200 protein-coding genes and 2 pseudogenes (2 of these 202 cut by a window edge) are annotated in these 230686 nt (G+C 71.8%); 117 read left to right on the top strand and 85 right to left on the bottom strand.

From position 1 onward, the window contains the following. Together AB0K28_RS02065 and AB0K28_RS02070 are read left to right on the top strand one after the other, a co-directional pair. Positions 1-299, top strand: partial view of a hypothetical protein gene (locus AB0K28_RS02065; RefSeq protein ID WP_364363966.1) — the 3' portion only. The gene continues 127 nt to the left of window position 1, outside the view; 299 of the gene's 426 nt are visible here — the last part of the coding sequence; its start codon lies off the left edge, out of view; it ends in the stop codon at positions 297-299. Positions 300-357: 58 nt separating this feature from the next. After that, positions 358-786: a hypothetical protein gene (locus AB0K28_RS02070; protein WP_345387174.1), complete on the top strand. Its 429-nt coding sequence runs from the start codon at positions 358-360 to the stop codon at positions 784-786. Here the strand turns inward: AB0K28_RS02070 and cydB are convergent. The 3 genes from cydB to AB0K28_RS02085 form a co-directional block, all read right to left on the bottom strand. After that, the gene (cydB, locus tag AB0K28_RS02075; RefSeq protein ID WP_345387172.1) at positions 755-1636 is read right to left on the bottom strand and encodes a cytochrome d ubiquinol oxidase subunit II; all 882 of its coding nucleotides are present in this window, start codon (positions 1634-1636) and stop codon (positions 755-757) included. The genes AB0K28_RS02070 and cydB overlap by 32 nt on opposite strands. A gap of 28 nt (positions 1637-1664) precedes the next feature. After that, positions 1665-3020: a cytochrome ubiquinol oxidase subunit I gene (locus tag AB0K28_RS02080; protein WP_364364513.1), complete on the bottom strand. Its 1356-nt coding sequence runs from the start codon at positions 3018-3020 to the stop codon at positions 1665-1667. Positions 3021-3214: 194 nt separating this feature from the next. Further along, on the bottom strand, positions 3215-4066 hold the full coding sequence (locus tag AB0K28_RS02085; protein ID WP_364363971.1) for a polysaccharide deacetylase family protein: 852 nt from the start codon (positions 4064-4066) through the stop codon (positions 3215-3217). Between the two features lie 96 nt (positions 4067-4162). Here AB0K28_RS02085 and AB0K28_RS02090 point away from each other — a divergent pair, with 96 nt between their 5' ends. From AB0K28_RS02090 to AB0K28_RS02100, 3 genes are read left to right on the top strand one after another with little or no spacing between them, the layout of a single operon-like run. Beyond that, a complete protein-coding gene (locus tag AB0K28_RS02090; protein ID WP_364363974.1) occupies positions 4163-4873 on the top strand; it encodes a carbon monoxide dehydrogenase subunit G in 711 nt (236 codons plus the stop codon). A 57-nt stretch (positions 4874-4930) separates the two neighbouring features. Then, on the top strand, positions 4931-5827 hold the full coding sequence (locus AB0K28_RS02095) for a hypothetical protein (protein ID WP_364363977.1): 897 nt from the start codon (positions 4931-4933) through the stop codon (positions 5825-5827). Positions 5828-5867: 40 nt separating this feature from the next. Beyond that, complete coding sequence (locus AB0K28_RS02100) at positions 5868-6536, top strand: DsbA family oxidoreductase (protein WP_364363980.1); 669 nt, start codon at positions 5868-5870, stop codon at positions 6534-6536. Here AB0K28_RS02100 and AB0K28_RS02105 read toward each other — a convergent pair. Further along, positions 6485-7204: a thymidine kinase gene (locus tag AB0K28_RS02105; protein ID WP_364363983.1), complete on the bottom strand. Its 720-nt coding sequence runs from the start codon at positions 7202-7204 to the stop codon at positions 6485-6487. The two genes, AB0K28_RS02100 and AB0K28_RS02105, sit on opposite strands and share 52 nt — an antisense overlap. Positions 7205-7282: 78 nt before the next feature. On the opposite strand from AB0K28_RS02105, the gene AB0K28_RS02110 reads away from it, so the two are divergent. Genes AB0K28_RS02110 through AB0K28_RS02120 form a run of 3 tightly spaced genes read left to right on the top strand, consistent with a single transcriptional unit; the run spans position 7283 to position 11463 of the window. Beyond that, a complete protein-coding gene (locus tag AB0K28_RS02110) occupies positions 7283-7654 on the top strand; it encodes a hypothetical protein (RefSeq protein WP_364363986.1) in 372 nt (123 codons plus the stop codon). A gap of 7 nt (positions 7655-7661) precedes the next feature. Further along, positions 7662-9662 carry a hydantoinase/oxoprolinase family protein gene (locus AB0K28_RS02115; protein WP_345387154.1) on the top strand — a complete coding sequence of 667 codons (2001 nt, stop codon included), beginning with the start codon at positions 7662-7664 and terminating at the stop codon, positions 9660-9662. Further along, complete coding sequence (locus AB0K28_RS02120) at positions 9655-11463, top strand: hydantoinase B/oxoprolinase family protein (RefSeq protein WP_364363989.1); 1809 nt, start codon at positions 9655-9657, stop codon at positions 11461-11463. Before AB0K28_RS02115 ends, AB0K28_RS02120 begins: the two co-directional genes overlap by 8 nt. Positions 11464-11496: 33 nt before the next feature. On the opposite strand, the gene AB0K28_RS02125 is transcribed toward AB0K28_RS02120, so the two are convergent. After that, positions 11497-12357, bottom strand: a complete 861-nt coding sequence (locus tag AB0K28_RS02125; RefSeq protein WP_364363992.1) for an NAD(P)-dependent oxidoreductase — start codon at positions 12355-12357, stop codon at positions 11497-11499. 50 nt (positions 12358-12407) lie between these two features. Between AB0K28_RS02125 and AB0K28_RS02130 the strand changes: the two genes are divergently transcribed. Beyond that, a complete protein-coding gene (locus AB0K28_RS02130) occupies positions 12408-13076 on the top strand; it encodes a histidine phosphatase family protein (protein ID WP_364363995.1) in 669 nt (222 codons plus the stop codon). On the opposite strand, the gene AB0K28_RS02135 is transcribed toward AB0K28_RS02130, so the two are convergent. Beyond that, entirely contained in the window at positions 13066-13596 is a 531-nt protein-coding gene (locus AB0K28_RS02135) for a hypothetical protein (RefSeq protein ID WP_345387144.1), read from the bottom strand. The two genes, AB0K28_RS02130 and AB0K28_RS02135, sit on opposite strands and share 11 nt — an antisense overlap. An 81-nt stretch (positions 13597-13677) precedes the next feature. On the opposite strand from AB0K28_RS02135, the gene AB0K28_RS02140 reads away from it, so the two are divergent. Then, positions 13678-14847, top strand: a complete 1170-nt coding sequence (locus AB0K28_RS02140; protein WP_364363998.1) for a CoA transferase — start codon at positions 13678-13680, stop codon at positions 14845-14847. A gap of 122 nt (positions 14848-14969) precedes the next feature. After that, positions 14970-16454, top strand: coding sequence for a carboxyl transferase domain-containing protein (locus AB0K28_RS02145; protein ID WP_364364001.1), 1485 nt, complete (start codon positions 14970-14972; stop codon positions 16452-16454). A gap of 21 nt (positions 16455-16475) precedes the next feature. Here AB0K28_RS02145 and AB0K28_RS02150 read toward each other — a convergent pair whose 3' ends face one another. The 5 genes from AB0K28_RS02150 to AB0K28_RS02170 are packed head-to-tail and all read right to left on the bottom strand — an operon-like array spanning position 16476 to position 20546. Next, the gene (locus tag AB0K28_RS02150) at positions 16476-16871 is read right to left on the bottom strand and encodes a hypothetical protein (RefSeq protein WP_345387142.1); all 396 of its coding nucleotides are present in this window, start codon (positions 16869-16871) and stop codon (positions 16476-16478) included. Continuing rightward, a complete protein-coding gene (locus AB0K28_RS02155; protein ID WP_345387140.1) occupies positions 16868-17314 on the bottom strand; it encodes a hypothetical protein in 447 nt (148 codons plus the stop codon). Before AB0K28_RS02155 ends, AB0K28_RS02150 begins: the two co-directional genes overlap by 4 nt. A 46-nt stretch (positions 17315-17360) precedes the next feature. Continuing rightward, the gene (locus tag AB0K28_RS02160; protein WP_345387138.1) at positions 17361-18137 is read right to left on the bottom strand and encodes a carbon-nitrogen hydrolase family protein; all 777 of its coding nucleotides are present in this window, start codon (positions 18135-18137) and stop codon (positions 17361-17363) included. Next, positions 18097-19017, bottom strand: coding sequence for a DUF418 domain-containing protein (locus tag AB0K28_RS02165; RefSeq protein WP_364364006.1), 921 nt, complete (start codon positions 19015-19017; stop codon positions 18097-18099). The genes AB0K28_RS02160 and AB0K28_RS02165 overlap by 41 nt, the downstream gene beginning before the upstream one ends. Then, entirely contained in the window at positions 19014-20546 is a 1533-nt protein-coding gene (locus AB0K28_RS02170) for an alpha/beta fold hydrolase (protein WP_364364009.1), read from the bottom strand. Before AB0K28_RS02170 ends, AB0K28_RS02165 begins: the two co-directional genes overlap by 4 nt. 25 nt (positions 20547-20571) lie before the next feature. Here AB0K28_RS02170 and AB0K28_RS02175 point away from each other — a divergent pair, with 25 nt between their 5' ends. Continuing rightward, positions 20572-21738, top strand: coding sequence for a pyridoxal phosphate-dependent aminotransferase (locus AB0K28_RS02175; RefSeq protein WP_364364012.1), 1167 nt, complete (start codon positions 20572-20574; stop codon positions 21736-21738). Between the two features lie 5 nt (positions 21739-21743). On the opposite strand, the gene AB0K28_RS02180 is transcribed toward AB0K28_RS02175, so the two are convergent. The 3 genes from AB0K28_RS02180 to AB0K28_RS02190 form a co-directional block, all read right to left on the bottom strand. Further along, complete coding sequence (locus AB0K28_RS02180) at positions 21744-22070, bottom strand: Atu4866 domain-containing protein (protein ID WP_345387125.1); 327 nt, start codon at positions 22068-22070, stop codon at positions 21744-21746. Positions 22071-22189: 119 nt separating this feature from the next. After that, the gene (locus AB0K28_RS02185; protein ID WP_364364015.1) at positions 22190-23281 is read right to left on the bottom strand and encodes an FUSC family protein; all 1092 of its coding nucleotides are present in this window, start codon (positions 23279-23281) and stop codon (positions 22190-22192) included. Between the two features lie 61 nt (positions 23282-23342). Further along, complete coding sequence (locus AB0K28_RS02190; protein ID WP_364364018.1) at positions 23343-24023, bottom strand: alpha/beta fold hydrolase; 681 nt, start codon at positions 24021-24023, stop codon at positions 23343-23345. A 123-nt stretch (positions 24024-24146) separates the two neighbouring features. Here AB0K28_RS02190 and AB0K28_RS02195 point away from each other — a divergent pair, with 123 nt between their 5' ends. The 8 genes from AB0K28_RS02195 (at position 24147) to AB0K28_RS02230 (ending at position 30590) form a co-directional block, all read left to right on the top strand. Continuing rightward, positions 24147-25238, top strand: coding sequence for a ring-opening amidohydrolase (locus AB0K28_RS02195; RefSeq protein WP_364364021.1), 1092 nt, complete (start codon positions 24147-24149; stop codon positions 25236-25238). A 131-nt stretch (positions 25239-25369) separates the two neighbouring features. Continuing rightward, a complete protein-coding gene (locus AB0K28_RS02200) occupies positions 25370-25912 on the top strand; it encodes an SseB family protein (protein ID WP_345387113.1) in 543 nt (180 codons plus the stop codon). Positions 25913-26032: 120 nt separating this feature from the next. Next, positions 26033-26614, top strand: coding sequence for an A24 family peptidase (locus AB0K28_RS02205; protein ID WP_345387111.1), 582 nt, complete (start codon positions 26033-26035; stop codon positions 26612-26614). Between the two features lie 44 nt (positions 26615-26658). Next, positions 26659-27840, top strand: a complete 1182-nt coding sequence (gene aroC, locus AB0K28_RS02210) for a chorismate synthase (protein WP_364364025.1) — start codon at positions 26659-26661, stop codon at positions 27838-27840. Next, positions 27837-28340, top strand: a complete 504-nt coding sequence (locus AB0K28_RS02215) for a shikimate kinase (RefSeq protein WP_345387109.1) — start codon at positions 27837-27839, stop codon at positions 28338-28340. The genes aroC and AB0K28_RS02215 overlap by 4 nt, the downstream gene beginning before the upstream one ends. Then, positions 28337-29407 carry a 3-dehydroquinate synthase gene (aroB, locus tag AB0K28_RS02220; protein ID WP_364364028.1) on the top strand — a complete coding sequence of 357 codons (1071 nt, stop codon included), beginning with the start codon at positions 28337-28339 and terminating at the stop codon, positions 29405-29407. Before AB0K28_RS02215 ends, aroB begins: the two co-directional genes overlap by 4 nt. After that, entirely contained in the window at positions 29404-29838 is a 435-nt protein-coding gene (gene aroQ, locus AB0K28_RS02225) for a type II 3-dehydroquinate dehydratase (RefSeq protein ID WP_345387107.1), read from the top strand. The genes aroB and aroQ overlap by 4 nt, the downstream gene beginning before the upstream one ends. After that, entirely contained in the window at positions 29835-30590 is a 756-nt protein-coding gene (locus AB0K28_RS02230) for an SGNH/GDSL hydrolase family protein (protein ID WP_345387105.1), read from the top strand. The genes aroQ and AB0K28_RS02230 overlap by 4 nt, the downstream gene beginning before the upstream one ends. Positions 30591-30698: 108 nt before the next feature. Here the strand turns inward: AB0K28_RS02230 and AB0K28_RS02235 are convergent, their stop codons facing one another. After that, positions 30699-32693 carry an ATP-dependent DNA helicase gene (locus AB0K28_RS02235; RefSeq protein ID WP_364364033.1) on the bottom strand — a complete coding sequence of 665 codons (1995 nt, stop codon included), beginning with the start codon at positions 32691-32693 and terminating at the stop codon, positions 30699-30701. 374 nt (positions 32694-33067) lie between these two features. Between AB0K28_RS02235 and AB0K28_RS02240 the strand changes: the two genes are divergently transcribed. Both AB0K28_RS02240 and AB0K28_RS02245 read left to right on the top strand, forming a co-directional pair. After that, positions 33068-34135, top strand: coding sequence for a hypothetical protein (locus AB0K28_RS02240; RefSeq protein WP_364364036.1), 1068 nt, complete (start codon positions 33068-33070; stop codon positions 34133-34135). Positions 34136-34226: 91 nt separating this feature from the next. Further along, positions 34227-35807: a Na+/H+ antiporter gene (locus AB0K28_RS02245; protein ID WP_364364039.1), complete on the top strand. Its 1581-nt coding sequence runs from the start codon at positions 34227-34229 to the stop codon at positions 35805-35807. A gap of 64 nt (positions 35808-35871) precedes the next feature. Here the strand turns inward: AB0K28_RS02245 and AB0K28_RS02250 are convergent, their stop codons facing one another. After that, positions 35872-36129 (bottom strand): UBP-type zinc finger domain-containing protein, encoded by a 258-nt coding sequence (locus tag AB0K28_RS02250; RefSeq protein ID WP_364364042.1) that lies wholly within the window; start codon positions 36127-36129, stop codon positions 35872-35874. 92 nt (positions 36130-36221) lie between these two features. Between AB0K28_RS02250 and AB0K28_RS02255 the strand changes: the two genes are divergently transcribed. Beyond that, positions 36222-36800, top strand: coding sequence for a UTRA domain-containing protein (locus tag AB0K28_RS02255; RefSeq protein WP_345387099.1), 579 nt, complete (start codon positions 36222-36224; stop codon positions 36798-36800). A 16-nt stretch (positions 36801-36816) separates the two neighbouring features. Here AB0K28_RS02255 and AB0K28_RS02260 read toward each other — a convergent pair whose 3' ends face one another. Both AB0K28_RS02260 and bla read right to left on the bottom strand, forming a co-directional pair. Further along, positions 36817-38985 carry a transglycosylase domain-containing protein gene (locus AB0K28_RS02260; RefSeq protein WP_364364046.1) on the bottom strand — a complete coding sequence of 723 codons (2169 nt, stop codon included), beginning with the start codon at positions 38983-38985 and terminating at the stop codon, positions 36817-36819. Continuing rightward, positions 38985-39956: a class A beta-lactamase gene (bla, locus tag AB0K28_RS02265; protein WP_364364049.1), complete on the bottom strand. Its 972-nt coding sequence runs from the start codon at positions 39954-39956 to the stop codon at positions 38985-38987. Before bla ends, AB0K28_RS02260 begins: the two co-directional genes overlap by 1 nt. A 202-nt stretch (positions 39957-40158) precedes the next feature. On the opposite strand from bla, the gene AB0K28_RS02270 reads away from it, so the two are divergent. Genes AB0K28_RS02270 through AB0K28_RS02290 form a run of 5 tightly spaced genes read left to right on the top strand, consistent with a single transcriptional unit; the run spans position 40159 to position 42649 of the window. After that, positions 40159-41112, top strand: coding sequence for an alpha/beta hydrolase (locus AB0K28_RS02270; RefSeq protein ID WP_345387091.1), 954 nt, complete (start codon positions 40159-40161; stop codon positions 41110-41112). Between the two features lie 46 nt (positions 41113-41158). Continuing rightward, positions 41159-41545, top strand: coding sequence for a hypothetical protein (locus AB0K28_RS02275; RefSeq protein WP_364364053.1), 387 nt, complete (start codon positions 41159-41161; stop codon positions 41543-41545). Between the two features lie 56 nt (positions 41546-41601). Next, complete coding sequence (locus AB0K28_RS02280) at positions 41602-41934, top strand: DUF202 domain-containing protein (protein ID WP_345387087.1); 333 nt, start codon at positions 41602-41604, stop codon at positions 41932-41934. A 13-nt stretch (positions 41935-41947) separates the two neighbouring features. After that, positions 41948-42289 (top strand): DUF202 domain-containing protein, encoded by a 342-nt coding sequence (locus tag AB0K28_RS02285; protein WP_345387085.1) that lies wholly within the window; start codon positions 41948-41950, stop codon positions 42287-42289. A gap of 57 nt (positions 42290-42346) precedes the next feature. Continuing rightward, complete coding sequence (locus AB0K28_RS02290) at positions 42347-42649, top strand: hypothetical protein (protein ID WP_364364057.1); 303 nt, start codon at positions 42347-42349, stop codon at positions 42647-42649. A gap of 65 nt (positions 42650-42714) precedes the next feature. Here the strand turns inward: AB0K28_RS02290 and AB0K28_RS02295 are convergent, their stop codons facing one another. After that, positions 42715-44592 carry an ABC transporter ATP-binding protein gene (locus AB0K28_RS02295; protein ID WP_364364060.1) on the bottom strand — a complete coding sequence of 626 codons (1878 nt, stop codon included), beginning with the start codon at positions 44590-44592 and terminating at the stop codon, positions 42715-42717. After that, entirely contained in the window at positions 44589-46313 is a 1725-nt protein-coding gene (locus AB0K28_RS02300; protein WP_345387079.1) for an ABC transporter ATP-binding protein, read from the bottom strand. Before AB0K28_RS02300 ends, AB0K28_RS02295 begins: the two co-directional genes overlap by 4 nt. Before the next feature lie 220 nt (positions 46314-46533). Between AB0K28_RS02300 and AB0K28_RS02305 the strand changes: the two genes are divergently transcribed. Next, the gene (locus AB0K28_RS02305) at positions 46534-47025 is read left to right on the top strand and encodes a nucleoside deaminase (protein WP_345387077.1); all 492 of its coding nucleotides are present in this window, start codon (positions 46534-46536) and stop codon (positions 47023-47025) included. A 36-nt stretch (positions 47026-47061) separates the two neighbouring features. Beyond that, positions 47062-48372, top strand: coding sequence for a HAMP domain-containing sensor histidine kinase (locus AB0K28_RS02310; RefSeq protein WP_364364064.1), 1311 nt, complete (start codon positions 47062-47064; stop codon positions 48370-48372). On the opposite strand, the gene AB0K28_RS02315 is transcribed toward AB0K28_RS02310, so the two are convergent. Then, the gene (locus AB0K28_RS02315; protein ID WP_364364067.1) at positions 48271-51336 is read right to left on the bottom strand and encodes an ATP-binding protein; all 3066 of its coding nucleotides are present in this window, start codon (positions 51334-51336) and stop codon (positions 48271-48273) included. The genes AB0K28_RS02310 and AB0K28_RS02315 overlap by 102 nt on opposite strands. Before the next feature lie 49 nt (positions 51337-51385). Here AB0K28_RS02315 and AB0K28_RS02320 point away from each other — a divergent pair, with 49 nt between their 5' ends. After that, the gene (locus AB0K28_RS02320; RefSeq protein WP_364364070.1) at positions 51386-52033 is read left to right on the top strand and encodes a TetR/AcrR family transcriptional regulator C-terminal domain-containing protein; all 648 of its coding nucleotides are present in this window, start codon (positions 51386-51388) and stop codon (positions 52031-52033) included. 30 nt (positions 52034-52063) lie between these two features. Here AB0K28_RS02320 and AB0K28_RS02325 read toward each other — a convergent pair whose 3' ends face one another. Continuing rightward, entirely contained in the window at positions 52064-52522 is a 459-nt protein-coding gene (locus AB0K28_RS02325) for a lytic transglycosylase domain-containing protein (protein ID WP_345387070.1), read from the bottom strand. A 334-nt stretch (positions 52523-52856) separates the two neighbouring features. Further along, positions 52857-53255: a transglycosylase SLT domain-containing protein gene (locus tag AB0K28_RS02330; protein ID WP_345387068.1), complete on the bottom strand. Its 399-nt coding sequence runs from the start codon at positions 53253-53255 to the stop codon at positions 52857-52859. Positions 53256-53443: 188 nt separating this feature from the next. On the opposite strand from AB0K28_RS02330, the gene AB0K28_RS02335 reads away from it, so the two are divergent. After that, positions 53444-53929: a glutathione peroxidase gene (locus AB0K28_RS02335; RefSeq protein ID WP_364364075.1), complete on the top strand. Its 486-nt coding sequence runs from the start codon at positions 53444-53446 to the stop codon at positions 53927-53929. 98 nt (positions 53930-54027) lie between these two features. Continuing rightward, positions 54028-55176: a hypothetical protein gene (locus tag AB0K28_RS02340; protein ID WP_364364078.1), complete on the top strand. Its 1149-nt coding sequence runs from the start codon at positions 54028-54030 to the stop codon at positions 55174-55176. 127 nt (positions 55177-55303) lie between these two features. Here the strand turns inward: AB0K28_RS02340 and AB0K28_RS02345 are convergent, their stop codons facing one another. Then, complete coding sequence (locus tag AB0K28_RS02345) at positions 55304-56371, bottom strand: LacI family DNA-binding transcriptional regulator (protein WP_364364081.1); 1068 nt, start codon at positions 56369-56371, stop codon at positions 55304-55306. Between the two features lie 177 nt (positions 56372-56548). On the opposite strand from AB0K28_RS02345, the gene ugpC reads away from it, so the two are divergent. Beyond that, the gene (ugpC, locus tag AB0K28_RS02350; RefSeq protein WP_345387063.1) at positions 56549-57763 is read left to right on the top strand and encodes a sn-glycerol-3-phosphate ABC transporter ATP-binding protein UgpC; all 1215 of its coding nucleotides are present in this window, start codon (positions 56549-56551) and stop codon (positions 57761-57763) included. Between the two features lie 153 nt (positions 57764-57916). Here the strand turns inward: ugpC and AB0K28_RS02355 are convergent, their stop codons facing one another. After that, the gene (locus AB0K28_RS02355) at positions 57917-58666 is read right to left on the bottom strand and encodes an SDR family oxidoreductase (protein ID WP_364364084.1); all 750 of its coding nucleotides are present in this window, start codon (positions 58664-58666) and stop codon (positions 57917-57919) included. Between the two features lie 35 nt (positions 58667-58701). Here AB0K28_RS02355 and AB0K28_RS02360 point away from each other — a divergent pair, with 35 nt between their 5' ends. Next, a complete protein-coding gene (locus AB0K28_RS02360; protein WP_364364087.1) occupies positions 58702-59877 on the top strand; it encodes a PQQ-dependent sugar dehydrogenase in 1176 nt (391 codons plus the stop codon). On the opposite strand, the gene AB0K28_RS02365 is transcribed toward AB0K28_RS02360, so the two are convergent. Then, on the bottom strand, positions 59837-60172 hold the full coding sequence (locus AB0K28_RS02365) for a carboxymuconolactone decarboxylase family protein (RefSeq protein WP_345387059.1): 336 nt from the start codon (positions 60170-60172) through the stop codon (positions 59837-59839). The genes AB0K28_RS02360 and AB0K28_RS02365 overlap by 41 nt on opposite strands. 249 nt (positions 60173-60421) lie before the next feature. On the opposite strand from AB0K28_RS02365, the gene AB0K28_RS02370 reads away from it, so the two are divergent. Beyond that, positions 60422-61099: a hypothetical protein gene (locus tag AB0K28_RS02370; RefSeq protein WP_364364091.1), complete on the top strand. Its 678-nt coding sequence runs from the start codon at positions 60422-60424 to the stop codon at positions 61097-61099. A 12-nt stretch (positions 61100-61111) separates the two neighbouring features. Beyond that, positions 61112-64303: an AAA family ATPase gene (locus tag AB0K28_RS02375; protein ID WP_364364095.1), complete on the top strand. Its 3192-nt coding sequence runs from the start codon at positions 61112-61114 to the stop codon at positions 64301-64303. A 66-nt stretch (positions 64304-64369) separates the two neighbouring features. On the opposite strand, the gene AB0K28_RS02380 is transcribed toward AB0K28_RS02375, so the two are convergent. Together AB0K28_RS02380 and AB0K28_RS02385 are read right to left on the bottom strand one after the other, a co-directional pair. After that, positions 64370-64624 carry a hypothetical protein gene (locus tag AB0K28_RS02380; protein ID WP_345387051.1) on the bottom strand — a complete coding sequence of 85 codons (255 nt, stop codon included), beginning with the start codon at positions 64622-64624 and terminating at the stop codon, positions 64370-64372. Positions 64625-64832: 208 nt separating this feature from the next. Continuing rightward, on the bottom strand, positions 64833-65978 hold the full coding sequence (locus tag AB0K28_RS02385) for an FAD-dependent oxidoreductase (protein ID WP_364364099.1): 1146 nt from the start codon (positions 65976-65978) through the stop codon (positions 64833-64835). Between the two features lie 138 nt (positions 65979-66116). On the opposite strand from AB0K28_RS02385, the gene AB0K28_RS02390 reads away from it, so the two are divergent. Further along, positions 66117-67286 carry a TerC family protein gene (locus AB0K28_RS02390; RefSeq protein ID WP_364364102.1) on the top strand — a complete coding sequence of 390 codons (1170 nt, stop codon included), beginning with the start codon at positions 66117-66119 and terminating at the stop codon, positions 67284-67286. A gap of 7 nt (positions 67287-67293) precedes the next feature. Here AB0K28_RS02390 and AB0K28_RS02395 read toward each other — a convergent pair whose 3' ends face one another. Then, on the bottom strand, positions 67294-68769 hold the full coding sequence (locus AB0K28_RS02395) for an LLM class flavin-dependent oxidoreductase (protein WP_364364105.1): 1476 nt from the start codon (positions 68767-68769) through the stop codon (positions 67294-67296). 63 nt (positions 68770-68832) lie between these two features. Here AB0K28_RS02395 and AB0K28_RS02400 point away from each other — a divergent pair, with 63 nt between their 5' ends. Continuing rightward, complete coding sequence (locus AB0K28_RS02400; RefSeq protein WP_345387045.1) at positions 68833-69312, top strand: hypothetical protein; 480 nt, start codon at positions 68833-68835, stop codon at positions 69310-69312. 88 nt (positions 69313-69400) lie between these two features. Next, positions 69401-70420: a glutamine synthetase gene (gene glnII / locus AB0K28_RS02405; protein WP_345387043.1), complete on the top strand. Its 1020-nt coding sequence runs from the start codon at positions 69401-69403 to the stop codon at positions 70418-70420. 52 nt (positions 70421-70472) lie between these two features. On the opposite strand, the gene AB0K28_RS02410 is transcribed toward glnII, so the two are convergent. The 3 genes from AB0K28_RS02410 to AB0K28_RS02420 form a co-directional block, all read right to left on the bottom strand. After that, on the bottom strand, positions 70473-72011 hold the full coding sequence (locus AB0K28_RS02410; protein ID WP_364364110.1) for an aldehyde dehydrogenase family protein: 1539 nt from the start codon (positions 72009-72011) through the stop codon (positions 70473-70475). Between the two features lie 144 nt (positions 72012-72155). Further along, positions 72156-73058 (bottom strand): alpha/beta hydrolase, encoded by a 903-nt coding sequence (locus AB0K28_RS02415; protein WP_364364113.1) that lies wholly within the window; start codon positions 73056-73058, stop codon positions 72156-72158. A 266-nt stretch (positions 73059-73324) separates the two neighbouring features. Then, on the bottom strand, positions 73325-73867 hold the full coding sequence (locus AB0K28_RS02420; protein WP_364364116.1) for a cupin domain-containing protein: 543 nt from the start codon (positions 73865-73867) through the stop codon (positions 73325-73327). Positions 73868-73989: 122 nt separating this feature from the next. Between AB0K28_RS02420 and AB0K28_RS02425 the strand changes: the two genes are divergently transcribed. From AB0K28_RS02425 to AB0K28_RS02445, 5 genes are read left to right on the top strand one after another with little or no spacing between them, the layout of a single operon-like run. Next, positions 73990-75483 (top strand): SWIM zinc finger family protein, encoded by a 1494-nt coding sequence (locus tag AB0K28_RS02425; protein ID WP_364364119.1) that lies wholly within the window; start codon positions 73990-73992, stop codon positions 75481-75483. Then, the gene (locus AB0K28_RS02430) at positions 75480-76877 is read left to right on the top strand and encodes a DUF5691 domain-containing protein (RefSeq protein ID WP_364364122.1); all 1398 of its coding nucleotides are present in this window, start codon (positions 75480-75482) and stop codon (positions 76875-76877) included. The genes AB0K28_RS02425 and AB0K28_RS02430 overlap by 4 nt, the downstream gene beginning before the upstream one ends. Continuing rightward, positions 76874-77938, top strand: coding sequence for an AAA family ATPase (locus tag AB0K28_RS02435; RefSeq protein ID WP_364364125.1), 1065 nt, complete (start codon positions 76874-76876; stop codon positions 77936-77938). The genes AB0K28_RS02430 and AB0K28_RS02435 overlap by 4 nt, the downstream gene beginning before the upstream one ends. Beyond that, on the top strand, positions 77935-80151 hold the full coding sequence (locus tag AB0K28_RS02440; protein WP_364364128.1) for a DUF5682 family protein: 2217 nt from the start codon (positions 77935-77937) through the stop codon (positions 80149-80151). Before AB0K28_RS02435 ends, AB0K28_RS02440 begins: the two co-directional genes overlap by 4 nt. 13 nt (positions 80152-80164) lie before the next feature. Further along, complete coding sequence (locus AB0K28_RS02445) at positions 80165-81334, top strand: VWA domain-containing protein (RefSeq protein WP_345409280.1); 1170 nt, start codon at positions 80165-80167, stop codon at positions 81332-81334. Between the two features lie 6 nt (positions 81335-81340). Here the strand turns inward: AB0K28_RS02445 and AB0K28_RS02450 are convergent, their stop codons facing one another. After that, complete coding sequence (locus AB0K28_RS02450; protein ID WP_364364131.1) at positions 81341-82786, bottom strand: MFS transporter; 1446 nt, start codon at positions 82784-82786, stop codon at positions 81341-81343. Between the two features lie 103 nt (positions 82787-82889). On the opposite strand from AB0K28_RS02450, the gene AB0K28_RS02455 reads away from it, so the two are divergent. From AB0K28_RS02455 to AB0K28_RS02465, 3 genes are all read left to right on the top strand, one after another. Further along, positions 82890-83630: a TetR/AcrR family transcriptional regulator C-terminal domain-containing protein gene (locus AB0K28_RS02455; RefSeq protein WP_364364134.1), complete on the top strand. Its 741-nt coding sequence runs from the start codon at positions 82890-82892 to the stop codon at positions 83628-83630. 74 nt (positions 83631-83704) lie between these two features. Next, positions 83705-85090 (top strand): MFS transporter, encoded by a 1386-nt coding sequence (locus tag AB0K28_RS02460; protein ID WP_345387025.1) that lies wholly within the window; start codon positions 83705-83707, stop codon positions 85088-85090. Positions 85091-85101: 11 nt separating this feature from the next. Beyond that, positions 85102-86106, top strand: coding sequence for an enolase C-terminal domain-like protein (locus AB0K28_RS02465; RefSeq protein WP_364364137.1), 1005 nt, complete (start codon positions 85102-85104; stop codon positions 86104-86106). Positions 86107-86210: 104 nt separating this feature from the next. Here AB0K28_RS02465 and AB0K28_RS02470 read toward each other — a convergent pair whose 3' ends face one another. Beyond that, positions 86211-86465, bottom strand: a complete 255-nt coding sequence (locus tag AB0K28_RS02470; RefSeq protein WP_345387021.1) for a hypothetical protein — start codon at positions 86463-86465, stop codon at positions 86211-86213. A 40-nt stretch (positions 86466-86505) separates the two neighbouring features. Then, complete coding sequence (locus AB0K28_RS02475; RefSeq protein ID WP_364364141.1) at positions 86506-88032, bottom strand: LCP family protein; 1527 nt, start codon at positions 88030-88032, stop codon at positions 86506-86508. Positions 88033-88202: 170 nt separating this feature from the next. Between AB0K28_RS02475 and AB0K28_RS02480 the strand changes: the two genes are divergently transcribed. Beyond that, entirely contained in the window at positions 88203-89063 is an 861-nt protein-coding gene (locus AB0K28_RS02480; protein ID WP_364364144.1) for an enoyl-CoA hydratase-related protein, read from the top strand. 1 nt (position 89064) lies between these two features. Further along, a complete protein-coding gene (locus tag AB0K28_RS02485; protein WP_364364147.1) occupies positions 89065-90054 on the top strand; it encodes an alpha/beta hydrolase in 990 nt (329 codons plus the stop codon). Here the strand turns inward: AB0K28_RS02485 and AB0K28_RS02490 are convergent. Further along, complete coding sequence (locus tag AB0K28_RS02490; RefSeq protein ID WP_364364150.1) at positions 90027-91520, bottom strand: prolyl oligopeptidase family serine peptidase; 1494 nt, start codon at positions 91518-91520, stop codon at positions 90027-90029. The two genes, AB0K28_RS02485 and AB0K28_RS02490, sit on opposite strands and share 28 nt — an antisense overlap. Positions 91521-91627: 107 nt before the next feature. Here AB0K28_RS02490 and AB0K28_RS02495 point away from each other — a divergent pair, with 107 nt between their 5' ends. The 3 genes from AB0K28_RS02495 to AB0K28_RS02505 all read left to right on the top strand — a co-directional run bounded on the left by AB0K28_RS02495 (position 91628) and on the right by AB0K28_RS02505 (position 97710). Next, entirely contained in the window at positions 91628-92737 is a 1110-nt protein-coding gene (locus tag AB0K28_RS02495) for an exonuclease SbcCD subunit D (protein ID WP_364364153.1), read from the top strand. Then, the gene (locus AB0K28_RS02500; RefSeq protein ID WP_364364156.1) at positions 92738-96406 is read left to right on the top strand and encodes an SMC family ATPase; all 3669 of its coding nucleotides are present in this window, start codon (positions 92738-92740) and stop codon (positions 96404-96406) included. A 419-nt stretch (positions 96407-96825) separates the two neighbouring features. After that, complete coding sequence (locus AB0K28_RS02505; RefSeq protein ID WP_364364159.1) at positions 96826-97710, top strand: NAD(P)-dependent oxidoreductase; 885 nt, start codon at positions 96826-96828, stop codon at positions 97708-97710. Positions 97711-97719: 9 nt separating this feature from the next. Here AB0K28_RS02505 and AB0K28_RS02510 read toward each other — a convergent pair whose 3' ends face one another. Continuing rightward, positions 97720-98355 (bottom strand): HAD family hydrolase, encoded by a 636-nt coding sequence (locus tag AB0K28_RS02510; protein WP_364364162.1) that lies wholly within the window; start codon positions 98353-98355, stop codon positions 97720-97722. A 99-nt stretch (positions 98356-98454) separates the two neighbouring features. Between AB0K28_RS02510 and AB0K28_RS02515 the strand changes: the two genes are divergently transcribed. Both AB0K28_RS02515 and AB0K28_RS02520 read left to right on the top strand, forming a co-directional pair. Then, entirely contained in the window at positions 98455-99741 is a 1287-nt protein-coding gene (locus tag AB0K28_RS02515) for an MFS transporter (RefSeq protein WP_364364165.1), read from the top strand. 51 nt (positions 99742-99792) lie between these two features. Next, entirely contained in the window at positions 99793-101133 is a 1341-nt protein-coding gene (locus AB0K28_RS02520) for a citrate synthase (RefSeq protein ID WP_364364168.1), read from the top strand. 4 nt (positions 101134-101137) lie between these two features. Here the strand turns inward: AB0K28_RS02520 and AB0K28_RS02525 are convergent, their stop codons facing one another. From AB0K28_RS02525 to AB0K28_RS02535, 3 genes are read right to left on the bottom strand one after another with little or no spacing between them, the layout of a single operon-like run. Continuing rightward, a complete protein-coding gene (locus tag AB0K28_RS02525; RefSeq protein WP_364364171.1) occupies positions 101138-104455 on the bottom strand; it encodes a chromosome partitioning protein ParA in 3318 nt (1105 codons plus the stop codon). 57 nt (positions 104456-104512) lie between these two features. Continuing rightward, positions 104513-105742, bottom strand: coding sequence for a hypothetical protein (locus AB0K28_RS02530; RefSeq protein WP_364364174.1), 1230 nt, complete (start codon positions 105740-105742; stop codon positions 104513-104515). Then, on the bottom strand, positions 105735-106937 hold the full coding sequence (locus AB0K28_RS02535) for a hypothetical protein (RefSeq protein WP_364364177.1): 1203 nt from the start codon (positions 106935-106937) through the stop codon (positions 105735-105737). Before AB0K28_RS02535 ends, AB0K28_RS02530 begins: the two co-directional genes overlap by 8 nt. 238 nt (positions 106938-107175) lie before the next feature. On the opposite strand from AB0K28_RS02535, the gene AB0K28_RS02540 reads away from it, so the two are divergent. Together AB0K28_RS02540 and AB0K28_RS02545 are read left to right on the top strand one after the other, a co-directional pair. Next, on the top strand, positions 107176-108267 hold the full coding sequence (locus tag AB0K28_RS02540) for a MoxR family ATPase (protein WP_364364180.1): 1092 nt from the start codon (positions 107176-107178) through the stop codon (positions 108265-108267). A gap of 70 nt (positions 108268-108337) precedes the next feature. Further along, a pseudogene (locus tag AB0K28_RS02545) lies at positions 108338-108619 on the top strand (crosslink repair DNA glycosylase YcaQ family protein); the annotation flags it as partial. Here AB0K28_RS02545 and AB0K28_RS02550 read toward each other — a convergent pair. The 7 genes from AB0K28_RS02550 to AB0K28_RS02580 all read right to left on the bottom strand — a co-directional run bounded on the left by AB0K28_RS02550 (position 108590) and on the right by AB0K28_RS02580 (position 114934). Beyond that, positions 108590-109150 carry a hypothetical protein gene (locus tag AB0K28_RS02550; RefSeq protein WP_364364183.1) on the bottom strand — a complete coding sequence of 187 codons (561 nt, stop codon included), beginning with the start codon at positions 109148-109150 and terminating at the stop codon, positions 108590-108592. The pseudogene AB0K28_RS02545 and the gene AB0K28_RS02550 overlap by 30 nt on opposite strands. Further along, a complete protein-coding gene (locus AB0K28_RS02555) occupies positions 109147-111213 on the bottom strand; it encodes a hypothetical protein (RefSeq protein WP_364364186.1) in 2067 nt (688 codons plus the stop codon). Before AB0K28_RS02555 ends, AB0K28_RS02550 begins: the two co-directional genes overlap by 4 nt. After that, positions 111210-111437, bottom strand: coding sequence for a hypothetical protein (locus AB0K28_RS02560; protein ID WP_364364189.1), 228 nt, complete (start codon positions 111435-111437; stop codon positions 111210-111212). Before AB0K28_RS02560 ends, AB0K28_RS02555 begins: the two co-directional genes overlap by 4 nt. A 132-nt stretch (positions 111438-111569) precedes the next feature. Continuing rightward, complete coding sequence (locus tag AB0K28_RS02565; protein WP_364364192.1) at positions 111570-112688, bottom strand: magnesium and cobalt transport protein CorA; 1119 nt, start codon at positions 112686-112688, stop codon at positions 111570-111572. A gap of 23 nt (positions 112689-112711) precedes the next feature. Next, positions 112712-113185 carry a nuclear transport factor 2 family protein gene (locus tag AB0K28_RS02570; RefSeq protein ID WP_364364194.1) on the bottom strand — a complete coding sequence of 158 codons (474 nt, stop codon included), beginning with the start codon at positions 113183-113185 and terminating at the stop codon, positions 112712-112714. Positions 113186-113192: 7 nt separating this feature from the next. Next, positions 113193-114074: an amidohydrolase family protein gene (locus AB0K28_RS02575; RefSeq protein WP_364364197.1), complete on the bottom strand. Its 882-nt coding sequence runs from the start codon at positions 114072-114074 to the stop codon at positions 113193-113195. Next, on the bottom strand, positions 114071-114934 hold the full coding sequence (locus tag AB0K28_RS02580; protein ID WP_364364200.1) for an LLM class F420-dependent oxidoreductase: 864 nt from the start codon (positions 114932-114934) through the stop codon (positions 114071-114073). The genes AB0K28_RS02575 and AB0K28_RS02580 overlap by 4 nt, the downstream gene beginning before the upstream one ends. A 121-nt stretch (positions 114935-115055) precedes the next feature. Here AB0K28_RS02580 and AB0K28_RS02585 point away from each other — a divergent pair, with 121 nt between their 5' ends. Continuing rightward, complete coding sequence (locus AB0K28_RS02585; RefSeq protein ID WP_364364203.1) at positions 115056-115754, top strand: M50 family metallopeptidase; 699 nt, start codon at positions 115056-115058, stop codon at positions 115752-115754. A gap of 46 nt (positions 115755-115800) precedes the next feature. Then, positions 115801-117351 carry a protein kinase gene (locus AB0K28_RS02590; protein ID WP_364364206.1) on the top strand — a complete coding sequence of 517 codons (1551 nt, stop codon included), beginning with the start codon at positions 115801-115803 and terminating at the stop codon, positions 117349-117351. On the opposite strand, the gene AB0K28_RS02595 is transcribed toward AB0K28_RS02590, so the two are convergent. Beyond that, positions 117340-119532, bottom strand: a complete 2193-nt coding sequence (locus AB0K28_RS02595; RefSeq protein ID WP_364364209.1) for a thiamine pyrophosphate-dependent enzyme — start codon at positions 119530-119532, stop codon at positions 117340-117342. The two genes, AB0K28_RS02590 and AB0K28_RS02595, sit on opposite strands and share 12 nt — an antisense overlap. A 228-nt stretch (positions 119533-119760) precedes the next feature. Here AB0K28_RS02595 and AB0K28_RS02600 point away from each other — a divergent pair, with 228 nt between their 5' ends. Continuing rightward, complete coding sequence (locus AB0K28_RS02600; protein ID WP_345386959.1) at positions 119761-121092, top strand: hypothetical protein; 1332 nt, start codon at positions 119761-119763, stop codon at positions 121090-121092. A gap of 57 nt (positions 121093-121149) precedes the next feature. Here AB0K28_RS02600 and AB0K28_RS02605 read toward each other — a convergent pair whose 3' ends face one another. From AB0K28_RS02605 to AB0K28_RS02615, 3 genes are all read right to left on the bottom strand, one after another. Further along, on the bottom strand, positions 121150-121647 hold the full coding sequence (locus tag AB0K28_RS02605) for a hypothetical protein (RefSeq protein WP_364364213.1): 498 nt from the start codon (positions 121645-121647) through the stop codon (positions 121150-121152). Positions 121648-121709: 62 nt separating this feature from the next. Then, on the bottom strand, positions 121710-122051 hold the full coding sequence (locus tag AB0K28_RS02610; RefSeq protein ID WP_364364216.1) for an ABC transporter permease: 342 nt from the start codon (positions 122049-122051) through the stop codon (positions 121710-121712). Positions 122052-122184: 133 nt separating this feature from the next. Then, complete coding sequence (locus tag AB0K28_RS02615; RefSeq protein WP_345386953.1) at positions 122185-122784, bottom strand: helix-turn-helix domain-containing protein; 600 nt, start codon at positions 122782-122784, stop codon at positions 122185-122187. Positions 122785-122845: 61 nt separating this feature from the next. Here AB0K28_RS02615 and AB0K28_RS02620 point away from each other — a divergent pair, with 61 nt between their 5' ends. The 6 genes from AB0K28_RS02620 to AB0K28_RS02645 all read left to right on the top strand — a co-directional run bounded on the left by AB0K28_RS02620 (position 122846) and on the right by AB0K28_RS02645 (position 132019). Beyond that, positions 122846-124417, top strand: coding sequence for a carboxyl transferase domain-containing protein (locus AB0K28_RS02620; protein ID WP_364364220.1), 1572 nt, complete (start codon positions 122846-122848; stop codon positions 124415-124417). Positions 124418-124420: 3 nt separating this feature from the next. After that, the gene (locus AB0K28_RS02625; protein ID WP_364364223.1) at positions 124421-126367 is read left to right on the top strand and encodes a biotin carboxylase N-terminal domain-containing protein; all 1947 of its coding nucleotides are present in this window, start codon (positions 124421-124423) and stop codon (positions 126365-126367) included. Next, the gene (locus AB0K28_RS02630; RefSeq protein WP_345386949.1) at positions 126367-127272 is read left to right on the top strand and encodes a hydroxymethylglutaryl-CoA lyase; all 906 of its coding nucleotides are present in this window, start codon (positions 126367-126369) and stop codon (positions 127270-127272) included. The genes AB0K28_RS02625 and AB0K28_RS02630 overlap by 1 nt, the downstream gene beginning before the upstream one ends. A gap of 3 nt (positions 127273-127275) precedes the next feature. Then, positions 127276-128421, top strand: coding sequence for an acyl-CoA dehydrogenase family protein (locus tag AB0K28_RS02635; RefSeq protein ID WP_345386947.1), 1146 nt, complete (start codon positions 127276-127278; stop codon positions 128419-128421). A 93-nt stretch (positions 128422-128514) separates the two neighbouring features. Further along, entirely contained in the window at positions 128515-128949 is a 435-nt protein-coding gene (locus AB0K28_RS02640; protein ID WP_345386945.1) for a GNAT family N-acetyltransferase, read from the top strand. 49 nt (positions 128950-128998) lie between these two features. Continuing rightward, positions 128999-132019, top strand: coding sequence for an AAA family ATPase (locus AB0K28_RS02645; protein ID WP_364364228.1), 3021 nt, complete (start codon positions 128999-129001; stop codon positions 132017-132019). 229 nt (positions 132020-132248) lie between these two features. On the opposite strand, the gene AB0K28_RS02650 is transcribed toward AB0K28_RS02645, so the two are convergent. From AB0K28_RS02650 to AB0K28_RS02660, 3 genes are all read right to left on the bottom strand, one after another. After that, positions 132249-135626 (bottom strand): hypothetical protein, encoded by a 3378-nt coding sequence (locus AB0K28_RS02650; protein ID WP_364364231.1) that lies wholly within the window; start codon positions 135624-135626, stop codon positions 132249-132251. An 82-nt stretch (positions 135627-135708) separates the two neighbouring features. Next, positions 135709-136638: a sugar kinase gene (locus AB0K28_RS02655; RefSeq protein ID WP_364364233.1), complete on the bottom strand. Its 930-nt coding sequence runs from the start codon at positions 136636-136638 to the stop codon at positions 135709-135711. Further along, the gene (locus tag AB0K28_RS02660; protein WP_364364236.1) at positions 136635-137561 is read right to left on the bottom strand and encodes a pseudouridine-5'-phosphate glycosidase; all 927 of its coding nucleotides are present in this window, start codon (positions 137559-137561) and stop codon (positions 136635-136637) included. The genes AB0K28_RS02655 and AB0K28_RS02660 overlap by 4 nt, the downstream gene beginning before the upstream one ends. A gap of 166 nt (positions 137562-137727) precedes the next feature. Between AB0K28_RS02660 and AB0K28_RS02665 the strand changes: the two genes are divergently transcribed. Continuing rightward, complete coding sequence (locus AB0K28_RS02665; RefSeq protein ID WP_364364239.1) at positions 137728-139233, top strand: NAD(P)/FAD-dependent oxidoreductase; 1506 nt, start codon at positions 137728-137730, stop codon at positions 139231-139233. A gap of 161 nt (positions 139234-139394) precedes the next feature. Here AB0K28_RS02665 and AB0K28_RS02670 read toward each other — a convergent pair whose 3' ends face one another. Further along, the gene (locus AB0K28_RS02670; protein ID WP_345386925.1) at positions 139395-139967 is read right to left on the bottom strand and encodes a TetR/AcrR family transcriptional regulator; all 573 of its coding nucleotides are present in this window, start codon (positions 139965-139967) and stop codon (positions 139395-139397) included. 87 nt (positions 139968-140054) lie between these two features. Between AB0K28_RS02670 and AB0K28_RS02675 the strand changes: the two genes are divergently transcribed. The 4 genes from AB0K28_RS02675 to AB0K28_RS02690 all read left to right on the top strand — a co-directional run bounded on the left by AB0K28_RS02675 (position 140055) and on the right by AB0K28_RS02690 (position 143704). Next, positions 140055-141254 carry a cytochrome P450 gene (locus tag AB0K28_RS02675; protein ID WP_364364242.1) on the top strand — a complete coding sequence of 400 codons (1200 nt, stop codon included), beginning with the start codon at positions 140055-140057 and terminating at the stop codon, positions 141252-141254. A gap of 65 nt (positions 141255-141319) precedes the next feature. Next, positions 141320-142018, top strand: a complete 699-nt coding sequence (locus AB0K28_RS02680; RefSeq protein WP_364364245.1) for a response regulator transcription factor — start codon at positions 141320-141322, stop codon at positions 142016-142018. Next, positions 142015-143400 carry a HAMP domain-containing sensor histidine kinase gene (locus AB0K28_RS02685; protein WP_345386921.1) on the top strand — a complete coding sequence of 462 codons (1386 nt, stop codon included), beginning with the start codon at positions 142015-142017 and terminating at the stop codon, positions 143398-143400. The genes AB0K28_RS02680 and AB0K28_RS02685 overlap by 4 nt, the downstream gene beginning before the upstream one ends. A 61-nt stretch (positions 143401-143461) precedes the next feature. Further along, the gene (locus AB0K28_RS02690) at positions 143462-143704 is read left to right on the top strand and encodes an ATP-binding cassette domain-containing protein (protein ID WP_364364517.1); all 243 of its coding nucleotides are present in this window, start codon (positions 143462-143464) and stop codon (positions 143702-143704) included. Between the two features lie 60 nt (positions 143705-143764). Here AB0K28_RS02690 and AB0K28_RS02695 read toward each other — a convergent pair whose 3' ends face one another. The 4 genes from AB0K28_RS02695 to AB0K28_RS02710 all read right to left on the bottom strand — a co-directional run bounded on the left by AB0K28_RS02695 (position 143765) and on the right by AB0K28_RS02710 (position 146455). Further along, on the bottom strand, positions 143765-144031 hold the full coding sequence (locus AB0K28_RS02695; RefSeq protein ID WP_345386917.1) for a hypothetical protein: 267 nt from the start codon (positions 144029-144031) through the stop codon (positions 143765-143767). Between the two features lie 69 nt (positions 144032-144100). After that, a complete protein-coding gene (locus AB0K28_RS02700; RefSeq protein ID WP_345386915.1) occupies positions 144101-144952 on the bottom strand; it encodes a helix-turn-helix transcriptional regulator in 852 nt (283 codons plus the stop codon). Positions 144953-145009: 57 nt separating this feature from the next. Then, entirely contained in the window at positions 145010-145279 is a 270-nt protein-coding gene (locus AB0K28_RS02705) for a hypothetical protein (protein WP_364364250.1), read from the bottom strand. A 162-nt stretch (positions 145280-145441) separates the two neighbouring features. Further along, entirely contained in the window at positions 145442-146455 is a 1014-nt protein-coding gene (locus tag AB0K28_RS02710) for a phosphotransferase family protein (protein ID WP_345386910.1), read from the bottom strand. A 93-nt stretch (positions 146456-146548) separates the two neighbouring features. Here AB0K28_RS02710 and AB0K28_RS02715 point away from each other — a divergent pair, with 93 nt between their 5' ends. Further along, positions 146549-147460 carry an ROK family protein gene (locus AB0K28_RS02715; protein WP_364364253.1) on the top strand — a complete coding sequence of 304 codons (912 nt, stop codon included), beginning with the start codon at positions 146549-146551 and terminating at the stop codon, positions 147458-147460. Here AB0K28_RS02715 and AB0K28_RS02720 read toward each other — a convergent pair. From AB0K28_RS02720 to AB0K28_RS02745, 6 genes are all read right to left on the bottom strand, one after another. Further along, on the bottom strand, positions 147451-149169 hold the full coding sequence (locus tag AB0K28_RS02720) for an acyclic terpene utilization AtuA family protein (RefSeq protein WP_364364256.1): 1719 nt from the start codon (positions 149167-149169) through the stop codon (positions 147451-147453). The genes AB0K28_RS02715 and AB0K28_RS02720 overlap by 10 nt on opposite strands. Beyond that, entirely contained in the window at positions 149157-149915 is a 759-nt protein-coding gene (locus AB0K28_RS02725) for an enoyl-CoA hydratase-related protein (RefSeq protein ID WP_345386900.1), read from the bottom strand. Before AB0K28_RS02725 ends, AB0K28_RS02720 begins: the two co-directional genes overlap by 13 nt. After that, positions 149912-151777, bottom strand: coding sequence for a biotin carboxylase N-terminal domain-containing protein (locus tag AB0K28_RS02730; protein ID WP_364364260.1), 1866 nt, complete (start codon positions 151775-151777; stop codon positions 149912-149914). The genes AB0K28_RS02725 and AB0K28_RS02730 overlap by 4 nt, the downstream gene beginning before the upstream one ends. Further along, positions 151774-153309 (bottom strand): carboxyl transferase domain-containing protein, encoded by a 1536-nt coding sequence (locus tag AB0K28_RS02735; protein ID WP_345409274.1) that lies wholly within the window; start codon positions 153307-153309, stop codon positions 151774-151776. The genes AB0K28_RS02730 and AB0K28_RS02735 overlap by 4 nt, the downstream gene beginning before the upstream one ends. A gap of 132 nt (positions 153310-153441) precedes the next feature. After that, entirely contained in the window at positions 153442-156069 is a 2628-nt protein-coding gene (locus AB0K28_RS02740) for a serine/threonine-protein kinase (protein ID WP_364364263.1), read from the bottom strand. Between the two features lie 168 nt (positions 156070-156237). Beyond that, a complete protein-coding gene (locus AB0K28_RS02745; protein WP_364364271.1) occupies positions 156238-157599 on the bottom strand; it encodes an FAD-linked oxidase C-terminal domain-containing protein in 1362 nt (453 codons plus the stop codon). A gap of 52 nt (positions 157600-157651) precedes the next feature. Between AB0K28_RS02745 and AB0K28_RS02750 the strand changes: the two genes are divergently transcribed. Continuing rightward, positions 157652-158224 carry a hypothetical protein gene (locus tag AB0K28_RS02750; RefSeq protein ID WP_345386892.1) on the top strand — a complete coding sequence of 191 codons (573 nt, stop codon included), beginning with the start codon at positions 157652-157654 and terminating at the stop codon, positions 158222-158224. On the opposite strand, the gene AB0K28_RS02755 is transcribed toward AB0K28_RS02750, so the two are convergent. Further along, entirely contained in the window at positions 158221-159432 is a 1212-nt protein-coding gene (locus AB0K28_RS02755; RefSeq protein WP_364364274.1) for an aminotransferase class I/II-fold pyridoxal phosphate-dependent enzyme, read from the bottom strand. The two genes, AB0K28_RS02750 and AB0K28_RS02755, sit on opposite strands and share 4 nt — an antisense overlap. Positions 159433-159705: 273 nt before the next feature. Here AB0K28_RS02755 and ctaD point away from each other — a divergent pair, with 273 nt between their 5' ends. The 8 genes from ctaD (at position 159706) to AB0K28_RS02795 (ending at position 168692) form a co-directional block, all read left to right on the top strand. After that, complete coding sequence (gene ctaD / locus AB0K28_RS02760; protein WP_345409273.1) at positions 159706-161349, top strand: cytochrome c oxidase subunit I; 1644 nt, start codon at positions 159706-159708, stop codon at positions 161347-161349. 33 nt (positions 161350-161382) lie between these two features. Further along, positions 161383-161616, top strand: a complete 234-nt coding sequence (locus AB0K28_RS02765; RefSeq protein ID WP_345386890.1) for a hypothetical protein — start codon at positions 161383-161385, stop codon at positions 161614-161616. Between the two features lie 5 nt (positions 161617-161621). Further along, positions 161622-163355: a fumarate reductase (quinol) flavoprotein subunit gene (gene frdA, locus AB0K28_RS02770; protein WP_345386888.1), complete on the top strand. Its 1734-nt coding sequence runs from the start codon at positions 161622-161624 to the stop codon at positions 163353-163355. After that, complete coding sequence (gene sdhB / locus AB0K28_RS02775) at positions 163348-164094, top strand: succinate dehydrogenase iron-sulfur subunit (protein ID WP_364364278.1); 747 nt, start codon at positions 163348-163350, stop codon at positions 164092-164094. Before frdA ends, sdhB begins: the two co-directional genes overlap by 8 nt. After that, complete coding sequence (locus tag AB0K28_RS02780) at positions 164091-164498, top strand: hypothetical protein (protein WP_364364281.1); 408 nt, start codon at positions 164091-164093, stop codon at positions 164496-164498. Before sdhB ends, AB0K28_RS02780 begins: the two co-directional genes overlap by 4 nt. Further along, complete coding sequence (frdD, locus tag AB0K28_RS02785; protein WP_345386882.1) at positions 164495-164836, top strand: fumarate reductase subunit FrdD; 342 nt, start codon at positions 164495-164497, stop codon at positions 164834-164836. Before AB0K28_RS02780 ends, frdD begins: the two co-directional genes overlap by 4 nt. Positions 164837-164957: 121 nt before the next feature. Then, a complete protein-coding gene (locus tag AB0K28_RS02790; RefSeq protein ID WP_364364284.1) occupies positions 164958-167705 on the top strand; it encodes an immune inhibitor A domain-containing protein in 2748 nt (915 codons plus the stop codon). A 48-nt stretch (positions 167706-167753) separates the two neighbouring features. Next, positions 167754-168692, top strand: a complete 939-nt coding sequence (locus AB0K28_RS02795) for a diacylglycerol kinase family protein (protein WP_345386876.1) — start codon at positions 167754-167756, stop codon at positions 168690-168692. Positions 168693-168782: 90 nt separating this feature from the next. Here the strand turns inward: AB0K28_RS02795 and AB0K28_RS02800 are convergent, their stop codons facing one another. Beyond that, positions 168783-169562, bottom strand: a complete 780-nt coding sequence (locus AB0K28_RS02800; RefSeq protein ID WP_364364286.1) for an SWIM zinc finger family protein — start codon at positions 169560-169562, stop codon at positions 168783-168785. A gap of 2 nt (positions 169563-169564) precedes the next feature. Next, on the bottom strand, positions 169565-172519 hold the full coding sequence (locus tag AB0K28_RS02805; protein WP_364364288.1) for a DEAD/DEAH box helicase: 2955 nt from the start codon (positions 172517-172519) through the stop codon (positions 169565-169567). Positions 172520-172693: 174 nt separating this feature from the next. Here AB0K28_RS02805 and AB0K28_RS02810 point away from each other — a divergent pair, with 174 nt between their 5' ends. The 10 genes from AB0K28_RS02810 (at position 172694) to AB0K28_RS02855 (ending at position 179867) form a co-directional block, all read left to right on the top strand. Then, positions 172694-172870, top strand: a complete 177-nt coding sequence (locus AB0K28_RS02810; RefSeq protein ID WP_364364290.1) for a hypothetical protein — start codon at positions 172694-172696, stop codon at positions 172868-172870. Between the two features lie 79 nt (positions 172871-172949). Then, entirely contained in the window at positions 172950-173330 is a 381-nt protein-coding gene (locus AB0K28_RS02815; RefSeq protein WP_345386864.1) for a phage holin family protein, read from the top strand. Continuing rightward, positions 173327-174253 carry a DUF3618 domain-containing protein gene (locus AB0K28_RS02820; protein WP_364364293.1) on the top strand — a complete coding sequence of 309 codons (927 nt, stop codon included), beginning with the start codon at positions 173327-173329 and terminating at the stop codon, positions 174251-174253. Before AB0K28_RS02815 ends, AB0K28_RS02820 begins: the two co-directional genes overlap by 4 nt. 49 nt (positions 174254-174302) lie before the next feature. Further along, positions 174303-174758 (top strand): protease inhibitor I42 family protein, encoded by a 456-nt coding sequence (locus AB0K28_RS02825; RefSeq protein ID WP_364364521.1) that lies wholly within the window; start codon positions 174303-174305, stop codon positions 174756-174758. A gap of 10 nt (positions 174759-174768) precedes the next feature. Continuing rightward, positions 174769-175485 (top strand): DUF1838 family protein, encoded by a 717-nt coding sequence (locus AB0K28_RS02830; protein WP_364364296.1) that lies wholly within the window; start codon positions 174769-174771, stop codon positions 175483-175485. Further along, on the top strand, positions 175482-175886 hold the full coding sequence (locus AB0K28_RS02835) for an HIT family protein (protein ID WP_345386853.1): 405 nt from the start codon (positions 175482-175484) through the stop codon (positions 175884-175886). The genes AB0K28_RS02830 and AB0K28_RS02835 overlap by 4 nt, the downstream gene beginning before the upstream one ends. Before the next feature lie 27 nt (positions 175887-175913). Next, positions 175914-177095 (top strand): histidine kinase, encoded by a 1182-nt coding sequence (locus AB0K28_RS02840; RefSeq protein WP_345386851.1) that lies wholly within the window; start codon positions 175914-175916, stop codon positions 177093-177095. A gap of 33 nt (positions 177096-177128) precedes the next feature. Next, the gene (locus AB0K28_RS02845) at positions 177129-177878 is read left to right on the top strand and encodes a LytTR family DNA-binding domain-containing protein (protein WP_355430791.1); all 750 of its coding nucleotides are present in this window, start codon (positions 177129-177131) and stop codon (positions 177876-177878) included. Then, positions 177875-178351, top strand: coding sequence for a hypothetical protein (locus AB0K28_RS02850; RefSeq protein ID WP_355430788.1), 477 nt, complete (start codon positions 177875-177877; stop codon positions 178349-178351). The genes AB0K28_RS02845 and AB0K28_RS02850 overlap by 4 nt, the downstream gene beginning before the upstream one ends. A gap of 28 nt (positions 178352-178379) precedes the next feature. After that, complete coding sequence (locus AB0K28_RS02855; protein WP_364364301.1) at positions 178380-179867, top strand: cation acetate symporter; 1488 nt, start codon at positions 178380-178382, stop codon at positions 179865-179867. A gap of 78 nt (positions 179868-179945) precedes the next feature. Here AB0K28_RS02855 and AB0K28_RS02860 read toward each other — a convergent pair whose 3' ends face one another. Continuing rightward, complete coding sequence (locus tag AB0K28_RS02860) at positions 179946-180749, bottom strand: hypothetical protein (RefSeq protein WP_364364304.1); 804 nt, start codon at positions 180747-180749, stop codon at positions 179946-179948. Positions 180750-180859: 110 nt separating this feature from the next. Continuing rightward, positions 180860-181906 (bottom strand): LacI family DNA-binding transcriptional regulator, encoded by a 1047-nt coding sequence (locus AB0K28_RS02865; RefSeq protein WP_364364307.1) that lies wholly within the window; start codon positions 181904-181906, stop codon positions 180860-180862. Positions 181907-181917: 11 nt separating this feature from the next. Here AB0K28_RS02865 and AB0K28_RS02870 point away from each other — a divergent pair, with 11 nt between their 5' ends. The 12 genes from AB0K28_RS02870 (at position 181918) to AB0K28_RS02925 (ending at position 196320) form a co-directional block, all read left to right on the top strand. Next, positions 181918-183075 (top strand): PLP-dependent aspartate aminotransferase family protein, encoded by a 1158-nt coding sequence (locus tag AB0K28_RS02870; RefSeq protein WP_364364310.1) that lies wholly within the window; start codon positions 181918-181920, stop codon positions 183073-183075. Between the two features lie 161 nt (positions 183076-183236). After that, positions 183237-184397 (top strand): sugar ABC transporter substrate-binding protein, encoded by a 1161-nt coding sequence (locus tag AB0K28_RS02875; protein WP_364364313.1) that lies wholly within the window; start codon positions 183237-183239, stop codon positions 184395-184397. Next, positions 184394-185278, top strand: a complete 885-nt coding sequence (locus AB0K28_RS02880; RefSeq protein ID WP_345386838.1) for a sugar ABC transporter permease — start codon at positions 184394-184396, stop codon at positions 185276-185278. Before AB0K28_RS02875 ends, AB0K28_RS02880 begins: the two co-directional genes overlap by 4 nt. Next, a complete protein-coding gene (locus tag AB0K28_RS02885) occupies positions 185275-186117 on the top strand; it encodes a carbohydrate ABC transporter permease (protein WP_364364316.1) in 843 nt (280 codons plus the stop codon). Before AB0K28_RS02880 ends, AB0K28_RS02885 begins: the two co-directional genes overlap by 4 nt. Before the next feature lie 180 nt (positions 186118-186297). Beyond that, positions 186298-186627 carry a DUF485 domain-containing protein gene (locus tag AB0K28_RS02890; RefSeq protein WP_345386835.1) on the top strand — a complete coding sequence of 110 codons (330 nt, stop codon included), beginning with the start codon at positions 186298-186300 and terminating at the stop codon, positions 186625-186627. Between the two features lie 17 nt (positions 186628-186644). Next, positions 186645-188243, top strand: a complete 1599-nt coding sequence (locus AB0K28_RS02895; RefSeq protein ID WP_345386834.1) for a cation acetate symporter — start codon at positions 186645-186647, stop codon at positions 188241-188243. A 348-nt stretch (positions 188244-188591) separates the two neighbouring features. Continuing rightward, the gene (locus AB0K28_RS02900; protein ID WP_364364319.1) at positions 188592-189983 is read left to right on the top strand and encodes a hypothetical protein; all 1392 of its coding nucleotides are present in this window, start codon (positions 188592-188594) and stop codon (positions 189981-189983) included. Between the two features lies 1 nt (position 189984). Next, a complete protein-coding gene (locus AB0K28_RS02905) occupies positions 189985-190929 on the top strand; it encodes a sugar ABC transporter permease (RefSeq protein ID WP_345386832.1) in 945 nt (314 codons plus the stop codon). Then, entirely contained in the window at positions 190926-191753 is an 828-nt protein-coding gene (locus tag AB0K28_RS02910; protein ID WP_345386831.1) for a carbohydrate ABC transporter permease, read from the top strand. Before AB0K28_RS02905 ends, AB0K28_RS02910 begins: the two co-directional genes overlap by 4 nt. Next, entirely contained in the window at positions 191750-193096 is a 1347-nt protein-coding gene (locus AB0K28_RS02915) for a GH1 family beta-glucosidase (protein ID WP_364364324.1), read from the top strand. Before AB0K28_RS02910 ends, AB0K28_RS02915 begins: the two co-directional genes overlap by 4 nt. A 3-nt stretch (positions 193097-193099) precedes the next feature. After that, a complete protein-coding gene (locus AB0K28_RS02920) occupies positions 193100-194809 on the top strand; it encodes a hypothetical protein (RefSeq protein ID WP_364364327.1) in 1710 nt (569 codons plus the stop codon). Next, on the top strand, positions 194806-196320 hold the full coding sequence (locus tag AB0K28_RS02925) for an FAD-dependent oxidoreductase (protein ID WP_364364330.1): 1515 nt from the start codon (positions 194806-194808) through the stop codon (positions 196318-196320). The genes AB0K28_RS02920 and AB0K28_RS02925 overlap by 4 nt, the downstream gene beginning before the upstream one ends. 73 nt (positions 196321-196393) lie before the next feature. On the opposite strand, the gene AB0K28_RS02930 is transcribed toward AB0K28_RS02925, so the two are convergent. Further along, on the bottom strand, positions 196394-198106 hold the full coding sequence (locus tag AB0K28_RS02930) for a beta-N-acetylglucosaminidase domain-containing protein (protein ID WP_364364333.1): 1713 nt from the start codon (positions 198104-198106) through the stop codon (positions 196394-196396). Between the two features lie 38 nt (positions 198107-198144). On the opposite strand from AB0K28_RS02930, the gene AB0K28_RS02935 reads away from it, so the two are divergent. From AB0K28_RS02935 to AB0K28_RS02965, 7 genes are all read left to right on the top strand, one after another. Beyond that, complete coding sequence (locus AB0K28_RS02935; protein WP_345386823.1) at positions 198145-199986, top strand: MBL fold metallo-hydrolase; 1842 nt, start codon at positions 198145-198147, stop codon at positions 199984-199986. Continuing rightward, positions 199983-201026, top strand: a complete 1044-nt coding sequence (locus AB0K28_RS02940; protein WP_364364336.1) for a LacI family DNA-binding transcriptional regulator — start codon at positions 199983-199985, stop codon at positions 201024-201026. Before AB0K28_RS02935 ends, AB0K28_RS02940 begins: the two co-directional genes overlap by 4 nt. Before the next feature lie 356 nt (positions 201027-201382). Further along, entirely contained in the window at positions 201383-202336 is a 954-nt protein-coding gene (locus AB0K28_RS02945; protein WP_364364339.1) for an ROK family protein, read from the top strand. A 98-nt stretch (positions 202337-202434) separates the two neighbouring features. Then, positions 202435-203019 carry an SIS domain-containing protein gene (locus tag AB0K28_RS02950; RefSeq protein WP_355430668.1) on the top strand — a complete coding sequence of 195 codons (585 nt, stop codon included), beginning with the start codon at positions 202435-202437 and terminating at the stop codon, positions 203017-203019. 29 nt (positions 203020-203048) lie between these two features. Beyond that, on the top strand, positions 203049-205595 hold the full coding sequence (locus AB0K28_RS02955; protein WP_364364342.1) for a glycoside hydrolase family 38 C-terminal domain-containing protein: 2547 nt from the start codon (positions 203049-203051) through the stop codon (positions 205593-205595). After that, positions 205592-207523 carry a hypothetical protein gene (locus AB0K28_RS02960; RefSeq protein WP_364364345.1) on the top strand — a complete coding sequence of 644 codons (1932 nt, stop codon included), beginning with the start codon at positions 205592-205594 and terminating at the stop codon, positions 207521-207523. Before AB0K28_RS02955 ends, AB0K28_RS02960 begins: the two co-directional genes overlap by 4 nt. Positions 207524-207654: 131 nt before the next feature. Then, a complete protein-coding gene (locus AB0K28_RS02965) occupies positions 207655-208368 on the top strand; it encodes a TioE family transcriptional regulator (protein WP_364364348.1) in 714 nt (237 codons plus the stop codon). 122 nt (positions 208369-208490) lie between these two features. Here the strand turns inward: AB0K28_RS02965 and AB0K28_RS02970 are convergent, their stop codons facing one another. Genes AB0K28_RS02970 through AB0K28_RS02985 form a run of 4 tightly spaced genes read right to left on the bottom strand, consistent with a single transcriptional unit; the run spans position 208491 to position 212320 of the window. Then, complete coding sequence (locus AB0K28_RS02970; RefSeq protein WP_345386809.1) at positions 208491-209078, bottom strand: ATP/GTP-binding protein; 588 nt, start codon at positions 209076-209078, stop codon at positions 208491-208493. Further along, the gene (locus AB0K28_RS02975; protein ID WP_345386806.1) at positions 209059-209439 is read right to left on the bottom strand and encodes a DUF742 domain-containing protein; all 381 of its coding nucleotides are present in this window, start codon (positions 209437-209439) and stop codon (positions 209059-209061) included. The genes AB0K28_RS02970 and AB0K28_RS02975 overlap by 20 nt, the downstream gene beginning before the upstream one ends. Further along, positions 209436-209855, bottom strand: coding sequence for a roadblock/LC7 domain-containing protein (locus AB0K28_RS02980; RefSeq protein WP_345386804.1), 420 nt, complete (start codon positions 209853-209855; stop codon positions 209436-209438). Before AB0K28_RS02980 ends, AB0K28_RS02975 begins: the two co-directional genes overlap by 4 nt. Then, positions 209852-212320: a nitrate- and nitrite sensing domain-containing protein gene (locus AB0K28_RS02985; protein ID WP_364364352.1), complete on the bottom strand. Its 2469-nt coding sequence runs from the start codon at positions 212318-212320 to the stop codon at positions 209852-209854. Before AB0K28_RS02985 ends, AB0K28_RS02980 begins: the two co-directional genes overlap by 4 nt. Before the next feature lie 192 nt (positions 212321-212512). Here AB0K28_RS02985 and AB0K28_RS02990 point away from each other — a divergent pair, with 192 nt between their 5' ends. Further along, a complete protein-coding gene (locus tag AB0K28_RS02990) occupies positions 212513-213553 on the top strand; it encodes a terpene synthase family protein (protein ID WP_364364355.1) in 1041 nt (346 codons plus the stop codon). On the opposite strand, the gene AB0K28_RS02995 is transcribed toward AB0K28_RS02990, so the two are convergent. Both AB0K28_RS02995 and AB0K28_RS03000 read right to left on the bottom strand, forming a co-directional pair. Further along, positions 213550-215100: a prenyltransferase/squalene oxidase repeat-containing protein gene (locus AB0K28_RS02995; protein ID WP_345386790.1), complete on the bottom strand. Its 1551-nt coding sequence runs from the start codon at positions 215098-215100 to the stop codon at positions 213550-213552. The genes AB0K28_RS02990 and AB0K28_RS02995 overlap by 4 nt on opposite strands. Then, positions 215097-216449 carry a cytochrome P450 gene (locus tag AB0K28_RS03000; protein ID WP_364364358.1) on the bottom strand — a complete coding sequence of 451 codons (1353 nt, stop codon included), beginning with the start codon at positions 216447-216449 and terminating at the stop codon, positions 215097-215099. Before AB0K28_RS03000 ends, AB0K28_RS02995 begins: the two co-directional genes overlap by 4 nt. Positions 216450-216876: 427 nt before the next feature. On the opposite strand from AB0K28_RS03000, the gene AB0K28_RS03005 reads away from it, so the two are divergent. Both AB0K28_RS03005 and AB0K28_RS03010 read left to right on the top strand, forming a co-directional pair. Further along, positions 216877-217899, top strand: a complete 1023-nt coding sequence (locus tag AB0K28_RS03005; protein WP_364364361.1) for a polyprenyl synthetase family protein — start codon at positions 216877-216879, stop codon at positions 217897-217899. Between the two features lie 64 nt (positions 217900-217963). Then, positions 217964-218893 (top strand): aldo/keto reductase, encoded by a 930-nt coding sequence (locus AB0K28_RS03010; RefSeq protein WP_364364364.1) that lies wholly within the window; start codon positions 217964-217966, stop codon positions 218891-218893. 90 nt (positions 218894-218983) lie between these two features. Here AB0K28_RS03010 and AB0K28_RS03015 read toward each other — a convergent pair. Next, positions 218984-219322, bottom strand: a pseudogene (locus AB0K28_RS03015) (STAS domain-containing protein); the annotation flags it as partial. 144 nt (positions 219323-219466) lie between these two features. Here AB0K28_RS03015 and AB0K28_RS03020 point away from each other — a divergent pair. Then, entirely contained in the window at positions 219467-219934 is a 468-nt protein-coding gene (locus tag AB0K28_RS03020) for a helix-turn-helix transcriptional regulator (RefSeq protein ID WP_345386780.1), read from the top strand. Here AB0K28_RS03020 and AB0K28_RS03025 read toward each other — a convergent pair. Together AB0K28_RS03025 and AB0K28_RS03030 are read right to left on the bottom strand one after the other, a co-directional pair. Further along, on the bottom strand, positions 219920-221413 hold the full coding sequence (locus AB0K28_RS03025; protein WP_364364367.1) for an MFS transporter: 1494 nt from the start codon (positions 221411-221413) through the stop codon (positions 219920-219922). The two genes, AB0K28_RS03020 and AB0K28_RS03025, sit on opposite strands and share 15 nt — an antisense overlap. After that, positions 221410-222015, bottom strand: a complete 606-nt coding sequence (locus AB0K28_RS03030) for a helix-turn-helix domain-containing protein (RefSeq protein WP_364364370.1) — start codon at positions 222013-222015, stop codon at positions 221410-221412. The genes AB0K28_RS03025 and AB0K28_RS03030 overlap by 4 nt, the downstream gene beginning before the upstream one ends. A gap of 148 nt (positions 222016-222163) precedes the next feature. On the opposite strand from AB0K28_RS03030, the gene AB0K28_RS03035 reads away from it, so the two are divergent. Next, entirely contained in the window at positions 222164-222709 is a 546-nt protein-coding gene (locus AB0K28_RS03035; protein ID WP_364364373.1) for a helix-turn-helix domain-containing protein, read from the top strand. Here AB0K28_RS03035 and AB0K28_RS03040 read toward each other — a convergent pair. After that, positions 222647-224368, bottom strand: a complete 1722-nt coding sequence (locus AB0K28_RS03040) for a wax ester/triacylglycerol synthase domain-containing protein (protein WP_364364376.1) — start codon at positions 224366-224368, stop codon at positions 222647-222649. The two genes, AB0K28_RS03035 and AB0K28_RS03040, sit on opposite strands and share 63 nt — an antisense overlap. 146 nt (positions 224369-224514) lie before the next feature. Further along, on the bottom strand, positions 224515-225561 hold the full coding sequence (locus AB0K28_RS03045; RefSeq protein ID WP_364364379.1) for a sulfite oxidase: 1047 nt from the start codon (positions 225559-225561) through the stop codon (positions 224515-224517). A gap of 569 nt (positions 225562-226130) precedes the next feature. Between AB0K28_RS03045 and AB0K28_RS03050 the strand changes: the two genes are divergently transcribed. Further along, positions 226131-226553: a YkvA family protein gene (locus AB0K28_RS03050; protein ID WP_364364381.1), complete on the top strand. Its 423-nt coding sequence runs from the start codon at positions 226131-226133 to the stop codon at positions 226551-226553. Positions 226554-226843: 290 nt separating this feature from the next. On the opposite strand, the gene polX is transcribed toward AB0K28_RS03050, so the two are convergent. Both polX and AB0K28_RS03060 read right to left on the bottom strand, forming a co-directional pair. Then, on the bottom strand, positions 226844-228523 hold the full coding sequence (gene polX, locus AB0K28_RS03055; RefSeq protein WP_364364384.1) for a DNA polymerase/3'-5' exonuclease PolX: 1680 nt from the start codon (positions 228521-228523) through the stop codon (positions 226844-226846). A gap of 66 nt (positions 228524-228589) precedes the next feature. Then, positions 228590-229558 carry an aldo/keto reductase gene (locus tag AB0K28_RS03060; protein WP_364364387.1) on the bottom strand — a complete coding sequence of 323 codons (969 nt, stop codon included), beginning with the start codon at positions 229556-229558 and terminating at the stop codon, positions 228590-228592. Between the two features lie 44 nt (positions 229559-229602). Here AB0K28_RS03060 and AB0K28_RS03065 point away from each other — a divergent pair, with 44 nt between their 5' ends. Next, the gene (locus AB0K28_RS03065) at positions 229603-230091 is read left to right on the top strand and encodes a carboxymuconolactone decarboxylase family protein (RefSeq protein ID WP_345386757.1); all 489 of its coding nucleotides are present in this window, start codon (positions 229603-229605) and stop codon (positions 230089-230091) included. On the opposite strand, the gene AB0K28_RS03070 is transcribed toward AB0K28_RS03065, so the two are convergent. Next, a protein-coding gene (locus AB0K28_RS03070) for a zinc-dependent alcohol dehydrogenase family protein (protein WP_345386755.1) crosses the window boundary here: on the bottom strand, positions 230069-230686 show its 3' portion. The gene runs 420 nt beyond the window's last position; the window shows 618 of its 1038 coding nt (coding positions 421-1038); the start codon falls outside the window, past its right edge; its stop codon occupies positions 230069-230071. The two genes, AB0K28_RS03065 and AB0K28_RS03070, sit on opposite strands and share 23 nt — an antisense overlap.

The raw sequence follows: 230686 nt of genomic DNA on the forward strand, positions 1-230686 counted from the left end.
TGACCGTCGAGCAGATCTCGGAGAAGGTCGGCTGCAAGCCCAAGATGCAGGTCGAGGCCGAGGACGTCAGGACCGCGTTCTGCAAGACGGACGCCGGCGAGTTCTTCGTCAACACCTTCAAGACCGAGAAGCTCAAGGACGCCTGGATGAACGAGGCGCCCGAGTACAACCCGCACCTGGTGGGGCCCAAGTGGACGGTGCTCGGGCCGCTGAAGGTGCTGGAGGTGCTCAAGGGCCCGCTCAACGGCGACCTCCACCTGACCGACCACCGCGTCTCCCAGACCCCCGCCCCCCAGTGACCGGTCAAGGGGTCGGCGGGTCCTGAACCTGGCCTCCCGCAGGTGCGTACCTCTGCACATGACGACATTTCCACGTCTGGCCGCTTTCGCGCTGCTGGCCGGACTGGTCGCCGGCTGCTCCTCCGGGAGCGTCGGCGGCTACGTCACGGCGAGCGCGCAGCGGGCCGGCGCCGCCCCCGTCACCGTCGAGCAACTGGCCGCCAAGGTCGGCTGCGCGCCCCGGATGCAGGTGGACGCGCCGGAGATCCGTACCGGCTACTGCAAGACCCCCGACGGCGAGTTCTTCGTCACGACCTTCGCCAGCCAGGCCGGGAAGGACGCCTGGATGGACGCCGCGCCGGAGAAGAACCCGTACCTGGTGGGACCCAGGTGGACGGTGCTGGCCGGCCGGCAGGTGCTCGACCTGCTGCATGAGCGGCTCGGCGGCGACCTGCACCTGACGAAGGAGGCGCGGGTCAGCCGGCAGGCACCAGGACCCGCTTCCTGAACACCCAGTACGTCCACCCCTGGTAGACCAGCACGAACGGCAGGGCGATCAGCCCGATCCAGCTCAGCATGGTCAGCGTGTACGGCCCCGACGCCGCCTCGGCCAGCGTGAGCCCCGGCAGCGGGCGCAGCCGCAGCTCCATGAAGACCGCCAGCGTGGTCAGCACGATCGCGCCGGCCGTCGCGCCGAACGCCCATCCCTCCCTGCGCCGCCAGATCAGCGCCGTGGCCGCGGCCAGCGCCGCCATCGCGGCCAGGGCGGGGCCGGTGCCGAGGCCCGACAGGGCGAACACCGCCACCGGCAGCGTCACCCCTGCGGCGGCGAGCGCGGCGGTCCTGGCGCGGCGGCGCACCTGGCCGGTGGTCTTCAGCGCCAGGAACACCGCGCCGTGCAGGACGCACACGGCCAGCGTGAACGCGCCGCCGAGCAGGGCCGCGAGCAGGCCGCCGAACAGCAGGTGGGCGAAGACCGTGCCCCACAGGAACGCCGGCAGCGCGCTGCCCGCCACGACCGCGAGGTCGCACCAGGCCGGGTTCGCGACCTTGCTCCGCCACTCCAGGCCGAGCCCGCGCAGGATCAGCCCGACCAGGATCAGCGTCACGGGCAGGTAGAACGTGCTGAACACGCCGGCGTACCAGGCGGGGAACGCGGCGAACATGGCGCCGACCGCGGTGATCAGCCACACCTCGTTGCCGTCCCACACCGGGCCGATGGTCTGCAGGCTGGCGCGCTGCTCGGCGGCGTTCCTGCTGACCACCGGGGCCAGCATGCCGACGCCGAAGTCGAAGCCTTCGAGGACGAAGTAGCCGGTCCACAGGAAGGCGATGATGGCGAACCACAACTCGATCACGGGAAGCTCCTCAACTCGTCACATGGGCTCAGTACATGAGCTGCGGTTCGCGCCGCTCGGCCGCGGGCTCGGGGGCGGGCTCCTCGACGCCCTTGCGTACGTGCCTGGCCAGCAGCACGGCCTCGGCCACGGTGAAGACGCCGTACACGAGGGTGAAGATCGCCAGGGAGGTGGCCACCTCGGCCAGCGTCACGCCGGGGGAGACGCTCGCGGCGGTCAGCAGTTCGCCGGCGACCGTCCACGGCTGGCGGCCGATCTCGCTGAGCAGCCAGCCGGCGATCACCGCGGCCAGCGGCAGCGGCAGCGCGAGCAGCAGCGCCTTCGACAGCCACGCGGGGAAGGCCCGGCGGCGCCTGGTCAGCCACAGCCCGAGCACCGACAGGCCGACGGTGGCCATGCCGAAGGCGATCATCACGCGGAACGACCAGAACACGACGGGGCCGTTGGGGCGGTAGTCGCCGGGGCCGAACTGCTCCTCGAAGCGGCGCTGCAGGTCCTCGGTGCCGGCGACGACGGCGTCGGGGTCGTTGGTGGCGAGGAAGCTCAGCACCTTGGGGATCTCGATGCCGGGGGCGACGCTGAACGCCGCGCCCGCCGTGTCGCGCTCCAGACCCTCGGCGGCGGCCAGCTTCATCGGCTGCTGCTCGTACATGAGCTTGGCGGACATGTCGCCGGTGCCCGCGACCACCGCGCCCGCGAGCGCGGTCATCAGCAGCGCGGCGCGGGCGGCGCCGCGCCACATGGCGGCGGCCCGCGTGCCACGCGTGCGCAGCAACCAGTAGCCGCAGACCGCCAGCACGAAGCCGCCCGCCACCACGAACGCCCCGCCGATCACGTGCGGCACCTGGGCCACCGCCGTGGAGTTGGTGAGCACCGCCCACAGGTCCGTCATCCTGGCCTTGCCGTCCACGACCTCGTAGCCGACCGGGTGCTTCATCCAGGCGTTGGCGGCGAGGATGAAGTAGGCGGAGATGTTCGAGCCGATGGCCGCCGCCCAGATGCAGGCCAGGTGCGCCTTCTTCGGCAGCCGGTCCCAGCCGAAGATCCACAGGCCGAGGAACGTGGACTCCATGAAGAAGGCCAGCAGCGCCTCCATGGCCAGCGGGGCGCCGAAGACGTCGCCCACGAAGGTGGAGTACTCACTCCAGTTCATCCCGAACTGGAACTCCTGCACGATGCCGGTGACCACGCCCATGGCGAAGTTGATCAGAAACAGCTTGCCGAAGAACTTGGTCAGCTTGAGGTAGTGCTCCTTGCCCGTGCGGTGCCAGGCCGTCTGCAGGCCGGCCACGAAGATCCCGAGACCGATGGTCAGGGGCACGAACAGGAAGTGGTACACGGTGGTCACCCCGAACTGCCACCGCGCCAGGTCTAGTGCGTCCATCATCCCCGCCGAAAGTCGTTGCTCTACAAGCTGTAGTACATCTACTTGCAGTAGTACTACAAGCTGTAGAGCAATGGGGTGCGACGTTCGTCACATCCCGGGTGTGCTGGTTGCCGAGCTTCGAGAATGCCCTGCTGGGGCGGGGATGCGCGTCACCCGCGCGACGGATCGTCCCGTACGTCCCGAGGCGGACCTCAGCGCGGGTCGGCGGCGTCCAGGTACGCCTGGAGGTTGCCCAGGGCGTAACCGCGGCGCTTGATCTTCTTCACCAGGATGCGGAAGTCCCTGGCCAGGTTGGGGCGGAAGTGCAGGAGCAGGATGTCGCCGGGGCGCAGCCGCTTGTCGGGCACCTGGTAGGCGATCTTGCCGCCCGGCTGCACGGTCGCGGTCCACAGGAGTACGGCCCGCACGCCGCAGCTCTTGGCCGCCAGCAGCGTGTCGGCGTTGTAGTTGCCGAACGGCGGGCGGAACAACGCCGGCCGCGTCCCGACCTCCTTCTTGATCAGCTGGGCCGTGCCGCAGATCTCCTTGCGCTGGGCGGCGCGGCCGAGGAGGCGGAGGTTGGGGTGGGTGAGCGTGTGGTTCTCGACGGCCACCCCGGCGTCACGCAATTGACGGAAATATCTCCACTTGCCGGCGCCAACGTAGCGCGCCTCGCCACCCGCCTGGTCCGGGGTGCCCTTGGCCTCCACCGCGTCGCGCATGGCGAAGGCCGTGATGGGGATGCGCTCGTCGCGGATCTGCTGGACGAAGCCAGGGTCCTGCTCCCAGCCGTCGTCGATGGTGAGGAAGACGACCTTGCGCCTGGTCGGGATGGAGCTGATCACCGGTGGCAGGTCGCCGGTGCGGGTGATCGGGCGTACCTCGCCCCTGCGCGGCCTGACCCCGGGCGGGCCCTGCGGCGCGGTCGGGCTCGGCGTCACGGACGCCGTGGGCCGCTCCTTCGGCGCGGCGGACTCCTTGGGCACGTCACCCGGCCCGCAGGCGGCCAGCGCCAGGGCGCACACCACACCCACCGTCACGTACGCCCGTCGCTTTCCCACCATAACCACAGAATCTTGCCAGGCATGATCGACCGGCCGGTCCGCGTCTGGCAGGTGTTGCCCTTAAGCCGGGAGGCTCTGGCTGCTTAGAGTGGCGACATGAACGTGGCGGGCAGTGTCGTGATCGGGGTGGACAGGGACCGGCTGTGGGCGGCGTTCCGCGACCCCGCCGTGCTGGTGCGGACCATCCCTGGGTGCGAGCGGCTGGAGGAGTGCGGTCCTGACACGTACCGGATGACGGTCAACGCGGGCGTGGCCTCCGTCAAGGGCGTCTACCAGGGCGAGGTGGCGCTGTCCGACCCGCTGCCGCCCGAGCGCTTCACGCTCAAGGCGCGCGGGCAGGGCGCGCCCGGCACCGTGGACGCGACCGTGCAGGTCCGGCTCAGCGAGGCCGACGGCGGCACCAGGGTCGACTACGACGCCGAGGCGGTCATCGGCGGCATGATCGGCGGCGTCGGGCAGCGCATGCTGGGCTCGGTGGCCAAGCGCACCGCCCAGGAGTTCTTCACCGCCGTCGAGCAGCACCTGTGCGCCCCGGTCCCGGCCGTCGCGCCCGCGCAGGACGCCGCGCCCCTCACGGACGCCGCGCCCCTCACGGACGCCGCGGCCCTTACGGACGCGGGGGCCCTTACGGACGCGCGGAGCCTTACCGACGCCGCTCCCGCCGCCGTCTACGAGCGGCCCCGCGCGCCGCGCACCGAGACGCGGCCGTGGGTCATGCTGGCCGCGTTCGGCACCGGTGCCGGTGTGGCGCTGGCCGGCGTGACGCTCGGCTGGCTCCTCGGGCGGGGCACCAGGCGCCGCGCCTGACGGCGCCTGCCTCCTGGACTCTCGCGGAAAAGGATCTCCCGGCGTAGCGTGGCGAGTATGCGGCAGGCACACGCTGAAGACGCACGTACCGAGGCCAGGCGAGTCGTACGCAACCTGCTCGGCGAGGAGCGGCCCACGGCCGAACGGCTCATCGGCGACGTGAGTCCCGTGCTCGGTGCCGAGCGCACCGAGCGCACGCTCGAACTGGCCCGTGGCGCCCAGCTCACCCGGCGCTCGGCCGAGCTGGCCGCCCTCGCGGCGCTGCTGGTCGGCACCCGCGAGCTGGGCGAGCAGTGGTGGAGCAGACCGCGCGGGGGGAAGCTGCCGCCGCCCGACGAGGTCGTGCGCACCGCCGTCGCCATCGAGCCGTGGACCGACCTGACCGCCCTGGAGATGCTCGCCGCCTGGATCGCCGACGACGCCGCCGACCACCTGTGGGGCGCGCCCGTCGCGCAGGTCGACCTCAACTCCTGGCAGGCCGAGGACCGCTTCGCGCTGCCGCCCGGCGTCAAGCCGGGGCAGCGGCTCGTCGTGCACTTCGACGCCGGCGGCAGGCTCGACGCGGTCGTCACCCGGCGCGCCGACGGCGACCTCGGCTCCAACCTCGACTTCCACTCCCTGCGCTACTCCCGGCCCGCCGAGGCGCAGTGGAGCTGGGGCGTCGCGGCCGGGCTCGGGCCGCACCGGCTGCCCGGCGAGGACCCCGACCCCTACGCGCGCGAGGTCGCCGCCTCGGCGGCCGGCATCCTGCGGGCCTGGGCGGTGCGCCACGGCGCCACCCGCGAGCAGCTCGGCGAGCAGTGGCGGACGGTCGGCGACGTGGTGGCCGCCATCGAGCGGGTCGACTGGATGTGGCGCAGCGGCGAGTGGTTCGGCTGGTGGCGGGGGGCGTCGGCGCTGGTGGACGACTCGGCGTACCTGACGTACCGGCTGGAGGAGCTGGCCGCCGGATGAATCAGGAATCAGGCAGGTCCGCAGGCGGTTGTGGACCGACATGAAGGTCGAGATCTTTTCTGATGTCGTGTGCCCCTGGTGCTACATCGGGCACACCAGGTTCGACAGGGCCGCCGAGTGGTTCCGCGCCAAGGGCGGCACCATCGAGGTGACGATGCGCCCGTTCCAGCTCGACCCCGACGCCTCCAGCGACGGCGAGCCGGTGATCCCGGCGATGCAGCGCAAGTTCGGCCCCAACGCCACGCAGATGATCGACCGCGTCGTCGGCGTCGCCGCGGAGGACGGGCTCGAGCTCCGCTACGACCAGGCCATCAGCGCCGGCACGTTCGAGGCGCACCGGCTCATCGAGGTCGCCACCCGGCAGGGACGCGGCAAGGAGATGGCCGAGCGGCTGTTCCGCGCGTACTTCACCGAGGGCCGCAACGTCGGTGACCCCGCCGTGCTGGCCGAGCTGGCGGCCGACGCGGGCGTCACCGACACCGGCGAGGGCGAGGGCGAGGTGCGCGAGCAGCTCGCCAGGGCGCGCTCGCTGGGCATCAGCGGGGTGCCGCTGTTCCTGTTCGAGGGCAAGTACGCCGTGTCGGGCGCGCAGCCTGAGGACGCCTTCGCCGCCGCGATCGACGAGGTGGCCGAGCGGACCGGGCAGACCCCGATCACTCAGCTCGCCGCGCCCGCCGACGGCTGCGACGACGGGACCTGCGCGGTCTGACCGCCCAGTGGGGGCCGTGCGCCGTGGCGGGCGACGTGAGAGCCCTCCCCGAGCCGGCCCGCGCGGTGGTGGCGGCGGCAGAGCACCTGATAGCGCACCGGCGCGTCGTCGGTGTCGCCGATGACGACCTGCTCGCCCGTACGCACCATCGTCCCGCCCACGACGCGGGCGTTGAGCTGCCCGGGACGCCCGCACCAGCACAGCACCTCGACCTGGAGCCGCGACACCTCGTCGGCCAGCTCGAACAGCCGCTGGGCGGCGGGGAACATGACCGAGCGGAAGTCCGACGCCAGCCCGAACGCGTAGACGTCCACGCCGTGCTCGTCCACGAGGTCGGCGAGCTGCTCGATCTGCTCGACGGTGTAGAAGCAGGCCTCGTCGCAGATGAGGTAGTCGACGCGGTCGTACGCGGTGACCAGCGCGACCAGGTCGAGGCCGTCCTCCACCTCGATCGCCTCGCGCCCGAGCCCGATCCTGCTGGTGACCTGCGGCTCGCCCGAGCGGTCGTGCTTGGTCAGCACCAGGCCCCGCCTGCCCTGCCGCGCGTGGTTGTAGTTCATCTGCAGCGCCAGAGTGGACTTCCCGCAGTCCATGGGCCCGAAGTAGAACTTCAGCACGGCATCTCTGGCGCCCGACGGCGCTGGCGACAAGGCAGACAGATCAGTCACGGGCCGTCAGCTTAGTGGCTTGGCTTGTTCCATGACCTCGTGGGACATTTCTCCCCACGAGTTACAGGAGGAAAATCTGTGGTCACCGACAAACCAGCCTCGCTCGACGCCATGATGACGCAGGACGACCTCTCACCGGCCCAAGCCGACGCCACCCGCTGGCGCTATGGTTTCCTCGTCGTCGTGGCGGGCATCGTCGCGGTCCTCGCGGCCTTCGCCGCGGCCGTGTTCGCCAGTGCCGAGTTCGGTGTGCTGTTCGCCGGCGTGGCGGGGGTGATCGGCACCATCATCGGCGCTTATTTCGGCGTTCAGGCGGGCCAGTCGGGGAAGGCCAGGGTCGAGGCGGAACTCGCCAGGTCCCAGGAGATGGTGGTGCGCCTGGCCGCGTACGTCGGCACGGAGAACGCGCCACGAGTGATCGACGAAGTGCTCGGCCGGCGCCGGAGCTGAGGAGCCCATGCGTAGCGTCCGTATCGGAGTGGACACCGGAGGCACCTTCACCGACGTCGTGGCGGTGGACGAGCAGACCGGTGAGATCCTCACCACGAAGACCCCCTCGACCCCGGCGAACCCGGCCGACGGCTTCATGGCCGGGCTCGGCAAGCTGGGTGAGCCGGAGGTCGCCTCGATCGTCCACGGCACCACGGTGGCCACGAACCGGCTGCTCGAAGACCGCATCGAGAGCCTCGGCTTCATCACGACCGAGGGCTTCGAGTTCGTCCTGGAGATCGCCAGGCAGAGCGTGCCCGACGGTTACGGCAACTCCTACTTCTGGGTCAAGCCGCCCAGGATCGTGCCCGTGCACCTGGTCAAGACCGTCGGCGGGCGGCTCGACCACCTGGGCGAGGAGGTGCGGCCGTTCTCGGAGGAGCAGGCCGTGGAGGTGGCCCGCTGGTTCCGCGCCAAGGGCATCACCGCGATCGGGGTCTGCTTCCTGCACTCCTACGCCAACCCCGAGCACGAGCGGCGGATGCGCGAGGTGCTGGCCCGCGAGCACCCCGAGGCGGTGGTCTCGCTCTCCAGCGACGTGCTGCGCGAATACCGCGAGTACGAGCGCTCGGTCACCACGCTCGTGGACGCCGCCGTCAAGCCGGCCATGCGCGGCTACCTCGCGAACCTGTCCGGCCGCCTCGGCAGGTCGTTCTCCGTGATGAAGTCGAACGGAGGCGTGCTGTCGGCCCGCGAGGTCGTCAACCAGCCCATCACCACGGTCCTTTCGGGCCCGGCGGCCGGCGCGCTGGGCGCGGCGCTGCTCGCCGGCACGGCGGGCCACACCTCGGTGATCACCCTCGACGGCGGCGGCACCTCGACCGACGTGGCGGTGGTGATCGACGGCGAGCCGTCCATCACGACCGAGGGCACGATCGGGCGTTACCCCTGCAAGATCCCGATGATCGACATCGTCACCGTCGGCGCGGGCGGCGGCTCGATCGCCTGGATCTCGCCCGAGGGCACGCTGAAGGTCGGCCCCCGCTCGGCCGGCGCCGACCCCGGCCCCCTCTGCTACGGCAAGGGCGGCACCGAGGTGACGGTCACCGACGCGCACGTCTTCCTCGGCCGCATCCCGCCGCACCTGCTGGGCGGGGAGATCCCGCTCGACGTGGACGCGGCGCGCGGCGGCATCGAGGCGCTGGCCGACAAGCTGGGGCTCACGCCCGAGCGCACCGCGACCGGGATCCTGGAGATCAGCGCGTTCAACCAGAGCAACGCGATCCGCAGGCTCACCGTCAAGCGGGGGCTGGACGTGCGGGACTTCCCGCTGGTGACGTTCGGCGGGTCGGGGCCGCTGCTGGCGTGCCGGCTGATCGACATCCTCGGTCTTCCGTCGGTCGTCGTGCCTCGCGACCCGGGCAACGTCTCGGCGTTCGGGCTGCTCACGGTGGACGTCAAGAACGACTACGTCCGTACGTACGTCACCCGCGACCTCTCGCTCGGCAAGGCCGTCGAGATCTTCCACGACCTGGAGCATCAGGCCGCCGAGGCCCTCGACCGCGAGGGCTTCTCCGAGCCGGTCCACCAGCGCAGCGCCGACCTGCGCTACTTCGGTCAGGCGTACGAGGTGCGGGTGCCCGCCCCGGCCGGCGAGATCGACGAGTCCTGGCACGAAGAGGTCGTCTCCCGCTTCCACGACGCCCACGAGAAGCTGTACGGCTACGCCTACCGCGACGACCCCCGCCACGGCGTCGAATGGGTCAATCTGCGCGTCTCCGGCATCGGGCCCATCAACCGCCCGGTCATCCCGCGCCTGGACAAGCCGGGCCCCGGGGCCACGTCGGTGCGTCCCGTGCACTTCGAGGAGACCCGCGACACCCCGATCCACCAGCGCGCCGCGCTCGGCCCCGGCGCGACCGTCTCGGGGCCGGCGGTGATCGAGGAGTACGGCTCCACGATCCCCGTCCACCCGGGCTTCACCGCCAAGGTCGACGAATACGGAAATGTGGAGATAAGTCGTGACTGATCCGATCCTGGTGGAGATCGTGGAGGGCACGCTCGCCTCCGTCGAGAAGGAGGTCGAGACCGCGATCGCGCGGACGGCCCGCTCGCCGATGATCCGCGACGCCCACGACTTCCGCGCCGGCATCCACGACGCCCGGCTGCGCAAGCTCACCGGCCGCTCCTACAGCGCGCTCGTCCAGCCCGTCGTCCGCGACTTCCCGATCGAGACGATGAAGCCCGGCGACGTCTACTTCCACAACGACGTCTACCTGTCGGAAGGCGGCATCGGCCACCTGCCCGACCTGTGCGTCACCGTGCCCGTCTTCCACGAGGGCGAGGTGGTCGCGTTCGTGCAGGCGTTCGGCCACCACGACGACATCGGCGGCGCGGTGCCGGGCTCCATGCCCTCCCACGCCCGCTCGGTGTACGAAGAGGGCCTCATGGTGCCGCCGATCAAGCTGCGCGACCAGGGCGTGCCCAACGAGGCCGCGCTGCGCATCATGACCCGCAACTCCCGCATGCCCGACTCGCTGGCCGGCGACCTCGACGCCGAGTGCTCGGCCTGCCTGATGGGCGCGCGCAGGCTCGGCGAGCTGTTCGAGCGCTACGGCCGGGAGGCCGTCGAGGAGTGCTTCGACGCCATCATCGGCAAGACCACCGAGACGTTCCGCAGGGAGCTGCTGGCGAAGATCCCCGAGGGCACGTACGTGTGGGAGGACTACGCCGAGCACGACGGGGTGGACGAGCCGCGCCTGCACGCCCAGCGCATCACGCTCACCGTGGACCACACCGCCGAGTCCCCGCTCACCATCGACTTCACCGGCACCTCGCCCCAGGCCAAGGGCCCCATCAACCACGCGGGCGACTACGCCGACGGCGTGTTCCTGAAGAAGTGGCTCGCGCCCGTGCTGCGCAACCTCGCCGACACCCCGGAGCGCATGGCCGAGCTGGAGGTCAACGAGGGCGTCGTGCCGCTGATCACGATGGTCTTCCCCGAGAAGGGCACGCTGCTCACCCCGATCTTCCCGGCCCCGACCAACGCCCGCACCTTCGTCATCCTGCGCCTGCTCGGCGTGCTGGCCGGCGTGCTGGCCAAGGCCACCGGCGGGCGCATGCCGGCCGACCAGGAGACCATCCGCTACACCGGCGTGCACGGCGTGGACGCCGACGGCGTCCCCTACCTGATGCGCGAGGTGCTCGGCGGCGGGTCCGGCGGGCGCTGGTACGCCGACGGCGAGGACACCATCCACGTGGTGCCCGACTCGCGCAACATCCCCGTCGAGTTCGCCGAGGCCCGCTGGCCGCTGCGGGTCGAACGGCTCGGGCTGGCCTGCGACTCCGGCGGGCCCGGCATGTTCAGGGGCGGGCTCGGCTACGACAAGCACATCAGGATGCTGCGCAACGCCTCGTACATGTCGATCGCCGACCGGTCGATCCTGTCCTGCTGGGGCGTCAACGGCGGCCTGGCCGGGCGGCCGTTCCGCGTCGAGATCGCGGGCCGGGAGATGGAGGGGCTGGTGGACGACCATCCCGTGCTCGCCGGTGAGCTGATCAGGATCCGCACCACAGGCGGCGGCGGATGGGGCTCCCCGTATGACAGGGACCCGCGGGCGGTGGCGGCCGACGTGCGCGACGGGAAGGTGTCGATCGCGGGCGCGCTCGGCGACTACGGCGTGGTGCTCGACGGCGACCGCATCGACGAGCAGGCCACGGCCGAGCTGCGGGCCCGCCTGCGTCCTCCGGCCGACCGCTTCTTCGACCGCGGGCCCGGCTACGCCAAGCTTTCCGGCGGCCGCAGCCACGCCGAGGTGGACGACCTCTGACGCCGCGCCCCGGCCGATCGCGCTGGCCGGGGCTCAGGAACCGGCGAAGTAGGTGGCGGCCATGTCCTCGTCGCCGTGGCCCTGCGCCTCGGCGCGGCGGAAGCGCTCACCAGAGGCGGCCACGACGTCGAGCCGCACCCCGGCGGACTCGCCCGCCTCGACGATGAGGCGGGTGTCCTTCTCGGCGTTGCGCACCGAGAACGACGGCGTGAAGTCGCCCTCCAGGATGGCCTTCGACTTGGCCTGGAAGTACGGGCTGTCCATCGGCCCGCCGGAGATCACCTGTCTGACCAGGTCGGGGTCCAGCCCGAGCCCCTTGGCCAGGGCGAGCGCCTCGGCCACGACGGCGGTCATGGAGATGCCGACGCTGACCGTGGCCATCTTGAGCCTGGTGCCCGCGCCGTCCGCGCCGTCGCCGGAGAGCCAGAGCGTACGCTGCCCGACCGCGCCGAACACCGGCTCCAGGACCTGCCTGGCCGGCTCGGGACCGGCCGCGAGGATGACCAGCTTGCCCTGCTCGGCGGGCTGCCTGGTGCCCTGCACCGGCGCGTCGACGAACGTCAGACCGTGCCGCCCGGCCAGCGCCGCCAGCCGCCCGACGGCCGCGACGCCGACCGTGCTCATCTGCGCCCACACCTGACCGGCCCGCAGCCCGGGCGCGGCGGCGGTGACGGCCTCGTGCACCGCGTCGCCGTCGCTCAGCATGGTCACGATCACGTCGGCGCCCTCGACCGCCTCCGCCGGCGTCTCCGCCACCGTGGCGCCGTCCGCCTCCAGCGGCCTGGCCTTGTCGGGCGTGCGGTTCCACACCGTGACCCGCAGGCCGGCCCTGACGAGGTTGCGGGCCATGGGCAGCCCCATGAGCCCCGTTCCGAGAACTGCGACAGAAACCATGAGATCACCATACGATCACCCCCGGAGCCGGCTCGTGTGAGGATGGCGGTATGCGACCGTCCGTCATCATGGCCGTGCGGCACGGCGAGAGCGAGGCCAATCTCGCCCATCGGCTCGCGGGCGACCGGCCGCTGGTCTACGAGCGCGGCGACGACGAGGTGACGGTGACCGAGCTGGGGCGGGCCCAGGCGGCGGCGTTCGGGCGGCTGCTGGCGGCGCTGCCTCAGGGCGAGGCGCCCGAGCTGGTGTGCTGCTCGCCCTACCGGCGGGCACGCGACACGTGGCGGATCGCCCAGGAGACGTGGGGCGCGGAGCCGCTGCCCGTGGTCGTGGACGACCGGCTGAGGGACCAGGAGCAGGGCGCGTTCGCCGGGCGCAACCTGGCCGCGCTGCGCGAGCGGTTCCCTGACGAGCCGGCGCGACGGGAGGCCGCCGGAGCCTACGCCTTCCGCCCGCCCGGCGGGGAGTCACTCGCCGACGTGACGGTCAGGCTCCGCGCGTTCCTGGCCGATGACCTGGGCGGGCGCGCCGACGGGCGGCGGGTGCTGATCGTCGCGCACGACTCCGTGGTGCTGGGGCTGCGTCACGTGCTCGGCGGGCGGCCCGACACGGAGCTGTCGGCGGTGCTGGCGTTCGCGCCGGTGCTGAACGGGTCGGTGTCGGTGTGGCGGGCGGGCGAGCTGGTCCGCTTCAACGACGTCGCCCATCTCACGTCCTGACGACGAGGTCGGCGCGTTCCTTCGTACGGTCGGCCGCGAACCAGGCGCGTTCGGCCGCGAACCATTCGCGCCAGCGCGGCTCCAGCTCAGGCCCGTCGCGCTCCAGCACCCGCCGCAGCCGCTCGGCCTCGTCGGCCTCCATCCACACCGTGTACGCCAGCATCCCGGCCGCCGACGCCCGCGCCGTGCCGACCCCTTCGATCACCAGCACCGGCGCGGGCGGCACGGACACCTGCTCGGCATAGACCCCGCGCACCCAGTCGTACCTGCGGAAACCGCCCGGCAGGCCGCGCTGGAGCGGCCGCAGCACCTGCGACTCCAGCAGGTGGAACCAGCCGCCGGGTCCTTCCTCCCACGGCACGGGGAAGTCGTCGCTGCCGATCACCTGGCAGCCCAGCTCGCCCCCGAGCCGCCCCGCGTACGTCGTCTTGCCCGACCCGGCGGGCCCATCGACGGCGACCAGCCGCACGGGACCGCAGGACGGCGGCAGGGCGGCGATGCGGGCAGGCAGACCGATCATCGCACCCAGGGTAGAGGAAGGGGGGTGGACGCCTGCGAGAATGTTCATTCGCCCCATAACGCGCAATGGGAGGTTGGGATCGTGCTCGGACCCCTCGGTGGGCCTCTCGGTGGCATCGTCGTGCTCGATCTGTCCAGAGCGCTGGCGGGGCCGCACGCCGCGCAGCTGCTCGGCGACCTGGGCGCCCGGGTGATCAAGGTCGAGCATCCGGACGGCGGCGACGAGTCACGCGGGTGGGGCCCGCCCTTCGTCGGGCCGGATCACGACATATCCACGTACTTCCTGGCGGCCAACCGCAACAAGCAGTCCATCGCGGTCGACCTGAAGTCCGACGAGGGCAAAAAGCTCATCGAGCGGCTCGTCCGTCACAGCGACGTCCTGGTCGAGAACTTCCGCACCGGCGTACTCGACCGCCTCGGCTTCCCCGTCGAGCGGCTGCACGAGCTCAACCCCCGCCTGGTCGTCCTGTCGATCACCGGCTTCGGCCACGACGGCCCCGAGGGCGGCCGCCCTGGCTACGACCAGATCGCCCAGGGCGAGGCCGGCCTGATGTCGCTGACCGGCCCGTCGGCCGACGAGCCCTACCGCGTGGGCGCGTCCATCGCGGACCTGCTGGCCGGCATCCACGGCGCGTACGGTGTGGCCGCCGCGCTCTACGAGCGCGAGCGGACCGGCGCGGGCAGGGTCGTGCGCACCTCGCTGCTCGCCGCCGTCACCGGCGTGCACTCCTACCACGGCACCGCCTGGACGGTCGGCGGGAAGGTGGCCGCCCCCACGGGCAACCACCACTCCTCGATCACCCCGTACGGCGCCTTCCGCTGCGCCGACGGCATGCTGCAGATCGCCGCCGGCAACGAGGCCCACTGGCGCAAGGTCGCCGCGCTCCTCGGCATCGACGCCGAGCAGCCACGCTACGCCACCAACCGCGACCGGTTCCTGAACCGCGACGAGCTGATCGCCGACATGGAGAAGGCGCTGGCCGCCCACGACCGCGCCCACTGGCTGGCCGAGCTGAGCGCGGCCGGCGTGCCCGCGGGCGCGATCAGGACGCTCGACGAGGTCTACACGTGGGAGCAGACCCGTTCGCAGGGCCTGGTCGTCCAGGTCGATCACCCGGTGCTCGGCCCCATCGAGCTGCCGGGACCGCCGCTGCGCTTCGACGGCGAGCCCCCGATGACGCACACCGCACCGCCCGCGCTCGGCCAGGACGGCCCCGCCGTGCTGGCCTGGCTCGAGGAGCGCGAACGATGAGCGGCGTTCTGTGGCACCGGCTGTGGCACCGGCTGTGGCACCGGCTGTGGCACCGGCTGTGGCACCGGCGGGGGCGCTCGTGCGTCACCATTGCATCGTTGGCAGACATCTAGGGAGCGATAGTGAGCCGACCGGACGCGCGCACGCTGATTGACACGGTCCTCGACCGGGGGTCGTGGAAGTCATGGGATGCGCCGCCCGCCGATCCGGCCGAGCCCGGCTCCTCCTACGCCGACGAGCTGGCCGCGGCCCGGGTCAAGTCCGGCTACGACGAGGCCGTGATCACCGGCGAAGGACTGCTCGACGGCCGCAGGGTGGCGGTCGCGGCGTGCGAGTTCTCGTTCATGGCGGGCTCGATCGGGGTGGCCGCCGCCGAGCGTTTCGTGGCCGCCATCGAGCGGGCCACCCGCGAGCGGCTGCCGCTGCTGGCGGCGCCCGCCTCCGGCGGCACGCGCATGCAGGAGGGCGCGCTGGCGTTCGTCCAGATGGTGAAGATCACCGTGGCGATCCAGGCTCACCGCGCGGTCGGCCTGCCGTACGTCGTCTACCTGCGGCATCCGACGACCGGCGGGGTGTTCGCCTCGTGGGGGTCGCTCGGGCACGTCACGGCGGCCGAGCCGGGGGCGCTGATCGGGTTCCTCGGGCCGCGGGTGTTCGAGTCGCTGCACGGCTACCCCTTCCCCGAAGGGGTGCAGGTCGCCGAGAACCTCCACCGCAAGGGCCTGCTCGACGCCGTCGTCTCGGCGGAGGAGGCGCGGGAGGTGGCGATCAGGGCGCTGTCGGTGCTGGCCGACGACCGTACCGGCGTGGTGGCGGGCGAGCCGCCCGAGGAGGACCTGCGGCCGGTCGAGGCGTGGGAGGCCATCACCAGGTCACGGCGTGACGATCGTCCAGGCGTACGCGCGCTGCTCAAGCTCGCCGCCACCGACGTCACCCCGCTCAGCGGCACCGGCGAGGGCGAGAACGAGCCGGGGCTGCTGCTCGCGCTGGCCAGGTTCGGCACCGCGCCGGCCGTGGTGCTCGGCCAGGACCGCCGCTTCCAGCGCACCACCTCGCCGCTCGGCCCGGCCGGGCTGCGGGCGGCCAGGCGCGGCATGCGGCTGGCCGCCGAGCTGGGCCTGCCGCTCATCACCGTGATCGACACCGCGGGCGCCGACCTGTCGAAGACGGCCGAGGAGGGCGGGCTGGCCGCCGAGATCGCGCGCTGCCTGGCCGAGCTGGTCATGCTCGACGCGCCCACGGTCTGCCTGCTGCTCGGCGAGGGCGCCGGCGGGGCCGCGCTGGCGCTGCTGCCCGCCGACCGGGTGCTGTGCGCGCAGCACGCGTGGTTGTCGCCGCTGCCGCCCGAGGGCGCCTCCGCCATCCTCTACCGCTCGGTCGACTTCGCCCCGGAGATCGCCCAGGCGCAGCGCATCCGCGCCACCGACCTGCGCGGCGACGGCATCGTGGACCGGGTCGTGCCCGAGCTGCCCGACGCCGCGTACGAGCCGCGCCAGTTCTGTGAGCGGGTGGGGCGGGCGCTGGAGTATGAGATCGCCGGCCTGCTGCGGCTGAGCCCGGAGGAGCGGCTGGCCGCCCGCCACGCCCGCTACCGCAACCTCCGCTGACCCCGCGCTGACCGCCCGGCGTCAGGGCACCGGGATGCGCTCGACGCGGATGGAGAAGACCTCCTCGCGCGGCACCACGACCTCGTAGGCGCCGTGATCGACCATCCAGTAGCCCAGCGCCTCGGCCTTCATCCCGCTGTGGCCGGTGTAGGCGATGTGCAGGCCGTCGTCGTCCTCGTCGAGCACGATGCACGGCTCGCCGCCGAACGCGCCGACGGTGCGAATCAGCACCAGCCACTCCACCTTCGAGCGCGGCACCACCCGCCGCCAGTAGCCGGACGCGGGCTCGAAGCCCTCCAGCTCGGCCTCGCTGAACAGCACCACCTGGTCGCCGTCGGGGCCGAGCGCGGCGGGCAGCGTGTGCTCGCCGTAGCGGGCCACGAAGCCCGAGGCGATGGGCGTGATCTCGTCGCTCATGCGGCGCGCCGCCAGGTCAGCCCGTCGTAGTCGGCGAAGGGCCGCTCGCCCTCGACGGTCACGTGGACGATCTGCGCCCCGGCCGGGATCGGCATCGGGACGGTGTGGAACTGGGGCACGACGTGCTCGGACGACGTGGTGAACCCGTTGCCCGCGAACGGTGGCGCATCGCTCCAGTCGCCGCCCATGTGGGGCCCGTAGGGCACCGCGTAGGTGTCGACGTCGCGCGCGTGCCAGCGCATGACATAGAGCTCCGGCACCTCGGCGAACAGCTCCGAGCCGTCGAAGGACAGGTCGAGCCCGTAGAAGAGCGCCTCGGGAGTGGTCAGCCGGACGCAGTCCTGCACCCGGTAGACGTAGCCCGATATGACCGTGCGCTTGCCCGACAGATATGGCACGAGCAGACGCGGCGGGACGACCTTCTGCATCTGCGTTCCGCTCACGGGTCTACTTTACGATCGCTTGACCCCCGGATGGACCACTCCCCGATTACAGGACGCGATGTTCGAGGCAAGGGAGGGTGGCGCGGGCGGTCGCGGTCCACTCGTGGTCGATCTCGACCAGGCGGGTGGCAGGGCCGGTGCCGAGGTCGGCGCGCACCACGCCGAGCGGGTCGACCAGCATGCTGCGGCCCACGCCGTAGCCGTCGGACGACTCGGCCGGGTTGGGCGCCTGGCCGACGGCGGCGGTCCACATCGTGTTCTCCAGCGCGCGGGCCCTGACCAGGGTGATCCAGTGGTCTTCCTTGAGCGGCCCGGAACCCCAGGCGGCGATCACCGCGAACATCTCGGCGCCCTTGTCGACCAGCGCCCTGGCCAGCTCGGGGAAGCGCACGTCGTAGCAGGTGACGAGCCCCACCTTGAGCCCGGCCAGCTCGGTCACGACCGGCTCGGCACCCGGCTCGACCAGATCGGACTCCTTCGCGCCGAACGAGTCGAACAGATGGATCTTCCGGTACGCCGCCGTGATCGCCCCCTGCGCGTCGATGGCCACGGCCGTGTTGCGGACGCGGTCGCCGCCGGTCTCGAACGTGCCGGCGATCACCGCCAGCCCGTGGGCGCGCGCCGACTCGGCGAGACCCGTCACGAAGGGGCCGTCGAGCGGCTCGGCAAGACTCGTGATGCGCCGGCCGTAGCGGGTGAGCGTGGCCTCGGGGAAGATCGCCAGGTCGGCGCCTTCGGCGGCGGCCAGCGCCTCCCTGGCCCTCTTGAGATTGGTGGACGGGTCAGGGGAGACCGGGATCTGGCAGAGGGCGATGGTGGTCACGATTCGACTCTAGCCGGTTGGGCACGGGACGGAAGAAGGTCAGGCACCGCCAGACCCACTCCAGCGGGCCGTACCGGTATCGGCCCAGCCACCACCGGCTGACCAGCACCTGCACGACCAGCGTCACCGCCGTCAGCGCGAGCACCGACCAGCGGGTCGGGTCGGCGTTCAGCAGCGGCAGGGCCAGCACGATCACGGCGGTGCCGGTGACGTAGTTGGTCAGCGCCATCTTCCCGAGCGGCTCCAGCACCGCCGACAGGCGCGGGCGCAGCACGAGCAGCAGTCCCAGCGAGTACGCCGCCGCCCCCGTCACCGCCGCCAGGTTGTAGACCAGGCCGTCGCCGGTCATCCGCCCGGCCGCCGTCAGCAGCGCCGTCGCCAGTGCCGCGACCGCGAACCCCGGCAGCAGCAGCTCGCGCGGCGGCCGCAACCGCCACAGCGCCATGCCGAGCAGGAACAACCCGGGGATCAGCAGCACCCCGCCGCCCACCATCAGCCCCCAGACCGTGACGACCAGGCCGAGCAGCAGCACCGGCAGCCCGCCCGGCAGGAACGAGGCGGGCAGCAGCACCAGCGCCCCGAAGAAGGCGTAGTCGGTCAGCACCTCGCCCTCGTAGAAGGCGTGCTGCACCTTGCCGAGGCAGAACAGCCAGAACAACCGGCTGAGCAGCGCCCACCGGCTGTTGCCGCGCAGGAACAGCAGGAAGCTGATGCCGAACAGCATCGAGAAGATCGGGTAGAAGCGGCTCTGGAACAGCGTCTCGATCGTCCAGTCGAGTGGGACGCGCACCTGTTTGTCGGTGTGCTGCCACGTGTTGACCAGCATGATGCCGCCCACCGCGAAGCCGCGTAGGGCGTCGAGCTCACGGATGCGTGTCACAGGAACCAGGTGAACCACCATACGAGGAATACGCCTGAGATGGCGGCCGCGGTCGTCTGCGGCCACCTGCGGTTGTGCAAAAGTGCCGCCACGGTGAGCGCGGTGGAGACGACCGCGAGCGACGCGTACCACTCGGTGATCGCCGGCACGCCGACGGTCAGCGCGCCGCCGTGCTCCTTGGCGAGCTCGTAGACGGACTGGCCGGTCAGCCCCGCGAACGCCACCCCTGCCAGGCCGCCGTACGCCGGCAGCGCCCGGCCCTTGAGCGCGGCCGTGACGAGCTGGATCAGGCAGGCCAGCGCGAAGAGCCCGAACGGCGCGGCCAGCCAGGGAGTGTGCGCGATCGCGTACGGGGCCGCCGTCACGTGCAGCTCGACCGGCCGCGCTCCGGGGCAGGGACCGGCCGGCCTGAGGTCCGCCACGAACGCGGCGGCCGCGCGCCGGGCGCAGGCGTCCCCGGGGAAGGCGGCGGGCAGGACGTGGACGGGCGCCTCGGGCGCGGTGCTCGCCAGGGTGACGGGCTCCGGGGCCCTGGGCAGGTTCCAGGCGTCGCACACCGCCTGGTCGCCGCTGACCGTGAAGAGCGGCGACCCGGCCGGGGGAGGCGCGTCCTGGCAGCGTACGGCGTGGTACGGCCCCGACGCTCGCCCCGCCAGCTCCTCGCCCAGCCGCTCCACGAGCGGGCGCAGCAGCTCCTCGCGCCCCTCGGCCAGGGCGTCCACCAGCGAGGGCGTGCCCGCGTCCCGTGGCGCCGCGCCCAGCAGCGCGGTCAGGTCGTGGCCGCTCACCCGGGCCGCGAACTCCCTGCCGAGCAGCGGGTCGAGCGCCGTCACCCGGGCGGGCCGCGCGTTCAGCCGGGCGACCGCCCTCTCGTACGCGTCCCCCAGCCGGGCCGGCTCGGCCCCGGGGTCCTCGGGCGGCTCCTCCAGCACCACGGAGCGCGTCCCCGCCGGGTCGGCCGCGGCCACCGCCGCCATCACGCGCGCGGCGTGGCCGGCGCCGACGAGGTTCCATGCGTCGTACCCGAGCAGGCCGCGCAGCGCCACCACGTCGGCCACCATCTCGCCCGTCCGGTAGCCCCGCAGGTCCACGCCTTGGGCGGCGAGCCGGTCGCGGCAGCGTACGGCGGCGGCGCCCACGTCGGACGGCGGCACGCGCAACCGCCCGAGCAGCGCCTGCGCCGTCTCGGGGCAGGCCACGCCGGGCTGCGACGCCCCGCCGCCGCGCTGGTCGACCGCCACCACGTCACGCTCGGGGAACATCCCGGCCAGCTCTTTCATGAGCGGGATCGCCGGCGTGCCGCCCATGAACACCACCGGGTCGGGCCGCCGGCCGGGGGCGAGGGAGTGGCGCACCGCGTACGCGACCTGGATCGTGCGGCCGGGGGAGTCCCTGCGCTCGGGCACCTCCAGGAAGCCGCAGACCGTGCCGGCGGGCACGGGGACCCGGCAGGACCCGGGATCGGCCTGGTCCGGTGTCACGACGGGCGGCGCGGACAGGGCGAGGGCGAGCACGACCCGAATGAACACGGCACGAGACTAATAGTGTGGAGCCGTGACCGAACCACTTGTTGCCAGGATGCGCGCCTTCGGCACGACGATTTTCGCGGAGATGAGCGCGCTCGCCGTCCAGACCGGATCGATCAACCTCGGGCAGGGCTTCCCCGACACCGACGGCCCAGCGGCGATGCTCGACAGGGCGGTGCAGGCCATCGGGGCCGGCGCCAACCAATACCCGCCGGGGCCCGGCGTGCTGGAGCTGCGGCAGGCGGTCAGCGAGCACCGGGCGGCCCACTACGGGCTCGCGTACGACCCGGTCAGCGAGGTCCTGGTCACGGTGGGCGCCACGGAGGCGGTGGCGGCGAGCGTGCTCGCGCTCTGCGAGCCCGGCGACGAGGTGATCGCCTTCGAGCCCTACTACGACTCCTACGCCGCCTCGATCGCCCTGGCCCAGGCCAAGCTGGTGGCCGTCACCCTGCGCCCGGCCGAGGGCCGCTTCACCTTCGACCCCGACGAGCTGCGCGCCGCCGTCACGCCGCGCACCCGCGCGATCCTGGTCAACTCCCCGCACAACCCCACCGGCACCGTCTTCACCCGCGCCGAGCTCACCGCCATCGCCGAGCTGTGCCAGGAGCACGACCTCATCGCCGTCACCGACGAGGTCTACGAGCACCTCACGTTCGACGGGGTCGAGCACATCCCCATGGCGACGCTGCCCGGCATGCGCGAGCGCACGGTGATGATCTCCTCGGCGGGCAAGACGTTCTCGGTCACCGGCTGGAAGACCGGCTGGGTCTGCGCGCCGCCCGCCCTGGTCACGGCGGTCTCGACGGTCAAGCAGTTCCTCACGTTCACGGCGAGCGCGCCGTGGCAGCTCGCGGTCGCCTACGGGCTGCGGCACGAGATGGACTGGGTCTCTGCGCTCGCCTCCGGCCTCCAGGACAAGCGCGACCGGCTCATGGAGGGGCTGTCGGCGGCCGGGTTCTCCGTGCTGCGGCCGGCCGGCACCTACTTCGTCCAGACCGACATCAGGCCGCTGGGCTTCACCGACGGGCTCGAGCTGACCCGGCGCCTGCCCGAGCTGGCCGGCGTGGTCGCCATCCCCACCCAGGTCTTCTACGACCACCCCGAGCGCGGCCGCCACTTCGTGCGCTTCGCCTTCTGCAAGAAGGAAGAGGTGATCGACGAGGCGGTGGCCAGGCTCAAGCGGCTGTCCGCCTGAGCGGGTCACCACTCCCGGTAGAGCACCAGGTGCTCGTGGTAGAGCACGCCGTCGCGCACGTCGCCCGTCGCGGTGAAGCCCAGGTCGTCGAAATAGTCGATGTGGTCGCCCGTGACGGTGTACCTGCCGGTGTAGGCCTTGGGGCGGCCGTCGCGCTCCTCCTCGTACCGGCCGTCGGCCCGCAGCTCCTGGCGGATCCGCCCGTCGGCGGTCACCCACATGCCGACGTGCGGGTGCGGCGCCGTCGCGGTCGACTTACCGCGCGTCCCCGCGTCGGCGCAGGCCGCCATCGCGGTCATGACGCCCAGCGTGAGCAGCACTCTGCCGATCATGTACGCACTCCCTCGATCAGCGGAGACGGACCTCCCGCCCCCTGACCAGGGAGTCTGCCGGGGCGCGGCGGGCCGCACGAGAGGCGGGATCTTCCTGGGAGCGCCACACCCAGGCTCCGCTAGCGGCGGTGCGACGGCTCGCCGTCCAGCGGGGTCAGCGCCGCCGTGGCCTCCTCGTGCTCCATGCCCGTGGCCTGCAGCAGGTCCACCACCACCGAGCGCAGCTGGGCGATGATGACGTGCGCGGAGAAGCCCAGGCCGCGCGGGCGCTCCCTGGCGGCCACCGCGAGCAGCGCCTGGCGGGCCAGCGTCGGATCCCGTCCCGCGCCCAGCTCCAGCTGGAGCAGCAGCGCCGCCTCCGACACCTCGCGCATCGCCTCGGCCAGCGCCGCAGGGGGCGGGCTCGCCTCGCCGAGCGACGCCAGCGTGCGCCTGACCAGCACCCGGACGTTGCGCAGTGCGAGGTCGACCGGCACGGCCGCGGTCTCGTAGCGGGCCAGGCGGGCGCGGCGGTGCCAGTGCAGCGGGGAGATCATGGTGATCTCCTTGCTGGTCTCCAGCGCGGCCCCGAACTCCTCCACCGCGGCCTGCGTCTCACGCGCCTCCTCCAGCGCCTCGGCCGCCAGCTCCACGTCACGCTTCTCGATGGCCTCCGCGGCCCGCTCCATCACCGTGGACAGCGCGTCGAGCACCCCCGACAGGTGTTTCGCCGCGATCGAGAACGGGCTCGCGGGCAGCAACGCCACCGCCACGATGCCCACGATGCCGCCGGTGAGCGCGTCGGCCATCCGGTCGAGGCCGCCCACGTCCTCGCCCGGCACCAGCGTGGCCACCAGCACCGCCGACGAGCCCGCCTGGGCAACGAACAGCGCCCCGCTGTTCAGCAGCACCGCCACGGTCATCGCCAGCGCCACGACGAGCGCGAGCTGCCAGGCGCCGGAGCCGATCCAGGACACCAGCAGGTCGCCCACGCCGACGCCGAGGCTGACCCCGACGACCAGCTCGACCAGCCGGCGCAGGCGCTGGCCGAGGCCGACGCCGACGCAGATCAGCACGGAGATGGGGGCGAAGAAGGGGCGGGGGTGGCCGAGCAGCTCGATGGCGATGACCCAGGCGAGGGCCGAGCCGACCGCGCACTGCGCGATGGAGGGGGCTGTGAGGCCGAACGTGCCCAGCCGTTCCTTGACGAGATCGCTGAGCCGGGTGCGCACCCATCCTAGGATGGCGGATCTTTATGACAGTAAGGTCACGTTTGCCCCATGAAGCCCGCTTTTACCGAGGGTCTTCGTCGAGGAACGCGTCCACTATTCGCAGGAACTCCTGGCGCGCCGTCACGTGGATCAGGTGCCCCGCCTCGACCGTCACCAGCCGCGCTCCCGGGATGCGTCGCGCGATGTCCGCCGCGTCGAGCGGGCTGGCCGTCCCGCCCGACAGCACCAGCGCCGGCGTCCCGATCGCCGCGAGCCCCGCCGCCCAGGCCGGGTCGGGGTCGATGAGCTGGGCTTCCGTCTGGTGCATCATCCGCCAGTCGAAGCTCGCGGGGCCGTCCTCCACGATCGGCGGCCGCCCGGTGATCGCGTAGGCCTGCGGCGGGTCCTCCAGCACCAGCCGCGACACCAGGTCCGGCCGCGCGAGCGTCACCCGCGTCGCCACCAGCGCGCCCAGCGAGTGCCCTATCAGCTCCACGGGCCCGGTCCTCAGGTGGTCGAGCAGCGCGGCGACGTCGTCGGCCATCTCGTGCAGGGCGTACGCGCCCGGATGCTCGCTCTCGCCGTGCCCCCGCAGATCCGGCACGAGGACGTGGCGGCCCCTCCTGACGAAGTGCTGGGTGATGCCGTTCCAGTCGTTGTGGTCGGCGGTGCGGCCGTGCAGCAGCACGAGCGGCCGGTCGTCAGGGCCGCCCTCCTCCCGATAGCGGAGCCTGATGCCGTTGACGTGCGCGTCCCGAATCACATCCGGGACCCTACCGCCGCCACACGTTGACATCACCGCCGGTCTACGTGGGCAGACATTGACCATGAACCCCGCTGGCCGGCTCGGTAGCGTCAGCGGAAACCGGGCAGAGGAGGGCAACGCATGCCGGACCCGATCGAAGTGCGCAAGGTGCCGATCGAGAGCGTCACCGACGCCTCCGGCCTGTCACGTCTCATCGCCGACGGGGTGATCGAGGCCGAACGGGTGCTGGCCGTCATCGGCAAGACCGAGGGCAACGGCGGCGTCAACGACTACACCCGCATCCTCGCCGACCGCGCCTTCCGCCAGGTGCTCGCCGAGAACGGGCACCCGTCGCCGGAGAGCGTGCCGCTCGTGTGGTCCGGCGGCACCGACGGCATCCTCAGCCCCCACGCCACCATCTTCGCCACCACGGCCGACGCGCCGCCGTCCGACGAGCCGCGGCTGTCGGTCGGCGTCGCGATGAGCGAGGTCATCCTGCCCGAGGACATCGGGCGGCCGGCCATGGTGGAGAAGGTCGCGGCCGGCGTACGCGAGGCCATGAAGATCGCCGGCATCGACGACCCGCGCGACGTGCACTACGTCCAGACCAAGACGCCCCTGCTCACGCTCGCGACCATCACCGACGCCAAGAGCCGCGGCCAGGACACCGCCATCGAGGAGACCGGGCCCTCGATGGACCTGTCCAACTCCACCACCGCGCTCGGCATCGCGGTCGCGCTCGGCGAGATCGAGATGCCGAGCGCCGACCAGATCCACAAGGACCTGTCCCTGTACTCGTCGGTGGCCTCCTGCTCGTCCGGCGTCGAGCTGGACCGGGCCCAGATCGTGCTGGTCGGCAACGTACGCGGGATCGGCGGGCGCTACCGCATCGGCCACAGCGTCATGAAGGACGCGCTCGACGCCGACGGCATCTGGGAGGCCATCAAGGACGCCGGCATCCCGCTCCCCGACCGCCCCCACCCGTCGGACCTCGGGGGACGATTGGTCAACGTCTTCATGAAATGCGAGGCCGATCCCTCGGGCCGCGTCCGCGGCCGCCGCAACATCATGCTGGACGACTCCGACGTCCACTGGCACCGCCAGATCAAGGCCGCGGTGGGCGGCGTAGCCGCCTCGGTGACGGGCGACCCGGCCGTCTTCGTCTCGGTGGCCGCCGTCCACCAGGGCCCGTCGGGCGGCGGCCCCGTCGCCGCCATCGCCGACCTCGGTTAGCGCCTCAGACCGGTTTCCGGCCCCGTCACGTGCTTCGGCGCGGCCGGATCCCCGGATGGCCCGGTGCGTTCGGACGGGCCCGGTGCAGTCGTCGGACGGGACGGAGTGGGTGGCGGATAGGCTCGGGCGTTGTGCCGAACATCCCGCAGCCACTCGACCCGCAAGACGACGGCTCCGCCGCACCGGCCGTGGCCGCGGCCCTGGCCGCCTACGAGGCGGGCACGGCAGGCCCCGCCGAGGTGCTCAACGTGCTCGGCGCGGCACGCCTGCTGGTGCCCGTGGTCGCCCTGCTGACCGAGACCGAGGTCGGCGCCCACGGGCTGCGGCAGGAGAAGGAGAGCGAGATGGCGCTGCCCAAGCTCGTCGGCCAGGACGGCAGGCAGGCGGTGCTCGCGTTCACCGGCACGGAGTCGCTGGCGCGGTGGCGCCCCGACGCCCGCCCCATCCAGGCCACCACGCTCCAGGTGTGCAGGGCAGCCGTCCAGGAGCAGGCGGCGGCGGTCGTGGTGGACGTGGCGGGCCCGGTGCAGTTCGTGATCGAGGGCGACGTGCTGGCCGCCCTGGCCGCCGTCGAATCCGGCACAGTGGACCGACTGACCGGCGTAACGGTCGCCAAGGTGACCCCCGCGCAGCCCAAGCCCAAACGCCGCTGGTTCTCCAGAAAGCCCAGCTGACCACCCAACCAGCCCGGACCGTGCCTGTGCGTCGGTCCCCTCTCGCGCCCGCGCGGCGGCGTCATACCGGTTGTGCGTATCGGCACTCCTCGCGCGGAGGAGCGGGTTAGGTTCTGCGGCATGTTCGGGATCATGGCGGTGGCAGGGCTGGTCTGCGGGGCTCGGATCAGAGCGCTCGCGGGGTCCTACGACGACGGACCGACGTGGGCGCCGGCCCCGGGGGCGGTCGAGCTGACCTGTGCCGCCGTGGTGGCCGTGATCGCGTGGCGGGCGGGGCCGGCGTACGCGTGTTTCGCCGTCATCGGCACCGCGCTGGCGGTGATCGACTGGCGGACCAGCACGTTGCCCGACGCCATCACGCTGCCCGCGTACCCGATCATGGCGCTCGCGCTCCTGCCGACCGGCGAGCTGGCGGGCGCGCTGGCAGGAGGGGCGGCGCTCATCGCGGTCTACGGCGTGTTGTGGCTGGTCAGGCCGGATGCGATGGGGTTCGGGGACGTGAAGCTGGCCGGGCTCATCGGCATGGCGTGCGGCACATTGGGCTGGGAGGCGGTCGCCGCCGCCGCGCTCGCCGGGCAGGCGCTCGGCGCCCTGTACGCCCTCGTCCTGCTGCTGACCGGTCGCGGCACCAGGCACACCCAGTTCCCGTTCGGCCCCTTCATGCTGCTCGGCGCGTTCACGACACTCTGTCTCGCTGGGTGAGCGGAGGGACATCCCACTCGGCGGCACGTGGAAGACTTGTACGCATGTTGCGCTGGTTGACCGCCGGAGAGTCCCACGGGCCCGAACTCGTCGCCGTCCTCGAGGGCCTGCCGGCCGGGGTCGAGGTGACCACGGCCGCCATCGACGAGGCCCTGCGCCGCCGCAGGCTCGGTTATGGCCGCGGCGCGCGGATGAAGTTCGAGCAGGACCAGGTCACGATCGTCGGCGGCGTACGCCACGGGCGCACCATGGGCAGCCCGGTCGCCATCCGCGTCGGCAACACCGAGTGGCCGAAGTGGGAAAAGGTCATGGCGGCCGACCCGGTCGACCCGGCCGAGCTCGAGGGCCTGGCGCGCAACGCGCCGAGGTCCCGCCCGCGCCCCGGCCACGCCGACCTGGCCGGCATGCAGAAATACGGCTTCGACGACGCCCGCAACGTCCTCGACAGGGCCAGCGCCCGCGAGACCGCGGCCCGCGTCGCGCTGGGCGAGGTCGCGCGGCGCTTTCTCAAGCAGGCGCTCGGCGTCGACATCGTCAGCCACGTCACCGAGATCGGCGGCGCCCGCACCCCGGCCGAGACGCTGCCCGGCCCGGGCGACCTCGGCAGGATCGACGACGACCCGGTCAGGTGCGCCGACTCCGAGGGCAGCGCCGCGATGGTCGCCGTCATCGACAAGGCACACAAAGAGGGCGACACCCTCGGCGGCGTCGTCGAGGTCCTCGCCTACGGCCTGCCGCCCGGCCTCGGCAGCTACACCCACTGGGACCGCAGGCTCGACTCCCGGCTGGCGGGCGCGCTCATGGGCATCCAAGCGATCAAGGGCGTCGCGGTCGGCGACGGCTTCGAGACCGCCCGCAGGCCGGGCTCCCGCGCCCACGACGAGATCGAATACACCACAGCAGACGGCGTGCGCCGCATCACCAACCGGGCGGGCGGCGTCGAGGGCGGCATGACCAACGGCGAGATCCTGCGGGTCAGCGCCGCCATGAAACCCATCTCCACGGTGCCGCGGGCGCTGGCCACGATCGACGTCAAGACCGGCGAGGCGGCCAAGGCCCACCACGAGCGCTCCGACGTGTGCGCCGTGCCCGCGGCCGGCATCGTGGCCGAGGCGATGGTCGCGCTGGTGCTGGCCGACGCGGCGATCGAGAAGTTCGGCGGCGACTCCGTGGAGGAAGTCGCCCGCAACCTGTCCGGCTACCTCTCTTCCATGGTGATCAAATGACAGCCAAGGCCGTGCTCATCGGGCCGCCCGGATCCGGCAAGACCACGCTCGGGCGGCTGCTCGCCGAGCGGCTCGGCGTCGGGTTCCGCGACACCGACTCCGACGTCGAGGCGGTGGCGGGCAAGCCCGTCTCCGACATCTTCGTCGAGGACGGCGAGGAGCGCTTCCGCGAGCTCGAACACGAGGCCGTGCGCCGCGCCCTCGCCGAGCACGACGGCGTCCTGTCGCTCGGCGGCGGCGCCGTGCTGCACGAGGAGACGCAGGCCCTGCTCGACGGCCAGCCCGTCGTCTACCTCCAGGTCGGGCTGACCGACGCGGTCCAGCGGGTCGGCCTGGCCAGCGCCCGCCCGCTGCTGGTGCTCAACCCGCGCAGCCGCCTCAAGGCGCTGATGGAGGAGCGGCGGCCCATCTACGAGCGGCTGGCCATGATGACCGTGGTGACCGACAAGCGCGAGCCGGAAGAGCTGGCCGACGAGATCGTGAAGGGGCTGCCCGGGTGAGCGCCACCAGGATCCACGTACGCGGCGACAGCCCCTATGACGTCGTGGTCGGCACCGGTGTCCTGGCCGAGCTGGTCACGCTGCTCAAGCCCGGCGTGCGCACGGTCGCGGTCATCGCTCCCGAGACGCTGCCCGAGATCACCAGGCCCGTCCGCGAGGCGCTGGCCGCGGCCGGCTACGAGGTGGCCGAGCTGACCGTGCCCGACGGCGAGCAGTGCAAGGCCGTCGAGGTGGCCGCGCGGCTCTGGTCCGAGCTGGGCCGCCACGGCGTGACCCGCTCCGACGCCGTGGTGGGCGTCGGCGGCGGCGCGACCACCGACCTCGCCGGGTTCGTGGCGGCCACGTGGCTGCGCGGCGTCCAGGTCGTGCTCGTGCCCACCACGCTGCTCGCCATGGTCGACGCCGCCGTCGGCGGCAAGAACGGCATCGACACCGCCGAGGGGAAGAACCTCGTCGGCACCTTCCTGCCGCCCGCCGGCGTGCTGTGCGAGCTGTCCACGCTGGCCGGGCTGCCCAAGGCCGACTACGTCGCGGGCCTGGCCGAGATCATCAAGGGCGGCTTCATCGCCGACCCCGAGATCCTGCGGCTGGTCGAGTCCGACCCCGAGGCCGCCACCCGTCCCGACGGCCCCCACACCTGTGAGCTGATCGAGCGCAAGATCCGGGTCAAGGCCGACGTCGTGGGCGCCGACCTGCGCGAGGCCGGCCTGCGCGAGATCCTCAACTACGGCCACACGCTCGCCCACGCCATCGAGCGCGACGAGCGCTACACGATCCGCCACGGCGAGGCGGTCGCCGTCGGCATGGTCTACGCCGCCGAGCTGTCCAGGCTGTCCGGCCGCGCCGACCTCGTCGCCCGCACCCGCGCCATCCTCACCGCCGTGGGCCTGCCGATCACCCACCGCGCCGACGCCTGGCCGCGGCTGCGCGACCACATGCGGCTCGACAAGAAGAACCGCGGCGCCAAGCAGCGGTTCGTCGTGCTCGACGACCTCGCCAGGCCGGGCCGCCTCGAAGATCCGGCGGAAGAGCTGCTCGAAGCCGCCTACAAGGAGATCTCCGCATGATCCTCGTCCTCAACGGCCCCAACCTGGGCCGGCTCGGCGTGCGCGAGCCCGACGTCTACGGCGCCGACACCCTGGACGACCTCGCCGCCCTCTGCCGCGACACCGGCCGCAAGCTCGGCCACCACGTCGAGGTGCGCCAGACCGACGACGAGGCCGAGATGATCGGCTGGATCCACGAGGCGTGCGACGGACGCATCCCCGTCGTGCTCAACCCCGCCGCCTTCACCCACTACTCCTACGCGCTCAAGGACGCCATCGCCCAGCGCACCGCCCCGCTCGTCGAGGTCCACATCTCCAATCCCGCGGCGAGGGAAGAGTTTCGCCATACCTCCGTCGTGGCCGGGGTGGCGACGGGCACGATCGCCGGCTTCGGACTACAGTCATACGTCCTTGCGCTGCACGCTATCGCGGAGATGATCACCACCTCATGAGGCACTACAAGTCCTTCGTCGCGCTCGGCGACAGCTTCACAGAAGGACTGAACGATCCCGGTCCGGACGGGCACTACCGTGGCTGGGCCGACCGGGTGGCCGAGCGGCTCGCCGCCGACGACCCCTCCTTCCGCTACGCCAACCTGGCCGTGCGCGGCAAGCTGCTCGACCAGGTCGTGGCCGAGCAGGTGCCGCTGGCCGTCGAGATGGCGCCCGACCTGGTCAGCTTCTGCGCGGGGGGCAACGACCTGCTCAGGCCGGGCAGCGATCCCGACGTCATGGCCAAGACCCTCGCGCGGGCCGTACGCGACCTGCGCTCCGGCGGGGCCGACGTGCTGCTGTTCACCGGGGTCGACCCGCGTGACACGCCCATCATGCGGCGGATGCGCGGCAAGTTCGCCATCTACTACCTGCACCTGCGCTCCATCGCCGACCTCTACGGCTGCCGGCTCGTCGACCAGTGGTCGATGCAGGGGCTGCGCGACTGGCGGGCCTGGAGCGCCGACCGGCTGCACATGAACGAGGACGGTCACCGGCTGGTGGCCGCCCGGGTGCTCGACGTGCTGGGCGTGCCGTTCGATGACTGGCGCAAGGAGTGGCCCGCCCGCACCGTCGATCCCCGCTCCCGGCGTCGCGAGGACGCCCAGTGGATGCGGGAGCACCTGGTGCCGTGGGTCTCCCGCCGCCTGCGCGGCGTCTCTTCGGGCGACGGCCTCACCGCGAAACGCCCCGACCTCGCCCCCTGGGCCTGACCCGGCCTCAGGCTCCCTGGGCCTCAGGCTCCCCGGGTCTGACCCGATGCCAGGCTCCTGGGCCTCATGCGCCCGGCCGGGCTGGCGGCTTCCTGGGCCTGACCCCGGTCAGGTGGTGGTGAGGCGCTTCAGGGCGGCGCGGGGGACGGCCGGGTCGGTGGTGCGCCAGAACGGCGGCAGTGAGCCCAGCAGGAAGCCGCTGTAGCGGGCCGTCACCAGGCGGGGGTCGAGGACCGCGATGACGCCCTTGTCGTCCTGCGAGCGCAGCAGCCGGCCGACGCCCTGGGCCAGCAGCAGGGCGGCGTGGTTGGCGGCGACGGCCATGAAGCCGTTGCCGCCCTTGGCCGCCACGTGGCGCTGGCGGGCGGAGGTCAGCGGGTCGTCGGGCCGGGGGAACGGGACGCGGTCGATGATGACCAGCCGCAGCGACGGCCCCGGCACGTCGACCCCCTGCCACAGCGACAGGGTGCCGAACAGGCAGGTCGGCTCGTCCTCGGCGAACTGCTTGACCAGCAGCATCGTCGAGTCGTCGCCCTGGCACAGCAGCGGCACGTCGAGCCGGTCGCGCAGCGCCTCGGTCGCCGCCTTGGCCGCCCGCATCGAGGAGAACAACCCCAGCGTGCGCCCACCGGCCGCCTCGATCAGCTCGGCGATCTCGTCGAGGTATTGCTGCGGCAGCCCGTCGCGGCCGGGCTGGGGGAGGTGCTTGGCGACGTAGAGGATGCCGGAGCGGGGGTGGTCGAAGGGGGAGCCGACGTCGATGCCCTGCCAGTCTTTGCCCGCCTCGCCGAGCCCCCACTGCGCGGCCAGCGCGTCGAACGTGCCGCCGAGCGCGAGCGTGGCCGAGGTGAGCACGACCGTGCGCTCGCCGAACAGCTTGTCGCGCAGCATGCCGCTGACGTTGAGCGGCGCCACCCGCAGCGCGGGCGGGCGGCGGTCGGTGCCGCCGTCGAGCCAGACGACCTCGGCCCTGTCGGTCTCGGAGGCGTGGCCGTAGGCGTCGAGCATGCGCACGGCGGTGTCGTGCACCTCGTCGAGCGCCGTGAACGCGGCCTTGCGCTGGCCCGCCTTGTCGGGGTCGTCCTTGTCGGCGTTGCGCGGCCCCAGGGCGGTGACGCAGCGCCAGGCGGAGTCGCGGATGAGCTGCAGGGTCAGCCCGAGCACCTGGGGCAGCTCGTCGATGCGGCCGGGCGGGGCGGCGGCCAGCAGCGCCTTGAGGTCTTCGCCCGCCTCCATGAGCTGGTCGGCGATGGGCTGGTCGATGAGGCGGCCGACCCGGCGTACGGCGAGCATGACGGCCGCCTCCGACAGCTCGGACGTCACCACGGACGTCACCCTGTCGACCAGCTCGTGCGCCTCGTCGACCACGACGACCTGGTGCTCGGGCAGCACCGGCAGCTCGCCCATGGCGTCGATGGCGAGCAGCGCGTGGTTGGTCACCACGACGTCGACCTCGCCGGCGCGGGCCCTGGCCAGCTCGGCGAAGCACTCGGCGCCGCTCGGGCAGCGGCTCGCGCCCAGGCATTCCTGCGCGCTGACCGAGAACTGCCGCCACGCCTGCTCGCTGACGCCCGGCACCAGCTCGTCGCGGTCGCCGGTCTCGGTCTCCTCGGCCCACTCCTGGATGCGCTGCACCATGCGCCCCGTCGCGCTCACCTCGCGCGGGTCGAACAGCTGGTCCTGCTCGTCGTCCTCGGGCCAGCCCGCGCTCGCCTTGTAGCGGCACAGGTAGTTGCGGCGGCCTTTGAGGATCGCGTACGTGGGCTCGTGGGGCAGCTCCTTGCCCAGCGCCTCGGACAGGCGGGGCAGGTCACGGTCGACGAGCTGGCGCTGCAGCGCGATGGTGGCCGTGGAGATCACGACGGGCGCGTCGCTGTCCATCGCGTGGCGGATCGACGGCACGAGATAGGCCAGCGACTTCCCCGTGCCCGTGCCCGCCTGGACGGCCAGGTGCTCTTCCGCGTCGATGGCGTTCTGCACGGCCCGCACCATGGTGATCTGGCCCTGGCGTTCGCTCCCTCCGAGAGCGTTGACCGCGATGCTGAGCAGTTCGTCCACTGGCGGGAGATGGGAGTCGGGCACGGCAGTAAACGCTACCCGCATTCCGGGGCCGCCGCGCCGAACGCGGTGTGATCGGCCAGACGCATCCCGGCGTTCCAGGAAACTCCCGGCGGGTTGCGTGGCACACTGGGCGATCGGAACGCCGACTGGCAGGTGGGGGAGTTCACCGGATGTGACCAGAGGGGTTCCGGGAGTAGATGGGAAGGCCGGTTCAGTAGGGTTTTCCGGGGTTGAGTGGACGAATAAAGGCTGGTTAAAGCAGTATGTCTGCCATGTCGGAAGTTGTCCCGTTGCCGTCGTTCGGCGAAGTCTTCTTCGATGCGCGAGGTCAGGAGCGGTGCCTGCGTGTCACGTGGCATGAGGGCACGCTCGTCCTCAGTCTGTGGCGCGGGGAGATGTGCACAGCGAGCTTCCGCATGCCGATGGAGGATGTCGGCCGGCTGCTCGACACCCTCGATGAGGGATTCGCAGAGGCGACCGGCGAGCAGCCCGCCGTGCCGGCGCACGAGCCGGGCACCGAGGTCATCCCCGGCACCGGCCAGTACCACCGGCCGCCCCAGCCTCAGCAGCCCCAAGCGCAGCAGCCTCAGGGCCAGCCGTCGCCCCTGGACGACCGTCCCACGGCGGCGCTGTCGCCCAACGACGTGCTCGTGGCCCGGGGCAACCCGCCCCACCAGGACAAGCTCGTCGCCTCGTACGGTGACGCGGGCGCCCAGCGCGAGGCGTACGGCGAGACCACCGCGCCCCGCGAGCAGTACGGCGACCAGCGCAACCCCTTCACGGGCCCGCAGTACGTCGAGTCGACGGGCCCTCAGCCGAAGTACACCGGCGACCCCTACAGCGGCCCGCAGTACACCGGCGACCCGCTCAGCGACCCGCACTACGCCCAGCAGCAGGGCAGGCAGCCCGAGCCCTTCACCGGCCCGCAGTACGTCGACCAGGACCCCGTCTACCAGCTCCCCGGCGAGCAGCGCCGCCCGTCGCCGCTGAGCACCGACCCGCTGGGCTTCCCCTCGCAGGCCGCCGACCCGTACCAGCAGGCGCAGCCCCGCCACGACCAGTACGCCGCCGACGCCTACCCCTCCGACCCCTACGCGGGCCGGCGCGCCGACGGCTACCAGCAGCAGCCCCAGCCCCAGCCCCAGCCCCAGCAGCCTCAGCCTCAGCAGCGGCCGCGGTCCGAGCCGCAGCCCAGCACCGCGGGCCTGGGCACGCCCATGCACGGCATCCCGGGAGCGGGCCGCCGCAGGCAGCCGCCGCAGCCCACCCCCGACGACTACGGCCCCTACCAGAACCCGCCGGCCGGTCAGGCCAACCCGGTCGATCCGCTGCTCGCGCTCGGCCGCCAGGAGCAGCAGCAGTACCCGCAGTCCGAGGCCGAGCTGACCCGCCCTTACGTCGGGGACCCCATGTTCTCCACGGGCGAGCGCCTGCGCCCTGACCAGCCCGATTACCACGAGAGAAGCGACCGCAGGGAGTGGTGACCGCCTGGTGACCGCCGCCCTCGCGCCGCCGGGTACTCTTCACCGCGAGACGATCGGCTGACACGGCCGTGACCTGGTGGAGGGGGCGCTGGTGGGGTTCGGCATGGGCCCGCAACTGCTGTTGCTGGCCGGTGGCGCGGTCGCCGTGGCGGCGTTCGCGCGGCGCAAGGGCTGGCCGGCCCCGCTGCTGCTGGTGGCGGCCGGCCTGCTGGTCTCGCCGATGGTGCCCGCGGTGCCGCTCGACCCCGAGCTCGTGCTCTACGTCTTCCTGCCGCCACTGCTCTACTCCGCCGCCCTCGACAGCTCCTACCTGCGCCTGCGTGACGTCAGGAAGTCGGTCGGGCTGCTGTCGGTGGGGCTGGTGCTGTTCACCACGGTCGTGGTCGGGCTGCTCGTCCACCTCCTGCTGCCCACCCTGCCGCTCGCGCTGGCGTTCGCGCTCGGCGCGATCGTCGCGCCGCCCGACGCGGTGGCGGCCGTCGCGGTCGGCCGCCGTCTCGGGCTGCCGCGCCGGCCGCTGACCATCCTCGTCGGCGAGAGCCTGTTCAACGACGCCACCGCGCTCACGCTCTACCGCGTCGCCATCGGCGCGGCCACCGGCGGCGCCATCAGCCTCTGGCACGGGCTGGGCGAGTTCCTGCTCGCCGCCGTGGGCGGGGCGGCGATCGGGCTGGCGCTGGCGTTCGGATGCGCGTGGGTGCTCGAACGCACCCGCGACTCGCTCGTCGACAACACGGTCATGCTGCTCGTCCCGTTCGCGGCCTACCTCGGGGCCGAGTCGGTGCACGCCTCCGGCGTGATCTCCGTGGTGATCGTGGGCCTCTATCTCGGCAACCGCATGCACCTGCGCGGGTTCGGCACCCGGCTGGTGTCCGACGCCGTGTGGCGGGTCACCGTCTTCTTCCTCGAGACGGTGGTGTTCGCGCTGATCGGGCTGCAGCTCGTGCCCGTGATCGAGGGCATCGCCGGCTATCGGCCGTGGCAGGTCGCGGGGTACGCGGCGGCGGTGCTGGGGGTGACGATCGCCGTCCGGTTCGTCTGGATGTTCGCGTACTCGTACCTGATCAAAATGATCCGCGGGGGAGAGGCGCGGCCGACCGGGCAGCAGACGGCGATCCTCAGCTGGGCGGGCATGCGCGGCGTCGTCTCGCTGGCGGCGGCGTTCGCCATCCCCGAGACCGTGCCCGAGCGCGATCGGGCGATGCTGCTGTTCCTGACGTTCACCACCGTGATCGGCACGCTGCTCATCCAGGGCACCACGTTCCCCGCGCTGATCAGGAGGCTGCGGGTGTCGAGCGAGCAGGAGCGCTACGAGGACCGGCTGGCCGAGGCGGCCGCCCAGCAGGCGGCGCTGGAGGCGGGCCTGGCCGAGCTCGACCGGCTCATCGCCGAGCAGGGCCACGAGCCGGACGAGATCCAGAAACAGGTCATCGACCAGCTCAGGGAGAAGTCGTGGCGGCGCTCGCTGACCGCCTGGGAACGCCTCGGCGGCGGCACGGGGCCCGGCGGCGCCGAGACGCCGAGCACGCTCTACCGGCGGTTGCGGCGGCGGATGTTGCAGGCCGAGCGGGAGGTCTTCGTCCGCATGCGCGACGAGCGGCGGCTCGACGACGAGGTGCTGCGCGAGGTGATGGCGCAGCTCGACTTCGAAGAGGCCATCCTCGACCGCTGACCGAGGCCGAGCGCCCGGTCGTCAGGGCCGCGCGCCCGGGGCTCGGGTCCGGTGCCGGGGTGGGTCAGCCCATCTGACTGTCGACGAAGCACCAGCGCCAGTTCTCGCCCCGCTCGTACGACTGCATGACGGCGTGGCCGGTCTCCTGGAAGTGCGCGGTGGCGTGCTTGGCCGGCGACGAGTCGCAGCACCCGATGTGGCCGCACTCCAGGCAGCGCCGCAGGTGCACCCACCGCCCCCCGTGGGCCAGGCACTCCTCGCAGCCCTCCGGCGTCTTCGCGGCGGGGTCGCCCGTTTGTGACAGATGTTCGCACGTTGCCATGTACGCGATCCTATGCTCCGCCCGGCGGTCTCCCCCGGACCGGGGCCGGTGGCGGGGCGCGTAGGATGCCTGCGCACGTCGAGGAGGCTGACATGGAAGTCACAGAGGGCACGAACGCCGGGGCGCGGCGGGTGCTGGTCCGCCGGGCGCTGCCGACCGAGCCCGCCGTACGCGCGTCGAAGTCCCTGTTCCTGGCCGAGGCCGAGCGCCAGGGGCTGGAGGCGGGCCGCCGCATGCTGTACGTCGGCGAGGAGCCCGCCCCCGACCACGTCGCCGCCTGCCTGCGCGTGCCACCGGGCACCGGCGTCATCGCGCGGCGCAAGCTGCTGACCGCCTCCGGCGTCCCCGTACGCGTCGCCACCAGCTTCTTCCGCGCCGACCTCTTCGCCGGCACCCGCATCGCCGAGCCGGGGTTCGTCCGGCCGTCGCTGCAGTCGGCGCTGGTGGCGCTGGGCCACGAGTTCGGGCGCGCCGAGGAGACGCTGGTCGCCCGCCCGCCGACCGCGTTCGAGCGCGAGACGCTGGAGCTGGCGGAGGGGGAGTGGGTCGTCCAGGTGCTGCGCACCGGCTACTCCACGGACGACGTGCCCGTCCACGCCCTGGAGACGATCTGCGCCGCCACCCGCCACGTCTTCACCGTCACCCAGGTCACCGGGCACGACGAGTTCTGACCCCGCCTCCCCGTCCTCACGGTTCGGTGGTGGGGACGGGGGTGGGGGAGAGCGAGGTCGTGGGCGTGGGGGTGGCGCCCGTCGCTTCCTCGTCCTCGTCCTTCTCCGGCTTCTTCGGCGGGCAGCCCGTCGTGCAGCCCTCGAAGCGGCTGGTGAGGATCGGGGTGAACGGCGTGGGACGGACCTTGCGCAGCGCCTGGATCATGGTCTCCCGCCAGATCGGCCCGGGGACGCTCGCCCCCTGCACCGACCCGTAATAGCGCCCGCCGATCGTCACCCCGGTCAGCTTGTACTGCTGCGACCCCCGCGGATCGCCCAGGCTGACGGCTCCGGCCAGGTCGGGGGTGAAGCCGGCGAACCAGGCCGAGGCGTACCCGTCGGTGGTGCCGGTCTTCCCGGCGGCGGGCCGGCCGATGCCGCCCGAGCCCCGCATGGTCCCCTCGGTGAACACGCCCGACAGCACCTCGGCGGTGGCGTCGGCGATGGCGGGTTCGAGCGCCTCGCGGCACTTGGGGCGGTAGCGGGTGGTCGAGCCGTCCCTGTCGGTGATGTGGGTGATGGCCATCGGCGCGCAGTAGGTGCCCCGGGCGGCGATCGCCGCGTAGGCGGCGGCCACCGTCACCGGGTCGGTCTCGTTGATGCCGAGGGTGAACGTCTCGAACTCGCGCAGCTTCTTGCCGTCCGCACGCCGGATGCCGAGCGACTTCGCGGTCTTGACGGTGTCGCAGAGCCCGACCCGCTGCTCCAGTTCCATGAAGTAGGTGTTGACGGAGTTCCACGTGCCGGTGCGCAGCGTCTTCCAGCCGGGCGAGCCCTCGTCGTTGGTGACGGTGTGGGTGGGGTCGCCGATGTTCTGACCTGCGCAGTTCTTGAACGTCGAGTACGCCGGCGCCCGATAGCCCGCCCCCGCGGTCAGCCCGTCGTCCAGCTTCATGCCCTCCTTGAGCGCCGTGATCAGCGTGAACGTCTTCATCGTCGAGCCCGGCTGCAATCCGACACCGCCCCCGTGCGCGGTGTCGGCGACCACGTTGTACGAGATCTCGTTCTTGCGGGCGTCGGGCCCGTACCGCCGGCTGGCCGCCATCGCCCTGATGGCCCCGCTGCCCGGCTGGACCAGCGCCTCGGCGGCCACGGGCCGGTCGGAGGCGTGCACGTACCGCTTGATGGCGCGTTCGGCGGCGGCCTGCGCGACCGGGTCGAGCGTGGTCCTGATGGTGAGCCCGCCCCGGTTGAGCATGGCCAGCCGGGCCTTGGCGGTACGGCCGAAGTCGGGGTTGCTCAGAATCTCGTGCCGGACATAAAGGCAGAAGTACGGATATTTGCTGGCCTCGCAGCCGCCGGGCAGGCGCGTGCCCTTGTAGCCCAGCTTCGTGGCCTTGGCCGCGGCCGCCTCCGCAGCGGTGATCTTGCCCAGCTCCGCCATCCGGTTCAGCACCACGTTGCGGCGGTGCAGCAGCCGCTCCCGGTGCTCAGGGCCGAGGTTGGGGTCGGTGGCGTTCGGGTCCTGCACGGCGCCGGCCAGCGTGGCGGCCTGCGCCAGTGTCAGGTCGGCCGCGTGCACGCCGAAGAACCGCTTGGCGGCGGCCTCGACGCCGTACGCGCTCGCCCCGAAGTACGCGATGTTCAGATATTTCTCGAGGATCTGGTCCTTGGTGTACTTCTGCTCGATCCCCATCGCGTACCGCAGCTCGTTGAGCTTGCGCGCGTAGCTGGCCTCGATGGCCGCGTTCCGCTCCGCCTCGGTGCCTGCCGAGTTGAGCAGCACCTGCTTGACGTACTGCTGCGTGATGGAGGAGCCGCCCTGGCTGGTGCGGCCCGTCTGCAGGTTCGTGGCGAGGGCGCGCAGCGTGCCCTCGACGTCGATCGCCCCGTGCTCGTAGAAGCGGAAGTCCTCGATCGCCACGATCGCGGTCCGCATCTGCTCGGCGATCTCGTCGAGGCCGACGATCTCGCGGTACTCCTCGTAGAAGCGGGCGATCTCGCCGCCCTTGGCGTCCCGCACGATCGTCACCTCGGCGGGCGGCGGCTCGGCGAGATCGACCGGCTTGAGGTTCACCTCGTCCGCCGCCGCCACGAACCCGGCCCCCATGCCCCCGACGGCCGGGATCGCGATCGCGGCCACGAGCACGCCCGACCCGGCGGCGGCCGCGGCGAGGCGCAGGAGCTTCGTCCCCCGACGTCGCATCAGAGCCTGCCGAGTCCGCGGGCCAGGACGGTGGCGGTCTGAGCGATCACCTTGTCGTCGGCGGGCTGTCCTACGGCCGTGCGGTTGGTGTAGACGGCCAGGATGATCGGCGCGCCCGAGCGGCCGGACGGCCAGGCGATCGCGACGTCGTTGCCCGCGCCGATCTCCTGGTTGGTGCCGGTCTTGTCGCCGATGGTCCACTTCTTCGGCAGACCGGCGCGGATGCGGGCGTCACCGGTCTCGTTCGCGATGAGCCAGCGGTTGAGCTGCGCGCGGTCCTTGGGGTGCAGCGCCTTGCCCGTGGTGAGCAGGCGCAGGTCGCGGGCGAGTGCCGAGGGGGTGGTGGTGTCGCGCTTTTCCTTGGGCGTCCAGTCGTTCAGCTCGGTCTCCCAGCGGTCCAGCCGCGAGACCGGGTCCTTGAGGCTGCGGAAGTACCTGGTCAGCCCGGCGGGCCCGCCGAGCTGCTTGAGCACCATGTTGGCCGCGGTGTTGTCGCTCAGCGTGATGGCGGCCTTGCAGAGCTGCGCGACCGTCAGCCCGTCCTTGACGTGCTTCTCCGTGGCGGGCGAGTTCGGCTTCACCTCGGCCTCCGTCCACTTCACCCGCTTGTTCATCAGGCCGGGCTCGGACGTGCGCGCCTTGTGCAGCGCCGCCCCGCACGCCACCGCCTTGAACGTGGACAGCAGCGGGAACCGCTCAGCCGATCGGTAGGCCACCGTCCTCCCCGTCGCCGTGTCGATCGCGTACGCCCCGATGCGCCCCTTGAAGGACGACTCAAGCGCCCGCAGCTCCTTGCTGACCAGCGCCTGGCCGGAGAGCTCGGCGGTGATCACCGAGGCGGTGGCCGCCGAGGCGGTGGCCGCCGAGGCGGTGGCGGGGCTCGCGGTCGCGGCCCCGCCGGCCAGCAGCGTGAGGGTCAACGTAGTCGCCCGCACCGCGGCCGAGAGCCGCCGGGCACGAAGGTGTCGCATGCCAAGTCCTTGCCGTCGTTCGATCAGATCAGAGGGCAGGAGCAAAGCAGATGCGAAAGCGCGATGTCTAATAGCGATATCGCGAAAGCATTCATATCGCTTTCCATATCCTTGCAGTTCAGTGCCCGTTTTGCCGGAACGGCAACGTGGTTACCCGCCGCCCTCGCGAGCGGCCCATAGTGCTGGGAAAAGGAGGAATGACATGAAGGACATCACGCATCGGCTGATCGAGGGGCCCGCGGGGCGCATCCACGTGGCGGAGCAGGGCGACGGGCCCCTGGTGTTGCTGGTGCACGGCTTCCCCGAGTCGTGGTACTCGTGGCGCCACCAGCTGCCCGCGCTGGCCGCCGCCGGATACCGGGCGGTGGCGATGGACGTGCGCGGCTACGGGCGCTCGGTCAAGCCGGCCAGGGTGGCGGCGTACCGGATGCTGGAGCTCGTCGCCGACTGCGTGGCCGTGGTGCGGGAGCTGGGCGGAGGGCCGGCGGTGATCGCCGGGCACGACTGGGGGTCGGGCGTCGCCGCGCACAGCGCGCTGCTGCGGCCCGACCTGTTCCGCGCGGTCGCGCTGTTCAGCGTCCCGTACGCGCCGCGCGGCCCGCACCGGCCCGCCGACGCGTTCGCCGCGATGGGCGGCGAGGAGGAGTTCTACGTCAGCTACTTCCAGGAGCCAGGGCGGGCCGAGGCGGAGATCGAGTCCGACGTGCGGGGCTGGCTCGCGGGCTGCTACGCCGCGCTGTCGGCGGACGGGCCGGGCGAGAGCGCCTTCTTCCTGCCCGCCGGCGGCCGGTTGCGCGACCGCTGGCCGAAGGACGCGCTGCCGTCCTGGCTCGGCGAGGAGGACTTCGAGGTCTACGCGGACGAGTTCGAGCGCACCGGCCTGACCGGCGGGCTCAACCGCTACCGCAACGTGGACCGCGACTGGGAGGACCTCGCGGCCTGGGACGGCGCCCCCATCCTGCAGCCGTCGCTGTTCGTCGCGGGCGCGCAGGACGCCGGCGTACGGTGGCTGGCGGGCGCCATCGAGGCGTTCCCGCAGACCATGCCCGGCCTGTCGGGCAGTCACCTGATCGACGGCTGCGGCCACTGGGTGCAGCAGGAGCGCCCGCAGGAGGTCAACCGGCTGCTGACCGATTGGCTGGCCACGCTGCCCTGAGCGTTCGGTCACGCCACGTGGCCGACTGCTTGGGTAGGGTCAAGGTATGCGTTCACTCAAAAGCCGGTTCGTGCCCCTGGCCCTCTTCGCCTCGTGCGTGCTCGCGGCCGGTTGCAGTGAGGTCAACAACACCATCGACAAGGCCCAGGCCTGCATCGAGGCACCCAAGATCATCACCGAGCTGGGCGCCCAGGTCACCAAGCTGACCGACGACCCCCAGGCCATGGACAAGGCGATCGACGACGCCGCGGCCAAGCTCAACGACGTGGCCGACTCGGCGGCCAACACCACGCTCAAGGAGGCCAGCGACAGCCTGGCCGCCACGCTGACCGGCATCACGGTCAACGACGTCAACGACGCGGTCGACGCCGCCCAGAAGGTCGCCACCGAGAGCGCCGACTACGTCAACCAGGTCGCGCAGGCCTGCAGCTGACCCCAGGGACAATCCCGGCATCTCTAGGGGAAATGGGGACGAATTACCGTTTTTCCATGGAACCCGACCCGCGTTTCACCTTGGCCAACGAACGCACCTTCCTCACCTGGCTGAGCACGGCGCTGGCGCTCAGCGCGGGTGGGGTGGCCATCGCGGCGGTGCCGTCCGACGTGTTCGTGCCGTGGCTGCGTACGTGCCTGGCCATCGCGCTCGTCACCCTGTCCGCGCTGGCGGCCGGCATGGCCTACCCCCGCTGGCGCAACATCCAGCGCGCGCTGCGCAAGCAGGCGCCGCTCCCGCCGCCCGCGCTCGCGGCCGTCTTCGGTTACGGCGTCGCCGCCGTCGCCGTGGCCGCCCTCGTCCTGATCATCCTGTCGGCGCGGGGCTGACGGCGAGGACGCCGTGGGCATCACTCCGGAAGAGGAGATTTGGGACGAGGGCCTGCAGAGCGAGCGCACCCGGCTCGCCTGGGTGCGCACCGCCGTGGCGCTGTCCACCGGCGGGCTCGGCGCCGCCGGCATCGCGCTGCGCAGCGGCCTGCCGGCGCCCGCCATCGCCGCGTTCGCGCTGGCCGCGCTCTGCGGCGCCGTGCTGCTGATCAGGACCAGGCAGCGCTTCCGCCGCGTGCAGGCCGCCCTGCACGGCGGCCGCCCCCTCGACGCCGGGCTCGACGCGATCGTCGCCTGGCTCGGCACGCTGAGCGTGGTCGCGGGCGCCGTGACCTTTGTGCTCACCGTTCGGTAGGGCCGGGTTGCGGCACGCCGGGAGGGAGGCGGACACTCGGAAGCAGGGGGTGACCTCATGGAAGAAGAACTGCGGATCGTGCCTTTCGAGTGTCAGCGCTGCTGGCACGTGTGGGAGGAGGAATACGTCGTCAGGCACCAGGAGGACCGTCACGGCAACGGGGGTGAGATCTGGCTGCGCGCCGGGCTGCCCGTCTCGCCGCCCTCGTCGGGCGCCATCTGCCCGCGATGCGGCTGCCAGCGGGCCACGACCTTCCCGGACGGCTACCTGTCCCGCCATCCGGAGCTGAGGAGAGCGGCGGAGCCCGCCGTCCCCGACGAGACGCCGCTGATCAGCCCGGTACGCCCGCCGCTGTACTGAACTCCCCGACCCTCACTGCAGAGCCGGCTCCGGCACCCCTGGGGGAGCGCCGGAGCCGGAACCCTCTAGCTGAGGCTCTCCAGCCACGCCTGGTGCAGCCCGGCGAAGCGGCCGGACGCGGCGATGAGCTGGGCCGGCGGCCCGTCCTCCACGATGCGGCCGTGCTCCATCACCAGCACCCGGTCCGCGATCTCCACCGTGGACAGCCGGTGCGCGATGATCAGCGCGGTGCGCTCGGCCAGGATCGTCCGCAGCGCCCGCTGCACCAGCCGCTCGCTCGGCACGTCGAGGCTGGAGGTGGCCTCGTCGAGGATGAGCACGGCAGGGTCGGCGAGGAATGCCCGCGCGAACGCGACGAGCTGGCGCTGACCGGCCGACATGCGCCCGCCGCGCTTGCCCACCTCGGTGTCGTAGCCGTCGGGCAGCGACGAGATGAACTCGTGGGCGCCGATGGCCTTGGCCGCCTCGCGTACCTGGTGGTCGGTGGCGTCGGGGCGGCCGAACCTGATGTTGTCGGCCACTGTGCCGTCGAACAGGAAGTTCTCCTGCGTCACCATGACCACCGCCTGGCGCAGCGCCGGTTCGTCGAGCGTGCGCAGGTCCACGCCGTCGAGCAGCACGCGGCCCTCGGTCGGGTCGTAGAAGCGGGAGATCAGCTTGGCCAGCGTGGTCTTGCCCGCGCCGGTCGCGCCGACCAGCGCCACGCTCTGCCCGGCCGGGATGGTCAGATCGAGGCGCGGCAGGATCGGCATCTCCTTGACATAGGAGAACTCGACGCCGTCGAAGCGCACCTTGCCCTGCGCCCGGCCGCCCGGCAGCGCCGCGGGCTCGCGCGGCTCCGGCACGCCGGGCTCCTCCTCCAGCACGCCGGACAGCTTCTCCAGCGCCGCGCCGGCCGACTGCAGCGTGTTGTAGAACTGGCTGATCTCCTGCATCGGCTCGTAGAACTGGCGCAGGTAGAGCATGAACCCGGCCAGCACGCCGACCTCCACCTCGCCGTGCAGGGCGAGGTAGCCGCCGTAGAGCAGCACCGCGCCGATCGTCATGTTGCCGATCAGCTTGATGCCGGTCATGAACGTCGCGCCGAGGATCATGCTGCGCGCGTTCGCGTCGCGGTAGTCGTCGTTGAGCTGCTCGAAGATCTCCTGGTTACGCGGCTCCCTGCGGAACGCCTGCACCGCGCGGATGCCGATCATCGACTCCACGAAGTGCACGATCACCAGGGCGACCGTCTCCCTCGTCCGCCGGTAGACGACCGCCGACTGCCGCTGGAACCACTTGGTGAACAGCAGCAGCAGCGGCAGCGGGACCAGCGCCACGAGGCCGAGGTGCACGTCCAGCACCAGCAGCAGCACCGCCGTGCCGACCAGCGTCAGCACCGCCTTGACCAGCGCGTCGAAGCCCGACTGCACCAGCTCGGCGATGGCCTCGATGTCGGAGGTCAGCCGGGAGATCACCCGGCCCGAGGTGTACTTCTCGTGGAAGCTCAGCGACAGCCGCTGGAAGTGGTCGAAAACCCTCCTGCGCAGCGTCAGCAGGATGCTCTGGCCGACCGTCCCCATCAGCCGCAGGAACGCCTGGCGGGCCAGCGCCTGGGTGACCGCGGCGGCCAGGATCACCCCGACCACGGTCAGCAGCACCGTCGGGGCCTGGCCGCCGGTGATCGGCGGGATGCCCTGGTCGATGCCGACCGAGACCAGGAACGGGATCGACAGCCCGGCCGCGTTGGAGACCACGATGATCAGGACGAGCAGCGCGATCTTCTTCCGGTACGGCCGCAGGAGATCGCCGAGCAGCCGCCGCGAGCGGGCCCGCAGCAGCACCGACACCTTCTCCGACAGCTCGTCCTGGTCCTCGGAGCCGACGCCGCGCCAGGCGGCGTTCTTCTCAGGAGCCGTCGTGGTCGCCGTCGTGGTCGCCGTCGTGGTCGCCGTCGTGGTCATCGCAGCGCTCCTTCCGCCGCGTCGTCGAAGTCGGCGTCCTGCGCCAGGAGCTCGCGGTACTCCGGCACCTGTGCCAGCAGCTCGCGGTGCTGGCCGACGTGCGTGATCGTGCCGTCGCGCAGCAGCGCGACCTTGTCGGCCAGCAGCACCGTGGAGGCGCGGTGGGCGACCACGATGCCGGTCGCGTCGCGCAGCACGTGCCGCAGCGCCTCCTCGACCAGGGCCTCGGTCTCGGCGTCGAGCGCGGACAGCGTGTCGTCGAGCACGAGGATGCGCGGCTTGCTGAGCACCGCCCTGGCCAGGGCGAGCCGCTGCCGCTGCCCGCCGGACAGCGACAGGCCCTGCTCGCCGATGCGGGTGTCGAGACCCCACGGCAGGTCGTGGACGAACATCGCCTGCGCGGTCTGGATGGCCTGCTCCAGCTCCTCCTCGGTGGCGTCGAGCCGGCCCAGCATGAGGTTCTCGCGCACGCTCATCGAGAACAGCGTGGGCTCCTCGAACGCGGTGGCGACCACCTGGCGCAGCTGCTTGAGATCGAGGTCGCGGACGTCGTGACCGTCGATCGTGACCCGGCCCGAGGTGGGGTCGAGCAGGCGGGGCACCAGCGCGGTCAGGGTGGTCTTGCCCGACCCGGTGGCCCCGACGATGGCGACCGTCTCGCCCGGCCGCACGTCCAGCCAGACGTCCTGGAGCACGGGCTGCTCGGAGTCGGCGAAGCGGAAGCCGACGCCCTCGAAGCGCAGGTGGCCGTGCGGCTCCTCGATGACGTCCGAGCCGCTCTCGATGGCGGGAACGGTGTCCATGACCTCCATCAGCCGGTCGGCGGAGGTCATCGCCTCCTGCGCCATGACCAGCAGGTAGCCGAGGCTCGCCACCGGCCAGACGAGCTGCAGCATCAGCGTGGTGAAGGCGACCAGCGCGCCCAGCGTCAGCGCGCCGGAGCCGACCGCCAGCGCGCCGAGCAGCAGCACCAGCGCCAGCGTGATGTTGGGCACGATCTCCAGGAAGGAGAAGAACTTCGCCGACAGCCGCACCTTGCTCATCGAGGAGCCGTAGACCTTGAGCGCGGCCTCGTCGTAGCGGTCGAAGACGTGGTGGCGGCGGCCGAACGCCTTGATCGTGCGGATGCCGATCGCCGACTCCTCGACGAACGTGGCGAGGTCGCCCTGCTCGTCCTGGACCTGGCGGGAGATCTTGATGTAGCGCCGCTCGAAGCGCTGGGAGGTCATCACGATCGGCACGACCGAGGCCAGCACCAGCAGGCCGAGCGGCCAGTACTTGTTGAGCAGCAGCACGGTGACGGTGACGACCTGGAGCACGTTCATGACCAGGAACAGCGCGCCGAAGCCGAGGAAGCGCCGCAGGGTCGACAGGTCCGTCGTCGCCCGTGACAGCAGCTGGCCCGACTGCCAGTCGCCGTGGAAGGCCATGGGCAGCCGCTGCAGGTGGGCGTAGAGGTCGTCGCGGATGGCGGTCTCCAGGCCGAGCACCGGCTTGACCTGGATGAAGCGCCGGAAGAAGATCAGTAGCGCTTCGAGCGCGCCCACGCCGACCGCCAGCAGGCCGAGTGGCAGCAGAGCACCGGGGTCCTTGTCGGCCACGGGCCCGTCGATGACTTGCTCGATGATGAGGGGGAAGACGATCACCAGGCCGACGCCGACGAGTGCGGTCAGCCAGATGACGACCAGCCGTAAGACGTAGGGGCGGAGGTAGGACCGCATCCGCCACAGGGAGTTGGCGGAGAGCCTGGATCTGGAAGACGGCAGGGCAGGGCGAGGTTGGTGCGTATCGGGAGGCATCCCTCCTAGGCTAATACGTCGGATCAACCGATTTTCTGTGGCCTCAGGGTGGGTTTTCTGTACATGACGTGGGAAAACGTGAATAGTCATGCACTTTCGGCGGTCCGTAAGCCGTAGTTGACGACAGGAAGGAGGGCGGCCGATGATCGGCGAATCCGAGCTCGCACACCTGCGGCGCTGCGTCGACCTGGCCCGCAGGGCGCTCGAGGCGGGCGACGAGCCGTTCGGCTCCGTGCTGGTCTCCGGCGACGGCGCCGTGCTCGGCGAGGACCACAACCACGTCGCGTCCGGCGACCGCACCCGGCATCCTGAGTTCGCGCTGGCCCGCTGGTCGGCCGAGCACCTCACGCCGGAGGAGCGCTCCGCCGCCACCGTCTACACCTCGGGCGAGCACTGCCCGATGTGCGCCGCCGCGCACGCCTGGGTCGGGCTCGGCCGCATCGTGTACGCCACGTCCTCGGCGCAGCTCACCACCTGGCTCGGCGAGCTGGGCGTGCCGCCGCCGCCCGTGCGTCCGCTGCCGATCAACGAGATCGCGCCGGGCGTGACCGTCGAAGGCCCCGCGCCCGAGCTGGCCGACGAGGTGCGCGAGCTGCACAGGAGTTACCACAGCGGACGGCCGACATCCGTTTGACCTGCGGTTTGCAGCCCGCGTGGCACAGTCGGACACATGGTGCACGGCCGCTCCATCAGGGCTCGGATGACGCTCGCGACGGTGGCGTCGTTCGGCGTCCTCCTGCTGGGCGGAGCGGCCCTGCTCTCGGCGACGTGGCCGTCCAGGGCCCGCGCCGACCTGGTCGCGCAGGCCGCCACCGCCAGCAGGCACCTCACCACGATCATCGACACCCAGCGCTTCGAGGACCCCATCCCGCCGACGGGCGGCATCGGGCTGCTGCAGATCGTCGACTACAAGGGCCGCGTGGTCGCCGCCAGCGCGGGCCTGCTCGGCGAGCCACCGATCACCCGGGCTCGGCCCACCGGCGGTGACTCGCAGGTCGAGACCCGGGAGTGCCGGCCCGAGGGCTGCCTCGCCGTCGTCGGCACCAGCAACCGCGCCACCGTCTACGGCCCCGTCGTCGCCTACGCGGCCGTCCGCGAGCCGTTCCTGCTGCACTCGCCGTACCTGCGGGTCATGCTCTTCGGCTCCTCCGCGCTGCTGCTGGCGCTGATGGCCTGGGGCACCTGGTACGGCGTCGGCCGCGTGCTCGCCCCCGTCGAGCAGATCAGGCAGGGCCTGCAGAGGATCAGCGCCGAGGACCTCAGCTCCCGCGTCGCGGTGCCCGATTCGCGCGACGAGGTGGCCGAGCTGGCCGCCACCGTCAACGAGACGCTCGACCGGCTGGAGGACGCCGTGGAGCGGCACCGGCGCTTCGTCTCCGACGCCTCCCACGAGCTGCGCACCCCCATCACTGGGCTGATGGTGCGGCTGGAGGACGGGCTGTACGAGCGTGGCGAGGACGACTGGCGGGCCGCGCTGGCCGACGCGCAGCGGCTCGCCGACATCGTGCAGGACCTGCTGCTCATGGCCCGCCTGGACGCCAGGGCACCGGTCAAGAAGAAACGCCTCGACCTCGGCCGCCTGGTCGAGGACGAGGTCGCGCGGCGACCCTCCCGGCTGCCCGTCACCGTACGCGCCGAGCCCGGCGTGCACGTGCGCGGCAACCGGCTGCGGCTGGCCCGCGTCCTGACCAACCTGCTGTCCAACGCCGACCGCTACGGCGACTCCAAGGTGGAGGTGCACGTGCGGGGCAGCGGGGACGAGGCGGTGCTCGAAGTGGTGGACGACGGGCCCGGCATCCCCGAGGAGAAGCGGGAGCAGGTGTTCGAACGCTTCACCCGCCTCGACGGGACCCGCTCGCGCGACCTCGGCGGCAGCGGCCTAGGGCTGCCGATCGCCCGGGACATCGCGAGGGAGCACGGCGGAGAGCTGACCATCGAAGGGCCGCAGACGCGGCTCGTCCTCCGCTTGCCCCGCGATTAGGCCCGCCTGCACCTTGACGCGCTCGTCGACGTCGGGGCGCGCGCTCAGCACCTCGTGGATCCGCTGCAGCCGGTCCGGCCCCGACCAGCGGCGGGCGGCCGTCCGCATGAGGGTGAGCACGTCGCGGCCGGGCAGCACGCGGGCGTCCTCCGCCAGCCTGCGCAGCACCTGGTCCACGTACTTCCAGGTCGGGCCCTCCGCCAGCGCGACGGCGTACCGTCCGGTGTCCGGCGTCTCGCTCAGCAGGAGGTCGAGCAGCAGCGCCACGGGGGAGCGCGGGTACGACTCCAGCGTCGGATCGACGTCCGCCGCGTAGGGGAGGAGGGCGGCGTACAGGTGACCGAGCAGCGTGTCGTCGCGGAAGGCGATCTCGCGCATGGGGATCGAGCCGCTCGACCGCATCCTGCGGGCCGGCTGCGGCCCCTCGCCCGGCCAGGTGAAGAAGACCAGGTCCGCCACGTCGATCTCGGCGTCCCGCTCGAACGTCACCTCCAGCGTCCTGACCCCGTCGCGCAGCTCGTGGCGGACCTTGACCGTGCGGATCAGCGCGTCCCACTCGGCCCTGGTGAGCTGGGAGTGCCACAGGCGGGTCATCCTGCGCCACAGCTCGTTCGCCTGCTCCGGCTGGGCGCTCCCGAACAGCTCGGCCCCCGCCACCGGGCCGTCGGCCGTAAGGACCGCGAGCAGCATCAGGTTCACGGCGTGGGCGGCGCAGCGGGCGGTCACGTCCGCTCGGGTGGGCTGGTAGGCGTCGTACGCCGAACCCGGCCTGGCCTGCAGCGCCCGCGCGAACAGCTCGCACAGGTGCCTCTTGAGGATCTCGCGCCGGTCCTCCGTGAGGTCGCTCGTCAGGCGGTGGGCCAGGAAGTCCACCGTGGGGGCGCGGCCCGCCAGCGCGGCGAAGGACAGCAGGGCGTGCAGGAAGCCGTCGTCGGGGGTGGCCGGGCGGCGGCGCGACTCGGCGAAGGCCAGCTGCTCCGCCATGTCCGCCAGCTCCCTGGCCACCAGGCGGGCCACCAGGTATTCGCCGAAGGTGGCGTGCAGGAACTCGTACGTCCTGAGGCGTTCGTGGTCGCGCAGCGCCTGGGTGGTGTGAATGAAGAAGAACCCGCCGATCACGCCTTCCGCCTGCGTCAACCGGCGGCGGAAACCGGATCCTCCGCTCTTCTCTGGTGAGTCCGGCAGCAGTACGTGCAGGTCCGCGTCCAGGTCGGCGTCCGCGATCCACTGCCGGCCGCGGTTGAACATCGCGAACGCCGTCACCGACAGCCGCAGCAGCTCGTCCTCCACCGCCCGTTCGAGCTCGTCGTCCGGCAGCCCTGGGCGGGTCTTGGCGACCTCCCGGGCGGCGAAACCGTGCAGGAGGCGCTCGTAGAGCTCGGCCTCGGGCAGGTCCTCGCGCATGAGGCGCAGCGCGTTGGCGTCGGCGTCGTAGAGGGCCAGCAAGGACAGCAGGAGCGGCTGACCGGCCAGCTTCGGCACGGCGAGCACTCTTTCGAGGGGCAGGGGTTGCAGGTCGCGGTCGCGAAAATATGCCTGGTTGGCCTTGTTCCAGACGGTGACCCACTGCTCTATCTGGTCCTCGTCGAACGGCTCCAGGCGGATGACGTAGGAGTTCTCCGGCACCCGGGCCCGATCCGCGACCGCCGTCCTTGAGGTGACGATGACGGCGAGCGCCCGGCCCTTCTCGGCTTGGGTGCGCTGGAACTCGGCGACCCGCTCCAGGTAGTCGCTCTGGTTGACACCGGTCGCCTGGAGCAGCTCGTCGAAGCCGTCCAGCATCACTACGGGGAGCGCGCCGCCGCCCGCGTGCACGAAGTCGGGCCATGACATGTCCTCGTCCAGCGCGGTCCTGATGCCGTGCTCGATCTGTGCCAGGACGCCGGAGTCAGCGGGCACCCCGCGCAGCTCGACCCTGAGCGGCAGGAACTCGCTCGCCGGCAGGCGGGCGGCGAGCACGCGGGTCAGCACGGACTTGCCCGCGCCTGGCTGACCCAGCACGAGCAGCGGGGCATCGGCGGCCAGGGGGAGCGTCAGGTAGGCGGCCAGGAAGGAGGTCAGGTCGTCGCGGCGGTCGAGCTCCGCCCACATTCTCTCCTCGGCCGCCGGCATGCCCGTCCGGAGGCAGCGGTATGCCGGGTCCACATAGCCCTGCTCAAGGGTGGGGAGGGTCATCCCGGCAGGCGTGCGTGTGGAGGACATCATCGGGTGCCGGAGCGCGGCCCGGTTCGCCATGGTCAGTGCGGTCAGCCGGTCCGACGGGCAGCGGACCTGCGAGATCGAGGCCAGCCGCCGCTCGATCCCGGCCAGGCCGTGCGCCAGCTCCCTGATCTCGGCCCTGGTGGCCTGATGATCGGCACGGTCGATCCAGCAGGCGACCTCGGGGAACTCGGCGGCCATCCGGCGGAACAGCTCCTCGTAGCGGCGCAGCGCGAGGGCCGGTATGCCGGCGCGCAGCCGGGCCCGCGTGGTCGCGTCCCAGCGGTCCCAGCAGGCGAGCCCGGACAGGATGTCGAACAGCTCCTCCGTGAAGTTGCGGTAGTCGTTGCGGAGGAGCCCGATCATGCGCTCATGGGGAAATCTGGGACCGGGAGGCGTCACCGGGGCGTCGGCCAGAGCGTGCAGCCGGTCATCCGTGCCGAGGATGCGGCGCTGGTCCTCAAGAGTCAGATCGCGGAGCACTTCCATCTCGGCGAGCGCCTCTAAATAGGCGACCATCACGATGACCGTGTGGGCTGCGGTCAGCCGTTGCGTGGTGTCGTACCGGCTCAGGCCCTTGATCTTGTCGCGCGTGCGGCGCAGGAAGGTGTCACCGAGCCGCACCGCTTCGCCGCGGGCGTCGAAGAGGTCGATCTCGCCGAGGCCGAACAGGGCCAACGAGGAGGCTTTGTCGAGGAGGCCGGAGATCGCCGTGGGGCCGCCCAGCAGGGCGACGGCGTCGCGATAGGTCAGCAGGTGCCGCACTCGTCACAGTCTGCCGGAGTGTGGGGTGATCGCGTTCCTAGAATGAGTCATGCCCACTGAGCCTCTTTCCCGAGCGCGTATCGTCGCCGCCGCCGTCGAGCTGATCGAGCGGGAGGGCGCCGATGCGATCTCCATGCGGCGGGTCGCGGCCGGGCTGGGGGTCGGCGTGATGTCGCTCTACAACCATGTGCCCAACAAGGACGCCTTGCTCGACGGGGTCGCCGAGGCGGTGCTGAGCGAGATCGAGTTCACGGACGACCCCGAGTCGCCGTGGAGCGAGCGCGTACGCGGGCAGGCGCGGGCGTTCCGACAGATCGCCCACCACTACCCGCGCTGCACGATGCTGGTGGTCAGCAGGCAGCTGCACTCCACGGCCGGGCTGCTGCCGGTCGAGCGGGCGCTGGCGACGCTGCGTGAGGCGGGGTTCGACGGGGCCGACGCGGTGCGGGTGCTGCGCATGTTCATCGCCTACATCGTGGGCTCGCTGCTGCGGGAGGTGGGGGTGACGCCGACGTTCGCGCCGGCGCAGACCAGGACGATCAGCGCGGACGGGGTCGATCCCGTGCTGTTCCCCGAGGTGACGTCACTGGCGGGGCCGCTGGGGGAGTGCGATCACGAGGCGGAGTTCGAGTTCGGGCTGGACATGTTGATCAGGGCCGTCGAGGAGCGGGCTGGGCGCAGGGAGGGCACCCGGTAGTGGTACGGCACCGGATGCCCTCCTGGCCTCCTAGTACCAGTTGTGCGATCTGAAGTGTCCCCAGGCGCCGCAAGGCCTGCCGTACCTCCCCTTGATGTAGGCCAGGCCCCACCGGATCTGTGTCTCCGGGTTGTGCTTCCAGTCGCGGCCCGCGCCGCGCATCTTGCCGGCCGGGAGGGCCTGCGGGATGCCGTACGCGCCGGATGAGCTGTTACGTGCCCGGTGGTTCCAGCCGCTCTCCCTGGTCCACAGGTTGTCGAGGCAGCGGAACTCGCGCAGGTTCCACGAGCGCTGGACGACGTGCCCCAGGGCGATCTTCTTGTTCCTGTTCTCCGGCCGGACGGCCGTGATCTTCGGCTGGGCCGACGTGGTCCAGGTCCTGGTCTTGATCGGCATCGGCATGGTCTCGGCCCTGGCCGGAGTGGCGCCGATGACGGTGAATGCGCTGACGGTGATGAGTGTGCCCGTGAGCACGCGTGTGCTGTCCAATTCGATCCTTGCCATCGGGCCGCGTGCGGACGGGCGCGCTCGGCGCGCGCCCTGCCTGCCCGCGCCCGTGGCTCGGGCGCGGAGGGTCCGCGTGGCCCTCCGGGATCCTGTTACCGCCCGATCGTGCTGGGCGGCCCGGAGGGCACCGCGACGTGTCCTTTAGCACGATTCCTATTACGCACAGTCACCATCGGTCACTTACAGTGACACGCGAAGGACGGGTGTTTGTGTGTTCGTTGCGGATAAAAGGCCCGCTCGCTGGAGCGGGATTGCCCGGCCCGTCTCCCGGCTGGGCGGGGCTTGCCGAAAAAAGCGCGCGAGCCTGGGGTTTGGCTCAGTACCAATGGTGGGACTGGAAGTGGCCCCAGGCCCGGCACGGCGACTTGTAGCGCTGCTTGATGTAGCCGAGCCCCCAGTGGATCTGCGTGCGCGGGTTGGTGCGCCAGTCGCGCCCAGAGGAGGCCATCTTGTGGCCGGGCAGCGCCTGCGGGATGCCGTAGGCGCCTGAGCTGCGGTTGCCTGCGCGGTGGTTCCAGCCGCTCTCGCGGGTCCAGAGTTTCACCAGGCACCTGTACTGGCCGATGTCCCAGCCTCGCTTGGCCACCATGGTCCGAGCGATGGACTTGTTCCTGCCGCTGGTCTGGGAGCTCTGCGCCTGTGCGGCCGAGGCGCCGCCGGCCGCCACGAGCGTGGCGGTCAGCACCAGGACGCCGGTACGGCGGAGCATGGGCATGCGGGTTCCCTTTCGAGGGGGTTCATGGACCGCGCCACAGTGCCCGAGCGTTTCCCTTGACAGCGAATTGACCAAGAAAACGAAGATCGTCAGTAAAGATCACGATATATACCTTCTTCAGGGGGTTTGTCCGAAAAATGAGGACTGTGTCACAAATCTGGCCCTGACTCGTTCTGTAGGGTCGGATCATGAGCCTCAGTGACATCCCGCTCCGCACCCTCGACGACGCCCCCGCCACGCTCGGCGCCCTCGCCTCCGGCGGCCCCGCCCTGATCGTGAACGTGGCCTCCCGCTGCGGCCTGACCCCTCAGTACGTCGCCCTCGTCGAGCTCCAGCGCCAGTACGGCCCCCGCGGCTTCACCGTCGTCGGCATGCCCTGCAACCAGTTCGCCGGCCAGGAGCCCGGCACCGCCGAGGAGATCCAGCAGTTCTGCTCCGCTACGTACGGCGTGGACTTCCCGCTCCTGGAGAAGGCCGACGTCAACGGCCCGGGCCGGCACCCGCTCTACGCCGAGCTGACCCAGGCGGCCGACGAGCAGGGCGAGGCCGGCGACGTGCAGTGGAACTTCGAGAAGTTCCTCGTGGACGGCGAGGGCCGGGTCGTGGCCCGCTTCCGCCCCCGCACCACGCCCGACGACCCGGCGGTCGTCGCGGCGATCGAGAAGCTGCTCTGACGCGGCGGTCGCCAAGCGTTACGAAGTCATGACGCTACGCGCGCCGGCCGGTGGGTAGTCATCCCCATTGTCGCTGGTCCGGCCCGCAGGGGAGCGTGATGACGATCAATCCGTACGCCGGCAACCCGTACGCGGGATCGCCCTTCACCTACGCCGCCGAGCCCTCCGTGTCGCCGTACGCGATCGTCGAGCTGATGCCCGGCGCGCGCAACCTGTGCGAATACGCCCGGGTCGCTCCGGGCGACCGGGTGCTGCTGATGATGGAGCACACGGTGGACCCGGTGGTCGTGCAGGCCATCGCCGCCGCGGCCGCGATGCGCGACGCGGACGTGCGCATCCTGTCGGTGCCGCCGTTCAGCGCGGGCGGGTGGGACCGCGAGGCGCCGCTGCAGATCGAGACGGCCGCCTTCCACGAGGCGGACGTGGTGATCGGCGGCACCTGGTGGGGCGAGGTGCACAGCGAGCCGCTGTTCTTCGACCAGATCAGGGCGCGCTCGGCCCGGTTCGTGTCGCTGCACATGACCGCCACGGCGGGCGCGCTGCTGACCGGGGCCAGGCTGCCGGTCGAGGTCTTCTACGCGCTCGTGGCCAGGGCGCTGCGGCAGCTCGCCACGGCCTCCTCGATCAGGGTGACCTCGGCGCGGGGCACCGACCTGACGTTCGCCGGGTTCACCTTCGAGGACCCGGGGCCGGGCGGGCTGCGGCCGGGCGACTGGCGGCCGTTCCCGTACGGGGGCGTCAACTTCTGGCCCACCGAGACCGAGGGCATGCTCGTCGTCGAGGACTCCACCGTCACCGGCGTCCCCGAGGAGCCGCTGCGCATCACGCTCGAAGGCAACCTGGTCCGCAAGATCGAGGGCGGCGCCGCCGCCGCGCAGCTGCGCAGGTACGCGCCCGAGGGCTTCTACATGCGGCACGCGCTGTTCGGGCTCAACCCGAAGGTGCGGCTGGCCGGCGGCACCCAGTTCGAGCGGGAGAAGCACGCGGGCGCCTTCTACTGCGGGCTCGACGGGCTGACCGGCGGCCTGCCGGTGACCAGCGGGCCCGGCTTCGCCCACTGCGACTGCCAGGTGGACCGGCCGACCGTGGTGGTGGACGGCGAGCTGTTCGTCGAGCACGGGCGGCTGCTGCTGCTCGACGAGCCGGAGATCAGGCGGGCGGCGGCCAGGTTCGGCCCGCCCGAGGTGATCCTGGACGACAACCCGGTGCTGGTCCTGCCCCGCCGCTACACGGGCGGCGCCGGGTAAGAAGGCCATGGCGCGCCGCGAGCTGAAAGGGCCTCAGTGGCGGAGGCCGCAGCTGAAAGGGGCCGCGAGATGAGAGGGGCTCAGTGGCGGAGGCCGCAGCTGAAAGGGGCCGCGCGGCGAAAGGGGCTCAGTGGCGGGGGCCGCAGCTGCCGCGCACGATCAGCTGCGTGGGCAGCACCACCGAGCGCGGACGCCGGCCGCCCGACCGCAGCACCAGCTCGGCCGCCCGATAGCCCATGTCGCGCCCCGGCTGGGCGACGACGGTCAGCGGTGGTGAGCACAGCTCGGCCCAGGGGACGTCGTCGTACATGATGAGCGAGACGTCGCGCGGCACCCGCAGGTCGAGCTCCCTGGCCGCGAGCACGGCCGCCTCGCCGAGCACGTTGCCGCCCGCGACCACGGCCGACAGGTCGGGACGGCTCTGGAACAGGCCGGAGGCGGCGGCGTAGGCGGAGTCGCGGCTGCCGGTGCCGAACACGATCAGCTCCTCGTCCACCGGCTCGCCCACCGCCTCCCTGAACGCCGCGGCCCGCCGGTCATGGCCGGGCCCGCCGATGAACGCGATGCGCCGGTGGCCGAGGCCGCGCAGGTAGCGCACCGCCGTACGGATGCCTGACCGGTCGTCGGCCGTCACGGACGGCACGTCCAGCGACCGGGGCCGCGCGGGGGCGGGGGCGGCGCCGTCGAGCAGCATGAGGTCGTTGACCGCCCGCACCGCCGGGTCGTCGTCATCGGCGGACGGCACGGCGGGCAGCCGGTCGGCGAAGACCACCGTCATGCCCGCGCGGAGCGCCGGCGCCCAGCTCTCCTCGTCGCCCGACGGGACCGCGATGAGCCGGTCGACGCTCTGCTCCAGCAGCATGCCGATCAGCTCGGACTCCTGCTCGGGGTCGCCCGCCGTGGAGCCGAGCACGACCGGCTCGCCGGCCGAGCGGGCGCAGGCGAGCACGCCCTCGGCGAGCTGGGCGTGGAAGGTGTCGGTCAGGTCGGGCACGAGCAGGCCCATGCCGCCGGTGCGGCGCTGGCGCAGGTTGCGCCCGAGCGCGCTGGGGCGGTAGTCGAGCTGCGCCGCGACGGCCAGGACGCGCTCGCGGGTCTGCGGGCTGGCCGAGCCGCCGGACAGCACCCGGGAGACGGTGGCGACGCCCACGCCGGCCGCCTCGGCCACATCCTTGATGGTCGCCCGCTTCTCCATGGAAACGATTCCATCATGGTTTCCGGTAAAGAGGAAGATGTGCGAAGAACAAGGGCTGGTCACGCCGTAACCCTTGACACTCATGTCCGTTTCGGGTGAGATGCTTGAAAACGTATCCACGTGAGTGGGAAACGGGACCAACATCCGGGCTACAGCCCTGGAGCGCGAAGGAATGTCATGGCATCCATCGTTCTGACGAACGTCGACAAGGTCTACGCCGGTGGCGTCAAGGCCGTGAACGGACTCAACCTTGAAATCAAGGACGGCGAGTTCATGGTGCTCGTCGGCCCGTCCGGTTGCGGTAAGTCGACCGCGCTCCGGATGATCGCGGGCCTGGAGGACATCAGCGGCGGCGAGATCGCCATCGGCGACAAGGTGGTCAACCACCTTCCGCCGAAGGACCGCGACATCGCGATGGTCTTCCAGAACTACGCGCTCTACCCGCACATGACGGTCGAGGAGAACCTCGCCTTCGGCCTCAAGCTTCGCAAGATGCCGAAGCCGGAGATCCAGAAGCGGGTCAACGAGGCCGCCAAGATGCTCGGCCTGGAGACCTACCTCAAGCGCAAGCCGGCCGCTCTCTCCGGTGGTCAGCGTCAGCGTGTCGCCATGGGCCGCGCCATCGTGCGTGAGCCGCAGGCGTTCCTCATGGACGAGCCGCTGTCCAACCTGGACGCCAAGCTCCGTGTCTCCATGCGCGCCTCGCTCAACCAGATGCACGAGCGCCTCGGCGTCACCACCGTCTACGTCACGCACGACCAGGTCGAGGCCATGACCCTCGGCGACCGCGTCTGCGTGCTGCGCGACGGCATCCTGCAGCAGGTCGACACCCCGCAGAACCTGTTCGACAAGCCCGTCAACCTGTTCGTGGCCGGCTTCATGGGCTCGCCCGCGATGAACTTCGTCACCGCCGAGCTGGTGCGCGGCGACGGCGGCGCCGCGGTGACCTTCGCCGACATCAAGCTGTCGATCCCCGAGTCGACCTTCTCCGAGAAGCCGGGCCTCGACCAGTACGTCGGCAAGAAGATCATCCTCGGCATCCGCCCCTCCGACTTCGAGGACGCCGCCTCCGCCGGCAACCACGCCAACGGCTGGGCCACGCTGCCCGTCAAGGCGGAGGTCACCGAGGAGCTGGGCTCCGAGATCAACGTCCTGTTCCTGATCGACGCCCCGCCGGTCGAGCACAAGGACACCGTGGCCGCCGCCGACGCCGGTGACGACGAGGACAGCACGCTGCCGCTGGCGGGCGACAAGTCCCTGTGGACCGCCCGCGTCAACGCCCGCAGCCACGTGCGCCCCGGCCAGCAGATCGACCTGGTCGTCGACACGCACAACCTGCACTTCTTCGACTCGTCCTCGGGTCTGGCCATCGGCCACGAGGCCAACCGCTGAGGCGCTGACCTCCCATTCCCGGCCGCGGGCGACGCCCGCGACCGTCCGGGCCCCCACCGCGACCCCCTCCCGCGGCGGGGGCCCGCCTTTTTGCCAGCGTCCGATCTTCGGCTTTGTCAGCGGCCGATCGTCAGCTTTGTCAGCGTCCGATCGTCAGCGGCCGATCCGCTGCGACACCATCGCCTGCACGCTGCGCGGGATGAGCCGCCCGATCGCCACGACGGCCTTGTAGCGCAGGTCGGGGATCGAGACCCGCTTGCCGAGCGCGAGGTCGCGCATCGCGTCGCGCACCACGTCGTCGGCCTTGAGCCACATGAAGCCGGGGATGGTCGAGGAGTCCATCGAGGCCCGCTGGTGGAACTCCGTCCTGACGAAACCCGGGCACAACGCCATGATCTTGATACGCGGGTCGCGCAGCTCGGCGGCGGCCGACTCGCTGAAGTTCACCACCCACGCCTTCGAGGCGCTGTAGGTGCCCCGCGTGAAGAACGCCGCCACCGACGCCACGTTCACGATCGCACCGCGCTCGCGCTCGCGCATGCCGGGCAGCGCCGCCAGCGTCAGCCTCAGCACCGCCTCGCAGTGCACCTTGAGCATGCGCGCCTCGCGCTCGACCGGCACGTCGGGGAAATGGCCGGGGTTGCCGAACCCGGCGTTGTTGATCAGCAGATCGACGCCGTCGCGCAGCCGCGACTCGACCCTGGCCAGGCCCTCGTCCGTCGCCAGGTCGGCGGGCAGCACCTCGACCGGCACGCCGTACCTCAGCTTGAGCTGGTCGGCGGTGCGGATCAGGCGGAGCTCGTCGCGGGCCACGAGGACGAGCGAATAGGCGTCGGCGGCCAGGCGCCGGGCGAAAGCGGCGCCGATTCCTGAGGTGGCGCCGGTGATCAGTGCGGTAGGCATGTCTGAACCCTAACGTTCGTGGCAGGATGAGGGCCGTGCGCCTCGTCGTGGCCGTGTTCTCGTTCGCGCTCCTGCCCGCTGCCCTGCTGGCCTGCACGCCGGCCGCCCCGGCCCCTGTGACGCCGTCGGCGGCTCAGAGCTCCGCGAGCTCCGAGGCCGCCACCCCCTCGCCGTCGTCCTCGCCGTCGTCCTCGCCGTTGTCCAGCGGGGAGCTGCGGTTCACCGAGATCGCCACGCTGGAGCAGCCGGTGGCGATGGCCGTGCGCAAGGACGACGACCGCCTCTACGTCGCCGAGCAGACCGGCCGGCTGCGCACCTCCGAGGGCGCGACGGTGGTCGACCTGTCCCGCGAGGTCAGCACCGGCAACGAGCAGGGCCTGCTCGGCGTGGCCTTCCACCCCTCGGGCCGCTGGCTCTACCTCGACTGGACCGACGCCCAGGGCGACACCCACGTCACCGAGTGGGCCTACGACGGGTCCAAGGCCACCGCCAGGCGCGACGTCCTCAAGGTCGACCAGCCCTACGCCAACCACAACGGCGGCCAGCTCGCCTTCGGCCCCGACGGCCACCTCTACATCGCGCTCGGCGACGGCGGCAGCGGCGGCGACCCCGAGGGCAACGGCCAGGACCTGGGCACGCTGCTGGGCAAGATCCTGCGCATCGACCCGCGCGGCGACGAGCCGTACGCGGTGCCGCGCGACAACCCGTTCGTCGGCAGGTCCGGCGCGCGGCCGGAGATCTGGGCGTATGGGCTGCGCAACCCCTGGCGCTTCACCTTCGACCGCGAGAGCGGCGACCTGTGGATCGGCGACGTCGGCCAGAACGCCTGGGAGGAGGTCGACCGCGAGCCGGCCGGCTCGAAGGGCGGCGCCAACTACGGCTGGAACCTGCGCGAGGGCAGGAGCCCGTTCCGCGACGGCGAGGCCGCCGATCTGGTCGAGCCGGTGATCGTCTATTCGCTGCAGGAGGGCAGCAACTGCTCCGTCATCGCCGGTCACGTCTACCGCGGCACGAAGATCCCGTGGCTGCGCGGCCACTTCCTGTACGGCGACTTCTGCGCCGGATGGGTGAAGGCCGCGCCCGTGGACGATCTCGACGCCGCGGCCGGGGTGGGCGAGGTGGAGCAGTTGTCGTCGTTCGGCGAGGGCCCCGACGGCGAGCTCTACGTGCTCAGCCTGAGGGGTCCGCTCTATCGCGTCGATCCCGCCTGACCCGCTCGATCAACGACTCCACCTGGTCGTTCAGCTTCGCGCCACGGGCCCATCCGGCGTAGTGGGTGAGGAAGACCACGACTTCGCGCAGCTCCGACTCGTTCAGCTCGCCGGCGCGCAGGGCCACGTCGAGCTGGATCTCGGTAGCCTCGTGCAGGCCCTGACCGACCAGCAGGCCGAGCAGGAGCAACCGGCGCTCCCTGACCGACAGCACCGGGCGCGACCAGACCTCGGCGAACAGCCGCTCGGCCGTCATGCCGAAGGAGTCGACGGTCTCCATGGCGGGCTCTGTCATTGTTCACTCCGCGGGTGTCGGAAGGGATCCTCATATCTTTCGCTACTTCCCGAGATGAACCAATGGGAGGTTGCATGAACGTTGGAGCCCCGAGCAACCGGCTTCGAGGGCGGCCCCGGCCGATCTGTCACAAGTGAAGCCAATCTACGGCCAAGATTTGGTCAAGATTTACTCCTGTACATCGGGCCTCATTTCACCAGAAAGCGGGCACAACCACTCCGTCGGTCCGCTAAGCGGAGGTAAGCCCTGGTGAAAAAGACACGGGGGTTGATCGCGCTGTTGGCCGCGATCCTGACGCTGTCCGCGTGCGGGCAGCCGGAGTTCACCTACGTAAGGGACAAGAGCGGCACCACCTACTTCAAGGTGCCGGCCTCCTTCAAGCAGCTCGACGCGTACCCCATCGAGCTGTACCTGTCGGGCGACCACCCCCACTCGCAGGCGGCGCTGCTGCGGGCCCAGCGGGTCTGGTCGACGGCCTTCGACCAGTCGGCTCAACCCTCGGTCGCCCACCTGCTCGGCTCGGGCGACCCGTTCGTCTACGCCACCGTGCACCGGCTCACCGCCGAGCAGCGCGACGCGATCTCCCTCAACCTGCTGCGGGACTTCATCCTGCCGGTGACCGAGCAGACGCGCGCGCTCTACGCGCGGCAGGCCATGGCGACCGGCCAGGCGCCCCTGTTCAACCGCTTCGAACCCATCGGCGACGACGTCCTCAGCCTGGACGGCGGCGCCAGAGGCGTGCACGTCCGCTTCAACTACCAGATCGGCGCGTACGTCCAGACGTTCGACCACACCGCCATCCTCGACGAGAAGGGCGCCACGGTCTCCGTCATGCTCATCGGCTGCCGCTCGACCTGCTACCGCGAGCGCGCCGCCGAGTTCGACAAGATCGCGAGTTCTTTCAAGCTGCTCCGGCTGCCTGGATGAGGGAGCCTGTCCATGACGACCACCCACCACGAAGGGCTGCGCGCGCCCGGCAGCGGCCCGACCGACCCGGACTCCGTGACCAGGAAGAAGATGCAGTTCTGGGACCGGAGCAAGTTCCTCATCGTCCTCGTGCTGGCCTACCTCGTCCTCACCTGGAAGGTGATGGCGGACTTCGAGGGCATCATCAGCTTCCCCGAGGCGGCGCGGAGCGTCGCGCGGCCGTACCAGTGGATCTTCTGGCTGCTCGGCGCGGAGATCGTCAGGCAGGCCCACTTCCTCATCAGTGAGCGCTCACCCGGCTACCACCGCTTCTGGAGCAGGACGGTCTTCGGCGGGTTCGAACGCTGGACGCACCTCCGCCTCGACGACTGGACGCGCTTCCGGCTCGCCAGGGCGCTGAAGATCGCGTTCTTCGTCACGCTGGTCGCGCTCGTGCTCGGCGCGGTGCTCGACGTCAGCCCGTTCGCCGCGCTGCTACAGGCGCCGGCGCTGGTGTGGCAGGCCCTGCCGTTCTTCTTCCAGATCCTCTTCCTGTTCTTCTTCATCATCATCCAGTTCGTCGGGCTGTTCTGGTTCCTGTCCAGGGGCGGCGTCGAGACGTACTTCCCCGACGACATCAAGACCCGCTTCCACGACGTGTGGGGGCAGGACCACGTCGTCGAGCGGGTCCGCGAGAACATCGTCTTCCTCGAACGGCCCGACGAGATCGAACGGCGCGGCGGGTACGTGCCGAGCGGCCTGCTGCTGTGGGGGCCGCCCGGCACCGGCAAGACCCTCATGGCCGAGGCCGTGGCCGGGGAGACCGGCAAGCCGTACGTGTTCGTGGACCCGGGCGCGTTCACGAACATGTTCATGGGCATCGGCATCCTCAAGGTCAAGGGCCTGTTCAGGAAGCTGCGCAAGCTCGCGCTGCGCTACGGCGGCGTCATCGTCTTCTTCGACGAGGCCGAATCGCTCGGCAAGCGCGGCCGCCTCGCCCAGCAGGGGCCGCCCGGGCAGGGCGGCGGCTTCTCCGCCTGTCACGGCATGACCTATCTGTCCGAGCCCACCCGGCAAGTGCTCGCGTTCCGCCCCGGCCGCCATGCCGACCCGGAGCCTGAGCGGAGCAGCCGGTTCTTCCTGGGCGGCGGCATGATGAACAGCGGCGACCCCGGCACCCTGCAGGCCCTGCTCACCGAGCTGTCCGGGCTGAAGAAACCGCGCGGCTTCTTCAACCGCCTGGTACGCCGGCTGCTCGGCATGCGCCCCAAGCCGCCGCCCAAATACCGCATCCTCGTCATGATGGCCACGAACCGGCCCGACGCGCTCGACGAGGCGCTGCTGCGGCCCGGCCGCATCGACCGCATCTACAAGGTCGGCTACCCGTCCAAGGCCGGACGGGTGCGCACGTACCAGGGCTACTTCGACAAGGTGTCGCACGAGCTGACCGCCGAGCAGATCGACAAGCTCGCCACCATCACTCCGTATGCCACCGGCGCCACCATCAAGGACCTGGTCAACGAGTCGCTCATCACCGCCATCAGGGACGGCAGGGAGATCATCACCTGGTCCGACGTGCTGCGCGCCAAGCGGCTCAAGCAGCTCGGGCCGCCCGAGGACGTCGAGTACATCGAGCGCGAGCGGCACGCCGTGGCCGTGCACGAGGCGTGCCACGCCGTCGTCGCGTACGTGACCCGCTTCCACCTCGAGATCGACATCGCCACCATCGAGAAGGGCGCCGACTACCTCGGGATGGTCGCCTCGATCAAGCCCGAGGACCAGTTCACCCGGTGGAAGTCCGAGCACGAGGCCGACATCATGGTCTCCCTGGCCTCCCTGGCCGGCGAGCGGATGTTCTTCGGCGAGGACAACTCCTCCGGGGTCTCCGGCGACCTCTACTCCGCCACGTACCTGACGGCCATGATGGAGTCGTACTGGGGGATGGGCTCCGGCGTCACCTCCCTGCCCGCGCTCCAGGAGCTGGAGATCATGGGCGGCAAGGCGGTGCGGAAGACGGGCGGCGGCGCCATCGGCATCACCGACCGCGAGCCGGCCGGGCGTCCACCCGACCTGACGCCCGACGTGCTGGGGGAGCGCATCGAGTTCACCCTCGTGCGGCTGCTCGATCAGGCCGAGGAACTGCTGCGGCGGCACCGGCGCGAGGTGCTGTGCCTCGCGCACGCGCTGGAGACGCACAAGACGCTCAACGGTGACGACGTCGTGGCGGTCGTCCGCGGCGAGCGCGGCCCGCTGATCGACGGCACGGTGTACGCCTCGGACGCGTTCTACGAGGAGCTGGAGGAGTATCACAGGGACGCCGCCCAGGCCCACAAGGACCACAGCCCGATCGCCCGCACCCTTCCCACCCCGGTGGGCGCCCTGGACGCGGCCCCACCGGCCCCCATCACCCCGCCCACCGCGTACGGTCCGGCCACCACCCCGCCCACCGCGTACGGTCCGGCCACCACCCCGCCCACCGCGTACGGCCCGGCCACCACCTCGCCCACCGCGTACGGCCCCGCCGCCACCTCGCCCACCGCGTACGGCACGGCCATCGCACCGCCGGCCGCTCACGGCCCGGCCGGTCCTGCCATCGCCCCGCCCTATCTGGACGGCTCGGAAGGGCCGGTCGTGGCGCCCGCCGCATATGGCCCGGCCATCGCGCCGCCCGCCGGGTCCGGCGGGGAGCCGTCGGAGCGGCCCCAGTTCGTGCCGTGGGCCGCCGCGGGGCCGCCGCTCGCCCAGCCCGTCGCCCAAGTGCCCGTCGCTCAGCCGCCCGTCGCGGTGAGCGGGGGGCCGGGACGTGGGCGGAGGGTGTGGCTCGTCGTCGGGAGCCTGCTGGCGCTCGTGGCGCTGTCCCTGCTCACCGCGCTGGTCGTCACGGGCGTGCTGTCGGGCGCCACCGGCAGGACCGGCGCCGTGGCGGGCCGCACGGGCACCACCCCGGCCGTCAGCGGGGCCGGCGGCGGGGGCGGCGCGGTGACCGCGCCCGGCATCGCCTCACCGGGCCTGCTGCTCCTGCTGTTCGTGGTGATCGTCGGGGTGATCGTGGGCGCCGGGCTGGCGTACGCGGCCGTCAAGGGCATCCGTACGGCCCAGGCCAAGGCGGAGCGGGAACGCGACCAGGCGCACGCCCGCGCCCAGTTCCTGGCCGCCGCGATGGACCCGGACACCGCCATGCGCCTGCTCGGCTACGACGGGACCGACCCCGGCCGCCGTACCTGACGGCCCGACGTGCCCAGGCCACCCGGCCCCGGCGCGTCAGCGTGCGGAACACCCGGCCACGGCGCGTCAGCGTCCGGCGACCACGATCATCCGCCGGCTGTCGATCGTCAGCGGCCCGCCCTCCGCGCCGAAGGCATGAACGCTCGTGAACCCGGCGGCGAGCATCAGGTCCCGCACTTCGGGAAAGGTGAACAGCCGCACGAAGGAGGGAACCGTCCTGACGTGTCCGTCGCGGACGATCGTCCGCTCGACCACGTTCCTGCCGGTCTCCAGATCGAGGCGGTGCCGCTCGACGACCAGGTCGCCGCCGCGCTCGACCACGGTGGACGCCTGGTAGCCGCGGACGACGGCCGCGTAGTTGTTGAGGTCGATCGCGATCCGCCTCCTGGTCAGGCCGCAGGTCGAGCAGCCGCCAGATCAGGGCGGCGTCGGCGTCGGCGCGGGCGTCGAGCTGCTCGGCGAAGAAGTGGAGGTAGTCGTCGTCGAAGAGACCTTCGGCGTCGAACGCCGGCTCGGTCATGGCACTCCGTCACCGGGTCATCGCGACGGCGGCGAGCTCGGGGGCGGGACGGCCGTCCAGGATGGCGCGGGCCATGGCGTCCCCCACGTACGGGCCCATCGTCAGTCCCGCCGCCCCGAAGCCCGTCACGACGTGCACCCCGGGAGCCCCCGGCAGCGCGCCCGCGATCGGGAGGTCCTCCGACGGGAGCGGGCGCAGCCCCACCCGGGTCTCGATGAGCGTGGCGCCGGCGAGCCCGGGGGCGAGGCGGAGGGCGTCCGAGAGGACCTGCCACTGGCCCTGCGCGGTCACCCGCGCGTCGAACCCGCTGCCGGTCTCCCTGGTCGCCCCCACCGCCACCCGCGAGTCGTCGAAGCCCACCAGGTAGTGGTGGGACATCGGGTGCACCGACGGCCAGCCACCGGTGTCGACGCCGTCGAGGCGCAGGTGGGTGATCTGGCCGCGCTGCGGCTCGACGGGCACGCGCACGCCGTACGGTTCGAGCAGCCGGTTCGTCCACGCGCCCGCGGCCACCAGCACGTCGTCGGCCGCCAGCCGTTCTGAGCCCACTCCTGAGCCCACTCCTGAGCCCACTTCTGAGCGCACCTCGACCTCCGGCGCCCCCTGCGGGCGGGGCAGCAGCCTGGCCTCGCCGCTCACCCGGCGGGCGCCGTAGTGGGCCGCGCCCTGGAGCAGGGCGTCCCGCAGGGTGCGGCCGTCCACCCGGCCGCCGCCGGTGACGAGCACGCCTTCGAGGCCGGGCGCGAGCACGGGGACCAGCGCGCGTACCTCGTCGCTGTCGAGACTTCGCACGTCGCCGACGATCGCGCCGGCCGTGCGGGCGCGCGCCTCCACGCGGGCCCGCGCCTCGGCCAGCCGCGCCGGGTCCTCGTGGACGAGCAGCGAACCGGTCCGCCGGTGGTCGGTACGCCGCACCCCCGCCTCCGCCAGCAGCTCGATGAGTTCCGGGTAGTAGGCGGCGCCGGCGGCGTACAGGTCGTAGAACGGGCCCTCGACCGTGGAGATCCACGGCGAGATGATGCCCGCGCCCGCCGCGGTGGCCTGCCCGGCCAGGCCCGAGTCGACGACCGTGACGGCCGCTCCCCGCCGGGCCAGCGCGAAGGCGGCGCTCGCGCCGGCGATGCCGCCGCCGATGACGATGACGTGGTGTGACACCCGAAACGTCCTCTCCGTGGGCTTTATCCGCGAGGCTATCGAGTTCGGAGCCCGCCGTTCCGGGTACCACCTGCGACGACCAGTACGCGCAAGGCCGGCGCAAGCCCTCACGATGCCCGGCACCCGTGGGGGAGCCCGATGGACGTATCCGCAGCGGTGTGGTGGCTGACGATCCTGGGCATCGTCGCGCTGCTGGCGTTCGACTTCTTCTTCCACGTCCGCCACGCGCACGTGCCCACCCTGCGCGAGGCGGCCGTCTGGTCCGCCCTGTACGTCGGCATCGCGCTGCTGTTCGGCGTCGGCGTGTGGTGGTTCGGCGGCTCGGACGCGGGCGCCGAGTATTTCGCCGGTTACGTCACCGAGAAGGCGCTCTCGGTGGACAACCTGTTCGTCTTCCTCGTCATCATGGGCAGCTTCAAGGTGCCGCGCGCCGACCAGCAGAAGGCGCTGCTGTTCGGCATCGTGTTCTCGCTGCTCGCGCGGACGGGGTTCATCCTGGTCGGGGCCGCGCTGATCAACCTGTTCGCCTGGGTGTTCTACGTCTTCGGCCTCATCCTGCTGCTCACGGCGGGCAACCTGCTCAGGCCGGAGGGGGAGGAGAGCCACTCGCCCGACAACCTCATGGTGCGGGTGGCCCGCAGGCTGCTGCGGACGAGCGACGAGTACGACGGCGACAAGTTGTTCACCGTACGGGACGGGCGCCGGGTGATGACCCCGATGCTGCTCGTCATGATCGCCATCGGCGGCACCGACATCCTGTTCGCGCTCGACTCGATCCCCGCCATCTTCGGCCTCACCCAGAACGTCTACATCGTCTTCACCGCGACCGCGTTCTCCCTGCTGGGCCTGCGCCAGCTCTACTTCCTCATCGACGGCCTGCTCGACCGGCTCATCTACCTCAGCTACGGCCTGGCCGCCATTCTCGGTTTCATCGGCGTCAAGCTGATCCTGCACGCGCTGCACGAGAACAACGTGCCGTTCATCAACGACGGGCAGCCGGTGAAGGTGGTCGAGATCAGCACCGGGCTGTCCCTGACGGTGATCATCGGCGTGCTGCTGGTCACCGTGGTCGCCTCGCTGGCCAGCCCCAGGGGCCGGGCCCGCAACGTGGTGTCGGTGGTGCGCCGGCACGCCCAGCAGTACCTGGACGTCGAGCACGACCCCGAGGTGCGCGAGGAGATCTACCGGCGGCTGCTCGCCGAGGAGGCCAGGCTGGCCGACCTGCCGCCCAAGCACCGCGACCTCGCCGCGGACGAGCGGCTGGTCGCGCTGCTGCGCCGTGCGCACGCGGAGCACGACCGCGCCTGAGCGGCGCTCAGATGCGGATGCCGAGCCGGGCGATCGGCTCGACCAGCTCCTCCTCCTCGTACGCGAAATGCGACGACAGCACCCGCACCAGCCGGTCCACCTCGGCCCTGACCTGCTCGATCGCGGCCTGGTCCGCCAGCAGCGCCACGCACGCGGCGTCGAGCCGGTCGAGCAGCTCGGCGATCACCTCGTGCTCCTGCTCCAGCTTCTTGACCACCGGCGCCAGCGTCGAGTCGCGCTCCAGGACGGCGGGGAACATCGACTCGTCCTCGATCGTGTGGTGCACGGTCAGCAGCCGGTTGAACGTGGCGCAGAACGTGCCGAGCGTCCAATGGTTCTGCCGCACGCTCAGCCGGTTGATCGCCGAGCGCAGCGCGCCGGTGTCGGCGTGGCCCGCGGCCACCTGCTCCACCGCGTCCTGGACCTGCCGCAGCTCCTGCCGGTAGCCGTCGTGCACCTGCACGAGGTGACGGCCCAGACGCAGCTGCTCGGGCGTCAGCGCCGCCGGGTCCTGCTTGGGCGCGTGCGGCCGGCCCGTCTCGTCGAGGTCGTCGAGCGGGGTGAGCGTGACGGGCCGCTCGGCGACGGGCTCGGGTTCGCCGCGCTCCTTGGCCACGGCCTCGCGTACGGCGGGCGCCACCTCTTCGGCGAACGTGCGCAGGTCACGCTCGGCGTCCTCACCGGGCGCCAGCACGAACCCGGTCATCCCCACCTCGAACACCAGCTCCGTCAGCTGCTCGGCCCACAGCGCGGCGGGCCCGTCGAGGAACCCGCGCCCCGGCAGCGGCGAGAACGTTCCGCCCACGTTGTAGATCCGGCGGATGCAGGCCGGGTCGCGCCCCGCGTCCTCGGCGGCGGCGTCCAGCACCTTCGCCTGGCGGGCCACCGCGCCGGGCGGGCTGTAGAAGGAGGACGGCAGCCAGCCGTCGCCCATCCGCCCGGTCAGCTCCAGCATCCTGCGCTTGATCGCGCCGATCCAGATGCCGATCGGATGCGCGGGGAACGGCCCGGGCGCTGCTCCGGCGAGCCGGTGATGGTTGCCCTCGAACACGACGGGGTCGCCCGGCGTCCAGAGCGCCCGCAGCACCGTGACGGCCTCGGCCAGCGCCTCGATCGACTCGCCAGGCGACAGGCGGCGCCCGCCCATCGCGGCGATCGCGTCCCAGAACGCCCCCGCGCCCAGCCCCAGCTCCACCCGGCCGCCGCTGAGCAGGTCGAGCGAGGCGGCGGCGCGCGCCAGCACGGCCGGGGGCCGCAGCGGCAGGTTGACCACGTCGGGGACCAGCCGGATCCGCTCGGTGCGGGCCGCGATCACCGACAGCAGCGTCCAGGTGTCCAGGAACCCCGCCTGGTACGGATGGTCCTGGACCCCGACCAGGTCCAGGCCGAGCCGGTCGGCCAGCGTCACGTGGCGCAGCAGCCGCTCGCGCCCCTCGGCCTCCGGCGACAGGAACGCGCCGAACCACAGATCATGCATGTCCATCCCCCCGAGTCGATGTTCGCACGGCCCCGTGAACCGCCGCCCGCTGCCCTCCGTCTTACGGATGTGCACCGGTTCCGCGCGCCCCTGGCCGCCCTCCTCCTCGCCTGCGCCGCCTGCTCGACCACGGTGGAGTGCACGGCGATCGGCACCCCCGTCGGCGTGAGCCTCGCCGTACGCGCGCCGCTCGCGGCCCGCGCCCAGGAGGCCGACCTGGAGGTCTGCTGGGACGGCTCTTGCCGCCGGGCCCGCGCCGAGCTGTTCCCCACCACGCGGGCGGGCGAGCAGACCTGCTCCGGCGACACCTGCTCGGTGACGGCCGTGCCGACCGGCGACAAGCACGGCTTCGGCGGCGTCGCCGGGCTGCCCGCGCGGCCGGTGGAGGTCAGGCTGACGCTGCGGGACGCGCAGGCGAAGCCGCTGCTCGAACGTACGGTGCGGGCCACCCCGAAGGAGCGCTTCCCCAACGGGCCCCAGTGCGGTGCCGGCGGGCCCAACACCACTGTTACGGTCATGCCTGATGGGAGCGTACGGACGGAAACGTGATTAACACGGCGTTCACATTCGGGCAAAAAGCGGGAAACGGCTGTCCGTAAGACTCGGCGTGGCTGAGAAGAACCCCGAAAGGACCGCCGTGAGCTACAAGGCTGAGTACATCTGGATCGACGGCACCGAGCCCACCGCCATGATGCGCTCGAAGACGAAGATCCTGACCGACGGAGCCGAGCCGCCGGTCTGGGGTTTCGACGGCTCCAGCACCAACCAGGCCGAGGGCCACTCCTCCGACCGCGTGCTGCGCCCCGTGTTCGTCTGCCCCGACCCCATCCGCGGCGGCGACAACAAGCTCGTGCTGTGCGAGGTCGAGGAGATCGACGGCGCGCCGCACTCCAGCAACACCCGCGCCCTGCTGCGCCCGGTCGCCGAGCAGTACGCCGACCAGGAGTCCTGGTTCGGCATCGAGCAGGAGTACACCTTCTTCAAGGGCAGCCGCCCGCTCGGCTTCCCCGAGGGCGGCTTCCCCGCCCCGCAGGGCCACTACTACTGCGGTGTCGGCGCCGAGGCCGTGTTCGGCCGCGACATCGTCGAGCTCCACCTCGACCGCTGCCTCGCCGCCGGCCTGAAGGTCTCCGGCATCAACGCCGAGGTCATGCCCGGCCAGTGGGAGTTCCAGATCGGCCCGGCCGGTCCCGTCGAGGCCGCCGACCACATGTGGGTCGCCCGCTACCTGCTCTACAGGACGGCCGAGGAGTTCGGCGTCGAGGCCACCCTCGACCCCAAGCCCGCCCGCGGCGACTGGAACGGCGCCGGCGCCCACACCAACTTCTCCACCCGCGCCATGCGCGAGGGCTACGACGCCATCATCACCGCCTGCGAGGCGCTCGGTGAGGGCGACAAGCCGATGGAGCACGTCTCCCAGTACGGCGCCGACATCGAGCTGCGCCTGACCGGCCACCACGAGACCGCCCCGTGGAACAAGTACACCTACGGCGTGTCCAACCGTGGCGCGTCCGTGCGCATCCCGTGGCAGGTCGAGGTGGACAAGAAGGGCTACATCGAGGACCGCCGCCCCAACGCCAACGTCGACCCGTACGTGGTCACCCGGCTGCTGGTGAGCACCTGCTGCGCCGCCCTGGAGAAGGCCGGCCAGGTCTGATCCTGCTCACGAAAAGGGCCCCTCGCATCAGCGAGGGGCCCTTTCGCGTGTGTCAGGCCAGGCGGAAGTCCAGGTCGGGGACGATCTCCGCGACGTCCATCTGCGCCTTCTGCAGCCGGCCGGAGTGATCCCAGTTCATCGCCTGCCAGCGGGTGAACTGGTCGAGCACCCACATGCCCGACTGGCGGCTGCCGTTGCCCGACTTGCCGTTGCCGCCGAACGGCAGGTGCGCCTCGGCGCCCGAGGTGGAGTTGTTGACGCTGACCATGCCCGCCAAGACGCCCTCGCGGAAGCGGAAGGCGTGCCTGGCGTCGGTCGTGTAGATCGAGCTGGACAGGCCGTAACCGGGCAGGTTGGCCAGCTCGATCGCCTCGTCCATGGTCGCGAACGAGGCCACCCCGACGATCGGCCCGAACGTCTCCTCCATGAACAGCCGGTCACCGGGACGCACCCCGTCGACCACCACCGGGTGGTAGTAGAGCCCCTCACCGCCGTCGAAGCCGCCGCGCGGGTTGTCCTTCGTGATGCGGCCCGTAGCGCCCGTCACCACGCGGTGGTGCGGCTCGATCCAGGTCAGGTACTCCTCGTAGCGGTCGGCGAACTTGTGGTCGAGCAGCGGCCCGGCCAGCACCTCCGCGCGCGGGTCGCCGATCTTGGCCGACTCCACCGCCCGCGCGAACCGCTCGACGAACGCGTCGTGGACGCTCTCGTGCACGATCACCGTGCCGAGGCTCGTACAGCGCTGACCCGCCGTGCCGAACCCCGAGAACAGCGCACCCTCCACGGCCAGGTCGAGGTCCGCGTCCGGCATGATCACCATCGGGTTCTTGCCGCCCAGCTCCAGGCAGGCCGACTGCAGGTGACGGCCGGCCAGCTCGCCGACCTTCCTGCCCACCTCGCTGGAGCCGGTGAAGCCCACCTTCTGCACGCTGCCCGCGCCCAGCGCCAGCTCCAGGCCCCTGAAGGTCTCGGCGCCGTCGGCGAAGACGATGTTCAGCACGCCGTCGGGCAGGCCGGCCGCCACGAACAGCTGGTACATCGCGTGCGCCGACGCGGCGGCGTACTCGGCGGGCTTCCACACCACCGCGTTGCCGCACAGCAGCGCCGGCACGAGATACCACGACGGGACCGCCACCGGGAAGTTCCCCGCCGTGATCACCGCCGCGACCCCGACCGGGGTGCGGAAGGTGAACAGGTTCTTGTCCGGCATCTCCGACGGGACCGTCTGCCCGTACAGCCTGCGGCCCTCGCCCAGGAAGAAGTCGCAGGTGTCGACGATCTCCCTGACCTCGCCCAGCGCCTCACCGTACGGCTTGCCGATCTCCTCGGTCACCAGGGCCGCGAGACGCTCGGCGTTGGCCTCCACCAGCCTGCCGATGGAGGCGATCACCCGGCCGCGCACCGGCGCCGGCACCTTGGCCCACTCGCGCTGGGCCTCCTTGGCCGTACGGCAGGCGGCGGCGAACGTGTCGGCGTCGGCCAGCCCGACTCTCGCCACGACCTCGCCGGTGCGGGCGGGGTTGACGGAGTCGTACGTGGACGCGGCCTCCGCGTCCTTGCCCCCCACGATGGAAACGATCTGACGGCTCACCGCTGCCCTCCTCATAGTTCCTCCGGCTAGACAATCATCCCGCCGCAAAAAACCCAAGGTGACCCGACCACGAAGGGGCCGCGCGGCCCGGCCACCACGCAGCCTGCGGCCCGGCCTGCACCGGCCCCCGTTACGCGTCGGTCGTCACCGGGCTCCGTGGCTCAGGATGAGCTCGGCGACCCGGCCGGGCACGCCCTCGGACAGCAGGGAATGTCCCATCCCCTCGACCGTCTCCAGCCGTGCCCCCGGGATCAGGGCGGCCAGCGCCTCGCCATGGGGGAGCGGGAGCAGCGGATCCTCGGTGCCGTGCACCACCAGCGTGGACGCCCTGATCTCCGAGAGCGGGGCGAGCCGGTCGGGGGTCAACGTCCGTCCGGCCAGGTCGTGGTTGCCGGCCGTGGCCGGATCGCCGGCCTCGTCGTGGGCGTACTCGGCCAGCCGCCGCGCCCCGTCCTCGTCGAACGGCAGCACGTCCCCGCTCAGCACCCGCCACGTCTCGACGGCGGCGGCCAGGATCTCCTCGCGGGTGGTGCGCAGGACCGGCGACATGAGGTGGGCGAGCAGCCGGGGACGGGGCGGCGGCAGCGCACCCGGATCAGGCTCCTGCCCGGCCAGCGCCCGTGCCCAGGCCGGCCCTTGGTCCACACCCATGGGCGCGCTCATGATCAGGGTGAGGGCCGCGACCCGCTCCCGCCGGTGCACACCCAGGAGCTGCGCCACCACCCCACCGAGCGAGGCCCCGACCACATGGGCGGTGGCGATGTCGTACGCGTCGAGCACGGCGACGGCGTCATCGGCCAGGTCGGTAGCGGTGTACGGATGGACGGAGAAATCGACCCAGTCGGACCGCCCGGTGTCGCGATGATCGAACCGGATCACCTGCCGCCCACCGGCCACCAGAACCCGCACCAGCTCATCGGGCCACCCCAGGCCCGGGGTGGAGGTTCCCATGACGAGCAGCACCGCCGGATCCCCAGAATCCCCGAACCGCTCGGTCCACAAGTTCAGTTGCCCGGATTTGACGAATTTTCCGCCTTCAGCAGCCATGCCCGCGAATATAGGCCCTCAATTCGCATTAATCGAATAAGATGCGGAATATCAATATTCGTGATATAATAGAATTACAAAGAACGAGTGATATGCGCCGATTCCGGAGCCGAAGGCCGGCCGCGTCATGACCACCGACGCTGACCATCTCTCAACCGTCACCAGGCCCTTGGAAGCCATATCCCAGAGGGACACGTAGCGCTGAAAGGCAGGCCGAGCCCACCGCCGGCGGCGGGCTTCGCGACGTACGTCGATGGCGTCGGGTGTCAGGCGGAGAAGTCGGCGAAGTCGAAGCCGGGGGAGACCACGCAGCTCACCAGCACCGCCTCGTCCCCGGCCGGGCGCGCCGACTGCCAGACCCCGCCCGGCACGACCGCCTGCGGCACCTGGCCGTTCTCGACGTCCTGCCCCAGGGTGACGGCGGAGTCGCCGATGGTCAGCGCCAGCGGCCCGCCCCGATGCCACAGCCACAGCTCCGTCGAGCGCACCACGTGCGGCACGGACTCCTCGCCCGGGTGGAGCAGGAAGTAGATGGCGGTGGCGCTGGCACGCTCCCCCGGATAGCCGTCCGGCGTGAACGTCACCGGCGACCGCCACGTCTCCCTGAACCAGCCGCCCTCGGGATGCGGCAGCAGGTCGAGAGCGGCGGCGACGGGCGGACGCTCGACGAACGCGACGGGGGCGCCGGTGACGTCTCTGCGCAGGAAGCGTCCGTCGAGAACGAGCTGGCCGTCGAGCGAGCTGGCCAGCGCCGCCGCCTCGTCGGCCACTTCGATGGACGGGCCGTCAGGGTAGATCCGCAACTCCACAGAGCGAGTCTAGGCGTCCCCGCGACACACGGATCAGGCCGGTCCGGGCGGAGGGCGTGGCGCTGGTCACGGGTGGGAAACGGGGGCGGGAATTGTCGGTGCGGCTGGCTAGTCTGCGGCAGGTGATCGAACGGTGGAGCCGTGATCAGGTCCTCGCCCTCGCCCCTGACGCCTCGTCCCGCAAGGCGGCGCAGGGCGTGGCCACGCCCGCGAAATGGCCGGTGCGCGGCCACACGGGCATGGTCGTCTACGGCGAGTGCAAGGGCAGCGGGTCCACGCCCTACCTGGCGTGCGTCGACCTGAGCGAGCCCGCCTACCGGTGCAGCTGCCCGAGCCGCAAGTTCCCGTGCAAGCACGCGCTGGGGCTCCTGCTCCTGTGGTCCGACGAGGCGATCCCGGCCGAGGCGGGCGCGCCGCAGTGGGTGACGGAGTGGCTCGACAGCCGCGCCGAACGCGCCGCCAAGTCCGCCGCCCGCGCCGCAACCACCGCCGACACAACAGCCGCCGAACAGACCGCCGCCGGGAAGGCCGCCGCCGAGCAGGTCGCCGCCGAGCAGGTCGCCGCTGAGGCAACCCTCGCGGGCCCTGATGGCGGCAGCTCGGTCTGGGGCGATTCGGTCGGGGGCGATGAGGCATCGAGCGACGCCCGTGGGGCGGGGAGCGGTGCCCAGCGGGTGAGTGCGGGTGGGCGGGGTGGCTCGCGTGCGGCCGGGGCGGAGTCCGTACGGCATGGGCGGGTCGCCGCTGGGCTGGCCGAGCTGGAGCGGTGGTTGGCCGACCAGGTGCGGCAGGGGCTGGCGGTGGCGGCCGGGCATGACTGGGAGGGGCTGGCCAAGCGGCTCATCGACGCGCAGGCGCCGGGCGTCGCGGGCATGGTGTCGCGGTTGTCGCGCGTGCGGGCCGAGGAGGGGTGGCCGGGGCGGTTGCTGGAGGAGTACGCCCTGCTCAATCTGCTCGCCGTCGCCTACCGAAGGCGGGCTGAGCTGCCGCCGGACCTCGCGCGTACGGTGCTCATCCGGGTCGGGTTCCCCGTGACCAAGGAGGAGGTGCTGACGGGTCCGGCGGTCCGGGACGTGTGGCATGTCCTGGGGCGGCGTGACGAGACGCAGGACCGGTTGACCGCGCGCCGGGTGTGGCTGCGCGGCCGCCGTACGCGACGGGCCGCCCTCATCCTGTCCTTCGCGCCGCAGGGGCAGCCGCTCGACGCCTCCCTGGTGACGGGCACCGCCATCGACGCCGACCTGGCCTACTACCCGGGCGCCGCCCCGCTCCGCGCCCTGGTGGCGACCCGCCACACCCCGGCCATGTCCACCGAGGTGTCCACCGAGGGGCCTGAGCCCGTGCCTGCCGGGATGACGCCCGCCGAAGCCCTCGACGAGGTGGCCCGCGCGCTCGCCGAGGACCCGTGGACGGAGTCCTGGCCGCTCGTCCTCACGGGCGTGATCCCCGGCCGGCGCACCATCGGCGGCCTGCCGCTGCATCCGCGCTCCCACGACCCCTGGCGCCTCATCGCCGTCTCCGGCGGCCACCCGCTCACCGTGGCCGCCGAATGGACGCCGGCCGGCCTGCGCCCCCTGACCACTTGGGACGACGAAGGAACGACGGTGATCCTGTGACCGGCTGGGACGACCTCGCTTCGACCGCGCTCGTGGGCACCGACCGCCGCCCGTACCCCGGCGACCTGCTGGAAGCAGCCGCCGTGGAGTCCGTACGCCGGCGAGCGGGCACCAAAACCCCTGACGAGCCGCCACAAGCCGCAGCGCCCGGCGAGAGCCGTGCGTCCGGTGATGGGGGTGCCGCCGGTGCGGGGCGGGCGGCTTCGGAGGAGCGGGGGGTCGTGGGGAGGCGGGCGGCGGAGCGGTTGCGGCGGATTCTCGGGGGTGAGCATGAGCGGCTGCTGCCCGAGTGGCTGGCCGCCGCGGCCGCGACCAGCCGGATCGTGCCGCCGTACGTGCTGCCCGACCTGCTGGAGCGCGGGCGGCGGGACCGGTCGATGCGGGTGCATCTGGGCGTGCTGGCCGGGCAGCGGGGGCGCTGGCTGGCCGGGCTCAACCCCGGCTGGGACTACCTGCTGGAGGAGCCGACCGGTGAGACGTGGGAGCTGGGCGGCGCGGCCGACCGGCGGGCCCATCTGACCGCGCTCAGAGCAGCCCGCCCGGCTCAGGCCAGGGAGTTGCTGGAGAGCACGTGGGAGCAGGAGTCGCCGGACGATCGGGCCGGGTTCGTGGAGGTGCTGGCCGAGGGGCTGAGCATGGACGACGAGCCGTTCCTGGAGGAGGCGCTCGACGACCGCCGCAGGGAGGTGCGCCAGGCCGCCGCCAACCTGCTGACCCGCCTGCCGGAGTCCCGCATGTCGCGGCGCATGGCGGGAAGGCTGCGCGCCTGCGTGACGATCGCCGGCGGCGTCATCGCCGTCCAGGCCCCCACAGCCTGCGACAGGGAGATGGAACGCGACGGCGTACGCCAGAAGCCGCCCCGTGGCACCGGCGAGCGCGCCTGGTGGCTGCAGCAGATCATCGCCCGCGCCCCGCTCTGCGTCTGGGACCACCCGCCCGCCCGGCTGCTCGCCATGAAGATCCCCGACTGGGACGCCGAGGTGAAGGGCGCCTGGGTGCGCGCGGCGGTGCTGCAGCGCGACCCGGAGTGGGCGCGGGCCATGTTCGGCTGGGACCCGATCGCCGACCTGCTCGTGGCTCTGCCGCCCGCGGAGCAGCAGGAGCTGGCGGCCAGGTTCGTCGCGGAGCACGACCTCGACAGCCAGCTCATCATGGTGCTCGGCGGGGTGTCGTCCCATTGGGGTGAGGGCCTGGCGACGGCCGTCCTCCGCAAGATCGTGAAAGTGAACACCACGCAGCCGTGGAACCTCGCCGAGCTGGTCAAGCTGGCCGGTGAGCACATCGACCCCGACCTGCACGAGCTGGCCGAAGACTTCTCCCCGGCCGAACCCGTCCAGAGGGTCGCCGCCCTGCTGCGTTTCCGCGCTGACATGTACAAGGAGCTCCACCGATGACCGTTCTGCGCCCGCACGCGGAAGACCAGTACGCCGAGGAGCTCGCCTTCCTCGCCAAGGACGACGACCGGCCGAGGCCGCCGGGCTGGAAGCTGTCGCCGTGGGCCGTCACCACGTACATCCTGGGCGACGGTGACCGCATCACCCCCAAATACGTGGGCGCGCGCCGCATCGTCGAGGTCGCGGTCGCCACCCTCGCCACCGACCGCGCGCTGCTGCTGCTCGGCGTGCCCGGCACCGCGAAGACCTGGTTGTCCGAGCACCTCGCCGCCGCCATCAGCGGCGACTCGACGCTGCTCGTGCAGGGCACGGCCGGTACGGCGGAGGAGGCCATCCGTTACGGCTGGAACTACGCGCGGCTGCTGGCCGAGGGCCCGTCGCTCGAGGCGCTCACCCCGTCGCCGGTCATGCGCGCCATGGCCGAGGGCCGGGTGGCCCGCGTCGAAGAGCTCACCCGCATGCCGTCCGACGTCCAGGACGCGCTGATCACCGTGCTGTCGGAGAAGACGCTGCCCATTCCCGAGCTCAACAGGGAGGTCCAGGCCGAGCGCGGCTTCAACGTCATCGCCACCGCCAACGACCGCGACCGGGGCGTCAACGAGCTGTCCAGCGCGCTGCGCCGCCGGTTCAACACCGTCGTGCTGCCGGTGCCCGCCACCGCCGACGAGGAGGTCGACATCGTCGCCCGCCGCGTCGCCCAGCTCGGCCGTTCGCTGGAGCTGCCCGAGACGACGACGGGGCCGGCGGAGATCCGGCGGGTGGTGACCGTGTTCAGGGAGCTGCGCACGGGGGTGACCGAGGACGGCCGCACCAAGCTCAAGTCGCCCAGCGGCACCCTGTCGACCGCCGAGGCCATCTCGGTGCTGACCAGCGGCATCGCCCTGGCCGCCCACTTCGGCGACGGGGTGCTGCGGGCGTCCGACGTGGCGGCCGGGATCGTCGGGGCGGTGGTGCAGGAGCCGGTGTCGGATCGGGTGGTGTGGCGCGAATACCTGGAGACGGTCGTGCGCGAGCGTACGGACTGGCACGACTTCTACCGCGCCTGCCGCGAGGTGTCATGACCACTCCAAAGGTCTCCGTGCTCGGGGTGCGGCATCACGGGCCGGGGTCGGCGCGGGCCGTGCGGCGGGAGCTGGAGCGGTTGCGGCCCGACGCGATCCTCATCGAGGGGCCGCCCGAGGCCGACGCGCTCGTCGCGCACGCCTCCGGGCTCGAACCGCCGGTCGCGCTGCTGGCGCACGTGCCCGGGGCGCCGGCGCGGGCGGCGTTCTGGCCGTTCGCCGCGTTCTCGCCGGAGTGGCAGGCGATCAGGTACGGCACGTCGGCCGGCGTCCCGGTCCGGTTCTGCGACCTGCCCGCCGCCCACTCGCTCGCCGAGACCCGGGAGCCCGCCGCCCCCGGTGAGGCGCCCGTCGATCCCATCGGTGCGCTGGCCTCGGCGGCCGGTTACGACGATCCCGAGCGCTGGTGGGAGGACGTGGTCGAGCACCGTGGCGGTGACACGCCGTTCGCGGTGATCGCCGAGGCCATGTCCGCCGTACGCGAGGGGCACCGGCCGGACGAGCGGGAGGCCGCGCGCGAGGCGTACATGCGCAAGACCGTCCGCGCGGCCGTCAAGCAGGGCCACGGCCGGATCGCGGTGATCTGCGGCGCCTGGCACGTGCCCGCGCTGACGGCCCCCTTCCCGCCCGCCACCGCCGACAACGCGCTGCTGCGCGGCCTGCCGAGGGCGAAGGTCGAGCTGACGTGGGTGCCGTGGACGTACGGGCGGCTGGCGTCGTGGAGCGGCTACGGCGCGGGCATCACCTCGCCGGGCTGGTACCACCACCTGTTCGAGGCCGGGGACCGGCCGATCGAGCGGTGGCTGGCGCAGGCGGCGGCGGTGCTGCGCGACGAGGGGCTGGCGGTGTCGTCGGCGCACGTCATCGAGTCCGTACGGCTGGCCGAGAGCCTCGCCGCCCTGCGCGGCCGCCCGCTGGCGGGGCTCGGAGAGGTCACCGAGGCGGCCAGGGCGGTGCTGTGCGAGGGCGACGACCTGGCGGTCGAGCTGATCCAGCGGCGCATGGTGGTCGGCGACCGGCTCGGTCACGTCCCCGACGGCATCCCGATGGTGCCGCTCCAGCGCGACCTGCGCGACCGGCAGCGCAGCCTCAAGCTCAAGCCCGAGGCGCTCGACCGGGAGATCGACCTCGATCTGCGCAAACCGCTCGACCTCGACCGCAGCCACCTGCTGCACCGGCTGCGGCTGCTGGAGGTCGGCTGGGGCACGCCGGGGCAGGCGCGCGGGAAGGGCACGTTCAGGGAGACGTGGACGCTGCGCTGGCGGCCCGAGCACGACCTCGCGCTCATCGAGCACGCCGCCCTCGGCACCACCGTGGTCGCCGCCGCCGGGCGGCGCGCCCGCGACCTGGCGGCATCCGGGAAGGCGGCGCTGGCGGACCTGACGGGGCTGGTGGAGCAGTGCCTGCTGGCCGACCTGCCGGACGCGTTGCCGCACGTGCTGGCCGCCCTGTCGGCCAAGGCGGCGCTCGACACCGACGTCACCCGGCTGATGGCGGCGCTGCCCGCGATGGTGCGGGCACACCGCTACGGCGACGTGCGCGGCACCTCGGCGGAGGGGCTGGCGGTGATCGTCCGGTCGATGCTCGAACGGATCCGCGTCGGGCTCCCGGTCGCCGTGACGGGGCTGGACGACGGCGCGGCGGCCGACCTGCTCACACACGTGGACGCCGTGCACTCCGCGGTCGCCCTCCTCGACGCGGAAAGACCCGCCGTCGAAGGGGCGCCGAGGGGCCGGTGGATGGCGACGCTGCGCGCGATCAGCGAACGCCAGGACCTGCACGGCCTGATCGAAGGCCGGCTCACGAGGATCCTCCTGGACGCCGGCGAGCTGCACGACGCCGGTGACCGGATGTCGAGGGCGATGTCCCGGGGCCAGGCGCCGGCACGGGCGGCGGCGTGGGTGGAGGGGTTCCTGGCGGGCGGCGGGTTGCTGCTGGTGCACGACCCCCGCCTGCTGGGGCTGGTCGACGAGTGGCTGACCGGGCTGTCCTGCGAGCAGTTCACCGACGTGCTGCCGCTGCTGCGCCGCACGTTCGGCGCGTTCGCGCCCCCGGAGCGCCGGGCCGTGGGGGAGCGCCTGCGCTCGGCGGGCCGCGACGACGGGCCTGGCCGGCACGACGTGGACGACCACCGCGCCGCCCCAGCGGTGGCGACCGTCCTGTCGATCCTGGGAAGTACGGCGACCGGAGGAGGAGGTCGGGCCGGTGGGTGAGCGAGATGAGCGGATGCGGCGGTGGCGGCTGGTGCTCGGCGGCGGGGCCGCCGACGGCACCGGGTGCGCGCTCGACGGTGCGGACGCGCAGATGGACGGCGCGCTGGCGGCGCTCTACGACCAGAGCGGCCGGGACGGCGGGGCCAGGGGCGGCGAGGGCGGACGGGCAGACCGGCGGGAAGGAGGGCTGGGCGCGTCGGCGCCGCGGGTGGCGCGGTGGCTGGGAGACATCAGGACGTACTTCCCGTCCACCGTCGTCCAGGTCATGCAGAAGGACGCGATCGAGCGGCTCAACCTGACCAGGCTGCTGCTCGAACCCGAGATGCTCGAGGCCGTGGAGCCCGACGTGCACCTGGTGGGCACCCTGCTCGCACTCAACAAGGTGATGCCGGAGCAGGCGAGGGAGTCGGCCAGGGCGGTGGTGCGCACGGTGGTGGCGGAGCTGGAGCGCCGGCTGACCCAGAAGACGCGGGCCGCCGTGTCGGGGGCGCTCGACAGGTCGGCCAGGACGCACCGGCCGAAGCGCACGGCCGACATCGACTGGGACCGTACGATCCGGGCGAACCTGAAGAACTACCTGCCGGAGAAGAACACCGTCGTCCCCTCCCGCCTGGTGGGCTACGCGCGCCGGCAGCGGTCGGTGCAGCGGGAGGTGGTGCTGTGCATCGACCAGAGCGGGTCGATGGCGGCCTCGGTGGTGTACGCGAGCGTGTTCGGCGCCGTGCTGGCGTCGATGCGGTCGCTGAAGACGTCGCTGGTGGTGTTCGACACGGCGGTGGCCGACCTGACCGACCGGCTGCACGACCCGGTGGAGCTGCTGTTCGGCACCCAGCTCGGCGGCGGCACCGACATCAACAGGGCCATCGCCTACGCGCAGGGCCTCGTCACCCGCCCGGCCGACTCGATCTTCGTGCTGATCAGCGACCTGTACGAGGGCGGGGTCAGGGAGGAGATGCTGCGCAGGGTGGCGGCGATGACGCAGGCCGGCGTCCAGGTGATCGTGCTGCTCGCGCTGTCCGACGAGGGCGCGCCCTTCTACGACCACGAGAACGCGGCGGCGCTGGCCGCGATGGGTGTGCCCGCGTTCGCGTGCACACCCGACGCCTTTCCCGATCTCATGGCCGCGGCCATCGAGCGGCGCGACATCGCCCGCTGGGCCGAGCACCACACCGCCGCGCCCTGACCCGCCTCACGCGGCCTGCTGCTCAGGACGGGCGTGCCGGGGCAGCAGGTACGACAGCGCGAACGTCAGCGCCAGCAGCCCCACCTCGACCCACACGGTGACCTGCATGGCGGCGCCGAAGCTCCACTGCCCGGCCAGCATGTTGAAGAACAGCGTGCCGAGCAGCGCGGTGCCGAACGCGCCGCCGAGCTGCTGGACGCCGGTCAGCGTGCCGGAGGCGGAGCCCGACTCGTGCGGCTCGACGCCGGCGAGCACGATGTCGAAGAACGGCGCCATGGTGAGACCCATGCCGATGCCGGCCAGCGCGAGCCCGGGGGCGAGCTGCAGCGTGCCGACGTCGGTGCCGGCCAGGTGAATGGTGAGGGCGAGCGTGGCCGCGCCGGCGGCCATGACGACGGTGCCGATCTGCAGCAGGCCGCGCCCCAGCTTCTCCTGCAGCCCCGACATGGCGATGCCGAAGCCGACGACGCCGCCGAGTGCCTGGGGCAGCGCGGCCAGGCCGGCTTCGAGCGGGCTGAACCCGAGGCCGAGCTGGGTGTAGAGGCTGAAGACGAGGCTGAAGCCGATCATGCCGGAGAAGAACGCGAGCCCGGCGACGAGCCCGCCGGTGAAAGCCCGCTTGCGGAACAGGCTGGGCGTGACGAGCGGGTCGCGGCCCGAGGCGGCGCGGCGGGCCTCGTACCGGCCGAAGAGGGCGAACACCGCGATCGACGCGGCCATCGACACGAACGTCCAGGCCGGCCAGCCCAGCTCGCGGCCCTGGATGAGCGGGAAGACGAGCAGGAAGGCGGCGACCGAGACGAGCCCGACGCCGGGCAGGTCGAGGCGGGTGGCGCCGGTGGAGCGGTATTCCGGCAGGTAGCGCAGCGCGGCGAGGACGGCGGCCAGGCCGAGCGGCAGGTTGATCAGGAAGATCATGCGCCAGCCGGTGCCGAAGAAGTCGGCGTCCACCAGCCAGCCGGCCAGTACGGGACCGCCCACGGACGAGATCGTCATGACGGGCCCGAACATGCCGAACGCCTTGCCCATCTCGTGCGGCGGGAACATCTCCTTGATCAGCCCCAGCCCCTGCGGGATCATCACCGCGCCGAACAGGCCCTGCAACACGCGGCTGGCGATCAGCATCTCGGGGCTGACCGCCACGCCGCACAGCAGCGAGGCCGCGGTGAAGCCGCACGCGCCGATCACGAACATGCGCTTCTTGCCGTAGAGGTCGCCGAGGCGGCCGCCGGTGATCAGGCCGACGGCCATGGCCAGCGTGTAGCCGGCGCCGAGCCACTGCACGAGGCTGTCGGAGCCGCCCAGCTCCTTCTGCACGGTGGGGGCGGCGATCGTGGTGACGAGCGCGTCCAGGAGGTCCATGACCTCGGCCGCGAGGATCACGAACAGGGCGACCCAGCGCCATCGGTAGGGCTGCAGCTCGGTCTGCGCCGAGGGTGTGGTCACGGTCATGGGACAAACTCCTTGGATAACGGTGTTCGTAGCGACGAACGGCGTTCGTCAACGAACACCGTTGTAATAGCGAACACTGTTCGTGTCAAGTACACTGTTCGCCATGGTGGATCGCAAAGGAGCGGACGGCGTCCCGGCGCCGCCGTGGCGCAAGACGCGCAAGCCGGTGCAGCCGAGACGGCAGCTCAGCCAGGACCTCATCGTCGAGACCGGGATGCGCATCCTCGACGCCGAGGGGCTCGACGCGCTCAGCATGAGACGGGTGGCGCAGGAGCTCGACACCGGCCCCGCCTCGCTCTACGCCCACGTCGCCAACAAGGACGAGCTGCTGGAGCTGCTCTACGACCGGGTGCTCGGCGAGATCGTGCTCCCCGAACGCGATCCGGGCCGCTGGAAGGAGCAGCTGCGGGCGTACGCGCTGGAGGCGCACCGCGTGCTCGGCGCGCACGGCGACGTCGCCAGGGCGGCGCTGGCCACCATCCCCACGGGCGCGAACTCCGTACGCGCGGGCGAGTTCATGTACGGGCTGCTCGTCGACGCCGGCATGCCGCCCAGGGAGGCGGCCATCGCCCTCGACCGGCTCTCGCTCTACATCGTCGGCGACGCGTACGAGGGGTCGCTGCACTACGCCAGGATGCGCGCGGCCGGCTACGACAACAGGAAGGACTACTTCAACGCGTTCGTCGAGCAGATCACGACCTACTACCGGGCGCTCCCGGCCGAGCAGTTCCCCCACGTCACCAAGCACATCGACGACCTCGTGGACGCCGAGGGCGAGGAACGCTTCCGCTACGGGCTCGACCTCATGCTCGACGGCATCGAGGCCCGCATGCCCGAAGGTTGAGCCTGCCTTAGGCCCAATTGCCTAGGGCCGATGCCCGATGTGCCGGACAGGGGCCGCGCCATACGTTTTCCCACATGACGACGATTGTGGAGAAGACCGCGGCGGCCCCTCCGGGTGCGCTGGCCGCCCCCTACCGGGCCTTGAGCATCGGACTGGTCGCGCTCGTGACGCTGGTGGCGTTCGAGGCGATGGCGGTGGCCACCGCCATGCCCGTGGTGGCGCGCGACCTCGACGGCATGCCCCTGTACAACCTGGCGTTCAGCGCCACCCTGGCGGCCAGCGTGATCGCGACCGTGCTGGGCGGGCGATGGAGTGACGTACGCGGGCCGCTGCCGCCCATCGCGGCCGGCGTGGCCACCTTCGTGGCGGGCCTGCTGCTCGCGGGGTTCGCGCCGAACATGGAGGTGTTCGTGGCCGGCCGGTTCGTGCAGGGGCTCGGCGCCGGGCTGATCCAGGTGGCCCTGTACGTGCTGGTCGCCCGCGCCTACCCGCCCGCGATGCATCCCCGCGTGTTCGCCCTGTTCTCGGCGGCCTGGGTGGTGCCCTCGATGGTGGGCCCGGCGATCGCCGGTTTCGTGGTGGAGAACACCGACTGGCGGTGGATCTTCCTCGGGGTGTCGCTGATCGTGATCCCGGCGGCGCTGCTGCTGTGGCGCGGCGCCGCGGGGCGTACCGGTGCGGACGACCCCGTCGCAGGACCCGCGCCCGGCCTCGGACGCAAGCTCGTCTGGGCCACGCTCACCGCCGTCGCCGCCGCACTCCTGCAGTACGGCGGCGCGCTCAAGACGGCCGGCCTGCCCCTGCTCGCGGCGGGCATCGTGCTGCTCGCCGTGTCCCTGCCCAAGCTGCTGCTGCCCGGCTCGATGCGGGCCGCCCGCGGCCTGCCCACCGCGCCCGTCCTGCGCGGCCTGGCCTTCGGCGCGCTGACCGCCACCGAGGTGTTCATTCCGCTCATGCTGATGAACGAGCGCGGCCTGACCGCCACCGGCGCCGGCGTCGTGCTCACGATCGGCGCGCTCGGCTGGTCCACCGGGTCTTGGATCAAGGGCCGCGGCATGGTCGGCAACATGGCCGCCATCAGGGGCGGCGCCGCGATGATCGCCATCGGCATCGGGCTGGTGACGCTCGTCCTGCTCGACTCCATGCCGATCGCGGTCGCGTACGTCGCCATGGCCATCGCCGGTCTCGGCATCGGGGCGCTGCACCCGACGGTGTCCGTGCTGGTGCTGGAGATGTCCAAGGAGGGCGAGGAAGGCGGCAACAGCGCGGCCGTCGGCGTCGGCGAATCGGTGTTCACCGTGGTGGCGGTCGCGATCAGCGGCGCCCTGTTCACCGCCGCCGGCGAGAGCTACCTCATCGGCCTCGCCTTCACCGCTCTGCTGGCCGTCGGAGCCTTCGTGCTGGCCCCGCGTTTTGTGCACGCTTCGGCACCGGGCACTATGGAAGGAGCCGCGCCATAAAAGGGGGATGCATGCCGCGAGTCCGGGAGCTTGAGGTTTTCCGCCTTCTCCTGCCCTTCGGCAGGAGGTCGGAGAGCCTGCTCGTCAAGCTCACCGACCACGGGGGCATGACGGGGTGGGGCGAGACGACCGCGCCCCCGGCCAAGACCTGGTCGAGGCTGGAGGAGACGCTGGCGGCGCTGCTCATCGGCGTCGACTGGGAACACCCCGACACCGTGCCGAGCGGCGACAGCGCCGTCGACATGGCCTGCTGGGACCTGTGGACGAAGATGCGCGGGGTGCCGCTCGCCGAGGCGATCGGCGGCACCCGCACCTCCCTCATGGCGACCGTCCGGCTGTCGCCCGACTCGTCGGTCGAGGGCCTGGTCACCCGGGTCAACCAGCAGATCTGCGCCGGTTACGGACATGTCACCCTCGACGTACGGCCCGGCTGGGACGTCGAGCCCGTACGCGCGGTGCGGCAGGCGTACCCGGCGCTGACCCTGGCCGTCGACTGCGGCAACGCCTACACCGACCTCGACCAGCTCGTCGCGCTCGACTCCTACGGCCTCGAGGTCATCGAACGCCCCTTCGCCACCACCGACGTCCACTCCCACGCCTCGCTCCAGGACCAGGTGGCCGCGTCCGTGGCGGTCGAGGTCGCCTCGCCCGCCGAGCTCGACGACTACCTCACCCTGCGCGCGGCCCGCGTGCTGCTGCTGCGGCCGGCCGCGTTCCCTTCGCTGTCGGAGGCCCGCCGCGCCCACGACCGCGCCGCCGCCGCCGGATGGGACATCCAGTGCACCGGAGGCCAGGGCGCCGGCCTGGCCAGGGCCGCCACCGTCGCGGTGGCCAGCCTGCCGGGGTGCACGCTGCCGTGTGACGTGACGCAGCCGCCCCGCCAGAACCAGATCGTCACGCCCGTGGTGGGCGCGAACGGCGGGGTCATCGCCGTGCCGCTGACGCAGTCGGGGCTCGGCCACGAGATCGACGAGGACCGCCTCCGCCGCATGACCAAGGAGTCCTTCCACGCCTGACCTCCGGGCGCCGGGCGAGCGGCCGGTCAGGGCGCCGTCGTCGCGTTGCCGCGCTCGTCCCACCACTGCTCGCTCACCAGCTCGCCGCCGCTCCTGAGCCGGGATCAGGAATGCAGCGAGCGGGCCAGGTGCACGCCGGTGATGATGTCGGCGATGCCGGAGAAGCGGGACCCGGCCTCGATGAGCGCGTCACGGACGCCGTGCGTACGGTCCACGAGCCCGCTCGTGGGCGTGCCGGCGGCGACGATCAGCGCGAGCGCTGACAGGGCGAGCAGGCGGCGGTGCATGACGGACCTCCCGAGGTACGGCGACACCGCCCAGGAGATCATGAGGGCCGCCGCGCCCGGCGGGTACGCCACAGCGCCGAGGCGGGTTCTTTACCGATCAGCTCCTGCCCGATCAGCTCCTGGTCGAGGGGCCGCAGCCCTGGGTGAGGCCCTGCACGGGGTCGTCGCCGTCCTGCTTGGCCGACTTCTTCTTCGGCGCGGGCGTCTTCGAGGATGAAGCCGGCGGTGAGGCCGACAGTGAGGCCGGCGGTGAGGCGGACGGTGAGGCCGAGGCCGGTGCAGCCGAGGGGGAGGCGGAGGCCGCGACGGGCCGCTCGGGACGGGACGACTCGCGGATCGCCTTCTGGGCCAGGGAGCGGATCTCGTCCCAGTCGGGGTAGCCGGTGTTGATCAGCGGCGGCACGAACTGCAGGCTGGTCACCTCGGCGTTCTTCACCTTGAGCGCCAGCGGCACGAGGTGCTGCAGCATCGGCTGCGGGATGTCGGTCCTGATCAGGTTCTTGGTGGCCCGCGCGACCTGGTTGAACCTGGTCAGGATCGTCGCCGGGTCGGCCTGGTCGAGCAGCGCGCCGATCACGCAGCGCTGGCGGCGCATGCGGGTGTAGTCGTCGCTGAAGGTGCGCGAGCGGGCGTACCACATGGCGTCGGCGCCCTTGAGGCGGCGCGTGCCGGCCTTGACCAGGCCCTCGTTGTACTTGCCGAAGACGACGTCCTGCTCGACGGTGATCGTGATGCCGCCGATGGCGTCGATGAGGCGGGCGAAGCCCCACATGTTGACCAGGGCGTACCAGTCGACGTCGAGGCCGAGGGTGTAGCCGATGGTGTCCATCAGCACCTTCGGACCCTGGTGCTGCCTGCCGTCGAACAGCTCGGGGTGGGCGTCGGCGTACTCCCACACGCTGTTGAGCAGGTCGCTGCTGCCGCCGCCGGCGTCCTTCGGCAGGTCGAAGCCGCCGGGGAAGCGGCGGGCCATCGGCGTGCCGGGACGGAAGCGCACGTCCTCGAGGTTGCGCGGCAGGCTGAACAGCACGGTGTTGCCGCTCCGCACGTCGATGCTGGCCAGGTGCATGCTGTCGGTACGCACACCGGTCCTGTTGTCGTCGGCGTCGCCGCCCAGCAGCAGGATGTTGACCCGCTCGCGCCCCGCCCACGGGTCCTCAGGCTCTGGTTCGGGGGCCGGCGGCTGATCGGCGAGCTCGGGTGGCTGGAAGATGTGGTCGAGCGCCTGCCGGTAGGTGTTCGCGGAGTGGGCGGCGTACCCGAACGGCACCACGACCACGACGGCGAGCAGCCCGGCCAGCGTGCCGGTGAGCGCCTGCCCCGCCGGGCCGAGCCGGCCGGGCCGCAGCACCACGAACGAGTGCACGATCAGCACGAACCAGGCCGCGCCCAGCACTCCCGTGCCGATCATGACGGCGATGATCCACGAGTTCTGGGTGGCCGAGCCGAGCAGCGTGCCGAGGTCGCTGGTCAGCGCGACCGCGAGCACGGCGAGCAGCGTGGCGGCGTAACAGGAGAGGAGGACGAGGCCGGTCCTGCGCCGGCCGGCGCGCAGATGAGCGGCCCCGGGTGCGAGTGCCGCCAGCACGAGCCACCCGAGGACCGCCGCGGCGCTCCCTGGTTCCTTCGCCTGCTCCACGCCTTCCCCGTTTCCCCGCGTGTTCCACCATAGGCGCGAAGCCCTCAAACCCGGTGGTCAACCGCGCGGCGCGGTCGTCCCCAGGTTCATCGAGGCGGCAGCCTATGCTCCGTATACGAAATATGACGTTATCTGGGGATGAATTTCAGCGACCGAATAAGATTCTGGGCATGGGCTTCTCAGAGATCGAGTACGGGGTGACCGATCGCATCGCCACCGTGACATTGAAGCGTCCCGACCGGCTGAACGCCTTCACCTTTACGATGCGCGGAGAGTTGATCGAGGCTTTCGACCTGGCCGACGCCGATGACGACGTCCGCGCGGTGGTGGTCACCGGGGCGGGCCGGGCGTTCTGCGCCGGGGCCGACCTGGGCGGCGGCGGAGGCACGTTCAAGGGCAAGGAGTGGGGCGAGACCGTGGACGGCGTGCCGCGCGACGGCGGCGGCACGGTCGCGCTGCGCATCGCCCGCTCGCTCAAGCCCGTCATCGGCGCGATCAACGGCCCGGCCGTCGGCGTCGGCGTCACGATGACGCTGCCCATGGACGTCCGGCTCGCCTCGGAGGACGCCACATTCGGGTTCGTGTTCGCGCGGCGCGGCATCGTCACCGAGGCGGCGTCGAGCTGGTTCCTGCCCAGGATCGTCGGCATCGCCCAGGCCATGGAGTGGGCCGCCACCGGCCGCGTCTTCCCCGCCTCCGAGGCGCTCGAAGGACGGCTGGTCTCGCGCGTCCATCCAGCGGACGAGCTGCTGCCCGCCGCGTACGCGCTGGCCAGGGAGATCGCCGACAACACCTCGGCCGTCTCCGTCGCCGCCATCCGCCGCCTCATGTGGTCGGGCCTGTCGGCCGCCTCGCCCTGGGAGGCGCACGCCGCCGACTCCCGCCTCATGACCGAGCTCGGCGGCGCGCCCGACACGGTCGAGGGCGTCACCGCCTTCCTCGACAAGCGGCAGCCCGACTTCCCGATGCGGGTCAGCACCGACCTGCCCTCCGGCGTGCCCTCCTGGCCCGACGATCCCTATCGTGTCTAGCATGTACGAGATCACCGTGCTGCCCATGCCCGACGACTTCGAGGGCGAGGTCGTCGCGACGCTGGTGTCCAGGAAGGCCGAGCCCGCCTCCCGCAGGGCGGTGCTCTACCTCCACGGCTTCACCGACTACTTCTTCCAGGACCACCTGGCCGACCACTACGTCCAGCGCGGCATCGACTTCTACGCGCTCGACCTGCGCAAATACGGCCGATCCCTGCTGCCGCACCAGACCAGGGGCCTGGTCAGGAGCGTCACCGAATACTTCCCCGAGATCGACGAGGCCGTCCGCGTCATCAGGCGCGACCACGACGAGCTGACCGTCAACGCCCACTCCACCGGCGGGCTCGTCGCGCCCCTGTGGGCCGACCGGGTGCGCGGGCGGGGCCTGGTGCAGGGGCTCGTGCTCAACAGCCCGTTCTTCGACCTCAACGTGCCCACCCACCTGCGGCTGGCCGCCGACCTGCTCAAGACGCCGCTGTCGTACACGCGGTGGGTGCTGCCGCTGCGCTCAAGCAACGTCTACGGCCGCACCCTGCACCGCAGCGAGCACGGCGAATGGGACTACGACCTGGAGCTCAAGCCGCTCGGCGGCTTCTCCGTGCACGCCATGTGGCTGGCCGCCATCCGGCGCGCCCAGCGGCGGCTGCACGGCGGGCTCTCCGTGGACGTACCGGTGCTCGTGCTCGCCTCCAGCAACGGCCTGCGCGTACGCGACTTCGTCCCCGAGGCCCGCTCGGCCGACATCGTGCTCGACCCCCGCCACATCGCCCGCTGGTCCACCTCGGTCGGGCCGCACGTGACCTGCGTGCGCATCCAGGACGGCGTGCACGACCTCGTGCTGTCCGCCGAGCCCGCACGCAAGCAGGTCTTCGCCGAGATCGACCGCTGGATGGCCGCCTTCATTCACCACGACGTTCAACAGGACGTTCAGCAGGGCGTTCAGCAGGGCGTTCAGCAGGGCGTTCACCAGGGGAAGGAGAACAGCCCATAGTAGGCGGCGGCCACGAGCAGCAGCCCTGTGCCGCCCAGCACGCCGGCCACGGACACGTACTGCCAGCGGGTCGGCTGCAGCCCCTCGCGCAGCGCCGACACGTACGCCGCCACCGCCGTGACCTCCTGGATCAGCATGAGCACGGCCAGCAGCCGCACCACCAGCCAGCCCGCCAGCACGGCCGGCCAGGCGCCCGCCTGGTTGACCGAGAACAGCACCAGCAGCGTGATGAACGCGACCACCGAGGCCAGCAGCGTGAGCCCGGTCCACGCCATCCGGGTCAGGCGCCGCCTGATCGGCGGCCACAGGCGGGCGCTGGTCTCGACGGGGGTCTGGTGGCGGTGCCGCAGGCGGACCACCATGGCCGCCACCGGGCCCGCCACGTAGCCGACGGCGGCCAGGCAGATCGTCAGGCCGAGCATCGTGCCGCCCGCGTACCAGGGGGCGGCCGGCACGTCGCTCGCCTCGAACCGCTGCACCGGCGTCGCGCCCGCCATGTGCACCGCCGGCTTCGCCGTGCGCGGCAGGCCCTTGATCCAGTTGGCCAGGGTCTCCAGGTAGCCGCTGGTGAAGTCGCCGCCGTTGACCCGCATGGCGTGATCGCCCTTGGCCATGAACCGGATCGTGTAGTCGTCGTTGCCCGCCTTGCCGAGCGCAGTGATGAGCGCCTTGGTGGACTCGACGAAGGGGATCGAGGGGTCTGTGGTGCCGTAGAACGCCAGGACCGGCTGCTTGACCTGGCTTAATGCGGGCATCGCGTCGTAGCGCAGGAAGTCGAAGCCGACGCCGCCCATCGCCCTGGTCAGCAGGTCGCGTACGCCGGCGGGGGCCCGCAGCCGCAGCAGCTGCTCGTTCAGCGCCCAGGCGACCTGGCGCAGCGGGGAGACGTTGGGGGACGACACCAGCACGACGAACCCGACCGACGTGCTCTTGGCCGCCGCGATCGGCACCACCCAGCCGCCCTCGGACACGCCCCACACGCCCACCCGCGCGGGATCGACCTCGGGCCGCGTCCGGAGGTACTCGACCATGCGCAGCACGTCGTCCGCCAGCAGGCCGAAGTCGCGGCGGCGGAAGTCGTAGCCGATCGTGCGCTTGTCGAACGCGATCGTCACCACGCCCGTCTTCGCCAGGAACTCCGCCTGCGGCGTGAACTCCTCACGCGAGCCGTTGCCCGACCCCGACACGAACACCATCGCCGGGTGCCGCCCAGGCGTGAGCGGCACCCGCAGCGTGCCATGGAGCCGCTGGGCCTCCGCCGGGATGGAGATCTTCTCCTCGCGGATCGCGCCGGCGGCGATCACCGGCCTCAGCTCCTCGACGGGCTGAGGCGGGATCGCCTGAAAAGCTGGATCGACCTTGAGCGGCGGCGGGTCGAATGCGGGCGGCAACACGTACCCGACCGTCGCGAGAGCCACCAGCACCAGACCGGCGGCGACGCTCAAGGTGCCACGGCCAGTGCGCATCGGCCTCCCCATGTGCGTTGGTTTGCCCGCTGATCTTTCAGCCTACTCCCGGCGCGTGGGACTGGAGAGGCCGCATTTGTCGGTGAGAGCTGTTAGCTTCCTGCGACATGCGGATCCTGCACACCTCCGACTGGCACCTCGGGCGCTCCTTCCACCGCGAGAGCCTGCTCGCGGCGCAGGCCGCGTTCGTCGATCACCTGGTCGAGACCGTGCGGGCCGAGCGGGTCGACGTCGTGGCGGTGGCCGGCGACGTCTACGACCGCGCGCTGCCGCCTGTCGACGCCGTCGCCCTGCTCGACGAGGCGCTCGCCCGGCTGCGCGCCGCCGGGGCCCGGGTGGTGCTGATCAGCGGCAACCACGACTCGGCGCTGCGGCTGCGGTTCGGCTCGGCGCTGTTCGAGGCGGCGGGGGTCCACGTGCGCACCTCGCCCGACCAGTCGTGGGAGCCCGTCGTGGTCGACGACGTCGCCTTCTACGGCATCCCTTATCTTGAGCCCGAGCTGGTCCGCGCCCAGTGGGAGCTGCCCGACCGCAGCCACACCGCCGCCATCACCCACGCCATGACCCGCATCAGGGCCGACGCCGCCCGCCACCGCGCCTCGGTGGTGCTGTCCCACTGCTTCGTGACCGGCGGGCAGGCCAGCGACAGCGAGCGCGACATCAGCGTCGGCGGGGTCGCCCACGTGCCGCTGACGGCGTTCGACGGTGCCGACTACGTCGCGCTCGGCCACCTGCACGGGCGGCAGCGCATGTCCGAGACCGTGCGCTACTCCGGCTCGCCGCTGGCCTACTCCTTCTCCGAGGTCGGCCACGTCAAGGGCTCCTGGCTGGTGACACTGGGGGAGGAGGTGGAGTTCGTGCCCGCTCCCGTGCCCCGTCCCGTCGGGCGGCTGCGCGGCGAGATCGACGACCTGCTCACCCACCCCCGCCACGCCCCCTACGAGGACCACTGGCTGCAGATCATCCTCACCGACCCGGTGCGCCCCAAGTCCGCGATGGACCGGCTGCGCGCCCGCTTCCCCCACACCCTCGCGCTGTCCTTCGAGCCCGTGGGCGCCGTCCCCGCCGCGCAGCCCGTACGCCTCAGCGGGCGGCCCGAGGCGGAGGTCGCACTCGACTTCGTCAAGGAGGTCCGCGGCGAGCCTGCCGCACCCGAGGAGGAAGACCTGCTAAGACAGGCCATCGAGGCGTCCAGGGTGAAGGAGACGATGGCGTAGATGCGGCCGCACCGGCTCACGCTGACGGCGTTCGGCTCCTTCCCCGGCACCGAGACCGTCGACTTCGACGCATTGTCCGAGGCTGGGCTCTTCCTCGTCCACGGGCCCACCGGGGCGGGCAAGACCACCATCCTCGACGCGCTCTGCTTCGCCCTCTATGGTCAGGTGCCCGGCCAGCGCAACAGCGCCCGCAGCCTGCGCTGCGACCACGCCCCGCCCGGCACCGGCCCTTCGGTGACCCTTGAGGTGACCCTCCGGGGCCGTTTACTGCGCATCCAGCGCTCACCCGCCTGGCAGCGGCCCAAGCTGCGCGGCACGGGCGTCACCGAGGAGAAGTCCAAGGTCGTGCTGTCGGAGTGGCAGGGCGCCGGCTGGCATGGCCTCACCACCCGCCTCGACGAGGCCGGCGACCTCGTCGGGCAGCTGCTCGGCATGAACGCCGACCAGTTCTGCCAGGTGGCCATGCTGCCGCAGGGCGACTTCGCCCGTTTCCTGCGCGCCGCCGGCGACGAACGCGCCAAACTCCTCGAGCGCCTCTTCACCGTCAAGATCTTCACCTCGGCCGAGTCGTGGCTGGCCGAGCATCGCAAACAGGCCTGGCGCGAAGCCCAGGACCTCCGCCAGGAGGTCGACTTCGCCGTCAAACGCCTGGAAGAAGCCGCCGGCCCGACCCTCCTGCACTCGCTCACCCCGGACCCTGAGCGCACCGAGCCCACCGAGCCCACCGAGCCCGTGGCCTCAGCCGCTGGGGAGGTCCCGTCGCCGGAGGAAGAGCCGTTGCCGTGGGCGGGGGCGCTGCTCGCCGCCGCGGGGGCCGTCGTGACGCGAGCCGAGGAAGAGCACGCCGCGGCAGGCGTCGCCGTACGCGCCGCGCGCACCCGGTTCGAGCAGGCCGCCGCCCTGGCCGAACGGCAGCGCCGGTACGCCGAGGCGCTCACCCTGCGCCGCACCCTCGACGAACGTGCCGACGAGCGCGCCGACCTGCTGGCCATCCTCGACGACGCGGCAAGAGCCGACCGCGTCGTCCCCCTGATCACAGCAGCCAGGCAACGCGCCGAAGCCGCAGCCAAGGCCCGCGCCCTGGCCGCCGACGCCATCGCCCGCGCCCGCCCTCTTCTGTCCTCCTCCGACCCCTCCGGCCCCGCCGACCCCGCCGACCCCTCCGCCCCGGACGGATCCCCAGACGGGCGGTACGGCGATCAGCGGCGGATCGAGGAGGACGGGCCCAGCGTCGGGGAGCTGGCGGCGCTGGAGCGGGCGCGGCAGGACGAGATCGCGCGGCTGCAGGAGCTGCTGACCGAGGAGGCCAGGCTCTCCGTGGTCAGGCGCGACCTGCTGCGGGTCGAGGACGAGCTGGCCGAGCTGCTGCGCGCCGACGAACGCGTGACCGCCCGGCTGGCCGAGCTGCCCGCCCTGATCGAGCAGGCCGAGGCGGGCCTGGCGATGGCCCGTACCGACGCTGCGAGGATCCCGGCCGCCAAGGCCGCACGTGACGCCGCCGCGCACCTCATCGAGATCGACGGCGAGCTGGCCGCGCTGGCGGCCGAGCTCGACGGGCTGGCGCAGCGCGAGGCCGAGGTGGCCGCCGCGGAGGCCGAGCTGCCCGCCCGGCTCGCCGAGGCGGAGGCCGCGCTGGCCGACGTGCGCGCCCAGGCCGCGGCCATCCCCGTCCAGACGGCGGCGCTGGAGTCGGCCGGGGCCGCGCTGGAGGCGACGCACCGCCGCGAGACGCTCGCGGGCGAGCTCGAAGCGGCGAGGGCCGCGCACCAGGTGCTGGTCGACCAGGCCCAGGCCGCCCGCGAACGCTGGCTCGACCTGCGGCAGGCCCGCATCGACGGCATGGCGGCCGAGCTGGCGCGCGACCTCGCCGACGGGCGGCCGTGCGCGGTCTGCGGCTCCGAGCACCACCCCCACCCCGCCGCGCCCGCCCCGAGCGCTCCGTCCGCCGACGACGAACGCGAGGCCGAGGCCGCCCACGACGCCGCCCTGAGCGAACGCGAGGCCGCCGAACGTACTCTGGCCTCACTGGAGTCCCGCCACGCCGACGCCGCCGCGGCCACCGACGGCCTCGACGTCGCCACCGCTGAGGAGCACGTGGAGCGGGCCGAGCAAGAGCTGGCCCGCCTCCAGGCGGTCGCCGACCGCGAGCCCGCCCTGGCGCAGGCGCTCGAGAGGGTGGAGGCCGACCGCGAACGCGTCCGCGACGAGGCCCGCGAGATCGCCGAGGCCCTCGCCGCCACCCGAGCCCACCGGGCCCAGCGGCAGGCCGAGCGGGCCCGCGTACGCGCTCAGCTCGACCTGGTTCCCGGGGCTGAGCGAGCCCAGGGAGAGGGCGTAACGGCGTGGCTCGATCCCGACGACGCCATGGCCGACCGGGAGCAGGAGGTGCGGCTCGGCCCGGAGCTTGAGGCCGAGGTGGCGCTGGCGGCGGCTGAGCGCGAGTTGCGCAGGCTTCAGGAGTCGGCGGCCGGGGAGCCTCGGCTGGCGGAGGAGGCAGCGCGGCTCGGACGCGAGCGTGGCGAGCTGGAGGAGCAGGGGCGCCGGGTGGCGGCGCGCCTCGCGGCCGCGCGTACCCGGCATGAGGAGCTGAGCGGCGACGCGGGACGGCTCAGCGCGCGGCTCGACGCGGCGCGCGGGGGCGACGCCACACTGACCGCCCGCCTGTCCCGGCTGAACGACGAGGCCGAGCTGCTGCGTGAGGCGCTGGAGGCGACGCAGGCGGCGGTGTCCGCCAGGGACGAGCTGGCCAGGGCGAAGCGGGCGGCCGAGGAGGCGGCGGCGGAGGCCGGGTTCGGCGACGTGCGCGATGCGGAGGCCGCGTACCGGAGCCCGGCCGAGCGGGAGCGCCGGGCCGAGCTGCTGCGCCGGCTCGACGACCAGCACGCGGCCGTCAGCGGCGTGCTCGCCGACCCCGAGCTGGTGGCCGCCGCGGCCGAGCCCGCGCCCGACCTGGCCGCGGCCGGGGCCGAGCGTGACGCGCTGGAGGAGGAGCACACGCGGCTGGCGAGCGTACGCGACCGGGCGGCGGCCAGGGCGCGGCGGCTGGCCGAGCTGCGCGACGAGCTCGCCGGGCACCTCGAACGCTGGCGTCCCGCCGCCGACCGGCACCGCCTCGCCGAACGCATGGCGTCCCTGGCCAGCGGCACGTCCAGCGACAACCAGTGGAGCATGAGCCTGTCGTCGTTCGTGCTGGGGGAGCGGCTGCGGCAGGTCGTGGCCGCCGCCAACGAGCGGCTGGACCACATGTCGGGCGGCCGCTACCTGCTCAGGCACGACCTCGGGAAGACGGCCGGGGCGCGCGGGCGGGCCGGCGGCGGGCTGGGCCTGAAGGTGGCCGACGGCTGGACCGGCGTCGACCGCGACCCGGCCACGCTGTCCGGCGGGGAGAGCTTCATCACCTCGCTCGCCCTGGCGCTCGGGCTGGCCGACGTCGTCACCGCCGAGGCGGGCGGCGCGGAGCTGGGGACGCTGTTCGTGGACGAGGGGTTCGGCACGCTCGACGAGGACACCCTGGACGGCGTCCTCGACATCCTCGACGGCCTGCGCGACGGGGGCCGTGCCGTGGGCATCGTCAGCCACGTCCCCGAACTCCGCTCCCGCATCACCGCCCAGCTCAAGGTCACCAAGACCCGCACCGGCTCCACCCTGAGCGCCGTCGGCGTCACCTGACCTCCCACCGCCCGCCGATCAGCTCGGCGAACGGCGGAACGCCACCCCGCAAGGCGCGCTCAATCCGGAACGGCGCCGCCCCTGGGGACGTGGCGCTCGTCCTGGAACGGTGCCTCGTTTCGGGAGGGCCGTGGCGCTCGTCCTGGAACGGTGCCTCGTTTCGGGAGGGGACGTGGCGCTCGTGCGGCCGGACGTCCTCAGCCCGCCTGCTTCTGGAGCCCTCGTGTCGCTTGCGGGCCACCGAAGGAGGTTGTGGCGTTGTCCACGGGGGAGTCGCTGGTCACGGCCGGTCTGTTCCCCCATGCCGGAAGGTCATGTGGGTGGGTGGTTCTGCGGGGGTGGGCTGGTGGTGAGGAGGATGGGGCGGGAGGTATAGGTTGTGGGCGAGATCGAGGGTTTCAGCCTCTGAGGAGCGGCTCATGCGCGTCGTCGTCACCGGAGCACACGGGAAGGTGGGCAGGGCCGCCGTCAAGGCCCTGGCCGAGGCGGGGCACGAGGTGACCGCCACCGACCTGGCCCGTCCCGTCTTCGAGCGGCACGATCCCGGCGAGCCGCGCTATCTGCAGGCCGATCTGACCGACGCGGGGCAGGCGTACGCCATCACGCACGGGGCCGACGCCGTGGTGCACGCGGCGGCCATCCCCGACCCCACCTCCAACGCGCCGCACGTGGTGTTCCACAACAACCTGATGGCGACGTTCAACCTGATCGAGGCGGCGGTGCGGCTGGGGGTGACCCGGTTCGTCAACATCTCCAGCGAGACCGTCCCCGGCTTCTTCTTCGCCGAGCGGCCCTTCCTGCCGGACTACGCGCCGGTGGACGAGGAGCATCCGGCCCGGCCGCAGGACCCGTACGCGCTGTCCAAGCACTTCGGCGAGCAGCTCATGGACGCGGCGGTGCGCCGCTCCGACATCAGGTGCATCTCGCTGCGGCCGAGCTGGGTGCAGCACGAGGGCAACTACGAGCGCAACCTCGGCCCCCAGGTGCGGGACGCCGGCGAGATCGGGGCCGGGCTCTGGAGCTACACCGACGTGTACGACCTCGCCGACGCCATCGTGCTGGCCGTCGAGTCCGACCTGCCGGGGCACGAGGTGCTCTACATCGCCGCGCCCGACAACGCGGGCGGGCACGACTTCGCCGCCATGCTGCGCCGGATCCACGGCGACAAGATCGAGCTGCGCCCGCTGTCCCGGGTCGACTCGTCGGGCGTCTCCTGTGAGAAGGCGTACCGGATGCTGGGCTGGACCCCCAAGCGGACGTGGCGCGACTACCTGGACGAGAACGGCCGTTCCCGCCAGAGGTGACGCCCGTCTCTAGAGGGCGGTGATCAGGGCGGGCAGTTCGGCGGGGTGGTGGAAGAGCGTCGCGCCCAGGCCCTCCAGCCGGGAGACCGGCGTGATGCCGCCGGCGAAGGCCAGGCAGCGCATGCCCGCGCTGACCGCCGCCGTCACCCCGACGGGGCTGTCCTCCACCACCACGCACGCCTCAGGCTCGGCCCCCATGGTGGCGGCGGCGTGCAGGAACAGGTCGGGCGCGGGCTTGCCCTCGGCGACGTCCTCGGCGCTGAACACGCGCCCGTCGAAGTGATGGGCCAGCCCGGTGAGCCGCAGATTGTGGCGGATCGTACGGTGGCGCCCGTTGGAGGCCACGCAGAACGGGATCGTGAGCCGTTCGAGCACGTCGGTGATGCCTTCGACGACGCGCAGCTCGGCGTCGACCGCGGCGCGGTACTCCGCGGTGAACCGGTCGCGCCACCCGGGCGGGGTCGCGCCGACGTACTGCTCCCAGTAGTCGCCGGTACGCCCGACGAACAGCTCGATGTACTCGTCCTCGGTCATGTCCCGGCCGAGCCGCCGCAGGGCCGCCAGCCCCACGCGTACGGAGATCGGCTCGCTGTCCACCAGCACCCCGTCACAGTCGAAGATCACCAGCTCGACCGCCAAATCCACTCCTTCTTCGCGAACGTTCCGTAGTGAAACTTAACATCACCCCAGGTGATAGCGTCCTCGTATCGATTCACAAGACGATCGTCCGCATAGTGAGACAGCATGACAGTTTCCCCCCAGACCGACGCCCCCAGCCGGTCCCGGATCGCGGCGGCCAGCCTCATCGGCACCGCGATCGAGTTCTACGACTTCTACATCTACGGCACCGCCGCCGCCCTGGTGCTCAACACCGCCTTCTTCCCCGAGATGGACCCGGTGGCGGGCAGCCTGGCCGCGTTCTCGACGTTCGCCGTGGCGTTCATCTCGCGCCCGCTCGGCTCGGCCGTGTTCGGGCACTGGGGTGACCGCATCGGCCGCAAGTCCATGCTGGTCGTGTCCCTGCTGGTGATGGGGCTGTCCACGGTCGCCATCGGCCTGCTGCCCGGCTACGCCGCCATCGGCGTGATCGCGCCCGTCCTGCTCGTGCTGCTGCGCTTCACCCAGGGCATCGGCCTCGGCGGCGAATGGGGTGGCGCGGCGCTGCTCGCCACCGAGCACGCACCGCCCGGCAAGCGCGGCCTGTACGCCATGTTCCCGCAGCTCGGCCCGTCGGCCGGGTTCATCGTGGCCAACGGGCTGTTCCTGGTGCTCGGCGAGACGCTGAGCGACGGGCAGTTCGAGAGCTGGGGATGGCGGCTGCCGTTCGTGGGGAGCCTGCTGCTGGTGATCGTGGGCCTGTACGTCCGGCTCAAGATCTCCGAGACGCCCGTCTTCCAGGCCGCCATGGACCAGCGCCGCATCGCCAGGGTGCCGTTCGCCGGCCTGATGCGGCACCAGTGGCGGCGCGTCCTGCTCGGCGCCGGCGCCATGACCATCGCGTACACGCTCTTCTACACCGCCACCACCTACTGCCTGGCCTACGGCACCGACGTCCTCGAGATCTCCAAGACCACGATGCTGGCGCTGTCGATGATCGGTGTGGTGTTCATGGCGGCCGGCACGGTGGTCTCGGCCATGGTGTCCGACCGGCTGGGCCGCCGCCGTACGCTGATCACCGGCGTGATCGGCGCCATCGTGTGGGGGGTGGTGATGTTCCCGCTGATGGAGACCCGGGTGATCTTCTTCGTCGGTCTCGCGCTGGCGGGCGCGCTCGGGCTGATGGGCCTGGTCTTCGGGCCGATGGGGGCCTACCTGCCCGAGCTGTTCAACACCGAGTACCGCTACAGCGGCTCGTCCGTCGCCTACAGCCTCGGCGGCGTGCTCGGCGGCGCGGTGCCGCCCCTGGTCGCCACCAGCATGCAGGCGAGCGGGCTCGGCGCGCTGGCCGTCGGCGGGTACGTCTCCGCGATGGCCGTCCTCAGCCTGCTCTGCCTGCTCGCCCTGCCGGAGACCGGCGACCGCACCCTGTGACGGCCGTGCTTCAATCAACGTTGACGGTCGTCAACGTGAAGGGCCTTCGGGGTGGAGTGGATCGACGCGGCCGCGGCGTCGGAGCGGCTCGGGGTCAAACCCGCCACGCTGTACGCGTACGTGAGCCGCGGCGTCGTGCAGCGGCGGCACAGCGAGGACGGGCGGCGCAGCCTGTTCTCCGCCGAGGAGATCGAACGCCTCGCCCGCCGCGGCCGGCCCCGTGCCCAGCCGCCTGAGCTGGTCATCGAGTCGGCCGTCACGTCGCTCGGCGTGGACCGGCCCTACTACCGGGGCGCGGACGCGCTGGCCCTCGCCGGTACGGCGCCGTTCGAGACGGTCGCGGAGTGGCTGTGGACCGGCGACCCCGCCATCTGGCACCGCCCGGCCCGGCCCCGCCGCCCCAAGCAGCAACGTCCGGCCGGGCTGGGGCGGTCGCTTTCGGACGGGCCGCGGCGGTCGGAGAGCCTGGGCGGGCCGGAAGGGCCGCAGGGGCCCGGGATCGGTCAGGACGGGTGGCGGTTTGAGCCGGGCGACGGGTTGCGGGCCGCCTGCGCCGCCCAGCGCGGCCTGCCCGGCGACCTCCTGCCGCTCGACCGCCTCCAGGTCATCGTCACGGTCCTCGGCGCGTCCGACTCCCTCCGCTACCAGCTCGACCCCGCCTCGGTCACCGCCACGGCCCGCCGCCTGATCGCGGGCATGGTGGACGCGATGCCGCCCCTCCGCGACGACGACACCCAGGGCGGCACGATCGCCGAACGCCTCTGGACCCGCCTGTCCCCGCACCCCGCCGGCCCCGGCCTGCTCGACGCGCTCAGGGCCGCCCTGGTGCTGCTCGCCGACCACGAATTGGCCGCCTCCACACTCGCCGCCAGGGTCGCCGCCTCCGCCAAGGCCGACCCGTACGCGGTGGTCCTGACCGGCCTCGGCGTGCTGAGCGGCCCGCTGCACGGCGGCGCCTCGTACGCCGCGGAGCGCCTCCTGGCCGAGATCACCCACCCGGGCGAGGCACCACGCGTCATCGGCGAGCGGCTACGGCGCGGCGAACGCATCCCCGGCTTCGGCCACAGCGTCTACAAGAGCGGCGACGCCCGCGCCACCCTCCTCCTCGACCTGCTCAAGAAGGCCGTCATGCCCTCCGACGGTCCGGCGGGCGAGCGGATCGCGGCCCTGGACGCCGTACTGGCCGAGATGCGCCGTCGCCGCCTCCCGCACCCCAACGTGGACCTCGCCCTCGCCACCCTCGTCACCGTCAGCGGCATGACCCGCGGCGCCGGCGAGGCGATCTTCGCGGTGGCCAGGGCGGCGGGCTGGCTGGCGCACGCGATGGAGGAGTATCGCCGCGGCTCCCTCCTCCGCCTGCGCGCCTCCTACACCGGCCCGCCACCCAGGTGAAGGCTCACCGCTCGACGTACGCCGCCAGCGCCCGCACCCGCTCCGCGTGCTGGTCGTGCCCCACGATGACCGGCGGCTCGTTGTACGGCATGGCGTCCGACGACCGCCGCAGCTTGATGTACTGGCCGCAGGCGTCGATCGCGTACGGCTCCATGTCGTCCTGCAGCGCCCCGATCACCGTGATCCCGTACGTCTCGCCGATCCGCCGGAACAGCGCGACGGCCTCCCGCCGGTGCTCCTTGCCCAGGTTGCGCCCGAGCTCGTCGAGCACCAGGCACAGGTGGCCGCCCCCGGACGAGGCGATGGCCGCCGCGCACACCAGCTTGACGGCCTTCTCGTCCATGAGCGCGGTGTTGGCCCGCCGGTTGTACGGCACGAACCCCTGGCCCTCGCCCCGCCGCCACTTCGGCGTGACCCGCCACTGCCAGCGCTGCTCGGGGTCGGCCGGCGCGGGCGGCACCGGGAACTCCAGGGTGGCACCGTAACCGCCGTACGAGGTGTCGAGCTTGTCGAACTCCTCGGCCACCCGCGTGAGACGGGCCTTGATCGCGGCCGTCAGCGCGGCTCGGTGCACCGCCGTGGACTGGGCGGCCTCCTCAGCGCCCCTAGCCGCCGCGGCCAGGTCGCGCTGCCGGGTGACGAGCTGGGCCTCGATCTGGCGGCGCTGGTGGCGTTCGTACTCCTCCTGGCCCCGCAGGTAGGACGAAAGGGACCCGCACACCGCCGAGAACGTCGCCTGCTCCCGCGCCGTGCTGCCCTCCCGCTCGCTCAGCAGGAAGCGCAGCTCCTCGGGCAGCTCCGCGTCGTCGTCCGGGAACGTGTCACGCAGCGCCTGGTCGAGGAGGCGTTCGGCGGCCCGCCACCACTCGTCGGCGGTGCGCGGCCGCTCGTCGTCGGACAGCGCTTCGAGCCACTCGCGGGCGGTCTCGACCGTGCCGCCCCAGTCGGCGGCCAGCGCGTCGAGCTTGAGCGCCTCGCGTTCGGCGGTGACCTTGGACTCCTGCTCGCGGGCCTGCGCCCGCTCGCTCTCGTGCCGGTGCCTGCGGCCCTCCATCCGCTCGATCTCCATGTCACGCGTACGGGCGCGGAAGTCGAGCGCACCCGCCTGACGCTCGGCCTCGGCGACCTTGGGGGCCAGCTCCTCGATGGCGGCGTTGAGCTCGGCCAGCTTGGCCCGCCGCTCGCCCAGCTTGACCTCCAGCTCGGCCAGCCGCACCCCGGCCCTGGCCCCTTCGAGCCGCCGCTGCGCCTCGGCGACCGCCTCCTCGGCCTCGCGTACGGCCTGGGCGGCGCTCTCCTGGACGTCTTTGGCCCGGTTGAGCCGCTGCTCGGCGGCCTTGATGCGGGCCTCGCGCCCGGTCGCCACCCCGTCGAACGCCCCGACGACGCTCACCCCCGCCGCGCTCACCAGCACCGACCCGGGCAGGCCGGCCAGGGCAGCGGCGGCGGCGTCGAGCTGCCCCGCGTCCACGATCACGGCGTGCTCGTGCGGCCACCCCCGCAGGTCACCGACCACGGCCGGCTTCCCGTAACGAGCCTTGAGCGCCGCCCCCAGCGCCGCTCCTTCAACAACACCGGCCGCCCGCGCGGCATCGGCCGCCTGCACAGCGCTGGCCGCTTGCATGGCGTCGGCCGCCCGCGCGGCATCGGCCGCTTGCACAGCGCTGGCTGCTTGCACGGCGCTGGCTGCTTGCACGGCGTCGGCCGCTTGCACGGCGTCGGCCGCCTGCCCGGCACCGGCAGCCCGCGCGGTACTTCCCGCGTCGGCCTCCTGCGCGTCACCGGCGTCGGCCGTCCCCTTTGCGGCGGGCCTGCGCCCGTCGCCGGAGCCCGGGCCCCGTCCGGCCCTCCGGGGACTGCCGCCGGACGGGCTGGCGTCGCGGGCCTGCTCGGCCACGTCGAGCGCGTCGAGCAGCCCGGTCGCGCCGATGCCCGCCGCCGCCAGCGCGTCGAGCTGGGCCGCCGCCGGCCCGCCCTCGGCGTCGTCGAGCGCGGCCTGCGCGGAGGCCACCTCCTGGTCGGCCACCCCGAGCGCCTTCAGCGCCTCGTTGAGCCGCAGCCGCACCTCGCCCAGCTCACGCTCGGCCGCCGGCACGTCGCGCCCGTCGGCGAACCGGCGCGTCTCCTCCAGCGCGGGGACGAGCCCGCGCAGCTCGTCGGCGGAGTTCTCGGCGACGGCCCGGTCGGCGTCGAGCTTGCCCGCCCGCGCCTGCAGCGCCGCCAGCTCCTTGCGCGCCTCGGAGACCTGCCGGTCGAGGGTGTCCTCGCGCAGGGTGGAGATCTCCGCCTTGACCAGGGCGACCGCCTCGGCCGCCGCCTCACCGGCCGCCTGGTGCCGCTCGAGGTCGGCGGCCAGCGCCTCGTCCTTCGCGGCGGCGTCGGCCAGCTTGCGCGCCTGCCGCCCGCGCCAGCACCGCAGCGCGTCGGCCAATCTGACGCGCGCCTGGTCACGCCGGTCGAACGTGCTCAGCAGCGCCTTCGACTCCGACTCGAACTCGGCCAGCCGGTCGGCCGCCTGCGCCGCCCGCACGCGCTTGGCGTGCTCGTCGCGGCGCGCCTCGCGCTCCTGCTCGAGCTCGGCGTCGAGGCCGGTCAGCGCGGCGATGGCCTCGAAGACCCGCTCGGGCGAGATCTCGTTGAGCGGCTGGGAGAGCAGGTTGGTGGCGACCTTGCTGCGTACGGACGTGGACAGGAACGACACGCACCTGACCCGGTCGCCGTAGAGGACCTTGGTGAGGTCGCGGGCCACGACGTCGCGCCGCCCCGCCGAGCGCGGCAGCGACGCCCAGATCTCGTCGGCCCGCGCCACCCGCTCCGCCTCCGACGGCGACGCCGCCAGGTGCACCCCCTCGCGCCAGCGGATCTCCAGGTGCGGCGCCTCCTGGTTGACCCGCAGCCACACGGTCATCGCGCCGCCCGAGGTGTCGGGCACCTCGAACAGCTCGCCGTCGGCCGCGGGCTCCTGCGGCTCAGGGGCAGGCGGGGCGAACCCATCCATGCCGGGCGGCCCGAAGACGCCCACGATGTAGCCGTGGTCGGCGCTCGCCCACTGCCTGGACCCGGCGCCGCTGGCCAGCTCCGCGTTGAACAGCAGCTCCGAGACCGCCTTGGCGCCCGACGCGAACCGCCACTGCTCGTCGCCGAGCAGCGCCGTGATCGAGGCGATGAACGACGACTTGCCCGCCCCGTTGGAGTCCTTCGGCCCCGCGCCCGCCACCACGATCAGCGTGCCGGGGACGGTGGGCACCGGATGGGTCGACAACCGCGAGATGTTGACCGCCTGCACGGCGATCAGCACCCGGTCTCCGACGACGTTCTCCACCTGCGACACCTGAACCCCCGTGACCCTTCCATCCCTCATCAACGCTGACATGTGATCTCATCTGGCCGATCTTCTGGCGAGCACGGCCGCCGCGAGCGGCGTGCTGGGACCGGCCGCGAGGATCAGCTCCTCCTGCAGCCGCCGCCGCGCCGCCGGGGTGAGCCGGTGGAACTGCGGCCCCGGCACGTAGCCGCCCGCTTCCTCGCCCGCCTTGACCTGGCTGATCAGCCCCGCGTGCCGCAGCACCCGCAGCGCCGACTCCAGCTCGCCGATCGGCAGCTGGGTGTGGCGGCGCAGCTCGTCGGCCGGCGTGGGGTGCGGCGACAGCCAGGAGTCCTCCGGCAGCAGGCCCTCGGCGCGCGGGATGGCCACCGAGTGCACGAGCACGAGCGTCAGCACCGCACGCTCGCTCACCCCCAGCCGGGCCGGCCCCTCGGCGCCGAGGCGGGCGGCGACGGCGTCGTCGTAGCCGGAGGTCCAGCGGTCGCGGTGCTGGATCAGTGTGCGGCCGCGCCTGGCCAGCATCTCGCCCAGCGTGTGGCGCAGCGCCGGGTCGCGCAGCGCGGCGAAGCGCACCTCCTGGACGGGCTCGGCCGCGTGCTCGACCACCATGTACGCCGCCACCAGCTCGGCCCGCCGCCGCTCGTCGTAGCCGCTCAGCAGATCGTCGAACTCGGCCACCGCCGCCTCCGCCCGGCCGCCCGCCTCGCCGGCCTCGGCGCTCTGACCGGCGGCCACGAGGTCGTCGTCGGGCACCACGGTCAGCTCGGGCCGCGCGGGGTCGGGCAGCCTGCGTACGAGCTCCTGCAGCTGCGCGTGCGACTCGACCGGCCACAGGGCGCAGCGCGGGCCCAGCGTGACCACGCCGTCGCCCATCACCACCCACGCGGAGTCGTGCAGCCGCCGCAGCGCACCCACCGCCCAGTTGCGCATGAGGTCGTCGGTGCGGCCGATCAGCTCGCGGTAGGTGTCGAGCACCAGGTCGACGGGCGCGGGCCGGCCCGGCCACGGGTCGGCGGACAGGTCGTGCCAGCAGCACTTGAGCACCGCCGCCAGCACCCGCCGCGTCTCGCCGGAGCGCTCCACCGCCACGGGCGGCACCTGGTGCTCGTCGAGCAGCGCGGGCGTCACCCCGTCCGGCCACACCGGCAGCGCTTCGCCGGTGGAGTCGGCCCTGGTCAGCCGCATCATGCCGGGCGGCGCAGGCTCGGCCGCGCCCAGCCTGACGGGGCCGCCCGCGCGGGCGCGCGCGTGAGCGACGGCGGCGGGCCCGGGATGCTCAGCCATGGACACGCTCCAGGTGACCGTCGGACAGCCAGGCCGGCTCGCGATCGGGGTCGATGCTGAGCCCGTCGGCCCAGACCAGCCGGTAGGGCAGTTCGGGCCGCAGGTCGACGGTGGTCAGGTCGGCCAGCACCCGCCGCGCGGCCACCCAGTCGGAGCTCAGCGCGTCGCGCAGCGCCACCCGCTCCGACCCGCCGAGCAGCGACTCGGCCGTCTCGCGCAATCGCTCGAGCACGGCGTCCTGCGAGGCGCCGAGCTCGGAGTCAGGACCAGGATCGGGCAGGTTGGAGCGCGGGGGAGTGGGCTGCGCGGGAGCTGGGCGCGGGGCCTCGTCGACCGCGCGGGCGATCGCGGCCGGGTCGTGCCAGGGTGCGGGCGCGTCGAACACGAACCCGTCGAGCACCGCCGCCAGCCGCTCCTTCGGCGCCGTCTGCGTGAACGTGCGCCATGTCTCGGTCGGCAGCAGCGTGAGGTTGCGGGTGGTGCCCGCCGAGTCGGCCAGCCGGCCGGCCGCCCGGCGCGAGGCGTCGCTGTAGGCGTAGATGGACGCGCGCAGGTCGGTGCAGACCCGGTCGAGCTCGGGCCAGCGGGTCAGGATCGTGCCGTGCAGGCCCTGCGCCCGCCGCGCGATCTCCTCCGTGCCCCACAGCTTGGGTGCCTGCTCGCGCAGCTCCTCGATGGTGCCGGTGGTGAGTGTGATCAGCTCGAGCGCCCACAGCCGGAACGCCCGCGCCAGGTTGAGCGCGCTCTGCCTGGCCTCCTCCATCGTGGTGCGCGGGTCGGCGACGTTGAGGTCTTCGAGCGCCAGCAGCCTGTGCATCTCCGACTGGCCGCCGTCGTCCATCATCCGCCTGATGAACATCAGCCCCACCACGCTCGTGAACGACGCGCGGTAGCGGAGCTGGTTGGGCTTGGGGAACACCTCGCGGATCGCGCCCAGCCCCTTGAGCACCCGCAGCCGGTTGTCGAACTGGTCGGTCGGGTAGGCCCGGCAGGCGAAGCGCATCTGCTCGTGCGTCAGCCACTCCTCGCCCGCCTCGGCGAACGCCGCGAACAACGTCTCGGCGATGTCGACCAGGGCGGGATCGTCGACCACCGCCCCGCTGTCGCGGGCCAGCGCGGCGAACATGCGACGGTAGGTCGACAGGACCGCCTCGTCGGTGAGCACGGAGTCGAGGGTCAGGGGCTGTTCGGACACGGGCACTAAGGTACGGCTTCGGACCGACACTCCACGCACGCCCGCACCCCGAATCCCAGCGCTACCAGCCGGTACGCGCGCGCGAGTGATTCCCGAGCGCTAGGGTGATCCCCGGTAATACGGGGGCGAACGGTGTGCAGTCGGAAATATCGGGGTGTGTAGCGGTGTGCCGGCTGTCCTCGCCGTCGCCTCCCCTGAGGGCCGCTCTCCGAGTGCGCCGGCTGAGAAGGGGACTCAGTTGACCCAGTACCACTACCAGGACCACGCCGCCCGCTACCAGGACCTCGGCGAGCCCGCCGCGCCGGCGTACCAGCAGCAGGCCGCACACCCCCAGCACACCGGACCGCACGACCCCTCCGCCCACCTCCAGCAGCACAACGCGCAGCTCGCCGGCCAGTTCGCCCAGCGCTTCCACCTGCTCGCCGGCAACATCGAACGCATCATCAGAGGCAAGCACGAGGCCATCGAGCTGGCCCTGATCTGCCTGTTCGCCGAAGGACACCTGCTCGTCGAGGACGTCCCCGGCACCGGCAAGACCACGCTCGCCCGCTCGCTCGCCGCCAGCGTGGACGCCGAGTGGCGGCGCATCCAGTTCACGCCCGACCTGCTGCCCAGCGACATCACCGGCGTGTCCATCTTCAACCAGGCGCAGCAGACGTTCGAGTTCCACCACGGGCCCGTCTTCGCCAACATCGTGCTCGCCGACGAGATCAACCGCGCCTCACCGAAGACGCAGGCCGCGCTCCTGGAGGTCATGGAGGAACGCCGGGTCACCGTCGACGCCGAGCCGCACCCGGTGCCCCGCCCGTTCCTCGTCGTGGCCACGCAGAACCCCGTCGACATGGACGGCACGTACCCGCTGCCCGAAGCCCAGCTCGACCGGTTCCTGATGAAGATCTCCGTCGGCTACCCCGACCACGCCTCCGAGGTCGAGGTGCTCAAGGGCATGCCCACCGGGCCGCAGGTCGAACGGCTGCCCGTGGTGGCGCGCTCGTCGGACGTGGCCGGCATGATCGACTTCGCCTCGCGCATCCACGTGGCCGACCCCGTCTACGACTACATCGTCGCGCTGTGCGCCGCGACCCGTACGAGCCCGCACCTCAGTCTCGGCGCCAGCCCGCGCGGCAGCCTCGCCCTGCTGCGGGCCGCCCGCGTCAAGGCCGCCGCCGCGGGACGGCACTACGTGGTGCCCGAGGACGTCAAGGCCCTGGCCGTACCCGTCCTCGCCCACCGCCTCATCCTCACCCCGGAAGCCGAACTCCGCGACTTCACGGCGGCCACCGCCCTGACGGAACTGCTGACCACCATGCCCGTCCCCCAGGCCGCCTGAGAGCGACGCCCGGCATGCCGAGAAGCGCCGAGGCCCAGCTGCTGCACCGCCCGCCTGGCACCTCACCCCGCCGTCGCCGAAGCCACCCGCCACGGACCCGTTCGTCCGCCTGATCCCCGCCTTCGACGAGTACCTCCTGGCCTGGCCCACCCGCACCCCGATCCTCGCCGAGGAACACACCCACCACATCTACCCGGGCGGCGGCATCCTCCGGCCCGCAGTCCTGATGAACAGCCTGATCCGCGGCACCTGGAAACGCACCGGCACAAAAGCCGAGCTAGATTCCTCCGACACCCTCCCACCCTCGCTCACCACCCCCGAGCTAACCGACATCCACCGCTTCCTCACCTGACCGCTCGTCCAACAGAACCGGCCTAAGCTGCCGAAAAAACTCCACCGCATCCGCCACCGAATCCCGCCCGGCAGCACCTTCCGTTATCTTCACGCTGAGCAGGCGCTGGTGATCGGATGTCCACCCATAAACGAAAGCGATGTTCTTCCCCCCGGGGCCTGCCCGTCGTGCCGCGAATCCCGGGCTCAATCCGGCTGGAAGATCCTGCCCATGCACGCCCTGTCTGGTCCTCTCCAAATCCTCGGCGTCGTGAGGGGAAGGGTCGAAGACTTCGATCACGAGCCCCAGATCGCCGGCATCTTCGCTCACTGAGCACGACCCGAACCGCCCCTGGCCCAACTTGGTGCCCAACGCGACATAATCGCGGAAGCCGGTGGCGATCCTGATCGCATCGGTGGAGATCAGGTCGCACTCGCGCGGCGCGGCCATCACGTCGCCCAAGGGGCGATGGTCGCGCGGCGGAGGGGAAACACCGGAACAGGCCGACGCCAGAGCCAGCATGACGATGATCGCCGCACTCCGTGCATTCATGGCCCGTGTCCTGAGTAGTTGCTCTCCGACTCCTTGAAGCCCACCGCGATGGCTTCACTCGGCCGGCTGTAGACCCGGCCGACCGCGTTGACGGCCAGCCATTCCTCATACGCCTCGCGCTGGGCTCGGTTCATGTCCGCCCAGGCCCTGATCCTGCCGTCGACCAGGAAGTGCCCGTCCGCGCCCGGGGAGAAGTCCTTGTGGTGGTAAGGGTGCGTCCGAGCGGGCGGCGCGGCGTCTCCGAAAAGGCCGTGACGCATCATCGCGGCGGCCGTCAGGTCGCCGAACATGTGCTTGGTCACGCCCAGCGCCGTGTCGGCTTCCTTACGCGCCGTCTCCTCCCGGCTCGTATTGTCGCCCCTGAAGACGGAGTTTTCGGCAGCCGCCGAAATGAGTCCCACGACCTGCTCGGAGGGACCTGCGACGAACTCGACCACGGTCTCGGCCATCTTCTTGAAAGCGGCGAGCCGTGCATCATGCTCTTTGGCCTCTTCGATTCGGGAGATGTGAGCGGAATCGGCGATCACCCAGGTCGTCACGGCGAGGGAGCGCGCCGCGTGCGCGAATTCGCCGCCACCGCTCCGGCTCATGTGCTCTTCCAGGAGCTCCTGCCGCATGGCGTCGAACTCCTTCCGCGTGGCACCAGGGTGGGATCTGAGCCATGCCGCACACGCGTTGTCGACTTCCTGAGCGATCCTTCTTGCCACGTCGTCCAGCATCCTGCTGGAGTACTCTCCATGCGCTGCGACAACGGTCTCGAAAGCGCTGTCGTCGTCGAAAGTCCACCTCATCAGGTTTCTCAGCTCTTCCGAGTTGAGTTTGGCTCCGTACGGCTCGGCGCCCGGCAGGTTCTTGTCCGGATCGGAGCTCATCACCACGCCCGGCGATTTGTCGCTGAAGGACTTCGTATCCCGATGAATGTCGCCGATGTACGCCGCGAGAATTCTGCCGACATGGAGGCGGGATTCAGGCAGGTTCTTCTGGACCTTCGGGTCGCTCCAGAAGTGCAGGGCCCAGGAGGCGATCAGGGCGGATTTGTAGCCGCGGCTTTCGGCGGGTGGGAGGTCGTGGTCGCAGAATTCCGTGGTGGCGGATTCGATGGCCCAGGCGAGGTCTGTTCCGGCGGTGCCGTGCCAGGGGTGGGTGCGCATCAGATATGCCAGGGGGCGGCGGGCCGGGTCGGTGAAGAAGTCCTGGGCTACGGCGGGGTGGTGGGCGAGGGCGGCCAGGGCGGTGCCCATCGGGCTGAGGTCGCCGGGGGTGGTGTCGCGGGGGCCGGGGGTCGTCCACGTGTCGCGGGGGAGTGAGAGGTCCGGCGGGTGGGCCACGTCCAGGTCGTAGAGCTTGCGGATCAACGTGAGGAGGAAGGTGTGGTCGAAGGTGCCGTCCTGGAGGAGACGCTTGAGGGCGAAGGCGTTCTCTGGGAGGTGGAGGTCGGCGGTCAGGAGGTCGGTGTAGTCCGGTGGGAGGGTGAGGCGGCCGGCGCCTCGGGAGGCCGTGGCCAGCAGGGTGCTGAGGATGGTGGTGAGGCGGTCCTGGGTTGCCACGTCGTACTGGAGGGGGCGTTCTGAGGGTGGGAGGCCCGCCCCGTAGGCGCGGGCGATCAGGGATCTGAGCTCGGCGGGGCCGATCACCTGGGTGAAGGCCAGGGCGAAGTACGGGTCGTTTTTGTGGCGTTCCAGGGCGGCGACTGTTTCCGGGGTGAGAGCGTGGGCGGTGAGCTCGGTGCGGAGGCGGGTGGCGAGAAGCTGGGCGTTGGTGGTGCCTTCGGCGGGGGACTTGGAGAGCCAGGCGGATTCGTCGGCCCAGAGGAGGCCGTCCTTGCCGAGGGTGCGGTCGGGGGTGGCGAGGATGAGGTCCAGGCGGCCCTGCAGGGCGGGGAGCTGGTCGGCCAGGCGGCGGGCCACTGTGTGGAGGTGGGAAGGGCCCCATACGTGGAGGCCCAGGGCGGACAGGTTGCGTTCGATGTGGACGGCCACTTCCGGGAGGGTTCGGGCGGTTCGTCGCATGCCGTTGATGAGCTGGGTCATCAGGGCCGGGTCGATGCCTACCTGCGGGGTCACCGGGCGTCCGGGGTGAGGGTGTCCAGGAGGGACAGGGCGCGGGTGAAGAGGTCTTTGACGGCGTGGTCCCAGGAGCGGAGGTCGGCGGCCAGCCGGTCGCCTGCGGGGCCCTTGAGCGCGCCGGCCTCGACCAGGCGGGCGAGTGCGAGCACGTCGTCCTGGTGGTGGTCGCGCAAATGCTCCAGCTGCCGCCGGGCGGTGTTGATGTGTTCCTGCGTCGCCATCGTCGCCGATCTGTAGTGGCGGGGTCGAAGGCATCATAAAAGCAGGTCAGGGCGGAAATCATCAAGCCCGGAAAAGGGCGATGGAATGGATGATGATATGTCGGGAAAAATCGCCTGGGAATGGCTCGCCCGTCAGAGCCAGTCCCTCCGCTTGAAGACGGTGTAGAGGATCAGGCAGACCGCTCCCATCAGGACGATGGCGAACGGATAACCGAAGACCCAGTGCGTTTCCGGCATGAAGTCGAAATTCATCCCGTAAATGGTCCCCACCAACGTGGGCGCGAAGAGAATGGCCGCCCACGCCGAGATCTTCTTGACCTCCTCGCCCTGCCGGATGCTGGCCTCCGTCATCCGCGCCATCTCCGCGTTCTGCGCCTGGGTGACCAGCGTGGAGTTGACGACGAGGATGTTCTGCAGCATCTGGCGGAAGGACGAGATGCGCTCGGTCACCGTGATGGCGTGGTCGGCGACGTCGCGCAGGTAGCTCTGCAGCTCGTCGGTGACCCCGTATTTGCGCGCCCCGGCGATGAAGCCGTGGATCATGCCGACCAGTGGCGCGGTGGCCCGCTGGAACTCGATCACCTCGCCCGACAGCTCGTAGACGCGCCGCGACACCGACGGGTCGCCGCTGAAGACCTGGACCTCGATCTCCTCGATGTCCTTCTGCAGCCCGGCCACGACCGGGGCGTAACCGTCGACGACGGCGTCGAGGATGGCGTACAGGACGGCCTGCGGGCCCTGGCGCAGCAGGTCGGGGTCGGACTCCATGCGCCTGCGCACGCCTTGCAGGTCGGGGGCCTCGGCGTGGCGTACGGTGATCACGAAGTTGGGGCCGACGAAGACGTGCAGCTCGCCGAACGCGACCTCCTCCACGTCGTCGAGGTAGCGGGCGGCGCGCAGCACGACGAAGAGGGTGTCGCCGTAGCGGTCGGCCTTGGGGCGCTGGGAGCCGACGATGGCGTCCTCCAGCGCCAGCTCGTGCAGCTCGAACTCCTCGCCGAGCTTGACCAGCTCCCATTCCTTCGGCCGGTAGAGCCCGATCCAGGCCATGGCGTCGGGGGTCTGCTTGAGGCGTTCGAAGGCGTCGGCGAGCGAGCCGGGGTTGTCGACCCGCTCGCCGTCGCAGTAGAGGGCGTTGTCGATGACGGTCGGGCGGTAGGGAGGCTCCTCCACGGCGCGCGGGTCCATCGAGTGTTCGGGCGCTTGCTCGCGTACGTCACCGCCGCGCCTGAGCCCCTTCACCTTGGCCATGGGCACCTCCCCAACAGGAAGAACTAGGACGAGCCGAGCTCGTCGAGCTGCTGTGTCGCGCGGTCTCTGATGGTCTTGCGCCACATGGGCGTCCAGCCGAACAGCAGCCCGTGCGGCCGGCCCAGAGCCATCTTCGACCAGCGTCTGAAGTCGAAGTCGTCGTGGTGGCGGACGATCAGGCCGTCCTCGAACCTGAACAGCGCGTCGATCTCGTTGACGACCTGGCGGCCCGTGCTGGAGAAGGCGTAGGTGGCCGTCCAGTGGGCGGTGCCGGTGAAGTCGTCGGCCGTCACATCGCGGTATTCCGACTTCAGCCCGTCGCGTACGCCGAGCTGCAGCCGCCACATCCTCATCACCCTGTCGCGCCCCTCGACCTCCTGGAAGATGGGGTCGCCGAAACTGACCGCGGGGTGGTAACAGCGCTCCATGGCCGCGAAGTCCGCGCGGCCCAGAGCGTCGTAGAAAGCGCTGATGAGCGCCACGTGCCGATCGTTCACCCCTCTATCAGATCATGGCCGCACCGTTGTCCCAGCACACGGCCCGCAACCAGGAGTCCCCCAGCCCGAGGCGGGCCAGCGCGTCGAGCTGGTGCGCGTAGGGGTACGGGATGGTGGGGAAGTCCGTGCCCAGCACCACCTTCCCCGCCAGACCGAGATCAAGCAGCGCGGGCCGCAGCCGTTCGGGGAACGGCATCCGCTCCTGGCTGAAGTCGGTGAAGGCCATGGTGGTGTCCAGGGCGACGCGTTCGTAGCGGGCGGCCAGGTCGAAGAACGGGTCGTACTCGGGCATGCCGAGGTGCGCGATGACGGCCCGCAGCGCCGGATGGCGGCGCAGCACCTCCGCGATGGGCGCCACCCCGACGTGCCCGCCCGGTACGGGCACCGAGCTCGCGTGCACCACGACCGGCACCCCCGACTCGGCCAGCAGCCCCCACACGTCGTCCAGCTCGGGCACCCGCGGGTCGAACCCGCCCACCTGCAGATGCACCTTGAAGATCCGGGTGCCGTCGTCGAGCGCCCGCCGCACGTACGCCTCCACGCCCGGCTCGGGGTAGAAGGTCGCGGAGGGCAGACAGCCGGGGGTGCGCCGGGCGAAGCCGAGGGTCCACGCGTTCAGGTCGGCTGCCATGTCCGGCTTGTGGGCGTACGCCAGCGCGGGGAACGTCCGTACGCCCAGCTCGCGCAGCCGTTCGACCCGCTTGTCGACCGGCCACTCGTATGCGATGCGCCATCCTCCGCCCATCAGTGGCCCGCCGTGGTTGAAGTGGTGCCACACCCGGCGTTCCATGCGTTCGGGCAGGAAGTGTACGTGCAGGTCGATCAGCCCCGGCAGCCCCAGCCGCCGCAACCATCCGGGCACATCGACGTCGGAAACCACGCCCGTCACCAGCCCGAGACCTCCGGGATCACCTCTCCGCCCAGCAGGTCGATCGCCTTGCGCTGGTCGCCGTCGCGGACGGTCACGTAGACGGCGGTGAAGCCGAGCTCGTGCATGCCGCGCAGCTGCTCCAGCACGCGTCCCGCGTCGTCGTCCGGCCCGATGGCCAGCACGGTCGTCTTCTCGATCGCGTCGTAGTCGCGGCCCTCGCGCTCGCAGTGCTCGCGCAGCACGTCGAGCTTGCGGGTGACCTCGGGGCCGCCGAAGAGGTTGCAGGCGTCGGCGTACTTGGCGACCAGGGGCAGCGTCTTCTTCTCGCCCGACCCGCCGATCATGATCTTCGGGTGCGGCCTGCCGATGCTCTGGGGCGCGTTGAGTGTGCGTTCGAGCCGGTAGTGCCGTCCTTCGTACGGCTCGTCCCGGCCGCTCCACATCTGCAGGCAGATCTGTAGCGTCTCCTCCAGCCGCTCGAAGCGTTCGGCGAGCGGCGGGAACGGCAGGCCGAGCCCGCGCGCCTCCGCCTCGTACCAGGCGGCGCCGATGCCGAGCCAGGCGCGCCCGCCGGAGAGCACGTCGAGCGTGGTCACGGTCTTGGCGAGCAGGCCTGGCTCCCGGTAGACGGTGCCGGTGACCAGCGTGTGCAGCTGGACCCGCCGCGTCGCGGCGGCCAGGAAACCGAGCGTCGTGTACGGCTCGGGCATGTCCTGCTCGGCGGGCCCCACCGAGTCGATCTGCCAGACGTGGTCCATGACGGTCAGCCGGGCGACGCCCGCGTCCTCCGCCGTACGCGCGATCCCGGCCAGCTCGGGCCCGATCCGCTCGGCGCCGCCGGGCCAGGTGAAGTGCTGAATGTGCAGTCCGAGTTCCATGGGCTGATCCCGTCGTGAATCGGAGGTATCTCCGGTTCATTATCGCGCCGCCCGCATCTCCTGGATCGCCGCCCCCGTACGGGCGCCGCGGACAGGCCGGAGCGATTAGGGTTTGTCCTCGATGGACAAGTTCTGGGCCCACCTGATCGCGGTTCAGCCTGCCCCCGACCCCTGGGTCGTGGGGGTCTCGGCGCTCGCCGCGCTCGTGATCGTCGGTTTCCGCATGCCCTGGCAGGTCTCCCGGGGGCTCATCACGATCGCCCACGAAGGCGGTCACGCCGTCATGGCGCTGCTCACCCGGCGCAAGCTCGAAGGCATCCGGCTGCACTCCGACACTTCTGGCGTGACGCTGACCAGGGGCAGGCCGACCGGGCCCGGCATGGTGCTGACCGCGATGGCCGGTTATGTCGCGCCGCCGCTGCTCGGGCTCGGCGCCGCGTGGCTGACCGAGCAGGGCCACATCACGCTGCTGATCTGGGGCGTGCTGCTGCTCCTGGTCTGCATGCTGCTGCTGATCCGCAACGTGTACGGCGCCCTCATCCTCCTCGTCACCGGCGGCGCCGTCTTCGCCCTGATCATGTACGCCCCCGCCGAGGTCCAGCAGGTCGTGGCCCTGGTCGCCGCCTGGTTCCTGCTCTTCGGCGGCATCCGGCCGATCATCGAGCTGCAGCACAAGCGGCGACGCAGGCAGGCCAGAGACTCCGACGCCGACCAGCTCGCCCGGCTGACGATCCTGCCCGGCGGCTTCTACGTGTTCTTCTTCCTGCTGGTGGCGCTGGTCTCCATGGTGTTCGGTGCGTACCTGATGAACCCGCTCTGATCCCCTTATTTCCCACTAAACTCCACAGCAACAGGGGGAGAGTGGAGTGCTGCCAGTCGAGGACGCACCCGGCTACCGGGTACTCGATCAGGTGGGCCAGGGCGGATTCGCCGTCGTGTACCGCGCCCACCAGGAGCGCCTCGACCGGGTCGTGGCGCTGAAGGTGCTGTCCGTCGACCGGGTCGACCAGCGGACGATGCGCAGGTTCCAGCGCGAGCTGCAGCTCACCGGCCGCCTCACCGGCCATCCCAACGTCGTCACCGTCTTCGACACCGGCATGACAGGGTCGGGCAAGCCGTACATCGCGATGGACTTCTTCGAGCACGGCTCGCTGCGCGACCGCGTACGCAACGAGGGGCCGCTGCCGGTCCCCGACGTGCTGCGCGCCGGGGTGAAGCTGGCCGGGGCGCTGGCCGCCGTCCACGAGGCCGGGGTGCTGCACGGCGACATCAAGCCGCAGAACATCCTCATCTCCCGCTACGGCGAGCCGGCCATCGCCGACTTCGGCGTGGCCAGGGTCGTCGACGCGGCGGAGATCTCGGCCACCTCGCAGGCGTTCACCCCGCTGCACGCCGCCCCCGAGGTGCTCACCGGCCGGCCCCACTCGGCCGCCACCGACGTCTACTCGCTCGGCTCCACTCTCTACCACCTGCTCGCCGGTCAGCCCGCCTTCCACAACCCGGCCGACCCGTCGATCGCGCCGCTGATGTACCGGGTGCTGAGCGCCGAGCCGCCGCCGATCAACCGCGCCGACCTGCCGCCCGCGGTGCTCGCGCCGGTGCTGCGAGCGATGGCCAAGCAGCCGGAGGCCAGGTACGGGTCGGCGCGCGAGCTCGCCCGGCACCTGCAGGCCGTACAGGCGGAGCTGGGCCTGCCGGTCACCGACCTCATCGGCTCCGACGCCACCCCGCCCCGGCCGGCTCACCCCACCACGACCGGCCCCGCCTCCCCCGCGACGGGCCACCACGCACCACCCACGACGGGCCACCATTCGATGGGCGGCAGCGTCTCGGGCCCGGCCGGCGGTAACGCGTTCCCCGCCACGGGCCGGCACCTCCCCCCGGCCCAGCCCGCCATGAGCGGCCCGCCGAGCTTACCGACGCGGCCCTCGGGCAACACCCGCGCCCGCAACGTCCTCCTCATCGCGGGCGCCGTGGCGGTCGTGGCGGCGGGCGGCACCGCCCTGGCCGTCTTCCTGCCGCAACTGGAGACACCGGCCACCACAAGCCCGACGGCAACGGCCACCGAGCGCCGGGACCCAGGCGGGCGGGACCCAGGCGGGCGGGACGCATCCGCGTACGCCCCCCGCCAGGTCAAGCTGACCGCCGACCAGGGCGCGCTGATCGAGCTGAAGTGGACGCTCCCCGCCGCGGCCCGCGGCTACCCGGTGGTCATCCAGCGCTCCCCGGTCGAGCAGGGCAAGCAGCCCATCACCGCGCTCGGCCAGGGCGTCACCTCGGCGAAGATCAGCGGCCTGGACCCGAAGAGCGGCTACTGCTTCCTGGTCGGGGTGCCGCTGCAGATCTCTGAGAAGTCGACGGTCGCCTGGTCGAAGCCGTACTGCATCAGGGGAGCGGTGGCCCGCTCAGCCGAGTAGCTTGCGCGCGGCCTGCTCGATCTCCTCCTCCGACAGCAGCACGTGATCGGCCGCCCGCCCGAGCGGGATGAAGCTGTCGGACGACGTCACCCGCGCGACCTTCCCGGTGTAGCCGGCGTCGAGCAGCTCGGCCACGATGCCCTCGGAGACGCCGCCGGAGTGGCGGGTCTCGTCGGCGATCAGCACGTTGCCGGTCAGCTCGGCCGCCCGCAGCAGGTCGTCGAGCGGCAGCGGCGCGAGCCAGCGCAGGTCGAGCACGCGGCAGCCGTACCCCTCCTGGGTGAGGCGCACCGCGGCGCGCAGGCTCATCCGCACCCCGTTGCCGAACGTGACGATCGTCAGGTCGCGCCCGTCGCCGTAGGAGCGGGCCCGCCCGATCGGGACGTGCGTCTCGGCCCAGCGCGCGGGCGGCGCGTAGGGGGCCAGCCAGCCGCCGTCGCCGTCCTCGAACAGGTCGCGGGTGTGATACAGCGCGATCGGCTCCAGGAACACGCACACCGACCCGGCCGTACGGGCCGCCGCCAGGCACGTGCGCAGCATCGCGGAGGCGTCGTCGGGCCGCGCCGGCGAGGCGATGACCAGCCCGGGGATGTCGCGCAGCGCGGCCACCGCGTTGTCGTTGTGGAAGTGCCCGCCGAACCCCTTCTGGTAGGCGTAACCGGCCACCCGCACCACCATCGGGTTGGTGTAGGCGCCGCGCGAGAAGAACGACAGCGTCGCCGCCTCGCCACGAATCTGGTCGAGCGCGTTGTGCAGGTAGGCGAGATATTGGATCTCGGGTACGGGCAGGAGCCGCGACACGCCCTGCCCGAGCGCGAGACCCAGGATGGCCTGCTCGTCGAGCATCGTGTCGAAGACCCGGCCGGCCCCGAACCGCTTCTGCAGCCCCCTGGTCACGCCGTAGACGCCGCCCTTCTTGCCGACGTCCTCGCCGAACACGGTCAGCTCCGGATAGACGGCCAGCGCGTCGGCGAGCGTGCGGTTGATGGACTGCGAGAGCGTCATCGCCTTGTCGTTCTCCGGCAGCGACCCGGCGAACGCCTTCTCCCGCACCGCGGGCGAGGCCGCCATGGGGCTGATCTTGGCGATCAGCTCGGGCTTGCGCGGCGCGATGGGCTCCATGACCTCCTTGGCCGAGCTGAGCCGCGGGCTGCGCGCCGTCTCCTGGGCGATCAGCAGCACGTGTTCGCGGGCCAGCTCGTACGACTTGAGCAGCCCGTCCGGCGTCTCAAGCCCCGCCTCGACCAGCAGCGCCGCCGTGCGCAGCAGCGGGTCGTGCTCGAGGTCGGCCCTGATCTCGCGCTGCGTGCGGTAGGCCGACTCGACGTCGGACCCGGCGTGGCCCATCAGCCGCACCGTGCGCAGGTGCAGGAACGCGGGGGAGCGGTGCTCGCGTACGTGCTCGGCGGCCCTGACGGCCACGTCGTACGCCTCGGCCAGGTCGCACCCGTCGGCGGCGAAGTACTCGATGCCGGGCCGCCGCGCCGCGGTCTCCACCCAGCCCTTGGGGGTGCGCACGCTGATGCCGATGCCGTTGTCCTCGCAGACGAACAGGATCGGCATGCCCAGCCCCTGGTAGGCGGCGTAGGCGGCGGTGTTGAAGCCGGACAGGGCGCTGGCGTGGTTGATCGAGGCGTCGCCGAAGCTGCACACCGCGATGGCGTCGTCGGGCCAGGCGGACGGCACGCCCAGCGCCCGCGCCCGCTCGATCGCGAACGCCACCCCCGCGGCCCGCGGCAGATGGCTGGCGATCGTGGAGGTCTGGGGGATGACGGCCAGGTCGGGATGGCCGAACACCTTGTGCCGCCCGCCCGCGATGGGCTCGTCCGCCGCGGCCGTCAGCCCCATGAGCACGTCGCGGATGCCCTGCTCGGGCAGTCTGCCCGCCTGCTCGGACCGGGTCAGGTAGAACGCGCCCGAGCGGTAGTGGAGCAGCGCGGGGTCGTCGGGACGCAGGGCGGCGGCCACCGCCGCGTTGCCCTCGTGACCGGCCGAGCCGATCGTGTAGTGGCCCTCGTCCCGCTCGCGCAGCCACCTGGCCGCGATGTCGAGCAGCCGGCTGTCGAGCTGCCGCCGGTAGAGCGTCCTGCACTGGGCGCCGGTCAGGGACGTGCCGTCGCGGATCGGGAGCCCCGGATCTCGCGGGGGACCCGCCTCCAGCGTCGCAACGGCCTGGATCAAATGAGTCTCAACTGTGTCGCGCGCCACACCCCCGATTATGTCTTTGATCGGCGCTGACGTCTGCCGGACGCGGGGGAGATGTTGTGGACCGGTCCGATTGACCCACTGAGATAACTGTTTGTCAGAATTCCCAACCTTCACGGCGAGAGCCACGTCTACTAGGAGGACACGCGTGGCACCCTCAATGCCGCGTTGAAACACCAATGGGGTCTCCAGAAAGGAACCCGCATGTTACAACGCATCCGTGTAGCCGCCCTCGCCCTCGTGCTCGGGGCAGGGGCACTCGCCGCCGCGCCTGGCACGGCGACGGCGGCAGCCGTACCCACCATCAGCGACGTGGGCATCAGCCCCGCGCCCGCGATCGTGGTCTTCGACAAGGACGTCACCGTGACGTTCACGTTCACGACGAGGCGTGCGAACAGCGCCGAACTCAAGCTCAACAACGACGTCGTGAACCTCGCCAAGTCGCCCGTACCGGGCGGTTTCAAGTGGACCGGCACCAAGGCGTTCGGCGCCGGGGCCGTCGGCAAGTGGACATACAACGCCGTCGCCAAGGGTGACGGCGATGCCACGAAGACCGGCACCTTCGACGTCGTCAAGGCGCTCACCACCAGGATCGGCGACTTCGACGCCGACCCCGACCGGGTGAGCAGGGGCGACACGATCAAGGTGTCCGGCCGCCTGGTCGCCGACGGCAAGGGGTACGACGGGCAGACCGTCGCCATCGCCTTCCGTGGGCGCGGCTCCGACGACTACCGCCAGGTGGCCAAGGTGACGACGGGGCGCGGCGGCTGGTTCTCCGCCCGCGTACGCGCCATGTCCACCGGCTGGTGGCGGGCCGAGTTCGCGGCCACCGCCACGGCCAGGGGCACCGTCAGCGACGGCGACCGCGTGGACGTCAGGCGCGCCAACCTCGCCAGCCGCATCTCCGGCTTCGACGCCAGGCCCGAGCCCGTGGACGAGGGCGACAAGCTCCGCTTCACCGGCACCCTGCGCGCCGAGCGCCGCGGCGGCCTGACCGGCCAGCGCGTGTCCGTCTTCTTCCGTGCGGACGGTTCCCGCCGCTGGGAGTACGTCACCTCCGACGTGACCGGTCGCGGCGGCCGCTTCTTCGCCACCGCCACCGCCGAGAAGTCGGGCTGGTGGCGTGCCGAGTACCGCGGCACCCGCGGCGTCAACGGCACGGTCAGCGGCCCCGACTGGGTCCGCGTCAACGAGCCCGCCCCGCCGCCCACCGCGGACAAGGCCGACACCCGGCTGATCAGGTTCAACGCCTACCCCGAGCCGCCGAGGCGCGGCGGCTACCTCAAGTTCAGGGGCGTGCTGCAGGTGGACGACGACGGCTCGTGGGAGGGCTACGCCGGCAAGGTGGCGCTCTACTTCAAGCCGCTCGGCTCCAGGAAGTGGCAGTACGTCAAGACCACCTCCTCGGGTGACAGCGGCCGCCTCTACACCAAGGCCAGGGCCTGGCGCTCCGGCCACTGGAAGTTCGTGTTCCGCGGCGACGCGGACACCAACGGCGACGACAGCGCCAAGGACTACGTCCGCGTCCGTCGCTGACCTATCGATCCGGGCGAGGTCCGGGGCACCACCCCGGGCCTCGCCCTTCCTCAGCGGCTAGTTGACCTGCGAATCCGGCAACTTGGCATCGATCCGCATGAGCAGGGTCCGGAGGCCGTCGAGCTGCGTGTCAACCTGTTCGAACCGCCTGTCGACCTGTTCGAACCGGCTGTCGATCCGCTCGAAGCGCTTGTCGATCTGCTCGAACCGGCTGTCGATCTGCTCGAAGCGCTTGTCGACCTGTTCGAACCGGCTGTCGATCTGCTCGAAGCGCTTGTCGACCTGTTCGAACCGGCCGTCGATCCGCTCGAAGCGCTTGTCGACCTGCTCGAACCGCTCGTTGACGGTCGCGAAGCCGGCCTTCATCTCGGCCCTGATGGACTGGGCCTCTTTCGTGATTCTCGCGTTGACGTTGTTCTGGACCTGTGTGACGCGATCATGCAGGGTGTCGATGCGGTCGGCGACGCTGAGGTTGGGCACGCCACTCAGCTTAGCCGCTTCGAGTTTTTGCACCCGGCGCTCCAGGTCAAAGTACTTCGCTTCGAGATCCACCATCGGGTGAGCTCCTTACGCTCCGGGGGGACTGCTGGAAGGGGCCGCGCGGCGCATCAGGAAAGTTACCCTCCGTACATGCGAGTGCGCAGCCTGATGTGAGAGAAACTCCTAGTCGGCTTTTCTGACTGCAGGACCGCCACTCCGAGGAGCAGGAGGCCGAGGGCGGTGACGATGCCGAGCTCCGCCGGCACGGGGACCTGCTGGGTGAACCAGCGGACGCCGGGGTTGAGGACGGCGGCGGCCGGGGCGGGGACGTCGAGGTGGGCGAAGACGGCCTGGCGCATGGGATCGACGGCGTACGTCATGGGGTTGACCACGGTGAGCACGTGCAGCCACGACGGCAGGCCGGCCAGCGGGAACATGGCGCCCGACAGGAACATCATCGGCATGATCGCCGTCTGCATGAGCCCGAAGAAGGTCTGCGTGTTCCGTGGCCGGTGGCCAGCGCGACGCCGAAGGCGGTGATGGTGAACGCCGCGAGGAACGTCTCGGCCAGCAGCGTGAGGAGGAGCCCGGGCGAGCGTACGGCAAAAAAAGTTAATAAGCCTTAACAGCCGCCTCGATGGCTGCCCTGGCCATCGCGTGCAGCAGCGGCCGCATCTCGTGCCCTGGCAGCTCGCCCGCGCTGTGCGGAGTCGAGTTGAGCAGCCCGAAGACCGCGTGCGTGGCGGCCCGCAGCCGTGCGGCGGGGCAGGACGGGTGCAGCTCGGCCAGCACGGTCACCCACTCCTCGACGTAGAGCCGCTGCAGCCGCCTGATCTGCCTGCGCTGCGGCTCAGGGACGTTGCCCAGCTCCCTGTCGTGCACGGTGATGAGCGCGGGCTGCTCGATCGCGAAGGTGATCTGCACGTTGAGCAGCGCGTCGAGGGTCTCCTTGGGGCCGGGGGATGAGGTGGCGACCGCGACGGCCGACTCGCGCAGCCGCGAGCTGACGTCGAGCAGCATCTCCGACAGCAGCGCGTCCTTGCCGTCGAAGTGCCGGTAGAGGGCCGGGCCTGAGACGCCGACGGCGGCGCCGATGTCCTCGATCGAGACGCCGTGGAAGCCGCGCGCCGCGAACAGCCGGGCGGCCGCCTCCAGGATCTCCGCGCGCCTGTTGCGCCTGCTGCGGGTAGAGGGGGCGGAGGCGGTGGTCACGTCTCACATGCTAGACGATGACGTTAATGATGGCTAACATCCGAGCCATGGGAGGGGACTCATGAGCAGCGACTGGCCGGTGCTGAGATCGGCGATCGAGCCCGGGAGCGAGGCGTACAAAAGCAACGCCGAGCTCAACGAGCGGCTGGCCGCCGAGCTGCTCGACCGCCTGGCCACCGCCGCGCTCGGCGGGCCGGAGCGGTCGCGGCGGCGGCACGTCGAGCGCGGCAAGCTGCTGCCGCGCGACCGCGTGGACGGCCTGCTCGACCCCGGCTCGCGCTTCCTGGAGCTGTCGCCGCTGGCCGCCGGCGGCCTGTACGACGACCAGGCCCCCGCCGCCGGCATCATCACCGGCGTCGGCCGCGTCTCCGGCCGCGAATGCGTGATCGTCGCCAACGACGCCACCGTCAAGGGCGGCACCTACTACCCCATGACGGTCAAGAAGCACCTGCGCGCCCAAGAGGTGGCCCTGCACAACCGCCTGCCCTGCGTCTACCTGGTCGACTCGGGCGGCGCGTTCCTGCCCAGGCAGGACGAGGTGTTCCCCGACCGCGAGCACTTCGGCCGGATCTTCTACAACCAGGCCACGATGTCCGCGCGCGGCATCCCGCAGATCGCCGCCGTGCTCGGCTCGTGCACGGCGGGCGGCGCGTACGTGCCCGCCATGAGCGACGAGGCGGTCATCGTCCGCGGCCAGGGCACGATCTTCCTGGGCGGCCCGCCCCTGGTGAAGGCGGCCACCGGCGAGGAGGTCACGGCCGAGGAGCTGGGCGGCGGCGACCTGCACGCGCGGGTCAGCGGCGTCACCGACCACCTCGCCGAGGACGACGCCCACGCGCTGGCCATCGTCCGCGACATCGTCTCCACGCTGGCGCCGCGCGCCCCGCGCCCGTGGGAGACGATCACGCCGGAGCCGCCCCGCCACGACCCCCGCGACCTCTACGGCATCGTCCCCGCCGACACGCGCCAGCCGTACGACGTGCGCGAGGTGATCGGGAGGATCGTCGACGGCTCGCGCTTCCTGGAGTTCAAGGCCGAGTACGGCCCGACCCTCGTCACCGGCTTCGCCCACGTGCACGGTCACCCGGTCGGCATCCTCGCCAACAACGGCATCCTGTTCGGCGAATCGGCCATGAAGGGCGCCCACTTCATCGAGCTGTGCGACCAGCGCGGCATCCCGCTGCTCTTCCTGCAGAACATCAGCGGCTTCATGGTCGGCAAGGCGTACGAGGCGGGCGGCATCGCCAAGCACGGCGCCAAGATGGTGACGGCGGTGGCGTGCGCGCGGGTGCCCAAGTTCACGGTGGTGATCGGGGGCTCGTTCGGGGCGGGGAACTATGCGATGGCGGGGCGGGCGTACTCGCCCAGGTTCCTGTGGATGTGGCCGAACGCCCGCATCTCGGTCATGGGCGGTGAGCAGGCCGCGAACGTGCTCACCACCGTCGGCGACGCCGATCCCGCCGCGATCAGGGCACAGTACGAGCACCAGGGCAATCCGTACTACTCCACTGCCAGGCTCTGGGACGACGGCGTGATCGACCCGCTCGACACCCGTACCGTCCTGGGCCTGGCGCTGTCCGCGGCGGCCAACGCGCCGCTCGAACCCGCCGGTTTCGGCATCTTCCGGATGTGACGCATGTTGTTCGACCGTGTTCTGATCGCCAACAGGGGCGAGATCGCCGTACGGATCGCCCGCACGCTGCGCGCGCTCGGCATCGAGGCGATTGCGGTGCACACGCCGTCCGACGCCGGGGCGCGGCACGTCGGTGAGGCCGACGCCGCCCTCCAGGTGCCGTCCTACCTGGACGTCGAGGCGATCGTCGGAGCCGCCCGCGCGTCCGGCGCGCAGGCCGTGCATCCCGGTTACGGGTTCCTCGCGGAGAACGCCACGTTCGCCCGCCGGTGCGCCGAGTCCGGGCTGGTCTTCGTCGGGCCGCCCGCCGCGGCCATCGAGGCCATGGGCGACAAGATCCGCGCCAAGGAGACCGTGTCGGCGGCCGGCGTGCCGGTGGTGCCGGGCGCGACAGGGCCGGGCCTTGAGGACTGGCGCGACTTCCCCGCCCTGATCAAGCCGTCCGCAGGGGGCGGCGGCAAGGGCATGATCCTCGTACGCGCGGCCGCCGAGCTGCCCGAGGCCCTGGCGTCGGCCAGGCGTACGGCGCGGGCCGCGTTCGGCGACGACACCCTGCTCATCGAGCGCTACGTCGAGAGCCCCCGCCACATCGAGATCCAGGTGCTGGCCGACGCCCACGGCGGCGTCGTGCACCTCGGCGAGCGCGAGTGCAGCCTGCAGCGCCGCCACCAGAAGATCATCGAGGAGGCGCCGTCCCCGTTCCTCACCCCCGAGACGCGCGCGGCCATGGGAGCGGCGGCGGTCGAGGCCGCCCGAGCCGTCGGCTACACCGGAGCGGGCACGGTCGAGTTCATCGTCGACGGCGCCACCGGCGCGTACCACTTCATGGAGATGAACACCCGGCTCCAGGTCGAGCACCCCGTCACCGAGCTGGTCACCGGGCTCGACCTGGTGGAGCTGCAGCTCAGGGTGGCGGCGGGGGAGCGGCTGCCGCTCGCCCAGGAGGACGTGCGGCTCGACGGGCACGCGGTCGAGGCGCGGGTGTACGCCGAGGACCCGGCGCGCGGCTTCCTCCCGACCGGCGGGCGCGTGCTCGCGCTCCGCGAACCCCGGGATCCGGCGGGCCAGGCGGTCGTGCGGGTGGACTCGGGCCTTTCCGAAGGGGCCGTGGTCGGCAGCGAGTTCGACCCCATGATGGCGAAGGTGATCGCCTGGGCGCCCGACCGCGCGACGGCGTACCGGACGCTCGACCGCGCGCTCGCCGCCACGGCTGTGCTCGGCGTCGTCACCAACGTCCCGTTCCTGCGCGCCCTGACCGCCCACCCGGCCGTCGCGGCCGGCGAGCTGGACACCGGCCTGGTCGAACGCGTCCTGCCCGGCCTGCTGCCCGCCATGGAGACGCCTGACGCGGTGACGGCGGCGGCGGCGCTGGTCTTCCACGACCTGCCGCACGGCGACGACCCCTGGGAGGTCGCCGACGGCTGGCGGCTCGGCGAGCCGGCCTGGACGACCTGGCGGCTGGAGTCCCGCGACGGCGTGCACGCGATTGAGGTGCGCGGGCTGCCCCAGGAACAGGCGGAGGTCCTTGTGGGCGAGCAGGCGGTGCCCGCGCGCATCAGACGCGACGGCGCCGACCTGACCGTCACGCTCGGCGGGCGCGGTGAGCGGTACCTGTGCGTACGCGACGGCGACACGCTCTGGCTCGGCCGCGACGGCGCGTCCTGGTCGTTCACCCGCCACCACATCGGCGACCCGGGCGACCGGCCCGGCGCGGCGGCGGCCGGCGACGGCGTCGTCAGGAGCCCCATGCCGGGCACCGTGCTGCTGGTCAAGGCCCAGCAGGGCGAACGGGTCAGCGCCGGCCAGCCGCTGGTCGTCGTCGAGGCCATGAAGATGGAGCACACGGTCACCGCGCCGCGCGACGGCGTGGTCACCGAGCTGCCCGTGCAAGCGGGCCGGCCGGTGGACATGGACGCCGTCCTGGCCGTGGTCACCGCCGAGGAGGCGTGATGCCGTACCCGATGGAAGGCCTTCCGCAGCAGGTCACGATCTACGAGGTCGGGCCGCGCGACGGACTGCAGAACGAGTCCGCCACCATCCCCGTCGAGGTCAAGGCCGAGTTCATCGACCGGCTCGCCGACGCGGGGCACAAGGTGATCGAGGCCACCAGCTTCGTGCACCCCAAGTGGGTGCCCCAGCTCGCGGACGCCGACGAGCTGCTGCGCCGCCTGCACCGCCGTACCGGCGTGCGCTACCCCGTGCTCGTGCCGAACGCGCGCGGCCTCGACCGGGCGATCGATCTCGGCGTGGCCGAGATCGCCATCTTCGCCAGCGCCACCGAGACGTTCGCCGCCAAGAACCTCAACCGCAGCCTGGAGAGCCAGTTCGAGATGTTCGAGCCGGTCGTGGCCAGGGCGCTGGACAACGGGATCCGCGTGCGGGCGTACGTCTCCATGTGCTTCGGCGACCCCTGGGAGGGGCCCACGCCGATCGCGCAGGTCGTCTCCGTCGGCGAGCGGCTGCTCGGGCTCGGCTGCTACCAGCTCTCCCTGGGCGACACCATCGGCGTCGGCACCCCCGGCCACGTCACCGAGCTGATCCGTGGCTTCCGCCGCCCGGACCGGCTCGCCGTGCACTTCCACGACACCTACGGGCAGGCGCTGGCCAACACCCTGGCCGCGCTGCACTGCGGCGTCACCACCATCGACGCCTCAACCGGCGGGATCGGCGGCTGCCCCTACGCGGAGTCCGCCACCGGCAACCTCGCCACAGAAGACCTCGTCTGGATGCTCCGGGGACTCGGCATCGAGACGGGGCTCGACCTGGGCAAGCTCGTCGCCACCAGCACCTGGCTGGCGGAGCTGCTCGGGCGGCCGAGCCCGTCCCGCGTCGTACAGGCGCTAGCGAAAGGCTGAGAGATGCTCACCGACGAGTACGAAGAGCTGCGCAAGACCGTCGAGGCGTTCGCCCGCGAGGTGGTCGCGCCCGTGATCGGGGACTTCTACGAGCGCGAGGAGTTCCCCTACGACATCGTGCGGCAGATGGGCGCGATGGGGCTGTTCGGCCTGCCCATCCCCGAGGAGTACGGCGGTATGGGCGGCGACTACTTCGCCCTCTGCCTGGCCCTGGAGGAGCTGGCCAGGGTCGACTCCAGCGTCGCCATCACCCTGGAGGCGGCGGTCTCGCTCGGCGCGATGCCCGTCTACCGGTTCGGCTCGCCCGAGCAGCGCCGTACGTGGCTGCCCAAGCTCGCATCCGGCGAGATGCTGGGCGCGTTCGGGCTGACCGAGCCGGGCGGCGGGTCCGACGTGCCCGGCGGGATGCGCACCACGGCCGTGCTCGACGGCGACGAATGGGTGATCAACGGGACGAAGTCGTTCATCACCAACTCCGGCACCGACATCACCGGCGTCGTCGGCGTGGCCGCGCTCACCGGGCTCACCGGCGAGCGCGAGATCTCCACCATCCTCGTGCCGAGCGGCACGCCGGGGTTCACGGTGTCGAAGAAGTACTCCAAGGTCGGCTGGAACGCCTCCGACACCCGCGAACTGTCCTTCACCGACTGCCGCGTGCCCGCCGCGAACCTGCTCGGCGAGCGCGGCCGCGGCTACGCCCAGTTCCTGCGCACCCTCGACGAGGGCCGCGTCGCCATCGCCGCGCTCGGCGTCGGCCTGGCGCAGGGCTGCGTGGACGAATGCCTCAAGTACGTCAGGGACCGCAAGGCGTTCGGCCACCCCATCGGCCACTACCAGGCCATCCAGTTCAAGATCGCCGACATGGAGGCCCGCGCCCACACCGCCCGCCTCGCCTACTACCACGCCGCACAGAAGATGCTCGCGGGCGAGCCGTTCAAGAAGGAGGCGGCGATCGCCAAGCTCGTCTCCTCCAACGCCGCCATGGACAACTCCCGCGACGCGACCCAGGTGTTCGGCGGCTACGGCTTCATGAACGAGTTCCCCGTCGGCCGCTTCTACCGCGACGCCAAGGTGCTGGAGATCGGCGAGGGCACCAGCGAGGTGCAGCGCATGCTCATCGCCCGCCAGCTCGGACTCGGTGACCTGTGACCCGCCGCGCCCGTTTCATCCCGGCACGAAAAGCGGGGAAACGTCAAGCATGGGTTTGCGCAGGCGACGACCGACGATCTAGGGTCGATGCTCATGACGGCTGACGATCTTCTCATCAGGAGAGCGGAGAAAGCGGACGCCGACGAGGTGTTCGCGCTGGCCCGCGAGTTCGGCCTGACCTTCAGGCCCGAGCGCGAGGCCTTCGACGCCGCGCTGCCCGCGCTGCTGGCCAACGACGACGCCCTGCTGCTCGCGGCCGTCGTCAACGGGCGCGTGCGCGGCTACCTGCTCGGCTTCGTCCACCTCACCCTCTTCGCCAACGGGCCGGTCGCCTGGGTGGAGGAGGCCATGGTGCAGTCCGGCTCCCGGCGGCAGGGCGTCGGGCGGTCGCTGCTGGAGGAGTTCGAGCGGTGGGCACGCTCCCGCGAGGCCGGCTACGTCGCGATGGCCACGCGGCGGGCGCCGGAGTTCTACCACGCGCTGGGCTACGAGGCGTCGGCCACGTTCTTCCGCAAGGTGCTGCGATAGGGGCCACCTGGCGGGCGATTCTGTCGGCGCCGGGTGGCATGCTGAGGGCGTGAGGATCCACGCCGTGAGCCCGCTGCTCGTCGGGCGCTCCCGCGAGCTCGCCGCCCTCGGCGACGCCCTGTCCAGGGCGCGCGCCGGCATACCGGCCACCGTGCTCGTCGGCGGCGAGGCCGGGGCCGGCAAGACCCGCCTGATCAACGAGTTCACCGGGCGGCACACGAGCGACGCCATGGTGCTCGTCGGCGCCTGCCTGGAGCTGGGCACAGAGGGCCTGCCTTTCGCGCCGTTCACCGCCGTGCTGCGCCAGCTCGTCCGCGAGCTGGGTCACGACGCGGTCGCCGCGCTGGTGCCGGGCGGCAACGCGCGCGGGCTCGCCAGGCTGCTGCCCGAGTTCGGCGAGCCGGGCAAAGACGGGGCCGAGGCCAGGGCGCGGCTGTTCGAGCAGGTGCTCGGGCTGCTGGAGCGCCTGGCAGACGAGCGGCCCGTGGTGCTCGTCGTCGAAGACGCCCACTGGGCCGACCGCTCCACCCGCGACCTGCTCACGTTCCTCGTCCGCTACCAGCGCACCGCCGCCCGGGTGCTGCTCGTGGTCACCTACCGCACCGACGAGCTCCACCGCACCCACCCGCTGCGGCCGTTGCTCGCCGAGCTGGGGCGCATCGAGTCGGTCGGCAGGGTCGAGCTGCGCAGGCTCACCCGCAAGGAGGCCGTCGCGCTGGCCGTCGGCATGCTGGAGCGCGAGCCGTCCGTGGCCGACATGGACCTCATCTACGCCCGCAGCGAGGGCAACCCGCTGTTCGTCGAGGCGCTGCTCACCGAGTCGGGGGCGGGCGAGCCGCTGCCCGAGTCGCTGCGCGACCTGCTGCTCGCCGCCGTCGAGCGGCTGCCCGAAGAGACCCAGGAGCTGCTGCGGGTGGCCAGCGCCGGCGGGCAGCGCATCGAGCACGCTCTGCTCAGCGCCGTCGCCGGGCTCGACGACGCCGCCCTGTCGCGCGCGCTGCGCCCGGCCGTGGCGGGCAACGTCCTGGTCGTCGACGGCGAGGGCTACGCCTTCCGCCACGCCCTCATCCGCGAGGCGCTCCACGACGACCTGCTGCCCGGCGAGCACACCCGACTGCACACCCGCTACGCCGAGGCCCTCGAGCACGACCTGTCGATCCTGCCCGCCCCGCGCGGCGCGATCGAGCTGGCCCACCACTGGCACTCCGCCCACGACTCCACCTGGGCGCTGGTCAGCGCCTGGCACGCGGCCGCCGCCGCCCGCAAGTCCACCGCCTACGACGAGCAGCTGCGCATGCTCTCCCGCATGCTCGAGCTGTGGGACCAGGTGCCCGACGCGGCCGAGCGCATCGGCGCCGACCGGCTCGACGTGCTCAGGGTGACCGCCGTCGTCGCCCACCTGGCCGGCGAGTTCGAGCGCGGCATCGCCGTGTCCAGCGCCGCGCTCGACGAGCTGGCCCGCGACCCCGGGCTCGAGGCCGACCCGGTCAGGGCCGTCATGCTGCTGCGCCAGCGTAGCCACACCCGCTACGACCTCGGCCGCCCCGGCTTCATCGACGACCTGCGCAGGGCCGCCGAGCTCGTGCCCGACGACCAGCCGCTGCTGCGCGGCAGGGTGCTGGAGTCGCTGGCCCGCATGCTCCACGGCCCGGCCACCCGGGCCGAGCGCGCGGCCACGGCCAGGGCCGCCATGGAGATCGGCCACACCCTGGGCCACGCCGGCCTCGAGGCCCACGCCATCATCGACCTCGCCTGGGGGCTGACCGACTACTCCGACATGGAGCCGCAGCTCCAGGCGTTCGCCGAGGCCCGGCAGATCGCCGCGCGCGGTGAGGTCTTCAGCGCGCTCATGCGCTGCGCGATCTCCGAGTCCGACGCGCTCGAAGGCGCGGGCCGGCATGAGCAGGCCGCCGAAGTGGCCAGGAAGGGCATCGAGGAGTCCCTGCACTACGGGCTGGCCCGCACGTCCGGCGCGTTCCTGTCGATCAACCTGGCGGAGCCGCTGGTCTCGCTCGGGCGATGGGACGAGGCGCTCCAGGTGATCGACCACGCCCTCGACCTCGCGCCGCCCGCCCCCTACGCCGCCAGCCTGCGCGGGTTCGCCACCGACATCGCGCTCGCGCGGGGCGACCACGACCGGGCCGCCCGCCTGCTCGACTCCAGCCGCCGCGTCCTGGCCCGCGGCGCCCACCGCGACCAGCACGTCCTGCCGCATCTCCGCAGGGAGGTGCTGGCGCTCATGTGCCGCGGGCAGCTCGGGGAGGCGGTGGCGGCGGCGCTGCGCGGCATGGAGGGCGACGACCTCATCAACGGCCCCCGCTACGCCTGGCCTGTCGTGACCACCTTCGGGCGACTCGTCCGCATGGCGGTGCCCGCCTCACGCCTGCTCGATGCGATCAGGGATGATGCGCTGAGTGGGTCCGACGCGGGTGGCGCGCCGGGTTCCGGGGTGGCCCAAGGTGAGGCGCTCGTGGAGCAGGCGCTGCTGTTGCTGCGGCGGCTGCGGGCGCTCGGGCGTGAGCTCAGGTGCGAGGGCCCGCTGCAGGAGGCGCATCGGCTCACCTTCATCGCGCTGACCGGCCCAGAGAAGCCCTGGGACGAGGGGGTCGAGCCGGCCGCCTGGCAGTTCGCGGCCTGGGAGCAGGCGGTGGCGGCGTGGGCCGCGTTGCGGCAGCCGTACGCGGAGGCGCAGTGCCTGCTCGCGGCCGGGCAGGCGGCGCTCGCGTGCGGCGCCCGCCAGGAGGCCGCCACGCGGCTCGCCCGGGCCCGCACGCTGGCCCGCGACCTGGGCGTCACACCGCTGCTCGAACAACTCGACGTACTCGGCCGCCGCGCCAGGATCGGCGGCTCCGACGAGGCCACCGACGCCCAGCCGCTGGGCCTGACCGCACGCGAGCTGGAGGTCCTGCGCGAGGTGACGAACGGCCGCAGCAACCGCGAGATCGCGGAGGAGCTGGTCATCTCGATCAAGACGGTGAGCGTGCACGTCTCCAACATCCTGGCCAAACTCGGCGTCGCCACCCGAGGCGAAGCCGCCGCCACCGCCCACCGCCTCCACCTCTTCGACTAGCTCCGCCGGCGGTTTGGCCCCGGTGCCGGGGCGGTGTCGGCCGGGTGTCCTTTTCCGCGCCGCTGCCCCGCCCCGCCAACCACCTCCACCCTTTCGGCTGGACCCGCTCAAGAGAGGCTGCCGATTCGGCCTTTATCGTCCTTGTTCGATGCGTCGGCCGGGTGCCTTGGGTGGGTGTGTGGGGCGCGGCTTTGCGTTCTGCGGGTTGCCTTTGCCTTCCGGGTGGTGGTCAGCCGGTCAGTTGGGCTTCCAGGCGGTAGCCGTCCACTGTGACGTAGACCTGGTCGCCGGGGCGGGCGTTCAGGCGCATCAGTACCGGCTGGAGGGAGTCGAAGACGGGCTGGTGACCCTGCCAGACCAGGACGATGGCGTTGTCACCGGGGCCCGTGACCGACAGGAGGGTGCCGGGGCGCATGCCGAGCTGGGCGGCGTAGCCCTCCGGGACCGGCACCGGGCCGCCCCTGAGGTGTTCCGGGGTGACCTCGATGCGTTGCCAGCGGCGCGGGTCGGACGACGGGCTGGGCAGCGGCGGGGGAGGCGTGGGCGGCGTGCCTGCCAAGGTGCCGGAGAGCATGGGCGAGCGGCCGCCCGACAGCGCCGACAGGGTGGCCAGCGCGGCCGACGGGTCGATCGAGCTGCTCGCGGCGGGCGGGATGGGCTGGCCGCCGCGGTGGTGGTGGCCGTTCGCGCCGGGGGTGCGGCGGGGCAGCGGCTGGGCCGGGCTGGGAGCAGCGGCCGCGGCGTCGCGGCTGGTCTCCGGGGGCAGGGCGTCGAGCCACGCCTTGGCGGAGTGCGCGCGGATGCCCAGCTCGCTCATGAGCTCGACGACGTCCGCGTCGGGCGGGGCCGAGGCGAGGAGCTGCCGCGTACGCGCCTGGAGGCCGTACATGTCGCCGACGACCAGCCAGCCGTCCTGGAGGCGGCGGTCCGGCATGAGCGTCACGAGGACCCGCCACAGCGGCGTACGCAGCGATGGAACCGTCACCGGGTGGGCCGGGTCGGCGCCGATCAGCTGATCCTCGGTGGCCGCCGCGCCCAGCCACTCCGTCAGCCGGAACATGTGCCCGGTGACCGGCGCGGACTCCGAGGAGCGCAGCCACTGCAGGACGCGTTCCTCGGCGGTGCGCTGGGCCAGCGAGAGCGCCTCGCGTTCGACGAGCATCTTGTGGGCGAGCGTACGCAGGCTCACCGGGTCCTCGGCGAACAGCCGGTGCTGGGCCACGGCCAGCTCCAGCTTGTCGAGGTTGCGGAAGAGGTTGTCCACGACCCTGACCATGGCGTGGTCCGGGTCGGTGGGGATGGGGCCGGAGCCCGCGTAGGCGGGCGTGCCCTTCCCCGGGACGGACGTGTTCGTGCCCGGCACGGCGGTGCTCGCGCCAGAGCCGGGGGCGCTCGCACCCGAGCCCGGGCCGTTCGTGCCGGAGCCGGGGGCGCTCGCACCCGAGCCCGGCGCGTTGGTGCCGGAGCCGGGGGCGTTCGTGCCTGGGATCGCCGGGAGGGAGCCCGTTCCCGGGCCGCCCGCTCCCATTCCGGGTCCGCCGCCCGCGCCAGGTCCGCCGCCTGCACCAGGACCGCCTGTGCTCGCTCCGCCTGCGCTGCCGGCGCCTGCGCGGGTCGCCGGGCTGCCGGGGCCGCCGGGCAGCTCGTTGCCGGGGGCTCCGGGCATGCCGTTGCCTGCGCCGGCTGCGGCAGCGCCGGTGTCCTGGCGGCCGGGCTGAGCGGTGGGGCGTTGCGGGAGGCGGTCCTGCTGACCTGGGCGCTGGGGCAGGCCCTCGCCCGCGAAGCCCTGGCGGGCCGCGCCGCCCTGCTGATCGCCGGGGTACGCGCCGCCCTGACCGGGGAGCGCGCCGTTCTGGCCGGGGCCCGCGGGGCCCGGCCCGGCGGGCGAGCCGCCCTGCTGCGCCCCCGGAGCGCCGTTGGAGGCGGCGGGGAAGCTCCCCGTCTGGCGGGAGCCGGGCGCGCCGTCCGAGGCGGCCGGGAAACTGCCCGTCTGGCGGGAGCCGGGCGCGCCGTCGGGGGCGGCCGGGAAGTTGCCGGTCTGGCGGGAGCCGGGCGCGCCGTCAGGGTTTGCGGCGAAGCTGCCGGTTTGAGGGGAGCCGGAGGCGTCGGGGACCGCTGGGAAGGAGCCCGTCTGACGGGGGCCGGGGGCGCCCTCGGGGAAGGTTCCGGGGCGGCGCTGCTGGCCGCCGTCGGCGGGCGCGCCGGGGAAGGCCCCCGGCTGGGACGCCGCCGGGAAAGAACCGGTCGAACGCGACCCGGGCGGAACGGGGAAAGAGCCGCTGGTGCGCGAGTCGGCCCCCTGGGCGGGGGAGGAGCCGGTGCCGGGCCGGCCGTCGGACGCACCGGGGTCGTTACCGGCCTGTCGAGAGCCGGGTGCGCTGTCGGTAGCGGCCGGGAAACTGCCGGTTTGGCGGGATCCGGGGGCGCCGTCGGAGGCTGCGGGGAAGCTGCCGGTCTGGCGGGGGCCGGGTGCGCTGTCAGGGGCGGCCGGGAAGTTGCCCGTTTGTCGGGAGCCGGGATTGGCGTCGGCGAAAGTGCCGGTCTGGCGGGGGCCATCCGACACAGCCGGGAAAGAGCCCGTCTGGCGCGGGCCGGGGGTGCCCTCGGGGAAGGTGCCGGGGCGTTGCGGGTCGCCGTCGCCGGGCGCGCCGGGGTAGGAGCCGCCCGGACGCTGGGGCAGGGGGCCGTTCTGGGTGCCGGAGCCCGCGAAGGGGCCGCCCGCCGGGGACTGGCCTTCCTGCGCGGCGAACGGGCCGCTCTGGGCACCCGCTGGGGGCTGGCCGCTCTGGGCGGCGAAGGGGCCGCCTGACGGGGAGCCCTCGGCGCTGCCGGACGGCGATTGGCCGCCCTGCGCGGCGAACGGGCCGCTCTGGCCGTCCGCTGGGGGCTGGCCGCCCTGGGCGGCGAAGGGGCCGCTTGTCTGGGGGCGGCCGGTGGTGGTGTCGATGGGTGCGGGGAGCGGGCCGGAGGGGGTGGCCTGGGCGAAGGGGCCGCCGGCGCCGGCCTGGGCTGCCAGCGGTTGTGCGGCCGGGTCGCCCTGTGCGGGGAAGGGGCCGGACTCCGGCACCGGGAACGCGCCCGACGGTACGCCCTGGCCGCGTTGGAGCGGCCGGGTGACCTCGGGGTGGCCGCCCGCGACCCCCGGGACGCTGGCGGCGCCAGGAGCGGCGCCGGACGCGTCGGGCTGGGCCGGGATGCGGCCGAGGATCTCGCGGAAGACCGAGCCGATGACGACCTCGGGCGTGGCCGACGGCGTGCCGAGGTCACTGGGGGACAGCCGGCGCAGCCGCTGCCAGCCGCCGAGGCCGGTGATCGCCGTACGGGTGGCGTCGGGCCAGCCCGGCAGCGCGGGGTCGATGTGGTGGACCGTCAGCGCGGGCAGCAGGTCGGACAGGGGGAGGTGGTCCCAGCGGGAGGAGGCGAGCCGCGCGAGGCGCTCGCAGATCCAGTCGAGCCCCGTCATGCCGAGGGCCTTGGGCAGCGGCAGGGAGTGCCACCATCCGGCGGGCAGGCGTGGGTCGCCCAACGCCTCGGCCACCTGCTGGGGCCGGCTCCATCGCAGCGCAGGGACCAGGTCGCTCAGGCAGATCGATGACTCGACTTCCATCGGCGGACCTTATCCTCCCCAGTGAGCCGCGTGTGCTGCCCGTAACGCATGTGGCTAATGGTGCAGCCTACGCGGCAAGCTATCAATCAGTGTGAATAGGGTAAAGACGGTTCAGATCCAAACCGTACCGTGGACGGCCGCCCACCTGGGCCACACATGCGGCACCGGCACGGCAACCCACCTCCAGAGCCGCCCGCGTCCCGGCGCCGCGCAGCGTCGCGGCGATGAACCCGGCGGCGAAGGCGTCACCTGCGCCCGTCGAGTCCACGACCTCAGCGGATCGGCCCTCGGCCGTCGCCACCACCTCACCGTCTCGCGCGGCCAGCGCCCCCTCCGCGCCGAGTTTCACGACCGCTGTGCCATATCTCTCACTCAAGAGTACGGCCGCACGCTCGGCCGATGTCACCCCGGTGAGCAGAAGCGCCTCGTCGAGGTTGGGCAGGATCAGCTCGGCGGCGGCCGTCGCCTGCATGAAACGTTCGACGCCGAAGTCGCGCAGCGGCCCCGTGGAGGCCGGGTCCACGCTCACCGTGATGCCCGCCGCCACGGCGTCGGCCATGGCGCGGGCGGCCAGGCGCAGGCCGGGCTCGGCGAACAGGACGTACCCCGACAGATGCAGCCGGCCGACGCCGTCGAGCAGCGCCGGGTCCCAGTCGTCCTCGGAGATCAGGTCACCGGCGCCGCGGTTGGTGAGCATCGAGCGCTCGCCGCTCTTGTCCACCATGGCGATCACCACGGCGGTGGGGTGGTCGGGATCCACGGAGAAGTGGGGCTGGACGCCCGTGTTGATCAGTTCGGTGGCGTGCCACTCGCTGCTGTCGTAGCCGAGCTTGGCCAGCAGGTGGACCTCGGCTCCCAGGCAGGCGGCCCAGGCGGCGGTGTTGGCGCCGGAGCCGCCGGGACGCAGCACGATCTCGGCGGCGGTGTCCTCGCCCGCCAGGACGGGCGAGCCGTGCAGCGCCACGACGTCGGTGACGACGTCGCCGATGATCAGGAGGGCGTCACCGTTCACGATCGGGACCAGGCCAGGGCGATGCGGGCGGCGAGCGCGGCGTTGCCGCGCACGGCGGCCAGGTTGGCCTCCAGGGACGCGCCCTTGGTGCCGTCGACCAGGTAGCCGAGCAGGAACGGGGTGATCGCCTGGCCCTTGACGCCGTCGCGCTCGGCGGCGGCCAGCGCCTCGGCGAGCACCCGGTCGTGCAGCTCGGGATCGAGCTGCTGCTCCTTGGGCACCGGGTTGGCGACGATCAGGGCCGTCTCGGTGCCGCTGAGCGCGTCCTGGCCGCGCATGACGGCGGCCGCCTCGTCGGCCGTCTCGATCCGCCACTCGATCGGCTGGCCGGAGGAGTGCAGGTAGAAGCCGGGGAACGTGTCGGTGCGGAACCCGGCCACGCTCACCCCGCGCGTCTCCAGCCGCTGCAGCGTGGCCGGCACGTCGAGGATCGACTTGACGCCCGCGCACACGACCGTGATGCGGGTGCGGGCGAGCGTGTCGAGGTCGGCGGACTCGTCCTGGTCCTCGGTCCAGTGGCGGTGCACGCCGCCCAGGCCGCCGGTGGCGAAGACGCGGATGCCGGCGCGGGCGGCCAGGAACGACGTGGCCGACACGGTGGTCGCGCCGCTCGCCTTCAGCGCCGCCGCCAGCGGCAGGTCGCGCTGGCCCAGCTTGCGCAGGCCCGGCTCGGTGGCGATGCGCTCCAGCTCGACCTCGTTCAGCCCGATGCGGGGCACCCCGTCGAGCACCGCGATCGTGGCGGGGACGGCGCCCTCGTCTCGTACGATGCCCTCCAGCTCGCGCGCCACCTCCAGGTTGCGCGGCTGCGGCAGCCCGTGGGAGATGATCGTGGACTCCAGGGCCACGACCGGCGCTCCGGTCGCCAGGGCCTCGGCGACCTCGTCGGACGGCTGCGGAACGGCGTCGGTGGTGCTGCGCATGGTGAGGCTCGTGCTCCTTGAGTGGTGGTGGCCCTGCGTGTGAGGAACGGCGGCTCTGATGAGATTTGTTCCGAACAGAGCAGCGTACGGGCCCCTTGCCCGGCCGTCCACTTGAGGACCGCGCGGCCCGTGGCGTCCTGACCGGTATCGGCCTTAAGGTGCGAGGATGAGTGCGTATGACGTGATCGTGGCCGGAGGCGGGCACAACGGGCTGGTGGCGGCGGCGTACCTGGCACAGGCCGGGCGGCGGGTGCTGGTGCTGGAGCGGCACGAGCACGTCGGCGGCCTGGCGATCTCGGCGCAGGCTTTCCCCGGCGTGGACGTGCGCCTGTCGCGGTACTCCTATCTCGTCAGCCTGCTGCCCTCGAAGATCGCCCGCGATCTCGGGCTCGACCTGGAGCTGCGCCGGCGGCGCTACGCCTCGTACACGCCCAAAGGCGACACGGGGCTGCTCGTGGACAACGAGGACGACCTGCGGACGGCGGCCTCGTTCCGGCACGTGACGGGCGGCGAGTCCGACCACGAGGCGTGGCGGCGCTTCTACGGCATGGTCGCCGAGGTCGCGCGGGTGCTGGCGCCCACCCTGCTGGAGCCGCTGCGCCCGCAGGCCGAGATCGAGCGGATGGTCGGCCCCGAGGCGTGGCGCGACCTGTTCGGGCGGCCGATCGGGGAGAGTGTGGCCGAGCGGTTCGCCGACGACACCGTACGCGGGGTCGTGCTCACCGACGCGCTCATCGGCACCTTCGCCGACCCCGACACCGACCTGCTGGCCAACCGCTGTTTCCTCTACCACGTGATCGGCGACGGCACCGGCGAGTGGAACGTCCCCGTCGGCGGCATGGGCGCGGTCTCCGGCGCGCTGGAGGCGGCGGCCAGGCGGGCGGGCGCCGAGATCAGGACGGGCGCGGAGATCGTCGGCATCGACCCGTCGGGCGAGGTGACGTTCAGGGACGGCGCGGGCGAGCACGCCGTGCGGGGTGGGCACGTGCTGGTCAACCTGCCGCCCGCGGTGCTCGATCGGCTCATGGGACGGCCCGCGACGGTGCCAGAGGGCGCGCAGCTCAAGGTCAACATGGTGCTGACCCGGCTGCCCCGCCTGAAGGACGCGACGGTGGATCCGGGGGCGGCCTTCAGCGGTACGTTCCACATCAACGAGGGACGTGACCAGCTCGCGCGGGCGTACGAGCAGGCGGCGCGCGGTGAGATCCCGGAGCTGCCGCCCGCCGAGGTCTACTGCCACTCGCTGACCGACCCGTCGATCCTGGGGCCCGGCCTGCGGGGGCGGGCGGAGACGATGACGCTGTTCGGCCTGCACATGCCCGCCCGCCTTTTCCGGAAAAATCCGGAGAAAGCGCGGAAGATGGCGTTGGATGCCACCTTCGCCTCCATCAACGCCGTCCTCGCAGAGCCGATCGAGGACTGCCTGCTCACCGCCCCCGACGGCACCCTGTGCGTCGAGGTCAAGACCCCCGTGGACCTGGAGACCGACGCGGGCCTGCCCGGCGGCCACATCTTCCACACCGACCTGAGCTGGCCGTACGCGGAGAGCGGCGGCTGGGGCGTGGACACCGAGCACGAGCGCATCCTGCTCTGCGGTGCCGCCGCCCGCAGGGGCGGCGGCGTGAGCGGCATCGGCGGCCACAACGCCGCCATGGCCCTGCTCACCGCCTGACACCGCACTCGCCGCACTCGGCGCAGTCAGGCCGGGATGGCCGGGATGGCCGGGCCAGGATGATCGGCCGGCTGGTGGCAGGGCCGGCCGGGCCCGGAGGGCTGGGCTTGGGGGCGGGGCTTGGGGGCGGGGCTTGCGGGGCCGGTGGGGCTCGCCGCCGGTTACTCGTCCGGTTGCTCGCCGGTGACGAGCTTGGTGGCGACGCGGAGCGCCACCTCGTTCAAGTCCGTCTCCGGGTCCGACTCCGACCCGAACAGGAGCGGCAGGTTGCCGAGGATCACCGCGAGCACCGCCAGCCTGGACTCGAACTGCTTCTCCGCGCTCTCGCCTGGCACGCACAGCAGCGACACCAGCGAGATCACGCACCCGCGCAGGCGTTCGCCCTTCGGGTGGTGCTCCAACGCGCCCTGGTTGACCTGGGCGAACCTGAACAGCGGCCGCCACTGGTCGGAAAGCAGCCCGGAGATCCGCCGCAGGATCTCCAGCCGCGCCTCCGTGGTGGCCGGCTGCTGCCTGCCCCAGGCCACCAGTTCCTCGATCGACTCGACCAGCCGCTCGATCACGCCGGTGAGGATCTCCTCCTTCGTACGGAAGTGGTAGTAGAGAGCCGGTCTGGTGATCTGGAGCCGCTCCGCCACCTCCTGCAGCGACGTCTTGTCGTATCCGCGCTCGGCGAACAGCTCCAGCGCGACCTGCTGGATCCGCTCTCGTGTGTCCGTCCGCCGCCCTGCCATCTCGCTCCTTCTGTTGACGGCCGTGCCTCGCATTGTTTACTTTCGCGTAAGTAAGCAATGCGGAGTCCGGCTATTACGGAGCAGACTATGGCGGAAAGCTTCCCTGTCCATCGCACGTGCCCGTTCGCCCCGCCTCCCGAGTACGAGGGCTGGCGCGACCAGGCCCCCCTCGTCAGAGGCGAGACCTCCCGCGGCGAGGTGTGGCTCGTCACCCGGCACGCCGAGGCCCAGCAGATCCTCGCCGGAACCGGCTTCAGCACCGACCCCCGCACCCCCGGCCACCCCAGCGCCCCCGACACCGCGACGATGACGCCCGAGGAGATCGCCGCAGCCCATCAGCTGTCCGTCGGGTTCTTCATCGACCACGACCCGCCCGAGCACACCCGCTTCCGGCGGCTGCTCATCAGCGAGTTCACCGTCCGGCGGGTCAGGGAGATGCGGCCCGGCATCCAGCGGCTGGCCGACGAGCTGCTCGACGACATGACCGCCAAGGGCGACGAAGGGGAGCTGGTGGAGGCGTACGGGCTGGCGCTCCCGTCGCTGGTCATCTGCCGGCTGCTCGGCGTCCCGTACGCCGACCACGACTTCTTCCAGTCCCGCACCAGGATGATGGTGGACGCCGGGGCCGACGAGCGGGCCAGGCGGTCGGCGACGTACGAGATCAGGTCCTACCTCGCCGACCTCGTCACCGACGTCGTCGCCGCGCCCAAGGACGACCTGCTGGGCCGGCTGGCCACCGGCGGCAAGCTGACCGCCGAGGAGCTGACCGGGGTGGCCTTCCTGCTGCTCGTCGCCGGTCACGAGACCACGGCGAACATGATCCCGCTGTCGGCGTACACGCTGCTGCGCAACCCGGACCAGCTCGCCGCGCTGCGCGAGAACCCCGGCGGCTGGCCGGCCGCGGTCGAGGAGCTGCTGCGTTACCACTCGATCGTCGACTGGGTGGCCTTCGACCGGGTGGCCGTCGAGGACCAGGAGATCGGCGGGCAGCTCGTCAGGAAGGGCGAGGGCGTGTACGTGCTCGGCGCGTCGGCCAACAGGGACGAGCGGGCGTTCGAGCGGCCCGACGACTTCGACGTCCAGCGCGGCGCCCGCCACCACGTGGCCTTCGGGTACGGGGTGCACCAGTGCCTCGGCCAGAACCTGGCGCGGGCCGAGCTGGAGATCGCGCTGCGCACGTTGTTCGAGCGGCTGCCCGGGCTGCGCGTCACGGCGACGGAGGAGGAGCTCGGCCTGAAGTACGGCAAGGCCATCTTCGGGCTCACCAGGATGCCCGTGGCCTGGTGATCGTCAGGAAACGAAGGTGAGATCGTTCATCCGGTTCTCATGATGACGCCTTACCTTTGGTAAGTATGAGTGAGCCTGCACGTCTGCTGGTGGTCGACGACGAGCCCGCGTTGCGCGAGGCGCTGCAGTCGAGCCTGGAGTTCGAGGGCTACAAGGTCGCCACCGCCGACGACGGGCAGCAGGCCCTCGACGCGCTGGGCGCGGAGACGTACGACGCGGTGCTGCTCGACGTGATGATGCCACGGCTCGACGGGCTCACCGCGTGCCGCAGGCTGCGGTCGTCGGGCAACCACGTGCCCGTCCTCATGCTCACCGCCCGCGACGCCGTCGGCGACCGGGTGTCGGGGCTCGACGCGGGGGCCGACGACTACCTGGTCAAGCCGTTCGAGCTGGACGAGCTGCTGGCCCGGGTGCGCGCGCTGCTGCGGCGGGCCTCGATCAGCACGGGCACGCCGGAGGGCGACACGCTCACCTACGGCGACCTGCGCATGGACCAGGCCACCAGAGAGGTCACCCGCGGCGAGCGCAGGCTCGACCTGACCCGCACCGAATACCTGCTGATGGAGCTGTTCCTCGCGCACCCGCGCCAGGTACTGACCCGCGACCAGATACTCAGCGAGGTGTGGGGCTTCGACTTCGAGCCGACCTCCAACTCGCTCGACGTCTACGTCATGTATCTGCGGCGCAAGACCGAGGCCGGCGGCGAGCCGCGAGTGATCCACACCGTGCGCGGGGTGGGGTACGTCCTGCGGAACTCCCCATGAGCAGGCGCACGAGCACGATGCGGTCCCGTCTGGCCGCGCTCTCCAGACGGGGCAGCCTGCGCACGCGGCTGACGCTGCTCGTCACGGTCGCCGTGGCGGTGGCCATCGCGACGTGCGCCGGCCTGTCCTACTACATCGTGCAGCAGCGGCTGCGCAGCAACCTCGACATGAGCATCGTGGAGTCGCTGAAGGACAGCGACCGCGACTACCTCCAGCATCACTGCACCGAGCAGGGCACGCAGGGCATGTTCGACGGCATGGCGACGCTGCTGCGCTCCGACGGCACCACCTGCTCGATCGGGCCGCCCATCGTCCCCGTGTACGACAAGGACTCCGAGGCGTTCGAGCCGTGCGAGCCGGTCTACCGCGACGGCCACACCAGCGACGGCACGCCGGTCCGGGTGGTGGCGCTCAACTTCGACAAGGGCGTGGCCGTGATGGAGGCCAGGCCGATGTGGTGGGTCAGCAACACGCTGCGGCGCTCAGCGCTCATGCTGAGCGGCATCACCGCGCTCGGCGTCATCGGCGCGGCCTGGGCCGGGCTCGTGATCTCGCGGGCCGCGCTGCGCCCGGTCGGCGAGCTGACCAAGGCGGTCGAGCACATCGCCCAGACCGAGGACCTCGGCACCCGCATCCCCGTCACCGGCAACGACGAGATCGCCCGCCTGTCGTCGTCGTTCAACGCCATGACGGCCGCGCTGGCCGGGTCGAGAGAGCGGCAGAAGCAGCTCGTCGCCGACGCGGGCCACGAGCTGCGCACACCGCTCACCACCCTGCGCACCAACATCGATCTGCTGCTGCGCAGCGAGCAGACCGGCCGCAGCCTCGACCCGGCCGCCAAGGAACGCCTGCTGGTCAACGTCAAGGCGCAGTTCGCCGAGCTGTCCACGCTGGTCACCGACCTGCTCCAGCTCGCCAGGGGCGACAACGACCACGAGCCGCACGTCGAGCTGGCCCTGCACGAGGTGGTCACCGCGGCGGTCGAGCGGGCCAGGCTGCGCGGCGCCGAGGTCAGCACCGACCTGCGGCCCTGGTATCTCGTGGGCAACGCCGCCTCTCTGGAACGTGCCGTGCTCAACCTCATGGACAACGCGGCCAAGTTCAGCCCTGGCGGCCAGATCGAGGTGCGGCTGCTCGACGGCCGGCTGACCGTCCGCGACCACGGGCCGGGCTTGCCGGAGGAGGAGCTGCCGCACGTCTTCGAACGCTTCTGGCGCTCGCCCTCCGCCCGCGGCCTGCCCGGCTCGGGGCTGGGCCTCGCGATCGTCAAGCAGGCCGTCGAGGAGGCGGGCGGCACGGTACGCCTGGGCAACGCGCCCGGTGGCGGCGCGATCGCGATCATGGAGCTGCCCGGGAGTAACGTACGCCAGTCCGCGTCCTGAAGGCGGCCCCCGGGGTTCTGAAGGCGGCCCCTCGGGGTTGACAACGATCAGCGAGGTCGTGGTGCTGATCGGCGACAACGGCGCGGGCAAGTCCACGCCGGCGAAGATCCTGTCCGGGGTCGAGCGGCCGGACGGCGGGACGATCGCGATCGACGGCGAGCCCGTCGCGAGACGCGGGAGGCGTGCGAGCGGCTCGGGGTGCGGCTGGCCTCGCAGAGCGCGCCCGTGTCCGCGTTGTCCGGCGGGCAGCGGCAGGGGGTCGCCGTCGGAGCGCGGGACGGGGGGCCCGCGCGGGCCGGCCTAACGCGGTGGTGAAGTGCGGCGCTCAGGCACGGTGATCAGGCGGGGCGATCAGGCGGGGTGGTCAGGCGGGGAGGGCGGCGAGGAGGAAGGCGAGGCGGGCGGCGGCCGACTCGACGTCGTCGGTGGTGCCCAGGCGGTAGCCCCAGGAGGTGATGAACGCGCCCTCGTCGGAGCAGGTGACGGTCTCGGCGAGGGTGGCGGAGAACCGGTTGCGAACCGACACGTACGCCGGGTCGCAGGCCAGCGCGATGCTCTGCACGGACAGGTCAGCGTGACGACCCGCGTGCCAGGCGAAGCGCTCAAGGCTGAGCGCGGTATCAAGCATCATGCGTCACCTCCGCAACGTCTCGCGACAGAATTGCACGATCTTGGCGGAGGAGGCAAGCAATTGCTGCGGTTAATGTGGAGTTTGTTTCCGGTATTCGTGAAGAACGGAGATGATGACCTCCCGTCCGGTCTCATCGAACTCCGCCACCTTCACGTAATCGTCGAAGGCCCGTACGTAAAAGGCGATGTCGTCGGGGTCGCGCAGGATGAGGTCCTTCGTCATGGTGGCGACCGCGACCATGGCCTCGTTGAAGATCCAGAAGCCGTTGATCGGGCTGGACGGCAGCTCGGTGCCGAACGGGATGACGCCGAACTCCACGTTCGGCAGGGTGCTGACCGCGAGCAGGCGGTCGAGCTGGCCGCGCATCACCTCGGGCGGGGCCACCGCGGAGCGCAGCGCGGCCTCCGTGACGACGAACCTGAACGTGCGCGTGCGGTCGTACAGGATCTCCTGGCGCTGCATGCGCACCCGGACCGCCGCGTCGATCTGGTCGGCGGCGCTGTAGAGGCGCTTGACCTTGCGGAAGACGTGCCTGGCGTACTCGGAGGTCTGCAGCAGGCCCACGATGATGCCGGGCTCGAAGACGCGGAACAGTTTGGTGCGCGCCTCCAGGTCGCGGATGTCCTCCTGGAGTGCGGCCAGGCCGCTGCGGTGGCGCTGTTTCCAGTCGTCGTGCCGTTCGAGCAGCGCGATCGACTGCCGGATGAGCTCGTCGGTCGTGTCGGGCGAGGCGTTGACGGCCTGCGCCCACACGACGACGTCATCCTCGGTCGCGGTCTGCCGGGCGTTCTCGAGGCGGGAGACCTTGGAGGGTTGCCAGCGCAACCGCTCGGCCAGCTCCTTGCCCGACAGATGGGCCGCCTCGCGCAATTGGCGTAACTGGCTGCCGAGATCGATGCGCGCCTGCTGAAAGGACGTCACGCGGCAAGAGGCTAGCTCCGGTCACGCCGATCATGCCAGGGCCCTCCGCAAATGTGATCAAGCGGTTGCCGTGGGTGTCTCTTCGCTGGTCGGGAAAGCGGTTACCGTCCCATTCCGATCATCGGGCAGGACGCGGCGGGCGATGTCGGTGAGGAGTTCGCGGGGCACTTCGACCGCTGTCTCGCCGTCGAGGACGTCGCGGAGGTCCGCCAGCGCCTCCGCGTCGGTGACTTGCAGACCCTGCACGACGATGGTGCCGCGGTCGGTCTCGTACAGGGTGGGGCAGGCGCCCGCCTCCGAGGTGGAGCCGAGAAACCGCATACGCATGACGTTCCTTCCCCGATGATTGATGCAATTGCGCGCAATTGTACGGGCCGGGGGTAAGCATGTGATCGTTTTTCCGGAAATCGTGATATAAGGCTGGCGCCGACATATGCCTTTTGTGGCGATTTATGGTGGCTATGTGTAGCTTTTGGGGCGTTCGACCGATCAGGAGAGCGCGCCGCCCATGAACTCCCGCGCCCGCTCGAACAGGCTCAGCGTCGTCGCGTGCAGCAGGTCGCCGATGTCCTTGGGCGCTTTGCCGGCGCACGCCCGCGCGTGGGTGCCTTCGAGCACGATGCCCAGCTTGAAGCAGGCCATGACCGCGTACCACTCGACGGCCGACATGTCCCGCTCCGACAGCTCCCCGTAGTAGGCGACGATCTCCTGCGGCGCCGGCAGGCCGGGCACGTGCCCCGCGCTCGACGGCCAGGTGGCCAGCAGCCAGCCCAGGTCGAGCAGCGGGTCGCCGATCGTGCACATCTCCCAGTCGACGATCGCCGCCACGCGCGGCCCGTCGCAGGCGAACATCAGGTTCGCGAAGTGGTAGTCGCCGTGCATGATGCCCGGCGTGAACGCGCGGGGCAGGTGCCGGGTCAGCCACGCGGCGGTCTCGCGCAGGCCGGGGATGTCGGGGCCCGGATAGCCGTCGAGCTCGCCGTACGAGTCGAGCTCCTTCAGCCAGCGCGGCACCTGCCGCTCCAAAAAGCCGTCGGGCCGCCCGAACCCCGGCAGCACGCCGGGATCGACCCGCCCCAGCTCGGCCAGCGCCGCGGCGGCCTCCAGGCCCATGCGGTGCCTGATCGCCGGGTCGGAGGCGTGCGGCTCCGGCAGCCCCGTCGAGGGGTTGAACCCGTCCACCGGCTCCATGAGGTAGAACACCGGCTCACGCAGCGTCTGCGCGGCCACCAGCCGGGGCGCGGGGACCTGCGTGCCGCGCAGCGCCGCCAGCACGCGCGCCTCGCGGCGCAGCACCTCGTTGCTCTTGCTGCGGGCGTGGACGGGCGGGCGGCGCAGGATGTACGGGCGGCCGCCGCGCTCGAAGCGGACCATGACGTTCTGCGTGCCGCCGAGGACCGGCGCGGGGCCGGTGATGGGGCCGCCGGGCAGGCCCTGGGTGTCCATCCACGCGCCGAGCGCGTCGAAGTCGATCGTGCCGACGTCGATGTGGGTGGAGGTCATGGGCCGCCCCTCGACAGAACGATATTCTGGTGCCTGACCCTACGAGAGCGGCTCCCGGCCGGTCAACCGTGGCGTTGTGAAAGGATGCCGCGGGTGACGTACGTGGCCGCGATCGACGTCGGCGGCACCACCATGAAGGGCGGGCTCGTCGCCCGCGACGGGACGATCCTCCACCTCGAACACCGGCCCACGCCGCGCGCCGAAGGGCCGGAGCGCGTGATCGCGGCGATCTCCCGCTTCGCCGCCGACCTCACTCGGCCCTGGGCCGGCTCAAGCGCACCCTCACCGGGCCCCGGGGACCTCGCGGAGGGGGCGCGGCCGGTGGCGGTGGGGCTGGCCGTGCCGGGGCTCGTCAGCCCCACGCATGCCGTCTTCTCCGCCGCCTTCGGCTGGCGTGACGTGCCCGCTGCCGCGTTCGCCGACGTGGACCTGCCCGTCGCGCTCGGCCACGACGTGCGGTCGGCGGGGGAGGCCGAGCTGGCGTACGGGGGCGGCGAAGCACATGTGCTGTACCTGCCGATCGGCACGGGCATCGCGGGAGCCGTGGTGCCGTCGGGCGCGCTCTATGGCGGCGCGGGCGGCTGGGCCGGGCAGATCGGGCACGTCCCGGTGTGGCCCGACGGGCTCGCGTGCGGGTGCGGGCAGGCGGGGTGCCTGGCGGCGTACGCGTCGGGGTCGGCCGTGGCGGCGCGGTGCGGGGTCCCCGGCGCCGAGGACGTCGTCCGGCTGGCCGCCCAGGGCGACGCGCGGGCCACGGCGGTGTGGGCGGAGGCGGTGGAGGCGCTCGCGCTGGCGCTGGCGACGTACACGCTGGTGCTCGATCCCGCGGCCGTCGTCATCGGGGGCGGCGTGTCGCAGGCGGGGGACGCGCTCGTGGTGCCCCTGCGCGAGCGGCTGGCCGCCCGGCTCGCCTTCCGCCCCGCTCCCGACGTACGGACCTCGCGCCTCGGCCCCCTGGCCGGCCTGCTCGGCGCGGCCCTGCTGGGCTGGACCGCTCAGGGGTGAAGGTCGGCCGGGACCTCCACCGGACGGGCTCGTAGCTCCTCGCCCAGCGCCTTGGCCTGCGGGTCCAGGCGGGTGCTCGCCGCCACACCCCGGCCGAGGAGGCCGTGGATCACGAAGTTGACGGCCTTGAGGTTGGGCAGGTCGTGCCGGTCCACGCGGTACGGGCGCAGGGCCGGGAGGAGGTCCTTCAGGGTCTCCACGGTGAGGTACGCGGCCAGCCAGTCGTAGCGGGGCCGGGTGTCGGTCCAGACGCCCAGGTTCGCGTTCCCGCCCTTGTCGCCCGATCGGGCCCCGGCGATGCGGCCCAGCGGGATCGGCACGCCCTTCCCACCGGGAGCCGGCCGTGGCGTGGGGGCTTGCTGGATGATCGGCGCCTCGGTGGGCGGGGGCGGCTGCTCGAAGGGGATCTCGGTGCCGTCCACGAAGACGCGGGGGCGGACCTGGGCGGCCGGGACGAGGACCGGCCAGTGCACGCCGTACGGGGAGGCGTCCCCCGGCGGGGTGAGGGCGTAGAAGCCGGGGTAGCTGGCGAGACCGGTCTCGACGACGGCCGATGAGAAGGCGCGGCCCGCCGTGCGGCGGTCGCCGGACATGACCGTGATCCGCAGAAGTGCCGTCCCGGACTCCGACCGCGGGTCCAGGCCGGTGAGGGTGACGGAGACCTCGTCGAAGCGGTCACGGGGGATGCGGGCCCACAGGGCCTCCTCGGCCAGCCTTGCCTTGGCTGGCAGGTCGAGGCCGGTCAGGACGAGCGTCATCGTGTTGCGGTAGCCGCCCAGATGGTTGACCGACGCCTTGAGCGTGTCAGGTGGCGGCTCCCCGCGGACGCCGGAGACGCGGACCCGGTCGGGGCCGTCGTCGGTGAGCGTGATGGTGTCGAAGCGGGCGACCACGTCGGGCCCGAGGTAGCGGGGGCCGCCGAGCTCGTACACGAGCTGCGCGGTGACGGTGCCGACCGAGACCAGGCCGCCGGTGCCGGGGTGCTTGGTGATGACGGAGGAGCCGTCGGCGTGCAGCTCGGCGAGCGGGAAGCCGCAGTGTCCGAGGTCGGGAACGTCCTGGAAGAACGCGTAGTTGCCGCCGGTCGCCTGGCAGCCGCACTCGATGACGTGCCCGGCCACCACCGACCCGGCCAGCGCGTCGAGGTCGCCAGGCTCCCAGCCGTACCGCCAGATGCCGGGCCCGGTCACGAGCGCCGCGTCGGTCACCCGCCCGGTCACCACGACGTCCGCGCCGGCCGCGAGCGCGGCGGCGATGGGCCGGCCGCCGAGGTAGGCGTTGGCGGTGAGCGGGGTGGCGCCGAGGCGCTCGCCCGTGTCGGCGTTGACGAGGTCGAGGGGCAGACCGGTGAGGTCGTCGCCGGTGACGTACGCGATGGAGGGGCTGAGCCCGAGCCGGTCGCCGAGCTCGTGGACGGCCTCGGCGCACCCGGCGGGGTCGAGACCGCCCGCGTTCGTCACGATCTTGATGCCGCGGTCGAGGCAGGGGCCCAGAACGTCTTCGAGCTGGCGCAGGAACGTCGGCGCGTACCCGGGACGGCCCTTGAGCCGGTTGCCGGCCAGGATGAACATGGTCAGCTCGGCCAGCCAGTCGCCGGTCAGCACGTCGATCGGCCCGCCCGTCACCATCTCGCGGGCGGCGGAGAGCCGGTCGCCGTAGAAGCCGCTGCAGTTGGCGACGCGCAGCACCACGGGGCTCACACCGTCCACGCGGGCGGGCGCTTGGCCTTGAACGCGGCGATGCCCTCCTGGCCCTCCTCGGAGGTGAAGCGCTCGGCCGACAGCTCGGCCATGGCCCGCAGCCCGTCGTGGAACGACATCGCGGGCACCTCCCTGACCAGCCGTTTCGTGATGGCGAGCGCCTCGGGGCCGCCCTTGGCCAGCATCTCGGTGTAGCGGGCGACGGTGGCGTCCAGCTCGTCCTCGGGGACGGCCCGCGACAGCAGTCCGATCTCCACGGCCCGCGCCGCGTCGAACACCTCGCCGGTCAGGAAGTATTCGGCCGCCGCCCTGGCCGACAGCCTCCTGAGGACCGGCACGGCGATCATGGCGGGCGCGACCCCGAGACGTACCTCGGTGAACGCGAACGAGGCCGTCAGCGGCGCGATCGCGAAGTCGCACGCGGCGACCAGGCCGAGCCCGCCCGCCCTCGCGGTGCCGTTGAGGCGGCAGACGACCGGCTTGGGGCTCTCCCAGATCAGCTCCATGATGTCGGGGAACGACGCCGTCACCGGCGCCCCCGGCTCGCCCTGCTCCTTCAGGTCGGCGCCCGAGCAGAACACCGTCCCCGTGGCGGTCAGCACGATCACCCGGGCGGCGGGCTCGTCCAGGGCCTGCTTCAGGTGCTCGGACAGCTCGCCGAGCAGCGCCACGGACAGCGCGTTGCGGTTGTGCGGCGAGTCGAGCGTGATCGTCGCGACGCCCGCGGCGAGCTCCTTGTGCACCAGGCCCGTCATGAGTCCCCCTCCTGGATGATCGCCAGCACCTCGCCCGCGTCGACCTGCCGGCCCTTCTCCACGTGTACGCCGGACACCACTCCGTCGGCCGGCGCGGTGATCCGGTGCTCCATCTTCATCGCTTCGAGGACGAGGACCGTCTGCCCCTTGGTCACCCGGTCGCCGGGCGCCACCTCGACCCGCAGCACGCTACCCGGCATGGGGGCGAGCAGTGAGCCAGGGGCGGTGTGCTCGGCGGGTTCCGGCAGGCGGGGGAGCGGGGTCAGCCGCGCGGCGCCCTCGGCGTGATCGACGTAGAGCGGGCCTTCCGGTTCATACCTGGCCACCTCGTACGTACGCCGCACGCCGTCGCGTTCCAGCACCACCTCGTCGGGCCCGGCCCTGACCACGCGGACGTCAGGGGGCAGCGGGTCGTAGGTGACGGGGCCGGTCTCCTCGAAGGTGACCGTGCGGGGCTGGGAGCGGACGTTGCGCCAGCCGCCCGGCAGCCCGCCGAGTACGCGTGCCCGGCGCCGGTTCCCGGCGGCCATCGCGAGCGCGGCGGCCAGCGGAGCCAGGTCGTCGACGGCCTCCGAGGGGGCCGGGGGGCGGTCGAGCAGCCCGGTGTGCGTGTCACCGGCCACAAAGTCCGGATTTTTCAGAACGTCGATTAATAAATCGCGGTTAGTCGGTACGCCGTGCAGCTTCGCCCGGCGCAACGCCCCCGTCAGCCGCCGCACCGCCCCCGCCCGCGTCGCCCCGTACGCGACCACCTTGGCCAGCATCGCGTCATAGTGCGGCGGCACCACGGACCCCGACTCCACCCCGGCGTCCACCCGCACGTCACCGGGGACCTCGAACCGCCGCAACGTGCCGCTCTGCGGCACGAAGGAGGCGTCCTCGGCGTACAGGCGGGCCTCCACCGCCCACCCTGACGGCTCGGGCGGCGACGGCGGCAGCGCCGCGCCCTCGGCCACCTCCAGTTGCAGCCGGACCAGATCGACGCCGTAGACCAGCTCGGTCACCGGATGCTCGACCTGGAGCCGGGTGTTCATCTCCAGGAACGCCACCCGGTCGCCCTTGACCAGGAACTCCACCGTCCCGGCCCCGACATAGCCGATCTTGCGGACGGCTCTGGCGGCGGCGTCGTACAGCAGCTCCCGCGTCGCCTCCGTGACGCCGGGCGACGGGCACTCCTCGATCACCTTCTGGTGCCGCCGCTGCACGCTGCACTCGCGCTCGCCCAGCGTCCACACGCCGCCGTACCGGTCGGCCAGCACCTGCACCTCGACGTGGCGGGCCCGTTCCAGCAGCGGCTCGGCGAAGACCGTGCCGTCGCCGAACGCCGCGGCCGACTCGCGCCGCGCCGACTCCACCGCCTCGGCCAGCTCGTCCGGCCCGCGCACGATCCGCATCCCGCGCCCGCCGCCGCCCGCCGACGCCTTGACCAGCAGCGGGTACTCCCCGGGCGCGGCCAGGTCGAGCGAGGGCAGCACCGGTACGCCGGCCTCCGCCATCAGCCGCTTCGCCCCGATCTTGACCCCCATGGCGGCGATCGCCTCGGGTGGCGGCCCCACCCACACCAGCCCTGCGTCCAGCACCGCCCGCGCGAAGGCGGCGTTCTCCGACAGGAACCCGTAACCGGGGTGCACCGCGTCCGCCCCGCTCGCCCGGCAGGCCGCGAGGATCCGCTCGGCGTCCAGGTACGTCTCGGCCGCCGACACGCCCGGCAGGCGTACCGCCAGGTCGGCCTCGGCCACGTGCGGCGCGTCCGCGTCGGCGTCGGAGAAGACGGCGACCGTCGAGACGCCGAGCGAGCGGCAGGTACGGAACACGCGCCGGGCGATCTCACCCCGGTTCGCGACCAGCAGGCGGGTGATCACGGGCGGAACACTCCATATCCCGCCGGCTCAGGCACCGGCGCGCTGTTGATCGCCGACAGGCACAGGCCCAGCACCGTCCGCGTGTCACGCGGGTCGATCACGCCGTCGTCGTACAGGCGGCCCGACAGGAAGAACGCCGCCGACTCGGCCTCGATCTGCTGCTCCACCATGGCGCGCATGGCCGCGTCCGCCTCCTCGTCGTACGGCTGCCCCTTCGCCAGCGCCGACGCCCGGCCCACGATGGACAGCACCCCGGCGAGCTGCGCCGGGCCCATCACCGCCGACCTGGCGCTCGGCCAGCTGAACAGGAAGCGGGGCTCGTACGCGCGCCCGCACATGCCGTAGTTGCCCGCCCCGTACGAGGCGCCCATGACCACGGTCAGGTGCGGCACGGTCGAGTTGGACACCGCGTTGATCATCATGGCGCCGTGCTTGATGATGCCGCCCTGCTCGTAGTCCTTGCCGACCATGTAGCCGGTCGTGTTCTGCAGGAACAGCAGCGGGGTGCGGGTCTGGTTCGCGAGCTGGATGAACTGCGTCGCCTTCTGCGACTCCTCGCTGAACAGCACCCCGCGCGCGTTCGCCAGCACGCCCACCCGGTAGCCGTGCACGCTCGCCCACCCCGTCACCAGCGAGGCGCCGTAGAGCGGCTTGAACTCCTCGAACACGCTGCCGTCCACCACCCGGGCGATCACCTCGCGCGGGTCGAACGGCACCTTCAGGTCCTCCGGCACGATGCCGAGCAGCTCGTCCGCCGGGTACGCCGGCTCGCGCACCTCCCCGTCCGGCTCGCGGCCCAGCTTGCGCCAGCCGAGCGAGGCGACGATGCGGCGGCCGATGCGTAAGGCGTCGTACTCGTCCTGCGCCAGATGGTCGGCCAGGCCGCTCACCCTGGCGTGCATCTCCGCGCCGCCCAGCGACTCGTCGTCGGACTCCTCGCCGGTCGCCATCTTCACCAGCGGCGGCCCGCCAAGGAACACCTTCGCGCGCTCCCTGACCATCACCACGTGGTCGCTCATGCCCGGCACGTACGCGCCGCCCGCCGTCGAGTTGCCGAACACCAGCGCCACCGTCGGCACCCCCGCCGCCGACAACCGCGTCAGGTCGCGGAAGACCTGCCCGCCGGGGATGAAGATGTCCTTCTGCGTCGGCAGGTCCGCGCCGCCGCTCTCGACCAGATTCACGTACGGCAGGCGGTTGCGCAGGGCGATGTCGGCGGCGCGCACGGTCTTGCGCAGCGTCCACGGGTTCGAGGCCCCGCCGCGCACCGTCGGGTCGTTCGCCGTGATCACGCACTCGACGCCCTCGATCACGCCGATGCCCGAGACCAGGCTCGCGCCCACGGGGAACTCGGTGCCCCATCCCGCGAGCGGCGACAGCTCAAGGAACGGCGAGTCGGGGTCGACCAGCAGCTCGACGCGCTCCCTGGCGGTCAGCTTGCCGCGGGCGCGGTGCCTGGTGACGTACCGCTCGCCGCCGCCCGCCACCGCCTTCGCCTGCTCGGCGGCCAGCTCGGCCAGCTTGGCGAGCATCGCCTCCCTGCGGGCACGGTGGTCGGCCGAGCCGGTGTCGAGCCTGCTGATGATCACGGGCGCCCTCCTCGTACGGAGCCGACGATCATGCCCACGCTAACGCAGGCCCGCCTCCCGTCACAGCCCGCGGGCTCAGGTGCAGTGGCTCCACTCCGACTTCCAGACGTACGAGTTCCACGCGCCGCCCCAGATCACGCACTTCTTCTTGGCGGGCAGCCGCACCGGGCCCGCGTAGGCGGTGAACGTGCCGGGGTCGTTCGCGCTGGCGCCGCCCTTGACTTGGAGGATGGCGCTCATGTTCACCTTGTTCGGGTGGACGTAGCGGGAGATCGTGACCACGCAGTTCATCCCGGCGCCGGCGTTGTAGAGCAGGTAGACCGTGGCGTGGCCGGCCAGCGCGTGCGAGTTGATGATCGCGTAGCCGGCGCCGCACAGCGACGTGGCGCTGGCCGTGTTCGCCTTCAGCGACTTGCTCGGCTTGACCTCTTTCTTGCGGGTCGTGGTCGGCTTCGGGGTCTTGCTCGGCTTGTTGTCCGGGTTCACGACCGTCGTGCGCGTCGGCCTGGGCGTCGGGCGGATCGACGGCGCCGTCGTCGTCACCGTCGGCACCTGCGCGATCGGCTCCTTCGTCGGCTTCGGCTTCTTCGTCTTCTCCGGCTCGATGTCCAGCGTCGGGACCGGCGCGGGGGAGCCCGTCGGGGCCGGCGTGGGCGAGTCGGACGTCGTGGGCGCCTCACCCTGGCCGGAACCGCCGCCGTCGGCGTCGGTGTCGCTGGAGGACTTGCCCACGGCGACCACCGGGACCTCCTTGCCGGCGTTCGCCTGCACGACCACCGCCCCGGCCACCACCAGCAGCGCCGCGGCGGCCGCACCGGACAGCGCGAGAGTCAGCGTCCGCCGCTGCTTCGCCCGCGCCCCATCCCCGTCCTGCCCTGGTCCACCTGGTCCACCAGGCCCGCTGCGCCCACCGGCACCTGCGCCATGCGCACCGGCACCGGGCCCACCGGCACCGGGCGTACCAGCACCGGGCCCAGCTGGGCCGTGCCGACCGGGTCCGTTAGGGCCGGCCGGGCCGCCCTGGTACGGGCCGCCGGGGGCGCCGTGCTGCTGAGGCATCCCGGGCCCGCCCTGCGTAGGCCCGTGCGGGCCCTGAGCGCCGGCGTGCGGGCCCAGCTGACCGGGAACGCCCGGCCCTTGCGGTCCGAACGGCATCCCGCCCGGCCCTTGGGGCCCGCCGTGCTGCCCCTGCCCAGGTTGCCCCTGCCCGGGTCCGCCCTGCGCTGGCCCACCCTGCGCCGGTCCACCCTGTCCGGGAACGCCCTGCCCTGGGGCGCCCTGACCGGGTGCACCGGCCTGACCGGGCATACCGCCGTGCGCTGGGCCGCCGGGCACGTTGCCGGGGCCGCCGAGCGGCAGGGGGCCGGTGGTCTGCGGCATGCCGGGGTGCGGAGCGCCGTGCGGCGGGTTGCCGGGAACCCCGCCCTGACCGGGCACACCCTGACCGGGCACACCACCCTGCCCGGGACCGCCCGCTACGCCGCCCTGGCCGGGCACGCCGGAGTGGCCGGGAACGCCGGGCTGGGCCTGAGGGCCGGTCTGGCCGGGGAGGCCCGAGCCGAGGTGGGCGGTGGCGGCCAGGTGGCCGTAGTCGCCGGTCTGGGGAGGGGCCGTGCCCTGGGGGCCGCCCGCGAGGTACGGGCCGGTGGGCTGCGTCCAGGGGCCGGGATAGTGGTCCTGGCCGGAGCCGTCTCCGCCGGCCCCGAAAGCCCCGCCGGCACCTTCAGCCGCGTCGGCCCCGAAAGCCCCGGCGGTACTTTGAGCCGCCGCGGCGGCCTGGGCTCCGGCGGCGGCCTGGTCGGCGGCGGTTTGCGGGAGGCCGGTCTGCGTGGAGCCGGGCTGGGCGCCGGTCGGGGTGGAGCCGGTGACCGGCTCGATGGCGGCCTTCGGGGCGGGCTGGCCGGTGAGGTGGACGATCAGCTCGTCGGCGGTGGGCCGCAGCGAAGGGTCCTTGGACAGGCAGGCGGCGACCAGCTCGCCCAGCATGCCGTCCATCGTCCCGAGTTCGGGCTCCTCGTTGAGGATCCGGTTCATCACGACGGGGATGGAGTCGGCGCCGAAGGCGGGCTTGCCGGTGGCGGCGAACACCATGGTGACGCCCCACGCGAACACGTCCGCCGCCTCGGACACGGCGGCCCCGCTGAGCTGCTCGGGCGCGAGGTACGAGGGGGTGCCCATGGCCATGCCGGTCGCGGTGGCGCCGGGCGAGTCGAGGGCGCGGGCGATGCCGAAGTCGATCACGACGGGACCCTCGGGCCCCATCAGCACGTTGGCGGGCTTGAAGTCCCGGTGCAGGATCCCGGCCCGGTGGATGGCCGCCAGGGCGGTGGCGGTGCTGATGGCCAGCCGTTCGAGCGCCGCGCCCCGTCGCGGTCCCTCATTGATGACCAGCTCGCGCAGGGACGGCCCCGGCACGTACTCGCTGACGATGTACGGCCGGCTCCCGTCGAGGTCGGCGTGCAGCACGGGCGCGGTGCAGAACCGCGCCACCCGCTGCGCGACGGCGACCTCGCGCAGGAAGCGGGTCCTGGCGTCGGCGTCGGCCACGAGGGCGTTGTGCAGCAGCTTGACCGCGACCTGTTCCCCGGAGTCGCTCTTGCCGAGATAGACAACGCCCTGGCCGCCCTCGCCGAGCCGGGCGACGATGTCAAACGCCCCCAGCCGCCGCGGATCGTCCGCCGCCAACGGCTGGAACTGATTCACGTCGGACCCCCATAACAACCCAATAGATGAGGCAAAACGCTACCAGCGCTACGCTTGAGGCGTCTGCCGGACGTGTCAGAAGTTTCAGGTTTTGACGAGCAAAGTCAGCGTTCCTGTGCAGGTCGTGTACGCCGCGAACCCCAAGGTCACGGCTTGGTCAACCGAAGATCAGATCGCCTTGCCCGGGTTCAGGATGCCGAGCGGGTCGAAGACGGCCTTGATCCCCCGCTGGAGCTCGGCCGCCACCGGCCCCGACTCCAGCTCGAGCCAGCGCCGTTTGAGCAGCCCCACGCCGTGCTCGCCGGTGAGCGTGCCGCCGAACTCCAGCGCGCGCCTGAACACCTCGTCCGCCGCCGCCCACACCTCGGCGGGCGGTTCGAGCGTCCCGTGCTCGAAGATGAAGACCGGGTGCAGGTTGCCGTCGCCGGCGTGCGCGACGGTCGCGATGCGCACGCCGTGCCGCACGCCCGCCTCCTCGATCGCGGTGATCATGTCGGGCAGGACGGACCTGGGCACGCACACGTCCTCGACCAGGCACGCGCCCAGCCGCTCCTTGGCCCCGTACGCCAGCCGCCGCAGCCCCACCAGCTCATCGGCCTCGGCCGGGCTGGAGGAGACGGCCACGAACGAGGCGCCGTTCTCGGTGCAGATCCGCTCCATGCGCTCGACCACCGCCTGCCCGTCGGGCACGTCGGACTGCCCGATGAGCATGGCCTGCGTGCTCGCCTCCAGGCCGATGTTGCGCCAGTCGTCGATGGCCTGCAGCGTGGCCCGGTCGAGCAGCTCCATCAGGGACGGCTGGCACCCCGCCGCCATGATCGCCGAGACGGCCGCGCCCGCGTCGCGCAGCGAGCCGAACTCGGCGGCGAACGTCGCGGGCGGCGCGGCCGGTGCGCGGCGCAGCCGCACGGTGGCGGCGGTGATCACGCCGAGCGTGCCTTCCGAGCCGACGAACAGGCCGGTCAGGTCGTAGCCGGTGACGCCCTTCATCGTACGCCGGCCGGTGTTCAGCACCCGGCCGTCGGCCAGCACCACTTCGAGGCCGAGCGCGGAGTCCCTGGTCACGCCGTACTTCACGCAGCGCAGCCCGCCGGCGTTGGTGGCCAGGTTCCCGCCGATCGTGGAGATCTCGTACGAGGAGGGGTCGGGCGCGTACATGAGCCCGTGCTCCCTCGCGGCCCTGTCGAGGTCGGCGGTGATGACGCCGGGCTCGACGACCGCGATCTCGTCGGCCGGCGACAGCTCCCTGATCGCGGTCATCCTGGCCAGCGACAGGATGATCGTGCCGTCGCCGGCGACGGACGCGCCCGCGAGGCCGGTGCCCCCGCCGCGCGGCACCACCGGCACCCGGTGCTCGCTCGCCCACTTCAGGGTCGTCACCACGTCGTCGCGCGTGGTGGCCAGCACGACGCCGAGCGGCTTGCCCGGCGCCAGAAACGTACGATCCCGGGCATAGGAGTCGATCACATCGGGGTCGGTCACGACACGCGCTTCGGGCAGGGCGTTCACCAAGGCATCAATCGGTCTCACATCTCGAAGCCTATGGTTTGCGCAGCGCGTTCCTTAAGGCCAGACTGCCCGGATGAACGTCGAGTGCCCGGTGTGCTCCAAGGATGACCAGGTCGTCGCGGTCCCCGGAGCGGTCGCGGCCGGGACCACGTACAAGATCGGCCGGGTGCGGTTACCGGGGGCGCGCGAGGTCGCCGATCTGCCCACGGCAGCGGCGCTCGGCGCGTCCAAACACGTGATGAGCCGGACGCAGCTCGCGGTCTGGCTGTCGTTCCCCAGCCGCCACTACACCGCGTGGACCAGGAACCAGGGCTACGTGCTGCTGCTCGTCGCGGCCCTGATGCACCTGGTCATGTCGCTGATCATCGCCATGGGACAGGACCCGGCGTGGGGCGAGGTGCTGCTCGCCCCGTTCTGCCTGACGGGCCTGTTCTGGGGGTTCGGGCTGCTGAACGTGCTCGGCTCGTACGGCGCGCGCAAGCGCGACCGCGTCGAGGCCCCGGCCAGGGAGAAGGCCCTGGCCGTGTGGGAGAGCCTCTGTTACTGCGCCCGCGACAACGTCGCCTTCGAGCCGGGGGTCGGCGTCCCGTTCCATCCGAGCGAGACGCGCGAGTACATCTTCGGCTTCAGGAACGGCCAGCGCTAGCCGCGCTCCTCCGCCACCAGGCGGACGCACACGGCCAGGCCCTCGATGGCCTGCTCCAGCTCGTCGAGCTCGGGGAAGGTGGGCGCGATCCTGATCGTGCGGTCGTCCGGGTCCTTGCCGTAGGGGTGCGTCGCGCCCGCCGGGGTGAGCGCGATGCCGGCCGCCTTGGCCTTGGCCACGACCTCGGCCGCGTGGGGCACCTCAAGGCTGATGAAGTAGCCGCCCTTGGGGCTGGTCCAGGTGGCCAGGCCGCTCAGCCGCTCGCTCAGCACCTTGTCGACCAGCTCGAACTTGGGCCCGATCAGCTCCGCGTGGCGGCGCATGTGGGCCTCCACGCCGGCCGGGTCGCGCAGGAACTCGACGTGGCGCAGCTGGTTGATCTTGTCGGGGCCGATCGACTGCTTCGAGGTGTTGCCGAGGAACCACTTCACGTTGGCCGGCGAGGAGCCGAAGAACGACACGCCTGAGCCGGCGAGCGTCACCTTCGAGGTGGAGGCGTAGACGAACACGCGGTCGGCGTTGCCGTGCTCGGCGGCCAGCGTGAGGAGGTCGGCCAGCTCGTCGGGGGTGTCGGTGAGGTGGTGGACGGCGTAGGCGTTGTCCCAGAAGATCCGGAAGTCGGGCGCGGCCGCCGGCATGGCGGCCAGCCGGCGCACGGTCTCGTCGCTGTAGGTGACGCCCGACGGGTTGCTGTACTTCGGCACGCACCACATGCCCTTGACGCTCGCGTCGGAGGAGACCAGCTGCTCCACGACGTCCATGTCGGGGCCCTCCGGGGTCATCGGCACCGCGACCATCTCGATGCCGAGCCGCTCGCAGATCGTGAAGTGCCGGTCGTAGCCGGGCACCGGGCACAGGAACGTGACCTTCGGCTCCTCGACCCACCTGCGGGCGGCGCCGGGGACCTTGCTGAGCAGCGCGTGCACGACCGTGTCGTGCATCAGCGCGAGGCTCGCGTTGCCGCCGACCACCAGCTGCCCGGCCGGGACCTGCAGCAGCGGCGCGAACAGCTCGCGCAGCTCGGCCAGGCCCTGGAGGTTGCCGTAGTTGCGGCCGTCGGTGCCGTCGGCCGCACGGTAGGACGTGGGCAGTTTCAGCAGGTCGTTGGAGAGGTCGAGCTGGCGCGGCGACGGCTTGCCCCTGGTCAGGTCGAGCGAGAGCCCTCGCTGGACGAGGTCGGCGTAGTCACGCTGGGCGGTCACGAGCATCTCCTCCGATTCGGTTCGCCTACGCAGGATAGAAGATGCCGCCCGCAGCACCGGCCCGCTTTCCGCCATCTGGACACCTCCGGCGGCCGTTCCCGCAAAGCTTTCGGCGGCGAATCCCAAAGAACGACTTCACGAGCGGCGGTCGTTGGCGTGCAATGGGTAGATCGGGGCAGGCAAAACTCCGCGTCGGAGGGAGCAGCCGTGACGACCGTGCGGGAGACTTCGATCGAGCAGGTCCGGCGCCGTCGCACCGGGACGGTGATCGTCTCGTGGATGTCCACGACCGACCACAAGGTCATCGGTTACCTGTATCTGCTCACCTCCTTCGGCTTCTTCCTGGTCGGCGGCGTCATGGCGATGATCATCCGGGCGGAGCTGGTCGCGCCCGGCATGCAGCTCGTCAACCAGCAGCAGTACAACCAGCTGTTCACCATCCACGGCACGATCATGCTGCTGCTGTTCGCCACCCCGCTGTTCGCGGGCTTCGCGAACGTCATCATGCCGCTCCAGATCGGCGCGCCCGACGTCGCCTTCCCCCGGCTGAACGCGGTGGCGTACTGGCTGTTCCTGTTCGGCGGGCTGATGGTGGTGGCCGGGTTCTTCACGCCGGGGGGCGCGGCCGACTTCGGGTGGTTCGCGTACACGCCGCTGGCGTCCTCGACGTTCTCGCCGCAGATCGGCGGCGACCTGTGGATCATGGGGCTCGCGCTGTCCGGCCTCGGGACGATCCTCGGCGCGGTCAACTTCATCACCACGATCATCGGCATGCGCGCGCCCGGCATGACGATGTTCCGCATGCCGCTGTTCACCTGGAACGTGCTGCTGACCAGCATGCTCGTGCTGATGGCGTTCCCGGTGCTGGCCGCCGCGCTGCTGGTGCTGGAGTCGGACCGCAAGCTCGGCACGCAGGTGTTCGTCGCCGACAACGGCGGGCCGCTGCTGTGGCAGCACCTGTTCTGGTTCTTCGGCCATCCCGAGGTCTACATCATCGCGCTGCCGTTCTTCGGCATCATCACCGAGGTCATCCCGGTCTTCAGCCGCAAGCCGATCTTCGGCTACATGGGGCTGGTCGGCGCCACCATCGCGATCGCCGGGCTGTCGATGACCGTGTGGGCGCACCACATGTTCCCCACGGGGCAGGTGCTGCTGCCCTTCTTCTCGTTCATGACGTTCCTCATCGCCGTGCCGACCGGGGTGAAGTTCTTCAACTGGATCGGCACGATGTGGCGGGGCCACCTGACGTTCGAGTCGCCGATGCTGTTCGCCGTGGGCTTCCTCGTGACGTTCCTGCTCGGCGGCCTGACCGGCGTCATCCTGGCCTCGCCGCCGCTCGACTTCCACATCAGCGACACCTACTTCGTCGTCGCCCACTTCCACTACGTCGTCTTCGGCACCGTCGTGTTCGCCATGTTCTCCGGCTTCTACTTCTGGTGGCCCAAGATGACCGGCAGGATGCTGGACGACCGGCTGGGCAAGGTGCACTTCTGGACGCTGTTCATCGGCTTCCACACCACCTTCCTCGTCCAGCACGTGATCGGGCAGCTCGGCATGCCGAGGCGCTACGCCGACTACGGCGTGGGCGACGGCTTCACCACGCTCAACCAGATCTCCTCCGTCGGGGCGTTCCTGCTCGGCGCCTCGACGCTGCCGTTCCTCTACAACGTCTGGAAGACCGCCAGGCGCGCGCCCAAGGTCACCCTCGACGACCCGTGGGGCTACGGCAACTCCCTGGAGTGGGCGACGAGCTGCCCGCCGCCGCGGCACAACTTCACGTTCATGCCGCCCATCCGCTCCGAGCGGCCCGCCTTCGACCTGCACTACCCGCGTGAGGAGACGGCCGAGAGCCCCGCGCCGGACGAGATCTCCGGCGGGGACGACGCCCCCGAGGTGCCGCCGCGCGCCGACGCACCTGGCTGACCATGACACCTCGCCCATCCAAGGAGATCGGCGATGACCGGCAGCAAGATTCCGTTCGACCCCGAGACGGCCCCCTGCGGGGAGAAGTCGGGCGGTGAACGTCTCGTCGACGACGACGGTTACGGCCTCGTCATCAGGGACCAGCTCTTCGACTGCGGCTGCCGCAGGATCCGCCACGAGTACCACGACGGCAGCATCCATCTGTCGGCCGTCCGCCACGACGGCAAGCGCGTCAAGGACCCCATCGAACCGGACCGGGGGAAGTGAGCGCCATGATCGACGTGCTCATCGTGGGGGGCGGCGGCGCGGGGTTACGCGCGGCCGTGGCGGTCGCCGAGACGGACCCGGCGCTCAAGGTGGCGGTCGTGTCGAAGGTCTATCCGATGCGCAGCCACACCGTCTCCGCCGAGGGCGGGGCCGCCGCCGTGATCGGCCTGGACGACACGCTCGACGAGCACTGCTACGACACGATCTCCGGCGGCGACTGGCTGTGCGACCAGGACGCGGTGGAGGCGTTCGTGGCCGAGGCGCCGGCCGAGCTGATCAGGCTGGAGCACTGGGGCTGCCCGTGGAGCAGGGAGCGCGACGGGCGGGTGGCGGTGCGGCCGTTCGGCGGCATGAAGAAGATGCGCACCTGGTACGCCGCCGACAAGACCGGCTTCCACCTGCTGCACACGCTCTTCCAGACCACCCTGAAATATCAGGACATATTGCGGTATGACGAGTGGTTCGTCACCAAGCTTCTCGTGGACGACGGCCGCGTCCACGGCGTGGTGGCCGTCGAGCTGCGCACCGGCCGCATCGAGACCGTCCACGCCAGGACCGTGATCCTCGCCACCGGCGGCTGCGGCCGGGTCTTCCCCTTCACCACGAACGCCGCCATCAAGACCGGCGACGGCATGGCCCTGGCCTACCGGGAGGGCGCGCCGCTCAAGGACATGGAGTTCGTCCAGTACCACCCCACCGGCCTGCCGTTCACCGGCATCCTCATCACCGAGGCGGCCAGGGCGGAGGGCGGCTGGCTGCTCAACAAGGACGGCTACCGCTACCTCCAGGACTACGACCTCGGCACGCCGACGCCCACGCCCAAGCTGCGCAGCATGGAGCTGGGCCCGCGCGACCGGCTCTCGCAGGCGTTCGTGCACGAGCAGCGCAAGGGCCGCACCGTGGACACCCCGCACGGCCCCGTCGTCCATCTCGACCTGCGCCACCTCGGGGAGGGCAGGATCGAGGCCCGCATCCCGTTCGTCCGCGAGCTGTGCCGCAGCTACCAGAACCTCGACCCGGCCACCGACCTCATCCCGGTGCGCCCGGTCGTGCACTACATGATGGGCGGCGTCCACACCGACCTGAACGGCGCCACCCCGATCGCCGGGCTGTTCGCGGCGGGGGAGACGGCGTGCGTGAGCATCAACGGCGCCAACCGGCTCGGCTCCAACTCGCTGCCCGAGATCCTGGTGTTCGGCCGCCGGGCGGGCATCGCGGCGGCGGAGTTCGCCAGGGAGCACCGTGAGCCGCAGCCGGCCGTCGCAGGCGCCCAGGGGGAGGACGAGCGGCGGCGGCTGCTCCGGGCGCGCGAGCGGCACGAGGGCGGCGAGCGGATCGCCGGCCTGCGCGAGCGCATGCAGCACACGCTGGAGGAGGCGGCCGGCATCTACCGGACCGGCGGCGTCCTGGCCAAGGCCGCCGACACGCTCGCCGACCTGCGCGAACGCGCCGAGTACGCGCGGGTCGAGGACGACAGCGGCCCGTTCAACACCGAGCTGATCAGCCTCCAGGAGCTGCGCGGCATGCTGGAGATCGCCCAGACGATCGTGGCCTGCGCGCTCAACCGGCAGGAGTCGCGCGGCGCGCACCAGCGTACGGACCACACCGCCAGGGACGACGCGACCTACCTGGCGCACTCACTGGTGCACCGCGCGCCCGACGGCACGCCGTCCGTCGGCCTGCTGCCCGTGACGATCACCCGCTGGCCTCCGGGAGAAAGGGTGTACGGCCGTGACTGAGAGCAGGCAGGCGGGTGCCCGCACGATCAGGATGGAGGTCGCCAGGTTCCGGCCCGGCGAGGACGACGCGCCCGTCATGCAAGGCTACGACGTGCCGGTGCTGCCTGACTGGGCGGTACTCGACGGGCTCAACCACATCAAGGACCGGCTCGACGGCAGCCTGTCCTACCGGTGGTCGTGCCGCATGGGGGTGTGCGGCTCGTGCGGCATGACGGTGAACGGCGAGCCACGGCTGACCTGCGGCACGTTCCTCACCGAGTACGGCGAGGGCCCGGTCAGGATCGAGCCGCTGAAGGGCTTCCCGGTGATCAGGGACCTGGTGGTGGACATCGACGGCTTCCTGGCCAAGCTGTCGTCGGTGCGGCCGTGGCTGATCAGGCAGGGCGAGGAGCCGCCGCTGACCGCCGAGTACGCCCAGACGCCCGAGCAGCTGGAGGCGTACAAGCAGTACAGCATGTGCATCAACTGCCTGCTGTGCTACTCGGCCTGCCCGGTCTACGTGCTCGACCCCGACTTCCTCGGCCCTGCCGCGATCGCGCTGGCGCAGCGCTACAACCTCGACTCGCGCGACATGGGCGACCGGTTCGACGTGCTCAGCCAGGACGACGCGGTGTGGGGGTGCACGTTCGTCGGCGAGTGCACGAAGGTCTGCCCGAAGCACGTGGACCCGGCGGAGGCGATCCAGCGTTACAAACTGACGGCGGCGCTGCGCTCGGTGCTGCCCTGGAGCAGGAGATGAAGGCCGGCGAGGAGGTCCCCCCGGCCGTCCACCGGCCCGGGCGCGACCGGCTGTGGTTCACCCGCAGCCGCGGCTACGCGGTGTTCGTGCTGCGCGAGCTGACCAGCGTCTTCGTGGCGTGGGCCGTGGTGTTCCTGCTCATGCTGGCCGCCGCGGTGCTCGGCGGGCGCCTCGCGGAGTTCGCGGCGCTGGCGGCCCGCCCGTGGATGGTCGCGATCAACGTGGTGACCCTGGTGGCGACCGCCTTCCACGCGGTCACGTTCCTCAACCTCGCGCCCAAGGCGACCGTCGTCCGGCTGGACGGCTACCGGCTGCCGGCCTGGCTGATCCAGGGCGGCAACCACTCGCTCTGGCTGGTCGTCTCGGCGGTCGTCGCGTTCTTCGTGCTGAGGGGGTTCGGGTGAGGCGCAGGCTGGAGCCGTACCTGTGGCTGCTGTTCAGCGGCGGGGGAGTGGTGGCGGCGCTGCTGCTGCCGGTGCTCGTGCTGCTGTTCGGGGTGCTCATGCCGCTCGGCGTGCTGGAGTGGCCGGCGCCGGAGCACCTGAGCGGCCTGCTCGGCCACGCGCTGGTACGCGCGGCGTTCGTGGTGGTCGTCGTGCTCTGTCTCTTCCACGCCGCCCACCGTCTCCGCTTCACCAGCGAGGAGCTGCTCGGCATCGGCCGCTTCGACGTGCCCATCGCGATCCTGTGTTACGGGGCCGCGGTCGCGGGCGGCGTGGTGGCTGTGACCTTGATGGTGTGATTGTCGTGTTTTGATCACGTTTCAACAACGCACTTTACGATCGGTTGACGCAGGCTCTAGCGTCCGGCATTGCACACCCCATGGCCATGCGCCCGGCGACCCCGGGCAGAGAGGGTTCCTGGTGCCCAGCACAAAGCGCCTGTTAGCTACAGTCCCGGCGGTCGCGCTCCTGAGCGCCGCCCTGTTCGTGCCCCCGGCGGCTCAGGCGACCTCCGTCGCCACCTACGAGCCCACAGCCGCGGACTTCTACATCAACTACGCCCCGCCGCAGGTCGAGAAGGACGTCAAGGAGCCGTCCCTCACCGGCGCGCAGGCCCGCTCGCTCACCCCCGCGCAGAAGTACGACCGCAAGTTCAGCAGCGGCAACCCGGCGGCGGGCCGCGTGCTCGCCGCCCGTGAGAACGAGGCCATCAGGACCGGGCGCAACCCGGCTGAATGGATCTTCAAGAAGTCGAAGCAGGCCCGCACGGCCAAGCTCCTGACCGTCCTCGTCGAGTTCGACGACCAGGCCAACGACGACTTCTCCGGCTTCAACCGCCTGCGCACGGTGAACAGCGCCCCCGACGACTGCGTGGTCGAGCCGGCCGGCACCCTGCTCAACGGCCCGCTGCACAACAACATCCCGGACCCGGCGACGCTGCCGTACAAGGACAACAACTCCTTCTGGGTCAAGGACTTCAGCACCGACCACTTCAACAAGATGCTCTACACCGACAAGGGCATCACGCAGCGCGTGCGTACGGATTTGAAGGACCCCCGCGACGGCAAGCGCGGCATCGACATCTCCGGCTTCACGATGAAGAAGATGTACGAGGAGATGTCGAAGGGCGCCTACTCCGTCACCGGCTCCGCGGTCGGCTGGATCAAGGTGCCGCACTCCGAGGCCTGGTACGGCGCCGCGGCCTGCGGCGGCGCGCCCCAGGACATGTCCGGCCACCCTGACAACGCGCGCGGCGCCCAGCAGCTGCCCATCGACACCATCGAGGCCCTGGCCAAGGCGCAGCCCGACTTCCCGTGGGCCGACTACGACGTCGAGGACGTCTCCGACGCCGACGGCGACGGCAACTTCGCCGAGCCCGACGGCGTCATCGACCACCTGGTGCTCGTGCACGCCGGCAAGGACAAGTCCTCCGACGGCGGCGCCGAGGGCACGTACGCGATCTGGGCCCACTCCAGCGCGGTCGCCGGCGGCTACAAGATCCCGGGCACCGACAAGAAGATCTCCAACTACATCGTGCAGCCCGAGGACTCCGGCGTCGGCGTCTTCGCCCACGAGTACGGCCACGACCTCGGCCTGCCCGACCTGTACGACACCTCGGGTCAGGCCAGCTCCGCCGTGGACTTCTGGGACCTGATGTCCAGCGGCTCCCACTCCGGCCCCATCTTCCAGTCGATGCCCAGCCACATGGGCCTGTGGGACAAGTGGGTGCTCGGCTGGGCCAACCCGAAGGTGTTCGACCCGGGCGACAGAGCCGGGCTCGTCACCGTCGGGCAGTCCTCGCGCACGCCCAAGCTCACCCAGGACGGCGTCCGGGTCAACCTGAAGTCGACCCCGCTGAAGATGATCGACCCCCACAGCGGCTCGAACGCCTGGTGGAGCGGCCTCGACCAGGACTGGGCCAACCTCACGCTGACCCGCGACCTGCCCGTTCCCGCCGGCAGCGACCTCAAGATGTGGATGTGGAACAACTACGAGATCGAGTCCGACTGGGACTTCGGCTTCGTGGAGGTCTCGACCGACGGCGGCGAGACGTGGACCCAGCAGAAGATGTTCGACGAGGCGGGCAACGAGGTCACCACGCCTGACGATTACCCCGACCCGAACAAGAACCTCGTCACCTTCGGCAACAAGAAGTACGGCATCACCGGCGGCACGGGCGGCGCCTGGCGGCACGACTACGTGGACCTGACGCCGTACGCCGGCCAGACGATCAAGTTCCGGCTGACGTTCAACTCCGACGCCGCCTACCAGGAACGCGGCTGGCACGTCGACGACTTCGAGCTCACCAACGGCGGCACCGCCGTCTGGAGCGACGACGTCGAGAGCGACACCGGCTGGATCGCCGTCGGCGGCACCTTCACCAACACCAGCGGCCAGGGCTGGACCCGCAACAACGGCGAGCGCGAGATCTCCCGCTTCTACCTCGCCGAGTGGCGCAACTTCGACGGCTTCGACAAGGGCCTGGCCTACACCTACGACACCGACTACCTCCGCGACGGGGCGTGGAAGGTGCAGAAGGTGAAGTACAACGCGCCCGGCCTGCTGGTCTGGTACCGCGACTCGACGTTCATCAACAACAACATCGGCAGCACCCTGCAGCAGACGCCGAGCGTCGGGCCCAAGGGCAGCCTGCTCGTCGTGGACTCCCACTACGAGCCGCTGCGCCGCACCGGCCGCGCCGCCGAGCTGGACCCGACCCTGAACAAGAACCTCCAGGGCCGCGTCCAGACCTCCAACGCCGCGTTCGGGTTCGTCAAGACGTACCCGTTCAAGGAGTGCGTGGAGGCGCCGGACGAGCCGGCCAGCTCCTACTGCACGGACTTCCCCGCGCAGAAGCCGGTCAAGTCCTTCACCGACGCCAAGACCTGGTACCCGGGCATCGAGGTGATCGACGGCGGTCTGTACTACCGCGACTTCGACGCCTCGGTGGTCGTGCCGTCGAAGGGCGACCAGGCCTACACCACGCGCGTCGTCCACCAGGACGGCACCCCGGCCACGGAGCTGTACGGCCAGGTGGCCGCCGGCTCGGTGCTCGGCACCGGCAACCCCGGTGACGAGGGCAAGGCCCTCGGCGTGCAGTTCAAGCTGGTCAGTCCGCTGCCCGGCAACCTCGGCGCGATCGTCCACGTGGTCCCGCCGAAGAAGTGATCCACAGGGGGCCGCCGGGCGTCCGGCGGCCCCCTACCATTGATGACCATGGCCGAATTGCGCACCAAAGACGAGCACACCGCGGCGATCCGCAGAGATCGCCGGGTGGCGGTGGTGGTCAACACTCGCTCGCGCCGTGGCCGACGCCACTACTTCGAGGTGATCGAGCAGATCCACAACCTCGGGTTCGAGCCGCTGGCGGAGCTGTCGGTCTACAACCCCAAGCGGCTGCGCGACCTGCTCGACACCGCCCTCGCCACCGACCCCGACCTGCTCATCGTCGGCGGCGGCGACGGCACTCTCTCCTCCGCCGTCCGCCACGTCGCCCACCGCGACGTCGCGCTCGGCGTGCTGCCGCTCGGCACCACCAACAACTTCGCGCGCAGCCTCGGCCTGCCGCTCGACCTCGCCGGCGCGATCAAGGTGTTCGACACCGGCAAGGTGGCCGACATCGACCTCGGCCTGGCCGACGACCGGCCGTTCGCCAACCTGGCCAGCTTCGGGGTGTCGGTCGAGGTGGCCGGCAAGGTCAAGCCGTGGCTCAAGCGCATCGTGGGCCGGCCCGCCTACCCCCTCACCGCGCTGACGATCCTGCCGGGACACCGGCCGTTCCGCGCGTACATCACGGTCGAGGGTGAGCGCCACGAGCTGCTCACCCACCAGCTCAACATCGCCAACGGCCGCTTCCACGGCGGCTGGCAGGTGGCCAAGGACATCAGCATCGACAACGGCATGCTGGTGGCCTACCAGCTCGGCTCGGGCAAGAAGCTGCGGCTGCTCGGCGAGACGCTCATCAGGGCGACCACCGGGCGGTGGCGCAGCCTCGCGGGCGGGCCGTTCGTGATGGGCAGGGAGATGCTGCTGGAGACCGACCCGCCGATGGCCGCCGACGTCGACGGAGAGGTGCGGCTGCGCACCCCGATCAGGCTCCGCGTGGTCCCTAACGGGGTGCGCGTGATGGTGCCCGCCGACTTCGAGGACCGCTGAGTCAGCGGCTCACGCCCAGGAGAATCCCATGTCTCCGCCCTTTCGTCGCGACTGTCCGTACACCTACGGTAAACGAGAGATCGCGCTACGTCACGACGTCTCCAGCCGCCGGTACGCCTCGATGAGCGGGGCCGCCACCTCGCCGGGCGGCGGGAAGACGCGGGGCAGCAGGCCGGGCGCCACGGTCACCGGGCGGCGCTCCGGGCGGTGCGCCGAGGCGCCAGGGGCGTAGAAGTCGGCCAGCCGGTCGGCGAACGGCACGTCCTCCACGGCCGGCGCGCCCGCCGCCGGCTCCTCCGCCAGCGAGCCGAGCAGCTGCTCGCGCGTCCGCCCCCGCCAGGCCAGCACCAGGAACGGGTCGTCGTCGAACGACTCGGCCAGCAGATAGAGCACCGCCGACAGGTGCTTGCACGGGAAACCCCAGTCGGGGCACGAGCAGTCCATGTCGAGGTCGCGCGGGAACAGGTCGATGCCCATCGCGGCGAACAGCTCCTCGATCTCCGGCGGCATCTCGCCGGCCAGCAGCCGCGCCCGGTGCACGGCCTGCGCGGCGATGCCCTCCTCGATGGCGCTCCAGCGCGCCTCGTCGTACGCCTCGATCCTGATCGTCACCCGGTACGGCCTCGGCCGCGAGCCCTGCACCGACGCCCGCACCTCGCCCGCTTCGAGGTCGATCGAGACCACCTGGCCCTTGCGGGCGTAGGCCCGGCCGCGCGAGAGGCGGCCCTTGTCACAGACGCGCTCCAGGATGTCGATGAAGCGCCGCGACCACCAGGTGGAGCCGATGCTGCCGCGCTTCGAGCGCGCCCTGATGCCGCCCTCGACCTCGATCGGGCCGGTGCTGTCGTACCAGCCGGGGCGTTCGGCCACGATCAGTCCACCCCCTCGGCGCTCAGCCTGAACACCTCGCGCAGCTCCTGCGTGGACAGGTCGGTCAGCCAGTCCTCGCCGGTGCCGACCACCCGCTCCGCCAGCGCCTTCTTGCGCTCGATCATCTCGTCCACCCGCTCCTCCAGGGTGCCCGCGCAGATGAGCTTGCGGACCTGCACGTTCTTGCGCTGGCCGATGCGGAACGCGCGGTCGGTCGCCTGGTCCTCGACGGCCGGGTTCCACCAGCGGTCCACGTGGACGACGTGGTTGGCGGCCGTCAGGTTGAGCCCGACACCGGCGGCCTTTAGCGACAGCACGAACAGCGCGGGCTCAGGGTCGTCCTGGAACCGGTCGACCAGGCGGTCGCGCGTCTTCTTCGGCAGGCCGCCGTGCAGGAACAGCACCGGGTGGTCGAGGCGCTGGGCGAGGTACGGCTGGAGCATGGTGCCGAACTCCGCGTATTGGGTGAAGAGCAGCGCTTTTTCGCCCTCCGCCAGGATTTCTTCGGACAACTGCTCCAAGCGAGTGAGTTTTCCGGATCGGCCGGCGAGGCGGGAGCCGTCCTTGAGCAGGTGCGCCGGATGGTTGCAGACCTGCTTCAGCTTCGCCATCGCCGACAGCACCAGGCCGCGCCGCTCGATGCCCTCACTGTCGTCGATCCTGCCCAGCATGTCGTCCACCACCGCCCGGTAGAGCGTGGCCTGCTCGGTGGTGAGCGAGCACCACTCCTTGACCTCCAGCTTCTCCGGCAGGTCGGAGATGATCGAGGTGTCGGTCTTGAGTCGGCGCAGGATGAACGGGCCCGTCGCCCTCCTGAGCGCCCGCGTCGCCTGCTCGTCCTGACGGGCCTCGATCGGCTCCTGGAAGCGCGTCCTGAACCTGGCCCGCGGGCCCAGCAGGCCGGGGTTCGCGAACTCCATGATCGACCAGAGCTCGGCCAGGTGGTTCTCCACCGGCGTGCCGGTCAGCGCCAGCCTCGTGCCGGTGGGGATCGAGCGTACGGCCCTGGCCTGCAGGGTGCCGCTGTTCTTGATCGCCTGGGCCTCGTCGCACACCACCCGCCGCCAGGCGTGCTTCCTGAGCGTCTCCAGGTCGCGGTAGGCGGTGCCGTACGTGGTGATCACCAGGTCCGCGTCCGCGATCCCGGCGGCGTCGCGGCCGCTGCCGTGATGCACGTACACGCGCAGGGCGGGCGCGAACCTGGCCGCCTCCCGCTGCCAGTTCCCGATCAGCGACATCGGGCAGACCAGCAAGGTGGGCTCCACGTCCTGCGCACCGGCGCGTTCGTGGACGAGCAGGGCCAGCGTGGTGATGGTCTTGCCGAGGCCCATGTCGTCGGCCAGCACCCCGCCGAGGCCCAGCTCCGACAGGAAGCTCAGCCAGGCGAGACCCCGCTCCTGGTACGGCCGCAGCGTCGCGTCCAGGCCGGGCGGCGTGGCCAGCGGGGCCAGCCGCCGCTCCGCCTGCCCCGACAGCAGGTCGCCGAGCACCCCGTCGGCGTCCACCTCCAGCAGCGGCAGCTCCTCGTCGTCCCCCTGCACGACGTGGCGCAGGATGTCGGCGGCGCTCGCCTCTCCCGTACGGCCGCCCTCCACCGCCCGCAGCGCCGCCTTGAGCTGCCGGTCGTCCAGCTCCACCCACTGGCCGCGCACCCGCACCAGCGGCACCTTGAGCCTGGCCAGCTCGGCCAGCTCCGCCTCGCTGATCGTCTCGCCGCCGACCGCCAGGTCCACCCGGAAGTTCACCAGGTCGGCCATCCCGAACCCCTGGCTCGCCGCCGCCGGCTGCTTCTTCGTCCGCGTCGTCAGCTTCAGCCCCAGCCGGGTACGGCCCGCCCAGCGCGGCAGCTGCACCCCGAACCCGGCCGCCTGCAGCAGCGGCGCCGCCTGGCGCAGGAACCCGAACGCGCCCACCGTGTCCAGCGCCAGCTCGCCCGGCTCCGGCACCCGCAGCGCCCGCTCCAGCTCCGGATAGAGCCGCACCGCCCGCCCCAGCCCCGCCAGCAGGTCCCGCTCCGGCCTGCCGGGCAGCCCCGTCACCCCGCTCCACACGGTGGCGGCGGGCACGTAGAGGCTCGGATCGTCCACCGCCTGCAACGCCAGCTCGACCCGCCACCCGGCGTCAGCGGCCTCGGCGGCCTCGGCGGCCTCGGCGGCCTCGGCGGCCTCGGCGGGCTGGGCGGGCTCGATGAGCCGGAAGCACACGCGCGTCGCGCCCTCGGCCGCCGTCACCGCCGCGTGCCACCGCTCCAGCTCGGCCCGCAGCCCGGGCACATCGGGACAGGCCGGGTCGGGCCCGGTCAGCGCGACCAGCCACCTCTCCGCGGGGCTGGCGGCCTCCTTGGTGAGCAGAGGAGCGGTGAGCGTCTCGCGGACGATCGCGTCCGTGACCACCTCCAGCGCCTCGGCCTGCACCTCCGCCGACGCCCGCTCGACCTCGCCGGTACGGCAGGCAGGCGGCATGGCCAGCGCCAGCTCACGGAAGTACGCGGCGTCGGCCCCGGTCACCACGGGCCGCCACACGGCCCGCGACATGACCAGGTGCGGGATGACGCGGCCCCGGCGTACGAGGTCGCGGGCGAAGGCGGCGACGGCGGCCCAGTGGCGCAGGGTGGCCGTCTCCGCATGCTCCTCCAGCACCCGCAGCGCGTCGCCCGCCGAGGGGAGGACGGCGGGCACCCGCCACGGACGCAGCCTGGGCCGCGCCACCTCCGCCAGCCGCCCGGTCTCCGGCGACGGCAGCGGCTCCTTGGCCGACCCCGGCAGCAACAACGTCAGCACCCGCGGCTGCGTCTCAGGGGAGGAGTCGGCCGCGCGGAGGAAGGCGGAGAGGGCGGAGGCCGGGGCGGCGTGGGGGTGGGTGCGGGGGGTCGTGCGGGACGGCGGGGTGGCGGGTGGGTCGGTGGTCTCCGCCCAGAACGCGAGACCGTCGCCCGCCCAGACCCCGTGTACCAGCACGTCGGCAGGCTACCGCCACTGCGGCGTACATCGGGCCAGGCCGCGGCGAGGATGCAGTCAGGACCGTGCGCGCGGGCGGAGCGGCTGGAGGAGCCGGCGGGTCGCCGTGCGGACCCTCCTCATTTGCCGGCGCTTTCCCTAACATGGCCGAAACCCGAAGAGTAGGCTGAAGGTATGAACACTCCCGGATCGTGGTGTGAGCGGCCCAAGCCGCAGGCTCCCTCGTGCGAGCTGCCCTCCCCGTGGAGCAAGCCACAGCAGCCCGACAACTGGTGCAAGAGCGACAAGCCGGGCAAGGATCCGGTGGTGTCCGTGCTGGGCTTCCTGTTCAAGGCCGCGACCAGGCGGTAGCGCGGCGGCCCCGCCCACGGGCGCGATAGAAGGCCATATGTGTGGGTAGTCGCCTTCCTCAGCGGAGGAGGCGAAAGTCGTGAACGACACCCACAAGCTGGTCACCGACCTCTCCGAGCAGGTCTCCAGGCTCGTGAGGGATGAGCTCCGCCTGGCCAGGATGGAGCTGACCGCCAAGGGCAAGCGCGCGGGTCTCGGCGCCGGCATGTTCGGCGCGGCGGGTCTCGTCGCGTTCTTCGGCGCTGCCGCCCTTGTGGCCGCCGTCATCATGCTGCTCGCCCTGGTGCTGCCGGGCTGGGCGGCCGCCGCCATCGTGGCGGTGGTGCTGTTCCTCGTCGCGGCGGTGCTCGCGTACGCGGGCAGGACCGAGGTCAAGCGGGCCAAGCCGCCCGTCCCCGAGGAGACCATCGCGAGCGTCAGGGCCGACATCGACATGGTCAAGGAGAGTGCACGGCGATGAGCGAGACCGACCCCGGATACAGCGGACAGCACGCCGGTGACGTCGGCGCCCGCAGAGCGACCGTGGGCACGCCGACGGACCGCGAGTCCATGAACGTCCCCCAGACGCGTCCTGGCGCGGCGGAGAACGCGCACGAGGCCGAGCTGAAGCGCGAGGGGCACGAGACGTTCATCCCCGAGACCCCCATACGTGACGAACGCGCCGAGGCCGACATGAGCCACGGCACCGAGGAGGCGTCGCTGCGCGGCTCACGCGGCGACCGGGAGCGGCGTACGTCCTCCCGCATGAGCACCCAGGGCGCGGCGCGCGGGACCGGCACGCGCGAGCGGCGCTCCGGCGGCGCCACCACGGAGGACGAGCTGCGCCGCGAGATCGAGGAGACCCGGCGCGAGCTGGGCGCGACCGTCGGGGCGCTGGCGGCCAAGGTCAACATGAAAAGCCGGGCCGGCCGCGCCAAGGACCGTGCCAAGGCCCGCGCCAAGGACCGCGCGGGGCGCGCCGCGGAAGCGGCGAGGATACGCGCGGGCCACGCGGCCGAGGTGACCAAGGAGCGTACGGGGCACGCCGCCGAAGTGGCCAAGGAGCGGGCGGGGCACGCCGCCGAGGTCACCAAGGAGCGCGCGGGCCACGCGGCCGAGCTGACCAGGGAACGCGCGGGGCACGCCGCCGAGGTCGCCAGGGAGCGCGCCGATGCCGTCAAGGGCCGGGCGTCGCACCTGGCGGACCGAGCCAGGGACAGCGTGCCCGAGCCCGTCATGGACGTGGCGAAGGGACGGCGTCCCATGGTGCTGATGTTGGTGGCGGGCGCGATGACCGCGTTCGCGCTGCGCCGGATGATGACCGGCAGGGCGGCCTACCGCCGCCGCGTGATCGAGGTCGGGCGGCGCGGCGACCGCATCAGGATCGTCGTGCAACTTCCCTGACGCCCCCTTCCAGGGGACGGAGGAGCAGGGCCGGTAACCTGCCAGGGTGATGCGTGGAACGGTGGCCGCCGCCCTGCTCGTCCCGCTGCTGGCGGCCGGGTGCGGCGCCGGGTCGTGGGTGAGCGACTACGGGAAGGTCGCCAAGGGGGCCAAGGGCGCGACCGTCCAGGTCGAGGTGACGCCGGGGCAGCGGTTCTCGCTCGCCGTGCCGGAGAACCCGTCCGTGGGCGACAGCTGGGACCTGGTGGCGGTGCCCGACACGAAGGTGGCCTCGTTCATCAGCGAGGAGCGCGAGAGCCAGGGCGACGCGCCCGGCTCGGGCGGCACGGCGTACTTCGTCTTCAACGGCAAGCACCCGGGCACGACCGAGATCAGGCTGTACGACTGCTGGCGCTGCGGCCAGGACCGGACGCCGGCCACCGAGGAGAGCAGGCGGCAGTCGGGCGAGGCGGTCTTCCAGGTGACCGTGCGCGAGCGGCCGTCCTCCGGCATACCCGGTGGCTAGGCTGCCCGGCATGGACTTCATCCGGGTGCGCGCGTCCGCCGACGGCGCGGAGACGATCTCGTACTGGACCGGCGACGTCTACGGCTGGCAGGACGACGACGGCCCGCATCACCTGTTCGGCTTCGAGGGGCTCAACGTGGCCAGGGCCGTCGAGACCGACGGCGGCTGGCGGTTGCTGACCCGGGAGGCCGCGCTCTACCTCGACCCCCGCGACCGGCGGGTGCTCGACACCTGGACCAACCCGTTCACCGGGCGCGAGGCCGAGGTGCAGCACGTCTTCAACGACCCGGTCAACCAGCGGCTGGGCGCCTACACGGTGCCCGAGACGCGGCTCGGCGGGCAGGTCGTCTACAACGTGGACGTCCGGCTGGCCTACCCGTCGCCGCTCAAGGTGGCCGACTACCCGGAGAACTCGGCGAGCGACACCTACCGGGCGCTGGAGCTGTTCCAGTTCTTCGCCTCCGCCGCCGACCTGGAGTCGGGCGTGCCGGACGTGCCGTGCGTGTTCTCGTGGTGCCGGGTCTCGCCGTGGCTGCCGTGGATGGCGATGGGGCGGCGCGGCGGCGGGCTGGTCTACCACTGCAGGGGCGCGAAGGTGCCCGAGGTGCCCGTACGCCTGCGCGAACGGGTCGGCGAGCACTTCCTGCACGCCCCCGAGCAGTGGTCGAAGCCCAACATGACGAGCTGGACGGCCTTCGCGGCCAAGGCCGGTAGGGTCGGCCCGTGAGCACCGACCTGTTCTGCGAGATCATCGCCGGGGAGCGGAGCGCCCACCTGGTGAGCTCCGACGACGTGGCGCTCGCCTTCCTCGACATCCGCCCGGTCTTCAAGGGACACGTGCTGGTCGTGCCGCGCGTCCACGTCGAGACCCTCACCGACCTCGCCGACGTCGGGCCGTTCTTCGAGCGGGTGCAGGCCATGGCGCGGGCCGTGGAGCAGGGCCTCGAGGCCGGCGGCACGTTCGTGGCGATGAACAACCGCGTCAGCCAGAGCGTCGCCCACCTGCACGTGCACGTCGTGCCGCGCAACAAGAAGGACGGCCTGCGCGGCTTCTTCTGGCCCCGCACCTCGTACGACTCCGCCGATGAGGCCGCCTCCTACGCCGCCCGCATCGCCAAGGCCCTGTGAGCCCCCTATGAGCTAGGCTCTGGCCGCGTGGAGTACCTCGTCGGCTCGGCCGTCGTCGCGGTGCTCGTCGGCGTGCCCGGCGTCGTGCTGTGGCGGCTCATGCGCGGGCGCAGAGAGCTCGGCACCAGCCCGGCCGAGCGGGCCACGTTCGAGACCCTGCACACCGCCTCCCTGGCCGGGCCGCCGCTGCGGGCCGGGCTGACCGCCGACGGCGCCGAGCGCGCCTCCCGCCACCTGCGCACCCTGCTCGGCTCCGCCGCCCTGGCCATCACCGACGGCGAACGCCTGCTCGTCTACGACGGCGAGGGCGACGACCACCACGCCGACCAGGCGTTCGAGCACGCCGCCGCCACCCTCCAGGACGGCCGCACCCAGGTGCTCACCATCGACTGCGACCTGCTCGAGTGCCCCATCAGGCACGCCGTGGTGGTGCCGCTGACCACCGACGACCGGGTGGTGGGCACGCTCGCCGCGTACGGGCAGACCGCCTCGGCCGGGCTCGTCAGGGCCGCCCAGGAGGTGGCCGGCTGGGTGGACTCGCAGCTGGAGCTGGCCGAGCTGGACCGCTCGCGCACGCTGCTCATGGAGGCCGAGGTGCGGGCGCTGCGCGCGCAGATCTCGCCGCACTTCATCTACAACTCGCTCACCACGATCGCCTCGTTCGTGCGCACCGACCCCGAGCGGGCCAGGGAGCTGCTGCTGGAGTTCGCCGACTTCACCCGCTACTCCTTCCGGCGGCACGGCGAGTTCACCACGCTGGCCGAGGAGCTGCGCTCGATCGACCGCTACCTGATCCTGGAGCGGGCGAGGTTCGGCGACCAGCTCCAGGTGACGCTGCGCATCGCGCCGGAGGTGCTGCCGGTCGCCGTGCCGTTCCTGTGCCTGCAGCCGCTGGTGGAGAACGCCGTGCGGCACGGCCTGGAGAGCAAGAACGGCGTCGGCCGCATCACCATCATCGCCGAGGACGCCGGCGCGGAGTGCCGCATCAGCGTCGAGGACGACGGCCTGGGCATGGACCCCGACAGGCTGCGCCGTATCCTCGCAGGTGAGATCGCTCCGGCGGGCGGCGTCGGGCTGGCGAACGTGGACGAGCGGCTGCGCCAGGTCTACGGCGACGAGTACGGCCTCGTGGTCGAGACGGCCGACGGCGCGGGCACCAAGGTCAACATCAGATTGCCGAAATATCACCCAGGCGTCTCCGCCCGTTGACCTCGATCTTCGTTGTCGGTTTCATCACTGTCTATGGCACAACTCCGGGTACTCGCGGTCGACGACGAGTTGCCCGCTCTGGAAGACCTGTCGTACCTGCTGCGCGCCGACCCCCGCATCGGCGAGGTCGCGACCGCGCGGGACGGCGCCGCCGCGCTGCGGCTGCTCGACCGCGCCATCGCCGAGGGGCGGCCGATCGACGCCGTGTTCCTCGACATCAGGATGCGCGGCCTCGACGGCGTGGTGCTCGGGCGGCTGCTGTCGCAGTTCGCGAACCCGCCCAGGGTGGTGTTCGTGACCGCGTACGAGGAGCACGCGGTGGACGCCTTCGAGATCAAGGCCGAGGACTACCTGCTCAAGCCGGTGCGCCCCGAGCGGCTCGCGGAGGCCATCAGGCGGGTCGCGGTCTCGGCCGACGTGCCCGCGGAGGGCGGCGAGAGCGACACGATCCCGGTCGAGCTGGGCGGGGTGACCCGGTTCGTCTCCAGCGCGGACGTCATCTACGTCGAGGCGCACGGCGACTACGCCCGCCTGCACACCGCCTCCGGCAGCCACCTGGTGCGCATCCCGCTCGCCACGCTGGAGGAGCGGTGGGCGTCGGCCGGGTTCGTCCGGGTGCACCGCAGCCACCTGGTGGCCGTGAAACACATCGAGGAGTTGCACATCGACTCGGGCAAGTGCACCGTACGCGTCGGTGACACCGAGCTACCGGTCAGCCGCCGGCACACGCGGGAGCTGCGTGACCTGCTGGTGCGGCGGGCCAGGAAGGGCAGGCAGGAATGAGCTCCGAGCCACGTCAGGGCCGGCGCTCGCCGCTGCCCCGCCCCGAGCAGCCGCGCCGGTCGTCCGACGGCTCCAGGCGGGCCTCGGAGGGCTCGCGGCGGGGAGCGGACGCGCCGCGCAGGATCGCCGTCACCAGCCCCCGCACGGCCGCCGCCCGCCGCCCCCGCTACCCCGCCACCCGGGAGATCGACGAGCAGACCAGGCTCGGCGAGGTCTACATGCACTCGCTGCTGCGCACCCAGTTCCGGCTGGCGCTGTTCGTCTGCACGGTGCTGGCCTGCGTCGTCGGCGGGCTGCCGCTGCTGTTCCTGCTCATCCCCGAGTTGCGCGAGGTGCACCTGCTGGGCGTGCCGCTGCCGTGGGCGGTGCTGGCCGGGCTCATCTACCCCGCGTTCGTCATCGGGGCGTGGCTGTACGTCCGGCAGGCCGAGCGCAACGAGCGTCACTTCGCCGAACTGGTCGAGCGCCGGTGAACGTCTCCTTCACGGGCGCGGGTGCCGCATGAGCCTGACCGCGGTCCTGGTCGTCATGGTGGCGGCCGTGCTCATCGGGGCGTTCGGGATCAGGTTCTCCCGGACGACCTCCGACTTCTACGTCGCCTCCCGCACGGTCAGCCCGCTCTGGAACGCCTCCGCCATCGGCGGCGAGTACCTGTCGGCGGCCTCCTTCCTGGGCGTCGCCGGGCTCATCCTGTCCTTCGGCGTGGACATGCTGTGGCTGCCCGTCGGCTGGACCGGCGGCTACCTGGTGCTGCTGGTGCTGGTCTCGGCGCCGTTGCGGCGGTCGGGGGCGTACACGCTGCCCGACTTCGCCGAGGCGCGGCTGGAGTCGATGACCGTGCGCCGCACCGCCAGCGTGCTCGTCGTGCTGATCGGCTGGCTCTACCTCATGCCGCAGTTCCAGAGCGCGGGGCTGGTGCTGCGCACGATCACCGGCGCGCCCGTCTGGGTGGGCGGCCTGCTCGTCGCCGTCGTCGTCGCGGTCAACGTGCTGTCGGGCGGGATGCGGTCGATCACGTTCGTGCAGGCGTTCCAGTACTGGCTGAAGCTGACCGCGCTGGCCGTGCCGCTGGTGTTCCTGCTCATCGCCTGGCAGGGCGACGGCGCGCCCGGCCTCAGCGCCGCCGACGCGGCCACCTGGCAGGTGCCGCTGGTGGGCGGCAAGGAGTACGGGCTGTACTCGACGTACTCGCTGATCCTCGCGACCTTCCTCGGCACCATGGGGCTGCCGCACGTGCTCGTGCGCTTCTACACCAACCCCGACGGACGGGCCGCGCGCCGCACCACGCTCGTCGTCCTCACGCTGCTCGGCGCCTTCTACCTGCTCCCGGCCGTGTACGGCTGGCTCGGCCGCCTGTACGCCCCCGACCTCGTCCGCACCGACACGGTCGTGCTCACGCTGCCCAGCCGCATGATCGGCGGCACGCTCGGCGACCTGCTGACCGCGCTGGTCACCGCAGGCGCGTTCGCGGCGTTCCTGTCCACCTCGTCGGGGCTGACCGTGTCCGTGGCGGGAGTCATCGCCCAGGACCTGCTCAAGGGCGGGGTGCGCTCGTTCAGGGAGGCCACGCTGATGGCGGTCGCGGTGCCGCTGGCCCTCGCGCTGTGGGCGCGGGCGCTGCCGGTGGCGGACGTGGTGGGGCTGGCCTTCGCGGTGGCCGCGTCGTCGTTCTGCCCGCTGCTCGTGCTCGGCATCTGGTGGCGGCGCCTGTCGACGATCGGGGCGCTCGCCGGGCTGTTCATCGGGGGCGGGCTGGCCAGCGGCGCCGTCCTCGTCACGATCGTCGCCGGGCCCCAGGGCGGGCTGGCGGGGGCGCTGCTCGCCCAGCCGGCGGCGTGGACGGTGCCCATCGCGTTCACCGTGATGATCGCGGTGTCGTTCCTCACCCCGCACCGCGTGCCGGCCGGGGTGGCGCGGACGATGGTCCGCCTGCACACCCCGGAGAACCTCGACCTCGACCGCGGCGACTGGCGGCCCCGCTCGTCCTAGTCGTCCGGGGCAGTGAGCTTGGCGCCGAGGCGGAAGTCGATGCGGATGTCCTGGTAGGTGACGTCCGGCTCCACCTGCTCAGGCAGGTTCGTCCGGTCGCTGCCCCAGAAGCACTCGCCATCCGGCTCGGCATGCGCGCGCACCACCACCTTGGGACGGTCGTGGAAGCGCAGCTCCTTCGCCTTCGCCGTGGCGCTGATCTCCACGTCGGGGTTCTCCGGGCGTTCCGGCTTCGGCATGGTGCTCCCCTTCCCCCAGGGCGCCTGTGATCGACCCGACCTCGCGGACGGTGTCGCCCGTGCTCGCGCCCACCTCGCGGACGGTGTCGCCGGCGCCCGCGCCCACGTCCCTGACCGCCCCGCCCGCGCCCGCGCCGACGTCCCGTACGGCGCCGCCCGCGCCCGCTCCCAGGTCGCGGACCGCGCCGCCGGCGCCCGCTCCCACGTCCCTGACCGCGCCGCCGGCACCGGCGCCCACGTCCCTGACCGCCCCACCGGCGCCCGCGCCGACGTCGCGGACCGCGTGGCCCGCGCCCAGGCCGATGTCCTCGACCGCGCGGCCGACGCCCCTGGTGAGGTGCTCGAGGAGCTGCGGGTTGGTGTCGATGGTCTGCAGGACCCGGTCGATGATGCGGGCCACGTTGTCCAGCCGCACCTTCAGCAGCGCCTGCGCCTCCACCCCCTTGATGGTGAGGTTGACGCTGCCGAGGAAGACGTCCGCGCCGACATTGAGCTTGAGCAGGTCGAGCACCTCGGCCTGGAGCGACACCCTGGCCCGCAGGTCCTGGACGTCGAGGGTGATCTCGTCCACCTTGACCTCGGGCACGTCGAGATAGACGTCCGGGTCGGTGTCGACCCTGGCCTCCTCGGCGCCCTCGGACATGCTCAGCTCCCCGTCGGTCGAGACAGGGGGTACCCGCTCATCCGCCGGGCGTGCGGAGCTTGTGGAGACGTGACCGGGTTTTGAGTGTCACGCGGGCGTCATGGCGGGCGTCATGGGGGCGGCAGCTCGCCCGAGCCGCGCGCCACCAGCTCGATCGGCACCTTGACCCTGCGGCCCGCGCGCGAGGGGTTGAGCAGCAGGTCCACGGCGGCCCTGGCGAGCCGCGCGGTGTCGTAGCGGACCACGGTGACGCCCGGGTTGAACACGCCGGCCAGCGCGAAGTCGTCGAACCCCACGTACGCGGGCCGCTCGGGCCGCTCGCGCAGCGCCTGGAGGATGCCGATCGCGGCCCGGTTGTTGGTGGCGAAGAACGCGGTGGGCGGGTCGGCCAGGTCGAGCAGCCTGGCGACCTCGCGGGCCACCCGGGCGGGGTCGTACACCGCGTGCACCACGAGTGTCTCGTCGGCGGGCACCCCGGCGGCGGCCAGCGCCGTACGGTGACCGGCGGCCCGGTCGTGCACCGAGCTGATGTCCTCGTCGTCGGAGATGAGCGCGATCCTGCGATGGCCGTGGGCCAGCAGGTGCTCGGTGGCGACCTGGCCGCCGCGCACGTCGTCGAGCAGCACCGCGTCGGCGGTCACCAGGCCGGGCGGCACCCGGTCCACGAACACCGTGGTGAGCCCGGCGTGCCTGGCCAGCCAGCCGTGGTCGGCGGCCGACGGCACGACGATGAGGGAGTCGACGCCGCGGGCGTACATCGACTCGATGAGCATGCGCTCCTTGTCGGCGCTCTCCTCGTACGAGCCGAACACGACGAGCGCCTCGTGCTCGGCGGCGGCGGCCTCCACGGCGGCGGCCAGGCGGCCGTAGAACTCGTTGGAGATGTTCTCCATGACCAGCCCGAGCGTCAGCATGGAGGCGCCCCTGGCGAGCCGGGCGGCGGCCTCGTTGCGGCGGTAGCCGAGCGCGTCGATGGCGGCCTGCACCCGCTGCTGCAGCGAGGCCCGCACGTGCGGCTCCTGGTTGACGACCCGGGAGACGGTCTTGAGGCTCACGCCCGCGTGCCGCGCGACGTCGGCCATGGTGGGCTTGCGCGTGGCGGCCTCCTGACCGTCGTTCAGCGAGACCACGAGGTCGCCGTTCTCCCGCGCTGTCATAGTGTGCCCCCATGGATGACGAATGGATCTGTGGCCGGTTGGGTGAGGACGAGCCTTGGGTGCTGGGCGCGGTCAACCCGCCGGTGTTCGAGAACTCGCTGTTCACGTTCGAGACGGCGGAGGAGCTGGGCGCGGCCGTCAAGGACGAGGACGAGCGTTACGTCTACTGGCGGGGGACCAACCCGACGGTGGATCTCGCCCAGCGTAAGCTCGCGGCGCTGGAGCGGGGAGAGCGCGCGAAGTGTTTCGGCTCGGGCATGGGCGCGATCTCGGCGACCATCTCCTCGCTCGTGTCGGCCGGCGATCACGTGCTGGTGCTGGGTGCGGTCTATGGGCCCACCACGCAGTTCCTGCGCTATCTGGAGAAGTTCGGGGTGTCGCATACGCACGTCGACGACCTCGCGGCAGGTGATAGCGCTATCAGGCCCAGCACCCGAATACTTTACTTCGAGTCGCCGTCGTACATGGCCTACCAGATCGTGGACATCACGGAGGTGACGGCCTGGGCGCGCGAGCGCGGGCTGCTGACGGTGATGGACAACACCTGGTCCACGCCGCTGTTCCAGAAGCCGCTGACGATGGGGGTGGACCTCGTCGTGCACTCGCTGTCGAAGTACGTCGGCGGGCACAGCGACCTCGTGGGCGGCGTCGTCGTGGGGCCGTCGCGGCTGGTCAGGCCGCTGGCGTTGCAGGAGTACCAGCTGTACGGGGCCGCGATGTCGCCGCATGACGCGGCCAAGGTGATCAAGGGCCTGCGTACGCTGCCGGTGCGGATGGCGGCGCACCAGGAGCGCGGGCTGGCGGTGGCGGCGTTCCTGGAGGGCCATCCCGCGGTGCGCGAGGTGAACCACCCGGGGCTGCCGTCGCATCCCGGGCACGCGGTCGCGCTGCGGCAGATGTCGGGCTTCTCCAGCCTGTTCAGCCTCGTGCTGGACACCGAGTCGCGGGAGCAGGTCGGCCGGTTCATCAACCAGTTGCGGCACTTCCGGATCGGGGTGTCGTGGGGCGGGTTCGAGAGCCTGGTGAACGCGCCCGCGCTGACCACCGAGGAGAGCGTCCGCGTCACCATGGGCATCCCCGTCGGCCTCGTCCGCCTGTCCGTCGGCCTGGAGCCCGCGGACACCCTGATCAAGGATCTCGGTCTGGCGCTGGAGGGCATGTCCGCCTAACGTGAAGGACAGCATCGTGATTGACAGCGCTGTCTGCCCTTCGCGGGAGGCTCGTCGTGAGAAATCCCCTCCTAGCAGCCACGGTCGCCGCCACGCTCGTCCTCGCGGGCTGCGGCTCCTCCTCCGGATCCGCCGGGTCCGGGGGAGAGGTGCGGCTCCGGATGATCGAGAGTCTGACCAGTCCAGAACGTACGAAGCTCATCAAGTCCCTCCTCGACGGCTTCGAGCAGGCCAACCCCGGCGTCACCGTCGAGCTCGTCTCCCCGCCGCTCGACAGCGCCGACCAGAAGATCACCCAGATCCTGCAGACGAAGAAGGACCTGGACGTGCTGGAGGTGCGCGATCACACCGCCAAGTCCTTCTCCAACAACGGCTGGCTGGCCGAGCTGCCCACGACCGGCTGGGCCGGCTGGTCGGACCTGACCGAGCTGGCCCAGAAGAAGGCGGTCGAGGTGGGCGGCAAGGCGTACCTCATCCCGTACGGCTTCTACCAGCGCACGCTGTTCTACCGCACCGACCGCGGCCTGACGCGGCCGCCCGCCACCTGGCAGGAGCTGTACGAGGCCGGCAAGGCCCAGACCACCGGCGACCGTTACGGCTACTCCTTCCGCGGCGGCAAGGGCGGCGCCGACTACGCGGTGATGATGATCAGCGCGTACAACGGAGAGGCGCTCGACCCGGAGAAGTCGTTCTTCCTCAAGGACAAGCGGACGATCTTCGCCACGCCCGAGGCGGCGCAGGCGCTCGACCTGTTCGTCAAGATCTACCGTGAGGCGTCGCCGCCCGACTCCGTGGCCTGGGGCTTCCCCGAGATGGTGCAGGGCTTCACTTCGGGCGTCACCGGCATGCTCATCCAGGACCCCGAGGTCATCAAGACGGTCGAGGAGAGCGGCCTGACGAACTGGGCCACCGCCCCCATCCCGAAGGGCCCCACCGGGTACGCCTTCCAGCCCGTCGGCTACGCCGGCTGGGGCGTCACCTCCTTCAGCGCGCACCCGGAGCAGGCGGTCAAGCTGGTGCAGTACCTGTCGGAGGCGGAGCAGAGCATCGCCTTCGCCAAGGGCAACTCGCTGATCCCGATCTCGAAGCAGGCACAGAGCGACCCGCAGTTCTCGCAGGGCGCGTGGAAGGCGTACCTGGAGGCGCAGCAGGACCCGAAACAGGTGATCACGATCAGGCCGGTGGACTATCCGGGCTGGAGCCAGTTCCTGGTCGACTCCGACCGTGACGTGCAGGCCCTGATCACCGGCAAGAAGAGCACGGCCGAGGTGCTGAAGGCATGGGACGCCTTCTGGGCCGACCAGGCCAAGAAGGTCTCTTGAGGACGTTCACCGTCCGGCGGGCCCGGTTCATCGCGCTGTGCCTGCTGCCGGGCGTGGTGTTCGTCGCGCTGTTCACGTACTACCCGATGATCAGGGGCGCGGTCATCGCGTTCCAGCGGTACTCGCTGTTCGACCTGACCGCGACCCCGTTCACCGGCCTGGAGAACTTCCGCGCGGTGCTGGCGGAGGAGCGGTTCTGGACGGCGCTGCGCAACACCGGCACGTGGGTGGCGGTCTCGCTGTTCTTCCAGTTCTTCCTCGGCTTCGGCCTGGCGCTGCTGCTGCGCGGGCACTTCCGGGGGCGCGGGCTCTACCAGGCGTGGGTGTTCTTCCCGTGGGCGATGTCGGGGTTCCTGATCGGGCTGCTGTGGCGGTGGCTGTTCAACGGCCAGTTCGGCGTGATCAACGACCTGCTGCTCAAGGCGGGGATCATCGACGAGCGCATCGGGTTCCTCGCCACGCCCGGCTGGGCGATGACGTCGGTGATCGTGGCCAACATCTGGTACGGCGTCACGTTCTTCGCCATCATGATCATGGCCGCGCTGCAGTCGGTGCCGGGCGAGCTCTACGAGGCCGCGGCCGTGGACGGCGCCTCGCGGTGGCGGCGGTTCTGGCACGTGACGCTGCCGCACATCAGGCCCACCCTGGCGCTGATCGTGCTGCTGCGGATCATCTGGATACTCAACTTCCCCGACCTGATCTACTCCATGACCGGCGGCGGCCCGGCCGGCAGCACCGACATCGTCACCACGTTCCTCATCCAGCAGGTGATCGGCGGCGACTACGGCAGGGCCGGCGCGGTCGGCCTGCTCGTGCTGGGGCTGCTGCTGGCGTTCAGCGTGTTCTACCTCAACGCCACGAGATTCGAGAAGGCCCGATGACCGCGCGCACCCCGCTGCGGCGCCTCGCCACGACCGCCAAGGTGCTCGTGCTGGGCGGCTGGCTGCTGATCACGTTGTTCCCGCTGTACTGGATCGTCGTCACCTCGCTCAAGCCGCAGCCGGAGATCTTCTCGGTGCCGCTGCGCTACTGGCCGTCGAAGGTGACGTTCGAGCACTACGAGGAGCTGTTCTCGTTCGCCGACTTCGGCACGTACCTGCTCAACTCGCTGCTGGTGTCGCTCGTCTCCGCGGGGGTGGTGACGGCGATCGGCGTCCTCGGCGGCTACACGCTGGCCCGCTTCGCCTTTCCCGGGCGCGGGGCGCTGATGCTGGCGTTCCTGGTCACCCAGATGATCCCGCTGTTCATCGCGCTCGGGCCGCTCTACCTGCTGATGTCCGACCTCGACCTGCTCAACCGGCTGGCCGGGCTCATGCTGGTGTACGTCGCCATGCTGGTGCCGTTCTCGACGATCATCATGCGCGGCTTCTACGAGCGGGTGCCGGTGGCGCTGGAGGAGGCGGCCCAGGTGGACGGCGCCTCGCGCCTCGTGGCCATGGTGCGCGTGGTGATCCCGGTCATGCTGCCCGGCATCGCCGCGACGTTCATCTTCGCGTTCGTGCAGTGCTGGAACGAGCTGTTCCTCGCGATCACGTTCATCGACAGCGAGGACGCCAAGACGATCCCGGTCGCCATGAACTCCTTCATCACCCAGTACGACATCGACTGGGGCTCGATGGCGGCCGCCACCGTCGTCTCGGTGCTGCCGACGCTCGTGCTGTTCGCCGCCGTCCGCCGCTACATCGTGGAGGGGCTGACGGCGGGCGCGGTGAAGGGATGACCGGTAAGGGAGTGAAAGGGATAACCGACCGCTCATCGCGCCAGACGGACCTTTCGCCGCAAGCCCGTTCCAACTAAGCGCGGTGCATCAGCGGCTCGCCGAACAACCCTTCGGGGCATCTCCACGCCGGGTAGGTTGCGCTCTTACGTTGGGCGTGATCCGCATCACAGTGGAGGTCTCGTGACGACACAAGAACATGACGCATCGGTTTATGAGCAAGTTCAGGAGAGCAGTGAGTTCCAGGACCTGAAGCGGCGCTTCCGCCGCTGGACGTTCCCCATGACCGTGGCGTTCCTCGTCTGGTACCTGCTGTATGTGGTGCTGTCGGGGTGGGCGCGCGACTTCATGGGCATCAAGCTGTTCGGCGAGATCAACGTCGGGCTGATCTTCGGGTTGCTGCAGTTCGTGTCGACCTTCCTCATCGCGTGGGCCTACTCCAGGCACGCCGAGAAGCAGCTCGACCCGATCGCTGACAAGCTGCGGCACGAGGTGGAGGAGAAGACTCAGTGAGCTCGACGACCCTGGGGATGATTCTCTTCCTCACCTTCGTGGCCTTCACCCTGGCGATCACCGTCTGGGCGAGCCGCCAGACCAAGACGGCCGCCGACTACTACGCGGGCGGCCGGTCGTTCAGCGGCGTGCAGAACGGCCTGGCGATCGGCGGCGACTACATGTCGGCCGCCTCGTTCCTCGGCATCGCCGGCATCATCGCCCTGTCCGGATATGACGGGTTCCTCTACTCGATCGGCTTCCTCGTCGCCTGGCTGGTGGCGCTGCTGCTGGTGGCCGAGCTGATGCGGAACTCCGGCAAGTTCACCATGGCCGACGTGCTGGCCTTCCGCATGAGCCCGCGGCCCGTCCGTACGGCGGCGGGCGTCTCCACCATCGTGGTCAGCATCTTCTACCTGCTGGCCCAGATGGTCGGCGCGGGCGCGCTGGTCGGCCTGCTGCTCGGCATCACCGGCGAGGCCGGCAAGGCGTGGACGATCATCGGCGTCGGCGCCCTCATGATCGTGTACGTCGTCTTCGGCGGCATGAAGGGCACCACCTGGGTCCAGATCGTCAAGGCCGTGCTGCTGATGAGCGGCGCCGCGCTGGTGACGCTGCTGGTGCTCGGCAAGTTCGGCTTCAACCTCTCGGCGCTGCTCGGCCAGGCCGCCGCGACCAGCGGCCCCTCGGGCAACCCCGGCAGCTTCCTGATCCCCGGCCTGAAGTACGGCACCGAGGCGCAGGGCCTGGCCGGCAAGATCGACCTCATCAGCCTGGGCCTGGCACTGGTGCTCGGCACCGCGGGCCTGCCGCACATCCTCATCCGCTTCTACACCGTGCCCACCGCCAAGGACGCCCGCAAGTCGGTGCTCTGGGGCATCGGCATCATCGGCGTCTTCTACCTGCTCACCCTGGTCCTCGGCTTCGGCGCGGCGGCCCTGGTCGGCAAGGACGCGATCGCCGCGGGCGACGCGGCGGGCAACACCGCGGCGCCCATGCTGGCACAGCGCATCGGTGAGGAGATCTTCGGCTCCGTCGGCGGCACGATCCTGCTGGCGCTGATCGGCGCTGTGGCGTTCGCCACGATCCTGGCCGTGGTGGCGGGTCTGACGCTGGCCTCCTCCTCCAGCTTCTCGCACGACCTGTACGCGCACGTCTTCAAGCGCGGCCAGGTCACCGAGCGGCAGGAGGTCGTCGTGGCCCGCATCTCCGCCCTCGTCATCGGCGCCGTGGCGATCGGCCTGGGCATCCTCGCCCAGGGCCAGAACGTGGCGTTCCTGGTGGCGCTGGCGTTCGCGGTGGCGGCGTCGGGCAACCTGCCGGCGATCCTCTACAGCCTGTTCTGGAAGAGGTTCAACACCGCCGGCGCGGTCTCGGCTATCTACGGCGGTCTGGTCTCCGCCCTGCTGCTGGTCATCTTCTCGCCGGTGGTCTCCGGCGGCAAGACGGCGCTGTTCCCGGGTGCCGACTTCGCCTGGTTCCCGCTGAGCAACCCCGGCATCGTCTCGATCCCGCTGGGCTTCCTGTGCGGCTGGATCGGCACCGTCCTCAGCAAGGAGTACAACGCCGCCAAGTACGCCGAGATCGAGGTCCGCTCGCTCACCGGCGTCGGCGCGGAGAAGGCGAGCACGCACTGATCCGGGGCTGACCCGCACGGGGCTTTCCCAGAAGGGCGCCCTACCCCCCTGCCCCAGGGCGCCTGCACCAGAGGGCCCGGCCGATCGCTTCGGCCGGGCCCTCGCGCGTGTACGGGATCGCCGACGGGGAAGGGGCTGTGGTCGTTCCCGACAGGTGTCCCAGTGGGGCGTCCCACACCCTTGGAGTTGTTAACGTCACCGAAACGCAGTGGATGGAGTGGTTGACGGGATTTCAGCGGTATGGGTACGTTCTCAGATGTGTGAACGTTGCCACACTGGCCTGGCGCCACGTGGCCGTCATCAGCATGCCTGATGCCCCGCTTGATCAGTGTGGAGGCGAAACCCCCAATGAGAACCCCACTTGTCCGCTGGTCCGTCCTGTCCGTGTCCCTCGCGCTGGCGCTCACGTCGTGCGCCAAGGGCACCGGTGGAGCGGCCGACCCGACCCCGTCGGCAGGCCAGTACAACCCCGGTGCCTCCTATCAGGGCACGATCTCGGCCATGGGCTTCGGCGCGACCGACGAGATCGGGACCACCCGCGTCGATCTGGCCAAGAAGGCGCTCGGCGGCGCCGACGTGAAGCTGATCGAGGGTGACCTGGACATCCAGCAGTTCCTGTCCTCGGTCGCGGCCGGCGACCCGCCGGACATCATCTACGCCAACCGCGACCAGATCGGCACTTTCGCCTCACGGGGTGCGATCATCCCCCTGACCGCCTGCATCCAGGGCGAGCAGATCGACACCTCGATGTACAACCCCAACGCCCTCGCCCAGGTGACCTTCGGCGACGAGATCTGGGCCATCCCCGAGTTCAACCAGGTCCAGATCACGATGGCCAACGCCGACCTGCTCAAGGAGGCCGGCCTGACCATCGACGACGTCAACGGCTCCAGCTGGGAGAAGATCACCGCCGCGACCAAGAAACTGGTCAAGGCGCCCGGCGGCAAGCTCAAGGTGATCGGCTTCGACAGCAAGCTGCCGGAGTTCCTGCCGCTGTGGGCCAAGTCGCTCGGCGCCGACCTGCTCTCGGCCGACGGCAGGACCGCCCAGCTCAACAGCCCCGAGGTGGTGAAGGCGCTGCAGTTCGCCGTCTCCATCTACGACGCGCAGGGCGGCTTCGCCAAGGTCAAGGCCGTGCGCGACTCGGCCGACTTCTTCGGCAAGGGCAACCAGTACGCCAAGAACGCCCTCGGCGCCATGCCGATGGAGCAGTGGTACGTCAACGTGCTCAACGACGTCTCGCCCAAGGCGCCGATGGCCTTCGACACCTTCCGCACCCCGGAGGGCAAGGCGCTGGCCTACTCGTCGGGCTCGTCGTGGGCCATCCCCAAGGGCGCCAAGAACCCCGGCGCGGCCTGCCGCTTCGCCAAGTCGATGACCCTGGTCGACACCTGGAAGGCCGCCGCCCAGGCCCGCCTCGACAAGCGCAAGGCCGAGGGCAAGCCGTTCACCGGCATCCTCACCGGCAACGTCAAGGCCGACGCCGAGATCGAGAAGATGCTCACCTCCGGCGGCGCCACCTGGGACGAGGGCGTCAAGGCGTTCTACGAGGCCAACAAGAACACCTTCAGCCTCCCCGCCAACCCGGCCGACAAGGAGTTCAAGGACGCCTGGCAGAACGCCGTGAACCGGGTGCTCAACGGCCAGGACGAGCCGCAGGCCGCCCTCGACAAGGCCCAGCAGGACGCCCAGGCGGCGCTCGACAAGGCATGGGCCGGCTGGACGAAGCGTACGAACTGAGATGTCCCCTTCCCGTACCAGAACACCAGGACGGCCACCACGGCGGCGCAGCGCGCGCTTCATCGAGACCAGGGCGGCGCTGCTGTTCATCAGCCCCTGGATCATCGGCTTCGTCGTCTTCACCGCGTGGCCCGTCATCAACAGCGCCTACCTGTCGCTGACCGACTACGACGTCATCAACGACCCGAACTACGTCGGCTTCGACAACTACGTGCAGCTCTTCGAGGACCCGAAGGTCGGCCTGGCGCTGTGGAACACGTTCGTGTTCGCCGTGCTGTCGGTGCCGACCCACCTCGTCGTCGCGCTGGGGCTGGCGCTGCTGCTCAACAGCGCCAGCAAGGCCACCGGCTTCTTCCGTACGGCGTTCTTCCTGCCGAAGATGACGCCGCCGGTCGCGATCGGCATCCTGTTGCTGCTGCTGTTCAACGGCCAGGACGGCCTGATCAACGCCTTCCTCGGCGTCTTCGGCATCGACGGCCCGGCGTGGACCACCGACCCGAACTGGGTCAAGCCGGCCCTGGTGCTGATGAACCTGTGGACGGTCGGCTCCTCCGTGGTCATCATCCTGGCCGCGCTGCGCGGCGTCCCGCAGGAGCTGTACGACTCCGCCCTCGTGGACGGCGCCGGCTGGTGGAAGCGGCTGCTGCGGATCACCGTGCCGATGATCAGTCCCACGCTGTTCTTCCTGTTCATCGTGGACAGCATCAACGCCCTGCAGTCGTTCACCGAGGCGTACACCGCCTTCTTCGGCGCCGGCAACACCACCTACAGCAACGACGCCGCGCTGTTCTACGCGATCTACCTGTTCCAGCAGGCCTTCGAGTTCCTGCACATGGGGTACGCCTCCGCGCTCGCCTGGCTGCTGTTCATCGTCATCATGGCGATCACGGCCGTGCAGATCGTGGTGACCAGGCGCTACGTCCACTACGAAGGGGGTAACCCATGAGGCGCGCCGCGAAGATCCTGACCTGGGTCGCGCTGGGCGCGTTCACCGTCGCGTTCATCTACCCGTTCATCTGGCTGCTCAGCGCGTCCTTCAAGCCGCGCAGCGAGGTGTTCGACAACCGGCTCATCCCCGAGACGTTCACCTTCGACAACTACATCCAGGTGTGGCAGGAGGCCCCGCTCGGCCTCTGGATGGCCAACACGCTGCTGGTGACGGTGCTGGCGGCGGTGGCCGTGACGGTCACCAGCGCGATGGTGGCCTGGGGGTTCGCCTACTTCCGCTTCCCCGGCAGGAACGCGTTGTTCGGCGTGGTGCTGGCGACGATGATGCTGCCGGGCGCGGTCACGATGATCCCGGTCTTCCTCATCTGGAACTCGCTCGGCGCGGTCGGCACGCTGACGCCGCTGTGGGCCCAGAACCTGTTCGGCAGTGCCTTCTACATCTTCCTGTTGCGGCAGTTCTTCATGGGCCTGCCGCGCGAGCCGTTCGAGGCGGCCAAGATCGACGGCGCGAACAACTGGAAGATCTTCACCCGCATCGCCCTGCCCCTGTGCAAGCCGGCGGTCGTGGTGACCCTGCTGTTCGAGTTCCAGGCCGCCTGGACCGACCTCATGCGGCCGCTCATCTACCTGCGCGACTCCGAGACCTTCACCGTGCCGCGCGGGCTGAAGGCGCTGCTCGACCAGTTCGGGTTCGGCGGTGAGTGGCACTGGGAGATCGTCATGACGGCCAGCGTCATCACCACCATCCCGATGATCATCCTGTTCTTCCTGGGCCAGAAGCACTTCATCAAGGGCATCGCGACGACGGGAAGCAAGGGATGAGCTTTCCTGACGGGTTCCTCTGGGGCGCGGGCACCTCGGCGTACCAGATCGAGGGACATCACGGCCGGGGCGAGTCGGTGTGGGACGCGTTCTGCCGCCGCCCCGGCGCGGTCGAGGGCGGCGGCGACGGCTCGCGGGCCTGCGACTCGTACGTGCGCTGGCGCGAGGACATCGAGCTGGTCAAGGAGCTGGGCCTGACCGCCTACCGCTTCTCGACCGGCTGGTCCCGCGTCATGCCCGGCGGCGCGCACCCCGACCCCAAGGCGCTCGACCACTACGAGCGGTTCACCGACGCGCTGCTGGAGGCGGGCGTCGAGCCGGTGCTGACGCTCAACCACTGGGACATGCCGGCCGGGCTGAGCTGGGCGGACCGCTCTTCCGTAAACGCTTTCACCGCGTACGCGCAGGCCGTCGCCGATCGCCTGGCCGACCGCGTCACCTGGTGGATCACCCAGAACGAGCCCTGGATCATCGCGCTGCTCGGCTACCAGCTCGGCCTGCACGCGCCCGGCGTCGCCGACCTCGGCACCGCCGTCAAGGCCGGGCACCACGTGCTGCTCGGCCACGGCGCCGCAGCCGACGTGCTGCACGCCCACCAGGGCGTCAAGGCCGGCTGCGCGCTCAGCCTCTTCCCCTGCGACCCGGCCGGTGACAGCGACGAGGACCGCGCGGCGGCGGCCGGCTCCGACGGCTACGTCAACCGGTGGTACCTCGACCCGCTGCTCGGCGACGGATACCCCGCCGACATGCGCGAGCACTGGGAACGGGCACTCGGCCACGGCCTCGACTTCATCGCCGACGGCGACGAGGCCGCCATCGGCGGGCGCAGCGACTACCTCGGCATCAACTACTACACGCGCCGCGTCATGGCCGCCGCGCCGCCGGCCCCGTTCCCCTGGAAGGTGGTCGGCCCGAGCGGCGACGTCGCGCGGACCGACGAGGGCTGGGAGATCAACCCCGGCGCGCTGCGCGACCTGCTCATCGGCCTGTCCCGCCGCTTCCCCGGCGTCCCCCTCATGATCACCGAGAACGGCGGGGTCTTCGGCGACGCCCCCACCCACGACGGCCGGGTCCATGACGACCGGCGCATCGCCTACCTGCGCGACCACGTCGAAGCCGTCGGCGCCGCCATCGACGCGGGTGCCGACGTGCGGGGCTACCTGCACTGGTCGCTCATGGACAACTTCGAGTGGGCCCTGGGCTACCGGCCCAGGTTCGGGCTCGTGCACGTCGACTACGCGAGCGGCGTGCGTACCATCAAGGACTCCGGGCGCTACTACGCCCGGCTCATCGCGGCGGGCGGCACGGCGCCCGCCACACCCAGGATCGAGGCTTTCGGCTAACCCATGCGGATCACCACCACGGCCACCGCCCACTACGTGGACAGTGGCCACTACCGCCTGACCGTCTCCCGCACCGACGCCAGCGCCGAGCTCGAAGGGTGGCTGTCGGTCAACCTGCTGGCCTCGGTCAACACCAGGGGAGGGCGAGACGAGACGTACGAGACGCTGCCGCCCGTGCTCGCGGAGCGCGACGGCGTGGCCGTCTTCGACTTCCCCCAGCGCACCACCGAGTGGCAGAGCAAGACGGTCCGGCTGACCTGCACGCCCGAGACCATCGCGGTCGAGGTGCGGGTCGAGGGCGACGGCGTGCTCAGCGACGTGACGCTGCTCGGCGGCCGGGCCGTGCTCAACACCAGGGCGGCCGGCACGTTCCGCTCCGGGGTGCACGCGCGCGGCGTGTTCAGCCCCACGCCCGCCCATCCGGTGAACGTGGTGCGGCCGGTGTCCGCGCCGGTCGCGCTGACCGTCGTCGGCGACGCCTCCCCCGGGCGGCTGCACGCGGTCTTCTCGCCGCCGCCGCTGGTGCTGGCCTTCTGCAAGGACGCGCCCGCCGGGCCGACCGCGGTGCCGGACGGGCCGTGGCTGGGCGCGTCCGTACGCGCCGGGATCGCCGGCCTGACCTTCACCGAGCTGACGTACGAGCCGCTCGACGGCGGCGCCCTGCTGCGCTTCGACTACGAGGGCCACACCGAGGTACGCGGCTCCTGGACCTCGCCCGCCGTCGTGTTCCGCTTCGCGTCCTCGCCCTGGGAGGCGATCACCCACCACCGCGCCGACCTCGTCGAGCACGGCCTGGCCCCTCAGGGGCCGGCAGGGGAGCGGGCCGCGTGGTGGAGCGAGCCGATCTTCTGCGGCTGGGGCGCCCAGTGCGCCAGGGCCGACGGCGTCTCGCCGGTCACGCTGTCCCGCCAGGACCTCTACGACGAGTGGCTGGGCAGGCTGGAGGAGCACGGCGTGGTGCCGGGCACGATCGTCATCGACGACCGCTGGCAGCTCACGTACGGCGACCTGGAGACCGACGAGGAGAAGTGGCCCGACCTGCGCGCGTGGATCGCCGCCAGGCACGCCCGCGGGCAGCGCGTGCTGCTGTGGTGGCGGGCCTGGTCGGCCGACGGCCTGCCGGTCGAGGAGTGCGTGACCGACGCGGGTGGCCGGGCCGTGGCCGCCGACCCGTCGAACCCCGCCTACCGGCAGCGGGTCCGCGCCATCATGGAGCGCCTGCTCGGCGAGCTCGACGCCGACGGGTTCAAGATCGACTTCACGCAGTGGTCGCCGAGCGGCTCCCACCTGAAGACGTACGGCTCCACCTGGGGCATCGCCCTCCTCCACGAGCTGCTGGCCACCATGTACGACGCCGCCAAGCAGGTCAAACCCGACGCCCTCATGATCACCCACACCCCGCACCCGGCCTTCGCCGACGTCAGCGACATGATCAGGCTCAACGACGTGCTGGAGGTCGACGCGGCCGGCGACCCCGTGCCCGCCGTCGACCAGCTCCGCTACCGCCACGCCGTCGCCGCGGCCGCCATGCCGGACCACCTCATCGACACCGACCAGTGGCCGATGCCGAGCAGGGCCGACTGGCTCGCCTACGCCGAGGCGCAGCCCGGGCTGGGCGTGCCCGCGCTCTACTACGTCGAGTCCATCGACAACAGCCGCGAGCCGATCACCGGCGACGACCTGCGGCGGATCGCCGCGTGGTGGCGGCGATGAGGCAGGCCGAGGTCGTCGTCCACGGCGCCACGTCGGCCGGCGTGTGCGCCGCCGTGGCCGCCGCCCGGCGCGGCCTGGACACCGTGCTGCTCGAACCCGGCAGGCACGTCGGCGGCATGACCTCCGGCGGGCTCGGCTACACCGACATCGGCGACGCCCGCGTGCTCGGCGGCATGGCGGCCGAGTTCCGCCAGGCCGTCGCCGACGCCTACGAAGTCGCGCCGGGGCACTACGCGGGCCCCGAGCCGCACGTCGCCGAGCAGATCTTCCTGTCCTGGCTGGAGCAGGCCGGGGTCGAGGTCGTCTTCGGCGCCGCCCTGCGCACCGTCGTCACCTCCGGCGACCGGATCTTCTCCGCCGCCACCCTGCGCGGCGACTACGCGGGCGGCGTCTTCGTGGACGCGAGCTACGAGGGCGACCTGATGGCCGCCGCAGGGGTGAGCTACCAGGTCGGCCGCGAGGACAGGGCCCTGCACGGCGAGCGGTTCGCCGGGCGGCGTGAGGTGATGCCCGGCATGCACAACTTCCCGCCGTACGTCTCGCCGTTCCGCGCCGACGGCACGCTGCTTCCGCAGGTCGCCGACGGCCCCATGGCCGAGGTGGGCGAGGGGGACGGCGGCGTCATGTCGTACGGCTACCGCGTCTGCATGTCCACCGCGCCCGACCGCATCCCGTTCGCACGACGGCCCGGCTACGACGACGAGCACTGGGAGCTCGGCCGCCGGCTCTTCCGCCACTGGCGCGAGCAGGGCGTCTCGCCGCGGGCCGGGCAGCTCGTCGGGCTGGAGCCGAACCTGCCGAACGGCAAGGCCGACGGCAACTCCCTCGGGCCGTTCTCGCTGAGCGTGCTCGACCGCTCCGCCTGGGCCTACCCCGACGCGGGGCCCGAGGAGCGCGAGCGCATCCGCCTGCACCACCTCCACCACGCCCAGGACCTGCTGTACTTCCTCTCCCACGACCCCGAGGTGCCCGCCGTCGTGCGGGCCGAGCTGGGCCGGTGGGGGCTGCCCGCCGACGAGTTCGCCGACACCGGGCACCTGCCGCACCAGCTCTATGTCCGCGAGGCGCGGCGCATGCTGGGCGAGGCGCACCTCACCGAGCACGACCTGGTCGAGGGGCGGCGGCATCCCGACGTGGTCGCCATGGGGTCCTACCACCTCGACATCCGCGAGGTGCAGCGGACCTGGCGCTGGGTCTACGAGCACCCCGACCCCATCCCCATGGTGGTCACCGAGGGATACCTGTCGGTGGGGGTGGCGCCGTACCAGATCCCTTACCGGGCGCTGGTGCCGCGCAGGGAGGAGTGCGCGAACCTGGTCGTGCCGGTGTGCGTGTCGGCCTCGCACGTGGCGTTCTCCTCCATCCGGATGGAGGTCCAGTACCAGATGCTCGGCCACGCCGCCGGCCTCGCCGCCGCCCGGTCCGCGGCGACCGGCAAGGCGGTCCAGGACGTGGACGTCACAGCCCTCCAGGAGGACCTGGCGGCAGCCGGACAGGTCCTCTCCCTCTGACCCGGGGGCCGGTGCCTGCTCGCTCCATTCCGGCCCGCCCACTCCGGTAACCGCCGGAGCGGGCGTTCGTGTGTCAGGACGGAGTGCCGGCGCGGGTGAGGACCTCGCGGACGAAGGGTGGGATGACGCGGCGCAGGACGTTCGCCTCGTGGGCCTCGGCGCGGGTCAGCGCCTCCGTCACCTGGGCCGGCGTGCGGCCTTCGACGCCCTCCAGGAGGTCGAGGGCGGCCAGGCCGGCGGCGGCCATGTCGTGGGCGGCCGGCACCCAGCGGGCCAGCTCACGTGCCAGCGCGCTCGGCGCGTCGGTGGGCAGCGCCGCCAGCCGGCCCAGCTCGGCCCGCAGCCGCTCACCGGCCCCGGCTTCTGACGCGTCACCGCTGCCCGGCGTGGCGTCGCCTTCCGGCGGCGTCCCGGTCTCCGGTGCCGCCCCGTTCTTCAGGACGGAGGTGCACAGGGCGGTCAGTCCGGGGCTTTGGTCGGCGCTCGGGGGCCAGGAGGAACAAACCTGCACCAAAGGCAGCAGGTCGGTCGCGCCGGGCACCAGGCGTACCGCGCGCTCATGCGAGCGCGCCGGGTCGTACGCCGCCAGGTGCCAGGCGTAGTCGGCGACCGTGGTCAGCGCGATGCGTGAGGCCGCCGCCTCCACCATGGGGTTGGCGGTGATGCCTTCGAGGGGCACACCGTCCAGCTCCGTCGAGCGCCCGACCAGCGGCCCGAGGAAGACCCGGGCGAAGTCGAAGTCGTTGACGGGGAAGTTGTCCCACAACGCCACCCGATGCCCGTAGGAGGCCGCCGCCGCCCGCATGTCGTCGGCGGAGATCGCCCCCACGACGATGTCGGACCCGGTCCACCAGACCAGCACGTCGGCGGGCAGCTCGGCCGCCAGCCGGTCGCGGTAGGCCGAGCGCGCGGTGCCCGCGTAGTCGGTGGGCACCATGGTCAGCGGCCGGTCGGCGCCGTGCGGGGCGAGGAAGTGCTCGGCGAAGTCGCGGCACACCGCCGCGTGGGCGCTCGCGCTCACGCCCTCCGCCGTGCCGAACACCGCCTTGTCGGGCTCGTGGCCCAGCTCGGGCGGGATGTCGTCGAAGAGCAGCGCGTACTCCCTGACGCCGATCTCCCACACCTGCTCGGCCTTGGCGCGCAGCGCCGCCCGCTCGGCCGGGTCGCTGTAGACCATCGACAGGCCGGGGCTGAGCGCGAAGACGAACCTGACGTGCTGCGCCGCCGCCTCCGCGACCAGCTCGCCGAGCCTGGCCAGCTCCTCCTCCGGGTACGGCTCCCGCCACCGCTCCCGGTGGAAGGGGTCGTCCTTGGGCGCGTACACGTAGGAGTTGAGCTTGTGCCGCCCGGAGAAGCGCAGGTGCTCCATGCGCTCGGCGTGGCTCCACGGGGTGCCGTAGAAGCCCTCGATCGTGCCCCGGAGCGGCAGGTCGGGCCAGTCGCGCACGTCGCACTCCGGCACGCACCGCGCATGCGTCCCGCAGGGTGCGGCGGCCAGCGCGAGCAGGGTCTGCGCGCCGTAGAACGCCCCGGCCGGGTCGGCGCCGGTGATCACCACGCCGGACGGGCCCGCGCTCAGCGTGTAGCCCTCGGGTGGCAACTCGGCGTCCAGGCGTACGTCGATGGTGAGGCAGGCGGCTGCCGCTTCGCCCAGGGCGGTGGTGAGGGCTGCGACGGCGCGTACGGCGGCGGGGTCGCCCGTGATCCGGCACTCGCGCAGAACCAGATGTTCGCTACCGATGGTGGCCTTTTTCGGACAGGGAACAATCCACTCCAGGGCATCCATTGTGGGAACGATACCGGATAGACTCCTGGCCCGTGGGTATGGAAGTAACCGAAGTCGCGCCCGGGGTGCTCCGCGTCGAGGACACCTGCAACGTCTACGTCATCAAGGCCCCGGGCGAGCCCGGAGAGCCGCGCACCGGCATCGCGATCGACTTCGGTTCCGGCCGGGTGCTCGACCTGCTGGGCGAGCTCGGCCTCGACCGCATCACCGACGTGCTGGTCACCCACCACCACCGCGACCAGGTGCAGGGGCTGCATCGGGCGGCCGAGGCGGGCGTCGCGATCCACGTGCCGCCGGTCGAGCGCGACCTGTTCGACAAGGTCGACGAGCTGTGGTCGGGCCGCCAGATCTACAACGACTACGACCTGCGCGACGACCGGTTCTCGCTGCTGGAGCCGGTCGAGATCACCGGTGTGGTGCCCGAATATCGGACGGCCCGATACGGCGGGGTGGACGTACGCGTGCTGCCCACCCCCGGCCACACGCCCGGCTCGGTGACGTACGTCGTCGGCGGGACGGCCTTCACCGGCGACCTGATCTACGCGCCCGGCAAGGTGTGGTCGCTGGCCGCCACCCAGTGGTCGTACACCGAGAACGAGGGCCCCGCCATGGTGGTCGTCAGCGCCGAGCTGCTCCAGCGCGAGGACCTCGACGTGCTGCTGCCCTCGCACGGCGACCCGATGACCGAGCCGCGGGACGCGCTGTCCAGGCTCTCGTCCGCCATGCAGCGGTACGTCGACTTCCGCCGCCCGCGCCCCTGGGACGTGCGCGGCCTGCTGGAGAACCCGTTCATCGAGGTCACGCCCCACCTGCTGATGAACAGGAGCAGCCAGTCCTACAGCTACGTGCTGCTGTCGGAGTCGGGCGCGGCCATGGTCTTCGACTTCGGCTACGACATGTGCACCGGCCTCGTGAAGAGCACCGCCCGCGAGGCGCGGCGGCCCTGGCTGGCCTCGCTGCCCGCGCTGCGCGAGCACTACGGCGTCACCGCCGTCGAGGTGGCCGTGCCGACCCACTACCACGACGACCACGTGGCCGGCATGCCGCTGCTGCGCGACGTCGAGGGCACGGAGATCTGGGCACCTTCCCACATCGCGCCCATCCTGGCCACGCCACTCCACCACGACCTGCCGTGCACGTGGTTCGACCCCATCCCCGCCGACCGGGTGCTGGGGCTGGGGGAGAGCGTGCGCTGGCGGGAGTACGAGATCACGGTCCACGACCTGCCCGGGCACACGATGTTCGCGGCGGCGTACGCGTTCGAGGTGGACGGGCACCGGGTGCTGGTGACCGGCGACCAGCAGGACGGATTGGGCGTTCCGGGCGAACGACAGGAAATCCTGAATTTTCAGTACAAGAATAGGTTCCGGATCGAGGACTACCGGAAGAGCGCCGCGCTCTACAACCGGCTGCGCCCCGACCTCATGGTCAGCGGCCACTGGCGCCCCCGCTGGGTGGACGACGACTACCTGCACATGCTGACCGAACGAGGTGAGGAGCTGGTCGCGCTGCACCACGACCTGCTCCCGTCCGGGCGGTTCGATCTCGGTGCCGACGGGGTGCTGTGCCGCCTGACGCCGTACTATACGAGCGTCCCCGCGGGCGGCGAGATCACGCTGACGGCCACCGTGCGCAACCCGTGGCCGGACAAGGCCGTGGCCACCATCGAGCCTGTGGTGCCGCCCGGCTGGCGGCGCGAGCCCGGATCTTTGACGCTTAGGCTGCCTGGAGGGGGTATGGAGCAGGTGCATCTGCGGCTCGGCGCGCCCGCGGAGCCGCGCCGCCGCGTACGCCTGGCAGTCGATCTGACCATCGGCGACCTGCGCCTCGGACAGCACGCCGAGGCGCTGGTCGACGTGGTCGTGGAAGGGAACCGATGACCGTAGAACGGCGCAGCACCCCCGTCAGCCGTTCCCGCCGTCCCACGATCAAAGACGTCGCCGAGGCCGCGGGCGTCTCGCGCTCCACGGTCTCCCGGGCGCTCACCGGGCGTGGTTACGCGGCCAGCGACGTACGCGAACGCGTGCTGCGCGCCGCCGAGGAGCTCGGCTACGTGCCCGACATCATGGCCCGCACGCTCAAGCAGCAGGTCAGCCGGTCGGTCGGGGTGCTGGTGAGCGATCTGCGCAACCCTTTCTACGCCGAGCTGGCCGCCGGGGCCAGCAGCGCCGCCCGTGAGCGCGGCTACACCATGGTGCTGGCCGACACCAGCCTGTCCGGCGAGACCGAGAGCGAGGCCGCGGAGGCGCTGGTGGCGCTCCGGGTGGCCGGGGTGATCGTCACCCCCAACTCCTCCGCCGTGTCCACCTACCTGTCCTCCCACGGCATCCCGGTCGTCGAGGTCGACCGCCAGTTCGCGGCCGGCTCGACCGACGGGGTCGTGGTCGGCAACCGCGTCGGCGCCCGTACGGCCACCGCCCACCTCGTCAAGCTCGGCCACCGCCGCATCGCGCTGTTCATCGACGAGACCGACTGGACCACCGGTTACGAGCGCTACCAGGGCTATCTGGAGGCGCTGACGGCCGGGGGCATCACCGTCGACCCCGAGTTGGTCGTCTCCTCCGGCTGGGACGTCGCCGACTCCCGCCGCCGGGCCCTCGACATGCTGAGCGGCCCCGACCGTCCCACCGCCGTGTTCGCCGCCAACAACGTGCTCGCCGAGGGCGTCTGGCGGGCCATCCGCGAACGCGGCCTCGCCGTGCCGAGCGACATCAGCCTGGTCGCCTTCGACGACGCGCCCTGGATGAGCATGGTCTCGCCCCAGGTCACCGCCGTCTCCCAGGACACCTTCAACCTGGGCGCGACGGCCGTGCGCCGGCTGCACGAACGCATCGAGATGCCCGAGTCCGACTCGGTCACCACGGTGCTGAACGTCCACCTCATCGAACGCGAATCCACCACCCACCCCCCGGCCCTCTGACGGCGCCGAAGGTCCGGCGACTCTCGCGATCCGCAGACGCCGCCCGGCGACCCGCGTCACGCCCCTGGAAGCACCGCACGGGCGACACACTCACCGCGGCGGGCGCCCGGCGCCCGCGTGACGCCGGCCCCCGCGTGACGCCGGCCCCCGCGTCAGACGCCCCGCGACCTGGTCGCGCCGGTCTTTCTCGACCTCCGGGATCCGCCGCATCCACCTCCAGCGACCTCCGCGATCTGACATTTCTCCCGTGGCGTGCGTTGACCCGCGGGGAAAACTCGCCCTAGGATCCGATGTGGGAACGATGTCATAGGCATGTGCGTCAGTCGTTCCCAGTCGGAGGCCCAATGGAGCACGATTTGCCCCCCGTTCTGTCGCTCGACATCGGCGGCACCAAACTCGCCGCGGGCGTGGTCACAGGCGATGGCCTGATCCACGGCTGGCAGCTCGCCCCCACCCACAGGGAGGAGGGGCCGCGAGCCGTTCTGACCAGGCTGTTCGACCTGGGCAGGAAGGCGATCGCGGAGGCCGGCCTGCCCGAGGTGGCCGCCGTGGGCATCTCCTGCGGCGGGCCGCTGAACACGGTGACCGGCGTGCTGGAGTGCCCGCCGCACCTCCCGGGCTGGGTCGACATCCCGATCTGCGCACTGACCACGGAGGCATACGGCCTCCCCGCGGTCCTTGAGAACGATGCCACGGCCGCCGCGCTGGGCGAATTCCGTTACGGCGCGGGACGCGGCACCAGCACCATGCTCTACCTGACGATCTCCACGGGCGTCGGCGGCGGCTCGGTCATCGGCGGCCGGCTCCACCGCGGCGCGGCCGGCAACGGCGGCGAGCTGGGTCACGTCATGGTGCGTCCGGGCGGTCGCCGCTGCTCGTGCGGCCGGATGGGCTGCCTGGAGGCGTACGCGTCCGGCACCTCCATCGCCGAGCGCGCCAGGGAGGCGCTGGCCGCCGGCCGCACCTCGTCCCTGTCCGCCGTCGAGCGACCGACCGCCGAGGACGTCTCCCGCGCCGCCGAGGCAGGCGACCCGCTCGCCGTCGAGATCTGGGACGAGACCACATGGGCCCTGGGCAGCGCGCTCACCGACCTGGTGAACGCGTTCGAGCCGGAGCTCGTCGTGCTCGGGGGCGGCGTCACCCGTTCCGGCGCCCGGCTCCTCGACCCCGTCGCCGCCGCGGTCGCCAGAGACGCCATGCCGCCGGCCGCCCGCAGCGCGCGCATCCAGCTCGCCACGCTCGGCGCCGGCGTGTGCGTGGTCGGGGCCGGCGCCGTCGCCCACGACCTCATCACCGGCACCGCCCGCTGACGCGCACGCAAGGCGAAGGCCCCGCCCCCAGACGGGAACCACAGGCCCTCGCTCCTGCGGTGCCCGAACTGCACAGACCTAGCACCAGGAAAGACCAAATGCCCGACGTATCTCCCATGCCCGAGCTGCTGGCGCAGCACGTCGATGGCCATCTCGCCGCCGCGCGCGGCATGGCGGCGCTGCTGCCCGCCGTCGAAGCCACCGCTGACCTGCTCATCGAGACCTTCACCCGGGGCGGCACCCTCTACACCGTGGGCAACGGCGGCAGCGCGGCCGACGCCCAGCATCTGACCGGCGAGCTGATCGGCCACTACCGGCGCGACCGCCGCCCGCTGCCCGCCGTGACGCTCACCACCGACGCCACGGTCATGACCTGCATCGCCAACGACTACGTCTACGACGACGTCTTCGCCCGCCAGGTCCAGGCGCTGGCCAGGCGGGGCGACGTGGTGGCGGCCTTCACGACCAGCGGAAACTCCCCGAACGTGGTCGGCGCCCTGCAGGCCGCACAGACCAATGGGGCGGTGACGGTACTCTTCGGCGGCGGCGACGGTGGCAAGGCCGCCGCGTACGCCGACCACCTCCTCCTCGCCCCCAGCACCGAGACCCCGCGCATCCAGGAGATCCACACACTGATGCTGCACATGATCAGCGACAAGGTCGACGCTTGGGCGGCCGCATGACCAGGCGTCCCTCCAGACTGCGCGCCCCCATGGCGAACGCGCCCTCCGGCGCCCAGCCGCGCGACCTGCCCCACGCACCCCGTCCGGTGGCCACCCCGGGCCGCACCCTGCACATGATCGGCAACGCCCACCTCGACCCGGTGTGGCTGTGGCCGTGGCAGGAGGGCTACCAGGAGGCGCGGGCCACGTTCTGGTCGGCGATCCACCGCATGGACGAGTACCCCGACTTCGTCTTCACCTGCGACCAGGTCGTGCTGCTCTCGTGGGTGGAGGAGTCCGACCCCGAGCTGTTCGCCAGGATCCAGGAGAAGGTGGCCGAGGGCCGCTGGGTGATGACCGGCGGCTGGTGGGTGGAGCCCGACTGCAACATGCCCTCGGGCGAGTCGTTCGTCCGCCAGGGCCTGTACGGCCAGCGCTACCTCAAGGAGAAGTTCGGCGTCACCGCCACGGTCGGCATGAACGTCGACCCGTTCGGCCACAACGCCATGCTGCCCGCCATCCTGCGCGGCCAGGGCATGGACTCCTACACCTTCCTGCGCCCGGCCCCGCACGAGAGCGAGCTGCCCGGCACGATGTTCTGGTGGGAGGCGCCGGACGGCAGCCGCGTGCTGGCGTACCGCATTCCGTTCGAATACTGCAGCCCGCCCGGCGACGTCGGCGGACAGACCGAGAAGGCGCTCGCCCAGCTCGACCGCTCGCTCGGCGACCTGATGATCTTCTATGGCGTGGGCAACCACGGCGGCGGCCCCACCAAGGCCAACATCGAGTCCATCCACCGCTACGACCGCATGGGCACGTACGGCGAACTGACCCTGTCCTCGCCGCGCCGCTACTTCGACGAGATGGTCAAGCGGCTCGGCGAGCAGGGCCTGGCCGAGCTGCCCGTGTGGCGCGACGACCTGCAGCACCACGCGGCCGGCTGCTACTCCTCGCACTCCGGCATCAAGGCGTGGCAGCGCCGCGCCCAGGCGGCGGTGCTGTCGGCCGAGCGGTGGGCCGCGATCGCCGGCCACGACGCCCGCGCCGACCTGGAGCGGGCCTGGAAGCAGGTGCTGTTCAACCAGTTCCACGACGTGCTGCCCGGCTCGGCCATCGAGCCCGCCTACGACGACGCCCGCGACCAGCTCGGCGAGGCCGTCGCCATCTCCAAGCGCATCATCACCAGGGCGCACAACGTGATCGCCCGCGACGTGCAGGTGCCCGAGGAGACCGGCACCCAGCCGGTGATCGTGTTCAACCCGCACCCGTGGCCGGTCAGCACCCGCGTCGAGCTGCAGTACGGCGTCGCGCCCAACGGCGTGCACGTCGTGGACGCGGACGGCGCCGACGTGCCGTGCCAGCGCACCCAGTCCGTCGCCACCACCGACGACAAGGGCCGCGGCGCCACCGTGTTCAAGGCCGAGCTGCCGCCGCTGGGTTACCGCCTCTACCGGCTGCGCCAGGGCCCCGGCATGAACCCCGGCGGCACCCTGGAGGCGTCCGAGCACCACCTCGAGAACGACGTGCTGCGCCTGGAGCTCGACCCGGTCACCGGCTGGCTGTCCAGCCTGGTCGACAAGCGCACCGGCGTGGACCTCGTGGCCGGCGCGTCCGGCGAGCACACGCAGATCTGCGAGGACCCCACCGACACGTGGGGCCACCGCGTCGTCTCCTACGACTGGCCCGGTCAGCCCATGGCCGTCACCGACATCGTGCTGCGCGAGCACGGGCCGCTGCGCGCCCGCATCCGCGTCGAGCGCGAGTGGGGCCGCTCCACCATGGCCGAGGAGTTCATCCTCGGCGCCGGTGACGACGACGCGGTCGAGGTACGGGTCACGCTCGACTGGCGCGAGCAGGCGCACCTGATGAAGCTGCGCTTCCCGGTCGGGCTGGAGAGCCCGGTGGCGACGTACGAGATCCCGTTCGCCCACCTCACCAGGCCCATCGACGGGGCCGAGGAGCCGGCGCAGTCGTGGGTGGACCTGTCGGGCTCGGTCAACGGCACCCGCGCGGGCCTCGCCGTGGTCAACAACGCCAAGCACGGCTACGACGTCGCGCCTCCCGGGCCCGGCCGCAGCCACAGCATCGGCATCACCGCCGTGCGCAGCCCGGTCTACTCCTGGCACGACCCCAGGCTGCTCGACCCCGACGGCTTCTACTCCTTCCAGGACCAGGGCGTGCAGCGGTTCTCGTACCTGCTGGTGCCGCACGCCGGCGACTGGCGGGCGGCCGGGCTGACCCGGCGTGCGGCGCTGCTCGGCTCGCCGGTGCGGGCCATGCTGGAGAGCTTCCACGACGGTCCGCTGCCCGGCTCGCGCGGCTACCTGGACGACGGCGGCGGCCAGGTGATGGTCACCGCCGTGAAGCTGCACGAGGACGCGCCGCGCGACCTGGTGGTCAGGGCCGTCGAGACCACCGGCCAGGCCGGGACGGCGACGCTGAACATCCCGGTCGCCGGCATCCGGCTCACCGCCGACTTCGGCCCCAGCCAGATCCGCACGTTCCGCATCCCGCTGGACGACCCGCTCTCGGCGGTGGAGACCGACCTGGTGGAGCTGGAGACCCGTAAGGGCGCGTTCACGGTGGAGCCGTGGTGACGAGCGCTTCCGACCCCGCCGCCGGAGCGGCGGGGTCGCCGGCCCCTGGCGCCGCAATCCTGATCGCCGTCCCCGACGGGGGAGAGGTGCGGGTCGAGGTGCTGGGTGCGGGGCCGTTCGCGGTCGCGTACGGCTGGGGTGAGCGGCGGGCGAGCGGGCGGCGCGAGCTGCGGCTCGACGTCCGGTACGGCGGCGCGGAACCGGCCGCCGCGACCGTGCGCGTCAGCAGGTCGGTCCCGTCGGAGGACGAGCCGTGGTGGCTGATCCCCGGCCTGTTCTACGGCGAGAACCGGCCGGCGGCCTGCCACCGCGTCTTCCCCCGCTTCGAGCCGGGCGCCGACCGTCCCGACGAGATGGTCTCGGCGTCGTGGGGCTTCCGCGCCGACCGGGCCGCCACCCCCGCCGTCCTGGTGTGGGGCGAGGACGGCGGCGCCGCGCTGATCGCCGACGAGGTCTCGCCGCTCGGCCTCACCGGCCTGGAGCTCTCCTACGACGACGGGCGGGCGACGGCCGCGCTGCTGTTCCCGTACCGCGAGCATCCGGTCACCTACTACGGCTCGGCGGACCCGCTCCCCGCCCAGGCCGCCACCCACGTCTGGCAGCCGGGCGAGGCGCGCACGCTGACGCTCGCCACCGCGCCGCTGCCGGCCGACCGGCACGCGTACGCGCCGCTGCTGCGCGAGGACCGCGACCTGAGGCTGCCCGATGCGCCGATCGAGCCGTGGGAGGACGTCACCACCGCCGCCGGCATCGCCGCCGAGGGCCTCTACCGCTGGCACTACGACCCCGATCCCGGCGTGCTGCTGGAGACCGTCGGGTTCGACAGGGAGGTGAGCGGCGGCGACGGGCAGCGCGTGGACCGGCAGGCCATGCACGTCGGCTGGGTGAGCGGCATCCCGTGGGCGGCGGCGCTCCTGGAGCACGGCCTGCGCACCGGACGTCCCGAGCACGTCGCCGCCGCCGAGCGCGTCATCGGCTTCATCTGCGCGAACCTGTCGCCGTCCGGGACGTTCTGGGGCACCTGGTACCGCAAGACCGGCTGGGCGCAGAGCTGGAGCCCGGTCAAGGGCGCCCTGCACGCGCGCACGCTCGGCGAGGCCACCCTGTTCCTGCTGCGCGCGCTGCGCCTGCGGCCGAACGCCGAGTGGGCGGCCGCCGCCCGCTCCAACCTGGACGTCATGGTCGCCCGCCAGCGCCCCGACGGCAACCTCGGCACCCTGCACCACGCCGTCACCGGCGAGGTGCTGTCGTGGTCGGGCGCGTCCGGCCTGACCTGGGTGGCCGCGCTCGCCGAGTCCGGCGACCCCGGCGACCTGCGGGCGGCCGAGCGGGCGGGGGAGTACTACGCCAGGTTCGTCGAGGACGAGTTCATCTACGGCGCGCCCGAGGACGTGGACCTCGCGCCCACCTCCGAGGACGGGTACGCGGCGGTGATGGCGTACATGGCGCTGCACCGGCGCACCGGCGCGGCCCGCTGGCTCGATCTCGCCCGCCGGGCCGCCGACTGGATGCTCACCTTCCGCTACACCTACAACGTGCGCTTCGGGCCGCGCACCCCGCTCGGCGTGTACGGCTTCGCCACCCGGGGCGCCGACCAGGCGTCGCCGTCGAACCAGCACCTGCACGCGTACGGGCTGGTGTGCACGGCGGAGCTGGCCGAGCTGTCGGAGGCGCTGGGGGATCCGTACTACGCGGAGCGGGCCCAGGAGACCCTCGACTGCTTCCGCCAGCTCCTCCCCGCGGCCGACGGCGACCTCAACGCCTACCGCGGCATGATCACCGAACGCTACTACCAGACGGACTGCTTCCAGCCGAAGGGCATGTACCTGACGCTGTCGCACGCCTGGAGCGCCGGCGTGCTGCTGCTGGCCTGCGAACAGGTCCTCGCCGCCAAACCGGGCGACGCCTACCGCGCGACGCCGGCCTGACGCCGGCGCAGGGCGTCCGGCGCTCCCGGCCTCCGCTCGCTCGACGGTAGGGTTGGACTTCTGTTGAAGCTCTGACCCGGTGCCACGCCGCATGCCGGTGCGGCACCCTCAAACGCGGCGAGGTGGCGTCGATGCCCGGTGGCCGACTGCGGCCGGTGGACCTGGCCCGGCGGCACGGCCTGTCCACGCAGGCGGTGCGCAACTACGAGGAGGCCGGCATCCTGCCCCCGGCCGCCCGCACGGACAGCGGCTACCGGGCCTACACCGAGCGCCACGCCGAAGCCCTGGCCGCGTTCATCGCGCTGATCCCCGCCCACGGCCACCGCACGGCCACCGCGATCATGCAGGCGGTCAACAGGAGCGAGACGGACGCGGCACTGAAGCTCATCGACGAGAGCCACGCCCAGCTCCTCGACGACCGCCGCACCCTCCAGGCGGTGGAGGAGGCGCTGCGCGCGCTGGCGCCCGCCAAGCCGGTCGAGCCGGGGGTGACGTTCATCGGCCCGCTGGCCAGGAAGCTCGGCATCCGTCCCGCCACCCTGCGCAAGTGGGAGCGCGCGGGGCTGGTGCAGCCTGGCCGCGACCCGCGTACGGGCTACCGCGTCTACACGGGGGCCGACGTCCGCGACGCCCGCCTCGCCCACCAGCTCAGGCGCGGCGGCTACCTGCTGGAGCAGATCGCCCCGCTGATCGCCCAGGTCCGGGCGGCGGGCGGCCAGGAGCCGCTGGAGAGCGCCCTGCACGAGTGGCGCGGCCGCCTCTCCGCCCGCGGCCGCGCGATGGTCAAAGGCGCCGCCGCACTCGACGCCTACCTGACCGGCCACATCGAGAAACCCACCCCCTGAGCCCGCCCGAGACGCGAACGGGCGGACTCAGCAGCCGGGCCCGCCGAGCGGACCGGCGGAACGAACCTGAACCGGGACCGGCCGGGGGCCGGTGAGGGCCGGTGGGAGGCTGGTGGCGTGGGTCAGCTGCCGACCGGTTCGGCGCGAAGCCTGGCCGAGTGCTTGACCAGCGTGATCAGCACCTCACGGCTGGAGTCGCGCTTGCGCGCGTCGCACATGATGATCGGCACGTCGGGCCCGAGCTGCAGCGCGAGGCGTACCTCTTCCAGCTCGAACGTCGGCGCGCCCTCGAAGCAGTTGACCGCCACCACGAACGGCGTGCCCCGCCGCTCGAAGTAGTCGACCGAGGGGAAGCAGTCGGCCAGCCGCCGGGTGTCGGCCAGGATGACCGCGCCCAGCGAGCCCTCGGCCAGCTCGTCCCACACGAACCAGAACCGCTCCTGGCCGGGCGTGCCGAACAGGTACAGGACGTAATCGTTGCCGAGCGTGATGCGGCCGAAGTCCATCGCCACGGTGGTGGTGCGCTTGGCCTCCACCGAGGTGAGGTCGTCGACGCCGATGCCGCGATCGGTCAGCACCTCCTCGGTGCGCAACGGCCGGGTCTCGGAGACCGCGCCCACCATCGTCGTCTTGCCCGCGCCGAAGCCGCCCGCGATCAGGATCTTGATCGCCGTCGGGAGGCGCGGACGCTCAGAGCGAGCGAAGGCCATCGAGCACCGCCCTGTACATCTTCATGTCGTGCATGTCCACCTCGGATCGGGGTTCCTGGGCAGAGACGAGTTCGCGATCGAACAGGTCACCGAGCAGCACCCGGATCGTGCCGGCCGGCAGATCCAGGTAGGCGGCGATCTCGGCGACGGACTTGGGCTCGCGGCAGAGCTGCAGGATGCGCAGGTGCTCGGGGTCCAGCCCGGCGTCGGGCCCTGGCGGCGGGCCCACCGCCAGGGCCATGGAGATCAGGTCGAACCTGCCGTGGGCAGGCTGGGTACGGCCACGGGTCACGACGTAGGGGCGGATGATCTCCGGATCCACCCAGTGCTCGTCCGTGGGCTCGCCGTCCGGGGCTCTCACCGGTCGCTCCTGGCGGCGGCCTCGGCGTTGCGGGCGCCGGAGGTCAGGTATTGGCCGACCCTGGCGACCAGCATGGCCATCTCGTACGCCACCAGGCCGATGTCGGCGTGCTGCCCGCACAGGACGGCGAGGCAGGCGCGCTCACCGGCGGTGGTCACGATGAGGAACTGGCTCTTCCACTCGACGACCGTCTGCCTGACCTGGCCGCCCGAGATGTGGTCGGAGACGCCCTTGGCCAGGCTCTGGAGCCCGGAGGCGACGGCTGACAGGTGCTCGCCGTCGGTGCGCTGCAACGCGGCCGACGAGGCCATCAGCAGTCCGTCGGACGACAGCACGATGGCGTGCTCCGCATCCTTGATGCGGCCGACGAGGTCGTCGAGCAGCCAGTTGAGGTCGGTGCCCGCCGTGGGACTCATTTCTCACCTCCCGTGTGCTCATCCAGCATCTTGGCCGCGTCGGAGCGGCCGAGACGGGTGCCTGACTGCAGGGATCCCATCATCGCGCGGATCTCCTCCGGCGATCGCTCGTCATCGTCCTCCTCGATGTCGGGCTGCGTGGGGGTCTCGTCACGCAGCGCTGGCGCCAGGTTGGCCTGGGGCACCCGCAAGGGCAGCCCCGACGGTGTGAACTCGGTCACGGATTGCTGCTCCGGATCGGCCGGCGTTTCGGTCCGGGGTGGTTCTGGGGCGGGCGCGGGCTCGCGCTCGGGCCTGCTCACGCGCTCGGGCCTGCTCACGCGCTCCGGCCTGGCCGCGGGCTCGGGCCTGGTCGCGGGCGCGGGCGCCGTGCGGGGCTCCCTGACCTCACGCACCGGGGTGGGGGCCGCGAGCGGGGCGGCCGACCGCGCCGACTTGAGCGTGCGGACGTTCTCCGCCATCGGCCTGGCCGCCGTGGCGAGGCCCGCCTCCCTGCCGTTCTCCCGGCCGTTCTCCCTGCCGTTCTCCCGGCCGGGTTGCCGACGGGGCAGCCGCTCGCGGCCGTCGTCGCGGGGCTCGGGCGACGGGTCGAGCTGGACGAGCTCCTGCGGCAGCAGCACCACGACGGTCGTGCCGCCGTACGGGGACGACTTGAGCACCACCTGGATGTCGTGCCGCTTGGCGAGCTGGCTGACCACGTAGAGGCCCAGCTGGGCGGTGCCGGAGAGGCGGAACTCCGGCGGGTCGGCGATGCGCTCGTTGGCCGCGTCGAGGTCCTCGGGCTTCATGCCGAGCCCGCGGTCCTCGATCTCGATGACGTAGCCGTTGGCCACGAGCTGGCCGCTGACCTGCACGTTGGTGTAGGGCGGCGAGAACGACACGGCGTTCTCGATCAGCTCGGCGAGCAGGTGGATGACGTCACCGACGGCCCGGCCGGCCAGCACCACGTCGCCCATGGGCATGAGCGAGACGCGGGTGTAGTCCTCGACCTCGGCCAGGGCGCCGCGGACGACGTCCACCATGGGGACCGAGCGGCGCCACGTACGGGCGGGGGACGAGCCGGACAGGACGATGAGGTTCTCGGCGTTGCGCCGCATCCGGATGGCCAGGTGGTCGAGCCGGAACAGCTCCTTCAGCTCCTCCGGGTCGGTCTCGCGGCGCTCCATCACGTCGAGGACGGTCAGCTGGCGGTGCACCAGGCCCTGCGTCCTGCGGGCCAGGCTCAGCAGGATGTCGCGGATGCTGCGGCGCAGCTCGGCCTGCTCGGCGGCGACGGCGATGGCGGTGCGCTGCACGGTGTTGAACGCCTGGCCCACCTGCCCGATCTCGTCGTCACCGAAGTCGAGCGCGGGGGCCTCTCTGGCGACGTCGACCTTCTCGCCGCGGCCGATGCGCTCGACGACGCTCGGCAGGCGGTCGTCGGACAGCTCGTGCGCGGCGTCGCGCAGCTTCTGCAGCTGGGCGAACAGGGCACGTGCGGTGGTGATCGACAGGATGATCGAGGCGATGACCGCGATCAGGCCGAGACCACCGGCCAGGACCAGCCGGACGATGACGTTGACGGCGACCGGGACCGAGCGGTCGACCAGGCGGTCACCGGCGCCGAGGACCATCGTGTTGAGGTCGTTGAGCGCGCGGTCGGTGGCCTGGCGCCAGGTCGAGGCGCTGAACGGCACGCTGCCGGTGTCGGGGCCCTGCTCGGCGACGAGCGTCTCCAGGTTGCGCAGCCGGGTGATCGACTGGCCGTTGCTGACCTTCTCGTACTCGCCCTGGTCGAAGTCCGACAGCTCGGCGCCGGCCTGGTCGGCCACCACCTTCCATGCGCCGGTGGTGGCGACGAACTGCGCGTGCTCGGAGGCCGAGAGCCGCCCGTTGACCAGCGCGCCGGACAGCAGCGCGTCCTCCTTGGAGATGATGTCGCGGGCCCGGCTCAGCGCGAGCAGGTTACGGATGTCACTGGCCAGGACCTTGTCGTCGAGCGTGGCCAGGGCGCCGTAGAGGTTGTAGATCGAGTCGATGACTTCGCTGTAGGCGTCGGTGGTCGACACCCGGTTCAGCCGGCCGGCATCGACGGCCTGGCGGGTCTGCTTGATCGTGTCGAGGCGGCGGAAGACCTCGTTGAGCCGCTCGGAGCCCTCTTCGTCGGTGGCCCAGCCGACGAGCGTGCCGGTGGCGGCCTCCTTGAAGGTGGCGAGCGTGCCGTCGGAGCGCTTGCGCTGGGCCTCGAGGTCCTTGCGGGAACGTGAGGTGGGGTCGCTCAGGTGGACGGCCGAGATCCGGCGCTCCTTCTGCAACTCGACGAGCAGAGGCTCACTGGGATCGACCACGCTGTCGTTGACCTGGGTGACCCACAGGAGGTTGACGCCCTCGCGTAGAGTGACCCATGCCGCGAAGACCCACAGCGCCGCCAGGGAGAGTAGCAGAGCCGTGACTTTGGTCCGCAGTCTCGTATTGCGGAAGCCCATTTTACCCACCCTGAGAAAGTGTTAATCGAGTGCTGGCCACCAGCTCACTCGGCGGTGGCAACGGACGGTGTCGATCACGAAACTGTAGCGCAGGACAAAGTGCCCCTCAAGCAACTCCAAACCCTTTGCGCACAAATATCCGATTTTTGACAGATTTAGTCAGAAATCGTGCAAAATGGATATCCTGCGCGGGTGAGTGACCCTTCCTCCGCATACTTCGACATTCGCAATGACCTCGCGGATCGCCTGCTCAAAGCCTCCCACCAGCTCGCCGGGGTGCCCGGGCGCGACCGCGCGGCCGTCCTGACGGCGGCGCTCGACGCCGTGCCGGAGGCCGACCGGTTGCTGCGCCCCCACACCACCCTGTTCGCCGACGGCGACAGCGCCTCCAGCAGGCTCGCCTTCAGCTGCCTGTCCGCCGCCGCCACCTTCCCCGCCGCCACCCGCGACCAGATCGCCGACCTGGGCGCGCTGACCGCGGTCCTGTTCGGCATGGACGACATCGCCGACAGCATCGCGGGCGACTGGTCCGACGCCGACGTGGACGCGTTCTTCGGCCGCATCAAGGGCGTCCTGTCCGGCTCCGAGCCCGGCGGCGCCTCCGGAGAAGCCGGCCCGATGGCGGCGGCGCTGAGCGCGTGGCGGGCGTGGTGCGCGCGCTTCCGCGCCCACCCGGGCGCCGCCGCGCACACCTCCTCGCTGCTCGGGCAGCTCGACCTGGCCGGCGCCGCCATGGCGCTGGAGCGCCGGTGGGCGATCGGCGGCGAGCCGTGGCCCGGCTACGACCGCTACCTCGCCAACGGCGGCCTGACCATCCTCTACCGCACCTGGTGGGCGGCCGCCCTGGGCGTCTGCGGCCCTGAGCCGGCCCGCACCGAGCACTGGGCCGCGATCGAGCCGGCCACCGCGCTCGGCGCGGAGTGCATGCGCCTGGCCAACGACCTCAGGACGTTCGAGCGCGAGCGGCGCGAGGGCAAGCCGAACTCCGTGCTCATCCTCGAACGCGCGGGGACGAGCACGGAGGCCGCCGTGGAGCGGGTGAGCGCGCACATCGCCGAGCTGAACGCCGCCTTCGACGCCGAGCTGCGGCGGCTGCCCGCCGAGCTGGCCGGCGTCGTCGAGGGACAGCGCAGGAGCGTCGCGTTCAACGGCGCCTGGTACATGGCCAGGGACACGCACGCCTACACCGTGCGCGAGCTGGCCGAGGACGCCAGGTCGGAGTCGCACGGCTAGGACACCACGGCCGTCCGCGTCGCCAGGTACGACGAGGCGATGATCGCCGCGCGGGTGATGGCGAACGGCGCGTACAGGTCCTTGTCGTGCCAGAGCGGCGGGTGCTCGCCGCCCGTCGAGCCCGCCAGGCAGGCGAGCCCCCGGTCCGCGGCCGCGACGCGCCGCGGATCGGCCCGCCCCTCGGTCAGCAGCAGCACCTGCATGGCGTACGCGGTCTCCTCCGCGGTGCCCTCCCAGCGGCCCCACGAGCCGTCGGGCCGCTGGGTGGCCAGCACCCACTCGGCCGCCTCCGCCACGGCGGGCGCCACGGCGGGGCCGCCGAAGGCGTCCAGCGCCAGCGCGCAGCTCGCCGTGGCGTAGTAGGGCGAGGCGTGCCACCGGTCGGTCCAGCTCCCGTTCGGCTCCCTGCGCTCGGCGATCCAGGCCGACAGGTCGGCGATCGTCTCGGCGTAGCGGGGCGCGGCGCCGGGGCGGCGGGCGACGTACTGGCCGAAGGCGTCGAGAACGTGAGCGTTCACACTGACGGACGTGCCCTGCTCACCCGGCCAGGTGGCGAAGTGCGTGCCGGAGCGGAAGCGCCACAGGCAGTCCGGCTCGTACGGCACCCCCGCCAGCGCCAGCGTGTAGAGCGCCACGGAGGTGGTGTCGGCGTCGGGCGGCAGGCCGTACCCGGCGGGCGTTCCCTCGGGCCCGATGGCGGCCCTGATGTCGGCCAGCATCTCGGGCGGCACCTCGACGGGCACCCCGGCGCGTACCAGCCAGCTCAGCACCCAGCTCCGCTCGAACACGGTGATCGGCAGCCCCACGGGCACCGGGCCGCCGTGCAGCCGGACGACGTCCTCCAGGTGCCGCCTGGCGGACTCGCCGTCGGCGCCGGTCTCCGAGCGGCCCAGCCAGGCGGCCGTGGCGGCGGGGGAGGCGCCGATCGTGCCGATCACCGTCGGGCGGATGCCGGGCGCGCCCGCCGCCTCCGCGCCGGCGATCTCCAGCGCGTGCAGCAGCTTCTCCGGCACCTCCGCGCCCGACTTCACCCACTCCCTGAGGAGCGTGAGCGTGTCGTAGTTCATGCCCTCGGGCAGCGGCAGCGGCTCGTGACCCGCGCCGAGCGCGTCGAGGTGCTGGTTGATGAGCGCCACCAGCGACGGCACGATGTGCTCGATCGCCGGCATGTCGGGCAGGTCGAGCCGGCCCGCTAACCAGCCGCCGAGCACCGACAGGCCACGCTCGGCCGTCTCCAGCAGGCGGGCCCGGTCGATGCCGGGGTCGCCGCGCGTGAGCGCGGCCAGGACGCCCTCGGTGGCGCTGAGCGTCGGCACCAGGCCGTAGCCGTCGGGCGCGCCCCAGGAGCCGTCGGGGCGCTGGGTGCGGGCGAGGTAGCCGATGCGCTCACCGTGGCCGGTCAGCCAGGGGGCGAGCGAGACGAGGCGGCCGGTCTCGTACACCGAGGGTGACACCTGGCCCCAGGGGCGCAGCATGAGGCTGGCGATCAGGTCGTTCGCGACCGCGGTGAGGTCCTCAGGGCCCGTGGTGAGGTCCGCAGGGTTCACGCCGCCCGCCGCCCTTCGACGGGGTGCAGGCGCAGCCACAGCTTCTCCTTCGGCCGTACGGACGCGCCCGGCAGCGGGGTGAGCCGCTGCGGGTTGGTCAGCTCCGGCCGGTAGCGGCTCAGCACGTTGGCGATGACCAGCGGCGCCTCGACGTAGAACAGGTGCTGGCCGAGGCACACGTGCGGGCCCGCGCCGAACGGGATGAAGGAGTAGCGGTGCTTGACCACGGCCTTCTCGTCGGCCCAGCGGTCGGGGTCGAACACCTCAGGCCGGTCCCAGAACTCCTCGAGCCGGTGCGTCGTGTACGGGCTGACCAGCACCTGCGAGCCGGCCTTGATCCGCATGCCGCCGATCTCGACGTCGTTGACCGCCTGCCGGGGGATGATCCAGGCCGACGGATAGACCCGCAGCAGCTCCTGCAGCACCATGCGCAGGTAGGGCAGCCGGCCGACGTGCTCGGGGCGCACCGGCTCGCCGCCCACCACGCTGTCGATCTCCTCGAGTAGCCGGGCGTTGACGTCCGGGTGGTCGTGCAGCACCGACCACAGCCAGGTCAGCGACATGGCGGTGGTCTCCGACGCGGCGCCGTAGATGCTGACCAGGTCGTCGCGCACCTGCTTGAGGTCGGCCTTGCCCTCCTGCTCCAGGCGGGCCGACAGCAGCTTGGAGACGACCTCCTTGCTGGAGGTGTCGCCCTCGCGCTGCGCCTGCTCGATGAGCGGGTAGACGATCTCGTCGATCTTCTGCGCCGAGCGCAGGAAGGCCCGGTCGCCGGGCACCTTGACGGAGTACGGGGCGAAGGGGAACAGCAGCCGGAACCCGATCGACGTGGCGCACGTGGCGAACTCCGGCGCCAGCCGCTCGGCGGTGTCGCGCGAGATCCGGCCGCCGAACAGCACCTTGATGACGGCCTGGTTGACGATCGTGGTCATCTGGTGCCCGCCGTCGATGGGGCGGCCCGTGGCGGCGAAGTCCTCCAGCTCGACGATGCACTCGTCGATGATGTCGGCCATGTCGTCGGCCAGCGACGCGATGTAGCGCGAGGTGAACAGCGGCGCGAGGATCTTCCTCGTGGACGCCCACGTCTCGCCTTCGCCGAGGATGCTCTGGCCGGTCACGCGGTGCAGCGGCCGCCAGAACATGCCCTCACGGGCGAAGTTGGTCCAGTCGGTCTTGAGCACCTGCTCCACGTGCTCCGGATGGGAGACCAGGTACGGTCGGAACGGGCCCAGATTCACCTGGACGATCCGGCCCTTGGCCTCGGTTCCCATGTTGGCCAGTTCCGTCACCGGGTCTTTCACCAGCCTCGGGAGGGCCCGGTAGAAGGGGACGACGTGAGGAGTGGACACGGAGGTTTCCGTGGGGTGCGGCATGGCGGCGATCCCCGATCAGAGAGCGTTATGTAGCTAGAAGTCGGCTATGTGAGGATTTCTCACTCATTGAGTGATTATCGTACGAAAGTGCGTGTATGATCAAGCTTGGGCGAATGGTGAGATGTTGCCCATCTTGTGCATTCACGGAGGAATGATGGTGGTCGGTTCCACTCGTACTCCGGCTTCCGGCTCTCTCGCCGATGTCCTCGACCAGTCGTTTCTCCTGGGTGCGATCGTGTGCGCCACCCCGGGGCCGCCTGTGCCGGCGGTGCTCGGGACGCGGGTCAGCTCTGTGGACCTCTGTCTCACATAAGGGACATGTAATGACAGATGTCAAATCCACAGTGGAGTATCACATGCTTCTGCATGGATTTTCAAGATCAACCGGAGGTAGGAGCACCCGATGAACGTCAGCCGGCCGGGCGTTCTGCCGCAGGGCGCCGACTCCCTGGCGCGCTACCGGAGTCTGCTCGAACCCGCACTGCGCGAGGCCGTCGGGGCGCTGCACCCCTGGGGTGCCAGCATGGCCGCGTTCACGCTGGGCTGGTCGGACGTGGACGGCAGCCCGCGGCAGGGCGGCGTCGGCAAGGGCGTCAGGCCCGCCCTGGTCATGCTCAGCGCCGAGGCGGTCGGCGGCAGCGCCGAGTCCGCGCTGCCCGGCGCCGTCGCGGTGGAGCTGGTGCACGCCTTCTCCCTGGCGCACGACGACATCATCGACCGCGACGAGCTGCGCAGGCACCGGGCCGCGCTGTGGAAGGCGTACGGCGTGGGGCCCGCGCTGCTCACCGGCGACGCGCTGCTGGCGCTGGCCGTCGGCCAGCTCGCCGGACGCCCCGAGGCGATGCCCTACCTGTCGGCGGCCCTGATGGAGCTGGTCCAGGGGCAGACCGCCGACATGGCCTTCGAGAACCGGCCGTGGCGCGGGCCCGGCGAGGTCACCGTGGACGAGTACGCCGAGATGGCGGCGGGCAAGACCGGCGGCCTGCTCGGCGCCGCCGCCGCGGCCGGCGTGGCCCTGGGCGGCGCGCCCGAGCTGGCCGGGCGCATGTGGGACATGGGACGCGACCTCGGCGTCGCCTTCCAGATCGCCGACGACATCCTCGGCATCTGGGGCGACCCGCGCCTGACCGGCAAGCCCGTCCACAGCGACCTGCGGCGCGAGAAGAAGACCCTGCCCGTGCTCGCCGCGCTCGCCGGCGGCGGTCCCGCCGCCCGCGAGCTGTCCGACCTGCTCGTCTCCGGCGTGGACGGCGAGGAGTCCGTACGGCACGCCGCCCACCTGGTGGAGGCGGCCGGCGGCCGGGCCGGCGCCGAGGACCTGGCCCAGCGGTACGTCACCGCCGCGCTCGGCGTGCTGGACGAGTGCCTGCCGGACGCCGCGGACCTGCGCGCCCTGTGCGGCTCCCTGGTGCACCGGGCCAGCTGATCGGCCTCGATCGGGTCAGGGGGCGGGGCGTTCCGCCTGGATGCGGCCTGGCGATAATGGCGGGATGAGATCCATCGGCAATTCCGACCTGTCCGTTTTCCCGATTTCGCTCGGCACGAACGTGTTCGGCTGGACGGCGGACAAGGAGACCTCGTTCGCGGTGCTGGACGCGTACGTCGAGGGCGGCGGCAACTTCCTCGACACCGCCGACGTCTATCCGGCCTGGGAGACGGGGGAGTCCACGTCCGAGATCATCATCGGGGAGTGGCTGGCCGCGCGCGGCAACCGGGAGTCCGTCGTGCTCGCCACCAAGGTCGGCATGCTGGAGGGGCGCAAGGGCCTGGCCGAGGGCACGATCAGGGCGGCGGTCGAGGACTCGCTGCGGCGGCTGCGTACGGACTACATCGACCTCTACTGGGCGCACGTCGACGACCAGGAGACGCCGCTGGCGGAGACCCTGGGCGCCTTCGACGCGCTGGTCCGCGAGGGCAAGGTCCGTCACGTCGGGGCGTCCAACTACACCGCTCCCCGGCTGGCCGAGGCGCTCAAGATCTCCGACGAGGAGGGCCTGGCCAGGTACGTGGCGCTGCAGCAGCCGTACAACCTGGTCGAGCGCGGCTACGAGGGCGAGCTGCGGGACGTCGTGGCCCGCGAGGGGCTGTCGAGCACCCCGTACGCGGGGCTCGCCCGCGGCTTCCTGACCGGCAAGTACGCGCCGGGCGTCACCGTGGACAGCCCCCGCGCACCGAGGGCGGCCGAGTATCTGGACACCCCGCGCGGGCCCAGGACGCTGGAGGCCCTGACCCGGGTGGCGGAGGGTCGCGACGCGGCGCCCGCGACGATCGCGCTGGCCTGGCTGGCCGCCCAGCCGACGGTGGCGGCGCCGATCGCCAGCGCGCGCACCGTCGAGCAGTTGCGGCCTCTGCTGGCGGCGGCAGGGACGACGCTGACCGCCGAGGAGCTCACGCTCCTGGACGAGGCCTCGCGTCCCTGACCGCCCGCCCGCTCAGGACAGGCCGTGCTCCCCGCACCAGGCCTCGACGCCGCCGGCCTCGCCCTCGACGACCTGCTTCCAGTGCGGGTCGGCGGTGATCGCCTCGCTGACGGAGGAGTGGGAGGCGAAGACGGCGGTGAGCCCGGTGATGCGGAAGATCTTGGAGATGCGCTCGGTGGTCATCACCAGCGCCAGCGAGCCGTCCAGCGTGCGCAGCCGCTTCAGGCCGCCGACCAGCACGCCGAGGCCGGTCGAGTCGAGGAACTCCACCGTGCTCAGGTCGGCGACGATGTGCACGACGCCCTGGCCCGCGAGGTTGACCACCTGCTCCCGCAGCTTCGGAGCGGTGAACACGTCGACCTCACCGGCGATCTTGAGCACGGCACAGTCGCCGACCGGTCCTACCACCTCGATGCGGATGTCTTGCATGTCGCGCCTCACCATCGGCCGTATCAGTCGGCCTGTCATCGGCAACATTGACGGGGAACTCTGTACATTGACAGTACTGCCGCGATCGCCCCACCGTCAACGCTTGACTGTCGGTGTCATCGTGCAGAATGACACCTCGAAGGGGTGATCACATTGCGGGTCGAAGAGGCCATCGGCCACCAGATCGCACGCCTGCGGGCCGAGCGCGGCATGTCACTGACCGAGCTGGGCGAGGCGCTGGGCCGCTACCTCGACCGACCCTGGAGCCGCCAGGCCGTTCACCAGGCCGAGCGCGGTCAGCGCTCCTTCACCGCCGCCGAGCTGACCGCGCTCGCGCTCGTCCTCGACACCTCCGTCCCGGTCCTGTTCCGCGCCGAGAACGACCGCATCGAGCTGCCCGGCGGCGCTGTGTCCCCTGAGGACTACCGCGGCGTCCTGCTCAACCGGGAGCCCGACATGCCGCTCGACGGCGTCGAAGAGCTGATCATCGCCCTCCACGACATCGGCGAGGTGCTCTCCCGCCCCGCCCTCGCCCGCCTCGCCCGCATCGGCCGCGTAGCCGACCAGGTGGCCGGCCCCGACTCCACCCCTGACGGCTCAGTGACCGGCTGACACGTCCAGGTGGCGGGGGGTGAGGAGCCAGACCGCCAGCGTGCCCGCCAGCATCAGCACGGCGCCCGCCGCGCTCGTCACCACCAGCGACTCGGTGAACGCCGCCCGCGCCTGCTCGGCCAGCGCCGCGCCCGCCGCGCCCAGTTCGCCGGCCACGCCCAGCGCCCCGCCCAGCGACTCCCTGGCCGCGGCGCCGGCCCCGCCGAGCGCGGGCGCGTCGAGCCCCGTCCGGTAGACGGCCGCCGCGACGCTGCCCAGGACGGCCACCCCGAGCGCGCCGCCCACCTCGTAGCTGGTCTCCTCGATGGCCGCCGCACTGCCCGACTTCGCGGGCGGCGAGCCCGACATGATGGCCGCCGAGGCGATGGCGAGGGAGCCGTTCCCGAGGCCGATCAGCGCCAGCGCCACCGCGACCGGCCAGTAGCCGAGCGGGCTCGGCGCCGCGTACAGCAGCAGAAACGCCAGCCCGGTCAGCGCCAGCCCGCCCGCCAGCACGGTACGCGCCCCCACCCGTCCCGCCAGCGAGGGCGCCAGCGGCGAGGCGACGACGGCGGCGAGTGCGGCGGGCAGCAGCCGTACGCCGGTCTCCAGCGGCCCGTACCCCTGCACGAGCTGCATCCACTGGGCGAGCAGCAGCAACACGGCCGCCATCGCGATGGACGTGGTCAGCGCCGTCACGACACCGGCCGAGAAGGGCGCGCTGCGAAACAGCCGCAGCTCAAGCAGCGGGTCGGGCCGCCGCAGGCAGCGCAGAGCGAACCACCCGAGCGTCACCGCCGCGACCACGCTCGCCCCCAGGGCGGCGGGCGAGGCGAGCCCGTCCTTGCCGAACGTCTTGACCGCGTACACCAGCGCCACCATGCCCGCCATCGACAGCACCGTGGCCAGCGCGTCCCACCGGCCGGGGGCGGGGTTCGCCGACTCGGGCAGCAGGAACACCCCGGCGCCGATCGCGGCGGCCATGACCGGCACGTTCACCAGGAACGCGGCCTGCCAGCCGAAGTGCTCGAGCAGCAGCCCGCCGACGATCGGGCCGAGCGCGGCGCCGGTCGCGGCCATCGCCGCCCAGACGCCCAGTGCCCTCGCACGCTCGCCCGGGTCGGTGAACAGGTGCCTGATCAGCGAGAGCGTGGACGGCATGATCATCGCGCCGCCGACGCCGAGCAGCGCCCGTACGGCGATCACCTCCGTCGCGCCGCCGGCGACGGTGACCGCCAGCGACGCCAGCCCGAACGCCGCGAACCCGGCCAGCAGCATGCGCTTGCGCCCCCACCGGTCGCCCAGCGCGCTCGCCGTGACGAGCAGTCCGGACAGCACCAGCGAGTACGCGTCTACCATCCACAAGAGCTGCACCGAGTCCGGCCGCAGCTCCTCGGAGATGGCGGGCAGCGCCACGTTGAGCACGGTCATGTCCATGACGACCATCAGCACGGACGCCGACAGCACGACCAGCGCGGCCCACCGCCGCCCCCGGCTCATCCCCGGCCACCTTCCGCCCGCTCACCCTCGCCCCCGCGGCCGCCCGCACCGGTGCCGTGCAGGAACGTGGTCTGCAGCAGGCGGTGCACGTCGCGCCGGGCCACGTCGCCGTGGCGCAGGCTCTCGCGTACGGTCACCATCAGCCCGAACACCGTGTTGCTCACCCAGCGCACGGGCAGGTCGGCGCGGAGCACCCCGGCGCGCTGGGCGGCGGCGTAGAACGCCAGCTCACGTTCCTCCAGCGCGTCGGCGCGCCGCCGCAACTCGGGCTCGATGAGGAGGGTGTAGTCGGTGAGGCCGAAGCCGTACTCGTCGGCGATCTCGACCATGCCGGCGACCAGCGCTTCCAGGGCCCCGGCGAGCGCGCCGGGGTCCTGCGAGCCGGTCGCCGCGACCAGCCCGCAGCGCTCCTGGACGTGCTCCCACTGGTCGTGGGCGCGGTGCGCGAGCGCCAGCATCAGCTCCTCGCGGCTGCTGAAGTGGCGGTGCAGAGTCGCCCTGCTGACACCGACGGCCTCGGCGAGCTGGGCCATGGAGGCGATCGGGTTCTCGTTGAGGTGTTGGATGGCGGCCTTCATGATCTGGTCGCGTGTCACAGCCATGGTGAAGCACCCGAGTTTCATGTGAGACATATTTGTCTCAAACGCTACACGACAGTGTCGTGTGCCGCGTACCGAGTGACACGCGCGACACCCCTCCCGCCCCGACGGCATGGCGCGGCACTTCCGCCCCGCATTAGGGTGCTGAGCTGTGGTGATCGGTGACGTCCGCACGCGCATCCTGGACGCGGCGGAGGAACTGTTCGCGGGCCGCGGTTACGAGGCGACCACGACCGCGGTCATAGCGAAACTTGCGAAAGTGCCCAAGCGGCTGATTGCTCAACACTTCCCCGACAAGATCGACCTGCTGGTCGCTCTCGTCAACGAACGCGCCGTCATCGAGGAGGGCCGCGAGGTCGACGCCGTGCCGGGCGACCTGGCCGGCACCCTCGCCCGGCTCGCCCGCGCCCTGCCCCTGCGGGCCTCACCGGCCATGCGGCGCATCCTGTTCCGCGAGGCCGACACCCACCGTTCGGTCAACGAACGGCTCGGGCGGCTCAACGGCGAGCTCGTCAGGCGGGCCAGGTTCGCGCTGGAGCTGGCCACGCCCGGGGCGCGCGGCGACGCGGCCAGGCTGGAGGTGGCGGCGGCCATGTTCGCCGCCGCCCTGCTCTACCAGGAGAACCTGTGCCAGCTAACCGGCCACCAGATCGACCCCGACGCCGTCGCGGAACTCATCGCCCACTCGCTCGTCTGACAGCTCGTCCAGCGCCGTGCGCAGGTGGCCGAGCAGGCTCCACACGTCGTCCACCCGCTCGGGGCAGGCGACGATGCCGAAGTCGAGCATGCCGTCGTACGAGAAGCAGGTGATCGTCAGGCCGCCGCTGACGTCGGTCAGCACCGACAGCGGGTAGTACGACAGCACGCGGCCACCGCACAGGTACAGCGGGAACTGCGGGCCGGGCACGTTGCTGACGATCAGGTTGACCGGCGGGAAGGCCATGCCCGCCAGCCGGAAGATGGCGGGCGTGGCCAGGCTGGTGACCGGGGCGGGCAGCAGCGAGCACAGCTCGCTCGGCCACGTCGCCGGCGCCAGCGCGAACCTGCGCTTGGCCCGGCCCATCACCGCGCCCATGACCCGCAGGCGCTCCTTCGGGTCGGGGACGTTCGTCGGCACGGGCGCGACCATGGCCGAGATCTGGTTGCCGACGAGGTCCTTGCCGCCCGGCCTGCGCACCGCGACGGGCACCGCCACGATCAGCGGCTCGTCGGGCAGCGCGTCCCGCTCCCGCAGCCACGAGCGCAGCGCGGACGCGCACAGCGTCATCACCACGTCGTTGACGCTGATGCCGTTGGCCTTGGCGACCTGCTTGATGTCCTTGAGCGGCAGCGACCCGAACGACAGGTGCCGGCGCGCGCTGATCGGCCCGTTGAACGGCGTCCGCGGCACCGCGAGGCTGGGCAACTCCGGCCGATGCTGCCTGTCCCCACGGACGGCCCGCGCCGCCCTGGCGATCAGCCTCGCCCCGGGCAGCCCGGCGGCCAGCGGAATCGCATCAAGATCCGCCACCGCCCTCATCGCGGACCGAGCAGCCCGCAACGGCTGCGTAGCCCCATGCAGGACGGCCGAAGCCAACATCCCCACCAGCCCCGGCTTCGCCCCGCCCCCTCCTCCCGCCACAGCGGTGCCCCCCACCCCGGCCTCCGGCTCAGCGCCCGTGACGGTTACGACCCCCACGCCCGTCCCCGCCTTCGGCGTCGCGGCCCGCTCGGGACGCGCGCCTGCCTCCGGTACGGCGTTCGTTTCCGGTGCTGCACCTGCCTCCGGGCACAGGCCCGCCTCTGTCGCCACCCCCGCCTCCGCCCTCTGGCGTCGACCCGTTCGTGGGGCGGGAGTGGTCGAGGGGTGGCCTTTTGCAGTGCCGTTCGGGGGGAGGTGGCCGTCTGGGGTGAGGTCGAGGAGGGCGGCGAGGGTCTCGGCGCCGGAGACGCCGTCGATGGCCGCGTGATGCACCTTCGTGTAGACCGCGACCCGTCCGCCCCGCAGACCCTTGATCAGGTGCATCTCCCACAGCGGTCGCGTGCGGTCGAGCCGTCGGGCGTGGATCTCGGCGACCGCCTCGGCGAGCCGGCGGTCGTCGCCCGGCGCGGGCAGGGTCAGCTCGAAGAGATGGTGGTCGATGTCGAACGCGAGGTCGGCGACCCAGTAAGGGTGGTCGAGCCCCAGCGGCACCTCCGCCAGGCGCAGGCTGAGCGCGGGGGAGAGGTGCAGGCGTGCCAGCAGCAGCGCCGCCAGCGAGTCGCGGTCAACTGCCCCGTCCGCCGGGTCGAGCACCGCCAGCCCCGCCACGTGCGCGACGGTGGTGGCCGTCTCCACATGGAGGAACTGCGCGTCGAGTGCGCTCAGCTGACGCATCGGCTCTCCTTTTCCCTGGGATGCGGGCAGCATCACATGACGGAATTTCTGGAAGGTTTCCCGCCGAGTCCTCCAGATGAATTCGGCCGCGCCGGACCCGGCCTTTCCCGTAATCAAGGACGAGGCCGGGGATCGTTGCCTTTTCCCTAGTCGAGGACGACGTGCACGGGATGGCGCACGACAGCGTCGAAGTGATAGCCGAAGGGGTGACGGGGCCGAGTCAGCGGCTGCGTGGCGCCGGTCTCGTCGGTGGCGCGGGCCATCAGCAGGCGGGTGCCGGTGTGCCGGGGCGTCCACTCCACGTGCCACGGCAGCCAGGCTTTCGCCAGGTGGTGGCCATGGTGCTCGGCCACGCGCCAGGTGAGGCCGCCGTCCATGCTCACCTCGACGCGCACGATCCTGCCCTGCCCCGACCATGACCGCCCGCGCAGGGTCCGCGTCCCCGACAGCGGCACCCGCGCATTCCACGCGAGCTCGAAAGCACTCTTCACCGGCTGCGTGGTGACGTCCGGGTAAAAAACGGTGTTCCACGGAGTGAAGAGCGGAACGGTGGAAACTTCCAGCTCCCTGAGCCATTTGATGGACGCGATTCCCACCCATCCCGGCACCACCAGCCGCACCGGAAATCCATGGTCGGGAGGAAGCGGCACGCCGTTCATTTCGTAGGCCACGAGCACGTCGTCCATGGCCTTGTCGATGGGCAGCGGCCGGCGTACGTGGCCGTGCTCCTCGAACGGCGCGTCGAGCCCGATCGCCAGCACGTCCACCGCCTCGGGCAGCACGCCGACCTCCTCGAGCAGCTGCTTCAGCGGCACCCCGCGCCAGCGCGCCACCCCGATCCCGCCGAGGCCCCACTGGGTGCCGGGGGCGCCGTCGTGCTGCTGCGTCCGGTAGAAGCGCCGCCCGTTGCCGGCGCACTCCAGCGCCACGTCGTACGTACGGGACGGCATGGCCCGCAGCTCGTCATAGGTGAACTCCCGTGGCCGCCGCACTCCCGGGCCGTGCACCTGTAGCCGCCAGGTGGTGACGTCGATGAGGGGGGTGGAGGTGTGGTTGCGGACGAAGAACCGGTCGTTCGGCGTGTGGTAGCCCAGCCCGGCCATGGCCTCCCACCGCATCTCGGCGCTGTTGCCGTGCACCCGGAACAGGTGGTCGGGCAGCGGCTTGATGATCGGCGCCGTGGCTTGCCTCATGCAGCATCACCTCGTTGTGACTATTTCCTACCTGGAAACCATTTAATCTCCTGCGGCTGACTCCGCGCGCCCTTCCTTGCCGAAATCTGCCCCACCTGGACCGGAACGTTCCACACCCGAACACCTACCCGCCCCCACATCTCCCACCAACCCTCACTGACAGGGACCTTCGTCTGATGCGCCGCCGATGCGTAACAACTGCACCGTAAGGGGTGGCCGTGGCGTTGGGGGGAGGGTGAGGGACTCGTGTCATGTGCCGCCGATGCGTAACGACTGCAGCGTAAGGGGTGGCCGTGTTGTCGGGGGAGGGTGAGGGACTCTCGCGTGATGTGCCGCCGATGCGTGACGGCGGGAGCGTGAGGGACCCTCGTCTGATGTGCCGCCGATGCGTAACGGTTGCACCGTGAAGGGCGGCCGTGTCACCGGGGGAGTGGAAGGGACTCTCGTCAGCGTGATGGGTGGCCGTGACGCCGATGGGAAGGTGCGGCACCCTCGCCTGAGTTGCCGTCGATGCGTGGCGGCTCCACCGTTAGGAAGCCGGGTTGGTGAGCGGAAGGTGCTGAGCGGGCGTGAGCGAGGCGTGGTGGGAGCTGCTCCTAGGGGTGGTGGTCGCTGTGGTGGTTTCGTGGGCGGCGCTTGTGGTGGCGCTCGCCGTCTTCCGGCCGCGCGGCGGGCTGCTGCGGGAGTCGTTGCGGCTGCTGCCCGACATGTTGCGGCTTGTACGCCGCCTGGCCGCCGATCGGGATCTGCCCCGCGGCGTACGGGTGCGGCTCTGGCTGCTGGTGGCGTACCTGGCGGTGCCGATCGACCTGATCCCGGACTTCATCCCCGTCCTCGGGTACGCCGACGACGCCATCATTGTCGCGGCCGTCCTGCGTTCGGTGGTGCGCCGGGCCGGCCTCGACGCGGTGAGAAGTCATTGGCCCGGCAACCCGGACGGCTTCACCGCGCTCGCCCGCCTCACCGGCCTCCCGGCCGAGCGACCCCGGTAGCGACCCCGGTAGCGACCTCGGTAGCGAACCCGATAGCGAAAGGGTCAGCCGCGCCAGGGCTGGAGGCGGACGCGCCGCACCCACAGGCCCTGTGCTCACCCTCCTTTGAGCCGCACCAGTGCTCGGGCCCGCGCCCTACTGCGGCGCAGGCGCAGCACCCCAGTGCTCGGACCCTCGCCCAGCGCGGCGCAGGCGCAGGCGGCGCGGACGGGCTCCTTGGACGGCGGCAGCACCGCCCGTTTGTCGTACTTCGTGCCGGGCCTCTCGTACGGACGGGAGCCGGTCGTGTGTCACCGGCCCAGGAAGGTGAGCAGGCGATCGAGGGGCCAGGTGTTGATGACGTCGTCCGTGGTCAGCCAGGCCCGCTGCGCGATGCCGACTCCGAACCGCTGATGGGCCAGGTGCGGGATGGCATGGGAGTCGCTGTCGATGGAGAACTTCACCCCGTGGTGCCGGGCCAGCCGCACCAGGTCGGACGGCAGGTCGGAGCGGTCGGGGTAGGAGTCGATCTCCATGGCGGTGCCGGTGCGCGCGGCGGCGCGGAAGACGGCGTCCCAGTCGGCGTCGACGGCGGGCCGCTTGCCGATCTTGCGCGTGGTGGGATGGCCGATGATGTCGACATAAGGGTTTTCGCAGGCCGCGATGAACCGCCGGGTCATCTCGTCGCGCGACATCGTGAAGTGGGAGTGCACCGAGGCCACGCACACGTCGAACTCCCGCAGGATCTCCCCGGGCCAGTCGACCGAGCCGTCGGGCGCGATGTTGAGCTCGGTGCCGTGGAGCAGCCGCATGTCCGGATAGCGGGCCTGCAGCTCGGCCACCCGCCCCCGCTGCTCCAGTGCCTTGTCCAGGGTCATGCGCTGCATCGCGAGGTCGGGCGCGTGGTCGGTGACGGCGTAGTAGGAGTAGCCGCGGGCGTGACCGGCGGCCACCATGTCCTCCAGGCTCGCGATGCCGTCGGTGAGGTCGGTGTGGGTGTGCAGGTCGCCCTTGAGGTCGCCCAGCTCGACCAGCACCGGCAGCTCGCCCGCCAGCGCCGCCTTGACCTCGCCGCCGTCCTCGCGCAGCGGTGGCGGCACGTAGTGCATGCCGAGGGCGTGGTAGATGTCCTCCTCGGACTCGGCGGCGATCACGCGGTCGCCCTCGAACAGCCCGTATTCGGACAGCTTCCAGCCCTTCTTCACCGCCATCTCGCGGATGGCGACGTTGTGCTCCTTGGAGCCGGTGAAGTATTGCAGCGCCGCACCCCACGACCCGGCCGGCACCACGCGCAGGTCGACCTGGATGCCGGCGGTGGTGCGGATGGAGGTCTTCTTGTCGCCGGCGGCGATGACCTCGGCGACGTAGGGCTGGGCGCGGAAGTCGTCCATGATGGACTCGGGCGCGACGGCGAGGATGTCGATGTCGCCGATGGTGTCCTTCATGCGCCGCAGCGACCCGGCGTAGGTGATGCGCTCGGCCTTGAGCGACCCCATGACCTGCTCGGCCAGGGCCATCGCGATGCCGATGTGCACCCGGCGGCCCGACTGCTCGAGCTGCTCGACGCCCTTGAGCAGGTTGGCCAGCGTCTTGGGGCCGAGGCCCTTGACGCCGTCGAGGCGGCCCGAGGTGATGGCCTCGCTCAGGGCCACCGTGGAGTCGATGCCGAAGTCCTCGTACAGCATGATCGCGGTCTTGGGGCCAAGCGAGGGCACCTTGGTCAGCCGCCGCACGCCGTCGGGGACACGCCCGCGCAGGTCGTCGAGCTGGCGGAAGCTCCCGCGCTGCAGGAACTCCTCCATCTTCTTCGCGATCGCCTCGCCGACCCCGGGGACCGAGCGCACGTCGACGATCGAGATGTCCTCGGGGAAGCCCGCGATGGCCTTGGCCGCCTTCTGGTAACTGCGCACCCTGAAGGCGTCGCCGCCGGTGAGCGCGAACAGCTCCGCGTATTCCTGCAGCGCCGCCGCAGCCTCCTCGTTTGCCCGCATGCCCATACCTTAGGACCTCGCTCCGACAATCTCGCGCGCCCGCGAGCGAGGCCCCGGGGCAGGTGGCTAGAAGCGGACCTCGCGCGGCCGGTACGGCTGCTCCAGGAAGGCCGCCTCGTCGTCCGACAGCGTCACCGAGACGGCGGCCAGCGCGTCGTCGATGTGCTGTTCCTTCGTGGCGCCGACGATGGGCGCGGTGATCTCCGAGCGCCGCAGCACCCAGGCCAGCGCGAGCTGCGCGGCGGGCACGCCGCGGTCGGCGGCGAGCTGCGCGACCCTGTCGATGACGAGCTTGTCGTTCTCGGGGTCGTACAGGGACGCGATGCGCTGATCGGAGCCGGCTCTGGCGGTCTCGGTGGACGAGCCGGCCCTGGCCAGCACGCCGCGCGCCAGCGGGCTCCACGGGATGACGCCCACGCCCTGGTCGGCGCAGAGCGGCAGCATCTCGCGCTCCTCCTCGCGGTAGAGGAGGTTGTAGTGGTTCTGCATGGAGACGAACCGCGCCCAGCCGTTGACGGAGGCCACGTGCTGGGCCTTCGCGAACTGCCAGGCCCACATGCTGGAGGCGCCGATGTAGCGGGCCTTGCCCGCCCTGACGACGTCGTTCAGCGCCTCCATGGTCTCCTCGATGGGCGTCTCGGGGTCCCAGCGGTGGATCTGGTAGAGGTCCACGTAGTCGGTGCCGAGGCGGCGCAGCGAGGCGTCGATGCCGTCGAGGATGTGCTTGCGTGACAGGCCGCGGTCGTTGGGGCCGTCGCCCACCTGCGAGTACACCTTGGTCGCCAGCACGTAGTCCTCCCGCCGGGGGGAGATCGCGCGCAGCGCCTTGCCGGTCACGACCTCGCTCTCGCCGGCGCTGTAGACGTCGGCGGTGTCGAAGAAGTTCACGCCGCCGTCGACCGCCCTGCGGATGAGCGGTTCGGCCTGGTCGAGCGGCAACGTCCAGGCCAGTTTGGCGGGATCGCCGTAGCTCATCATGCCGAGGCACACCTGGGAGACCTTCAGGCCTGTGTTACCAAGTCGCACATAGTCCATGAATCTCACCCTATGTCGGGCTGAGTGAGGGCATGTCTATCGGCATGAGACCTCGAGTGCGGCCGCTGCCACCCGACGAGTGGGACGACTTCACGAAGGCGAACCCGTACAACGTGTTCGCCACCCTCGCCCGCCACCCCGGCCTCTACCGCGCCTGGTTACGCTTCGGCGGCGCGCTGCTGGACGGCGCGCTTCCCGCCCGCGACCGCGAGCTGGCCATCCTGCGCACCGCCCACCACTGCCACAGCGCCTACGAGTGGGCTCAGCACGTCCGCCTGGCCCGCCAGGCGGGGCTCACCGACCAGGAGATCGACTCCGTGCGCCGCCCCGACGCGCTCTGGCCGGTCGAGGACCTGCTCGTGCTGCAGGTGGCCGACGACCTGCACTACGCGGGCGATCTGACCGACGCGACCTGGGCGGCGCTGTGCGACCGCTATGACGAGCCGGCCAGGATCGAGCTGGTCATGCTGGTCGCCCACTACCGCATGCTGGCGCTGGTGCTCAGGACCTTCAGGGTGCAGATCGAGGAGTGATCATCGTGACGCCCGGCACCGAGCCCATGGAGGCCAGCGCCTTGCCGGCGTCGGCGAGCCCGATCGTGCGGGTGACGAGCTGGTCGGGGTGCAGGACGCCGGCCCTGATCATCTCCAGCATCGGCGGGTAGGCGTGGGCGGCCATGCCGTGGCTGCCGAGCAGCCGCAGCTCGTGGGCGATCACCCGGCCCATGGGGATCGGTGTCGGCCCGCCGGGCAGCAGCCCGACCTGGACGTGGCGGCCGCGGCGGCGCAGGCTCTCGACGGAGGCCGCGCACGTCTGGGGGCTGCCCAGCGCGTCGAGCGAGACGTGCGCCCCGCCCCTGGTCAGCTCCCTGACCTGGGCGGCGGCGTCGCCGTCCGAGCCGTTGACGAAGTGGGTGGCGCCGGCCAGCTCGGCCAGGTGCAGCGCGTCGGTGCTGATGTCGACCGCGACGACCCTGGCGCCGGCCGCCGTAGCGATCATGATGGCCGACAGGCCGACGCCGCCGCAGCCGTGCACGGCCACCCACTCGCCGGGACGTACCTCGCCGACCTGGGCCACCGCGCGGAACGCGGTGGCGAACCTGCAGCCCAGCCCGGCCGCGGTGGCGTA

It is taken from the genome of Nonomuraea sp. NPDC049504 (assembly GCF_040676845.1).
GTDB classification, from domain to species: domain Bacteria; phylum Actinomycetota; class Actinomycetes; order Streptosporangiales; family Streptosporangiaceae; genus Nonomuraea; species Nonomuraea salmonea.

Bases quoted from the DNA above. Each gene is read 5' to 3' on its own strand.
- AB0K28_RS02070 (WP_345387174.1), top strand. From the start codon at position 358: ATGACGACATTTCCACGTCTGGCCGCTTTCGCGCTGCTGGCCGGACTG.
- AB0K28_RS02080 (WP_364364513.1), bottom strand. From the start codon at position 3,020: ATGGACGCACTAGACCTGGCGCGGTGGCAGTTCGGGGTGACCACCGTG.
- AB0K28_RS02085 (WP_364363971.1), bottom strand. From the start codon at position 4,066: ATGGTGGGAAAGCGACGGGCGTACGTGACGGTGGGTGTGGTGTGCGCC.
- AB0K28_RS02090 (WP_364363974.1), top strand. From the start codon at position 4,163: ATGAACGTGGCGGGCAGTGTCGTGATCGGGGTGGACAGGGACCGGCTG.
- AB0K28_RS02095 (WP_364363977.1), top strand. From the start codon at position 4,931: ATGCGGCAGGCACACGCTGAAGACGCACGTACCGAGGCCAGGCGAGTC.
- AB0K28_RS02100 (WP_364363980.1), top strand. From the start codon at position 5,868: ATGAAGGTCGAGATCTTTTCTGATGTCGTGTGCCCCTGGTGCTACATC.
- AB0K28_RS02115 (WP_345387154.1), top strand. From the start codon at position 7,662: ATGCGTAGCGTCCGTATCGGAGTGGACACCGGAGGCACCTTCACCGAC.
- AB0K28_RS02125 (WP_364363992.1), bottom strand. From the start codon at position 12,357: ATGGTTTCTGTCGCAGTTCTCGGAACGGGGCTCATGGGGCTGCCCATG.
- AB0K28_RS02130 (WP_364363995.1), top strand. From the start codon at position 12,408: ATGCGACCGTCCGTCATCATGGCCGTGCGGCACGGCGAGAGCGAGGCC.
- AB0K28_RS02135 (WP_345387144.1), bottom strand. From the start codon at position 13,596: ATGATCGGTCTGCCTGCCCGCATCGCCGCCCTGCCGCCGTCCTGCGGT.
- AB0K28_RS02150 (WP_345387142.1), bottom strand. From the start codon at position 16,871: ATGAGCGACGAGATCACGCCCATCGCCTCGGGCTTCGTGGCCCGCTAC.
- AB0K28_RS02180 (WP_345387125.1), bottom strand. From the start codon at position 22,070: ATGATCGGCAGAGTGCTGCTCACGCTGGGCGTCATGACCGCGATGGCG.
- AB0K28_RS02195 (WP_364364021.1), top strand. From the start codon at position 24,147: ATGCCGGACCCGATCGAAGTGCGCAAGGTGCCGATCGAGAGCGTCACC.
- AB0K28_RS02205 (WP_345387111.1), top strand. From the start codon at position 26,033: ATGTTCGGGATCATGGCGGTGGCAGGGCTGGTCTGCGGGGCTCGGATC.
- aroC (WP_364364025.1), top strand. From the start codon at position 26,659: ATGTTGCGCTGGTTGACCGCCGGAGAGTCCCACGGGCCCGAACTCGTC.
- AB0K28_RS02215 (WP_345387109.1), top strand. From the start codon at position 27,837: ATGACAGCCAAGGCCGTGCTCATCGGGCCGCCCGGATCCGGCAAGACC.
- aroQ (WP_345387107.1), top strand. From the start codon at position 29,404: ATGATCCTCGTCCTCAACGGCCCCAACCTGGGCCGGCTCGGCGTGCGC.
- AB0K28_RS02230 (WP_345387105.1), top strand. From the start codon at position 29,835: ATGAGGCACTACAAGTCCTTCGTCGCGCTCGGCGACAGCTTCACAGAA.
- AB0K28_RS02235 (WP_364364033.1), bottom strand. From the start codon at position 32,693: ATGCGGGTAGCGTTTACTGCCGTGCCCGACTCCCATCTCCCGCCAGTG.
- AB0K28_RS02240 (WP_364364036.1), top strand. From the start codon at position 33,068: ATGCCGATGGAGGATGTCGGCCGGCTGCTCGACACCCTCGATGAGGGA.
- AB0K28_RS02250 (WP_364364042.1), bottom strand. From the start codon at position 36,129: ATGGCAACGTGCGAACATCTGTCACAAACGGGCGACCCCGCCGCGAAG.
- AB0K28_RS02255 (WP_345387099.1), top strand. From the start codon at position 36,222: ATGGAAGTCACAGAGGGCACGAACGCCGGGGCGCGGCGGGTGCTGGTC.
- AB0K28_RS02260 (WP_364364046.1), bottom strand. From the start codon at position 38,985: ATGCGACGTCGGGGGACGAAGCTCCTGCGCCTCGCCGCGGCCGCCGCC.
- bla (WP_364364049.1), bottom strand. From the start codon at position 39,956: ATGCGACACCTTCGTGCCCGGCGGCTCTCGGCCGCGGTGCGGGCGACT.
- AB0K28_RS02270 (WP_345387091.1), top strand. From the start codon at position 40,159: ATGAAGGACATCACGCATCGGCTGATCGAGGGGCCCGCGGGGCGCATC.
- AB0K28_RS02275 (WP_364364053.1), top strand. From the start codon at position 41,159: ATGCGTTCACTCAAAAGCCGGTTCGTGCCCCTGGCCCTCTTCGCCTCG.
- AB0K28_RS02280 (WP_345387087.1), top strand. From the start codon at position 41,602: ATGGAACCCGACCCGCGTTTCACCTTGGCCAACGAACGCACCTTCCTC.
- AB0K28_RS02290 (WP_364364057.1), top strand. From the start codon at position 42,347: ATGGAAGAAGAACTGCGGATCGTGCCTTTCGAGTGTCAGCGCTGCTGG.
- AB0K28_RS02295 (WP_364364060.1), bottom strand. From the start codon at position 44,592: ATGACCACGACGGCGACCACGACGGCGACCACGACGGCGACCACGACG.
- AB0K28_RS02300 (WP_345387079.1), bottom strand. From the start codon at position 46,313: ATGCGGTCCTACCTCCGCCCCTACGTCTTACGGCTGGTCGTCATCTGG.
- AB0K28_RS02305 (WP_345387077.1), top strand. From the start codon at position 46,534: ATGATCGGCGAATCCGAGCTCGCACACCTGCGGCGCTGCGTCGACCTG.
- AB0K28_RS02310 (WP_364364064.1), top strand. From the start codon at position 47,062: ATGGTGCACGGCCGCTCCATCAGGGCTCGGATGACGCTCGCGACGGTG.
- AB0K28_RS02320 (WP_364364070.1), top strand. From the start codon at position 51,386: ATGCCCACTGAGCCTCTTTCCCGAGCGCGTATCGTCGCCGCCGCCGTC.
- AB0K28_RS02330 (WP_345387068.1), bottom strand. From the start codon at position 53,255: ATGCCCATGCTCCGCCGTACCGGCGTCCTGGTGCTGACCGCCACGCTC.
- AB0K28_RS02335 (WP_364364075.1), top strand. From the start codon at position 53,444: ATGAGCCTCAGTGACATCCCGCTCCGCACCCTCGACGACGCCCCCGCC.
- AB0K28_RS02340 (WP_364364078.1), top strand. From the start codon at position 54,028: ATGACGATCAATCCGTACGCCGGCAACCCGTACGCGGGATCGCCCTTC.
- AB0K28_RS02345 (WP_364364081.1), bottom strand. From the start codon at position 56,371: ATGGAGAAGCGGGCGACCATCAAGGATGTGGCCGAGGCGGCCGGCGTG.
- ugpC (WP_345387063.1), top strand. From the start codon at position 56,549: ATGGCATCCATCGTTCTGACGAACGTCGACAAGGTCTACGCCGGTGGC.
- AB0K28_RS02355 (WP_364364084.1), bottom strand. From the start codon at position 58,666: ATGCCTACCGCACTGATCACCGGCGCCACCTCAGGAATCGGCGCCGCT.
- AB0K28_RS02365 (WP_345387059.1), bottom strand. From the start codon at position 60,172: ATGACAGAGCCCGCCATGGAGACCGTCGACTCCTTCGGCATGACGGCC.
- AB0K28_RS02375 (WP_364364095.1), top strand. From the start codon at position 61,112: ATGACGACCACCCACCACGAAGGGCTGCGCGCGCCCGGCAGCGGCCCG.
- AB0K28_RS02390 (WP_364364102.1), top strand. From the start codon at position 66,117: ATGGACGTATCCGCAGCGGTGTGGTGGCTGACGATCCTGGGCATCGTC.
- AB0K28_RS02395 (WP_364364105.1), bottom strand. From the start codon at position 68,769: ATGGACATGCATGATCTGTGGTTCGGCGCGTTCCTGTCGCCGGAGGCC.
- AB0K28_RS02415 (WP_364364113.1), bottom strand. From the start codon at position 73,058: ATGGCTGCTGAAGGCGGAAAATTCGTCAAATCCGGGCAACTGAACTTG.
- AB0K28_RS02435 (WP_364364125.1), top strand. From the start codon at position 76,874: ATGACCGTTCTGCGCCCGCACGCGGAAGACCAGTACGCCGAGGAGCTC.
- AB0K28_RS02440 (WP_364364128.1), top strand. From the start codon at position 77,935: ATGACCACTCCAAAGGTCTCCGTGCTCGGGGTGCGGCATCACGGGCCG.
- AB0K28_RS02445 (WP_345409280.1), top strand. From the start codon at position 80,165: ATGCGGCGGTGGCGGCTGGTGCTCGGCGGCGGGGCCGCCGACGGCACC.
- AB0K28_RS02450 (WP_364364131.1), bottom strand. From the start codon at position 82,786: ATGACCGTGACCACACCCTCGGCGCAGACCGAGCTGCAGCCCTACCGA.
- AB0K28_RS02455 (WP_364364134.1), top strand. From the start codon at position 82,890: ATGGTGGATCGCAAAGGAGCGGACGGCGTCCCGGCGCCGCCGTGGCGC.
- AB0K28_RS02460 (WP_345387025.1), top strand. From the start codon at position 83,705: ATGACGACGATTGTGGAGAAGACCGCGGCGGCCCCTCCGGGTGCGCTG.
- AB0K28_RS02465 (WP_364364137.1), top strand. From the start codon at position 85,102: ATGCCGCGAGTCCGGGAGCTTGAGGTTTTCCGCCTTCTCCTGCCCTTC.
- AB0K28_RS02480 (WP_364364144.1), top strand. From the start codon at position 88,203: ATGGGCTTCTCAGAGATCGAGTACGGGGTGACCGATCGCATCGCCACC.
- AB0K28_RS02485 (WP_364364147.1), top strand. From the start codon at position 89,065: ATGTACGAGATCACCGTGCTGCCCATGCCCGACGACTTCGAGGGCGAG.
- AB0K28_RS02490 (WP_364364150.1), bottom strand. From the start codon at position 91,520: ATGCGCACTGGCCGTGGCACCTTGAGCGTCGCCGCCGGTCTGGTGCTG.
- AB0K28_RS02495 (WP_364364153.1), top strand. From the start codon at position 91,628: ATGCGGATCCTGCACACCTCCGACTGGCACCTCGGGCGCTCCTTCCAC.
- AB0K28_RS02500 (WP_364364156.1), top strand. From the start codon at position 92,738: ATGCGGCCGCACCGGCTCACGCTGACGGCGTTCGGCTCCTTCCCCGGC.
- AB0K28_RS02505 (WP_364364159.1), top strand. From the start codon at position 96,826: ATGCGCGTCGTCGTCACCGGAGCACACGGGAAGGTGGGCAGGGCCGCC.
- AB0K28_RS02515 (WP_364364165.1), top strand. From the start codon at position 98,455: ATGACAGTTTCCCCCCAGACCGACGCCCCCAGCCGGTCCCGGATCGCG.
- AB0K28_RS02530 (WP_364364174.1), bottom strand. From the start codon at position 105,742: ATGGCTGAGCATCCCGGGCCCGCCGCCGTCGCTCACGCGCGCGCCCGC.
- AB0K28_RS02550 (WP_364364183.1), bottom strand. From the start codon at position 109,150: ATGAATGCACGGAGTGCGGCGATCATCGTCATGCTGGCTCTGGCGTCG.
- AB0K28_RS02560 (WP_364364189.1), bottom strand. From the start codon at position 111,437: ATGGCGACGCAGGAACACATCAACACCGCCCGGCGGCAGCTGGAGCAT.
- AB0K28_RS02565 (WP_364364192.1), bottom strand. From the start codon at position 112,688: ATGGCCAAGGTGAAGGGGCTCAGGCGCGGCGGTGACGTACGCGAGCAA.
- AB0K28_RS02580 (WP_364364200.1), bottom strand. From the start codon at position 114,934: ATGGAACTCGGACTGCACATTCAGCACTTCACCTGGCCCGGCGGCGCC.
- AB0K28_RS02585 (WP_364364203.1), top strand. From the start codon at position 115,056: ATGGACAAGTTCTGGGCCCACCTGATCGCGGTTCAGCCTGCCCCCGAC.
- AB0K28_RS02600 (WP_345386959.1), top strand. From the start codon at position 119,761: ATGTTACAACGCATCCGTGTAGCCGCCCTCGCCCTCGTGCTCGGGGCA.
- AB0K28_RS02605 (WP_364364213.1), bottom strand. From the start codon at position 121,647: ATGGTGGATCTCGAAGCGAAGTACTTTGACCTGGAGCGCCGGGTGCAA.
- AB0K28_RS02610 (WP_364364216.1), bottom strand. From the start codon at position 122,051: ATGCAGACGGCGATCATGCCGATGATGTTCCTGTCGGGCGCCATGTTC.
- AB0K28_RS02620 (WP_364364220.1), top strand. From the start codon at position 122,846: ATGAGCAGCGACTGGCCGGTGCTGAGATCGGCGATCGAGCCCGGGAGC.
- AB0K28_RS02625 (WP_364364223.1), top strand. From the start codon at position 124,421: ATGTTGTTCGACCGTGTTCTGATCGCCAACAGGGGCGAGATCGCCGTA.
- AB0K28_RS02630 (WP_345386949.1), top strand. From the start codon at position 126,367: ATGCCGTACCCGATGGAAGGCCTTCCGCAGCAGGTCACGATCTACGAG.
- AB0K28_RS02635 (WP_345386947.1), top strand. From the start codon at position 127,276: ATGCTCACCGACGAGTACGAAGAGCTGCGCAAGACCGTCGAGGCGTTC.
- AB0K28_RS02640 (WP_345386945.1), top strand. From the start codon at position 128,515: ATGACGGCTGACGATCTTCTCATCAGGAGAGCGGAGAAAGCGGACGCC.
- AB0K28_RS02650 (WP_364364231.1), bottom strand. From the start codon at position 135,626: ATGGAAGTCGAGTCATCGATCTGCCTGAGCGACCTGGTCCCTGCGCTG.
- AB0K28_RS02660 (WP_364364236.1), bottom strand. From the start codon at position 137,561: ATGCGCAGCACCACCGACGCCGTTCCGCAGCCGTCCGACGAGGTCGCC.
- AB0K28_RS02665 (WP_364364239.1), top strand. From the start codon at position 137,728: ATGAGTGCGTATGACGTGATCGTGGCCGGAGGCGGGCACAACGGGCTG.
- AB0K28_RS02670 (WP_345386925.1), bottom strand. From the start codon at position 139,967: ATGGCAGGGCGGCGGACGGACACACGAGAGCGGATCCAGCAGGTCGCG.
- AB0K28_RS02675 (WP_364364242.1), top strand. From the start codon at position 140,055: ATGGCGGAAAGCTTCCCTGTCCATCGCACGTGCCCGTTCGCCCCGCCT.
- AB0K28_RS02680 (WP_364364245.1), top strand. From the start codon at position 141,320: ATGAGTGAGCCTGCACGTCTGCTGGTGGTCGACGACGAGCCCGCGTTG.
- AB0K28_RS02685 (WP_345386921.1), top strand. From the start codon at position 142,015: ATGAGCAGGCGCACGAGCACGATGCGGTCCCGTCTGGCCGCGCTCTCC.
- AB0K28_RS02695 (WP_345386917.1), bottom strand. From the start codon at position 144,031: ATGATGCTTGATACCGCGCTCAGCCTTGAGCGCTTCGCCTGGCACGCG.
- AB0K28_RS02705 (WP_364364250.1), bottom strand. From the start codon at position 145,279: ATGCGTATGCGGTTTCTCGGCTCCACCTCGGAGGCGGGCGCCTGCCCC.
- AB0K28_RS02710 (WP_345386910.1), bottom strand. From the start codon at position 146,455: ATGACCTCCACCCACATCGACGTCGGCACGATCGACTTCGACGCGCTC.
- AB0K28_RS02725 (WP_345386900.1), bottom strand. From the start codon at position 149,915: ATGACGGGCCTGGTGCACAAGGAGCTCGCCGCGGGCGTCGCGACGATC.
- AB0K28_RS02735 (WP_345409274.1), bottom strand. From the start codon at position 153,309: ATGCTCGCCAAGCTGGCCGAGCTGGCCGCCGAGCAGGCGAAGGCGGTG.
- AB0K28_RS02750 (WP_345386892.1), top strand. From the start codon at position 157,652: ATGAACGTCGAGTGCCCGGTGTGCTCCAAGGATGACCAGGTCGTCGCG.
- AB0K28_RS02755 (WP_364364274.1), bottom strand. From the start codon at position 159,432: ATGCTCGTGACCGCCCAGCGTGACTACGCCGACCTCGTCCAGCGAGGG.
- ctaD (WP_345409273.1), top strand. From the start codon at position 159,706: ATGTCCACGACCGACCACAAGGTCATCGGTTACCTGTATCTGCTCACC.
- AB0K28_RS02765 (WP_345386890.1), top strand. From the start codon at position 161,383: ATGACCGGCAGCAAGATTCCGTTCGACCCCGAGACGGCCCCCTGCGGG.
- frdA (WP_345386888.1), top strand. From the start codon at position 161,622: ATGATCGACGTGCTCATCGTGGGGGGCGGCGGCGCGGGGTTACGCGCG.
- AB0K28_RS02780 (WP_364364281.1), top strand. From the start codon at position 164,091: ATGAAGGCCGGCGAGGAGGTCCCCCCGGCCGTCCACCGGCCCGGGCGC.
- AB0K28_RS02795 (WP_345386876.1), top strand. From the start codon at position 167,754: ATGGCCGAATTGCGCACCAAAGACGAGCACACCGCGGCGATCCGCAGA.
- AB0K28_RS02810 (WP_364364290.1), top strand. From the start codon at position 172,694: ATGAACACTCCCGGATCGTGGTGTGAGCGGCCCAAGCCGCAGGCTCCC.
- AB0K28_RS02820 (WP_364364293.1), top strand. From the start codon at position 173,327: ATGAGCGAGACCGACCCCGGATACAGCGGACAGCACGCCGGTGACGTC.
- AB0K28_RS02825 (WP_364364521.1), top strand. From the start codon at position 174,303: ATGCGTGGAACGGTGGCCGCCGCCCTGCTCGTCCCGCTGCTGGCGGCC.
- AB0K28_RS02830 (WP_364364296.1), top strand. From the start codon at position 174,769: ATGGACTTCATCCGGGTGCGCGCGTCCGCCGACGGCGCGGAGACGATC.
- AB0K28_RS02845 (WP_355430791.1), top strand. From the start codon at position 177,129: ATGGCACAACTCCGGGTACTCGCGGTCGACGACGAGTTGCCCGCTCTG.
- AB0K28_RS02850 (WP_355430788.1), top strand. From the start codon at position 177,875: ATGAGCTCCGAGCCACGTCAGGGCCGGCGCTCGCCGCTGCCCCGCCCC.
- AB0K28_RS02855 (WP_364364301.1), top strand. From the start codon at position 178,380: ATGAGCCTGACCGCGGTCCTGGTCGTCATGGTGGCGGCCGTGCTCATC.
- AB0K28_RS02860 (WP_364364304.1), bottom strand. From the start codon at position 180,749: ATGTCCGAGGGCGCCGAGGAGGCCAGGGTCGACACCGACCCGGACGTC.
- AB0K28_RS02865 (WP_364364307.1), bottom strand. From the start codon at position 181,906: ATGACAGCGCGGGAGAACGGCGACCTCGTGGTCTCGCTGAACGACGGT.
- AB0K28_RS02870 (WP_364364310.1), top strand. From the start codon at position 181,918: ATGGATGACGAATGGATCTGTGGCCGGTTGGGTGAGGACGAGCCTTGG.
- AB0K28_RS02875 (WP_364364313.1), top strand. From the start codon at position 183,237: ATGATCGAGAGTCTGACCAGTCCAGAACGTACGAAGCTCATCAAGTCC.
- AB0K28_RS02885 (WP_364364316.1), top strand. From the start codon at position 185,275: ATGACCGCGCGCACCCCGCTGCGGCGCCTCGCCACGACCGCCAAGGTG.
- AB0K28_RS02895 (WP_345386834.1), top strand. From the start codon at position 186,645: ATGATTCTCTTCCTCACCTTCGTGGCCTTCACCCTGGCGATCACCGTC.
- AB0K28_RS02900 (WP_364364319.1), top strand. From the start codon at position 188,592: ATGAGAACCCCACTTGTCCGCTGGTCCGTCCTGTCCGTGTCCCTCGCG.
- AB0K28_RS02905 (WP_345386832.1), top strand. From the start codon at position 189,985: ATGTCCCCTTCCCGTACCAGAACACCAGGACGGCCACCACGGCGGCGC.
- AB0K28_RS02910 (WP_345386831.1), top strand. From the start codon at position 190,926: ATGAGGCGCGCCGCGAAGATCCTGACCTGGGTCGCGCTGGGCGCGTTC.
- AB0K28_RS02915 (WP_364364324.1), top strand. From the start codon at position 191,750: ATGAGCTTTCCTGACGGGTTCCTCTGGGGCGCGGGCACCTCGGCGTAC.
- AB0K28_RS02920 (WP_364364327.1), top strand. From the start codon at position 193,100: ATGCGGATCACCACCACGGCCACCGCCCACTACGTGGACAGTGGCCAC.
- AB0K28_RS02925 (WP_364364330.1), top strand. From the start codon at position 194,806: ATGAGGCAGGCCGAGGTCGTCGTCCACGGCGCCACGTCGGCCGGCGTG.
- AB0K28_RS02930 (WP_364364333.1), bottom strand. From the start codon at position 198,106: ATGGATGCCCTGGAGTGGATTGTTCCCTGTCCGAAAAAGGCCACCATC.
- AB0K28_RS02935 (WP_345386823.1), top strand. From the start codon at position 198,145: ATGGAAGTAACCGAAGTCGCGCCCGGGGTGCTCCGCGTCGAGGACACC.
- AB0K28_RS02940 (WP_364364336.1), top strand. From the start codon at position 199,983: ATGACCGTAGAACGGCGCAGCACCCCCGTCAGCCGTTCCCGCCGTCCC.
- AB0K28_RS02950 (WP_355430668.1), top strand. From the start codon at position 202,435: ATGCCCGACGTATCTCCCATGCCCGAGCTGCTGGCGCAGCACGTCGAT.
- AB0K28_RS02955 (WP_364364342.1), top strand. From the start codon at position 203,049: ATGGCGAACGCGCCCTCCGGCGCCCAGCCGCGCGACCTGCCCCACGCA.
- AB0K28_RS02965 (WP_364364348.1), top strand. From the start codon at position 207,655: ATGCCCGGTGGCCGACTGCGGCCGGTGGACCTGGCCCGGCGGCACGGC.
- AB0K28_RS02970 (WP_345386809.1), bottom strand. From the start codon at position 209,078: ATGGCCTTCGCTCGCTCTGAGCGTCCGCGCCTCCCGACGGCGATCAAG.
- AB0K28_RS02980 (WP_345386804.1), bottom strand. From the start codon at position 209,855: ATGAGTCCCACGGCGGGCACCGACCTCAACTGGCTGCTCGACGACCTC.
- AB0K28_RS02985 (WP_364364352.1), bottom strand. From the start codon at position 212,320: ATGGGCTTCCGCAATACGAGACTGCGGACCAAAGTCACGGCTCTGCTA.
- AB0K28_RS03005 (WP_364364361.1), top strand. From the start codon at position 216,877: ATGAACGTCAGCCGGCCGGGCGTTCTGCCGCAGGGCGCCGACTCCCTG.
- AB0K28_RS03010 (WP_364364364.1), top strand. From the start codon at position 217,964: ATGAGATCCATCGGCAATTCCGACCTGTCCGTTTTCCCGATTTCGCTC.
- AB0K28_RS03025 (WP_364364367.1), bottom strand. From the start codon at position 221,413: ATGAGCCGGGGGCGGCGGTGGGCCGCGCTGGTCGTGCTGTCGGCGTCC.
- AB0K28_RS03030 (WP_364364370.1), bottom strand. From the start codon at position 222,015: ATGGCTGTGACACGCGACCAGATCATGAAGGCCGCCATCCAACACCTC.
- AB0K28_RS03040 (WP_364364376.1), bottom strand. From the start codon at position 224,368: ATGCGTCAGCTGAGCGCACTCGACGCGCAGTTCCTCCATGTGGAGACG.
- AB0K28_RS03045 (WP_364364379.1), bottom strand. From the start codon at position 225,561: ATGAGGCAAGCCACGGCGCCGATCATCAAGCCGCTGCCCGACCACCTG.
- polX (WP_364364384.1), bottom strand. From the start codon at position 228,523: ATGCGGGCAAACGAGGAGGCTGCGGCGGCGCTGCAGGAATACGCGGAG.
- AB0K28_RS03060 (WP_364364387.1), bottom strand. From the start codon at position 229,558: ATGGACTATGTGCGACTTGGTAACACAGGCCTGAAGGTCTCCCAGGTG.
- AB0K28_RS03065 (WP_345386757.1), top strand. From the start codon at position 229,603: ATGAGACCTCGAGTGCGGCCGCTGCCACCCGACGAGTGGGACGACTTC.